The 226,173-nt window shown below is 64.8% G+C and carries 209 protein-coding genes and 6 pseudogenes (2 of these 215 cut by a window edge); 115 read left to right on the top strand and 100 right to left on the bottom strand.

What is annotated here, in order from left to right; all coding sequences use genetic code 11:
• Both ACSFC5_RS00910 and ACSFC5_RS00915 read left to right on the top strand, forming a co-directional pair.
• On the top strand, positions 1-811 hold the 3' portion of the coding sequence (locus ACSFC5_RS00910; protein ID WP_440763391.1) for a M48 family metalloprotease. It extends 230 nt beyond the left edge of the window; only the last 811 of its 1,041 coding nucleotides appear in the window; its start codon lies beyond the left edge, outside the window; its stop codon occupies positions 809-811.
• Positions 808-2,169, top strand: a complete 1,362-nt coding sequence (locus ACSFC5_RS00915) for an outer membrane protein assembly factor BamB family protein (RefSeq protein ID WP_440763392.1) — start codon at positions 808-810, stop codon at positions 2,167-2,169. Before ACSFC5_RS00910 ends, ACSFC5_RS00915 begins: the two co-directional genes overlap by 4 nt.
• Positions 2,170-2,324: 155 nt before the next feature.
• Here ACSFC5_RS00915 and ACSFC5_RS00920 read toward each other — a convergent pair.
• Positions 2,325-4,201, bottom strand: a pseudogene (locus tag ACSFC5_RS00920) (PINc/VapC family ATPase).
• A gap of 199 nt (positions 4,202-4,400) precedes the next feature.
• On the opposite strand from ACSFC5_RS00920, the gene ACSFC5_RS00925 reads away from it, so the two are divergent.
• Positions 4,401-5,978 (top strand): protoglobin domain-containing protein, encoded by a 1,578-nt coding sequence (locus tag ACSFC5_RS00925; RefSeq protein WP_440763393.1) that lies wholly within the window; start codon positions 4,401-4,403, stop codon positions 5,976-5,978.
• On the opposite strand, the pseudogene ACSFC5_RS00930 reads toward ACSFC5_RS00925, so the two are convergent.
• Together ACSFC5_RS00930 and ACSFC5_RS00935 are read right to left on the bottom strand one after the other, a co-directional pair.
• A pseudogene (locus tag ACSFC5_RS00930) lies at positions 5,888-6,868 on the bottom strand (ATP-binding protein); the annotation flags it as partial. The gene ACSFC5_RS00925 and the pseudogene ACSFC5_RS00930 sit on opposite strands and share 91 nt — an antisense overlap.
• Before the next feature lie 101 nt (positions 6,869-6,969).
• The gene (locus ACSFC5_RS00935) at positions 6,970-9,750 is read right to left on the bottom strand and encodes an efflux RND transporter permease subunit (protein WP_440763394.1); all 2,781 of its coding nucleotides are present in this window, start codon (positions 9,748-9,750) and stop codon (positions 6,970-6,972) included.
• A 135-nt stretch (positions 9,751-9,885) separates the two neighbouring features.
• Between ACSFC5_RS00935 and ACSFC5_RS00940 the strand changes: the two genes are divergently transcribed.
• A complete protein-coding gene (locus ACSFC5_RS00940) occupies positions 9,886-11,025 on the top strand; it encodes a M20 family metallopeptidase (protein WP_440763395.1) in 1,140 nt (379 codons plus the stop codon).
• Positions 11,026-11,118: 93 nt separating this feature from the next.
• Here ACSFC5_RS00940 and ACSFC5_RS00945 read toward each other — a convergent pair whose 3' ends face one another.
• A complete protein-coding gene (locus tag ACSFC5_RS00945; protein WP_090311019.1) occupies positions 11,119-11,475 on the bottom strand; it encodes a hypothetical protein in 357 nt (118 codons plus the stop codon).
• A 265-nt stretch (positions 11,476-11,740) separates the two neighbouring features.
• Between ACSFC5_RS00945 and ACSFC5_RS00950 the strand changes: the two genes are divergently transcribed.
• From ACSFC5_RS00950 to ACSFC5_RS00960, 3 genes are all read left to right on the top strand, one after another.
• The gene (locus tag ACSFC5_RS00950) at positions 11,741-13,273 is read left to right on the top strand and encodes a carboxypeptidase M32 (protein WP_440763396.1); all 1,533 of its coding nucleotides are present in this window, start codon (positions 11,741-11,743) and stop codon (positions 13,271-13,273) included.
• A 61-nt stretch (positions 13,274-13,334) separates the two neighbouring features.
• Positions 13,335-14,078 carry an SDR family oxidoreductase gene (locus ACSFC5_RS00955; RefSeq protein ID WP_440763397.1) on the top strand — a complete coding sequence of 248 codons (744 nt, stop codon included), beginning with the start codon at positions 13,335-13,337 and terminating at the stop codon, positions 14,076-14,078.
• A gap of 92 nt (positions 14,079-14,170) precedes the next feature.
• Positions 14,171-14,764 (top strand): hypothetical protein, encoded by a 594-nt coding sequence (locus tag ACSFC5_RS00960; protein WP_440763398.1) that lies wholly within the window; start codon positions 14,171-14,173, stop codon positions 14,762-14,764.
• Between the two features lie 89 nt (positions 14,765-14,853).
• Here the strand turns inward: ACSFC5_RS00960 and ACSFC5_RS00965 are convergent, their stop codons facing one another.
• From ACSFC5_RS00965 to ACSFC5_RS00980, 4 genes are all read right to left on the bottom strand, one after another.
• Positions 14,854-15,123 carry a thioredoxin family protein gene (locus ACSFC5_RS00965; RefSeq protein WP_007110841.1) on the bottom strand — a complete coding sequence of 90 codons (270 nt, stop codon included), beginning with the start codon at positions 15,121-15,123 and terminating at the stop codon, positions 14,854-14,856.
• Positions 15,124-15,960: 837 nt separating this feature from the next.
• Entirely contained in the window at positions 15,961-17,481 is a 1,521-nt protein-coding gene (locus ACSFC5_RS00970) for an amidase (RefSeq protein WP_440763399.1), read from the bottom strand.
• Positions 17,482-17,590: 109 nt separating this feature from the next.
• Complete coding sequence (locus ACSFC5_RS00975) at positions 17,591-18,484, bottom strand: MBL fold metallo-hydrolase (protein ID WP_440763400.1); 894 nt, start codon at positions 18,482-18,484, stop codon at positions 17,591-17,593.
• A gap of 59 nt (positions 18,485-18,543) precedes the next feature.
• On the bottom strand, positions 18,544-19,023 hold the full coding sequence (locus tag ACSFC5_RS00980) for a MaoC/PaaZ C-terminal domain-containing protein (RefSeq protein ID WP_440763401.1): 480 nt from the start codon (positions 19,021-19,023) through the stop codon (positions 18,544-18,546).
• A 216-nt stretch (positions 19,024-19,239) separates the two neighbouring features.
• Between ACSFC5_RS00980 and ACSFC5_RS00985 the strand changes: the two genes are divergently transcribed.
• The gene (locus ACSFC5_RS00985; RefSeq protein ID WP_440763402.1) at positions 19,240-20,382 is read left to right on the top strand and encodes an acyl-CoA dehydrogenase; all 1,143 of its coding nucleotides are present in this window, start codon (positions 19,240-19,242) and stop codon (positions 20,380-20,382) included.
• 83 nt (positions 20,383-20,465) lie between these two features.
• Here the strand turns inward: ACSFC5_RS00985 and meaB are convergent, their stop codons facing one another.
• Both meaB and ACSFC5_RS00995 read right to left on the bottom strand, forming a co-directional pair.
• The gene (meaB, locus tag ACSFC5_RS00990) at positions 20,466-21,536 is read right to left on the bottom strand and encodes a methylmalonyl Co-A mutase-associated GTPase MeaB (protein ID WP_440763403.1); all 1,071 of its coding nucleotides are present in this window, start codon (positions 21,534-21,536) and stop codon (positions 20,466-20,468) included.
• Positions 21,533-21,949, bottom strand: coding sequence for a cobalamin B12-binding domain-containing protein (locus ACSFC5_RS00995; RefSeq protein WP_440763404.1), 417 nt, complete (start codon positions 21,947-21,949; stop codon positions 21,533-21,535). The genes meaB and ACSFC5_RS00995 overlap by 4 nt, the downstream gene beginning before the upstream one ends.
• A 153-nt stretch (positions 21,950-22,102) precedes the next feature.
• On the opposite strand from ACSFC5_RS00995, the gene ACSFC5_RS01000 reads away from it, so the two are divergent.
• Positions 22,103-22,627 (top strand): GNAT family N-acetyltransferase, encoded by a 525-nt coding sequence (locus tag ACSFC5_RS01000; protein ID WP_440763405.1) that lies wholly within the window; start codon positions 22,103-22,105, stop codon positions 22,625-22,627.
• A 34-nt stretch (positions 22,628-22,661) separates the two neighbouring features.
• Here ACSFC5_RS01000 and ACSFC5_RS01005 read toward each other — a convergent pair whose 3' ends face one another.
• Positions 22,662-24,362 carry an acyl-CoA mutase large subunit family protein gene (locus tag ACSFC5_RS01005; RefSeq protein WP_440763406.1) on the bottom strand — a complete coding sequence of 567 codons (1,701 nt, stop codon included), beginning with the start codon at positions 24,360-24,362 and terminating at the stop codon, positions 22,662-22,664.
• Between the two features lie 150 nt (positions 24,363-24,512).
• On the opposite strand from ACSFC5_RS01005, the gene ACSFC5_RS01010 reads away from it, so the two are divergent.
• A complete protein-coding gene (locus ACSFC5_RS01010; RefSeq protein WP_440763407.1) occupies positions 24,513-24,947 on the top strand; it encodes a universal stress protein in 435 nt (144 codons plus the stop codon).
• Between the two features lie 233 nt (positions 24,948-25,180).
• Here the strand turns inward: ACSFC5_RS01010 and ACSFC5_RS01015 are convergent, their stop codons facing one another.
• From ACSFC5_RS01015 to ACSFC5_RS01035, 5 genes are all read right to left on the bottom strand, one after another.
• Positions 25,181-25,345 (bottom strand): hypothetical protein, encoded by a 165-nt coding sequence (locus ACSFC5_RS01015; protein WP_440763408.1) that lies wholly within the window; start codon positions 25,343-25,345, stop codon positions 25,181-25,183.
• 16 nt (positions 25,346-25,361) lie between these two features.
• On the bottom strand, positions 25,362-27,026 hold the full coding sequence (locus tag ACSFC5_RS01020) for a sodium:solute symporter family protein (RefSeq protein ID WP_440763409.1): 1,665 nt from the start codon (positions 27,024-27,026) through the stop codon (positions 25,362-25,364).
• Positions 27,019-27,321 carry a hypothetical protein gene (locus ACSFC5_RS01025; RefSeq protein ID WP_440763410.1) on the bottom strand — a complete coding sequence of 101 codons (303 nt, stop codon included), beginning with the start codon at positions 27,319-27,321 and terminating at the stop codon, positions 27,019-27,021. Before ACSFC5_RS01025 ends, ACSFC5_RS01020 begins: the two co-directional genes overlap by 8 nt.
• A gap of 209 nt (positions 27,322-27,530) precedes the next feature.
• Positions 27,531-28,214 carry a haloacid dehalogenase type II gene (locus ACSFC5_RS01030; protein ID WP_440763411.1) on the bottom strand — a complete coding sequence of 228 codons (684 nt, stop codon included), beginning with the start codon at positions 28,212-28,214 and terminating at the stop codon, positions 27,531-27,533.
• Positions 28,215-28,307: 93 nt separating this feature from the next.
• Positions 28,308-29,192 (bottom strand): halocarboxylic acid dehydrogenase DehI family protein, encoded by an 885-nt coding sequence (locus tag ACSFC5_RS01035; protein ID WP_440763412.1) that lies wholly within the window; start codon positions 29,190-29,192, stop codon positions 28,308-28,310.
• A gap of 180 nt (positions 29,193-29,372) precedes the next feature.
• Between ACSFC5_RS01035 and ACSFC5_RS01040 the strand changes: the two genes are divergently transcribed.
• Positions 29,373-31,007 carry an acetate--CoA ligase gene (locus ACSFC5_RS01040; RefSeq protein ID WP_440763413.1) on the top strand — a complete coding sequence of 545 codons (1,635 nt, stop codon included), beginning with the start codon at positions 29,373-29,375 and terminating at the stop codon, positions 31,005-31,007.
• A gap of 27 nt (positions 31,008-31,034) precedes the next feature.
• On the opposite strand, the gene ACSFC5_RS01045 is transcribed toward ACSFC5_RS01040, so the two are convergent.
• Genes ACSFC5_RS01045 through ACSFC5_RS01060 form a run of 4 tightly spaced genes read right to left on the bottom strand, consistent with a single transcriptional unit; the run spans position 31,035 to position 33,439 of the window.
• A complete protein-coding gene (locus ACSFC5_RS01045) occupies positions 31,035-31,424 on the bottom strand; it encodes a MaoC/PaaZ C-terminal domain-containing protein (protein WP_440763414.1) in 390 nt (129 codons plus the stop codon).
• Positions 31,425-31,474: 50 nt separating this feature from the next.
• Positions 31,475-31,891 (bottom strand): acyl-CoA thioesterase, encoded by a 417-nt coding sequence (locus ACSFC5_RS01050; RefSeq protein ID WP_440763415.1) that lies wholly within the window; start codon positions 31,889-31,891, stop codon positions 31,475-31,477.
• Positions 31,875-32,273 (bottom strand): Zn-ribbon domain-containing OB-fold protein, encoded by a 399-nt coding sequence (locus ACSFC5_RS01055; RefSeq protein WP_440763416.1) that lies wholly within the window; start codon positions 32,271-32,273, stop codon positions 31,875-31,877. Before ACSFC5_RS01055 ends, ACSFC5_RS01050 begins: the two co-directional genes overlap by 17 nt.
• Positions 32,270-33,439, bottom strand: coding sequence for a thiolase family protein (locus tag ACSFC5_RS01060; RefSeq protein ID WP_440763417.1), 1,170 nt, complete (start codon positions 33,437-33,439; stop codon positions 32,270-32,272). The genes ACSFC5_RS01055 and ACSFC5_RS01060 overlap by 4 nt, the downstream gene beginning before the upstream one ends.
• Before the next feature lie 120 nt (positions 33,440-33,559).
• Here ACSFC5_RS01060 and ACSFC5_RS01065 point away from each other — a divergent pair, with 120 nt between their 5' ends.
• The gene (locus tag ACSFC5_RS01065; RefSeq protein WP_440763418.1) at positions 33,560-34,414 is read left to right on the top strand and encodes a 3-hydroxyacyl-CoA dehydrogenase family protein; all 855 of its coding nucleotides are present in this window, start codon (positions 33,560-33,562) and stop codon (positions 34,412-34,414) included.
• A 36-nt stretch (positions 34,415-34,450) separates the two neighbouring features.
• On the opposite strand, the gene ACSFC5_RS01070 is transcribed toward ACSFC5_RS01065, so the two are convergent.
• The gene (locus ACSFC5_RS01070; protein WP_440763419.1) at positions 34,451-35,626 is read right to left on the bottom strand and encodes an acyl-CoA dehydrogenase family protein; all 1,176 of its coding nucleotides are present in this window, start codon (positions 35,624-35,626) and stop codon (positions 34,451-34,453) included.
• A 161-nt stretch (positions 35,627-35,787) separates the two neighbouring features.
• On the opposite strand from ACSFC5_RS01070, the gene ACSFC5_RS01075 reads away from it, so the two are divergent.
• Positions 35,788-36,576, top strand: coding sequence for an enoyl-CoA hydratase/isomerase family protein (locus tag ACSFC5_RS01075; RefSeq protein WP_440763420.1), 789 nt, complete (start codon positions 35,788-35,790; stop codon positions 36,574-36,576).
• A gap of 51 nt (positions 36,577-36,627) precedes the next feature.
• Entirely contained in the window at positions 36,628-37,611 is a 984-nt protein-coding gene (locus ACSFC5_RS01080) for an LLM class flavin-dependent oxidoreductase (RefSeq protein WP_440763421.1), read from the top strand.
• A gap of 39 nt (positions 37,612-37,650) precedes the next feature.
• Here ACSFC5_RS01080 and ACSFC5_RS01085 read toward each other — a convergent pair whose 3' ends face one another.
• Complete coding sequence (locus ACSFC5_RS01085) at positions 37,651-38,403, bottom strand: IclR family transcriptional regulator (protein ID WP_440763422.1); 753 nt, start codon at positions 38,401-38,403, stop codon at positions 37,651-37,653.
• A gap of 1,327 nt (positions 38,404-39,730) precedes the next feature.
• Between ACSFC5_RS01085 and ACSFC5_RS01090 the strand changes: the two are divergent.
• The 11 genes and pseudogenes from ACSFC5_RS01090 to ACSFC5_RS01140 all read left to right on the top strand — a co-directional run.
• Positions 39,731-40,324: pseudogene (locus tag ACSFC5_RS01090) on the top strand (IS6 family transposase); the annotation flags it as partial.
• A gap of 58 nt (positions 40,325-40,382) precedes the next feature.
• Entirely contained in the window at positions 40,383-40,544 is a 162-nt protein-coding gene (locus tag ACSFC5_RS01095; protein ID WP_440763423.1) for a preprotein translocase subunit Sec61beta, read from the top strand.
• Positions 40,545-40,666: 122 nt separating this feature from the next.
• Positions 40,667-41,521, top strand: coding sequence for a VOC family protein (locus ACSFC5_RS01100; protein ID WP_440763424.1), 855 nt, complete (start codon positions 40,667-40,669; stop codon positions 41,519-41,521).
• A gap of 44 nt (positions 41,522-41,565) precedes the next feature.
• Positions 41,566-42,195 carry a pyridoxal 5'-phosphate synthase glutaminase subunit PdxT gene (gene pdxT / locus ACSFC5_RS01105; protein ID WP_440763425.1) on the top strand — a complete coding sequence of 210 codons (630 nt, stop codon included), beginning with the start codon at positions 41,566-41,568 and terminating at the stop codon, positions 42,193-42,195.
• Between the two features lie 200 nt (positions 42,196-42,395).
• On the top strand, positions 42,396-44,462 hold the full coding sequence (locus tag ACSFC5_RS01110) for a TRAP transporter large permease subunit (RefSeq protein ID WP_440763426.1): 2,067 nt from the start codon (positions 42,396-42,398) through the stop codon (positions 44,460-44,462).
• 75 nt (positions 44,463-44,537) lie between these two features.
• Entirely contained in the window at positions 44,538-45,503 is a 966-nt protein-coding gene (locus ACSFC5_RS01115; RefSeq protein WP_440763427.1) for an acetamidase/formamidase family protein, read from the top strand.
• Positions 45,504-45,778: 275 nt separating this feature from the next.
• A complete protein-coding gene (locus ACSFC5_RS01120; protein WP_440763428.1) occupies positions 45,779-46,921 on the top strand; it encodes a bacterio-opsin activator domain-containing protein in 1,143 nt (380 codons plus the stop codon).
• Positions 46,922-46,967: 46 nt separating this feature from the next.
• Positions 46,968-47,300, top strand: a complete 333-nt coding sequence (locus ACSFC5_RS01125; protein ID WP_440763429.1) for a HalOD1 output domain-containing protein — start codon at positions 46,968-46,970, stop codon at positions 47,298-47,300.
• A gap of 82 nt (positions 47,301-47,382) precedes the next feature.
• Positions 47,383-47,850 (top strand): bifunctional nuclease family protein, encoded by a 468-nt coding sequence (locus ACSFC5_RS01130; RefSeq protein WP_440763430.1) that lies wholly within the window; start codon positions 47,383-47,385, stop codon positions 47,848-47,850.
• Positions 47,851-48,135, top strand: a complete 285-nt coding sequence (gene hisE, locus ACSFC5_RS01135; protein ID WP_440763431.1) for a phosphoribosyl-ATP diphosphatase — start codon at positions 47,851-47,853, stop codon at positions 48,133-48,135.
• A 528-nt stretch (positions 48,136-48,663) separates the two neighbouring features.
• The gene (locus ACSFC5_RS01140; protein WP_440763432.1) at positions 48,664-49,011 is read left to right on the top strand and encodes a four-helix bundle copper-binding protein; all 348 of its coding nucleotides are present in this window, start codon (positions 48,664-48,666) and stop codon (positions 49,009-49,011) included.
• Between the two features lie 138 nt (positions 49,012-49,149).
• Here ACSFC5_RS01140 and ACSFC5_RS01145 read toward each other — a convergent pair whose 3' ends face one another.
• The gene (locus ACSFC5_RS01145; RefSeq protein ID WP_440763433.1) at positions 49,150-49,563 is read right to left on the bottom strand and encodes a DUF5518 domain-containing protein; all 414 of its coding nucleotides are present in this window, start codon (positions 49,561-49,563) and stop codon (positions 49,150-49,152) included.
• A 65-nt stretch (positions 49,564-49,628) separates the two neighbouring features.
• Positions 49,629-51,833: a PAS domain-containing sensor histidine kinase gene (locus tag ACSFC5_RS01150; protein WP_440763434.1), complete on the bottom strand. Its 2,205-nt coding sequence runs from the start codon at positions 51,831-51,833 to the stop codon at positions 49,629-49,631.
• A 116-nt stretch (positions 51,834-51,949) separates the two neighbouring features.
• Between ACSFC5_RS01150 and ACSFC5_RS01155 the strand changes: the two genes are divergently transcribed.
• Positions 51,950-52,945: an NOG1 family protein gene (locus tag ACSFC5_RS01155; RefSeq protein ID WP_440763435.1), complete on the top strand. Its 996-nt coding sequence runs from the start codon at positions 51,950-51,952 to the stop codon at positions 52,943-52,945.
• 61 nt (positions 52,946-53,006) lie between these two features.
• On the top strand, positions 53,007-53,351 hold the full coding sequence (locus ACSFC5_RS01160) for a hypothetical protein (RefSeq protein ID WP_440763436.1): 345 nt from the start codon (positions 53,007-53,009) through the stop codon (positions 53,349-53,351).
• A gap of 157 nt (positions 53,352-53,508) precedes the next feature.
• Here ACSFC5_RS01160 and ACSFC5_RS01165 read toward each other — a convergent pair whose 3' ends face one another.
• Complete coding sequence (locus tag ACSFC5_RS01165) at positions 53,509-54,801, bottom strand: TIGR00341 family protein (protein ID WP_440763437.1); 1,293 nt, start codon at positions 54,799-54,801, stop codon at positions 53,509-53,511.
• 153 nt (positions 54,802-54,954) lie between these two features.
• Here ACSFC5_RS01165 and ACSFC5_RS01170 point away from each other — a divergent pair, with 153 nt between their 5' ends.
• The 8 genes from ACSFC5_RS01170 to ACSFC5_RS01205 all read left to right on the top strand — a co-directional run bounded on the left by ACSFC5_RS01170 (position 54,955) and on the right by ACSFC5_RS01205 (position 60,672).
• Positions 54,955-55,425 carry a DUF7994 family protein gene (locus tag ACSFC5_RS01170; protein ID WP_440763438.1) on the top strand — a complete coding sequence of 157 codons (471 nt, stop codon included), beginning with the start codon at positions 54,955-54,957 and terminating at the stop codon, positions 55,423-55,425.
• Positions 55,426-55,495: 70 nt separating this feature from the next.
• Positions 55,496-56,113, top strand: coding sequence for a GTP-binding protein EngB (engB, locus tag ACSFC5_RS01175; protein WP_440763439.1), 618 nt, complete (start codon positions 55,496-55,498; stop codon positions 56,111-56,113).
• 163 nt (positions 56,114-56,276) lie between these two features.
• Positions 56,277-56,561 carry a WNWW family protein gene (locus ACSFC5_RS01180; protein ID WP_440763440.1) on the top strand — a complete coding sequence of 95 codons (285 nt, stop codon included), beginning with the start codon at positions 56,277-56,279 and terminating at the stop codon, positions 56,559-56,561.
• Positions 56,562-56,670: 109 nt separating this feature from the next.
• On the top strand, positions 56,671-57,384 hold the full coding sequence (locus tag ACSFC5_RS01185; RefSeq protein WP_440765003.1) for a TetR/AcrR family transcriptional regulator: 714 nt from the start codon (positions 56,671-56,673) through the stop codon (positions 57,382-57,384).
• Positions 57,381-58,859: an MATE family efflux transporter gene (locus ACSFC5_RS01190; RefSeq protein ID WP_440763441.1), complete on the top strand. Its 1,479-nt coding sequence runs from the start codon at positions 57,381-57,383 to the stop codon at positions 58,857-58,859. The genes ACSFC5_RS01185 and ACSFC5_RS01190 overlap by 4 nt, the downstream gene beginning before the upstream one ends.
• Positions 58,860-58,929: 70 nt before the next feature.
• A complete protein-coding gene (locus ACSFC5_RS01195) occupies positions 58,930-59,817 on the top strand; it encodes a polyprenyl synthetase family protein (protein ID WP_440763442.1) in 888 nt (295 codons plus the stop codon).
• 10 nt (positions 59,818-59,827) lie between these two features.
• Positions 59,828-60,166 (top strand): hypothetical protein, encoded by a 339-nt coding sequence (locus ACSFC5_RS01200; protein ID WP_440763443.1) that lies wholly within the window; start codon positions 59,828-59,830, stop codon positions 60,164-60,166.
• 74 nt (positions 60,167-60,240) lie between these two features.
• Positions 60,241-60,672, top strand: a complete 432-nt coding sequence (locus ACSFC5_RS01205) for an SHOCT domain-containing protein (protein WP_440763444.1) — start codon at positions 60,241-60,243, stop codon at positions 60,670-60,672.
• Between the two features lie 135 nt (positions 60,673-60,807).
• Here ACSFC5_RS01205 and ACSFC5_RS01210 read toward each other — a convergent pair whose 3' ends face one another.
• Positions 60,808-61,266 (bottom strand): response regulator, encoded by a 459-nt coding sequence (locus ACSFC5_RS01210; protein ID WP_440763445.1) that lies wholly within the window; start codon positions 61,264-61,266, stop codon positions 60,808-60,810.
• A gap of 233 nt (positions 61,267-61,499) precedes the next feature.
• Here ACSFC5_RS01210 and ACSFC5_RS01215 point away from each other — a divergent pair, with 233 nt between their 5' ends.
• Complete coding sequence (locus ACSFC5_RS01215) at positions 61,500-62,798, top strand: MBL fold metallo-hydrolase (RefSeq protein ID WP_440763446.1); 1,299 nt, start codon at positions 61,500-61,502, stop codon at positions 62,796-62,798.
• 47 nt (positions 62,799-62,845) lie between these two features.
• On the opposite strand, the gene ACSFC5_RS01220 is transcribed toward ACSFC5_RS01215, so the two are convergent.
• Positions 62,846-63,340, bottom strand: a complete 495-nt coding sequence (locus ACSFC5_RS01220; RefSeq protein WP_440763447.1) for a TIGR03668 family PPOX class F420-dependent oxidoreductase — start codon at positions 63,338-63,340, stop codon at positions 62,846-62,848.
• A gap of 90 nt (positions 63,341-63,430) precedes the next feature.
• Here ACSFC5_RS01220 and ACSFC5_RS01225 point away from each other — a divergent pair, with 90 nt between their 5' ends.
• The 3 genes from ACSFC5_RS01225 to ACSFC5_RS01235 are packed head-to-tail and all read left to right on the top strand — an operon-like array spanning position 63,431 to position 65,361.
• Positions 63,431-64,645 carry an MFS transporter gene (locus ACSFC5_RS01225; RefSeq protein WP_440763448.1) on the top strand — a complete coding sequence of 405 codons (1,215 nt, stop codon included), beginning with the start codon at positions 63,431-63,433 and terminating at the stop codon, positions 64,643-64,645.
• A 40-nt stretch (positions 64,646-64,685) separates the two neighbouring features.
• On the top strand, positions 64,686-64,946 hold the full coding sequence (locus ACSFC5_RS01230; protein ID WP_440763449.1) for an AbrB/MazE/SpoVT family DNA-binding domain-containing protein: 261 nt from the start codon (positions 64,686-64,688) through the stop codon (positions 64,944-64,946).
• Between the two features lies 1 nt (position 64,947).
• A complete protein-coding gene (locus tag ACSFC5_RS01235) occupies positions 64,948-65,361 on the top strand; it encodes a hypothetical protein (RefSeq protein ID WP_440763450.1) in 414 nt (137 codons plus the stop codon).
• Positions 65,362-65,395: 34 nt separating this feature from the next.
• On the opposite strand, the gene ACSFC5_RS01240 is transcribed toward ACSFC5_RS01235, so the two are convergent.
• A complete protein-coding gene (locus tag ACSFC5_RS01240) occupies positions 65,396-65,905 on the bottom strand; it encodes a cupin domain-containing protein (RefSeq protein ID WP_440763451.1) in 510 nt (169 codons plus the stop codon).
• 95 nt (positions 65,906-66,000) lie between these two features.
• Between ACSFC5_RS01240 and ACSFC5_RS01245 the strand changes: the two genes are divergently transcribed.
• Positions 66,001-66,792, top strand: a complete 792-nt coding sequence (locus ACSFC5_RS01245) for an HpcH/HpaI aldolase family protein (RefSeq protein ID WP_440763452.1) — start codon at positions 66,001-66,003, stop codon at positions 66,790-66,792.
• Positions 66,793-66,935: 143 nt separating this feature from the next.
• Here the strand turns inward: ACSFC5_RS01245 and ACSFC5_RS01250 are convergent, their stop codons facing one another.
• A complete protein-coding gene (locus ACSFC5_RS01250) occupies positions 66,936-67,331 on the bottom strand; it encodes a DCC1-like thiol-disulfide oxidoreductase family protein (RefSeq protein WP_440763453.1) in 396 nt (131 codons plus the stop codon).
• A gap of 164 nt (positions 67,332-67,495) precedes the next feature.
• Between ACSFC5_RS01250 and ACSFC5_RS01255 the strand changes: the two genes are divergently transcribed.
• Complete coding sequence (locus tag ACSFC5_RS01255; protein ID WP_440763454.1) at positions 67,496-68,743, top strand: hypothetical protein; 1,248 nt, start codon at positions 67,496-67,498, stop codon at positions 68,741-68,743.
• A 15-nt stretch (positions 68,744-68,758) separates the two neighbouring features.
• On the opposite strand, the gene ACSFC5_RS01260 is transcribed toward ACSFC5_RS01255, so the two are convergent.
• Positions 68,759-70,243: an HNH endonuclease gene (locus ACSFC5_RS01260; protein WP_440763455.1), complete on the bottom strand. Its 1,485-nt coding sequence runs from the start codon at positions 70,241-70,243 to the stop codon at positions 68,759-68,761.
• Between the two features lie 375 nt (positions 70,244-70,618).
• Between ACSFC5_RS01260 and ACSFC5_RS01265 the strand changes: the two genes are divergently transcribed.
• On the top strand, positions 70,619-70,915 hold the full coding sequence (locus ACSFC5_RS01265; protein WP_440763456.1) for a hypothetical protein: 297 nt from the start codon (positions 70,619-70,621) through the stop codon (positions 70,913-70,915).
• 53 nt (positions 70,916-70,968) lie between these two features.
• Here the strand turns inward: ACSFC5_RS01265 and ACSFC5_RS01270 are convergent, their stop codons facing one another.
• The 6 genes from ACSFC5_RS01270 to ACSFC5_RS01295 form a co-directional block, all read right to left on the bottom strand.
• Entirely contained in the window at positions 70,969-71,280 is a 312-nt protein-coding gene (locus ACSFC5_RS01270) for a HalOD1 output domain-containing protein (protein WP_440763457.1), read from the bottom strand.
• A 169-nt stretch (positions 71,281-71,449) separates the two neighbouring features.
• Positions 71,450-72,349, bottom strand: coding sequence for a phosphogluconate dehydrogenase (NAD(+)-dependent, decarboxylating) (gene gnd / locus ACSFC5_RS01275; RefSeq protein ID WP_440763458.1), 900 nt, complete (start codon positions 72,347-72,349; stop codon positions 71,450-71,452).
• 268 nt (positions 72,350-72,617) lie between these two features.
• Positions 72,618-73,055, bottom strand: coding sequence for a hypothetical protein (locus ACSFC5_RS01280; RefSeq protein WP_440763459.1), 438 nt, complete (start codon positions 73,053-73,055; stop codon positions 72,618-72,620).
• Between the two features lie 197 nt (positions 73,056-73,252).
• Positions 73,253-73,717, bottom strand: a complete 465-nt coding sequence (locus ACSFC5_RS01285) for a CopD family protein (RefSeq protein ID WP_440763460.1) — start codon at positions 73,715-73,717, stop codon at positions 73,253-73,255.
• Positions 73,718-73,792: 75 nt separating this feature from the next.
• Positions 73,793-74,347, bottom strand: coding sequence for a metal-dependent hydrolase (locus ACSFC5_RS01290; RefSeq protein ID WP_440763461.1), 555 nt, complete (start codon positions 74,345-74,347; stop codon positions 73,793-73,795).
• A gap of 86 nt (positions 74,348-74,433) precedes the next feature.
• On the bottom strand, positions 74,434-74,916 hold the full coding sequence (locus ACSFC5_RS01295) for a deoxyuridine 5'-triphosphate nucleotidohydrolase (RefSeq protein WP_440763462.1): 483 nt from the start codon (positions 74,914-74,916) through the stop codon (positions 74,434-74,436).
• A gap of 351 nt (positions 74,917-75,267) precedes the next feature.
• Between ACSFC5_RS01295 and ACSFC5_RS01300 the strand changes: the two genes are divergently transcribed.
• Positions 75,268-77,238 (top strand): aconitate hydratase, encoded by a 1,971-nt coding sequence (locus ACSFC5_RS01300; RefSeq protein ID WP_440763463.1) that lies wholly within the window; start codon positions 75,268-75,270, stop codon positions 77,236-77,238.
• 51 nt (positions 77,239-77,289) lie between these two features.
• Here the strand turns inward: ACSFC5_RS01300 and ACSFC5_RS01305 are convergent, their stop codons facing one another.
• Together ACSFC5_RS01305 and ACSFC5_RS01310 are read right to left on the bottom strand one after the other, a co-directional pair.
• Positions 77,290-77,517 carry a hypothetical protein gene (locus tag ACSFC5_RS01305; RefSeq protein ID WP_440763464.1) on the bottom strand — a complete coding sequence of 76 codons (228 nt, stop codon included), beginning with the start codon at positions 77,515-77,517 and terminating at the stop codon, positions 77,290-77,292.
• 158 nt (positions 77,518-77,675) lie between these two features.
• The gene (locus tag ACSFC5_RS01310) at positions 77,676-78,914 is read right to left on the bottom strand and encodes an NAD(P)/FAD-dependent oxidoreductase (RefSeq protein ID WP_440763465.1); all 1,239 of its coding nucleotides are present in this window, start codon (positions 78,912-78,914) and stop codon (positions 77,676-77,678) included.
• Between the two features lie 269 nt (positions 78,915-79,183).
• On the opposite strand from ACSFC5_RS01310, the gene ACSFC5_RS01315 reads away from it, so the two are divergent.
• Together ACSFC5_RS01315 and ACSFC5_RS01320 are read left to right on the top strand one after the other, a co-directional pair.
• A complete protein-coding gene (locus ACSFC5_RS01315) occupies positions 79,184-79,777 on the top strand; it encodes a DUF6149 family protein (RefSeq protein ID WP_440763466.1) in 594 nt (197 codons plus the stop codon).
• Between the two features lie 387 nt (positions 79,778-80,164).
• Positions 80,165-81,400 carry a polysaccharide deacetylase family protein gene (locus tag ACSFC5_RS01320; RefSeq protein ID WP_440763467.1) on the top strand — a complete coding sequence of 412 codons (1,236 nt, stop codon included), beginning with the start codon at positions 80,165-80,167 and terminating at the stop codon, positions 81,398-81,400.
• Between the two features lie 201 nt (positions 81,401-81,601).
• Here the strand turns inward: ACSFC5_RS01320 and ACSFC5_RS01325 are convergent, their stop codons facing one another.
• The 3 genes from ACSFC5_RS01325 to ACSFC5_RS01335 form a co-directional block, all read right to left on the bottom strand.
• Entirely contained in the window at positions 81,602-82,960 is a 1,359-nt protein-coding gene (locus tag ACSFC5_RS01325) for an ABC transporter substrate-binding protein (protein ID WP_440763468.1), read from the bottom strand.
• Positions 82,961-83,120: 160 nt separating this feature from the next.
• Positions 83,121-84,488: an ABC transporter substrate-binding protein gene (locus tag ACSFC5_RS01330; protein ID WP_440763469.1), complete on the bottom strand. Its 1,368-nt coding sequence runs from the start codon at positions 84,486-84,488 to the stop codon at positions 83,121-83,123.
• A gap of 257 nt (positions 84,489-84,745) precedes the next feature.
• Complete coding sequence (locus tag ACSFC5_RS01335) at positions 84,746-85,960, bottom strand: ABC transporter substrate-binding protein (protein WP_440763470.1); 1,215 nt, start codon at positions 85,958-85,960, stop codon at positions 84,746-84,748.
• A 383-nt stretch (positions 85,961-86,343) separates the two neighbouring features.
• Here ACSFC5_RS01335 and ACSFC5_RS01340 point away from each other — a divergent pair, with 383 nt between their 5' ends.
• Entirely contained in the window at positions 86,344-89,517 is a 3,174-nt protein-coding gene (locus ACSFC5_RS01340) for a methyl-accepting chemotaxis protein (protein WP_440763471.1), read from the top strand.
• 109 nt (positions 89,518-89,626) lie between these two features.
• Here the strand turns inward: ACSFC5_RS01340 and ACSFC5_RS01345 are convergent, their stop codons facing one another.
• Positions 89,627-89,794, bottom strand: a complete 168-nt coding sequence (locus ACSFC5_RS01345; protein ID WP_440763472.1) for a hypothetical protein — start codon at positions 89,792-89,794, stop codon at positions 89,627-89,629.
• Positions 89,795-89,894: 100 nt separating this feature from the next.
• Between ACSFC5_RS01345 and ACSFC5_RS01350 the strand changes: the two genes are divergently transcribed.
• Both ACSFC5_RS01350 and ACSFC5_RS01355 read left to right on the top strand, forming a co-directional pair.
• On the top strand, positions 89,895-90,776 hold the full coding sequence (locus ACSFC5_RS01350) for a homoserine kinase (protein WP_440763473.1): 882 nt from the start codon (positions 89,895-89,897) through the stop codon (positions 90,774-90,776).
• A gap of 28 nt (positions 90,777-90,804) precedes the next feature.
• Positions 90,805-91,155 carry a hypothetical protein gene (locus ACSFC5_RS01355; protein ID WP_440763474.1) on the top strand — a complete coding sequence of 117 codons (351 nt, stop codon included), beginning with the start codon at positions 90,805-90,807 and terminating at the stop codon, positions 91,153-91,155.
• 23 nt (positions 91,156-91,178) lie between these two features.
• Here the strand turns inward: ACSFC5_RS01355 and ACSFC5_RS01360 are convergent, their stop codons facing one another.
• The 3 genes from ACSFC5_RS01360 to ACSFC5_RS01370 form a co-directional block, all read right to left on the bottom strand.
• A complete protein-coding gene (locus ACSFC5_RS01360) occupies positions 91,179-91,961 on the bottom strand; it encodes a hypothetical protein (protein ID WP_440763475.1) in 783 nt (260 codons plus the stop codon).
• A gap of 96 nt (positions 91,962-92,057) precedes the next feature.
• The gene (gene pdxS / locus ACSFC5_RS01365; protein ID WP_440763476.1) at positions 92,058-92,969 is read right to left on the bottom strand and encodes a pyridoxal 5'-phosphate synthase lyase subunit PdxS; all 912 of its coding nucleotides are present in this window, start codon (positions 92,967-92,969) and stop codon (positions 92,058-92,060) included.
• A gap of 118 nt (positions 92,970-93,087) precedes the next feature.
• On the bottom strand, positions 93,088-93,873 hold the full coding sequence (locus ACSFC5_RS01370; RefSeq protein ID WP_440763477.1) for an acetoacetate decarboxylase family protein: 786 nt from the start codon (positions 93,871-93,873) through the stop codon (positions 93,088-93,090).
• A 483-nt stretch (positions 93,874-94,356) separates the two neighbouring features.
• On the opposite strand from ACSFC5_RS01370, the gene ACSFC5_RS01375 reads away from it, so the two are divergent.
• Positions 94,357-95,043: a DUF1405 domain-containing protein gene (locus ACSFC5_RS01375; protein ID WP_440763478.1), complete on the top strand. Its 687-nt coding sequence runs from the start codon at positions 94,357-94,359 to the stop codon at positions 95,041-95,043.
• A gap of 14 nt (positions 95,044-95,057) precedes the next feature.
• On the opposite strand, the gene ACSFC5_RS01380 is transcribed toward ACSFC5_RS01375, so the two are convergent.
• Together ACSFC5_RS01380 and ACSFC5_RS01385 are read right to left on the bottom strand one after the other, a co-directional pair.
• A complete protein-coding gene (locus ACSFC5_RS01380; RefSeq protein ID WP_440763479.1) occupies positions 95,058-95,429 on the bottom strand; it encodes a DUF7344 domain-containing protein in 372 nt (123 codons plus the stop codon).
• Positions 95,430-95,709: 280 nt separating this feature from the next.
• The gene (locus tag ACSFC5_RS01385; RefSeq protein WP_440763480.1) at positions 95,710-98,499 is read right to left on the bottom strand and encodes a valine--tRNA ligase; all 2,790 of its coding nucleotides are present in this window, start codon (positions 98,497-98,499) and stop codon (positions 95,710-95,712) included.
• A gap of 275 nt (positions 98,500-98,774) precedes the next feature.
• Between ACSFC5_RS01385 and ACSFC5_RS01390 the strand changes: the two genes are divergently transcribed.
• Positions 98,775-99,608, top strand: coding sequence for a DUF4097 family beta strand repeat-containing protein (locus ACSFC5_RS01390; protein WP_440763481.1), 834 nt, complete (start codon positions 98,775-98,777; stop codon positions 99,606-99,608).
• Positions 99,609-99,700: 92 nt separating this feature from the next.
• Positions 99,701-100,519: a sensor domain-containing protein gene (locus ACSFC5_RS01395; RefSeq protein WP_440763482.1), complete on the top strand. Its 819-nt coding sequence runs from the start codon at positions 99,701-99,703 to the stop codon at positions 100,517-100,519.
• On the opposite strand, the gene ACSFC5_RS01400 is transcribed toward ACSFC5_RS01395, so the two are convergent.
• The gene (locus ACSFC5_RS01400; RefSeq protein ID WP_440763483.1) at positions 100,500-101,135 is read right to left on the bottom strand and encodes a DUF8102 family protein; all 636 of its coding nucleotides are present in this window, start codon (positions 101,133-101,135) and stop codon (positions 100,500-100,502) included. The genes ACSFC5_RS01395 and ACSFC5_RS01400 overlap by 20 nt on opposite strands.
• Before the next feature lie 152 nt (positions 101,136-101,287).
• On the opposite strand from ACSFC5_RS01400, the gene ACSFC5_RS01405 reads away from it, so the two are divergent.
• From ACSFC5_RS01405 to ACSFC5_RS01420, 4 genes are all read left to right on the top strand, one after another.
• Complete coding sequence (locus ACSFC5_RS01405) at positions 101,288-103,897, top strand: efflux RND transporter permease subunit (protein ID WP_440763484.1); 2,610 nt, start codon at positions 101,288-101,290, stop codon at positions 103,895-103,897.
• A 288-nt stretch (positions 103,898-104,185) separates the two neighbouring features.
• Complete coding sequence (locus tag ACSFC5_RS01410; RefSeq protein ID WP_440763485.1) at positions 104,186-104,665, top strand: (2Fe-2S)-binding protein; 480 nt, start codon at positions 104,186-104,188, stop codon at positions 104,663-104,665.
• Positions 104,662-107,049 carry a xanthine dehydrogenase family protein molybdopterin-binding subunit gene (locus tag ACSFC5_RS01415; protein ID WP_440763486.1) on the top strand — a complete coding sequence of 796 codons (2,388 nt, stop codon included), beginning with the start codon at positions 104,662-104,664 and terminating at the stop codon, positions 107,047-107,049. The genes ACSFC5_RS01410 and ACSFC5_RS01415 overlap by 4 nt, the downstream gene beginning before the upstream one ends.
• Complete coding sequence (locus ACSFC5_RS01420; protein ID WP_440763487.1) at positions 107,049-107,918, top strand: FAD binding domain-containing protein; 870 nt, start codon at positions 107,049-107,051, stop codon at positions 107,916-107,918. The genes ACSFC5_RS01415 and ACSFC5_RS01420 overlap by 1 nt, the downstream gene beginning before the upstream one ends.
• A 133-nt stretch (positions 107,919-108,051) precedes the next feature.
• On the opposite strand, the gene ACSFC5_RS01425 is transcribed toward ACSFC5_RS01420, so the two are convergent.
• The 3 genes from ACSFC5_RS01425 to ACSFC5_RS01435 all read right to left on the bottom strand — a co-directional run bounded on the left by ACSFC5_RS01425 (position 108,052) and on the right by ACSFC5_RS01435 (position 109,107).
• Positions 108,052-108,339 carry a hypothetical protein gene (locus ACSFC5_RS01425; protein WP_440763488.1) on the bottom strand — a complete coding sequence of 96 codons (288 nt, stop codon included), beginning with the start codon at positions 108,337-108,339 and terminating at the stop codon, positions 108,052-108,054.
• Between the two features lie 138 nt (positions 108,340-108,477).
• Positions 108,478-108,780, bottom strand: a complete 303-nt coding sequence (locus ACSFC5_RS01430) for a DUF8011 family protein (RefSeq protein ID WP_440763489.1) — start codon at positions 108,778-108,780, stop codon at positions 108,478-108,480.
• Between the two features lie 81 nt (positions 108,781-108,861).
• A complete protein-coding gene (locus ACSFC5_RS01435; protein WP_440763490.1) occupies positions 108,862-109,107 on the bottom strand; it encodes an acetyl-CoA carboxylase in 246 nt (81 codons plus the stop codon).
• A gap of 186 nt (positions 109,108-109,293) precedes the next feature.
• On the opposite strand from ACSFC5_RS01435, the gene ACSFC5_RS01440 reads away from it, so the two are divergent.
• The 3 genes from ACSFC5_RS01440 to ACSFC5_RS01450 are packed head-to-tail and all read left to right on the top strand — an operon-like array spanning position 109,294 to position 112,531.
• A complete protein-coding gene (locus tag ACSFC5_RS01440) occupies positions 109,294-110,196 on the top strand; it encodes a 5-oxoprolinase subunit B family protein (RefSeq protein ID WP_440763491.1) in 903 nt (300 codons plus the stop codon).
• Positions 110,196-111,161, top strand: a complete 966-nt coding sequence (locus ACSFC5_RS01445; RefSeq protein WP_440763492.1) for a 5-oxoprolinase subunit C family protein — start codon at positions 110,196-110,198, stop codon at positions 111,159-111,161. The genes ACSFC5_RS01440 and ACSFC5_RS01445 overlap by 1 nt, the downstream gene beginning before the upstream one ends.
• 17 nt (positions 111,162-111,178) lie before the next feature.
• Complete coding sequence (locus tag ACSFC5_RS01450) at positions 111,179-112,531, top strand: acetyl-CoA carboxylase biotin carboxylase subunit (RefSeq protein WP_440763493.1); 1,353 nt, start codon at positions 111,179-111,181, stop codon at positions 112,529-112,531.
• 31 nt (positions 112,532-112,562) lie between these two features.
• Here ACSFC5_RS01450 and ACSFC5_RS01455 read toward each other — a convergent pair whose 3' ends face one another.
• On the bottom strand, positions 112,563-113,324 hold the full coding sequence (locus ACSFC5_RS01455) for a LamB/YcsF family protein (protein ID WP_440763494.1): 762 nt from the start codon (positions 113,322-113,324) through the stop codon (positions 112,563-112,565).
• Positions 113,325-113,473: 149 nt separating this feature from the next.
• Positions 113,474-114,379 (bottom strand): HFX_2341 family transcriptional regulator, encoded by a 906-nt coding sequence (locus ACSFC5_RS01460; protein ID WP_440763495.1) that lies wholly within the window; start codon positions 114,377-114,379, stop codon positions 113,474-113,476.
• Between the two features lie 280 nt (positions 114,380-114,659).
• On the opposite strand from ACSFC5_RS01460, the gene ACSFC5_RS01465 reads away from it, so the two are divergent.
• The 3 genes from ACSFC5_RS01465 (at position 114,660) to ACSFC5_RS01475 (ending at position 118,169) form a co-directional block, all read left to right on the top strand.
• The gene (locus ACSFC5_RS01465) at positions 114,660-115,388 is read left to right on the top strand and encodes a helix-turn-helix domain-containing protein (protein ID WP_440763496.1); all 729 of its coding nucleotides are present in this window, start codon (positions 114,660-114,662) and stop codon (positions 115,386-115,388) included.
• An 84-nt stretch (positions 115,389-115,472) separates the two neighbouring features.
• A complete protein-coding gene (locus ACSFC5_RS01470) occupies positions 115,473-116,900 on the top strand; it encodes an APC family permease (protein ID WP_440763497.1) in 1,428 nt (475 codons plus the stop codon).
• Positions 116,901-116,954: 54 nt separating this feature from the next.
• Positions 116,955-118,169, top strand: coding sequence for a M20 family metallopeptidase (locus ACSFC5_RS01475; protein ID WP_440763498.1), 1,215 nt, complete (start codon positions 116,955-116,957; stop codon positions 118,167-118,169).
• Between the two features lie 18 nt (positions 118,170-118,187).
• On the opposite strand, the gene ACSFC5_RS01480 is transcribed toward ACSFC5_RS01475, so the two are convergent.
• From ACSFC5_RS01480 to ACSFC5_RS01510, 7 genes are all read right to left on the bottom strand, one after another.
• Complete coding sequence (locus ACSFC5_RS01480; protein ID WP_440763499.1) at positions 118,188-120,182, bottom strand: bacterio-opsin activator domain-containing protein; 1,995 nt, start codon at positions 120,180-120,182, stop codon at positions 118,188-118,190.
• A 151-nt stretch (positions 120,183-120,333) separates the two neighbouring features.
• Positions 120,334-120,969, bottom strand: a complete 636-nt coding sequence (locus ACSFC5_RS01485) for a DUF6517 family protein (protein ID WP_440763500.1) — start codon at positions 120,967-120,969, stop codon at positions 120,334-120,336.
• A 212-nt stretch (positions 120,970-121,181) separates the two neighbouring features.
• Positions 121,182-121,640 (bottom strand): Tfx family DNA-binding protein, encoded by a 459-nt coding sequence (locus ACSFC5_RS01490; protein ID WP_440763501.1) that lies wholly within the window; start codon positions 121,638-121,640, stop codon positions 121,182-121,184.
• Positions 121,641-121,834: 194 nt separating this feature from the next.
• Positions 121,835-122,386, bottom strand: coding sequence for a hypothetical protein (locus ACSFC5_RS01495; protein ID WP_440763502.1), 552 nt, complete (start codon positions 122,384-122,386; stop codon positions 121,835-121,837).
• 194 nt (positions 122,387-122,580) lie between these two features.
• Positions 122,581-123,459 carry an NAD(+) synthase gene (gene nadE / locus ACSFC5_RS01500; RefSeq protein WP_440763503.1) on the bottom strand — a complete coding sequence of 293 codons (879 nt, stop codon included), beginning with the start codon at positions 123,457-123,459 and terminating at the stop codon, positions 122,581-122,583.
• A gap of 346 nt (positions 123,460-123,805) precedes the next feature.
• Positions 123,806-124,804: an MBL fold metallo-hydrolase gene (locus tag ACSFC5_RS01505; protein WP_440763504.1), complete on the bottom strand. Its 999-nt coding sequence runs from the start codon at positions 124,802-124,804 to the stop codon at positions 123,806-123,808.
• A 109-nt stretch (positions 124,805-124,913) separates the two neighbouring features.
• On the bottom strand, positions 124,914-125,411 hold the full coding sequence (locus ACSFC5_RS01510) for a TRAM domain-containing protein (protein WP_440763505.1): 498 nt from the start codon (positions 125,409-125,411) through the stop codon (positions 124,914-124,916).
• A gap of 226 nt (positions 125,412-125,637) precedes the next feature.
• On the opposite strand from ACSFC5_RS01510, the gene ACSFC5_RS01515 reads away from it, so the two are divergent.
• The 5 genes from ACSFC5_RS01515 (at position 125,638) to ACSFC5_RS01535 (ending at position 132,320) form a co-directional block, all read left to right on the top strand.
• A complete protein-coding gene (locus ACSFC5_RS01515) occupies positions 125,638-126,429 on the top strand; it encodes an electron transfer flavoprotein subunit beta/FixA family protein (RefSeq protein WP_440763506.1) in 792 nt (263 codons plus the stop codon).
• Positions 126,426-127,379, top strand: coding sequence for an electron transfer flavoprotein subunit alpha/FixB family protein (locus ACSFC5_RS01520; protein WP_440763507.1), 954 nt, complete (start codon positions 126,426-126,428; stop codon positions 127,377-127,379). Before ACSFC5_RS01515 ends, ACSFC5_RS01520 begins: the two co-directional genes overlap by 4 nt.
• A gap of 333 nt (positions 127,380-127,712) precedes the next feature.
• Positions 127,713-128,981 (top strand): ABC transporter substrate-binding protein, encoded by a 1,269-nt coding sequence (locus tag ACSFC5_RS01525; protein ID WP_440763508.1) that lies wholly within the window; start codon positions 127,713-127,715, stop codon positions 128,979-128,981.
• Positions 128,981-131,428: a methyl-accepting chemotaxis protein gene (locus ACSFC5_RS01530; protein ID WP_440763509.1), complete on the top strand. Its 2,448-nt coding sequence runs from the start codon at positions 128,981-128,983 to the stop codon at positions 131,426-131,428. Before ACSFC5_RS01525 ends, ACSFC5_RS01530 begins: the two co-directional genes overlap by 1 nt.
• A gap of 49 nt (positions 131,429-131,477) precedes the next feature.
• Positions 131,478-132,320 carry a polyprenyl synthetase family protein gene (locus tag ACSFC5_RS01535; RefSeq protein WP_440763510.1) on the top strand — a complete coding sequence of 281 codons (843 nt, stop codon included), beginning with the start codon at positions 131,478-131,480 and terminating at the stop codon, positions 132,318-132,320.
• Between the two features lie 58 nt (positions 132,321-132,378).
• Here the strand turns inward: ACSFC5_RS01535 and ACSFC5_RS01540 are convergent, their stop codons facing one another.
• Positions 132,379-133,497, bottom strand: coding sequence for a DUF373 family protein (locus ACSFC5_RS01540; RefSeq protein WP_440765004.1), 1,119 nt, complete (start codon positions 133,495-133,497; stop codon positions 132,379-132,381).
• A 278-nt stretch (positions 133,498-133,775) separates the two neighbouring features.
• On the opposite strand from ACSFC5_RS01540, the gene ACSFC5_RS01545 reads away from it, so the two are divergent.
• Positions 133,776-134,771, top strand: a complete 996-nt coding sequence (locus tag ACSFC5_RS01545; RefSeq protein WP_440763511.1) for a radical SAM protein — start codon at positions 133,776-133,778, stop codon at positions 134,769-134,771.
• Between the two features lie 227 nt (positions 134,772-134,998).
• Here the strand turns inward: ACSFC5_RS01545 and ACSFC5_RS01550 are convergent, their stop codons facing one another.
• Positions 134,999-136,354, bottom strand: a complete 1,356-nt coding sequence (locus tag ACSFC5_RS01550; RefSeq protein ID WP_440763512.1) for a helix-turn-helix transcriptional regulator — start codon at positions 136,352-136,354, stop codon at positions 134,999-135,001.
• A 213-nt stretch (positions 136,355-136,567) separates the two neighbouring features.
• Here ACSFC5_RS01550 and ACSFC5_RS01555 point away from each other — a divergent pair, with 213 nt between their 5' ends.
• Positions 136,568-137,785, top strand: coding sequence for a DUF7096 domain-containing protein (locus tag ACSFC5_RS01555; RefSeq protein WP_440763513.1), 1,218 nt, complete (start codon positions 136,568-136,570; stop codon positions 137,783-137,785).
• Positions 137,786-137,926: 141 nt separating this feature from the next.
• The gene (locus tag ACSFC5_RS01560) at positions 137,927-138,487 is read left to right on the top strand and encodes a type IV pilin domain-containing protein (RefSeq protein WP_440763514.1); all 561 of its coding nucleotides are present in this window, start codon (positions 137,927-137,929) and stop codon (positions 138,485-138,487) included.
• Between the two features lie 31 nt (positions 138,488-138,518).
• Here ACSFC5_RS01560 and ACSFC5_RS01565 read toward each other — a convergent pair whose 3' ends face one another.
• Complete coding sequence (locus ACSFC5_RS01565) at positions 138,519-139,142, bottom strand: methyltransferase domain-containing protein (RefSeq protein WP_440763515.1); 624 nt, start codon at positions 139,140-139,142, stop codon at positions 138,519-138,521.
• A gap of 156 nt (positions 139,143-139,298) precedes the next feature.
• On the opposite strand from ACSFC5_RS01565, the gene ahaH reads away from it, so the two are divergent.
• The 10 genes from ahaH to ACSFC5_RS01615 all read left to right on the top strand — a co-directional run bounded on the left by ahaH (position 139,299) and on the right by ACSFC5_RS01615 (position 150,106).
• Positions 139,299-139,631, top strand: coding sequence for an ATP synthase archaeal subunit H (ahaH, locus tag ACSFC5_RS01570; RefSeq protein WP_440763516.1), 333 nt, complete (start codon positions 139,299-139,301; stop codon positions 139,629-139,631).
• Positions 139,618-141,825 carry a V-type ATP synthase subunit I gene (locus tag ACSFC5_RS01575; RefSeq protein ID WP_440763517.1) on the top strand — a complete coding sequence of 736 codons (2,208 nt, stop codon included), beginning with the start codon at positions 139,618-139,620 and terminating at the stop codon, positions 141,823-141,825. Before ahaH ends, ACSFC5_RS01575 begins: the two co-directional genes overlap by 14 nt.
• Before the next feature lie 5 nt (positions 141,826-141,830).
• Complete coding sequence (locus ACSFC5_RS01580) at positions 141,831-142,097, top strand: ATP synthase subunit C-like protein (RefSeq protein ID WP_440763518.1); 267 nt, start codon at positions 141,831-141,833, stop codon at positions 142,095-142,097.
• Positions 142,098-142,119: 22 nt separating this feature from the next.
• Positions 142,120-142,701, top strand: coding sequence for a V-type ATP synthase subunit E (locus ACSFC5_RS01585; RefSeq protein WP_440763519.1), 582 nt, complete (start codon positions 142,120-142,122; stop codon positions 142,699-142,701).
• Positions 142,698-143,765, top strand: a complete 1,068-nt coding sequence (locus ACSFC5_RS01590; RefSeq protein WP_440763520.1) for a V-type ATP synthase subunit C — start codon at positions 142,698-142,700, stop codon at positions 143,763-143,765. The genes ACSFC5_RS01585 and ACSFC5_RS01590 overlap by 4 nt, the downstream gene beginning before the upstream one ends.
• Positions 143,762-144,091 (top strand): V-type ATP synthase subunit F, encoded by a 330-nt coding sequence (locus ACSFC5_RS01595; RefSeq protein ID WP_440763521.1) that lies wholly within the window; start codon positions 143,762-143,764, stop codon positions 144,089-144,091. Before ACSFC5_RS01590 ends, ACSFC5_RS01595 begins: the two co-directional genes overlap by 4 nt.
• Before the next feature lie 3 nt (positions 144,092-144,094).
• Positions 144,095-145,858, top strand: coding sequence for an ATP synthase subunit A (locus ACSFC5_RS01600; protein WP_440763522.1), 1,764 nt, complete (start codon positions 144,095-144,097; stop codon positions 145,856-145,858).
• A gap of 2 nt (positions 145,859-145,860) precedes the next feature.
• Entirely contained in the window at positions 145,861-147,279 is a 1,419-nt protein-coding gene (locus tag ACSFC5_RS01605; RefSeq protein ID WP_440763523.1) for a V-type ATP synthase subunit B, read from the top strand.
• 136 nt (positions 147,280-147,415) lie between these two features.
• Entirely contained in the window at positions 147,416-148,351 is a 936-nt protein-coding gene (locus tag ACSFC5_RS01610) for a DUF7382 domain-containing protein (protein ID WP_440763524.1), read from the top strand.
• Between the two features lie 141 nt (positions 148,352-148,492).
• On the top strand, positions 148,493-150,106 hold the full coding sequence (locus tag ACSFC5_RS01615; protein ID WP_440763525.1) for a long-chain-fatty-acid--CoA ligase: 1,614 nt from the start codon (positions 148,493-148,495) through the stop codon (positions 150,104-150,106).
• Here ACSFC5_RS01615 and ACSFC5_RS01620 read toward each other — a convergent pair whose 3' ends face one another.
• Entirely contained in the window at positions 150,107-150,373 is a 267-nt protein-coding gene (locus ACSFC5_RS01620) for a DUF8143 family protein (protein ID WP_440763526.1), read from the bottom strand.
• A 67-nt stretch (positions 150,374-150,440) separates the two neighbouring features.
• On the opposite strand from ACSFC5_RS01620, the gene ACSFC5_RS01625 reads away from it, so the two are divergent.
• The 3 genes from ACSFC5_RS01625 (at position 150,441) to ACSFC5_RS01635 (ending at position 151,883) form a co-directional block, all read left to right on the top strand.
• The gene (locus ACSFC5_RS01625; RefSeq protein ID WP_440763527.1) at positions 150,441-150,644 is read left to right on the top strand and encodes a zinc ribbon domain-containing protein; all 204 of its coding nucleotides are present in this window, start codon (positions 150,441-150,443) and stop codon (positions 150,642-150,644) included.
• An 86-nt stretch (positions 150,645-150,730) separates the two neighbouring features.
• Positions 150,731-151,465, top strand: a complete 735-nt coding sequence (locus tag ACSFC5_RS01630; protein ID WP_440763528.1) for a V-type ATP synthase subunit D — start codon at positions 150,731-150,733, stop codon at positions 151,463-151,465.
• A 25-nt stretch (positions 151,466-151,490) separates the two neighbouring features.
• Positions 151,491-151,883: a DUF6276 family protein gene (locus ACSFC5_RS01635; protein WP_440763529.1), complete on the top strand. Its 393-nt coding sequence runs from the start codon at positions 151,491-151,493 to the stop codon at positions 151,881-151,883.
• A gap of 384 nt (positions 151,884-152,267) precedes the next feature.
• Here ACSFC5_RS01635 and ACSFC5_RS01640 read toward each other — a convergent pair whose 3' ends face one another.
• The 6 genes and pseudogenes from ACSFC5_RS01640 to ACSFC5_RS01665 form a co-directional block, all read right to left on the bottom strand.
• Entirely contained in the window at positions 152,268-152,666 is a 399-nt protein-coding gene (locus ACSFC5_RS01640; protein ID WP_440763530.1) for a DUF5811 family protein, read from the bottom strand.
• 152 nt (positions 152,667-152,818) lie between these two features.
• The gene (locus ACSFC5_RS01645; protein WP_440763531.1) at positions 152,819-153,298 is read right to left on the bottom strand and encodes a pyruvoyl-dependent arginine decarboxylase; all 480 of its coding nucleotides are present in this window, start codon (positions 153,296-153,298) and stop codon (positions 152,819-152,821) included.
• Between the two features lie 93 nt (positions 153,299-153,391).
• Complete coding sequence (locus ACSFC5_RS01650) at positions 153,392-153,616, bottom strand: hypothetical protein (RefSeq protein WP_440763532.1); 225 nt, start codon at positions 153,614-153,616, stop codon at positions 153,392-153,394.
• 70 nt (positions 153,617-153,686) lie between these two features.
• The gene (gene pan2, locus ACSFC5_RS01655; RefSeq protein ID WP_440763533.1) at positions 153,687-154,919 is read right to left on the bottom strand and encodes a proteasome-activating nucleotidase Pan2; all 1,233 of its coding nucleotides are present in this window, start codon (positions 154,917-154,919) and stop codon (positions 153,687-153,689) included.
• A 70-nt stretch (positions 154,920-154,989) separates the two neighbouring features.
• Positions 154,990-155,181 (bottom strand): annotated as a pseudogene (locus ACSFC5_RS01660) (Brp/Blh family beta-carotene 15,15'-dioxygenase); the annotation flags it as partial.
• Between the two features lie 75 nt (positions 155,182-155,256).
• A complete protein-coding gene (locus ACSFC5_RS01665) occupies positions 155,257-156,000 on the bottom strand; it encodes a bacteriorhodopsin (protein ID WP_440763534.1) in 744 nt (247 codons plus the stop codon).
• 205 nt (positions 156,001-156,205) lie between these two features.
• On the opposite strand from ACSFC5_RS01665, the gene ACSFC5_RS01670 reads away from it, so the two are divergent.
• Complete coding sequence (locus ACSFC5_RS01670) at positions 156,206-156,814, top strand: hypothetical protein (protein ID WP_440763535.1); 609 nt, start codon at positions 156,206-156,208, stop codon at positions 156,812-156,814.
• Positions 156,815-156,987: 173 nt separating this feature from the next.
• On the opposite strand, the gene pepF is transcribed toward ACSFC5_RS01670, so the two are convergent.
• Positions 156,988-158,799 carry an oligoendopeptidase F gene (gene pepF, locus ACSFC5_RS01675; protein WP_440763536.1) on the bottom strand — a complete coding sequence of 604 codons (1,812 nt, stop codon included), beginning with the start codon at positions 158,797-158,799 and terminating at the stop codon, positions 156,988-156,990.
• A 197-nt stretch (positions 158,800-158,996) separates the two neighbouring features.
• On the opposite strand from pepF, the gene ACSFC5_RS01680 reads away from it, so the two are divergent.
• On the top strand, positions 158,997-160,427 hold the full coding sequence (locus tag ACSFC5_RS01680) for a M28 family peptidase (protein ID WP_440763537.1): 1,431 nt from the start codon (positions 158,997-158,999) through the stop codon (positions 160,425-160,427).
• A gap of 20 nt (positions 160,428-160,447) precedes the next feature.
• Here ACSFC5_RS01680 and ACSFC5_RS01685 read toward each other — a convergent pair whose 3' ends face one another.
• The 4 genes from ACSFC5_RS01685 to ACSFC5_RS01700 form a co-directional block, all read right to left on the bottom strand.
• Complete coding sequence (locus ACSFC5_RS01685) at positions 160,448-160,762, bottom strand: NifU family protein (RefSeq protein ID WP_440763538.1); 315 nt, start codon at positions 160,760-160,762, stop codon at positions 160,448-160,450.
• 61 nt (positions 160,763-160,823) lie between these two features.
• Positions 160,824-161,066 (bottom strand): hypothetical protein, encoded by a 243-nt coding sequence (locus ACSFC5_RS01690; RefSeq protein ID WP_440763539.1) that lies wholly within the window; start codon positions 161,064-161,066, stop codon positions 160,824-160,826.
• Positions 161,067-161,132: 66 nt separating this feature from the next.
• Positions 161,133-161,981 (bottom strand): tRNA pseudouridine(38-40) synthase TruA, encoded by an 849-nt coding sequence (gene truA, locus ACSFC5_RS01695; protein ID WP_440763540.1) that lies wholly within the window; start codon positions 161,979-161,981, stop codon positions 161,133-161,135.
• A 75-nt stretch (positions 161,982-162,056) separates the two neighbouring features.
• On the bottom strand, positions 162,057-162,239 hold the full coding sequence (locus tag ACSFC5_RS01700; RefSeq protein ID WP_440763541.1) for a hypothetical protein: 183 nt from the start codon (positions 162,237-162,239) through the stop codon (positions 162,057-162,059).
• A gap of 75 nt (positions 162,240-162,314) precedes the next feature.
• Here ACSFC5_RS01700 and ACSFC5_RS01705 point away from each other — a divergent pair, with 75 nt between their 5' ends.
• On the top strand, positions 162,315-163,286 hold the full coding sequence (locus tag ACSFC5_RS01705; RefSeq protein ID WP_440763542.1) for a nucleoside hydrolase: 972 nt from the start codon (positions 162,315-162,317) through the stop codon (positions 163,284-163,286).
• A 37-nt stretch (positions 163,287-163,323) separates the two neighbouring features.
• Here the strand turns inward: ACSFC5_RS01705 and ACSFC5_RS01710 are convergent, their stop codons facing one another.
• The gene (locus ACSFC5_RS01710; protein ID WP_440763543.1) at positions 163,324-164,283 is read right to left on the bottom strand and encodes a PfkB family carbohydrate kinase; all 960 of its coding nucleotides are present in this window, start codon (positions 164,281-164,283) and stop codon (positions 163,324-163,326) included.
• 147 nt (positions 164,284-164,430) lie between these two features.
• Positions 164,431-165,175 (bottom strand): annotated as a pseudogene (locus ACSFC5_RS01715) (sulfatase/phosphatase domain-containing protein); the annotation flags it as partial.
• 252 nt (positions 165,176-165,427) lie between these two features.
• On the opposite strand from ACSFC5_RS01715, the gene ACSFC5_RS01720 reads away from it, so the two are divergent.
• From ACSFC5_RS01720 to ACSFC5_RS01740, 5 genes are all read left to right on the top strand, one after another.
• On the top strand, positions 165,428-166,939 hold the full coding sequence (locus ACSFC5_RS01720; RefSeq protein ID WP_440763544.1) for a sulfatase family protein: 1,512 nt from the start codon (positions 165,428-165,430) through the stop codon (positions 166,937-166,939).
• Positions 166,940-167,019: 80 nt separating this feature from the next.
• Positions 167,020-167,313: an Hsp20/alpha crystallin family protein gene (locus ACSFC5_RS01725; protein ID WP_440763545.1), complete on the top strand. Its 294-nt coding sequence runs from the start codon at positions 167,020-167,022 to the stop codon at positions 167,311-167,313.
• Between the two features lie 132 nt (positions 167,314-167,445).
• Positions 167,446-169,041, top strand: coding sequence for a hypothetical protein (locus tag ACSFC5_RS01730; RefSeq protein ID WP_440763546.1), 1,596 nt, complete (start codon positions 167,446-167,448; stop codon positions 169,039-169,041).
• A gap of 46 nt (positions 169,042-169,087) precedes the next feature.
• Positions 169,088-171,739 carry a heavy metal translocating P-type ATPase gene (locus ACSFC5_RS01735; protein WP_440763547.1) on the top strand — a complete coding sequence of 884 codons (2,652 nt, stop codon included), beginning with the start codon at positions 169,088-169,090 and terminating at the stop codon, positions 171,737-171,739.
• A gap of 341 nt (positions 171,740-172,080) precedes the next feature.
• Positions 172,081-172,626, top strand: coding sequence for a flavodoxin domain-containing protein (locus ACSFC5_RS01740; RefSeq protein ID WP_440763548.1), 546 nt, complete (start codon positions 172,081-172,083; stop codon positions 172,624-172,626).
• A gap of 231 nt (positions 172,627-172,857) precedes the next feature.
• On the opposite strand, the gene ACSFC5_RS01745 is transcribed toward ACSFC5_RS01740, so the two are convergent.
• The gene (locus ACSFC5_RS01745) at positions 172,858-174,219 is read right to left on the bottom strand and encodes a restriction endonuclease (protein ID WP_440763549.1); all 1,362 of its coding nucleotides are present in this window, start codon (positions 174,217-174,219) and stop codon (positions 172,858-172,860) included.
• Between the two features lie 134 nt (positions 174,220-174,353).
• Between ACSFC5_RS01745 and ACSFC5_RS01750 the strand changes: the two genes are divergently transcribed.
• Positions 174,354-174,755, top strand: a complete 402-nt coding sequence (locus ACSFC5_RS01750; RefSeq protein ID WP_440763550.1) for a hypothetical protein — start codon at positions 174,354-174,356, stop codon at positions 174,753-174,755.
• 203 nt (positions 174,756-174,958) lie between these two features.
• A complete protein-coding gene (locus ACSFC5_RS01755; protein WP_440763551.1) occupies positions 174,959-175,894 on the top strand; it encodes a hypothetical protein in 936 nt (311 codons plus the stop codon).
• Between the two features lie 30 nt (positions 175,895-175,924).
• Here ACSFC5_RS01755 and ACSFC5_RS01760 read toward each other — a convergent pair whose 3' ends face one another.
• Both ACSFC5_RS01760 and ACSFC5_RS01765 read right to left on the bottom strand, forming a co-directional pair.
• Positions 175,925-176,848, bottom strand: a complete 924-nt coding sequence (locus tag ACSFC5_RS01760) for a TIGR03571 family LLM class oxidoreductase (RefSeq protein ID WP_440763552.1) — start codon at positions 176,846-176,848, stop codon at positions 175,925-175,927.
• A gap of 159 nt (positions 176,849-177,007) precedes the next feature.
• A complete protein-coding gene (locus tag ACSFC5_RS01765; RefSeq protein ID WP_440763553.1) occupies positions 177,008-178,069 on the bottom strand; it encodes a zinc-binding metallopeptidase family protein in 1,062 nt (353 codons plus the stop codon).
• 454 nt (positions 178,070-178,523) lie between these two features.
• On the opposite strand from ACSFC5_RS01765, the gene ACSFC5_RS01770 reads away from it, so the two are divergent.
• From ACSFC5_RS01770 to ACSFC5_RS01790, 5 genes are all read left to right on the top strand, one after another.
• A complete protein-coding gene (locus ACSFC5_RS01770; RefSeq protein WP_440763554.1) occupies positions 178,524-178,934 on the top strand; it encodes a DUF7124 domain-containing protein in 411 nt (136 codons plus the stop codon).
• A gap of 115 nt (positions 178,935-179,049) precedes the next feature.
• Positions 179,050-179,964, top strand: a complete 915-nt coding sequence (locus tag ACSFC5_RS01775) for an ArsR/SmtB family transcription factor (RefSeq protein WP_440763555.1) — start codon at positions 179,050-179,052, stop codon at positions 179,962-179,964.
• A 155-nt stretch (positions 179,965-180,119) separates the two neighbouring features.
• Positions 180,120-181,037 carry an ABC transporter ATP-binding protein gene (locus ACSFC5_RS01780; protein WP_440763556.1) on the top strand — a complete coding sequence of 306 codons (918 nt, stop codon included), beginning with the start codon at positions 180,120-180,122 and terminating at the stop codon, positions 181,035-181,037.
• On the top strand, positions 181,034-181,906 hold the full coding sequence (locus tag ACSFC5_RS01785; protein ID WP_440763557.1) for an ABC transporter permease subunit: 873 nt from the start codon (positions 181,034-181,036) through the stop codon (positions 181,904-181,906). Before ACSFC5_RS01780 ends, ACSFC5_RS01785 begins: the two co-directional genes overlap by 4 nt.
• Before the next feature lie 66 nt (positions 181,907-181,972).
• Positions 181,973-182,509, top strand: coding sequence for a DUF5815 family protein (locus ACSFC5_RS01790; RefSeq protein ID WP_440763558.1), 537 nt, complete (start codon positions 181,973-181,975; stop codon positions 182,507-182,509).
• 41 nt (positions 182,510-182,550) lie between these two features.
• Here the strand turns inward: ACSFC5_RS01790 and ACSFC5_RS01795 are convergent, their stop codons facing one another.
• Both ACSFC5_RS01795 and ACSFC5_RS01800 read right to left on the bottom strand, forming a co-directional pair.
• Entirely contained in the window at positions 182,551-184,719 is a 2,169-nt protein-coding gene (locus ACSFC5_RS01795; protein WP_440763559.1) for a PAS domain S-box protein, read from the bottom strand.
• 233 nt (positions 184,720-184,952) lie between these two features.
• Entirely contained in the window at positions 184,953-187,874 is a 2,922-nt protein-coding gene (locus ACSFC5_RS01800; protein ID WP_440763560.1) for a PAS domain S-box protein, read from the bottom strand.
• Positions 187,875-188,111: 237 nt separating this feature from the next.
• Between ACSFC5_RS01800 and carB the strand changes: the two genes are divergently transcribed.
• Positions 188,112-191,342, top strand: a complete 3,231-nt coding sequence (carB, locus tag ACSFC5_RS01805; RefSeq protein ID WP_440763561.1) for a carbamoyl-phosphate synthase large subunit — start codon at positions 188,112-188,114, stop codon at positions 191,340-191,342.
• A 39-nt stretch (positions 191,343-191,381) separates the two neighbouring features.
• Here carB and ACSFC5_RS01810 read toward each other — a convergent pair whose 3' ends face one another.
• A complete protein-coding gene (locus ACSFC5_RS01810; protein ID WP_440763562.1) occupies positions 191,382-192,038 on the bottom strand; it encodes a hypothetical protein in 657 nt (218 codons plus the stop codon).
• Between the two features lie 108 nt (positions 192,039-192,146).
• Positions 192,147-193,805, bottom strand: coding sequence for a hypothetical protein (locus tag ACSFC5_RS01815; protein WP_440763563.1), 1,659 nt, complete (start codon positions 193,803-193,805; stop codon positions 192,147-192,149).
• Between the two features lie 216 nt (positions 193,806-194,021).
• Between ACSFC5_RS01815 and ACSFC5_RS01820 the strand changes: the two genes are divergently transcribed.
• Positions 194,022-194,810, top strand: coding sequence for an ABC transporter ATP-binding protein (locus ACSFC5_RS01820; RefSeq protein ID WP_440763564.1), 789 nt, complete (start codon positions 194,022-194,024; stop codon positions 194,808-194,810).
• Positions 194,811-194,878: 68 nt separating this feature from the next.
• Here the strand turns inward: ACSFC5_RS01820 and ACSFC5_RS01825 are convergent, their stop codons facing one another.
• Complete coding sequence (locus tag ACSFC5_RS01825; RefSeq protein WP_245724120.1) at positions 194,879-195,478, bottom strand: DUF3267 domain-containing protein; 600 nt, start codon at positions 195,476-195,478, stop codon at positions 194,879-194,881.
• Between the two features lie 200 nt (positions 195,479-195,678).
• Between ACSFC5_RS01825 and folP the strand changes: the two genes are divergently transcribed.
• Positions 195,679-198,246: a dihydropteroate synthase gene (folP, locus tag ACSFC5_RS01830; RefSeq protein ID WP_440763565.1), complete on the top strand. Its 2,568-nt coding sequence runs from the start codon at positions 195,679-195,681 to the stop codon at positions 198,244-198,246.
• Positions 198,247-198,368: 122 nt separating this feature from the next.
• A complete protein-coding gene (locus ACSFC5_RS01835; RefSeq protein ID WP_440763566.1) occupies positions 198,369-199,151 on the top strand; it encodes a hypothetical protein in 783 nt (260 codons plus the stop codon).
• Positions 199,152-199,321: 170 nt separating this feature from the next.
• Here ACSFC5_RS01835 and ACSFC5_RS01840 read toward each other — a convergent pair whose 3' ends face one another.
• Positions 199,322-199,585, bottom strand: a complete 264-nt coding sequence (locus ACSFC5_RS01840; RefSeq protein ID WP_440763567.1) for a hypothetical protein — start codon at positions 199,583-199,585, stop codon at positions 199,322-199,324.
• Positions 199,586-199,789: 204 nt separating this feature from the next.
• On the opposite strand from ACSFC5_RS01840, the gene ACSFC5_RS01845 reads away from it, so the two are divergent.
• Positions 199,790-200,899: an aldo/keto reductase gene (locus tag ACSFC5_RS01845; protein ID WP_440763568.1), complete on the top strand. Its 1,110-nt coding sequence runs from the start codon at positions 199,790-199,792 to the stop codon at positions 200,897-200,899.
• Positions 200,900-201,107: 208 nt separating this feature from the next.
• Complete coding sequence (locus ACSFC5_RS01850; protein WP_440763569.1) at positions 201,108-201,956, top strand: DNA primase; 849 nt, start codon at positions 201,108-201,110, stop codon at positions 201,954-201,956.
• Positions 201,957-202,061: 105 nt separating this feature from the next.
• Here ACSFC5_RS01850 and ACSFC5_RS01855 read toward each other — a convergent pair whose 3' ends face one another.
• A complete protein-coding gene (locus tag ACSFC5_RS01855; RefSeq protein ID WP_440763570.1) occupies positions 202,062-202,331 on the bottom strand; it encodes a hypothetical protein in 270 nt (89 codons plus the stop codon).
• A gap of 186 nt (positions 202,332-202,517) precedes the next feature.
• On the opposite strand from ACSFC5_RS01855, the gene ACSFC5_RS01860 reads away from it, so the two are divergent.
• Together ACSFC5_RS01860 and ACSFC5_RS01865 are read left to right on the top strand one after the other, a co-directional pair.
• A complete protein-coding gene (locus tag ACSFC5_RS01860) occupies positions 202,518-202,658 on the top strand; it encodes a DUF7560 family zinc ribbon protein (RefSeq protein ID WP_440763571.1) in 141 nt (46 codons plus the stop codon).
• Between the two features lie 138 nt (positions 202,659-202,796).
• Entirely contained in the window at positions 202,797-203,255 is a 459-nt protein-coding gene (locus ACSFC5_RS01865; RefSeq protein WP_440763572.1) for an NUDIX hydrolase, read from the top strand.
• Between the two features lie 32 nt (positions 203,256-203,287).
• On the opposite strand, the gene ACSFC5_RS01870 is transcribed toward ACSFC5_RS01865, so the two are convergent.
• The 3 genes from ACSFC5_RS01870 to ACSFC5_RS01880 form a co-directional block, all read right to left on the bottom strand.
• A complete protein-coding gene (locus ACSFC5_RS01870; protein ID WP_440763573.1) occupies positions 203,288-204,727 on the bottom strand; it encodes a ribonuclease FAU-1 family protein in 1,440 nt (479 codons plus the stop codon).
• A gap of 55 nt (positions 204,728-204,782) precedes the next feature.
• Positions 204,783-205,160, bottom strand: a complete 378-nt coding sequence (locus tag ACSFC5_RS01875) for a DUF7532 family protein (RefSeq protein WP_440763574.1) — start codon at positions 205,158-205,160, stop codon at positions 204,783-204,785.
• A 113-nt stretch (positions 205,161-205,273) separates the two neighbouring features.
• On the bottom strand, positions 205,274-205,438 hold the full coding sequence (locus tag ACSFC5_RS01880; protein ID WP_440763575.1) for a hypothetical protein: 165 nt from the start codon (positions 205,436-205,438) through the stop codon (positions 205,274-205,276).
• Positions 205,439-205,566: 128 nt separating this feature from the next.
• Between ACSFC5_RS01880 and ACSFC5_RS01885 the strand changes: the two genes are divergently transcribed.
• From ACSFC5_RS01885 to ACSFC5_RS01895, 3 genes are all read left to right on the top strand, one after another.
• On the top strand, positions 205,567-206,574 hold the full coding sequence (locus ACSFC5_RS01885) for a PrsW family intramembrane metalloprotease (RefSeq protein WP_440763576.1): 1,008 nt from the start codon (positions 205,567-205,569) through the stop codon (positions 206,572-206,574).
• Positions 206,575-206,666: 92 nt separating this feature from the next.
• Positions 206,667-209,048 carry a DUF8593 domain-containing protein gene (locus tag ACSFC5_RS01890; RefSeq protein WP_440763577.1) on the top strand — a complete coding sequence of 794 codons (2,382 nt, stop codon included), beginning with the start codon at positions 206,667-206,669 and terminating at the stop codon, positions 209,046-209,048.
• Between the two features lie 98 nt (positions 209,049-209,146).
• Positions 209,147-209,497 carry a hypothetical protein gene (locus tag ACSFC5_RS01895; RefSeq protein WP_440763578.1) on the top strand — a complete coding sequence of 117 codons (351 nt, stop codon included), beginning with the start codon at positions 209,147-209,149 and terminating at the stop codon, positions 209,495-209,497.
• A gap of 9 nt (positions 209,498-209,506) precedes the next feature.
• On the opposite strand, the gene ACSFC5_RS01900 is transcribed toward ACSFC5_RS01895, so the two are convergent.
• A complete protein-coding gene (locus ACSFC5_RS01900; protein WP_440763579.1) occupies positions 209,507-210,112 on the bottom strand; it encodes a riboflavin synthase in 606 nt (201 codons plus the stop codon).
• A gap of 133 nt (positions 210,113-210,245) precedes the next feature.
• Here ACSFC5_RS01900 and ACSFC5_RS01905 point away from each other — a divergent pair, with 133 nt between their 5' ends.
• Entirely contained in the window at positions 210,246-210,497 is a 252-nt protein-coding gene (locus ACSFC5_RS01905; RefSeq protein WP_440763580.1) for a DUF7533 family protein, read from the top strand.
• Positions 210,498-210,882: 385 nt separating this feature from the next.
• Positions 210,883-212,219: pseudogene (locus tag ACSFC5_RS01910) on the top strand (hemolysin family protein).
• A 426-nt stretch (positions 212,220-212,645) separates the two neighbouring features.
• Here the strand turns inward: ACSFC5_RS01910 and ACSFC5_RS01915 are convergent.
• The 4 genes from ACSFC5_RS01915 to ACSFC5_RS01930 all read right to left on the bottom strand — a co-directional run bounded on the left by ACSFC5_RS01915 (position 212,646) and on the right by ACSFC5_RS01930 (position 216,323).
• Positions 212,646-213,794, bottom strand: coding sequence for a M24 family metallopeptidase (locus ACSFC5_RS01915; protein WP_440763581.1), 1,149 nt, complete (start codon positions 213,792-213,794; stop codon positions 212,646-212,648).
• On the bottom strand, positions 213,791-215,656 hold the full coding sequence (locus tag ACSFC5_RS01920) for a UvrD-helicase domain-containing protein (RefSeq protein WP_440763582.1): 1,866 nt from the start codon (positions 215,654-215,656) through the stop codon (positions 213,791-213,793). Before ACSFC5_RS01920 ends, ACSFC5_RS01915 begins: the two co-directional genes overlap by 4 nt.
• 105 nt (positions 215,657-215,761) lie before the next feature.
• Complete coding sequence (locus ACSFC5_RS01925) at positions 215,762-215,920, bottom strand: DUF7563 family protein (protein WP_436345784.1); 159 nt, start codon at positions 215,918-215,920, stop codon at positions 215,762-215,764.
• Between the two features lie 217 nt (positions 215,921-216,137).
• The gene (locus ACSFC5_RS01930; RefSeq protein WP_440763583.1) at positions 216,138-216,323 is read right to left on the bottom strand and encodes an HVO_0416 family zinc finger protein; all 186 of its coding nucleotides are present in this window, start codon (positions 216,321-216,323) and stop codon (positions 216,138-216,140) included.
• A gap of 168 nt (positions 216,324-216,491) precedes the next feature.
• Here ACSFC5_RS01930 and ubaA point away from each other — a divergent pair, with 168 nt between their 5' ends.
• On the top strand, positions 216,492-217,334 hold the full coding sequence (gene ubaA, locus ACSFC5_RS01935; RefSeq protein WP_440763584.1) for an SAMP-activating enzyme E1: 843 nt from the start codon (positions 216,492-216,494) through the stop codon (positions 217,332-217,334).
• A gap of 37 nt (positions 217,335-217,371) precedes the next feature.
• On the opposite strand, the gene ACSFC5_RS01940 is transcribed toward ubaA, so the two are convergent.
• The gene (locus tag ACSFC5_RS01940; protein ID WP_440763585.1) at positions 217,372-218,328 is read right to left on the bottom strand and encodes a hypothetical protein; all 957 of its coding nucleotides are present in this window, start codon (positions 218,326-218,328) and stop codon (positions 217,372-217,374) included.
• Positions 218,329-218,483: 155 nt separating this feature from the next.
• Between ACSFC5_RS01940 and ACSFC5_RS01945 the strand changes: the two genes are divergently transcribed.
• Together ACSFC5_RS01945 and ACSFC5_RS01950 are read left to right on the top strand one after the other, a co-directional pair.
• Positions 218,484-219,263, top strand: coding sequence for an endonuclease/exonuclease/phosphatase family protein (locus ACSFC5_RS01945; RefSeq protein ID WP_440763586.1), 780 nt, complete (start codon positions 218,484-218,486; stop codon positions 219,261-219,263).
• Between the two features lie 76 nt (positions 219,264-219,339).
• Positions 219,340-219,996 (top strand): phospholipase D family protein, encoded by a 657-nt coding sequence (locus tag ACSFC5_RS01950; protein WP_440763587.1) that lies wholly within the window; start codon positions 219,340-219,342, stop codon positions 219,994-219,996.
• A 6-nt stretch (positions 219,997-220,002) separates the two neighbouring features.
• Here ACSFC5_RS01950 and ACSFC5_RS01955 read toward each other — a convergent pair whose 3' ends face one another.
• The 3 genes from ACSFC5_RS01955 to ACSFC5_RS01965 form a co-directional block, all read right to left on the bottom strand.
• A complete protein-coding gene (locus ACSFC5_RS01955; RefSeq protein ID WP_440763588.1) occupies positions 220,003-220,788 on the bottom strand; it encodes an SDR family oxidoreductase in 786 nt (261 codons plus the stop codon).
• A gap of 86 nt (positions 220,789-220,874) precedes the next feature.
• Complete coding sequence (locus ACSFC5_RS01960; protein WP_440763589.1) at positions 220,875-222,350, bottom strand: sodium:solute symporter family protein; 1,476 nt, start codon at positions 222,348-222,350, stop codon at positions 220,875-220,877.
• The gene (locus tag ACSFC5_RS01965) at positions 222,347-222,643 is read right to left on the bottom strand and encodes a DUF3311 domain-containing protein (RefSeq protein ID WP_440763590.1); all 297 of its coding nucleotides are present in this window, start codon (positions 222,641-222,643) and stop codon (positions 222,347-222,349) included. The genes ACSFC5_RS01960 and ACSFC5_RS01965 overlap by 4 nt, the downstream gene beginning before the upstream one ends.
• Positions 222,644-222,817: 174 nt before the next feature.
• On the opposite strand from ACSFC5_RS01965, the gene ACSFC5_RS01970 reads away from it, so the two are divergent.
• Positions 222,818-223,681: an ArsR/SmtB family transcription factor gene (locus ACSFC5_RS01970; RefSeq protein ID WP_440763591.1), complete on the top strand. Its 864-nt coding sequence runs from the start codon at positions 222,818-222,820 to the stop codon at positions 223,679-223,681.
• Positions 223,682-223,937: 256 nt separating this feature from the next.
• Complete coding sequence (gene dnaG, locus ACSFC5_RS01975; protein ID WP_440763592.1) at positions 223,938-225,365, top strand: DNA primase DnaG; 1,428 nt, start codon at positions 223,938-223,940, stop codon at positions 225,363-225,365.
• Between the two features lie 483 nt (positions 225,366-225,848).
• Here the strand turns inward: dnaG and ACSFC5_RS01980 are convergent, their stop codons facing one another.
• A protein-coding gene (locus ACSFC5_RS01980; protein ID WP_440763593.1) for a DUF92 domain-containing protein crosses the window boundary here: on the bottom strand, positions 225,849-226,173 show its final stretch. The gene runs 1,028 nt beyond the window's last position; 325 of the gene's 1,353 nt are visible here — the last part of the coding sequence; its start codon lies beyond the right edge, outside the window; it ends in the stop codon at positions 225,849-225,851.

The raw sequence follows: 226,173 nt of genomic DNA on the forward strand, positions 1-226,173 counted from the left end.
CGGCCCGCGAACGGTGCTCGGATCGCTCGATGCGCGCGACGTCGACGCGAGCGAGTACCCCGACCTCCACGCCGCGGTCACGCGGCTGTCCTCGCAAATCGACCTCGCGAAACCCGATGTCGCCGTGATCCGAAGCGAAGCCCCCAACGCGTTCGCCGTGGCCGGCGGCGGTCACGAACGCGTCGTCGTCACGACCGCGCTCCTCGAGCGCCTCGAGGACGACGAACTCGAGGCCGTCCTCGCCCACGAACTCGCTCACCTGAAGAACCGGGACGCGAACCTGATGACCGTCGCGTGGCTGTTGCCGACGATCACCTACTACCTCGCGGTTGTCGCGTTCTACGTGCTCTACGGACTGGTCCGGCTGTTTGGGAGCGGATTCGGCGGCGGCTCGAGCGGTGGACGCGGCGACAGCGACGGTCGCGCGCTCCTCGTCGCCGTCGTCGTCATCACGGTCACGGCCGTCGTGACGCTGACCGTCTCAGCGATGTTCTGGGCCGCGAGCGTGCTGTTCTATCGCGTGCTCTCCCGGCAGCGCGAGTACGTGGCGGACGAAGCCGCCGCGACGATCACTGGCTCCCCCGCGGCGCTGGCCGGGGCTCTCGAGAAAATTGACGGGGCGATGCCCGACGTGCCGGACGAAGACCTCCGGAAACTCGACGGCGGGGCGGAGGCCCTCTACCTCGCGCCGCTCGAGAGTCGCGATTTCGGCTCGAACGAACTCGTCAGCACGGACATCTTCCCGGAGACGCATCCGCCCACGGCGGAGCGGATCGAGCGACTGCGCGAGTTGGCGCGTGATCACGAATGACGGCGGAATTCGGTAGACGCCGACTGCTGGCGGTGGCCGGCGCGGGGCTCGCGGTCGGACTCGGCGGCTGTGGCTATCAGGCCGCCGCCGGGGATCTCGACTGGACCGAATCCGCCGATCGGTACGGCAGGGCGTCCGTGACGTGGTCGTCCGACGGAAGGTACCTGTTCGGTGTCTTCGACGATTCGACGAGACCGTTCACTCCCAGCAGCGGGACCGTCCACGTCTACGACAGTAGCGGGCAACCGATCTGGGCCGGCAGCCCCGACTCGAGCCGGAACGGCGAGTTGGCGATCGCCGACGGCGCCGTCTTCCTTGCCCTCGAGGACGGGACGGTCGTCCGACTCGAGCGGGACGGCGACGAAACCGCACGGACGCGGTTCGGCTCGCGGGCAGAGGGGGCAGAAACCGCGTGGTCGACCGAGTGGACCGACGTCGGCGAAATCGACGGAGTCGAATCGGATGCGGGTTACGAGAACGAGCGGGCGGACGACGGTGACGACAATCGGCGCGAGAACCGGACGGACGGAAACGAGAACGACGGGACGACCGACGTTTCAGACGGCGACGAACGGGAACGCGCGACGCGGCTCGATCTGCACGCGATCACCGACCTCGTCGTCGGTACCTACACCCGAGGCGTCGTCGCGTTCGATGCGAGCGACGGCGAGGAACTGTTTCACCTCGAGTTCGGGGACGACGGGTTCGCAACCGGCGCCGGAGGCGAACCACAGACCACATCCGCCGTCGACACGGCCGTCGGCTACGACATGGCGTGGATCGTACTCGCGGACGGTGACGACGATGTCACCCTCTACGGCGTCGACGGAGACGGGTCGGTGCGGACCGATCTGGCACTGCCCGACACGCCGGACTGGCTCGAGAGCACCGAGCGCGACGGCGAGTCCGTCGCACTCGTCGCCGTCGACGGCGAGTTGCGGGCGATCGATCCCGACGGCGAGCCGACGTTTACCGTCCCGCTCGAATCGGGTTGGAGCACTTACAGACCGGCGATCTGGGACTCGACCGACCGTCTCTATTACGCCACGGGCGGCTCGCTGACCGCGATCGACCTCGAGGCGGGCGATCGAGCGTGGCACCGCGACGACGTCGAGTTCAAAACCGCACCCGTCGCGAACGCGGCCGGCGTCTACGGTCACGGCACCCTCGAGGACGACGGAGACTGTGATCTCTTCGGCATCAGGGCCGACGGCGACGACTGGTGGCAGGTTCCGCGCCTCGAGGAGATCGACTGTCCCGACGGGTTGTACGCCGTCGAGGACCGACTCGTCGCCGTCGACGGCGCGACGCTGTACGGCTTCCGCTCGGAGCCGGAGTCTCGGTACTCGATCCGCTAACTCGTCCGCGATCGCACTCCCTCGAGACACCTGAATCTCGCACACGCACCTTTTTTACTGCGGTCCTCACGCACCGACGGTGCGTTCGAACCCCGCCAAAAAATCTGCACCAAAAAAGTCCGCTCGTTCGCGTCCCTCACTCGTGGTCTAATTCTTCACGACGGCACGACCGTTACCGGCTCCTTTCGATCGACCGCCTGCTCTAACTCGTCGGCGATCGCACTTCCGCGTGACACCTGGATCTCCCCGCCGCGACTGACCGTCGCGGTGAAGAGGTAGTCGCCGCCGGCTTGCACTTCGACCGTCTCGCCGTGGTTGCCGTCGACCGGGATGACGATGTGCCTCGAGGTAATCTCGGGCGTGACCATCTGGCCGGCGGCCTGTCCGCCGCCGCTCCCGCCGTCCGCGCTGGCGCTGCCGCCACCGCCGCCGGCTCCGTAGTTGGGGTTCTCGTCGTGGGTTCGGACGTCGATATCGATGCCGAGTCGGTTCTCGACGTCGGTGATTCGACCGCCACCTTTGCCGATGACGCTCGAGATGTCGTCGTCTTCGACGTAGACGACGGCTTTGTCCTGGCTCCTGAGTTCGACGTCGACGTAGCCCCGGGCGATCGAGCGGATCTCCCGTTCGATCTCCTGTTTGGCGATCCGATCGACGCCGGACTCGTTCGCCGGGCCGCCGTCTTCGTCTTTGAGGGGGACGGTGACGACCTGGCGGTTGAACGTGTAGATCTCGTATTCGGGTTCGCCGGTCCGGAAATTCGTGATCTGGATGACCGGTCGAGCCAGGTCCTCCTCCGTGAGTCCGGCGGGCACCTTGACCTCCGTCTTGACGTCGTAGACGGTGTGAACCTCACCGGCTTCGATGTAGACGACGGTGTCGACGACCTGCGGAATCATCCCGAGTTCGACCCGCCCGACGAGTCGCTGGAGGGCGTCGATCGCTCGCGTCGCGTGGACGACGCCGATCATGCCGACGCCCGCGAGTCGCATGTCCGCGAAGACCTCGAAGTCGTTGGTCTTGCGGACCTCGTCGTAGATCGTGTAGTCGGGTCGCACCATCAGGAGAGCGTCGGCCGTGTTGGCCATGTCGCCCGCCAGTTCGGTGTACTGCGTGATCTCGGGGCCGACCTGCAGGTCCCGCGGCTTCTCCATCGTCTTGACTGAGTAGTCGTTGTCCGAGATGTAGCGGGCGACCGCCTGTGCGAAGGTCGACTTCCCGGCACCGGGGGCACCCGAAATCAGGACCCCGCGCTGGTGCTCGAGCAATCGCTCTTTCAACTCGTCGGCGTGCTCGTAGTCGTCGATGTCGGTTTGAGCGATCGGACGGACGGCCGTGATCTCGATGCCGTCCGAGAAGGGGGGTCGGCCGATGGCGATCCGGTAATCGCGGAACTGGACGATCTGCATGCCCGGTTCCGAGAGCTCGATGAAGCCCTCGGGCGCTTCCTTGGCGCCGTCGACGATCTCGCGGGCGTACTCGTCCATCGTCTCCTCGTCGAGCGGTTCGTCGGCGATCGGCTCGTAGCGCATCTCGCCGATCGTACCCCGCTTGGCCTTCGGCACGGCCCCCGCCCTGAGGTGGACGCTCATCGTCTGATCGTCGAAGTAGTTCTCGACGGAGAGCGTGCCGACCTCGCGGATCTCGGGCGAGACGTGCTCGACCGTCAGCCCCTTGGCTTCGGCGACTTCGGCCTGAACGATGTCGCTGGTGAGGAAGGTCGCGTCGAGCTCCTCGGCCAGATCGCGGATCAACGCGTCGATCTCGCCCTCGAGGCGTGGCCCCGTTCGATGGCGTTGGGTCGCTCGCCGATGTACTCGAGGTGGATCACGCCTTCGTCCGCGAGATCGGCGAGCCGCTGGAGTTCCGACAGCCCGTCCCAGCCGCTGTCGATCCCGTCGTTCGCCTGCGCCTCGAGTTCCGCGACGACGGCTTCCGGCACCGAAATCGTCGCTCCCTCGAACTGCCCGTCTTCGATCGTCGCCGAGACGCGGCCGTCGATGACCACGCTCGTATCCGGCACGACGTGCATACGACAACTGGTCGACGGACACGTATAAGGGTGTTCCACCGCCGGAGCGGGCGTGGCTGTGGGGAGTTGCCACGGATCGAGATCCGCGATGAATCGTCCCTACGCTGACCGCGGCCCATCTATCGAAAATTCGGACTATCTTCCCAGCCGATGGGAAGACGCGTTGTCCCTTCAATTCTGGACCGAACACGTTCACGCAATGAATCCGGAGCAATCGTTCGGGCAGGGCGGACTCAACGGGTTTCTCGACGCCGACGATCTCGTCGACCAGATCGGGCTGGACGACGACGAGATCGCCTGGCGAAAGGCGTATATCGGGTTCGACGCGGAAGACGAACGACGGTTGCGCGACCTCGAGTCGTTGTTGCGGGAGAATCAACACCAGATCGCGGACGACTTCTACGACAACGTGTTGCAGTACGACGAGACTCGGGCGATCGTCGACCGATCGCCGAAGGGCGTCGACGCGCTCAAGCGAACCCAACGGGCGTATCTCGTCTCGTTGGCGACGGGAACCTACGACCAGCAGTTCTTCGCCAACCGCGCGCGGATCGGGAAACTTCACGAACTGCTCGACATGCCGTTGAAGCAGTACGTGGGTCAGTACGGCGTCTATTACGAACTGCTCCTCGAGCGACTCGACGAGCGCGTCCAGCAGCAGGTGGTCGACGCGATCGAGGCGTGGGCCGCAGAGCGGGACACCGACGAGGCCGGATTCGGCGGGCTCGTCTCGGCCCTCGGGTTCGGTGACGACGGCGGGGAGACAGGACTCGAGGAGTCGTTCGAGGAGACCGTCAGAGCAGCCGTCGACGACGGCATGATGGACGTGCTCGCGCTGTTGCGACTCCTCAACCTCGACATGCAGATCGCGACCGAGACGTACGTCGACTCCTACGCACGGCGCCTCGAGGAGTCGATCGAGCGCCGCGAGCGACTCGCCGGCGAGGTGGAAGCCGACGTCCAGCAACCGATCGAGGAGCTGCACGAGGCGAGTGAGTCGGTCGCAACCCGCGCGGAGACCATCAGCAGCCACACCGCCACGCAGGCGACGAAGACGAATCGGGCCGCGACCGAACTCGGCGAACTGAGCGCCGCGGTCGAGGAAGTCGCGAGCGTCACCGACGAGGTCCGCCAAGAGAGCGACCGAACCGAGCAACTCGCCGCGGAGGGGGTCGACGCCGCCGACGACGCGCTGGCGGAACTCGAGGCCATCGAGGACGCGACGACGGCCGTCTCCCGATCCGTCGCCGATCTCGAGGAGCAAACGCGGGAGATCGACGCGGTCGTCGACCGCCTCGACGCGCTCGCCGAGCGAACGACCGTGCTGGCGAAGAACGCGAAGATCGAGGCCTCCCGGACGGACGGACGGGGGACTGGGTCGCAAACGATGGGCGTTATCGCCGACGAGGTCGAGTCCTTCGCGGAGCAGACGAAACGCGACCTCGCGGCGATCGAAACCGCTGTGGAGGAGGTTCGCGACGATGCGATCGAGACGGTCGAGACGACCGAGGAAACCGTCGATCGGGTCGACGACGGGACGGACCGAGTCCGCGAGACGATGGCCTCGCTCGAGGAGATCCACGTGAACTGTCCGTCGGTTTCGGGAGCCGTCGGTCGGGCGGTGCAGATCACGGCGAGCGGCGCGTCGTCGACCGTCTCGATGAGGTGCGCGAGCAACTCGATCGTCGCCGTGTCGGCCCACTGGAGATCGTCGATCGCGAGCACGAGCGGCCGTTCGGCCGCACGGTCTTCGATCCAGGCGGCCGTCCGATCGTAGACGGCCTCGAGCCGGGCGTCGTAGGTGGCGTCGTCGCGGACCGGCGGCGAGGGCGAGTCGACGAACGGGAGCGGCTCCGCGTCGTCCCGATCGTCGAACGCGTCGCGGAACGGGTGATACGGGCCGCCACCGTCGCGTCGACAGCGGCCGATCGCCGTCCCGAAGCCCCGATCGCTGGCGTCCGCACAGAGTCGTTCGATCAGCGCCGTCTTGCCGATGCCCGGCTCGCCCGCGATGAGCGCGATCGACGACTGGCCGCCGCGAGCGCCCTCGAGCAGTGTCGCAAGCCGATCGCGCTCGGAGTCGCGGCCGACGAACGCCGGTTCGAGTGCGGACTCGAGCGAGACCGTGCCGTCGGGTGTTCGGGCAGCGAGCGCCCTCGAGAGCGGAGTATCGTACGCGTCCGGAACCGCGCCGAGCGGCAGTTCACGGCGGTCGTCGTCGGTGACCACGACGACTCGTTCGGACTCGAGTCGAGCGTACCGATCGTCAGCCCGCTCGCGGCCCGCAGCGGTCAGTCGGTAGCTCGTTTCGTCGGCCGCGTCGCCGTCGAACTCAGTCTCGCCGGCAGCGGCGCTGGAGGGGACGGGTGTGTCGGCAGTATCGTCGGAGGGGGCAGGTGTGTCGGCAGTATCGTCGGCCGGTGCGGTCGCTTCGGCATCGATGTCAGTACAGTCGACGCCGCCCGACTCGAGGCCCCGACTCGCCACGAGACCGTCCGACTCGAGTGCCGACAGCGTCGACGCGAGACGAAGTCGGTCAGCGAGCGTGTCCTCGAGACCCACCGCGGCCGCAATCGTTCGAATCGAGGCCTCGAAGGCGGAGCCGCCGCTCCCATCTCGTTCGCGGAGAGCGAGTAAAACGGGCGTCTCGAGGTCACGCTCGTCCATTGTGTACTCGTAACTGCTCCATCATATAAGACCTATTGGCAGATCGGTCGGTCGAGACCGTCGCCCGAAGCCTCCCGTCTCGACGGCGACGAGCAGCGCCGTTACTCGCCGTCGCCGCCGGCGTCTGCGTTGCTGTCGTCGGTCGACGGCACCGCCGCGACGGTAACCGCATCGTCGCCCACGTAGTTCGTCCAGAGCACGAGCATGCTCGGGAGGACGAAGACGCTGCCCAGGAACGCGTAGATGATCGTCAGTCCGGTGATCAGGCCGAACTGCTGGAGCGGCGGGAGAATAGCGAAGATGAGGACGCCGAAACCGCCGACCGTCGTGGCCGCGCTGCCGAAGAGCGCACCGCCGGTGCCGGTGACGCTGCGATAGAGCGCGTCGAACGGGTCGTCGCCGCGCTCGTACTCGAGCAGGTAGCGCTCGGTCATGTGGATGTTGTACGCGACCCCGAGACCGATCGTCAGGCTCGTGATCGTCCCCGTCATTACGTTGAACGGCACCCCGAGCAGGTACATGGTACCGAGGATCCACGCGACGCCGAAGACGATCGGAGCGATGGTGAGCAGACCGAGCAGGGCGCTCCCGTGGGTCCACCGGTAGGCCACCATCAGGAACGCCACGACGGCGACCAGCGCGACGAGCATGCTCTGGATGACCGTCTCGAACAGTTCCTGTTCGATGAGGTGGAAGACGATGATCTGTCCCGTCGCGGTCACCTGCAAGCCGTCGCCGTCGGCTGTCGACGCCACATTGGTCAGTTGGTCGTTCACGTCGCTGGGGGCGGCGTCGCCCTGCGTCGAGACGACGACGCGAAGCGACTGGTACTCGCCGCCGTCGGCTCCCGCACCGCCCGTCCGGTGGATCACGTCCCGGGCTTGCTCCGGAGCGACCTCGAAGAATTCGTCGTACACCGCCTCGAGGTTCTGATCCGGGACGTCGTCACCGGTCGTATCGGCCGCGTCGTACGTCGCGGCAAAGGACTCGTTCTCCGCGGCAACGGACTCCATCGCCGTCAGCGGGCTTCGGACGTGGGCCTCGCCGTTGGGAAGGACGACGGCGACGTCAGTTTCGGCGGCCGACGCCTGCAGCTCGTCGGTCCGCTCGAGCGTTCGGTCGTCCGTGATATCGCCCTCGACGAGCAGTTGGGCCTGCGTGTCCTGCCGGAGGAAGTGCTCGTTGACGTAGCCCATGTTCTCCTTGACGCTGTAGTCGCCGGCCGCGAACGGCCCGGGCAGCGACTTCGCCCAGTCGGCCGGATCGTCCGCGATGAAGTCTTCCTGATCGAACGTCGTGTCGATCTGTGCGGCCCCGTAGGCCCCGCCCAGCGTCAGCAAGACGGCAACCGCAACGACCGCCCACGGCATCCGTTTGGCCGCGCGGTGGCCGCCGGCGAGCGCGCCGCTGAGTCGGCCGCCGCCGGTCCCGAACGCTCGCTTGCGGCGGTCGTAACCGCGAGCCTCGAGGAGGGCGTCGAGTTCGACCTTCGCCGCGGGGACGACGGCTCCGAAGACAACGAGCGCCGAGACGATGCCGAACGCGCTGGCGATCCCGAACTCGCGGATCGGTCCGATCGGGCTGACCAGATTCGAGAGGAAGCCGATGACGGCCGTCGCCGTCACCCAGACGAACGCGACGCCGAGACCCGCGACGACCAGCGTCATGGCGGATCTGGTCGACTCGGATCCGTCCTCACGGCTCTCGCGGCGACCTCGGGTCGCCGCTCGTCGTTCCGCGATTCTCCCGTCGGTCGAATCGCGCGCCTCTCTGTGCCGCATAAACAGGTGTATCGCGTAGTCGACGCTCAGCCCGACGAGCAACACCGGCACCGCGATCATCAGCTGATTGAAGTCGATTCCGGCCCAGCCGAGAAAGCCGACGGTCCAGACGAGCACCAGCGCGACGCCGCCCAGCCCGAGCACGATATCGAGCAGGTCGCGGTAGGCGACGGCCAGTACGGCCGAGACGAACAGCAACGCCATCGGTACCACGATGATCAGACTGTCCGTCAGCGATCGATCGATCTCGTCGGTGATGATCCCCGCGCCGAAGACGAAGCCGCCGTCGCCGAAGCGGTCGTCCACCAGCTCGGCCATCGCCAGCTGCGAGTCGACCACGTGGTCGGCCGCTTCGCCCTCCATCCCGCCCTGGCCCTCGCCGTGCTGGGTCACGAACAGCATTCGAGCGTCGGCCTGCGTCGATCCCTGCTCGTAGTCCGTCGGCAGGAACGCCAGCACCTGTCGGTCCGCGTCCTCGCCCAGCACGGCGGCGACGACGTCTTCGACCTCCTCGTCGCTCATCGACTCGAGTTGCTCGATCTGGTCCTCGAGCGAGGGCTCTTCGCCACCGTCCATCTGTGCCGTGCCGGTGGCGGGTTCGTCATCGCCCTCGGTATCGTCAGCGTCGCCGTCCTCGACATCTGCGTCACCGTCCTCGGCGTCGGCGCCGTCACCGTTCTCACCACCCTCCGCCGAGGCGTCCTGCCGTCCATCCGCCGCCCCCTCCCCTTGCATCGCGGTCATCGCGACAATGGAGGCGACGTCGGTGAACGGCTCGTCCGTCAGCGTCGGCTCGATCCGGTCGTCCTCCTGAAACTCCTGTTGTAACTCGAGCGTCGCGAGCAGCGACTCCCGGTCGAGGACGTTCTCCCCGCGAACGACGATCTGTACCGTCGTCGTGTCGTCGTCCTCGCCGTAGTTGTCCTGGATGTACTCGAGTTTCTCGGCGGCCTCGCCGTCGGTTTCGAACTGATCGAGCGAGGAGGACTGCTCGAGCGAGCCGACGCCCGCCCCCATCACCAGCGTCACCACCAGCGCGAGGGCGACGACGAGCCGCCCCTGCTGGGTAACCGCTCGGACGAATCGATCGGCGACCGACACGTCAGGTCGCCCCTCGCGTCGTCTCGGCTGCGTTCATGACCGATACGTAGGGACAATCCGTCCATACGTGTTACTATCCGGAACTGACGACGATTCGACCGGTGCAATCAACTCGCCGAGCGACGAGAGGGACGTATGGACGTCGTCGAGTTGACCCGCGACCTCGTCTCGATCCCGAGCCACGAGGACGAGACGGCCGCGGGCGACTACATCGAGGAGTGGCTCCGGGCCGAAACCGACGCCGACGTGCGGCGAGACGAGGTGGGCAACGTGATCGCCAGAACGGGAACCGGCGAGGAAGCACACGCCGAGGGGAAAACGCTGGCGCTCGTCGGCCACCACGATGTCGTCGCGCCCGCGGCGTCGCAGGTGGACGAGGACGGCGCGTACGTCCTCGAGCGACGAGACGGCCGACTGTACGGTCGGGGCACGGCGGACATGAAAGGCGCCGTCGCGGCCGCGATGCTCGCGTTTCGCGACGCCGAACTCGCGCTCTCGGACGTCGATGGCGTCGGCGGCGGCGACGATTCGGCCGCGGACGCGCTCGTCTTTGCAAGTTTCGTCGGCGAGGAGGTCGGCGGCGTCGGCGCGCGCCACGCCATCGAGCGCGGTTTCGTGCCCGATTACGCCATCGTCGGCGAGGGATCGACCGACTACTCCAAGCCGGGTGTCACCGACGTCGTCGTCGCCCACAAGGGCCGCCGCGGGAGCACGATCATCGCTCGCGGAACCGCGGCCCACGCCAGCGAGGTCGACGCCGGCGAGAACGCCATCTACCGGGCGACCGACGCCGTCGATATCGTTCGCGACCTCGAGGCTCCCTCTGTCGACGTCGCGGGCGAAACCCTCGAGGGCAGCCTCGTCGTCACCGAAATCGACGGCGGGACGGCGATGAACGTGATCCCCGAGCGCTGTACCCTGACGGTCGACGAGCGAACAGTGCCGGGCGAGCGAGCGGCGCTCGAGCGCGTCGAGTCCATCGACGGCGTGGAGTGGATCGTCGATCAGGACCTGCCGCCGATGCGGTGTGACGACGAGGCGTTCGCCGAGCGGGTGCTCGAGGCCGCTGCCGAAGCACAGATGGGGTCGCCGGAGTTGGTGACGAAACCCCACGCGACCGACGCGGGGTGGCTCGCCGAGGCCGGCACCGAGTGCGTGATCTACGGCGCCTCAGAGCCCGGCGAGGCCCACACGAAAGCTGAGAGCGTCTCGCTCGAGGTGCTCGAGCGGTGCCGGGAGACGTATCGACGGGTGGCGACGATGTGGCTCGAGTGACAGTTGATAAAAGGGGCGGATGCTCCGTCGAGCAGTTCACCGCCGGATCGGGCGTAGCCCGTGATGTCGGTCTTTTCAACGCAAAAGGTACGTCTACACTCCGGGGACGCCGACGGCCTCGAAGCCGGTGATTCCGACCGCGGCAAGTGCGTACAGTACGATCAGGACGGTCACCCAGGCGAGCAGCCCGATCATCGCTGCCGCGGTCCAGTCGCCGGGGTACCGGAAGTTGATCACCGCGATGTACGCGAGCAGGGCCAGGAGCGGCCCCAGAAGGGGTATCCACCCCACGAAGAAGCCGACGACGGCCCATATCACCGCCCCGATCAGCGCGGTGACGATCGCGTGGTCGTAGTCGCCGGCGCCCACGATGACGCGCGCGCCGACGTAGATACCCAGTGCTCCGATCAACAGGCTGGCGAGGAAGACGATCGCTGATGCGACTACCATATCATCGTGATACACGTCAGATAGCCCGAATAGCCCACTGCTTGCGAGTTCCACACCGCTATCATGGGTGTGCGATTTCCGGCTGAAGACCTCTTGCAGGTGCCACGTTACGGGTCTCCGGACTATCTCCGAACGCGAGGTTTTCCGGGTGTCGACTCGAGACCGCCGACGGAATCCGATTCGGCGAGACCGACGGACGTCTCCGCCTGCGAGGCGACCACCGGAACCACGACGTTGATACGACGCCCGTGCGTACGAGGCCCCAATGGCGACCGATCAGGCTCAGAGCGAGGCGGCTACGAGCGACACCTACGAGGAGTTCGAGCAGCGCGTGCGGCGAATTTCGAACGTATCGAACGCGGCCGGCATCCTGCAGTGGGACCAGGAGGTCGTGATGCCCGAAGAGGGGACCCCTGCCCGAGCGCAGCAGCTCTCGGCGCTCTCTTCGATCGGTCACGAACTCCTGACCGACAACGAGACCGGCGAGTTGCTCGAGGAACTGGAGTCCGCCGACCTGTCCGACAAGCAGGCAGCCGTCGTCCGCGAGGTCCGCCGGCGGTACGACCGTGAGACCAGCGTTCCGCAGGAACTCGTCGAGGAAATCTCGGAGACGACGGCCAATGCCCACCCGACGTGGAAGCAGGCCAAGGAGGAAGACGACTTCGAGCAGTTCGCGCCCACGCTCGAGAAACTGGTCGAACTCAAGCGAGAGTACGCGAACCACATCGACCCCGACGCCGACCCCTACGAGGTGCTCTTCTCGGACTACGAGCCGTACCTCGACCTCGAGACGGCCGAGCGCGTGCTCGAGAAGCTACGCGACGAACTCGTGCCGCTGATCGACGCGATCGACGAGAGCGATGCGGAGATCGAGACCGACGCCTTCGCGGGCACGTTCGAGGACGACGATCAGGAGGCCCTCGCGCGGGACGTCCTCGACTCGCTGGGGTACGACTGGGGTCGCGGCCGACTGGATACGGCACCCCACCCCTTCTCCTCGGGCACGCAGTTCGACGCTCGCGTGACGACCCGCTTCGAGGAGGACGACCTGCTGGGTTCGATCACCTCGACGATCCACGAGTTCGGCCACGCCAACTACACCCTCGGACTGCCCGACGAGGGCTACGGAACGCCGCTGGGCGAGGCACGGGACCTCTCGGTCCACGAGTCCCAGTCGCGACTCTGGGAGAACCACGTCGGCCGCTCCCGGCCCTTCTGGGAGCACTTCCTCCCGATCGCCCGCGAGCGCTTCCCGAGCCTCGAGGACGTCTCCCCCGAAGCGGCCTACGAGGCCGCCAACCAGGTCCACGACGACAACCTCATCCGGGTCGAAGCGGACGAACTCACCTACCACCTTCACATCGTCATCCGGTTCGAGATCGAACGCGACCTGATCTCGGGCGACCTCGCGGTCGAAGACGTGCCCGAGGTCTGGAACGACAAGTACGAGGAGTACCTCGGCGTCCGCCCCGAAACCGACGCGGAGGGCTGCCTGCAGGACATCCACTGGTCCCACGGCTCCTTCGGCTACTTCTCGACGTACTCGCTGGGCTCGGTGCTCGCGGCGCAGCTCTACGCCGCCGCCGAGGACGACCTCGGAGCGTTGGACGACGATATTCGAGCGGGCGAGTTCGGCGAACTCAACGGCTGGCTCCGCGAGAACGTCCACCAACACGGCAAGCAGTTCACCACGCCCGAACTGATCGAGCGTGCGACCGGCGAGGAGTACACGGCCGAGTACTTCCTCGAGTACGTGACATCGAAGTACGGCGAGCTGTACGACCTCGAGGAGTACTAAACGCGGGACCGGAGTTCCGCAACCCGCGTTTTTTAGGACTCGGTGGCCGTCTCCTCCGTACATGATCGACACGTCACTCGAGGGCAACACCGCCATCGTCACCGGCGCGAGTTCGGGCATCGGCGCGGCGACCTGTCGCGCGTTCGCGGCCGAGGGAGCGAACGTGGTCCTCGCGGCCCGCAGCGAGGACGAACTGACGAGCCTCGCCGACGAACTCGAGACCGAACACGATGTCGAGACGCTGGTCGTCCCGACGAACGTCCGCGAGGAGGACGCGGTCGACCAGCTGATCGAGGAGACCGTCGACGCATTCGGCGGGATCGACGTGCTGGTGAACAACGCGGGGCTCTCGCGGGGAAGCGATGTCGAGTCGATGAGCACCGACGACTACGAGACGATGCAGGAGACCAACGTCGACGGCCTCTTCTACGCGACGCGGGCCGCGATCCCGCACGTTCGCGAGACGGACGGTCACCTCGTCTTCGTCGGGAGCTTCGCGGGGCAGTTCCCCCGATCGTTCAACCCCGTCTACGCCGCCACGAAGTGGTGGACCCGCGGCTTCGCCAAGAGCGTCGCCGCGCAGGTCGGCGACGACGATATCGGCGTCTCGATTATCAACCCCGCGGAGGTCCGATCGGAGTTCGAGGCGGCCGACGGGACGACGTTCGAGGAACACTTCGACGAGGGCGAGGCCAGCGAACCCGAGGAGGTCGCCGAGGCAATCCTCTTCGCCGCGAGTCGGGAGGGCTCGAGCGTCAGCGAGATCGACGTCAATCGCCGGGACAAGTTCGCCGACGGCTTTTGACGCGGCCGCCGCTTGGAACCGCGAGTGCGGTTAAAACGCAGCCGGCGCGTGCCGGGTGCAGACTCACCCGTAATCGCCGCCATAACTCGCGTATGCGTGTTTCCATCCCGGGGGTTCCCGGCGTCTACTACGACACCGATTCGGGGTCGTCGGCGATCGGCGTGGCCATGACGGCCGCCGGCCGAAAGGTACCGAAACCGAAAGGGTACGCCATCCAGCTGTTGCCCTATCTCTGGTCGTTCGACGTCGACCTGCACGAGGTTCCCAACGACCATCCGATCCAGTACCTCCACCCCGAAGGGGCCCAGAGCCTCGGCGAACTCTCGCCAGAGCGCGGCGTGCGAGAGGCGGGAACCGAACTCGAGTCGGTGCTCCGGTTCGTCTGGTCGGTCAACCAGGAGATCGAATCGACGACCAACCGGCTGATCGGTCGCCGCGAGGACCACGACGGGGTCGTTATCGACATTCAGGACGGCAGCGTCGGCGTCGGCGGCGAGGAACTCCACACCGACGAGTTTGATATCGAAGACGGTGAGGCGAATGAGACCGAGATCGACATCAAGGAGGAGTCAGTGGGCGAGACGGACGTCGATCCGGACGACGAATCGATCGGTCTCGATCACTCGACCAACGACGTCGATATCGAGGACACCGATACCGACGATTTCGAGCCGGACGAGCCGTGATCGTCGACAGCTACCCTTTTGTTCGCGGAGGATAGCTCCCGCTCACCGCGGGAGGAACCGCAAAAACGGGCGTCTCGAGTCCGAGTCTCTTACGCGCCCGCGGACTCGAGGGCGTCTTCGATGTCGTCGCGCTGGGTGACGCCGACGAAGCGCTCGACGATGCCGTCGTCGTTCTCGATGATGAGCGTCGGCAGCGATCGAACTTGGTACTCGTTGGCGATATCCTGTTGCTCGTCCACGTTTACTTTCTCGACTTCGAATCGGCCCTCCCAGTCGTCCTCGAGCTCCTCGAGGATCGGGTCCTGGGTCTTGCAGGGGCCACACCAGTCTGCGTAGAAGTCCTTCAGTGTGACAGTCATCGGTTCATCGCTAGTTCCAACGCGCCGCGCATAAGGGTTTCCCACCGGTTGTGAATTGCCGCAATCGGAGGCGTGAATCGCGGGGGTGTACCGCGCCCGGTAGCTGCTGGATTCGACAAGCACAGAGACCCACGAAACAGTCGACCCCCGCGTCCGTTGCCGTGTGGCCGGTCGCGAAGCGGATCGATCGAGTAGCGACGGATCGGTCGGAATCAGTCGTATCGAATCCGGCGTCGAAACGGACGGACTATGCTCTTGACGCCAATGTCGAACCGTGACCGTCCGCGAGTGCGAAACATACCGCGTACCGTTTCGACCGCATCGGCTCGAGATCACAAAATCATACGAAATATGACTGTTATTAGATTACCTTTCTATTCAATCATATTTGGCAAGGATTCTGGTTCGATCTCTTCGAGATGATATGTCGTCCTGGAATCGAATGAATGAACCATTAGAAACCCTTGAAAAGGCTGATCAACCGATCTAGCAGAGATGGCCGACTCGTTTTCGAGGACGTCGGCGGGAACGACTACTGAGCAAACGCTAACGACACTACCTCGTGTTTTCGACGGACAAATCGAACATAGTGGGTCCTAATACGAGTCTTCGAGGAACTATTGATTAGCATTCGGTGATTCTTTATCGGTTGTCGCTTGAGTGACAATCGGTGCACGTAAATTAAAAGGACAGATTTAATTCTATATCAGACAGGCGATGGAAGCGTCCGTACGACGCGATCCAATTTGCTGGACGAGGTGTACGGTGACTGCAGGTCGAAGGCCCACGGACGAACAGTCGCTGACGGTCTCGACCCGTCTGCGACCGAGATCGCGTTCACGACGAGTGCTGGCGCTCGAACGCGTGGGCGCTCGAGAGCACCGTCGCGTCGGCGAAGCGCTCGCCGATCAGCATGAGTCCGACCGGGAGGTCGTTCGCCCGCCCCGCGGGCACCGAGATGGCCGGATGGCCGGTCACGTCGAACGGCGACGTATTGTGCAGCATGTTGAGCGCGCGGTCGATCGCCTCGAGGCGCGTGATCGACTCGTCGACTTCGTGGGCGGTCTGGGGCGTCGTCGGCATCGCGAGGATGTCGACGTCCTCGAGGGCCTCGTCGTAGGCGTCGGCCAACTGTCGGCCGAGGTTCTTCGCCTTCGCGTAGTACTGACCGCGGTACTCCTCGGAGAGGTACTCGCCGAGCACGAGCGTGAGTTTCAGCGTCGTCAGGTAATCGTCAGCGTGGGCCCGGCGCGCCCGTCCGAACGCGTTCGCCAGTTGGGTGTCGTAGAACCCCTTCCCGTAGTGGCCGATGCACTCGGCGTCGACCGTCGCGGCCGTCTCCTCCGTCGCGATGGCGTTCCATATCGTGAGTCCGTCGACGTGCATCGGGACGGACACCTCCGTCACCGTCGCACCGGCGGCTTCGAACTCGGTGAGCGCGTCGCGAACGGCGTCGTCGGCCGCGGGTTCGCTCACGTCGTGTCCGAACCCCTCCTCGACGACGCCGACGGTCACGTCGGACGGGTCCTCCGAGAGCGCCCCCGTGTAGTCGTCGGTCGGAACGGCACCCTGTCGGGGATCGAGATCGTCTTTGCCGGCGATCACGTCCAGTACGCGCGCACAGTCCTCGACGGTGGAACACATCGGCCCCGCGTGATCGAACGAGCGACCGAGCCCTGCGATTCCGGTGTAGGGAACCAGTCCGTGGGTGGGCTTGTGGCCGACGATTCCGCTCCACGCGGCGGGAATGCGAACCGAGCCGCCCTGATCGCCGCCGATGGCAACGTCGACGTCGCCGTTGCCGACGGCCGCGGCCGATCCCGACGAGGAACCGCCCGCGATGTGATCCGAATCGACGGGATTCAGTACCGGCCCGGTCGCGGAGAGTTCGCCGCTCCCCGAAAACGCCATGTCCTCCATGTTCAGCTTCCCGGTGATGGTCGCGCCGGCGTCGAGCAGTCGGTCGACGATCGTCGCGTCCGTCGACGGCACGTAGCCCTCGAAGAGCTTCGACCCGAGCGTCATCTCGACGCCAGCGACGTTGATATTGTCCTTGAGTCCGACATCGTAGCCCTCGAGCGGGCCGTTCTCGGCTCCTCGTACCTCGCACTTGGTGACGAACGCGTTGAGCGGATCCTCGTCGCGCCCCGGTTTGTAGCCGGGGTCGCGGTCGGTGTACTCGACTCGAGGACGCGGATCCGGAAGCTCGTCCAGTCGTTCGTAGCCGGCCAGCGTCTCGACGATCGCGGCTTCGAACGCCTCGACTTCCTCGTCGGAGAGGTCGATGTGGTGGTGGGCCGCGTACGCGCGGATCTCTTCCGGTGTCGGCGGTTGGACGTTCGGTGGTAACTCGGACATCCTACTGTGACGGTCGATAACAAGGAACAAAAAGATTCACGGCGACGCCATCTCGAGCGACGGCGAGACGAATCGACCGCTTCCGCTCGGATCCACCGACTGCTCCCGCTCAGATTCGGCCGTGGTGTCTGAGATACCCCTCCGTGAGCAGCTTCGCGAAGAAGGACTCGACCACCGGATCGTACGGCGGCGAGAGCTCGAGCAGATCCTCGGCGACGGCCCGTTTCGTCTCCTCGAGCGAGTCGGTCTCCTCGAACAGCTCGAGGATCCGTTCGTCGTAGCGGTGTAGTTCGGTTCTCGCCGTCTCGAACGCCTTTTCCGGGTCGTGCGGCCAGACGCCGAAGTGCGGGAAGATGATTCGATCGGGGTCGAGCGTCTCGAGTCGATCGATCGTCTCCGCGATCACGTCGACGTCGAAGTTGGGGAGCGTCGCCGGCGGGAGCCACTGCTCGGCCCGCCCGAAGTAGATCCCGAGACACTCGGCGGCGAACAGGAGGTTCCGTTCGGGATTCCAGACCGCGAGGTGGTCGGGGGAGTGTCCCGGCGCGTGGATCAACTCGAGGCTGTTCGCGCCGATATCGATCGTCGTCCCCTCGTTCGGGACGCCGACGACGTTCTCCGCGGGGACGGGTCCCTGTTCGCCCATCGAATCGAAGTGGTCTCCCATCGCTTGCCTGCTGCTCTCGATCAGTCCCGCGGGGTTCTCGAGGTGCGGCGCGGTCGAGTTGTGGATGTAAACGTCGCAGTCGGGCGCGGCGTCGACGAGCGCGCTCGCGGCGCCGGTGTGGTCGACGTGCACGTGCGAGAGGACGACGTTCGACAGGTCGGCCGGCGAGACGCCACACGCCTCGAGGCCGTCCAGGAGGTCGTCGGCGGTGGCGGCCACGCCCGCGTCGACCAGCGTCGGCTCGTCGTCGTCGAAGCAGTAGACGGAGGCGACCTCCGAGTCGAACAGCCCCACGTCGATTCCGTACACTCCCTCGGTAACGGTGAACACGGTCATACGATAGCTGTTCGGCCGAGTCGCAAATCCGTTTCGGTGGTCCTCGGCACGTCCCGCGCTCAGAAGTCTATTTCGGCCTGTCCGGTCTTACACACGAAGAACGTCAGGTCGCCCCGGAAGACGACGGTCTCATCCTGGGTCGTCATCACCGTCTCAAAGACGACCAGCCCCACGTCGTCGCGGCTCTCCAGCGCTCTCGCCTCCACGACCTCGATCTCGACCGAAAGGGTGTCGCCGATGGAGGCGGGATTCGGCAGTTCCATGGAGTCCATGCCGAGGAACGCGTAAGCTGTTCGCTCGAGGATGCCGATGCTCATGAGCATCCCGAGCGCGTAGTTGAACGTCATCGCGCCGTGGGCGATCCGCTCGCCGAAGTCGCGTTCCGCGGCGAACTCGGCGTTCGTGTGGAGTTCGTTCCAGTCGCCGGTCAGCGCCGCCTGCATCGTCACGTCGGTCTCGGTGATCGTTCGACCGGGGCTCCGGAACGTCTGCCCCTCCTCGAACGCCTCGAAGTGGTGTGGCTCGTAGCTGTAGGCCATACCGGCACCTCTTCGACGACCCACAAATACCTTGTCGCGATCGGTCACCCGCCGAAGACGAGACGGGACGAGGCGGGACGAGACGAAATGGGACGACACGAGAGTCGTGTGTTCGAGAGTGAAACCCGCAAGCGGCACCCTCGAGACCGAACCGAACGGAGCCGACGCGTTCGTGAAGAGGAACAGCTATAGGCCGATCGACTGAACACGTCTAGCATGGAGTTTCGATTCACCGACGAGCAGCGACAGATCGTCGAGATGGTCGCGGAGTTCGTCGACGACGAGGTCGTCCCGATCGCCGACGAGATCGACCACGAGGACGAGTTCCCCCGCGAACTCGTCGACGAACTCGCCGAACTCGGGCTGATGGGGATGCCGTTCCCCGAGGAGTACGGCGGCGCTGGACTGGACTACCACGCCTATCCGGCGGCCCTCGAGGAGATTTCGCGCGGCTCGGGCGGTCTCGGAACGATCGTCGCCGCCCACATCTCGCTGGCGGGGAACATGCTCTACGAGTTCGGCAACGAATCCCAGAAGGAGGAGTATCTGACACCGGTCGCCGAGGGGACGGATATCGGCGCGTTCGCGCTCTCCGAAGCCGGAGCCGGCAGCGACGTGCCCGCGATGGATACGGTCGCCGAACGCGACGGCGACGGCTACCGGATCAACGGCGGCAAACTTTGGATCTCGAACGGTTCGGTCGCGGATACAGTCACGCTGTTCGCAAAGACCGACCGAGACGCGGGAAGTAAGGGTATCTCCTCGTTCGTCGTTCGCCCGGAGGAGGACGACGGCTTCATCGTCGAGGGGACGGAGGACAAACTCGGCGACAAAGGGTGTCCGACCGCCGAACTCCGCTTCGACGACCTCTGGATCCCCGAGGATCGTCGACTGGGCGAAGAAGGCGAGGGATTCGTCCAGGCGCTGAAGACGCTCAACGGCGGGCGTATCACCATCGCCGCCCGGTCGATTGGAATCGCACAGGCAGCCTTAGACGAGGCCACGACGTACAGCCAGGATCGGGAGCAGTTCGACCAGCCGATTTCGGACTTCCAGGCGATTCAGCACAAACTGGCCGACATGGATACGAAGACGCGCGCCGCGCGACTGCTCATGCACGATGCCGCCGACAAGAAGATCCGCGGCGAGAACTTCATCAAGGAGGCCGCACAGGCGAAGCTGTACGCCAGCGAGATCTCGAGAGAGGTCGCCAACGAGGGAATCCAGATCCACGGCGGCTACGGCTACACGAAGGACTTCCCGGCCGAGCGATTCTACCGCGACGCGAAGCTTAACGAGATCTACGAGGGCACGAGCGAAGTGCTCCGAAACACGATCGCCGCGAAGTTACTGGACTGACGAGAGCTCGCCGTCTCCGTTTTTCGTTCGATAGGTCGGTGGACCGAACAATTCTGGTGAAGTACAATCCGACTGGACGAATGCTACGCGTCTTCCGTCTCGAGTTCGTCGAGACAGTCCTCGACGGGATCGAGCAACTCGCCGGCGATCGAGTAGGGGTCGGTCTCGCCCTGCCGCACCGATTCGGCGAGGTCGTCGATCCCGCCGCGCTCGGCGAGTCGCTCCTCGAGTAGGGCGTGGACGTCCTCGCGCAAGAGTGTCCGAATTTCCTCGGCGTAGCGGCCGCGGACCTGCTCGGCGTGCTCGCCGGAGTCGACGAGGTAGGTGCGGTGATTAGCGAACTCGCTGATGAGGTCGTCGACGCCTTTGCCCTTCGTGGCGACGGTTTCGACTATGGGGGTCGTCCAGCCCGTCACCTCCTCGGCGTCCTCAACTTCGCCGTCCCAGTCGTCGTGAGCGTCGATGACCTCCTGGCTGTGGTGGCCGCCGCCGCCGCTCATCCCACCGCCGTCGCCGAGTTGGATCATATCTCGCAGTTCCTGGACCGTTCGATCCGAGCCGGGACGATCCGCCTTGTTGACGACGAAAACGTCGGCTATCTCGAGAATGCCGGCCTTCAAGGTCTGAATGTCGTCACCCGACCCCGGCGGGACGAGGACGGCGACAGTATCAGCCGTGCGGACGATGTCGATCTCGTTTTGGCCGGCGCCGACGGTCTCGATGATGATCTTGTCCTTGCCGAAGGCGTCCATCGCCTTGACGGCGTCCGCCGTGGCCGTCGAGAGCCCGCCGAGGGTGCCGCGGGCGCTCATCGATCTGACGAAGACGTCCATATCGCCCACGGTGGAGGCCATTCGGATGCGGTCGCCGAGAACGGCGCCACCCGTGAAGGGCGAGGAGGGATCGATTGCAATGACACCGACGGTCTCGCCGCGGTCGCGATAGGTTTCCGCGAGTTTGTCGACTAAGGTCGATTTCCCCGCCCCGGGACTGCCCGTGATCCCGATAACGTCGGCTCCGCCGGTGTGAGCGTATATTTCGGAGACGAGGTCCCGATAGCCCGGCGAGCGGTTCTCGATCTTCGATATCACTCGAGCCAGCGCGCGGTGTTCGCCCGCGAGTAAGGCCTCGAGTAGTTCCTCGTCGGAACTCATCGCTTGGGAGCGTTCTCGCGAACGAACTCGATCGTCTCCTCGATCGACGTTCCGGGACCGAAGATGGCCGCCACGCCATCGTCTCTGAGCGGTTGGCGGTCCTCCTCGGGAATCACGCCGCCGACGAGGACGAGCGTGTCCTCCTTCGCGCCGTACTCCTCGAGGCCGTCCATGATCTTTGGGACAAGCGTATCGTGAGCACCCGAGAGGATGGAGATGCCGAGGACGTCGACGTCCTCCTGGACGGCCGCCTGGACGATTTCGTCCGGTCCTTTGTGCAGTCCGGAGTAGATGACTTCGAAGCCGGCGTCGCGGAAGGCCCGCGCGATGACGTGGGCTCCGCGGTCGTGACCGTCGAGTCCGACTTTCGCAACCATACACCGGATACTTTGCTGATCGCTGCCAGCACTCATACCGCTGTGTTTCACGTATTCCCGTATGGTTCTATCGGAACGCTGGATGACATACAGCCCCGTTTCAGCAGTGAAAGTCGAGTTGGATCGTTCGTAGGGAGGGTCTCCCGAACCGGAGAAAAGGATTAATCTCCTAAGCGTGGTTGGTATTGTATGGCAATCCGCGAAGCAACCGTCGACGACATCGAGGCGATTCAGGACGTAGCACAGCAGTCGTGGACGCAGGACTATCCGAAGATTCTGAGCCGAGAGTCGCTTCAGGAGGGACTCGACGACTGGTACTCCGAGGAGCGGGTCCGAGATTCCATCGTCTGGGCGCGCGCACTCATGCTGGTCGTCGAGCAGGACGACGAAATCGTCGGCTTCGCCCACGGAGTTTGGGACAACGAGACCGAAGTCGGGAACATCCTCCGCGTCTACGTCGCCCCGAACGCTCGCGGCGAGGGGATCGGCGGCCGGCTACTCGAGGAAACGTGTCGCTCGCTCTTCGAGCAGGGCGTCGAGCAGGTCAACGCGATGGTGCTCGACGCGAACGAACTCGGCAAGGACTTCTACGGCGCGTTCGGCTTCGAACGGGACGACGTCGAGGCGGTGTCGATCGGCGAAGACACCTATCAGGAGTGTACGTACGTCCTCGAGCGCGAGTCGTACGCCAAAGAGATCGACGGTATCGCGTAGTCAACGAGGTCGTTCGCGCCGGCATCGATCCCGCTCAGACGGGCGAGAGCTCCTCCTGATAGGCGCCGTGGTGGTCCTCGAACACTTGCATGATCTCGCCCATCGAGACGTACGCTTTCACCGCGTCGACGATGTACGGCATGACGTTCTCCTCGTTATCGATGGCGTCCGACAGGGCCGACAGCGTCGCGTCGACCTCCTCGTCGTCGCGCTCGTCCTTGACGCGCTCGAGCCGGTTGAGCTGGCGATCGCGCGTCGTCTCGTCGATTTTGAGGATATCCGGCGAGGTGTCCTCCTCGATGGTGAACTTGTTGACGCCGACGACGACCTCCTCGCCGCGCTCGACGCGCTGTTGGTACTCGTAGCTCGCCTCGCCGATCTCGCGGTGGAAGTAGCCCTGCTGGATGCCGTCGAGCACGCCGTCGCGCACCGAGCCGTCGCCGATCTCCCTGATCTCCTCGATGTACCCCATGATTTCGGCTTCCATCTCGTTCGTGAGCTTCTCGATCGCGTAACTGCCGCCCATCGGATCGACGATGTCGGCCGCTCCGGACTCTTCCGCGATGATCTGCTGGGTGCGCAGGGCGACGCGGACGGCCTTCTCGCTGGGCAGCGCCAGCGCTTCGTCGAAGCTGTTCGTGTGCAGCGACTGCGTGCCGCCGAGAACGCCCGCGAGCGCCTGTATGGTGACGCGCGCGATGTTGTTCAGCGGCTGCTGGGCGGTCAGGGACTGTCCCGCAGTCTGCGTGTGGAACTTCAGTCGCTTCGACTCGGGGCGTTCCGCGTCGTACCACTCCTCCATCACGTTCGCGTAGATGCGACGCGACGCGCGGAACTTTGCGATCTCCTCGAAGATGGAGTTGTGGGAGTTGAAGAAAAAGGAGAGCAGCGGCGCGAACTCGTCGACCTCGAGCCCGCGGTCGAGGCAGTCCTCGACGTAGGCGAAGCCGTCGGCGAGCGTGAACGCGGCCTCCTGTGCGGCCGTCGAGCCGGCCTCGCGGATGTGGTAGCCCGAGATGGAGACGGGGTGGAACTTCGGCGTCTCGTCGACGGCGAACTCGATCGTGTCGGTGACGATCTTCAGCGACGGCCCCGGCGGAATCACCCACTCCTTCTGGGCGATAAACTCCTTGAGCATATCGTTCTGGAGGGTTCCGCGAACCTTGTCGCGGGGGACGCCCTGCTGGTCGGCCAGCGCGATGTACATCGCGTAGATGACCGCGGCGGAGGGGTTGATCGTGAACGACGTCGAGACCTGGTCGATATCGATTCCGTCGAAGAGAATCTCCATATCTGCGAGCGTGTCGACGGCGACGCCCTCCTTCCCGACTTCGCCCTCGCTCATCGGGTGGTCGGAATCGAGCCCCATCAGCGACGGCATGTCGAACGCCGTCGAGAGCCCAGTTTGGCCCTCGTCGATGAGGTAGTGGAATCGCTCGTTGGTCTCCTCAGCGGTCCCGAAGCCGGCGAACTGGCGCATCGTCCACGCCCGACCGCGGTACATCGTCGGATACGGTCCGCGCGTGTACGGCGGCTCGCCGGGGAAGCCGAGATCCGCCTCGACATCCAGATCGGCGATATCCTCCGGTGTGTAGAGACGATCGACTTCGTGGTTCGAGACCGTGGCGAATCGGTCCTTTCGCTCGCCGTGGCCCTCGAGTGCTGGCTCGAGCGTCTCCGCTTCCCACTGCTCCTGTTGCTCGCGGATGTCCTCGAGCTCGGTGTGGTCGAACATTAGTATGGATAACAGTGCCAAGATTCTAAAGTCTTGTTATCGGGACGCTGGAGGATCGCCGAGGTGCCGATATCGACGTCGTTGACTCTCGTTTCCGACGACTGGCTCCGTCGCCCAAATCGTTAAGTGCTGCTGACTCGATTGTCATATATGCACACGATTCTGCTCCCGATAGACGAGAGTGAAACGCGATCGCGGCGGGCGGCCAGAACCGTCATCGATCTTCCTGGCGGCCCCGAGGAGAAAGCGGTCCTCCTCCTCAACGTGTCCGAGGAGACGAAACAGCCCTGGTTACAGGAGTTCGAGAGCCAGCGGTCGGAGGGACGGGCTGAGCCCGAGTTACCGGCCAGCACCGAGGCGGCGCGAGCTCTTCTCGCGGAGGCCGGTATCGGCGTCGACACGCGGCTGGAGCGGGGCGATATCACCGAGGAGATTCTGGCGGTCGCCGAGGAGATCGACGCGGATAGCATCGTCATGAGCGGGCGAAAGAAGAGCGCGACCGGGAAGGTGCTCTTCGGCAGCGTCACCCAGTCAGTGTTGCTCAGCGCTGATCGGCCCGTCACCGTATTGATGAGCGACGACTGATACGGTCTGCTGTAACTTTTTACTGGTGCAACCGCGAGCCGTCCTGCGGTTGCACCGTCAATGACTGACAGTAGTCCGTATGACCGGTCCAAACTGTTTCTGCGGGCGAGTACGGCTCGAGACCGAGCCGGTGGCGCACGTTGAAGAACAGCGAGCGTCGGTGCAGCCGGGGTCGTCGCCGAACTCGACGTCGATCGCGAGAGCCAGCCGCAAAACGTGACGGGGATCGGTCCTCAGTCCGTCTTTCGGTACTCGGCCCAGCTGAACACGGCGAGCGTGATCCACCCGATGGCGATGATCACGGTCAACCGATTGTCGTTGTGGAGCGCGAGCGCCGCGGTACCGATACCGATGAGCAACCACGCCGCCGTCCCGGATTTAGATCCAAAGAGTTGCATAGTATAGCGCTGTGGATTACCAGGGCTGGATTCCCCACCAGAGGACCGGGAGCATGAGCACGGCGAGGACGATCAGCGGCATCGCGCTGTTAAAGCGCTTGGTGCCGTCGTCTGGGTAGCCGTGCATTTCGTTGATGAGCGAGGCGTTGTCTGCCGGTTTGACGTCGAGCGCACCGACCCGTTCGGCGACGAGCGAGACGACCACGAACGTGATGATCGACAGCGGGAACGCGATCATGATCGCGTCGATCCCGATGGCCGCCGTCAACCCTTCTCCGCCGGCCGTGATGCTGCCGAACGCGTGCGGTGAGAGCACAATAACGGTGACGAAGCCGACGACGCTCGAGGCAATCGCGCCGTAACGATTCACGCGGGCGGACCAGACGCCGAGGACGATAGTCGGCGTGATCGCGGCCGCACTGACCGCGAACGCCCACAGGATGCTCACGACGAGGAACGCGGGCGGGCTGAGCGCGATCAGCGCGATGACGAGACCGGCGGCGATGACGGACGCGTAGCCGAACTGCGTCTTGCGATCTTCGGTGATATCCAGTTCGAAGGCCTCGACGATGTCGTTCGCGACGGCCGCGCTGATGGCGAGCATGTGTCCGCTCACGGTCGAGAGCCCGCCGGCGATCGCCCCGGCGACGACGTAGCCGGTTACCGTATCGCCGTTGAACGCGAAGTTGAGATAGAAGATCATCTTGTCCAGGTCGGCGTCGGCGATCTCGTAGCCCTGGTTCTCGAGCCAGAAGACGCCGGCGAACGCGACGGAGTACATCGTCGCGAACATCAGCCCGGTCACGACGATGAACCAGAAGACGGTCTTGCGGCCGGCTTCGACGTCGCGGCTGGTGAAGATGCGCTGGGCGAGGTGGGGCATACCGATGGGGCCGAGCGCCATCGCGAGGAACATCGCGAAGTACCATCTGGTATCGAACGTCATGTCGAAGAAGTCGGGATTGGTCTCCTGCATCTGTGGGACGAGGTCACCGTAGCCGAGCGGCGGGAAGAACCAGCCGCTGGACCCGAGCTGGTTGAGGACGAACATCATCGGGATGAACGCCGCGGTGAGCATGATCCAGAACTGCAGAGCGGAGTTGTAGGAGACGCCCCACATCCCGGCGATGACGACGTATCCGGTCACCAGCGCTGCGATAGCGAACAGGGAGAGGGTGTAATCCCAGCCCAGCAGGACTTCGGTGATCTGTGCGAGACCGATGAACTGGCCCAGCGCGTACATGAGCATGACGAACACGATGAGCAAGGCCATAACCATCGACATCACGTTGCCGTATCGGTCCTTACAGAACGTCGCCGGGGTGTACGAGCCGAGTCGGCGGAGCGTCTGGCCGTACAGAATAACGATCAGCGGGATCGATAGCAGGAAGTTGGTCCAGACCGCCAGAAACGGTATCTGGACCGTGATCATCAACGCGACGACGCCCATGAACGTCGCCAGACTCTCCCACGTTGCGGAGATTGCGGAGCCGTTGACGAACGGACCGATGGTTCGACCGGCGACCATGTAGTCGTCCGTTCCCTGAATGTTCTTTTTCATGTAGTAGCTGATCCCGTAGTAGGCGACGAACGTCGCGCCGATGATCAGTATGGGAATCAGCAGTTCTCCGAACGTTTCCTGGAACGGGTATTCGCCGGCCTGTTGTAGGGGCTTAATCATCGTCATCACCCGGATCGGCCCCGACTTCGCTGGTCGTTCCGACGTCGGTCGTGGCCGCGTTCATCTGTTTTTTTTCTTCCATGATCGAGGTGGTCACGTACTGGTAGTACCCCCAGTACAGAACGAACATTGTCGCCGGCCCACCAGCCACCATCCAGAAGTAGTGGAACGGGAACCCGAGTACCGTGAAATCGGGGGTCCCAAACATGGTGAACCAGATTCCCGAGTGTATCACACCAATGAGTGCCAACGCAGCGATCAGTGATGCGAGTGCTTCCTTGGTATGAGTCTGCATACACTACTCCCCGTCATAATGTAACTATTAAACTCTTACGCATAGATGGACCTAGTACTCCCTTATATTCTCGAGAGAAGTCAGTTGACCGTGTCGATAACGTTGATTTAAATGTGGGACAGGTGAGACTACGTTACGCGGATTGGGATACCCGGCTGAACAGCATCAAAAATCAGGCAGTGTTCGCCACCGAAACGAACGTTTCCGTCTTAGCCCGCGAGTTCGTCCACGAGGTCGTGAAACGTCTCGACCACCAGATCCGGTTCGCTGCCGAACGGATCCCAGACTCCGTCCTGCCGGTCGATCCACACCCCTTGCATCCCCGCGTGCATCGCCCCTTGCACGTCGAAGGAGGGGCCCGCAACGTGGGCGATCGACTCGATCGGCGTTCCCGTCCGACTCGCCGCGTGACGGTAAATTTCGGCCGCGGGTTTGAACCGCCGAATCTCGTGGGCGCTGATCGTGTCGGCGACGACGGTCTCGATCCCCGCCGTCTCGACCATCGACTCGAGCATCTCTGGGTTGCCGTTCGAGACCACGTACACGTCGTAGCCGGCGTCCGTCAGCGTCTCGAGACCATCTCGAACGTCCTCGAACGGGTCGAGATCGTGGTACGTCGAGAGAATCTCCTCGATCGTCTCGGACGGCAGATCGACACCGTGGCTCTCGAGTGCAAACCGAAGGGCGTCGCGATTCATCTCGTAGAACGTCTGATACTCGTCGACGAAGTTGCCGACCATCGTGTACATGATCGAGCGACTGCGCCAGAGGTTCGAGATCGGTCGAATTTCGTCGACGTGTGCCTCGAGGGTCGCCTCGACGGAGCGAGGATCGACGAGCGTCCCGTACGAATCGACGGTGATCGTGTCGACGGCGGTCGGATCGAACGACATACGCTACCGGTTAGACGCCACGGCTGATATACGGTGGGGTGTGTTGTCGCGAGTCAATCACGTCGTCGAACGCGTCTCGATTCGAGCGTCTCCTCAGCCGTACGCGCGTCTCCCCGTCGCGTCGACCGTCGCCGCGTACACCGGCAGCGCCGGGACTACGGTCTCGATCGGTCCCCGGTTGAAGTCGCGAAACAGCGTCTGTAGCTCCGATATCGCCTCCTCGTCGATCCCCCGTCGGGCGAGCGACTCCGGCCCCAGTTCGGGGACGTACGCCGCCTCGTCGACGAACTCGGAGACCGCCGCTCGAGCGTCGTCGACGGCCGTCGAGAACGCGTCAGCCCGCAGAACCGGCTCGACGTCGTCCCACATCGGGGCCAGATAGCCGGGCCACTGCGCGAGGGTCCGGTAGATGCTCGGCAGGCCGTCCTCGAGGCCGTGAAACGACTGGATAGCCGAAACCGCGTCGTCCAGTTCGGTCGGCGTCTCGTCGAACGCGATCATCGTCGGCGGCCGCCCCCGGTCGGCGTCGAGCCACGGCGGAAGGGGTGCCGTCGCCTCGCGGGTAGGGTCTCGGTCGGTCCCGATCGGGTCGTCGTGGAGCCCTCGATCGACGAGTTCGAAGAGGACGGCGAGTCGGGGGGCGACGATATCGTAAGTCGCGAGCTGGCCCCGGAGTTCACCGTATTCGGCCGGCGAGACGTCGAGCTCTCCGCAGCGATATGTCGGTACGGTGGACTCGGACTCGAGCGCGGAGAGCACGGTGTCTCGATACGCGACCGATAGCCGGCCGAACCGAGCGGTTTCGAACACCGGCTTCACCTGTCCCCAGGCGTACCGACAGAACTCGGGGTAGTTCGCGATCGTCGTCCGAAAGATCCAGTTGACGATCGGCGCCCTGAACGTCCGTTTGATATCGTCGTAGAGTCCCCGTTTCCAGCCCGTCGCCTCGATCTCGTACAGCTGCTTGCTCGTATCCATACCGGAGCAGCGACCGCGTATCGTGTTAAGTGTTCTCGTTGACCATGTCGAGAGCAACGAGCACGCATCGGACGAGTTCGACGAACGCCCACCGATCGTCGGCGCGTCGGGGAGATTGGCAGCGGCAAGAACGGCGGAAACAGCAAAACATTAAAGCGGATATGGTATGATTGGTCGAGTATGGGTGTGGATTACGATACCATAGTCGAGTCGTTCGAATGGGACATTCCCGAGTCGTACACGATCACGTCGACCGTCGACGACCACGCGTCGTCGTTCGGCGATCGGGTCGCCATCAAGTTTCTGAACGCGGACGGCCACCGCGAGGAACGGACGTACGCCGATCTCCGGGACGAGATGTATCGGTTCGCGAACGGGCTCGAGGAACTCGGCGTCAGCCAGGGCGACCGCGTAATGCACCTACTGCCGCGGCATCCGGACGTGTTCGCCGTCCAACTGGGCGCGCTCGCCACCGGATCGCTGCTGGTCCCCTGTTCGTCGATGCTGCGAGCGAAGGACATCGAGTTCCGCGCGAACGACTGCAACGCCACGACGATCGTCGTCCACGAGTCGCTCATCGATATGGTCGAGCCGGTGCTCGAGGAGACGCCGCTCGAGCGCGTGATCGTCCTCGACGGCGACGAGAGCGACTTCGACGACGATCGGTGGTCGACCGTCCAGTCGGTTACCGACGGCCAGTCGGCCGAGTACGACGGTCCCAACCTCTCCTCGGAGGATCCGATGTCGATCAACTACACCAGCGGGACGACCGGCCAGCCGAAACCGGTCCTGCACAAACACCGCTGGCAGTACTGCTTCAACCAGGTCAACGCCCCCTACTGGTGGGGCGTCGACGGGGACACCGACCTCGAGGACGAACTGCTGTGGGCGACGACCGGCACCGGCTGGGCGAAGTGGTTCTGGAGCCCCGTCGGCGTCGGCCTGACGACCGGTGCGACCCAGCTCATCTACGACGGCGATTTCGAACCCGACGTCTTCCTCGAGATCCTCGCTGACGAAGGCGTCACCAAGCTCTGTGCGGTTCCCACCCAGTACCGGATGTTCGCGAACGCCGATCTCGAGTCCTACGACGTCCAGTTGAACGACACGCTCTCGGCCGGCGAACCGCTCAACCGCGAGCCGATCGAGCGCATTCAGGACGCCTGGGGCGTGACCCCGCGGGACGGCTACGGCCAGACCGAGACCGTCGCCCTCGTGACGAACTACCCCGGTATCGACGTCAAGGAGGGGAGCATGGGGAAACCGACTCCCGGCGTCGGCGCGACGATCATCGAGATGGACGAGGAGAAGGAGGTCGAACCCGGGGAGATCGGCGAGATCGCCGTTCCCGTCGATTCGCCGGCCATCTTCGACGGCTACTACGAGAAGCCCGAACTCGACGAGCAGAAACTCTCGGGCGAGTACTACCGAACCGGCGACCTGGCCTCTCAGGACGAGGACGGCTACTTCTTCTTCGAGGGCCGGGCCGACGACATCATCATCTCCGCGGGCTACCGCATCGGTCCGTTCGAGGTCGAAGACGCACTCGTCAGCCACGACGCCGTCGCCGAAGCGGCCGCGGTCGACAGCCCCCACGACGAACGCGGCAGCGTCGTCAAGACCTACGTGATCCTCGCCGAGGAGTACGAGGGGAGCGAGGAGCTCAAAAACGAACTCCAGGAGTTCATGAAAGCGGAGACGGCTCCCTACAAGTACCCGCGCCGCATCGAGTTCGTCGACGAACTTCCCAAGACCTCGAGCGGGAAAATCCGCCGAATCGAACTCCGCCAGCAGGAACAGGAGAAGTACAGCTGATCGCGACCAGCAACTGAACTCAGCCGCTCACTCCTTCCAGATCAGTCCCGCTATCTCGCCCTCGAGAACGATTTTGCCGTCACCGTTCGTACAGACGACGCTGCTCTCGATCTCGTAGCGATCGTCGCGTTCGTCCACCGAGTCGTTTCGCAGGGTGCAGGCGATTCGATCGCCCGTGTACACCGGCCGGACGAACTCGAGTTCCATTCGGCGCGCGAGATAACTGAGATCGCCGCCGATCTTCGTCGGGAGGCTCGCGGTGAGAAGGCCCTGAACCACCAGTTCGCCGTCCTCGTTCGGTTCCGTGTGAATCGCCTGCTGATCGCCCGAGAGCTCGCCAAATTCGCGAACCTCCGCGACCGTGAACGTCCGCTCGTACGTGTACTCCTCGCCCGCTTCCGGAACTGACGTCGACATGGTCGTTCGTTCTCGTCGAACCGATTTCAAGCTACTGCCGATCGAATGGATCAGGCGTCGCCACGGGCGCGGATGCAGTCGCGAATCTCGTCGGGCAGCGGCGTCGCCTCGAACGAGTCGTCGACGAAGACGAACGACACCTCGCCCTCCGCGGCGCGTTCGTCGTCCGCCGCGCGGGTGATCGCGAACGCGAGCGTCAGCGAGGACGTTCCGCTGTCGACGACGGTCGTCTCGAGCAGCGCCTCGTCGCCCGCCCGAAGCGGCGAGTGGAACGAGGCCGACGCCTCGACCGCGGGAAGGACGTATCCGGCCCGCCGGTACCGCTCCATCGGGTGTTCGCCGTCGGTGGCGAGCCTGAAGTAGTCGTTCAGCCCCACGATCACGAAGTGGAAGAATCGCGGGTAGTAGATGAGCCCGCCGGCGTCGGTGTCGCCCCAGTCGACGGTGATCTTAGTCGTGTGTGCCATCGGTCGGTCGGAACGTGATCGTTCGGTCGTCGGTCGTCTCGCTCGGTTCGACGGTCGCCGTGACGGCGTCTCCGATATCGACATCGGCTGGACCGACGCCGCGGAGGATTCCGGTCAGCCTGACCGGTCCGAACGCCGCGAGCGCCGTCACGTAGGGCGCGTCGTCGTCGAACGCCGGCGTCGGCACGGTGACGGTCGTGTGCGTGACGATCTCGCCCGTCTCCGGCAACGGCAACGTCTCGAGGTCGCGATCTCCGCAGTGGGGACAGACCCGTCGCGGCGGGAGCGTCCCGTGGCCGTTCGCACACTCGTAGTAGTAGCCGTCGCCGGACTCGAGGGCCTCGAGGAACTCGTCGTAGCCGGCGTTACGAGAGTCGCTCACGCGACCACCTCCATCACGTGAACCGTCGCACTGGCGACCGTCCCGCCGGCGTTGTGGGCCAGCCCGACGGTGACGTCGTCGTCGACGGCGTCCGACCGGGGATGGGTTCCCTCGAGCAGCGTCCTGACGGCCGCGATTTGGGCGGCGCCGGTCGCCCCGACGGGGTGGCCCTTTGCCTTCAGTCCGCCCGAGAGGTTCACCGGCAGCGCGCCGTCGCGGCGCGTCTCGCCGCGGCGGGCCGCGCCAAGGGCTTCACCGTAGCTGTACAGCCCCAGTCCCTCGAGCGCGAGCACCTCCGCGATCGTGAAACAGTCGTGGACTTCGGCGATACCGACCTCGTCGGGGGAGATCCCGGCGTCGTCGTACGCCGCTTCGGCGGCCTCGCGCGTGCCGGGCGTCTTCGCGAGCGACTGGCGATCCTGCAGCGCCATCGTGTCGCCGCCGTGGCCCGACCCCGTGATCGCGACGCCCGAATCGAGCCCGTGCTCGGCTGCGTATGACGGAGAGCAGAGGACGACGGCGGCAGCGCCGTCGCTGATCGGGCAGGCGTCGTACAGCCCGAGCGGTGCGGCGATCTCCGGGGCCTCGAGGACGTCGTCGACGGTGATCTCCTGGCGCAGGTGGGCGTGGTCGTTGACGAGCGCGTTCTCGTGGTTCTTGACCGCGACGTGGGCGAGGTCCGTCCGGTCGCCGCCGTAGGCGTCGAAGTAGGCTCGAGTCAATAGGGCGTAGGCTGCCGGGAAGGTAACGCCGGCCCGTACTTCGAAAAGGTCGTCCGCCGCGCGAGCCAGCCCGTCGGTCGCGCCGGCGGTCCCCATGTTGCTCATTCGTTCCATCCCGCCGGCGACGACCACGTCGGCGTCGCCAGCCCGAACGGCGCGGACCGCGTCCCGAATCGCGACGCCGCTCGAGGCGCATGCGCTCTCGACCCGTCTCGCTGGCGCGGTCGTGCCGAGGGCCTCCGCGACGAGCGGTCCCTGGTGTCCCTGGCGCTCCGAGAGCGTGCCGACGAAGTTGCCGTAGAACACCTCGTCGACGGCCGCGGATGTGAGCCCGGCGTCGTCGAGCGCGGCGAGTCCGGCCTCCGCGAACATGTCCCGTCCGGTTCGGTCCGGAAACGATCCGAACGCAGTCGTCCCTGATCCGGCAATGAATGCCTTCGTCATTAGCTACCACGACACGATTGCACAGACGGGATTAAATGTGTATCGACAGCGCCTCGGCGCACGGAACAACCGTCGCTCGAGGCGCTACACTTATCAGCGTGGTCGAAACACCTTCTCTCGATGGTCGACAAAACGATCGACCGCGTCGGCGTCGTCGGCGCGGGAACGATGGGCAGCGGTATCGCACAGGTCGCCGCCACGCACGGCTACGACGTCGTGATGCGGGACATCGAACAGGAGTTCGTCGAGAGCGGCTTCGAGACGATCGACGACAGCCTCGGGCGTCTCGAGGGACGCGACTCCCTGCAGGAGGAGCCCGACACCATCCGGGAGCGAATCGACGGCACGACGAGTCTCGACGACCTCGCCGACTGTGATATCGTGGTCGAGGCGGCGCTCGAGAAGCTCGACGTGAAGCGGGACATCTTCGCGGACCTCGAGGAGGTCTGTGACGAAGACTGCGTGCTCGCGACGAACACGAGCACGCTTTCGATCACCTCGATCGCGGGCGACCTGGACGCGCCGGAGCGCGTGGTCGGGCTGCACTTCATGAACCCCGTGCCGATCATGGAGGGCGTCGAGGTCGTCGTCGGCGAGAAGACCGACCCGGAGATCGTCGCGTTCGCCCACGAGTTTTCCGAGGATCTCGAGAAGACGACCTGGGAGGCAGACGACAAGCCCGGCTTCGTCACGAACCGCATTCTGATGCCGTGGATCAACGAGGGGATCCGCGCGTTCGACGAGGGCGTCGCCACGAAGGAGGACATCGACGCGGGCATGGAACTCGGTACGAACGTTCCGATGGGGCCGCTGACGCTCGCGGACCACATCGGGCTGGACATCTGCCTGCACGCGACCGAGACGCTATACGAGGAACTCGGCGACCGCTACAAGCCCGCCTACCTCCTCAAGCGGAAGGTTGAAGCGGGGGATCTCGGGAAGAAGACCGGCGTTGGCTTCTACGAGTACGACTAGGCTCGTTCGCTCGAGTCCGAATCGCCGACCGAGAACCTACCGCTTCAGGTGCCGGGCGATGATCTTCTTCTGGATCTCGGAGGTGCCCTCGTAGATCGTCGTGATCTTGGCGTCGCGGTAGTAGCGCTCGACGTCGAAGTCCTTCGTGTAGCCGTAGCCGCCGTGGATCTGGACCGCCTCGCTCGCCACGTCCACCGCCGTTTCGCTGGCGAAGTACTTCGCCATCGCGGCCGCCTTCGGTGCGACGCCACCCTCGTTCTGGCGCGCCGCGTCGCGGGTGAGCAGGCGGGCCGCCTGCACGTCCGTCTGCATGTCGGCGAGTTTGTGCCCGATCGCCTGGTGTTCGACGATCGGCTTGCCGAACTGCTCGCGGTCGTGCGCGTAGGTGATCGAGTCGTCGAGCGCCGCCTGTGCGACGCCGACCGCCTGACTCGCGATCGCGACCCGACCGCCGGTGAGAATCGAGAACGCGGAGCTGAGCCCCTCCCCGACCTCCGTCAGGCGGTTCTCGGCCGGAATGCGAACGTCGTCGAAGATGAGCGTCGTCGTGTCGCTCGCGCGCAGGCCGAGTTTGTCCTCCTTCTTGCCGACCTCGAGCCCCTCGACGTCCTTCGGGACGAGGAACTGGGTGACGGTCCCGGGATCGTCGCGGTCAGTTTTGGCGAAGAGGATGACGACGCCCGCGCGCTCGCCGTTCGTGATCCACTGCTTCTTGCCGTTGATCACGTACTCGTCGTCCTCTCGAGAAGCCTCGGCTTCTCGAGGATCAGCCGAGGTCTCCTCGGCGGAGTCGAGGCGGGCTTCGGTCGACAGTTCGGCGGGGTTCGAGCCGGCGTGGGGCTCCGACAGCGCGAACGCGCCGACCGGCCGGCCCGACACCATCTCCGGGAGCCACTCCTCGCGGTGTGCCTCCGAACCGAACTGCCGGATGCAGGAGGTCGCGAGACAGTGGACCGAGAGCGCCGTCGCGACGGCGAGGTGGCCGTACGCGAGCTCCTCGTTGACGATGCTGTACGTGAGCGTGTCGACCTCGAGTCCGCCGTACTCCTCGGGGACAGTCAGCCCCGTGAGATCGAGTTCAGCGAGGCCGTCCCAGACGTCCTCTGGGAACGCCTGGCTCGCGTCCGCCTCGTCGACGTCGACTCCGACCTCGTTCTCGACGAACTCCTGTACCGTGTTCCGAATGAGCTCCTGTTCGTCTGTCAGCGTCATTACCTCCCTCTTCTCGAGGCTGCTACTAAAGTGTGTGATTCGACAGCCGTCGGATACGTCCCGAATGTGGAACCTCGAGCGAGGTGCGAGAAGGTGGCTCGGACGGTGAGCGCCGGGTGAACGGAATCGTTAACCGGAATTGTGTCGAACCGGCCGCACACATGGACGATTACGACAACCTGCTCGTCGATCGGACCGACGGCGTGGCGACGGTGACGCTCGACAGCGCGGCCGGCCGGAACGCGCTGACCCTCGAGATGGCGAACGAACTGGTCTCGGCGGCGACGACGCTGGGCGAAGATCCGGACGTTCGGTGTATCGTGCTAACCCACGAGGGCGACTTCTTCGGTGCGGGCGCCGACCTCTCCCAGTTTTCGGGCGACGAGTCCGACGCACCGCTGCTCCGCGAACTGGCCGGCCGCGCCCACGAGGCGATCATCCAGTTCCACCGGACTGAGACGCCGGTCGTCGGGGGTATCGACGGCGTCGCGGCCGGAATCGGCTTCAGCCTCGCGCTCATGCCCGACCTGGTCGTCCTCGGCGACGGCGCGACCCTCACATTCGCCTATCCGGGAATCGGACTGACCGGTGACGGCGGATCCACCTTCTTCCTGCCGCGACTCGTCGGGCTTCGAACCGCGAAGGAGATCGTCCTCCGAGATGAGCCGATCGCGCCCGAGGAGGCCGTCGAAATGGGGCTCGCGACCGAAGCCGTCCCCAGCGACGAGTTCGAGGAGCGACTCGAGACCGTCGCCGCAGAGATCGCCTCCGGCCCGACTCAGGCCCTCGGAGCGACGACGCGGCTGCTGACCGATAGCTACGAGCGGAGTCTCGAGTCCCAACTGTCCGCGGAGGCGGACACCATCGCGGGCGCGACGCGGACGGTAGACTACGCGCGAGGGCTCGACGCCTTCTTCGGCGACGGCGATCCAGAGTTCGTCGGCCGGTGACGAATCCGCGCCGCGGAATGATTTATGGGACCGAGTCGCAAATAGGGGGGTATGCATCTCGGCCTGGTAATCCCGCGAACTGGCGCACACGACCCGACCGACCTCGCGATCGACGCCGAAGCGCAGGGGTACGACTCCGTCTGGATGGGCGAACTCTGGGGGACGAGTTCCGTTGTCAAACTCTCGGAGATCGCCGCTCGCACTGACAGCGTCGAGATCGGCACGGCGATCGTGAACGTCTTCTCGCGGACGCCGGCCGTGCTCGCCATGACGGCGGCGACGCTCGACGACGTCTCGGACGGACGGGCATCCTTCGGCGTCGGAACGAGCACGCCGACGGCTGTCGAAAACGTCCACGGCATGCCGTTCGAACGCCCCGTTCGCCGCTCGCACGAGACCATCGAAATCGTACAGGAGATCCTGACGGGCGAGGAGTCCGTCGACTACGAGGGCGAACTGCTCGAGGTAAACGGCGTCCCGCCCATCGACAGGGACGTGCCGATCTATCACGCGGCGCTCGGCCCGGCGAATCGACGGGTCGTCGGCCGGCTCTGTGACGGCTGGATGCCGCACAACATCCCGTTCTCGGCGCTCGACGAGGCGTTCGAGGTCGTCGAGGAGACCGCACGAGAGGCGGGGCGCGATCCGGACGAGATCACGATCGCGCCGTACGTCCCCGCCGCCGTGAGCGACGACGCCGAGGAGGCCTACGACGCCGTTCGCGGACACATCGCCTACTACGCCGGCAGCGCGGACGGCTACCGGAACGCGGTCGGAACCCGGTTCCCGGATCGTGCGGACCGCATCGCCGAGGCGTGGGGAGCCGGCGACCGCGGGGAGGCCGCCGGGCTCGTGACGGACGAGATGGTCCACGACCTGGGTGTCGCCGGGACGCCGTCGGACGCCCGCGAACAGCTTCGCGAACTCGTCGACGAAAACGCGATCGATCGGCCGCTGCTGACGATCCCGGAGCAGGCCGCGGACGATCTGGCCGAGGGAACGATCAAGGCGCTCGCGCCGGTTTCGGACTCGTAATCGAACGACATCGAATCGCCAATAGCTCTCGCGGTGCCGTCACACGTAATCCAAGTTCACCTGCGTCACGTTCGCCGCCCGCTGGACGACGTCCGCGATTTCATCCCGGCGTCTCTCGTCGATCCGGCTCTGGGGTCCGCAGACGCAGATCGCCCCCCGCACCCGATCGCTCTTGTCGAAGATCGGTGCGGCGATACAGACCATGCCCGCGATCCGCTCGCCCTCGTCGACCGCGTACCCCCGTTCGCGGATCGTCTCGAGTTGCTCGAACAGGATATCGGGATCGGAGATCGTCCGGGAGGTTAGTTCGACGAGCCCCTGTCGATCGATGATCGATTCGACGCGGTCGGTCGGCATGGAGGCGAGCATCGCCTTCCCCGGGGCCACCGCGTGCATCGGCATTCGCGCTCCCGGATACGCGAACAGGTTGACTGCGTCTGACCCCTCCTGGACGGCGAGGATGACGGCCTGATCCGCCTCCTCGATAAAAAGCGTCGCGTGTTCATCGGTCTCCTCGGCGACGGTCTCGAGTTCGTCGCGAACGGCTTTGAACACCTCCAGTCGGTGTCGCTGCCGGTGACCGACCTCCAGAAACCGCGTCGTCGTCTGGTACTCCTTGCCCTCCATTCGTACGTAGCCCGTTTCGACGAGCGTCTGCAGGTGATCGTGAGCCGTACTCACCGGCATATCGACGCGCTTAGCGAGTTCCGAGACTCGCCCCCCACCGTTCTCTGCGAGTTCGTCGACGAGTGCGAACGCCCGTTCGACCGACCGGTTCGATGTCCGTCCCATACTGACCGACCACTATCGCCACCCACAGAAGTGTTTCGACTCTCCCGGATAGATTTTCGAACAGACGGCGAACCGATTCGTTGTCGACGGCACGGGAACCGAAGATGACCACGTCCGACCCTCGGTCATACTCCGGTGAGAGGCTAGAAAGTAGAGGTTTTCGTGAATGTGCTATGCTAACGTGGAACGATGACGGAAACGGCTGTTTCGAAAGAGTCGGATCTCCTTCCATTGGATATATTATATTAACACCATATTATTGGCCTGTCGTTCGTTCGGAACGGAAGTTGATATCCCGCTCGAGACCGCGAACGTGGCTATACGAGGGAATACTCCGACTGTTTTACCAGTACGTGCTCCCAAGGGCCACGTCAACGCCTCTTAACGTAGTTCCGGGAGAACCGGAACACGTTCCACGTCGAATACGACCTGAATCTGGGGAATCACCCATAGAAGCCGTCCCTCGAGCCAATTTTCGATTGACGGGGAGTTTCGACCTGCTCGGAATAGGTGGTGCTATGCCGGATGAGTGGAGATAGTGGACCGGTCCGCAGCAATGATTTACAGACGTACATTCGTAATATTCTGTGGTCGAGTGAGGAACGGAGCCGGCCCGAAACCGATACCCGACTGAATGCGGTTGAACAGTTCTCTCCGATTTTCGCGAGAGATCAGTGATCACGGATTCAGTTCCATCGAAAGTGTTGTCGGAGACCGAATCGAATAGTGGGTTCTCCGCGGGAGACTGTTCCGCAGTATCACAAACCCCTTTAAGTTTTATTACTACCTATATGCCCAGATGTTCCGACATGCTCAGTACGCTATATCGACTAGTTACGTTTCAACAGTAGCCCAAACCGTACTATTCAAAATAACATGTGGCGAAAAGCGACCCACTACTATAATTATGCCTTATTTAATACTCTATAACTATAATTCTTCAGACTAAGTTTTGAAATATATTTCGAGTTTCACGGGGAAGCGACGCTACTGAGCGCCTGGGACACGAACACGGCGTAGCTACGAGTTGATGGTGCCTCGAGAAATCGCACACATACCGCGATCGAGAAATAACATATCAACTATGATTAACTCCCGTATAGAAACGCGATAGACGTTTACTAACGAATTACGTCCTGGTGTCTCGGACGACAGTCCGACATCGAAGACAACTCTGACGAACGAATCGACGGCCGAGGCGCGCTGGCGAGAATCGTCATGGTCGCTCTCTTTAGGCCCGTATTTAGGTGAGGGTGAAAAGTGAGGCGGTACGATTTTGTGCTGGTCTACGGCAAAAATCAACCGTCTCAACGGTTGTAGCGACTAGATTGATTTGAGTTTTGTGGAGCGAGAACGGACACCGCGTCGGCTGATGGATCTCGGTATTCGGTTCCATCTTGCTGGATTATCGCTTTCGAATACTGTTCGAGAACTCGAGAAGTTCGGTGTCGAGCGATCGCGCAATGCTGTTCACGATTGGGTACGGAAAGCCGATCTACAGCCAGTAACTGACGCGACTCCGAATCACGTTGCGCTCTACGAAACCGCGATTCGAATCGATGATCATCAGTATTGGCTGTACGCTGCAGTCGATCCTGAAACGAATATAATTCACCATATACGGCTGTTTCAAACGGCCACAACCGCATTGACTGAACGCTTTCTGCGAGAATTAACCGAGAAACACGATGTCGAAGACGCTGTATTTCTCGTTGACGGAACACAGCACCTTCAGACAGCACTCCGCCGACATGGGCTCCGATTTCGATACGAAACACATGCAAATTGGAACGCTGTTGAACGTATCACTTGAGAGGTAAAATAACGCACCTCTTCGATCTCAAACTACTTGAGTCACGTCAGACCATCAACCGCAGAATCGTGGCTCCAAGCCTTCGCCGTCTGGCACAGTGCTACAAACGAAACACGACCCTCTCTAGGGACGAAAGATTTAGTTCCGTCCGCTCGTAGTATCGGGTATGGATAAAGGACAGAACACTGGCGGACTGATGTCCAGCGCCGGACTCGTTCGGTACTTCGACTCGGAGGACTCGAACTCGATCAAGATCGATCCCAAAACGGTCATCGCGACCGGCGTCATGATCGGCGTGCTGGTTCAGCTGCTGACGTTCGTCGCGTAACCAACTGGCCCGCATTTTCACATCCGATCGACGGACACGAATAGCGACTGTTCTGTCGGTATCGCCGTTGGCGGTACGAGTACAGTCAAGCCGCATATATGCTAACGGTTCGTATCGAGTGTATGACCGACTCTATCGGCCTTCTTCCGGACTCGACCCGACTCGGCCGGACGGCACTGACCGTCGGTGACGAGTCGGCGGTAGTCGACTTCTACCGGGATGTCGTCGGACTCGAGGAACGCTCTCGAGACGGGCCGACGACGCTCGGCGTCGACGACACGCCGTTGCTCGAGAGCCGACACGAGGCGGACGCAGCGCCGCGTCCCCGGGATGCGACCGGCCTCTTCCACAACGCGTTCAGAGTACCGACTCGCGCGGCGTTGGGTGACGCGCTCGCGCGGATTCGCGACGGCTGGGAGCTTACCGGGGCGTCCGACCACGGCGTCAGCGAGGCGCTCTACTGTACCGACCCGGAGGGCAACGGTGTCGAGATCTACCGCGACCGGCCCCGAGAAGACTGGCCGCACGACGACGACGGAACCTTCCAGATCGGCTCGTGGCCGCTCGACCTCGAATCGCTCGCAGCGGCTGCGAACGACGATCCGGCGGCGACCGCCCCAGCGGGGACCGTACTCGGGCACGTCCACCTCGAGGTATCGTCGCTCGAGCGCGCCCGCGAGTTCTACGCTGACACCCTGGGATTCGACGTGATGGATGCGGCACCGTCGGCACTGTTTCTCGCCGCGGGCGGCTACCACCACCACTTAGGGTTGAACACCTGGCACCGGCGATCGACTCCGACGACGGCGAATCACCGCGGACTCGCGTGGTTCGAACTCGTCGTGCCCTCGAGCGACGCGCTCGAGACGGTCCGTCGGCGACTCGAGGTCGGCGGCGTTTCAGTCGCCGACCGCGACGAGGGCTTCGAGATCGCTGATCCCGATGGGATCACTATTCGCCTCGTCGCCGAGCCGTAGCCGGGGTCGCGACCTTTTTGGCGCCCCCATCCATAGGGCGGGGCATGTCACTGACCGCTGGCGTCGTCGCCGTCCAGGGCGACGTCGAGGAACACGCGGCCGCCATCGAACGCGCGGCGCAGGCCCACGACCGCGAGGTCACCGTCCGCGAGATCCGCGACTCGGGAATCGTCCCCGACTGCGACCTGCTCGCGATGCCCGGTGGCGAGTCGACGACTATCTCCCGACTCCTCCACAGCGAGGGGATTGCCCCCGAAATTCGCGCGCACGTCGACGCCGGTAAACCGCTACTCGCGACCTGCGCCGGCCTGATCGTCGCCTCGAGCGACGCGGGGGACGACCGAGTCGCCGAGCTCGGACTGATCGACGTGAGCGTCGAACGCAACGCCTTCGGCCGTCAGCGAGACAGCTTCGAGGCTCCGCTCGCGGTCGACGGGCTGGCCGACGACGAGCCGTATCCGGCGGTGTTCATCCGCGCGCCGGCTATCGACGACGTCGGCGACGGCGATGCGACGGTGCTCGCATCGTGGGACGGCCGTCCCGTCGCGGTCACACAGGGATCGGTCGTCGGAACCGCGTTCCACCCCGAACTGACACCCGACAGCCGCATTCACGGCCTCGCGTTCTTCGAGAACGAAAGCGCTGACGTCCCCGAACTCGAGGAAGCGGCCTGAAGCAACTGGTCCGATCAACGACCGTCGATAGCCGATAGACTACACGATATTTTTGAAAAATTCCGATCGTAGTTCCCTATCTCGTAGAAGAGGTCGAATAGGCACACTAGGCCAACATAACACAATATAATTTGGGAAAATTTTATATATTTGTAATAATAAAAGTTTGGCATGATGGTTGAGAAGCGGAACCCGATCCGATGTCAATCGAGGCGTCCGGTCTGCTCACTGTCCGCGACGGGAACGGGGGACGACCGATCGTGACCGCCTCGAGCGAACCCGAGTACGCGGGCTCCGCGAGTCGGAACGGCGAGCGATCGATCGGAACGCTCGCGGTGACCGTCGCGGCCGGCTGTTTCTGGGCGCTACTGCTGTATGCGTCCCACCCGGAACTGGTTCCCGTCGGTCGAGACGGGACGTTCCCACGGATGGAGTTCGCGGTCCTCTTCCTCGGGGGCGTCCTCACGTTCTACGCCATCGACTCGTGTCGCCGCGCGTATGCGGCCGGTGACCACCGGGAAGCGAGGGCATTGGCCGTCGCCGCGGGCGTCGCCCTCCTCGGGTCGCTGTACGTCTATCGAAATCAGATCGAGCTCGCCTATGGAGCCGAACTGCCGCTGAGCGCGACGGTCGCGGCCGTCGCCCTCCTCGGCCTCGTGTGGTTCTTCGCGTGGCGAGAGTTCGGCCCCGTCCCCGCCGGACTGGTCGGTCTCGCGCTCGCGTACGCCCTCCTCGGGGTCGGCCTGCCCGAACCGCTCGGACACGAGGGACTCGCGGTCGAGCAGTTGGCGCTGACTGTCGCGATCGACGGCGGCGTCCACGGCCGGTTCGTCCAGACGACCGGACTCCAGATCGCGCTCCTCGTGTTGTACGCGGCGCTCGTGGTCGGCTACGGTGGCGTCGAGACGCTCCGATCGATCGCCGCCGCCGCGTCGTCTCGACTCGGGACCGTTCGGACGTGGGCGGTCGGCTCGGCGCTGCTCGCCTCGGTCAGCGGCTCGTACCTGGCGAACGCCGACCTGCTGCGGTCGCGGTCGGTGCCGGCGCTGTCGGAGCTGGGACTGAGCGACCGAGACGCCGCCGGGATCGAAGCGGCCGCGTCGACGATCGGCCAGGTGCTGCCGCCGACCGTCTTCGTCGCTGGCTTCCTCGTCACGTCGCTCGTCCCGGACCTCACGCTTGCGGACGTCGTCGTCGCGGGGCTGCTCCCAGCAGGAATCGCCGTGGGCTGTTTCCTCGTCGCGCTCCGATACGTCCCGTTCGACGTGGATCGGCGAGCGACGGCGACCGACTCGAGTCGATCGGTCGACGGAGCCGAAGCGAATCGGAACGCGGACTCGACCCGTCCGCGTCGAGCGCTCGTGATCGACGGACTTCGATTCGGCCTCCCGCTGGTCGCGTTCGTCGGCCTGTACTACGGCGACGTCGCCGTTTCGATAACCCAGATGCTGGTGTGGTCGGTTCTCCTGCTGGTCGCTCTCGGACTCCTCGTCCCCGTCGTCCGGAGCGCGACCCGCGAGCGAATAACGGACACGCGGCATCGCCGACCGGTCGCCGCGCTCGAGGACGCGGTCGGCGACACCGCCCGCGGGCTTCGGCTGGGGGCGCTGGTGCTCGCTCCCGTCGTCATCGCCGTCGCCGCGATTGCTGTCGTCATCGACCTCCTGATGGCCGTCGAGGCAATGGAACTGCTCTCGACCTACGACACACCGCTCGAGCGGTGGCCGCTGGCCGTCGTCGGCGTCGCGCTGATCGTCGCCGCCGTCGGGACCGCCGGCCTTCCGACGACCGTGGGCGCCGCGCTCGTCGGAACGCTCGCCGTCGTCGGGGCCGGGCCGGCGTCGAACCTGTCCGCATTCTTCGCCACGCTCTACGCGGCCGTCGCGGCCGGCGTCGCGCCGCCGGTCGCCGCCGCCGCGGCGCGGACCGCTCGAGCCGGTTCGGTGGATACCCGGTCCGTCTCGCTGACTGCGATGCGACTGCTCGCGCCGGTGTACGTCCTGCCGTTCGCGGTCGTCTCCCACCCCGAACTCGTCTCGCCGTCGCCGTCGCTCGAGAGCCTCGCTACGGGCGTGCTCACACTGATCGGCGCGCTCGCCGTCGTCTACGCGGCTAACGCACCGATTTCGCGGCCGCGACGGGGCCGGTGGCTCGTCCGCGCTGTCGCGGGCGCGCTCGGCGTCGTCGCGATGGTGTACCCGACGACTGCGATCCAGTTCGTCGCCGCTGCGGCGATCCTCGGGCTGGCCACCGTTCGGCTACGGTGAGCCTCAGGGGCGACCGCGGACGGACGATCGGATCGGAGACTGTTTTATCCCGTCTCGCGCTGAGAATGAGAACGAATGTCGAACGAGAGCGCTTCAGTGGATCACGAGATCGATGCCGACGACGATACCGTTCACAGCATGTGGGACAACAGTCTCGAGCCGGTACGGACGGTCGAACCCGGCGATGTCGTCCAATTTACGTGCAGAGACTCGACCGACGGACAGATTGGTCCCGACTCGACAGTCGCCGACCTCGCCGACCTCGACGTCAGCCGCGTCCACGCGCTGACCGGACCCGTCGCGGTCGAGGGTGCCCAGCCGGGCGACGTCCTCGAGGTCGAACTGCTCGACCTCGAACACGAGGGCTGGGGCCACTCGGTGGTCCTTCCGGGCGAAGCGGAGCTCGGGCTCCTGTCGGACGAGTTCCCCGAACCGGACCTCCACGTCTGGGACCTCGAGGACGGCGTCGCACAGTTCGTCGACGGGATCGAGGTCCCGCTGGATCCGTTCCCCGGCGTCGTCGGCGTCGCCCTCGACGAGGACGGCAGCCACGAGACGTTCCCGCCGCGGTCGGTCGGCGGGAACATGGATATCAAACAGCTGACGGCGGGGTCGACGGTCTACCTCCCCGTCGCGGTCGACGACGCGCTGTTCAGCGTCGGCGACTGCCACGCCGCACAGGGGGACGGCGAAGTCTGTGGGACCGGGATCGAGGCGCCGATGAGCGTCACCTGCCGGTTCGACCTGCGATCCGACCTATCCATCGAGCAACCGCAGTTCGAGACCACGGGTCCGTTCACCCCGACCGGTCGAGACGAACCGATGTACGGGACGACGGGGATCGCCGACGACCTGATGGAGGCGAGCAGGGCGGCCGTTCGGTCCATGATCGACCATCTCCAGGAGGAACGCGGACTCGACCGGAGCGAGGCCTACATCCTGTGTTCGGCGGTCGTCGACCTGAAGATCAACGAAGCCGTCAACGCCCCGAACTGGGTCGTCTCCGCGTACCTCCCGCAGAGTATCTTCCCCGACGAGTAGCGGTCGACGGTGGGGAGCGACGATCCCGTTCGACGGTTCGATGAATCCGGTCGAGACGGTCCGGCGAACTCCCTCCGGGTATCGGACCAGTGGTACGCATTTACCCGTCGACACCGTAGTAGCGATATGAACCGGTACCGATCCGTCGGAGCGTCGATCGATCGCCGCGGTGTACTCGGACGACGACCGGCACCCGGCTACCGACGCGACGGACGGAGCGACGCGCGAAGCGACCGCCTCGAGGTGCGGCAGCGGAGCGTCGAGCGGGTGGTGCGATGACGGATTCGTCAACGGGGACGGTTCAGGGCGACGAACCGTCCGACCACGAGCAACCCGAGCGCCAACGCACACCCCCCGAGGAGGTCGCACGACAGGTGTTCGACGTGAGTCCGGTCAGCACGATCGTGGTCGATTCGACGGGAATAATCGCCTTCGCGAACGACCGCGCCTCGGAGACGCTCGGGCTCGCGAACGAACGGCTTACCGGCCGACCGTACGATCCGTCGGAATGGCCAATCTACGACGACGACGGAGCGCCGATCGCCCCGAACGAGCACCCCATCACGCGTACCTTCGAGTCGGCCGAACCGGTGTACGGGTTCGAACACTGGATCGAGCTCCCGGACGGCTCCGAGCGATGGTTCTCGAGCAGTACGTCACCCGTCTTAGACGACGAGGGGGCGGTCGAGCACGTTGTCGTCGCGTTCGAGGACGTGACGGCGTTAAAACGCCGCGAGAAGCGGTTGACCAGCGACCACGTCCGACTGCTCGAGTACCGGGCCGACGAGTCGGCCGTCCCGCCCTCTCTCCGCGTCGACGACGGCGAAACGCGAATCGAGATCGACTCTATCGTCTCGCTGCCGGACGGGACGACCGTCCAGTACATGGGGACGGCGGATCTCTCCGCGAGCGAGTTCGTGACCGTCGTCGAAGAAGTCCCCCACTACCTCGACGCGCGGTTGCTCAGTTCGATCGGCGGCTACAGCCGCATCGAAGCCCACGCGGAATCGACGACGGTCTCGCACGTCTTTCAGTCCCTCGGCGGTCAGGCCCGCACGATCATCGTCAGCCCGAACGAGGTCCGGTTTCGCGGCGAGCTTCCCGGCGACGTCGATCCCCGTCTGGCCGCGGACGGCATTCGGGAGTTCCACCCCGAGGTCGAACTGGTGTCCGAAAGGCTCGTCTACTCGCCGCATCTCCTCTACGACGTCGTCGCCGACGCGCTCACCGACCGACAGCTGTCCGCGCTCGACGCCGCCTACTTCGGCGGCTACTTCGATTCGCCGCGAGCCAGTACCGGCGACGAGCTCGCGAACCGGTTCGGCGTCACGCGACAGACCTTCAACCAGCACCTTCGCAAGGCACAGCGAACCGTCTTCCGTCACCTCTTCGAGAAGTCCGGCGCGGACGCACGCTGACTGGTCAGCATACCCTCTTAGGCCACTGTCCGTTCTAGCGAGAGCAATGAATGAGAACACGAGCCACACCGGTTCCACCCCTTTCCGACCGACCGGTGACGACAGTACCGGCTACGATCCCACGACGGGAACGTTCCACAGGGAGTTCGATATCGATTCCGAGACGGTGCTCAGCGCAGTCGTCGAAACCGTGGGTGCGGTGACGAACCGCGACCCAACCGCGATGACTGCGCTGTACGAGATGGTCGATCCCGAAGCGCTCGGCGCCCTCCTGCGATCGACTCGAGACCGCCCCATCGAGATCTCCTTCTCGTACGAGCGCTGTCAGGTGACGGTCTCGAACGACGGGCGCGTCGTCGTCGAACCGCCGACGAACTGACCCGATCCTCCCGACGGCGACGATATGGCAGCATGCATTCGCGACCGGACGTGTTTTCTCGCTCGCTCGCAAGGGTATCGGTATGCAGGCATCCATCGACGCGGTTCGTGTCGCGGGGACCCCGCAGGGACCGGTGCCAGTGGTCGTCCTCAAGGTCGACGGTGAAGACGACGTCGTCCCGATCTTCATCGGCTTCAACGAGGCGACGAGCATCGCCCGCGGTCTCGAGGCCGAAGATATCGGCCGCCCACTTACCCACGACCTCCTGCTCGACGTCATGGAGGAACTGGGCAGTCGGATCGACCGCGTCGTCGTCAACGAGATCAAAGAACGCGACGACGGGCAGGGCGGCACCTACATCGCCGACCTCCACCTCGAGACGGCGCGGGGCGAAACCGTCGTCGACGCCCGACCGAGCGACTCGCTCGCGCTCGCGGCCCGGACGAACGCCCCCATCGAGATCACCGAGGCCGTCTTCGAGGACGGCCGAGACGATAGCCAAAAGTTCGAGCAGTTAGAAGACATCCGCAGTATGTCGGGTGAGATGTAGATGGACCAGACGCTCGAAGAGCTGTTCGCCGTGATCGAGGATCGCAAGGAGACGCTACCAGAGGAGTCCTACACCGCCTCGCTGTTCACGCACGAGAAAGGCGAGAACGCGGTGCTCGAGAAACTCGGCGAGGAGACGACCGAACTCGTCCTCGCGGCGAAAGACGACGACCGCGACGAGATCGCCTACGAGGCCGCAGACATCGTCTACCACCTGCTCGTGCTGCTCTCGATGAAGGAGATGGAACTGGAGGATCTCGAGGCGGAACTCGAGGCGCGGCGCTGAAGCGGACGGCTCGAGCCGTCGGTCGATGAAATGGAAGCCGCGAACCGTGCGACGCTAACGCGGGAATTGCGAATTGGACGCCGATGACACGGAGCAGTGCTGCTGTATTTGTGAGCAATTGTCATGGAGTCGACGTCGAGCGACGCACGTCCGCGATCGCCGTCGCCGAGGCGGCCTATCCGGACTAGATGGCGTGGGCGCGGTGCTCGAAGAGTCCGGGAAGGAAGAGTACGACATCGATCACCCGAATGCGGGCGATCTCGTGCTGGTCACGGATCGAGACGCGTGATTCCAGTACCACTGGTGGGACGAGCGAGAGAACGCACCGCCGTATGCGACCGACGTGACGCCGACGGTCGTAGACGCGCTCAGGTTGAACACCGAGACGCTCCGCTAACAGGTACGGATCGGCGTTTGCGATGCGGTCGGTGGGACGCCCCGGCCGTTCGCTCCCGCTTGGACCGCCCCCTGTCGCCCTTGCAGTCGCCCGTTACACTTTGATGGCGACGTTCGATGTGGGTTCATGCGATGGCGGTACAACAGATCGACCACGCGGACGACCACATGCAGGAGTGTATCGACAACTGCCTCGAGGCTGCCCAAGTCTGCGAGTGGTGTGCCGACGCCTGCGCGGACGAGGGCGAAGGGATGGCCCGCTGCATCCGCCTCTGCCGGGACGTGGCGGACGTCGCCTCGCTGCACGCGCGATTTATGGCCCGTAACTCGGGCTACCACCAGGAACTGGGCGAACTCTGTGCGGACCTCTGTGAGGAGTGCGCCGAAGAGTGCGAACAGCACGATCACGACCACTGTCAGGCCTGTGCCGAGATCCTGCCGAAGTGCGTCGAGAGCTGTCGAGAGATGGCGTCGGCTTGAACCGTCGTCTTCTCTCACCGGTGGCGCTGTTGGGTCAGTTGGCAATCCGAACGAAACGGGAGAGCGGCGCGCGCTCGGTCGAGACGGGACACAGTAGCGGGATCGAGCCGTCGGCTGCCGGCGTTCGTCTCGCCGAGATCAGTACGTGTTTCGTCCGCCGCGACCGGGTCGGTCGGGACGGTCGGGGTTGAGCACGCCACCGATCGCCCCCGCGATGGCGCTCTCGATCGCCATAATGAACGAGACGAGCACGGCGATTGCGAAGATCCCGAGGCCGGCGATCCCGGTAATCGCGCCGCCGATGGGACCGCCCGCCCAGCCGGCGATGCCGACGACCAGAGCGATCAACAGACCCCCGACGATGCCGCCGAGGGCACCGGCGAGCAATCCATGCCAGAAGCCGCGCCCGAGGCCGCCGCCGGCCATGTAGCCGGCGACGAAGCCACCGATCAGTCCCGCGGCGAGTTGCCCCAGTCCGGGCAGGGCGAGCCCGAACAGTCCGAGCACGGTCGCGACGAGGAAGCCGACGAGAACCGCACGCCAGTTCGTCATACTCGAGTATACGCGAGCAGCGCGGATATACTGTTGGCCGGAGGTAGCTGGTGCGTATCGCGACCTCATCGAAGACCGACGATTTCGAACCTCGCACCGCCCTCGTCGCTCTCCTCGATCGAGAGATTCCAGCCGTGCGCGTCGATGACGTCCCGGATGATCTTGAAGCCGAACCGGACGTTGGCGCCGGAGCTGTCGCCCTCGAGCAACCGCTCTCGCTGCTCGGGGTCGATCCCGGGACCGTCGTCGGCGATGTAGAAGCCGCCGTCGATTGCGCCGACACGAACGGAGACGTCCGCACCGCCGTGTTCGATCGCGTTTCGGAACACGTTCTCGAACAGCTGCTGGAGCCATCCCAGATCGGCGGTAATCGTCCGATCGGACTCGACCCGTAGCGTCGCCTCGCGCGTCTCGATCGACGACCACGCCTCGCTGGCCAGCTGCTCGAGTTCGGCTGATTCGAACTCGTTGACTCCCTGGCCAGTTCGTGCGAGCGCGAGCAAGCCATCCATGATCGACAGCGCCCGTTCGACGCCCTCCTCGACGTCAGAGAGATACTCCAGGTCGTCGGTTTCGCGCGTAAGTTCGGCGTACCCCTTCGCGACGGCGAGGGGGTTCCGAAGGTCGTGTGCGAGGACGTTCGAAAACTCCTCTAACCGCTTATTCTTCGTCTGAAGCTGTCGCTCCCTGTCGACTCGGTCGATCGTCCCCTGAATCATCGCCCCCAGGATCGTCGCGAACTCGAGGTCGTGTTCGTCGAACGTGCGGGTTTCGGTCGAGCCCGCGAGCAGGACCCCGTGTTCGCCGAGCGGGACGACGATCTCGCTCTCGATCGAAGTCTCCGGGTTCAACACTTCCGGATCGGAACTGATGTCGCTCGAGGCGTACAGTTCGCCCGTGGTGAACACCCGCCAGGCGATCCCCGACCCGCGGGGGATCGCCGTTTCGCCGAACAGATCGGTCGCTTCGTCGGTCATCGTGAGCGGTCGGAGCACGTTGCCCGCCTCGTCGAGCGTCAAGATGGCGGTGATCGGCTGGTTCAGCACCGATTCCGCGACGGAGACGGCGACCGAGCCGACCGACTCCATCGTCTCGCACTCGAGCAGCCGCGGCCCGGCTTCGGCGAGCGCCTGCATGCTCTCTTCGCGCTCTTTACGCTCGGTGATCTCGGTGGCGATCCCGTAGATGGCGTACGGTTCGCCGTCGGCGTCGAACAGCGGCGCTCGGACGTTGAAGAAGACCCGACGCTTGCCCCTAATACGGAAATCTTCGACGTACTTGTTCGCCTCCCCACTTTCGAGCACCTCGCGATCCATCTCGTTGATCTGCTCGACGTTGACCGCCGGATGGATGTCCTCCGTTCGCTTCCCGAGTATCTCCTCGCGCGGCTGGTCGAATATCTCCTCGAACGCCGGGTTGACGTAGAGATATCGTTGCTCGAGATCCTTCATGTAGACGACCGCCGGTGTGTTGTCGAGGATAACCTGCAGTTGGTCGCGCGTGCTCCGCAGTTCCTCGGTCGTCTCTCGCATCTCTGTGATGTCTCGGGAGATAATGACGAACTCGCGGCCGTCATCATCCGATCCGGTAGGGGTGTCGGTCGGGAGCGACTGGCCGACCGCCTCGAGCGAGATCCACGAGCCGTCCGCGTGCCGGAATCGGAACACGGCACGGCCGATACGGTTCGTTTCGGATGTGACGACATCGAAAAATATCTCGGCAGCGCGGTTCGTGTCGTCCGGGTGGATGTAGTCGAACGCGTACTCGCCGACGAGTTCGTCCTGCCCGTAGCCCAGAATGTTGCTGATCGACGGACTCTGATACTGGACGAGACCGTTCTCGTCGAGGACGGTGACGAGATCCGACGCGTTCTCGATGAGACCGGAGAAGTGGGTGGCTCGTTCCCGTGCGGTCGACAGTTCCGTCGCCCGCTCGACCGCTCGGCGGAGACGAGCGACGACGAGCGACGGCGCCGAGACGAGTCGGTCCTCGTCCACCCAGTCGTCGACGGGACGCAACTCGGCTATCGCTCCGTCCTCGAACTCGTCGTTGCGACCGCCGATCACGTGAACGACGGGGACGGCCGGCCACTCCGAACGAATTCGATCGATCACCGTCGAATCGACGCTGTCGTGATAGAGCACGCAGTCGACCGATTCCGTCTGGGTCCATTCGTCCCCGTCTGTCGGGTCCACGACGGTGATCGTTAGCTCGCGGCGCTCTCGTCCGAGCGAGTGGACTCGCTCCGCCGCCTCGAGATCGCCGGACACGAAACAACGAACGTGCATGCATCAGCTAAAGAGTCGAACGGGATATAATCCCCGCGGCCGATTTCCATCGGCACGTAACGAACGGCCTTTTATGATCGGGGGATCTAGTGCAGGGTATGATTTTCGAAGACCTTCCGACAACGCCCACGTCGGAAGAGCTGATCGATAAGGCGTTTTCGCGGGCATCCCGGTCCGGGAAGGCCAAAGGCGGGCTCGAGGCCCAGCAGTCAATGCTTCAGGTGGCGGCGAACATCATCTCCGACAACTTGGAGAACGTGGTCACGGCGTGGCCGGACTTCGCGTACGAGGACGACGTCCACCCCTTCTACTACGAACTCGCCGACGCGATCGTCGACGTGGACAGGCTTCGCCAGAGCCTCTCGGAAGTGATGTGGGCCAGCCGGAAGGCCCGCGAGATCCACGAGGAGTACCAGCCGAAGCTCCGGAAGACGGACGTCGACACGGCCCGCAAACACCGAAAGCAGGCCTTCGCTCGCCTCGCGGACATCGTCGAGCAGATCGACGACGAACTGATCTACATCAACAAGTCCCGGAACGACCTGCGGGACTTACCCGAGATCAACCCCGAGGAGCCGACGATCGTCGTCGCCGGCTACCCCAACGTCGGGAAGTCATCGTTCGTCAACGACATCACCAACGCCCGCGGCGAGACGGCGTCGTACCCGTTTACGACCAGAGGGATCGGCCTCGGCCACTTTGAGCGCGATCGCGTCCGCTATCAGATCGTCGATACGCCCGGCCTGCTTGACCGACCGGCGGACGAACGCAACGAGATCGAATCCCAGGCCGTCAGCGCCATCGAGCACCTCGCCGACTGCATGCTCGTGATGATCGACCCGAGCGCCGAGTGTGGCTACCCCCTCGAGTCCCAACTCGAACTCCGCGACTCCATCGCGGCGCAGTTCGAGGACGTTCCCGTGCTCACGATCGCGAACAAGGTCGACCGCAAGGAGGTCTGGGACGACAGCCTGATCGACGAGATGGCCGCCGATTACGCCATGAGCGTCGAGACCGGCGCGGACGTCGAGACGGTGGTCGAAGCGGCCATCGGGGCGATCGACTACGAACCCAAACTGCCGTTCGACGAGTGACAGTGCCGTCGGATTTGCGAACCGACAGCGATACCGGCGGGCGACCCGAACCGAGACAGCGATGAAGGGACCGGGTATCTTCTGGATGCTCCAGACCGCCGCCGGGCTCTCGATGGCCGGCCCGATGTTCGTCGTCGGCTTCGAGTTTGTCCGGGGCGGTCGAATCGCCGCCGGAATCGGCTTCTTCGCGCTCGGAGTGGTGGCGCTGTACTTTCCGACGTATCTCATCAACCGCATCGGCGGCCCGAGAACGTGGATTCGGCGGCGGTTCGGCCGCGGCGACTCGAGCGATAACGAGGACCGGAGCGATCAGTCCGAACGCGAGTCCGCCGCCGCGGCCGAGCCGACGGACGCGGCCGACGGAACCGACCGAAACGCGACGATGCTCGATCGACTGCGGCGATAAGTTCGTCTGGGGCAGATCTGACACTCGCTTGCCTCCTCGTGCGAGCGACTCAGCCGCTCGAGCGGCTCCTCGCGGTTCCGAACGCGTGATCAGAACGCCTCGGCAACGCGTTCGCGTCGACGCGTATCCGAGAGCAGATCGCGGAAAAACGGGACCCTCAGCGCTCCGTGATCCCGACGGATCTGATCTCGACGCCGACCGGGTCGTCGGCGTGCTGGTTGATCCGCTCGTGTAACGTATCAGCTAGCTCCGGGGGGATTTCCCCCTGGGGTCCCCCGATCGTGAGGGTCACGCGCTCCGGGCTGACGAACGGATAGTCGTCGTCCATAACGACCTCGAACTCGAGGAGCTGATACTCGGCGAACTCCCCCTCCGAAAGGACCATTTCGACCTCGCCCCGGGCGTTCTCCTCGAAGGTCGCGACGGCGAACGAGGAGTAGGTGATGGCGCCGAGGAACACAGCGAAGACGAGGACGATCACGGCCAGTCCGATCACTCGCCTGCGGACGCGTTCTTCCGTCTTTCCGATCGAGAACAGATTCTCCGGTCGGTAGCCGGCCCACCACAGCGTCAGGAGTCCGGCGAGGTTCACCGAGAGGACGTTGACCAGCACGAGCGCCGTGGAGCCGATCGCGGCCGACGGCTGGCCCCAGGCGATGGCGATGCCGGCCGCCGCGGCGGGCGGAATCAACGCGGCCGCGATCATCACCCCGACGAGGGCGACGGAGGTCCCCGTCGCGATACTGATGATCCCCGCGACGCCGGCACCGAGAGCGATCGCGAGCGAGAGCAAGTCCGGCGCGAGTCGCTCGGAGATTTCGTCGACGCTGCCGATATCGAGCCCGGGCGGGACGATGTTCGTCACCCTGACCGTCCAGGCGAAAACCGCCGCTGCACCGATTGCGAGGACGATACCGATGATCTGATAGTAGAGACTGCTCTTGAACAGTTCCTCGTCGTCGATCACCGAACCGACGCTCAGTCCGAGCGCGGGCCCGATCAGCGGTGCGATCACCATCGAACCGACGACGACGGCCGGAGAGTTGAGGAACAGACCCGCCGTCGCGACGACGGCGCTGATGACCGTCATGATCGCGTAGACGGCAAACGTCGGCGTCAGCGAGTCCGCCTCCGCCTGGAGTTCCTGTCTCGAGATCCGGTCGCTCTCGACGTCGCCGTTCTCGTACTCCTCGCGAAGGGACTCGAAGCGCCGAGAGATGACCGTTTCCGCGTCGACGACGACCGTGTACGCGTCATCGTCGATGCCGGCGTCCTGTAGCTCGTCGAGAACGGGTTCGACCGCCGGTGACGGGAGCGGGAAGTAGATAACCGCCGTATAGTCCCGATTGCTGTTCTCGTCGGTGAGAACGTAATCGATCTCCCGATCCTCGAGCGTGTCGACGATCGTCTCTCGCTTACCGGTCGGAACCGTCAGCTGTACGAGCCGCACACCTCTGGCTGAGAACCTCGGGGGACATAACTTGGGGCGCTTTCGGCTCCCAGTCGGCGGCTTTCGCGACGAAGCGCCGGCGGACCCGACATCGGTGACGTGCCGAGAGATCCACACCGATACGATTTTATGTCAATGGAACGTAATTCGTTCATGTACCGACGGCTCGCACCGTGGTTCGGTAGCCTCTTGCTGACGCTGATCGCGGGCTTTCTCGCCGTTTTCGGACGCGACGCCATCGCGGACCCCGTTATCGCCGTCCTGCTTTCGGGGCTCGTCGCCGCGGCGGTGCTGTCGATCGTCGGCGGTACCGTCGAGTCGATCACGGTTGGCCCGCGGACGCTCCCGTGGAACGTTCTCCTCGGTACCGCCGACGTCGTCCTCGCCGTCGTCGTCATCCTCTCGAGCGTTCGAGCCCTCGGCACCGGCGGAACCGATGCGGGACTCTTTGCCGTCGCGGCGAGTATCGGCGGGCTGTCGCTCGCCTGGTTCGGTCTCCAGACTGCTCGGAACAGCCGCCACGTCGACCTCGAGCCCGCGCCGTCGCGGGCGAGAGTCGTCGGGCTCGCGGGACTCGCGATCGCCGCGCTGGTGGGCGGAACGCTCATCGCAATACTCGTGTGACGTCGGGGTTGCGACCGCCGCGGGGACTTCATTCACGGAGTATAAACCCGGGACGCACCTACGACGCCCTATGTTCGATACCCGTCCCGACCGCGAGGCCGAGGTCGTCCTCGTCGGTCGCTCCAACGTGGGCAAGTCGACGCTCATGCGCGAGTTGACCGGCCACAGCTTCGACACCGGCGGCAAACCCGGCGTCACTCGCGAGCCGAACCACTACGACTGGGCGCCCGAGGACTTCGTCATCACCGATCTGCCCGGCTTCGGCTTCATGAGCGGCGTCCACGAGGACCACCGCGAAGAGATCAAGACCGGCATCGTCCACTATCTCGAGGAGTACGCCGACAACGTCCTCGTCGCGGTGCTGGTCGTCGACGGCAAGAGCGTCATCGACATCATCGACCGCCACTCCGGCCCCGACGAGATCCCCTACGACGTCGAGATGTTCCACTTCCTGCGGGAACTCGACGTGCCGACCGTCGTCGCCGTCAACAAGATGGACAAGGTCGACGACCGCGACGAACGACTGAACGACCTCTGTGACCGCCTCGGCTTGCTCCCACCGTGGAAGCAGTGGCAGGAGACGATCGCTCCCATCACCGCCAAGAACGGCCAGATCAGTTCGCTCGAGGAGGCCGTTCGCGACCACCTCCACGAGCAGAACCGGGACGATCTGTTCAAATTCTTCTAGAACTGCGACGCGCGTCCGCGGACGCCGCACACTCCTTACCGGTCGTCGGCCCGCTCGAGCCGTCCTCTCGACCGCCGGAATCGGCGTTTCCTCGACGCTACTCGAGAGTTGCCCCGGTACCGACGCTCGAACAGTCAAGTAGGTCGAAGCCGTACGTTCGTCCGTGTTTATCGACCCCGGAACACTCGAGGTCCGTCTGCGCGACGAGTTCGGCGGCACGATGGGCCAGTCTCGCGTCGTCGTTCGGCAGGCCGTCGATCTCGCGGACTCCGGCCAGTATCAGGCCGACGTCGGGGCGACGCTGACAAACGACGTCGTCATCGAGGAGCTTTCGGACGCGCCCGACGGTCCCCCAACGGATCGGTGGAACTGGTGGATCGGCTCGCTCGAGATCGCTTACGGCGGCTACGGCCAGTTCGGAATTCGTCGATATCAGAATCAGGAGTGAGGGTTCGATCGTGCAGTTTCGAGTGGCATCCCCTTCGAACCGAAACATCTTTTCCCGCCCCTGACTGACTGGTTAGTCAGTGAGTGCAGACGACACGCGGGACGCGATCATGCTGGCGACCTACGAAGCACTCTGCGAGGAGGGCTACAGTGATCTCACCGCCCAGTCGATCGCCGACCGAACCGACCGCAGCAAATCCGCGCTCTTCTACCACTACGATTCGCGCGAGGCTCTCGTCGCGGACTTCATCGAGTACCTGATCGAGGGGTTCGACGCGCGGGTCGAGCGGACTCGTGCCCGGCCGCCGCTCGAGCGACTCGCGGCGTTCGTCGACTGGTTCCTTGCCGATCCCGACGACGACGAGTTGGCGTTTCACACGGCCTTCCTCGAACTCCGAGCGCAGGCGCCGTACAACGACGTCTACCGCGAAAAGCTCCGGGAGAGCGACGATATCCTCCGGACCGCCGTCGAAGAGATCCTCCGGGACGGGATCGACGCGGGCGTCTTTCGAGCGCACGATCCGGAGTCCGTTTCGGCGCTCTTGCTGGCCTCGTTCGACGGCGCGCGGATCCGCCAGTTCACGCTCGGGCGCGACGAGTACCTCGAGACGGTCAGAGCGGAGACCGTCGACCGCGTCCTCGCGGACGTTCTTGCGCCCGACGTCGAGTTTCCCGACGAGGCGAGCTTCGAGTTCCCGCGCGACGATCGGCTCGTGGACGACAAAATGGCGGACGAAGCGACGAACGAGACGGAAAGGGAACCACACGCGGAGAGCGATACCGAGAATACAGCGTCGAACGCGGAGGGTGATCCCACCGAATGAGCGACGCAACGGACCGGTCGGTCGACGTCACCGACGGCGAACTGTTCAAGCCGCTCATGGTGCTGTCGGCGCCGATCGTCGCCTCGCAGATCCTCAACGTCGGCTACAATCTGGCGGACACCTACTGGGTCGGTCGCCTCGGCGGAGACGCCATCGCGGCGCTGTCGTACTCCTGGGCGGTCGTCTTCCTGATGATCAGCGTCGGCGGCGGCCTCACCGTCGCCGGGACGGTCCTCATCGCCCAGAACAAGGGCGCGGGGAAGATCGGCGCGGCGAGCCATCTCGCCGGCCAGACGCTCTCGTTCGTGACGGTCGTCGCGCTCGCATTCGCCGCCGTCGGCTACGTGCTGACGCCGTGGCTCATGCAGATGGTCGGCGCCGCACCCGGCGGCGACGCCTACGCCTACGCCGTCAGCTACACCCGGATCATGTTCGTCGGCATCGTGTTCATGTTCTGGTTTTTCATCTTCGACGCGCTCTCCCGCGGCTGGGGCGACACCAGAACGCCGCTCTATCTGATGGCCGTCAGCGTCACGCTCAACGTGCTCATCGACCCGTTCCTGATCCTCGGATTCGACGGGAACCCGCTGTTCGCCTGGGTCGGGGCGACTGGCCTCGAGTCCACGCTCTATGCCGCCACCGGCTTCGACGGCTGGGGCGTCGACGGAGCGGCGGTCGCGACGATCTTCTCCCGCGGCATCGCGGCCGCAATCGGCCTCGCGCTGCTGTTCACCGGTCGAGTCGGGCTCCAGCCCTCGCTCTCGGATCTCTGGCTCGACGGTGAGACGGTCCGGCAAATCCTCGACATCGGCGCACCGATCGCGACCGAGCAGGGCTTTCGCGCGTTCGGGATCACCGTTCTGACGGCGATCATCGCGCTCGCGGGCACCGAAGCCGTCGCGGCCTACGGGATCGTCACGCGCCTCTCCTCGTTGCTGTTCATGCCCGCCTTGGGGCTCGCCCGCGGCACCGAGACGGTCGTCGGCCAAAACCTCGGCGCCCAACAGATCGACCGCGCCAAGCAGGCGGTCACACTCAGTTCGATCGTCGTCGTTTCGGTGTTCGCGGTCGTCATCGCCGTCGCCTACCAGTTCGCCGAACCGATCGTCTCGATCTTCATCGAGGCGGGGACCGAGGACGCCGATCAGGTGATTCAGTACGCCGCAGCGTACATCCTCATCGCCGGCCCCTCCTACGTCTTCCTCGGCGTCTTCCAGATCCTGTTGGGCGGACTCCGCGGCAGCGGTTCCACCCGAGCCGCGATGGTGCTCTCCGTACAGGAGCTGTGGCTCTGGCGCATTCCGATCGCAGCCGTTGCGCTTATGCTCCTCGACATGGGCGTCGTTGGCGTCTGGTACGCCGTCGCCATCTCGTACGTCCTGTCGACGATCACCACCGCGGCCTGGTTCCTCCGCGGAACCTGGACCGACGACGTCGTGACCGACGAGTCGCCGACGCCCACACCCGGTGATTGAGGTGACCGAACACGATTTCCACCCCAGCTGACGACTCGGTCGCTCGATTCCCGACAGTCCGGGCGCCGACTTGGCGCCGCGGATTCGCACGGTCGCCGTCGAGTCCGTTCCGGCGCGGGACCGGTCGCTCTCCGCCGCGTTGTGTACCGTTGCCGGCGAAGTCGGCTTCGAATCCGAATCCGGGGACGATCCGGCGACTCCGGGCGCGTTCGCGGACGTTCTCGAGCCGGTCGTCACGGCGGTCACGCTCCTCGAGGGCTACGTCTCGCTTCGACTGACGCTGATGAGCGCCGCCGGGGGGCTGGCAGATGGTGGTGGGCCGGCGGTCGACCGCGACGACGCCATCCTCGCGAGCGACTTCCTCCACGCCGGCGCGTACGCGACGCTCGCCGAGACGCCGGTGTCGGACCGGCGGCGTCTCGAGCTGTATCGCCTCCTGCTCGAGGGATCGACGACACTTACCCAGCAGTGTCTGGCTCGCATCGACGCGGCCGAGCCCGTTGCCCCGGGCGAACGCGTCGATACGGACCAGCGCACTGACCCGGCTGCGTGCGCTGATGCGGACGAGACCGTGGACGATCGCTTCGAGGTGGCAGCGACGCTTGCCGAAACTGCGGGAGCGATCGGTGCGGCGACCGTCGGCGCCTCGACCGAAACACGGACCACGCTGCGCCGCTATAGTCACGCGATGATGACCGCACTCGCGTCCCAGTCGTCGGCCACGTCCGACGACGACGATCCCCGGGCGAGCGCCGCTCGCATGCTCTTCGACCCGACGTGCCAGCACGCGGTCGTGACCGACGAGGAACTCGCGTACGCGACGCCGGCCGTCGAGCGTTCGCTCGAGCGAGCGCGGACGGCACTCGAGGCGCTCGTCGACGACGCCGCCTGTACCGACGTCTCGTCACCGCTCGGTCGACTCGAGCGTGCGACGCGGGTTCCGTTCCACCGGGAGTGAGGATCGACCGATGAGTGAGCTCTCGAGACCGATCTGGCCCGCCTATCCCCTGTCGGCGTTCGTCGCGGGGCTCGGCCACTGCTATCTCGGTCAGTGGAAACGCGGGGCGATCTGGTTCGCGTGCTACGCGCTCGCGCTCGCCTTCCTCTCCGCCCGGACGCTGTCGGGTGCGCTCGACTTCGGCGAGCCGTTCGTCGTGACGGCGCTGCAGTTCGAATCGGTCGCCTACATCGATGTCGCGGTTCCGCTCGCCGTGTTAGTGATCTGCCTACTTGATGTCTACCTCATCGGACTCACGAGACGGACGGCCGCGAAGACGACCCCGCCGCCGGCGTCGAACGGTTCCTGAGGCCGGTCTCGAGGGCCGGTCCGGTAGCCGACCGATTGCTACACCTTTTTCTCCGTGTGAGACGAACGACACGTATGGCTCGTCTCGGGACACTCCTACTCAAGGGGGCCGGAGCCCTCCTCCTCGCGTTCATCGCACTCAGCGTGATCGCAGCCGTCGTCAGTATCGTCCTCTCGATCGTCGCAACCGTCGTCGCAGCCGTCGTTGCGCTCGCGATTCTGGTCGTCATCGTGCTGTCGGTGGTCGGTCTCGCCTCGCTGTTCCGCGACGACGGGGCAACCGTCGACGCGGCGTACGGCAGCGAGCGTTCGGATCGGTCGACCGAACGCGAGGCACCGGCGGACCAGCTTCGCTCCCGGTACGTCGACGGCACACTCAGCGATGACGAGTTCGAGCGCGAACTGGATCGACTGCTCGAGGACGACCTCGGCCGGGGAAACGGGCTCGGCCGCGATGGCTCGAGCGCTCGCCAGTCGACCGATCGAACGCGTCTCCGGGATCGCTAACGATCGGCGTCGTCTGCGACGATACGCACTGTCGAACGCTCCGTTTCGAACAGCACCCTCGTAACCCGCGCAGTCTGCTCTGCCCGTAAAAGGGCCGGTCTCCGCAGTCGCGAGCGGCGCGAAAACGTTCGAGTGCTACAGTTCGGGTGGTGGTGAGCGGATAACGCTGAGCCAAAATAACTCGAACGAGCGCACGAGTGAAATAAAGTCGTCGGGAGTGACCGGCTTCGTGAGATAGGCGTTTGCTTCGAACTCGGACGTTTGGATGAGCTCTTCGCCGATGTCGGATCCCGTTAGTACGATGATGGGAATCTGCTTCAACGCCGCATCCGCTTTCATCGTACGGAGGACTCCGTCGCCAGTCGCTCGGGGAAGATACCAATCCAGTAGGACGATGTCCGGTCGCGGAGCGTCCGTGAACTCGCCGCGCTGATATACGAAATCGAGCGCCTCCCGGTGATCTGTAGCGACGTGGAGCGTATTCACGATGTGTGCATCCGAGAACAGCTCTTTTACGAGCCGAGCGTCTCCTGGATTATCCTCGACCAGGAGGATCTCCACCTCCCGACCGGGAGCGGAGGGTTGAGGATCCATTAACCAACGTATGTTGGTAAAGCGTTTAAGTATCTCGGTTGGTCAACTGCTCGATCTGCGATGTAAACGGACTGCAGTCACCGTAGAGACCGTCCTTAAACTACGTCTCGAGTCCCACAACAGAATCGCACGCTCGAGAGCAGCCGCCGATCCGTTGACGTCGGTGACGGAGCCGCCGCGACCGAGCACCGAGAACCGATGGAGGAAAACGGCTCGAGAACCGACCTTCCCCAATGAAACTCCGTTTTCTCGGCGGCGCTCGCGAGGTGGGTCGTAGTGCGATCCTCGTAAACGACGCCCTTCTCCTCGACTTCGGGATGCTGACGGCCAACCCGCCGCAGTTTCCGATCGAGACGCCGACCCCCGAGGCGGTCGTCGTCTCCCACGGCCACCTCGACCACGTCGGCGCGGTGCCGGCGCTGCTCTCGGGCGACGCCCGGCCGCCGATCCACTGGACGCCGCCGACGTACGAGCTGACGATGACGCTCGCTCGAGACACGCTCAAACTCCACGGGGGATCGTTTCACTGCCCGTTCACGGAAACCGACCTCCGACGCGTCACGCAGGTCTCGCAAACCCACGGCTACCGCGAGACGTTCGAGGCGGCCGGCCACTCGGTGACGTTCTACAACGCCGGCCACATTCCGGGCAGCGCACACGTCCTCGTCGACGACGGCGAGACCCAGCTCCTCTACACGGGTGATTTCCATATCGACGAGCCGTCGGGCGCGAACGGAAACGTCGCCTCGAATCGGGGGGATAGCCCCGACGACCTCGTCAGCGGCCAGCGACTGGTCGCGGGCTCGAGCGAGCGCCCCGAGGCGGACGTCGTCCTCTGTGAGAGCACGTACTCCGACGTCGAACACGAGGACCGGGCCGTCGTCGAGGAGCGGTTCGCCGAGAGCGTCGAGACGACGCTCTGGGAGGGCGGCACGGTCGTCGTCCCCGCGTTCGCGATCGGCCGCACGCAGGAGTTGATGCTCGTCTGTGCGGCTCACGACATCCCCTGCTACGTCGACGGCATGGGCAAGGAGGTGACCGAGATGCTCCGCCAGCACCCCGGGTTCGTCCGCGATTCCGAGGCGTTTCGGCGGGCCGTCTCCCACGCACGGTTCGTCACCGGTCACGATGGCCAGCGCAAGCGGATCGTCGACCAGACGGCGGCGATCATCACCACCAGCGGGATGCTCTCGGGCGGCCCGGCGATGACCTACATCCCCGAAATTCGCGGCAATCCGACGAACAAGATCGCGATGACGGGGTATCAGGTCGAGGGGACGCCCGGTCGCGACCTCCTCGAGACCGGCCGCGCCGAGATCGACGGCCGCGTGATGCCCGTCAGCGCACAGGTCGAACAGTACGACTTCTCCGCGCACGCGGATCGAAGCGGTGTGCTCGAGTTCCTCGAGTCGTACCGCGAGAGCCCGGTGCTCGTCAACCACGGCGACCGGTGTGCGGCGTTCGCCGAGGAACTGCGGGGGGAGGGGTTCGACTCGAGCGCGCCGGAACTCGGAGACGCCGTTTCGGTGTGATTGATCGAGGTGGCGCAACTCGAGCCGGTCGGCGATTCGCCGTTCAGCTAGCTGTACGCTTCGAGCGCACCCCACGAGAGGACCCTATCGACGCGAATCTCGAGAATCGGTCGGTCGTGCAGGTCGTGATCTCCGTACTGCTCGTACTTCGACTCGAGCGCGGCGACGCCGTCGCCGTGATTGCCGGTGGAAACGCCCATCGAGGCGTCCCCGTCTTCGTCGGGCTCGCTCGAGACGACGCGGGCCCGGCCCCGGACTTGCACCCATGCGAGACGCGACCAGTCCTCACTGTACCGGTCGACGAGTAGCGCGACGCGCGGATTGGCTCGGACGTCGCGAACGCGCTGGAGCGTCCGCGACGACTTCGGCTTCTCGTCGATCGCCGAGACGATTCGGAGGCCGGATCCGTCGTCGTGGTTCGAGTGTGGGGGCTCGAGAATCGCGAAACAGATCGGCACTACGTGGGGGATCCCGTCCTCGGTGGCCGTCGCTAACCTTGCGACCCGCGCTCGCTCGAGAACGGTTCGCTCTTCGGGTATCATACTGAACGAACGACGCGCGCGACAAAAGGACCCGGTCGTATCGACCGGGACGGCAAACTACTCGAACGTCCCCGCACTCGGTTCGCCCGAATGAGTCGCTCGAGTGCCGAGTACCGCCAGGAGTACGGCCTCGTCGCCGTCGCGGCACTGAGCTATACCTGCCTGATGTTCGTCTGGTTCTCGCTGCCGGCGTACTTGCCGGTGATCATCGACGATCTGGGACTCTCGAGCACGCAGGCTGGGATGCTCGCCGGCGCGGTGCCGTTGACCTACATCCCGCTCGCACTCTTTTCCGGGATCGCGGTCGATCGGATCGGCCCCGGACGGAGCCTCGCGGTCGGCGTGGTGATCTACGGACTCGCCCAGATCGGTCGCAGCGTCGCCCCCGGGTTTCCGTCGTTGCTCGCCGCGACGCTCCTGCTCGGCGTCGGCGCGACGGCGATCACGTTCGGCCTTCCGAAACTGGTCGGCGTCCTCTTTCCGCCCGCGAGGACCGGCCGGCCGTCCGCGATCTACCTCGTCGGGGCCTCGGCGGGGTCGGCGCTCGTGTTCGCGGTCGGCCGGCCGGTGCTGGGTCCGTGGCTCGGTGGTTGGCGACCGCTGTTCTTCTGGAGCGGCGTCGTCGCCGTCGTCTACGGACTGGGCTGGCTGCTCGTCGCCCGCCGCGCACGGATCGACGACCGGATGGCCGACGACGACTCCTTCTCGCTCGGATCGGTCGTCGCCGACCTCCGACTGGTGCTCTCGCATCGCGAACTCCAGTTGGTCGTCGTCGTCGGAACGATGTACCTGCTGCTCAACCACGGCCTGCAGGGGTGGCTGCCGACGGTGCTCGAGTCCCGCGGGTTCTCACCCGGGTTGGCCGGGCAGGCGACGAGCCTGCTGATCGGGGCCTACGTGGTCGGCGTGCTCACGGTGCCCGAACTGGCGGATCGGTTCGAGGCCCGCCGGCCCGCCCTGATGGGCTGTGGCACCGTCGCCTTCCTCGGCCTTCTGGGGGTGATCGCCGGCGACACTGGAGCGCTGGTCGTCGTCGGCATCGTCGTGACTGGCCTTGGAGTCGGCGGCGTCTCGCCGCTCATTCGGGCGATCCCGCCCGATCTCGAGGGGATCGGCGCGCGGCTCACGGGGACGGCGGTGGGCTTTATCTTCGCCGTGGGAGAGATCGGCGGCTTCTTCGGCCCGATGCTCATCGGCGTCTTCCACGACGCGACGGGGTCGTTCGTCCCCGGGCTGGCGGTGCTCGCAGGCGGGGCGCTGGTCGTCGTTCTCGCCGGAGGGGGGCTGCAACGACGGGCTGAATGACGTCCCCAACACTTTGGTATTACGGGACGTATTACTGGATATGAGCAAGAGTACGCGAGTGACGGAGAAGGGACAGGCGACCATCCCGAAGGAACTTCGTGAAAAATACGACCTCGACCCCGGTGACGAGGTCGTCTGGGTCGATACCGACGACGGGATCGTCGTGAAAAAGCGTACGCGAACCGATGCTCGAGGCCTGCTCGTACCGGACGAGACGCCGAAGGAGAAGCGCGAAGCGATCGGTGAGGAACTCACACAGCGCGTTCGTGACCGGCGCGATCGAAACTATGAGGAGACTTGACGTGACGACGCCGACGTACACGGCCGATGCGGTCGCGTTGCTCGTGTATCTGGTCGACGGACTTCCGGAGCGTGCTGATCGCGTGTTCGCACAAGCAGAGGCCGGCGAAGCCGTTATTCAAGCGCCGAGTACGGCGCTCGCCGAAGTGTTTTACGCGGTTTCCCGGGATAAAGACGTTCGTGGAGTGCAGTTGACGGGGACGCCCGAGGATGCTCGGCAGGCGCTCGTCGCGAACGGTCCGATAGCTCTTGCTCCAATCGACGATGACGAACTCGTGGAATATGCGTCGGTCGTCGATGCGTTCAGTATTCACGACGCACTGGTCGTCGCGAGTCATTCCGCTCGAGAAACCGACGCCGTGATCACGTCCGACAGAACCATCCAGGACGCTGGAGTCGAGACGATCTGGAAGTGACTCGGTCAGTCATATCGCGGTGCTAAATTTTCGCTCACTTGAGAGACAGCGTCGCCGCACAGTCCGGGCACTCGAACTCGACATCCTCGTCGCTCGAGATTCGCATGTGACCCGCCTCGCAGTCGGGACAGCTCACGTCCCTGTCCTCAAGGACGGGAATCCGAGCGATACGAATATCCTCGGTGTTCCGCGGCGCGCCGAGTGCGAGGGCTACGACTTGCTCCTCGCCGTCGTTTCGGCCGGACTGGAACTCGCCGGGCGCAAAGCGGATGACCTCGTTTTCGGCGACGGTGATTTCCGCGGAGTCGCTGCCGGGGCCGTCCGAGGGCACCTCGAACGTCGCTTCGCCCTCGAGAACGACGAACACCTCCTCCTGATCGAAGTGGGCGTGGACGGAGCCGCTGAAGCGCTCGCCGGACTCGAGGACGTAGCGCGTGATCGCGACGTGGTCGGTTCCGAGGGGTTCGGATAGGGGGCGTCGATCCGCGTGTAACTCCTCGTCGTACGGTTTCGGCTTTAGATCGCCGATCTCGACGCGGTTCATGGGTGCCGTTCGACGTGTTGGCACAAAACCGTTTTTGGAGCGATACGACTGGTCCTTCCACGAAGCATTATCCCGCTCGCTGGTGTCACCCGCCTATGGCGACGTCACCACGCACCAACTTGCTCCGACGGACGCTCGAGGACGACGCCGTCGCGCTCGGCATCCTCGAAAACACCTACAGTCCCACCCTCGTCGAGTTCTACGGCGAACTCGGGCTCGACTTCGTCTGGATCGACCTCGAGCACGCGGGGCCGAGCCCGTTCGACGGCGACCGACTCGAGGACCTGCTCCGCGCGGCGACCGTGACGGGCACGGAACTGCTCGTTCGATTGCCCGAACCCGATCCGGGGATGATTCGGAAGGTGCTGGACGCCGGCGTCCGAACTCTGTTCGTCTCACGGATCGAAACGGCCGAAGAAGTCCGTCGAGCGGTGGAAGCGTCCCGATTCGAGTACGACGGCGATCCCGGCAAACGAGGGTTCGCGAGCCCCCGCGCGAGTCGGTGGGGGACGACCGACGACTACGCCGGCACCGAGGACGACGAGGTCGTCGTCGGCGTGACGATCGAGAACCCCACTGCGGTGGCGAACATCGAGGATATTCTGGCGGTTCCGGAACTCGGGTTCGTCTTCGCCGGCCCGCTCGACCTCGCGGTGTCGCTGGGCCATCCTGGGGAGCCGACCCACGAGGCGGTCGAGGAACAGATTGAGGAGATTCGGGAAGCGGCACTCGAGGCCGACGTCCCTCTCGGCGGCCTCGGCTTCGGGATGGACGACGTCAACGAGAAGGCAGCGTCCGGGTATCAAATGCTGAATTTGGGGAGTACCACCGGCGCACTACAGGGCGTCGTCCGGTCGTGGTTGAACGAGTACGAGGGACTCGAGTAACGTGCGCGCGGCGCTCGCGTAGTATGAGCGGCTCATTCGCGTAACGTGAGTAGCTCGCTCGAGGTGCTATAGATGCGCAGACCGGGGCTGTAATCGCTGGCGGATCGGATCTCCGAAGAGCGTCGGTACCGGCCGGTTCGAACTCAGCGATCGCCGTCGGTCTTCCGGCGCGCCGGCGGCGTCTTCGACAGCACCTGACCCCACTTGTCGCGGTTGTCCGCCACCTGCCGGTAGCCCCACTCGCGAATCTGGCCGTAGTCCTCGAAATTCCGGAGGAAGCCGATCGCGTTGCCGACGGGACCGTTCTCGTCGTATCGGCGCAACGCCTCCTCGATCGACGCGCCACAGGAGTACGTGCGCTCGTCGGTCAGGAGGTGCGAACACTCCTCGTAGCGCTCCGGGAGCCGTTCCCGCAGGTCCGGATGGTCCGACAGGTCGCTGAAACCGACGATCCTGATCTCGGTTCGGTCGTCGAAGTAGTCGGCCCACCACGTACAGAAGCCGCAATCGTCGTCGTAGACGAGGGTCGGCTCGATCATGGGTCGACGTACGTCCTCGAGACAGTAACGTTTGGCCCGCATTCGCTCGCGCCGAGAGCGCGTTCCCGAGACCGAGATACTCGAGCGGGGTCGACACCAACAGCGTGGACGGCGACCAATCGTCTCGCCAGAACATTATTGGTGTCCGTGACTAATCGAGATGCATGAGTAGTGCGGCGCGGCCGCTGTCCGAACCGCAGGTGCTGGCCCACACCAAGCAACGGCTCTTTCCGGCGGACGAAGACGGCGGGCAGTCCTACGTCGTGGCCGACACGCAGTTCTCGAAAGACGAGTGGCTCCCCGGACGGCCCGTTACCCCCGCTGTTCGGGAGTGTCTCGCGCCGTTCAATCACGTCCGGATCGGCGGCGGCTATCCCGATCTGGTCGGTGTGCGTGCGCTCGAGTCGGACCTCCTCGCGGTCGAACGAGTGGGCGACGAGCCGCCGCTGATCGCCATCGAAGCGAAGGGGGAGACGAGCGGCGGCGTCGATACCCAGCTCGGAATCGTCCAGGCCTACGATCGGCTCCACGAGGCCAACGCGGCGTACCTCGCCGCGCCGGCGGCCGCGATCACGGCGACCGATCGGACGCTCGCGCGGGAGCTGAACGTCGGCGTGCTGGGCGTGGATGCGACGGGTGGCGTGGACGCGCTCGAAGTCCCGCGAGTCGTCGGGAATCGGACCTCGAGCGAGGCGACGGCGCTGCGGTTTCAGGCCGGCGCGCAGGGCGTCGCGAACAAATCGTTCGGCCTGAACCACCCGAAGAACTACCTCGGCTATCCGCTGGCCCACTACGCGGACGGCGACACCGACGCGTTGCTCTCGGAGTACGAAGTCGTCAGCGCCGTCGAGAGCGCCAGACAGGGAGCCGCGTTTCTCGGACTGATCGAAGACGGTCCGCGCGGGATCGAACTTACGTCGCTCGGCCAGGAGGTCGTCCGGTTCGCGAACGCCCGCCGTGGATCCGTCGAGAGCGCACTCGAGGAATTCGAGGACTGGTACCGATCGCGAAAACGGTTCGTCGACCTCGCACCCGAGTGGGGTCAGCTGGCCCGTCGGGTGGTGTTCGAGTATCCCGCGACGGAGCTACTCGTCACCGAGTTGCAGGTCATGCACGACGACTGGCAGCCGGAGCCGTCGCTCGTGGATCTCGTCGAACACCTGCACGCGGTCCATCCGACCCTTACGGTGGAGCTGTTCGTTCGCGGTACCGACGACGTTCGGCGGCGGGTGTTGACCGAAGACGGAGACCTACGGCGCGAGGCGCTCGCGGACGGACACGTCTACCACTCGCCGACCGTGTTCCAGCTAAAAGCGATGCTGTACCACACCGGGATTCTGACCGAGCGCGGGCGGGAGCCGCATCGGCTCGAGCCGAGGGAAGACGTCTGGGCGCTTCGAGAGCCGGTTTGATTCGACCACCCGCTGCTATGAGGACTCTTCGATCGATTCGAACCCGTATCGCTCGCGGTGTGCCGCCAGGAATTTCGCGTGCGGTCGTTCGTCCTCGGTATTCGGCACCGTGATCGTCTCTCCCTCGAGGCGCGAAAACTCCTCGTAGCCTTCGAGGCCCGGTCGATCCGCCACGAGAATCCGGTACTCGTCCGACACGGAGAGCCAGCCGGCGTCGAAGGCCCAGTGGTGCAGTCGACAGAGCGCGAGCCCGTTTTGAACGATATCGCGGCCGTCGTCCCGTTTCGGATAGATGTGTGCCGCCTCGATGTCGACGGTTCCGGCGGGAGACTCCCGAGACGTTCCGCAGATCGCACAGCGAGAGTCGTAGGCCGATTTGACTCGACTCGCGAACGCACTCGACCGCACGCGTCGTTGGGTTTCGGTGAACTCGGCGTCGTCGTCGGTCAGCGCCGGCTCCGAGTCGTCTCCACTCGCTGTCTGCACCCCACTCGCGCGGCCGCCGTCGGTGACCGACGCCGCGACGGTCTCGAACTCCACTGGATGGTCGAACGCCAGCCGCTCCATCGTGAACTGGTAGACCATTCGCTCCTGATCGTCGTCGAAGACGTATCGGGCATCGACGATAGCTACCAGTCCCTCGTAGCGGAGTTCGCTGCTGTCTGCGGGCTGGTAGAAGAAATACACCGGGACGGTCGATCCCTCGGCCTGTCCGAGCAGCGCCTTGTTCGCTCCGGTCGGCGACTGATCGCCTTTCGAGGGGACACCCTCGCCGATATAGGTGAAGCGTTCTCCCCCGAGATCGTCGCCGTACGGGCCGTCCTCTCGAGCCTTGACGATAATGTACGACAGCGCTCCGTCGTCGTCCGTTCGCGGACTGATTCCCTTAACGTACGAGCCGAAGCTGGTGTCGAACGCCGACTCGAGTTCCTGTTGTGTGTAGGACTCTCCGCGCTCGAGGGTTGGACCGTCGGATGCGAGTCGCCGAGCCAGGTCTCGGCCGCTGTCCGTCAGGGAGTTCATCCCATCAGACCGCTCGACGTAGCCGAGACTCTGCAGCCAGCCTCGGTGCTGGGCGGGTCCCGAGGGGTCGCTCCAGCCGATCTCGGGATGGTCGTCCGCGATAGCCGCGCCCAGTTCAGCGTCAGTCTTCGGGCCGTCGAGCAACGCCTCGAGCGCGGTTTCGAAGCCGCGGACGTTCTCGGCGAGCGCGTCGAACAGCACCTTCGGCTCAGTATCAGCTATCCACTGGATTCCGCGTTCGGTCAACGCCACTCGCTCCTCGTCGACTGTGAGTAGCCGGATCGACTCGAGAAAGCGGAACCGATCGCGAATGCCGTCGTCGCTCGTCGCTCGCGTGTTCGATTTCACCCACTCGAAGAGTGCAGCCTCGTCCGGGTTTTCGGTGAGAACGTACGTGAAACACCGCTCGAGAACAGCCGTGTAGTTCCCCGCGCCGCCGAAGAATCGAACTGCGATAGTGAGTTTCTCCTCCCCCATCTGTAAGATCTAACAACGGTACTATTGCGAAACGGGTGGTATAAATTGAGTGGCAGAGAGTGAGCCACGAGTGAAATCGTTTTCCGGTCCGAAGCGCGATTTCTCGGCTCAGGGGGACCAATACCACGTGATCCGTTTTTGTATAATAGCACCATCAGTAATAATTTCAATCGGGTGTCTTTTCACGATACCCTACCAGTAGGGTGTATGGTTACACGACGTACTGTTATTCGAGGCTGTTGTGCTAGCGCCATCGTTGCGCTCGCCGGTTGCGCGGATGAGGGGGATGATTCGACGACCGCGACCGCATCGTCCGGCGGTGGTTCGGATTGTAGAACCGTTACCGAAACGAGGGAAGAAACGATATATGACGAGATGCAGTCCGTCAGTGCCGGTGGGACGCTCACGTGGAATCCCGACTTGGAGCGTGGGGACCAACTGACCATCGACGTTACCGAAGTCGATGGTGCACGCCCTGCACTCGAGGTGGAGGACTCAGCCGGAACCGTGATCGCAGATATCGGCCCCAGCAGCAACATTCGACGGACGCTCAGTATCGATGCCGACGACCGGTACTACATCACGCTCGAGAACGAGGCGGTGTTGACGTCGGGACAGTGGGATATCGTGCTAACGCTCGAGCGGGAGTACGAAGAAGAGATCTGTGACTAGGGCCAGATGCGGTCGAAACCGCGAGCAGTAGCACTGTTGCGCTAAAAACCGGCCTACGCCGACGGCCCGCTATCCGCAACGCCCGACGATCCCGCCGCGCCGATCGTCACCGGCTCGAGCGAAATTTTCAACCCGTGCTCGACCTGCTCGACCACGACGGTGTGACTCGCGTACTGAAATTCAAGACTCGTAAAGCCGGAACTGGACGTACAGAGCGTGTCGAGAACGTCGGGATCGATCGCGTTATAAAGAGGGTCAAGCTCGAGTACGTCGGTGCCGGTTACCTCGCTGACGAGGTCGACGACGGCCATACTCGGCTGCTGGTCGTCGGTAGCTGACACCGTCGTCGAGTTGTAAGCGTTCATAACTCATGGTCTCGAGACCGGGAGTAAAGAAAATGACCCAATATTTCGGCCCGAGTCGGACAGGCAAAATCACAGTTCGACCCCCTGCAATGTCACGTTTGGTTCCGATTTGGTCGGTTTTCTTCCGCCGTCCGAAGCTCTCACGCCCGATCCGGGAATCGCGACGACGCTACTCCCGTCGCTGCACTTCGTGTCGACCGAAGCCGTATCGGAGGCGGTTCGCCAGCCGTCGTGAGAAGCGGCCGTCGTCGGCCCGCGAGCCGAACCGCTCGGACAACGCGGTGTAGATGAGCGGCAGGGGAACCTCCTGCTCGAGTCCTTCCTGGACGGTCCACGTCCCCGTCGAGCCGCCCTCGATGCGGTCCGCGACGTCGCCCAGATCGGAGCCCTCCTCGCGGAACGCCTCCTCGCAGAGTTCGAGCAGCCACGAGCGGATCACCGCGCCGTTGTTCCAGACCGATGCCACGTTCTCCAGGTCGAGGTCGTATCGGCCCTCGTGGAGCAGCTCGAAGCCCTCGCCGTAGGTCTGCATCAGCGCGTACTCGACGCCGTTGTGGACCATCTTCACGTAGTGACCCGAACCCGCGGGTCCCATGCGCTCGTGGCCGTCGGGCCCCGTCGCGACGGCGTCGAAGACGGGCGTCAGTTCGTCGTAGGCCCACTCGGGGCCGCCGACCATCAGCGAGAAGCCGAGGTGTGCGCCCGCGGGACCGCCGGAGGTCCCGCAGTCGAGGTACGCGGCTGCACAGCTTTCGGCCCGTCGGACGGAGTCCTCGAAGTAGGAGTTCCCGCCGTCGACGACGACGTCGTCCGAGTCGAGATGTCCCTCGAGTTCCTCGAGCGTCGCGTCGACAGCCCCGCCTGCGGGGACCATCAGCCAGATGCGTTTCCCTTCGCCGAGTCGGTCGACGAGATCCGCCACCGAGTCGGCCGGTTCGGCGCCCGCGTCCGCGGCCGTGGCCACGGCTTCCGGCTCGAGGTCGAAGGCAACGACGTTGTGGCCCGCCTCGAGCGTCCGATCGACGACGATCTGTCCCATCCGTCCGAGTCCGATTACGCCCAGTTGCATGCGGTCCACTCGGCGGGGGTGTGAGGTAGTGGTTGTGATTCGCGATACGCCACTCGGCGTTCGAGTCCGGTCTGATCTACGCTCGAGTTCAGCCGGGTCCACGCTCGAGTCGCGTTGGCCGATCCACTCGGTCGGTGCGCGCTGGCTGTCCGCTCGATCGACACGCGCTGGTCGAGCAGCGCCCACTGTGCAGGATCGGGGCACCTCGAAAATCAACGATTCGGCGACGGGCGAGCGAGGAACCCGTTCGATCGGCTATCAGCGCCGGCTAGTGGAGCGGTTCTTCGAGGCGCGCCCAGCCGATCGCGTCGAGGACGACGATGCGGTCGTCGTACCGGACGTAGACGCCGTTGTACTCGCAGCCGTTCCCGTCGTGATACGGCAGGGAGCCCCGAACGGCGTCGACGACGGACCAGGCGCCCTCGTGATCGATCGTGAGGTGTTCCCACTCCTCCTGTGCGTCGTTGCGAACCGCGCGGTCGATGGCGCGGCGCGCGCCGGGGATGTCGCCCAGCCGCTGGGAACTGATATCGACGACGGTGGCCCCGCGAGGGATCTCCTCGTGGGCAATGACTCGTGCGCCGAGGTCGGCTTTCGACCGCGACGGGCAGTCGGTCCGCTGGCCCGAGTGTAGCACGTATCCGGCGACCGCAGCGGTTCCGACCGCGAGCACCGACAGCGCCAGTTCTTTGCCCCTGATCATCATGGGAGTACGTTACAGTAACCAACTAAGTATCTTTCGCAAGAATATTTGTTCCTAAGACGTTTCCGGTCGAAAAACGATTCTGTCGCCAGTTTCCCGACGATATTCGACCAGTTCGCGGACGGACGTGAACCGAGGGTGCGTATCACACGCCGAACGCCCACGAGAGCCCGTTACCGCCGCGAGCGGGTCCCGAGTCGTCAGAGTAGTCGGACGACGTTCGTCGAGATCATGCCGCCGACCACGAGCAACGCGATGGAGACGACCGCCGCCGCGCGGTACATCGGGAGCGCCTTGTTCGCCGGTTCGCGCAGTTTCTTCCCGTTGAGTCCCGCCTCGAGCCGTTTCGCCCCGATTTCGACGAGCGCGGCGAGGACGGCCCAGAGGACGACCATGAGGAGGACGAGCTGGCCGTTCGTCGTCTCGAAGAGCCGCTCAGACGTGTACCGCGTTCCCGCGAGGTGGCCGCCCGAGAGCAGCAGCAGGAGCGCGCTTACCCGCGTGATGGTCGTGAGCTTGCCCGAGATAACTTCGAGGGGTTTCGTCGTGTTGAACGCCCCGTCCCGTGCGAGCGGGAGGACGACCAGCGCGACGAAACAGACGCTGCCGGCCCAGAGCGCGGCGAAGACGAGGTGGACTGTCTGGGCGAGGAACGTATCAACCATACGGAGTTGCTGGAGAAGCGGCAGTATCAGCGTTCCGACTCGCGTCGCTGCTCGCGTCCTCGATTCTGCAATCGGTCACTCGAGCCAGTCGGGCACCCACGCGACCAGTTGACGCCGGAGCAACGCGTAGGCCAGCGAGAGGGCAATACCGCCGACCACGACTGCCCTGGTCCAGCCGTCGAAGACGAGCAACGCGGGGACCGCGAGCGCGACGGCAAGGGCGGCGTCTTCCGGCGCGCCGTCGTAGCGAATCCAGCGCCGCGGTCGGATCCAGCGGCTTCGGACGTGATCGTAGACGGCGCGTTCGCTCCGATCGTTCCACGGATCCATCTCCGGGCCGCCGCCGAGCGCGTCGCTGGCGGCGTGGAGCCAGGCGGCGACGGCGAACGCCGCGAGGGCTGCCGTGGCGCTCGAGGGAACGACCACAGCGGCGATGACTGCCGGACCGGCGAGTGCGACGCCGGCGACGGGAAAGTGCAGCGTTCGTCGGTGGGCGAAGACGAGATCGAAGTCGGGCGCGAGTCCGCCGAGGATCGCTCCGATGGCCAGCGGGAGCGCAAACTCGGGAACGACGGCCGCGATGGGGGCGACGACGGCGAGTCCCGCGAACACGTGCGTGGTCGCCATCATTGCTATCGATCCCTCCGTCTGGAACGGTCAAAAGGATACGCGAACCGGTGGTTCATCCGATCTACAAAAAAGCAGGCCGAGGCGGTTCACTCGAGGTTCTCGCCCTGATAGCTGCCGTCGTAGACGTCCTCGTGGTTCGCCTCGGCGAAGACGAGTTGGGCGATCCGAGCGCCGCGTTCGATCTCGACGTCGTGGTGGACCTGCAACAGGCCCTCGCCGCGGCCCTCGTAGCCGGCGTCCCAGACGGCCGTGTTCAGCATACACGAGTTACGCATCAGCGACGAGCGAGGATAGACGAAGCCGATGTGACCCTCGGGGATCGCGATTCGCTCGCCGTAGCGGGCGACGTAGGCACCCTCCGGTAGATAGTACGTGTCGGGATCTTTCTTCTCGAGTTCCTCGAGCGGACGGGCGACCCGATCGCCGACCTGTTTTCCCTCTCGGCCGATGCGACCCGGTTCGAGCTGTTCGAAGACGACATCGAGCGTCAGGTCGACGCCGTTCGGCTGGATCTGATCGTCGGACGTCGGCGAGATGTGGTCGGCGACGAACGCGCCGGAGCGGAACATGTGGTGACAACGCCACGGAACCGAGAAAAGCGTATCCGTTCGTGATCGGGGGACGGGATACACCCGGCGGGTTGTGCAACCGAGGTGGGGCTGCGCTCGAGTCGGTCGTGGACGCTCGATCGAACGCGACGGTACTCGAGCCGATCGAACGCGGATTCGAGCAACATCCCAGCACCGGCGAAAATCGTCGATACTGGAACGTTAGTGTCCTCGAAAGGGAATCCGCCGGACGAACGTCCACCCGCGTGGGAATATTTACTCGAAGAGTAGCTGTTTCGTGGCCCGAAAACGGACGACGCCTCGCCAAAACACGCTGGATTTATCACGACGGAAAGCCGAGTTCTGGGTGCTATGGGACAAACTCTCACCGAGAAGATTCTCGACGACCACCTCGTCGAGGGCGAACTCGAGACCGGCGAGGAGATCGGGATCGAGATCGACCAGGTACTTACGCAGGACACGACCGGAACGATGGTCTGGCTCCAGTTCGAAGCGATGGGACTGGACGAAGTACAGACCGAGATCGCAGCCCAGTACTGCGACCACCAGACCTACCAGTTCGACTTTAAGAACACCGATGATCACCGTTTCCTCCGCTCTGCGGCCGGCACATACGGCGCTCATTTCTCTCGCCCCGGCAACGGTATCTGTCACAACGTTCACCGCGAGAACTTCGCCGCCCCCGGTAAGACGCTGCTTGGGTCCGACAGCCACACCCCGACCCCCGGCGGAATCGGCGAACTCGCCATCGGCTCCGGTGGCATCGACGTCACCGTCGCCATGGGCGGCGCACCGTACTACATCGAGATGCCCGAGATCGTCAGCGTCCGTCTCGAGGGCGAACTCCCCGAGTGGGCCACCGCGAAGGACGTCATCTTGGAGCTCCTGCGACGCCTGAGCGTCAAAGGCGGCGTCGGCAAGATCCTCGAGTACACCGGCCCCGGCGTCGAGTCGCTCACCGCCCCCGAGCGGATGACGATCACCAACATGGGAACGGAACTCGGCGCAACGACGTCGATCTTCCCGACCGACCACCAGACCGAGGATTACCTCGAGCGCGTCGGTCGCGGCGACGAGTACGTCGAGCTTCAGCCCGACGACGACGCCGAGTACGACGACGAAATCGTCGTCGACCTCTCCGACCTCGAGCCGCTGATCGCCCAGCCCTCGATGCCGGACAAGGTCGTCCCCGTCAGCGAAGTCGAAGGCGAATCCGTCGAGCAGGTCATCGTCGGCTCCTGTACGAACGGTGGCTACGAGGACATCCTCCCCGTCGCCAAGATGCTCGAGGGTCGCGAGACCTCGATGGAGACCGAGACGATCGTCGCACCCGGCTCCAAGCAAGCCTCCGAGATGCTCGCCCGCGAGGGCTGGGTCGCGGAGATGATGGCCGCCGGCGTCAACTTCTCCGAGGCCACCTGTGGAGCGTGTATCGGCATCGGTCACGTTCCGGCTTCGGACTCCGTCTCGCTGCGAACCTTCAACCGCAACTTCGAGGGTCGCTCCGGCATCGAAGACGACAACGTTTACCTCTGTTCGCCGGAGGTCGCGGCCGCAGCCGCGCTCAAGGGCGAAATCATCGATCCGCGAAACCTCGCCGACGAACTCGGCGACCTCGAGGCGCCCGGCGTCGAACTCCCCGACGAGTACAACGGCTCCAAGACGGACCTCATCGCCCCCGACGAGGCCGTCGACGACGAACTCATCAAGGGTCCGAACATCGGCGATGTCCCGCTGAAAGACCAACTCGGCTCCGAAATCAAGGGCGAAGCGCTGCTCAAGATGGAGGACAACATCACGACCGACCACATCATCCCTGCAACCCAGGACATCCTGATGTACCGGTCGAACGTCCCCAAACTGAGCGAGTTCACCCTCTCGCGCGTCGACGACACCTTCGCACAGCGCGCGCTGGACGCCGACGGCGGCTTCCTCGTCGCCGGCGAGAACTACGGCCAGGGCTCCTCGCGCGAGCACGCCGCCCTCTGTCCGATGTATCTGGGAATCGAGGGCGTCCTCGCACAGAGCTTCGCCCGGATCCACCGCGCGAACCTCTTCAACTTCGGGATCGTCCCGCTGACGATCGACGAGGACACCTACGACGCGATCGATCAGGGCGACGAGATCGAGATCGACGACGACGTTTACGACGCCGTCACCAGCGGTCAGGAGGAGTTCACGGTCCTCGTCAACGGCGACGAGTACACCGCGACGCTCGACGCCTCCGAACGCGAACGCGCAATCCTCGCCGCCGGCGGCAAGCTCTCCTGGACGAAAGACCAGGCCGAAGGTAGCAGCGGCGCTACGCCCGCGGACGACTGATCGGCTCGCTCACCGACGAGTCGCCGATTCGAATTTTTTGCACCGTCCGTATCAGGCGCGAGTGACTCGGTAGTAGTCAGTGAAGACGATTACCTCCCCCGGCTCGAGATCGGCGTCCGTCGCCGAAATCGATCGACCCTGCGTCAGTGCGCCGTAAAACGAGTCCAGCGTCTCCGTATCGAGTTGATCGACGTACCGGACGGTCGTCTCCGCCGTCACCGACTCGACTCGCTCGAGGTGTAGCGATCGACGGAGGAGGTCACTGGAGGTCATGTTCATTGTTACCAAATGTCTGTATTCTACTTAACCGTTGCGGACGTATCGGTGAAATTACGGCTCACACGCGGGTATTACCGGTCCTCCGGGCGGTATCGACGACTGACTAAGCGGATAGAACGGGACGAATCGACGCCGGTGATCGACCGCTCGCAGCGAGACTACTGCTCCTGTTCCGGCGCGAGGTTGTCGAGATCGACCTGCTTCTCGAGGAGGACCTCGGCCTGGTCGGCGACGACGCGCTGGTTGCGCATGAGCTGTTTGAACTTGCTCTGTGGCGAGAGATCGCCGATGAGGACGCCGCCGACGATCTTGCCGTCTTTGAACGCGACGCGACGCCACTCGGTGTCGCTGTACTTGCGCTCGGCGTGCTCGTCGCCGAGGGTAGGGTGGCCGAAGGAGAGAAACGGGAAGTCGAAGTGGGTGATCGAGTACGAGGAGACCCACTGGAACTCCTCTTCCTCGGCGTCGGCTGCCATGTTCACCGCGGCGACGCGACCCTGTTCTTTGGCCGAGCCCCACGAGCCGTTCTGGGCTTGCTCGCCAAGCAACACGTCGTAGAAGCGCGTGATGTCGCCGGCCGCGTAGATGTCGTCGACGTTGGTCTGCATGTACTCGTCGACGAGGATGCCGTTGTCCTGCTCGAGACCGGCTCCGCGGAGGAACTCCGTGTTGAAGGTCAGTCCGATGGCGACGCCGGCGAAATCGCAGTCGTAGCGCTCGCCGTTCGGATCGACGGCCGCGGTCACGGTACCGTCGTCGTCGGTTTCGAAGTGATCAACGCCGCTGTCGAAGACGGGTTCGACGCCGACGTCGCGCATGCCCTCGTGCATGATTTCCGCGCCCTCACTCGAAAGCGCATAGCGCCACCAGCGGTCGCCGCGCATCAGGTACTTGCCGTCGACACCCTGTGCACCGCAGACGGCGGCGAAGTCGATGCCGAGGAGACCGGCACCGACGACGACGGCGTTGTCGGCCGCTTCCGCGCTCTCGCGGATCCCGCGTGCGTCCTGGAACGTCCAAAAGTGATGGATCCCGTCTGCATCGCTGTTGTCGACGGGTAGCTGGGTCGGCGTCCCGCCGGTCGCGACCAGCAGCTTGTCGTAGGGTATGTCGCCGCTGTCGTGGGTGTGGACGACGTTTTCGTCGGTGTCGACGCTCGTCACGTGCGTGTCGAGCGAGAGGTCGATGTTGCGTTCCTCGTACCACTCTTCCTCGTGGATCGAGATGGGGGCTTCGGGGAGTTTTCCTTTCGCGTGTTCCTTGATGAGAATCCGATTGTACAGTGGCTCCCCCTCATCGGTGATGACGGTAATCTTCGCATCCGGGTCTTCTTCCCGGAGGGTCTCGGCAGCCGAACTGCCAGAGATCCCGTCACCGATGATCACGTACTGGGTCATATCCGGAACGTTCGTAATGCGGGTTAAAGTGGGTTGCTATCTCGTCTATTTCGTCCAGCCGCCAGACTGAAGACAACGATCGTGATATATCGGCCGAATATTGTAACGATTGGTAGCGAAGCCACGTCGCCTTCGTTCCAATTCTGGATGTTGCAAGGTTTGCTGTTATCTCTGACAGTTTCGAATCGAGCGGGTCTCGTCGCTCGACCGCCAAGCCGGGTACGTCGTTAGCCAAACCGTTATTGACCTGCCCCTCCGTAGTCGGCGACATGAAACTCCGTCAAAACGTTCGACACTTCGCCTCTCGGAAAGCCCTCGAGACGCCGGTCATTCGCTCGGTTGCAACGTCCGGGCTGGTTCGCATGCACACCAAAATCTTTCTCGATAAGGCCGACCCGGAGCGTGCTGACGAACGCAAAGACCACCTCGACGGCCTCTTCGAGGCGACGATGGATAGCTATCTGAAGGCGCTTCAGGAGGAGTACTCGGAGGCCGAAGCCCGCGAAATCACCCACATCCAGGCCAACTTCGACTTCTACAACCACGGCTGGACCGAGATGATGGAGATTCCCGTCGACGAACTCGAGGCCCACTACGACCGCTACGGGGAGTTCTTCGAGCGCTGGGATATCACGATCGACGACCCTCTTGGGCAGTTCGCGCCGCTGGAGGGGCTCCCCGAGGCACCCTCGACGCCCGAACGGCTTGAAGAGCCCGAACACCCCCACGCGGAGGGCGGGTTCGCGGACGACGTCTACGTCGAAACCGAAGACGGCGAACTCGTCGTCGGCGGACAGGAGGAACCCGACGACGCCGACGTCTCGAAGGCCGTCGGGGTCAGCGACGACGACCTCGAGGACTGATACGGGCTGCTGTAACGAGTTCCCTGGCACAACCCGGGCAGTCCTACGATTGCGCCGTAAACGACCGACAGCAGTCCGTATGAACCGTCCCGTCCAACACCTCTGAACCGCCTCGGGGTCAAGTGGTTCGAGACGCCTTCGGCGTCTCGTCATCAAGCGAGACCGGAGGTCTCGCGGACATCGCGGAGCTTCGCTCCGCTCGGTCACGGAAGACTGCGTCTTCCGGACGACCCCGAGGCACTCGCCTTGCTTATCTGTAGACCGCAATTCAGCCGACCGTTCGGCGAGTGGAACGGCCGCCGAACAAGCGTTTAGATTTTGATTTCTTTTCGGAGAGGGACAGTAACGACTACGTAACAATACCGGACGCTGTCCTGTTTCTCGCCAATGGACCGACGAACGTACCTCGCTGTCGCAACGTCAGCAGCGGCTGGACTCGCCGGCTGTGCCGACGCCACGTTTCCCAACTCGAATTCGGAGAACGGCGACGACGGATCGCCCTCGAGCGGTAACGGCAACGGGTCGCGAACCTATCCCGACGCCGCGGGAACCGACGACGATTTCGAAGACCTCGACCGGTGGGACGTCATTGGCGGCACGCTAACGGCCGACGAGAATCGAGCGCTCGTCGGCTCGCAGAGCGCTCGATTCGAGGTGACATCGGGGAGTGCCAGACTCGCGAAAACGTTCTCGGAATCGCGCGAGTTGACGGACGTCGTTCCCGGCGTCGCCGTCGCGTCGGACGACCTCGTCGTTCCGTGGCTCCGACTGGTCGACAGCGACCGCAATTCGATCGAGTACCGACGCGGGATCACCCCCCACCTGCCGCTCGAGCGGTACAACTTCGGCGTGACCGACGTCGACGACGGGTTCGACGCGGCGAGCGTCGACGAGGTCCACCTCCAGCTAAGCACGGGTGAGGGACAGAGGCGGACGGTCTGGTTCGACGACCTCCACTTCACCCCCCGTCCGGAGACGGGGAAAGTGATGATCCAGTTCGACGACGCCCACAAAACGGACTACACGAAGGCGCTGCCGCTCTTAGAGGAGTACGGCTATCCGGCGGTAACGTTCATCAACCCCAACTACGTCGAACGCGGCGAAGCCGGCGGGGATTCGCGGGTGACAACCGACGAACTTCGGGAACTCCACGACGCGGGCTGGTGCGTCGCGAACCACACCATGAGCCACCCGCAGTTGCCGGAACTCAGCGCGGCGGAGCAGGAAGCCGAGATCCGCGCGGGCAAGGAGTGGCTCGTCGACCGGGGGTACGAGGAGGGTGCCGAATACTTCGCCTACCCGTTCGGCCAGTACGACGCGACGACGATCGAACTCGTCGACGACTACCACGCGATCGGCTTCGCCGGCGGCCCGCCCGTTCAGGGATACAACACGAACACGCGGCTGGCCTCCCGAATCGGCGAACCCGATGCCGAGCGCGTCGAGCGGGCGCTCGAGCGGACGGCCGAGATGAGAGGCATTACGTCGATGTTCTACCACCGTCTCGAGGGCGAGGATCTCGAGGCGTTCGAAACGCTGGTCGAGACGGTCCACGAGTACGAGTCGAGGGGTGAAATCGAGATCATTCTTCCACAAGATCTCGAGGAACGGTACCTGTTCTAACGCGACGACCGTCCCCGCTCGGGGTCCTCATCGCGGTGTCGTCGCACCGACTGCACCGACAGTCCGTTTCGCGTCGCTGAGCTTGCAGTTCGCCCCGGTTCGGCTGTCGCTCGCGTTCGTCGTCACGAAATGGACGGCAATCCGTCGAAGACCAGCCGATTCAGCGTCGCAATCGGTTCGGCGTCGCAGTCTGCCGCGAAATCACTCGAGCCACGGCGGCGTCACGTAGTCGGCGGTGGCCTGCTCCTCGGGCCAGACGACTTCCTGGACGCCCTCGCCGTCGTCGGTTTCCTGCCACTGGAAGTAGAGGGTATCCTCCCGCCGATAGACGAGGTCGTGTGCGAACTCGTGGCTCGGATCGTGGAACTCGGCGGTGCCGGCCGCACCGGTAAACGAGGTCGTCTCGATCTGCGAGACCAGTTCGTCGGCGTCGAGCGTCCCCGATTCCTCGACCGCGTGGGCGAACAGCATGACGGCGTCGTAGGTGTGATATCCCGTGTAGACGGGGTTCGCACCGTCGAAGGCGTCCTGATAGGCCGTGACGAACGGCTGGGTCTTGTCGGTGATCGTACTGGTCGCCGTCGCGCTCGTCTGGCCGACGCCGTATCGACAGGCACCGCCGACCAGGTCGTAGTACGCCGGTAGCTGCATCGGGACGTGGATCCCGCCGAACGCGAACGGTCGCGGCTGGGGTTGGGGATCGGGTCGGTTCGGATACGACCAGTCGAGAAGCGCCTCGGTCCCGGTGTGGGCCGTCGTGATGAAGACCGCGTCGGCTCCTTCCGCCTCGGCCTCGTCGTAGAGATCCGAGAAGTCGCTCGTCGCCGGAGGGTACCGCTCTTCCATCGCGATCTCGACGCCCGTATCGGCGAGTTGCTCCTGGTAGACCTCCCAGGGCTTTTCGGTCCACTGGTAGTCCTCGGCGAGCAGCGCGACGGACTCCCAGCCGAGGTCCGGACCCATGTCGTCGATGAAGTCGATCTGCATCTGTCCGAGATCCGAATCGTTGTTCGGCCCGACGCGGAAGTGGTACTTGTAGCGGTCGTACTCGTCGTGAACGAGTTTGCTGGCCGCCGTCGTCGCTGCGCCGGAGGTGAGATGGAGCGTCTCTTGCTCGGCGATATCGCCCATGATGTTCATGAGCGCCTCGCTCGCGAAGACGCCGACCGTCACGTCTGCCCCCTCCTCGAGGACGAGTCGCTGGTACTGGCGACGGGCCTCGAGCGGACTCCCGTTCGTATCGCCGACGACCATGTCCACGTCCTGGCCGTCGATACCCCCGTTCTCGTTGAGTTCGGCGACGGCGACCTCCGCGGCTCGGACGATCGACCGACCGATGTAGTCGCTGTCCGGATCCGGTGCCAATACTCCGACCGTCACCGACTCCTCCTCGGTGCTGCTCCCGACGACAGTCTCGTAGGAGCTGAGACAGCCCGCGAGGGAGACGCCCGCAACGGTTCCCCCTGCCGTTCTGAGCAGCGTCCGGCGATTCAGTCGTCGTCCTCGTCTCGCACTCGAGTGCGTCCGTCCCGACGTATCGTGGCCCTCGGCCCCGGTCATACTGCACCTCGTTCACAGGTATCTATGATAATAGTTGCCAAGCAACTATCAGAACTGATTTTTTGAGCGTGGCCACTGGAGGGCGGGTTTCGGAGACGACAAACCGATACCGGTCGTCGACGACGACCAGGATCCGCAGACGGAAGCGGCGGGACGGTCGTCAGCGGCCCGCGAGCCACGGTGGCGTCACGTACTCGCTCGTCGCGTACGACTCTGGCCAGATGACCTCTCTGACGCCCTCGCCGTCGTCGGTTTCCTGCCACTGGAAGTAGATACCGACCGTCGAGTCGTCGTCTACGTTGTAGACTCGATCGTGTGCGTGAACGTGGTCCGTATCGTAGAATTCGACTGCCCCAGTGGCACCGGTGTACTCGATTCCCTCGAGTTCCGAGACCAGTTCGTCGGTTTCTGTCGTCCCGGTGCGCTCGACGGCCTCGGCGAACAGCGCGACCGAATCGTACGTGTAGTAGCCCATATCCTGTGGATAGGAACCGAACGTGTCGTAATAGCGTTCGACGAACCGGGGCGTTACCTCCGTGATTTCGCTTTCTTCCGTCGCAGCCGAGTACCCCAGCCCGTATCGACACGCTCCGTTCGTGTCCTCGTAGTACGTCGGCATCTGCATCGGGACGTGGATGCCGCCGAACGCGAACGGTTGCGGCCGGGGTTGGGGATCTGGTCGGTTCGGATACGACCAGTCGAGGAGTGCGTCGGTACCCGTATGCGCCGTCGAGATGAACACCGCGTCGGCGCCCGCTTCGACGACGTCGTCGTATATCTCCGAGAAATCGTTCGTCGCCGGGGGATAGCGCTCGTCCATCACGACGTCGACGGGGGTGTCAGTGAGCTGGTTCTGATAGATGTTCCACGGCTCGTCGGCCCACGGATAATCCTCCGCGAGCACCGCGATCGACTCCCAGCCGATATCGGTCGCGACATCGTTCATGAAGTTGATCTGTGCCCGACCGAGGTCGACGTCGTTCGTCGGTCCGACCCTGAAGTGATACTTGTAGCGATCGTACTCCTCGTGCACCCGTCGACTCGCGATCTGGGTCGCCGCGCCGGCGGTGAGATGGAGCGTCTCCTGCTCGGCGATATCGTCCATGATGTTCACGAGCGCCTCGCTCGCAAACATGCCGACCGTCACGTCGACTCCCTCCTCGAGAATGAGCCGCTGGTACTGCCGGCGGGCCTCGAGGGGGCTCCCGTTCGTATCGCCGACTGCCAGTTCGACCGTTGTGCCGTCGATACCGCCGTTCTCGTTGAGTTCGTCGACGGCGACCGTGGCCGCCTGAGCCATCGACCGGCCGACGAAGTTGCTCTCGGGCTCGGGAGCCAGTATCCCGATCGTGATCGTCTCCTCGTCGCTGCTGGTTCCGGTGATGGATTCGTAGGAACTGAGACAGCCCGCGAGAGAGATTCCCGCTGTCCCGCCGGCGGTCATTTTGAGCAGCGACCGCCGATCTAGCGACCCGGATCGCGCGTTCGAACCGAGGTCGCTCGCTCCACTGTACCCACGTTTATTCATACCATACTACTGTTATCTCTTCGGTTCCTTAATATTTGTGGGCAAATGAGACAGGCCGAGTGGATACGGAACGATCAGTGGGAATTCGACGTCAGTTCCCGGGATCGAAGAAATGTATGTTTGGTTTATTCTCGTTTACTTAGATTATTTCCAATGGTGAATAGAGCCGATAAATCTGGACCGGAGCGACGGTACCGATCGAGTCGAAACCGAAGCCAGTTCGCGTCGTCATGCCGACTCGAGAGGGCGTCGATCGCCTACAACCAGCTGGGGTCGACGTAGTCTGCCGTTGCCTGATCGTGAGGCCAAATCGTCTCCTGAACTCCCGCCCCGCCGTCCTCTCGCCACTGGAAGAAGACCGGGTGGGCGTTGTCTTCGCCGTAGACGACGTCGTGAGCGTGCGGGTGATCCCGATCGTAGAATTCGATCGTTCCGGTCGTCCCGATGTGTTCTGTCGCCTCGAGTTCGTCGACGAGGACGTCGCTGTCGAGGGAGTCGGCTCGTTCGACCGCCTCGGCGAACAGGTTGACCGCGTCGTAGGAGATGTAGCCGGTGTACACCGGCGTGCTCCCGTCGTGGAACGCCTCGTAGTCGCTGACGAAGGGCTGGGTGTACTCGGTCAGTTCGCTCGTCGCCGTCGCGCTGGCGTACCCGACTCCGTACCGACAGGCGCCGCCGACCATGCCGTAGTACTCCGGGAGTTGCATCGGAACGTGGATTCCGCCGAAGGCGAACTCTCGCTGGTCCGTCGCCCAGTCCAGTATCGCGGCCGTTCCGGTGTGGGCGGTCGAGATGTACGCGGCGTCCGCACCCGACTCCGCGACGGCGTCGTAGATGTCGGAGAAGTCGTTGGTTGCCGGCGAGTATCGGTCCCACATCGTCACGTCGGTCGTGTCGGTCGGGAGGTTCTCCTCGAACGTTTCCCACACGCCGTCGTTCCAGGCGTAGTCTTCGGCCAGCATCGCGACCGAGTCCCACCCGATCTCGGGACCCATCTCGTCTAGGAAGTCGAGTTGCACCTCGCCCAGCGTGACGTCGTTGACCGGTCCGGCACGGAAGTGATACTTGTAGTCGTCGTACTGTTCGTGGACGAGCCGACTCACGGACGACGTCGCGGAGCCCGCCGTGATGTGGATCGTCTCCTGTTCGGCGATTTTGTCGATAATCCCCTGCAGCGCTTCGGTCGAGAACATACCGATCGTGACGTCTGCGCCTTCCTCGAGGACGAGGCGATCGTACTGGCGGCGGGCCTCGAGCGGACTGCCGTTCGTGTCGCCGACGACGGTCTCGATCTCCCGACCGAGAATGCCGTTCTCGTCGTTGAGCTGGGCGACGGCGAGTTCGACGCCGTGCTCGATCGACCGACCGATGAAGTCGCTGTTCGGATCCGGGGTCAGTATCCCGATCGTAATCGGTTCCTCGTCGTCGCTCGACCCGGCGACGGTTTCGTATGCATCGAGACATCCTGCCACCGAGACGCCGGCCGCCCCACCCGCTGCCGCTCTGAGGAGTGTACGGCGCTCCAGTGTAGAAGACGCGGTCGACAAAGTACGTGCATCCGTGCACCTCTCTTCGGTCATACCGGGCTGAGATTTCGACCTCCGTTTCTTAACAGTTGTGGAGAGTGTCTCACGGCGGTCGTACGGCGTGAGCGTAGTTTCGACGAAGCAGACTGATTGGAAGAAATTCCCGGATACGCGCTGTCAGAATAAATTTCACCACAGCAGGGGAGTTTTTCGACCGAACGAAGCGCTATCTCTACATTCGGTGAAAATACCACTTTGATAACTGATTATCAGCTCCGATAACGGCGGCTGACAATTTATGTAGGGACACTCTCACCCCTACTATATCTATGGACGTCTTTCGACGATTGGTACCATCAGCTATCCGCCGTCGATACGCGGTCAAGTTCGGGATCGTGCTATTGATACTCGGTCTGGGGGTTGGGTTGGTCGGGTTCGGTGCGACCGCTGGAATCACGAATCAGGTAGAAGATCGTGTACAGGACGATCACACGTCGTTCGCCAGTCAGGAAGCACAGAACCTCCAGATGTGGAACCAGCAAAACGAGCATACGATCGGGGTGATCGCCTGGTCCGACGTCGTCGCCAGTGACGAGCCGGACGCGATCGAAGAGCGGTTCCTCGACTGGGAGGAACACCTCGATGCGGACACGCACGCGATAAGTTACGTCGACACGGACGAGGGGACCGTTCTCGCGAGTACGGACCTCCAGACCGGCGGCGCGGAACCGGCGACGATCGACGACATCGAAGCCGTCCCCGCCGAGGCCTACGACGAAGCCGCCGAAACGGACGGTGTGCCGTGGGTTTCCGACGCCTACACCGTCAACCGCGAACTCGGTGACGAACAGGTCACCGTGATGACGTACGTGCTGTCGGTCCCGAACGCGGACGACAGAGCGATCGTCTACACGGCAGAACTCGAGGCGCACGCGAATCGCCTCGCCGACGACGACGGGATCACGACGATGGTCGTTGACGGGAACAACAACGTGATGGCCGACAACGAGGGCTACGGCGAGGACCACGAGACGCTCGGTCTCGCTTACGGCGACCAGAACGCCGACGCCATCGTCGAGCCGGCACGAACCGAAGGCGCCGGGACCCATCAGGTCCCCGGCTCTGCGCTGAACTTCGACACCGCCGCCTACGACTTTAGCGACGACGAGGACTACGTCGTCAGTTCGGCACGCGTACTGGGGACTGACTGGGTCGTCGTAACTCACGAACCCGAGAGTCAGGCGTACGGGTTCGTCAACACGGTCAACGACTGGGGTATCTACGCGACACTCGCCGGCGTGCTCATGATCGGGCTGATCGGTGCCGTGCTCGGTCGGAACACGGCCGTCTCGATCGATCGTCTTACCGACAAAGCGAGCAAGATGGAAGAGGGCGATCTCGACGTCGATTTAGAGACCAAACGGGTCGACAATATCGGCCGGCTCTACAACGGGTTCGACTCGATGCGCGTTGCCCTCCGGGAACAGATCGAAGAGGCGGAATCAGCCCGCGAGGACGCCGAACGCGAGCGCAAGCGGGTCGAAGAGATCAACGGCCACTTAGAGGAGAAAGCCGACGAGTACAGCGACGTTATGGAGGCGGCCGCCGACGGTAATCTGACCGCTCGGATGGACGCCGAAAGCGACAACGAGGCGATGGCGGAGATTGCCGACGAGTTCAACCAGATGCTCGAGGAGATCGAGCAGACGGTGGCCGAACTCAACCGGTTTGCGACCGACGTCGCAACCGCCTCCGAGCAGGTGACCGCCTCGAGCGAGGAGGTCCGATCCGCCTCCCAGCAGGTCACCGAATCGATTCAAGAAATCTCCGACGGTGCGGAGCGACAGAACGAGTCGCTCCAGTCGGTCAACCAGGAGATGAGCGCGCTCTCGACGACGACCGAAGAGATCGCCGCCTCCTCGAACGAGGTCGCCGACATCGCCGAACGGACGGTCAACACTGGCCGAGACGGCCAGCAGGCCGCCCAGGAAGCAATCGCAGCGATGAACGAAATCGAGACCGAAGCGGGTGGCGCGGTCGACGAGATCCGCCGGCTCGAGCAGGAGGTCCAGCAGATCGACGAACTGATCGCGACGATTTCCAATATCGCGCGCCAGACGAATATGCTGGCACTGAACGCCAACATCGAGGCCTCTCGATCCGCAGGTGGTCAGGACGACGAAGGGTTCTCCGTCGTTGCGAAGGAGGTCAAGGCCCTCTCCGAAGACGTCGCGGAAGCGGCCGACGAGGCGGAAGACCGCCTCGAGGCGATCCGCGAGCGGACCGAACGGTCCGCCGACGAAGTCGCGGGCACCAGCGAGAACATCGAAGACGCCGGCGAACAGGTCGAAGAAGCCGTCAAGGCGCTCGAGCAGATCGCGGACCTCGCCCAGGAGACCAACGTCGGTGTTCAGGAGATCTCCGCGGCGACCGAAGAGCAGGCGGCCTCGACGCAGGAAGTCGTCGCCATGGTCGACGACGCCGCGACGGTCTCCGAGGAGACCACCTCCGAAGCCGAGAACGTCGCCGCAGCGGCCGAAGAGCAGACCACCGCACTGACCGAAGTGACCAAGTCCGCCTCGAACCTCTCCGGACAGGCCGCAGAGCTCTCCGAGGCGCTCGACCGGTTCGATACCGACGCCGACCGCGCGGATCTCGAACTGGATTTCGACGAGGACGACGATCCGGACCTGCCGGGACTCGAGACCGGCGACGAAGCGTCGGAAGCGCAGACGGATACGTCGACGGAGGAACGGAGCCAGGGCCAAGGGATCACGCTCGAGTCGAGTCAGACCGAGGCCAGTGACTCCGCCGAGGCGACCGATTCGAACCCGGAGCAGTCGACCGAGACGTTCCAGACTGAGTCGACCGACACGGCGGCCCGGTCGGGAATCAGCGACGAAACGTCGACCAACCCGGCGTCGACCACCGATACGATCGAGTCGGAGTCCGCCGAGACTGACGCCGAACCGGCACCGACACCGACGTTCGATGCGGACCCTGCGCCAGCATCGGAAGATGGGGAACCGGCGACACCGGAACCCGACGCCGAACCGGTGACCGACGCCGACACCGAGCAGGAGACACCGGTGACCGACGCCGACCAACCGGAGGCTGATGCGACCGAACTCGGTGCCGAGGAGATTCTCGGGATCGACGAGGAGACCGACGCGGACCAGTCGGCCGGCGAACCGGCATCCGAGCCGGAGACCGAATCTGCCACCGACGACGGAACGGATCCGCTCGGAGACGACGATACGGAACCGGGCAAAGACGCTACCGATTCGCTCGGCGACGGCGATACAGAGCCGCTCGGTGACGAAACCGCAGAACCGCTCGAACCGGTCGAGGAGACCGAAACCGAGACCGACGCAGAGTCCGAAGCGACCGATGACGAGAGCGCCGGCGATCAGGACGAGGTCGAGAACACTAGCAGCCAGGACGACGCGGACGATACCGTCGAAAACGACGTGTTCACGTTCGGGAACACGGACGACGAGTAACGGTCCGCTCTCGAGTCGAACCGAACCGCGATAGTCGATCGTTCTCGGTGGGGTTCACCGTCGGCGATCCGACGAACGCGTCCGGAATCCGTACTCGTTGTTTTCGCAATCAGTCGCCGAGTGGAGACTGAATCGAGTGCCGTTCCGGAGCGTCGGCGACGGCCGTTCCGCAGGTCGGGCCCGTCTCGAGCACCCACGATGCGCTGATGGCGGCTGCGGACGAGCCGAACCGGGCCTCGAGCAGCGGACGGGAAACCGCATCGTAGTTCGTTCGCACGGTCGACGTTCGATTTGACCGTCGTCGCCTTGGGGATCGGTCGCCCGCCGGGCCGTCGCGGTCCGCTACCTTTTTGCCTGCAGTCTCGGAAGCAATCGGCATGCTCACCGTGCGGGCACCGGCGACGAGTGCGAACCTCGGGAGTGGCTTCGACGTCTTCGGCGTCGCTCTCGGGACGCCCGCCGACGTGGTTCGAGTCGAACGCGCGCCGGAAACGCGAATCTCGATCACCGGCGCCGGCAGCCAGTACATTCCGGAGGATCCGAAGCAGAACACCGTCGGCGCGGTCGCCGACGCGCTCGACGCACCGGCCCACATCAAGATCGACAAGGGGGTCAGACCCTCGTCCGGCCTCGGCTCGTCCGCCGCGAGCGCGGCCGCGGCGGCCGTCGCGCTCAACGCGCTCTACGACCGCGGTCTCTCGCGGGAAGAACTCGTCCCGATCGCCGCCGAAGGGGAGGCGCTCGTCTCCGGCGAGGCCCACGCCGACAACGTCGCCCCCTCGCTGCTGGGCGGCTTTACCGTCGTCACCGACGACGACGTCACGCAGGTTGACGCGCAGATCCCCGTCGTGGCCTGTCTCCCCGAACAGTCGGTGTCGACGCGCGACGCGCGCGCGGTCGTTCCCGACTCCGCTACACTCGAGGACGTCGTCGACACCGTCGGCAACGCGTCCACGCTCACCGTCGGCATGACCCGGGACGATCCCGAACTCGTCGGCCGCGGAATGAACGACGCCATCGTCACGCCCCGGCGCACCGCGCTGATCGACGGCTACGACGACGTTCGGGAGGCCGCCCTCGAAGCGGGCGCGACCGGCGTCACGGTCAGCGGGGCCGGACCGGGAATTCTCGCGGTCTGTCACCGGCAGAATCAACGGGATATCGCCGGTGCGATGGTCGATGCGTTCGAAGCCATCGGGATCGATTGCCGCGCGTACCAGACCCACGTCGGCGAGGGTGCCCGGCTGTACCGGGACTGATCGTCACCGTCACCTCGAGTAGCCACCGATGGGAGCCCGAACCGACGCCGCACTCACGATACTCGTTCTCGCCGCCGTCGGTATCGCCCTCGTTCTGGTCGACGCACCGCTGTCGCCGCTCGCGCTCGCCCTCGGCGGACTCGGCACGATTGCGTTCGAACTCGTCGCCGCTCGAGACGTGGCTACCGTTCGAGAGTACTGGGAGCGGCCGGTAGTACAGGCAGTGTCCGTCGTCCTCGCGTTAATCGTCGTGGCCGTCGGTGCTTCCATCGCGCCAACCGTGGTGCTATCGTTGTTCTGTGGCGGTGCGATAACGTACCTCGCGTTTCTCGGACTCGTCGGCGCGGGGCTCGTTTCGCCACCACAGACGTGGTGGTAAGCGTGGCCGCCGGTCGCGTCGGTTCAGCGCTTCGAGCCGCGGGCCGTCTTCCAGCGGCGGCCGTAGATCCGTGGGAGCGCATCGACCTTCGCCCCGCGAACGTTGCTCGGGACAGTCGATACGCGCGTCGAGACGCTGGCCGGCAGCGGACCGTAGGGAACCGACGACACCGTCGTCGGATTGTTCGAGACCGGCCGCCGGCCGGCGTAGCCGGAGCCGCGCTGTTTCGACTCGTACAGCTCTTCGAATTTCGAGTGCCCCTCGAGAACCCCTCTGCGGGCTGTTTTCGCCGCCTTTTTCGCCTGCTGCTGGAGCGCCGCATCCGGCGCATCGGCTTTCACGTCGTCGACGAACGATCCGACGTCGGCAGCCGCTTCGGAGTCGCCGGAGGAGTCGAGCAGATCCGGGCCGACGACGTCCTCGAGTTCGGCTGTGAGCTGTCGCAGCTCCGTCTGGAAATCGACGAGGTCGACGGTGTTCCAGAGCTCTCGGAGGTGGATAACGTGCCGGATCGTGCTGAGATCCAACGCTACGTCCGGATCCCGCTCGCGAATCGCTTCCGGGAGCTCGTTCAAGTCGAGAAGATCCGGCAGCGCCGATACGTCGACGACGTCGGGTAACTTCTCGAGGTCGATCGTCCCGAAGAGGTCTTCGACTTCCTCGACGACGTCCCAGAGTTCGGCCGCCGTCGTCGACAGCGTTTCGTCCGACTCGTCGGTGGTGGTTTCCTCGAGTAACCGAACGGCTCCCGCTTTAAGGTTCTCGGACAGTTGTTCGAACGTGGACGAAGACGATGCCTGGCTCATACGGACCGTAGGCGACGTACGGAGAAAACGAAGGTGCTTGCCGAACGGTCGCGGTAGAGGGGGTTAGCAGAGAAGTGATTTCTCGCCTGCGGGCGGTTAGACGCCGCGGCCCTGCAGTTTCTCTTCCTCGGCGAGATCCGCGTTCGCGTCGCCTTTCATCCCCTTGCCGAGGTGCTTCGAGATCCCGGCGAGCGTCTCGGGGTCGTCCCAGTTGTTCGTCGCCTCGACGATCGCTTCGGCCATCTCCGGCGGGTTCTCGGCGCCGAAGATGCCGCTGCCGACGAAGATGCCGTCGCACTCGTGGTGCATCATGAGCGCGGCGTCGGCCGGCGTCGCGATGCCGCCAGCCGCGAAGTTGACGACGGGGAGTCGCCCCATCTCGGCGGTCTCGTGGACCAGTTCCGCGGGCGCTTCGATCTCGCGAGCGTAGGCCTCCCGTTCCTCGTGTTTCATGCCCTCGAGTTCGCGAATCGCGCCCTTGATCGTGCGCTGGTGGTGGACGGCCTGGTTGACGTCGCCGGTGCCGGCCTCGCCCTTCGTTCGAATCATCGCCGCGCCCTCGTCGATCCGTCGCAGGGCCTCACCGAGGTTTCGGGCTCCGCAGACGAACGGTGCGGTGAAATCGCGCTTGTCGATGTGGTAGGCGTCGTCGGCGGGAGTCAGCACTTCCGACTCGTCGATCATGTCAACGCCGACGGCCTCGAGAATCTGGGCTTCCTTCGTGTGCCCGATACGAGACTTCCCCATCACCGGAATCGAGACCTCATCGACGATCTCCTCGACGTCCGCGGGGTCCGCCATCCGGGCGACCCCGCCGCGCTTGCGGATATCCGCGGGGACGGCCTCGAGCGACATGACGGCGACGGCACCGGCGTCCTCGGCGATTCGGGCCTGCTCTTTGTTCACGACGTCCATGATGACGCCGCCTTTCTGCATTCTGGCAAATCCGCGCTTGACGAGGTCGGTCCCGCGGCGCAGTTCCTCGAGATCGGTCTCAGTCTCGGTCATACTGCGCCGTTAGGAGCCACCACACTTACGCGTATCCGTTCCGGATACGACTGGTTGACGAACCGAGATGCTGCGCGACGGATCGGCAGAATCGCTCCCGCGATACCGGCCCCGGCACTCACAATGCATCGACCGGAGCGCCCGCGTGGAGCCGCGCGCGAGCCCGGGAGCCGTACAGACGCGCGATCGGGCGATTCCAACAGCCGAGCGTCGCCCGTAGCTCGGACTCGATCTCGAGGCTCGCACCGACCGGCGAGCCGACGGCGATCTGGCCGCGAATCTCGGCTCGCGTTCGCAGCAGGTCGCCGCCCTTCGTCGTGTAACTCCACATCGACCAGTCGCGGTCGCGAGCGGTCGCGCGAGTTCGCGGCCGCGGAACCTCGAGGCGGACGGTCGGCGTCTCGGTCCCGCCGTTGCCGACGACGGCTCGCAGCCCCCGCGGCCCGTCGGTAACCGTAATGTCGGCCCGTTCTTTGGGGTAGCCCCAGATCTCGCGGCCGAGCGCGACCGACGCGTCGGTCGTCACCGGCAGCCAGTGGACGTAGCCGCCGACTTCCCCGTCGACTAACTGGGCGATCGGGAGCGACGTTCGACTCCCGCGGACGGCCGGAACGATGACCGCAAACTCGTCGTAGGGCTCGAGGCCGGTTTCACCGTCGTTCGCATCCGCACCCTCGTTCCGTCCGCCGCCGACGCGGTGGTACTGAATCCCGACGAATGTCACGCAGCCGATACCCGGTGCGATCGCGAGCGCGGAGAGACCGGACGGCAACAGCGCCTCGAGTCGAGCCCGTAGCGCCGGGACCGTGACGCCGCCGAGCGCGAACTCGAGGTCGAGCGGCAGGGCGATTTCGTGGCCGGTCGAGAGGGTCGCTCGAGTCGGATCGTCGGCTTTGGAGTGCATACGGGACGTAACGACGTGATGCCGGATAGTGGCTCGGGTGGAGTGATCGTCTGATCGCGACGGTATCGAGACGTATTCCGTGTTCAGTATAAGCGAGAGATACATCACTTTGGTCCGATCGAACCACGTGCGGTGGCGTGCGCTGAGCCGTGGTGAGCGATGAGTGAACCACGGCTCGAATCTGCGCGAGGGATGAGGGAGCGAGCCAGCGAGCGACCGAATCGGCTGGGGAGGGCGTGGCAATCACCGCCGCCAGCGAGAGCAGCGCGCTCGTCTTCAGTTTCCATCGTCTACACTCGAGCGTTCACTACGCCAAACGAGTGAACAGCAGTCACGCGAGAGACGCTGGTCGAACGAGAAACGACTGAAAACGGGACTCGGCCCGTCCGATCGACGACTGAGAATCGACATCCGACAATCGACGACCGATACCCGCCAACCGCTACTGTTTTGCGAGCGTCGACCGTCACGGTAGATGAAACGATGTCCGCGACGACCCGGCTGCCCGACCGTGACCCGTTGCCGACGTATCTCGCGCCCGTTCCGAAGCGACTCGAGGACCTCGGCCTCCGGTTCGCCTGGCTCGTCGTGGCGATCAACCTTGCGGGGACGGCCTTCGGCTTCTGGTACTACTCGGGACAGTTCGCCGAGACGCCGGCGGTGATGTGGCCGTGGGTGCCCGACAGCCCGATGGCGACGCTGTTCATCGCGCTCGCCATCGCCGCGTGGAAACTCGGCTACGAACAGCCGTGGCTGACGTCGCTGGCGTTCTTCGGAAACATCATCCTCGGCCTCTGGACGCCGTACACGCTGCTCGCGTTTGCCGACGCGTACGGCTACCTGCACCCGCTGATGTTCCAGTTCCTCTTCTGGAGCCACCTCGCGATGGTCGTCCAGGCGTTCGTCCTCCACCGGATCACCGACTTCCCGGTCTGGGCGGTCGCCGTCGCGCTCGTCTGGTACGGGAGCAACCTGATCGTCGACTACTTCGTCCCGATCGTCGGCGACCCGCATCACACCTCGATCCCCGTCGCTCGAGACGAGCCGATGTACCTCGGGGCCGACGCGCTCGGCGTCGTCGCCGCCGGCGAAGTGACGTTTACGCTACTCGCGCTGTTTCTCGCGCTCGCGACCTGCGTCAAAAAGGTCCAATCGTCGTGCGCGACCTGAATCCCCGGGCGCCACTAGGCCGACCGGGGCCGTCGTCCGTCCTCGAGCGATGCCAGTTCGAGGTACGGATCGAGGATTCGAGCCGCATCACGACGTTCGATCGTCCCAGTCGTCGAATCGTATCGAACGACGGCCGCGTCGATCAGCTTCGGCAGGTGGGCGTGGTGGAATCGAGTCGAGACCGCCTCGAGTCGTTCCGGTGTCAGGTCGCCGTTGCGGTGGGCGATCCCTTCGACGAGTTCGTCGACCGACACCGCCCCAACTTTCTGAGAGAGGTACGACAACGCGTCCCGTCGCTGCTCTTCGAGCAGGAGTTCGAAGACGGCGTTCGTGGAGAGGGATGCGGTGCTGTTCGAAGATTTCACGTTCGAGGTTTCTGTCGTCATAGTGCTCTGTACTCGGCTTACACGGCTGCTCGCAACCTGTCGACGAACGACAACTTCAGCAGAGCACACCTCACGAATGGGTGAGATGTGTCATAAACTTTCTGCTACTATTGTACTAATTTCCAGAATGTTTTGCCAATGTCCTGCAACTCACATGAAATTCGTGACAATCCAATAGTTTGACCTGCATGGGGACTGAATGTACACTGTTCGAACCTCCATGCAGTCAACGCTTTTGGACGCCGGTCAACAGCGCGAAGAGCGGTAACGAGCCGCGGCGTTACTCGAGGACGACGATCGCCGACTCGGTTTCGATCATCTCGCCGGCACCCGAGTAGCTTCGCTCGAGTTCGACCTCGAACAGATCGTCCTCGAGTTCTTCGCCGGCAACGCGAAGCACGTCGGCATCGTCGTCGATCTCGTACTCTCCGCTGTCGATGCCCGCGTCGATCTCGCCGACCTTCGAGCCGAACTCGGGTCCGAGCGTCGAGTAGTCGAGATCGATGTTCGCGACCTCCGTCGTCACCTCGGGTTCGTCCTCGAGCACGGTCAGCTCCTGGACGTGCATTACGTTCTGGATGGCGTCCTCGAAGCCCTCGATGGGGCCGTAGACCGACACCGACTCGAGATCGGCGTTCAACGGCAACTGGTTCTCGCTCTTGTAGCGTCGCAGCGCCGAGATGACCTCCATCGCGGTCTCGCCGGCCTCGAGGTCGGCCTCGTACCCCTGCGGTGCGGGCCAGTCGCGAGTGTGGAGGCTGGTTTCGGCGAGGCTCCCCTCGGTATCGCTGTACACCGCCTGCCAGATCTCTTCCGTCACGTGGGGCAGGAACGGCGCCCACAGCTCGAGGAACGTGCGGTGAGCCGTCCGCAGGGCGTACTGCGTCGAGGGGTTGTCCTCGCGCCCCTTCGCGATCTCGAGGTAGTCGTCACAGAACGTGTTCCAGAAGAACGTCCGCAGCCGATCGCGAGCTTTCGCGAACTCGTAATTCTCGAGGTGGGTCGTCAGCGTCTCGACGGCGTCGTCGAGTTCGGCGAGCAGCCAGCGGTCGATCGCCTCGAGTTCGGCCGGCTCCTCGGGTGCGGCGGGAGCGAGGGTGTCGACGAGTTTCGAAGCGTTCCAGAGCTTGCGCAGGAGCTTCTCGCCTGCGGTCAGGTCTTTCTCCTGGTAGGGGAAGTCGTCGCCGACGGCGGCGCTTGCGGCCCAGAAGCGGACGGCGTCGACCGGGTACTCCGAGAGCACCGTGTCGGGTTCGACGACGTTCCCCCGCGATTTGGACATCTTCTCGCGGTTCTCGTCGAGGACGTGGCCGTTGATCAGCGTCGCGTCGAACGGCACCTCGCCGGTGTGTTCGTAACACTTGACGATCGTGTGGAACAACCAGAACGAGATGATGTCGTGGCCCTGCGGCCGCAGATCGAAGGGGTAGAGTTCGGGGTTGTCCATCCGGAACGCTTCGGCCTCGGCGTCCCAGTCCCAGCCCGCGTTGATGAGGGGCGTCAGCGAGGAAGTCGCCCACGTGTCGAAGACGTCTTCCTCCGGGACGAACTCGTCGTTGCCGCACTCCGGACAGGCGTCGACCGGTGGCTCGTCCGAGAGCGGGTCGACGGGTAGCTCCTCGCGCTCGGCCATGATCTCGTGGTCGCACTCCTCGCAGTACCAGACCGGGAACGGGATCCCCGAATCGCGTTGGCGGGAGATCAGCCAGTCCCACTCGAGGCCCTCGATCCAGTGCTGGTAGCGGGTGAACATCTTCTCCGGGTACCAGTCCATCTCCCGGCCGGCCTCGAGGTACTCCTCCTTGTGATCCAGAATCTCGACGTACCACTGCTTGGAGACGCGGAACTCGACGGGCGTGTCACAGCGCTCGTGGACGCCGACGGCGTGGGTGATCTCCCAGCGGTCGCGGAGGTAGCCCTCCTCCTCGAGGTCCTCGACGATGGCCTCGCGGGCCTCCTCCGTGGAGAGCCCCTCGTAGGGACCGGCGAGGTCGGTCATCGTCGCGGACTCGTCGATCGCGACGCGCAGCGGGAGGTCGTGGGCCTGGTACCACTCGATGTCGTTCTGGTCGCCGAAGGTACAGCACATGACGACGCCGCTGCCTTTCTCCATGTCGACGCGCTCGTCTTCGATGATCGGCACCTCGTGGCCGAAGAGCGGGATTCGAGCGGTCTCGCCGACGAGATCCTGGTTTGCCTCGTCGTCGGGGTGGACGAAGACGGAGACGCAGGCCGGGATCAGTTCGGGTCGGGTCGTCGAGATGACGAACTCCTCTCGAGGTGGGTTTTCTCCGGCGAGTTCGAACGCGATGTCGTTGAAATGCGAGTGTCGCTCGTCGTCCTCGGTCTCGACCTGCGAGATGGCCGTTTCGCACTCGGGACACCAGATCGCGGGGGCCTTCTTGCGGTACTCGCGTTTCTTCTCGTAGAGATCGAGGAAGGAGAGCTGCGAGATGCGCTGGACGCGGGGTTCGATCGTCTTGTAGGTGTTGTTCCAGTCGATCGAAGTCCCGAGGTTCTGCATCTTCTCTGTGAACTCGGCCTCGTACTCTGCACAGACCTCGCGACAGCGTTCCTGGAACTCGCGTCGCTCGTAGTCCTGGTGGCGGATGTCCAGTTCCTCCTCGGTTAGCCGTTCCGAGGCAATTCCGTTGTCGTCGTAGCCGAACGGAAAGAGGACGTCGCCGTCGGCCATTCGCTGGAAACGGGCCGCGAAGTCCTGCAGCGTGGAGCCGTAGAGGTGGCCCATGTGCAGGCTGCCCGAGACCGTCGGCGGCGGCGTGTCGATCGCGTAGGTCGTGTTGGGATCCTGGCCCGGATCGCCGTCGTACGCGTAGACGTCCGCGTCGATCCAGCGACGTTGCCAGCGTGACTCGACCGCTTCGGGATCGTAACCGCCCTCGAGGCTCGGCTCGGCGTCTCCGGCGTCGTCCGCTTCCTGCTCAGGCGCGTCCGTACTCATGTTCTCACCGCCCGCTTCGGGCGTCGTCCGTGCGTCGTCGTGTCGTCGAAACTGTGGTCGTTCATTGGAGATACCGGTCGTTGCTCGGTGAATGCTGGTCGCCGACAATACATCCGTCGAAACGGGGTGGGTGGTGTGGGGCTATGATGCCCCTACGAAAACGGCGTCGGACGGGCCGTCGGGCGTGTCGGCCGTACTCGCGACGGTGTCGGACATACGTGGCTGTACTGCGGGGAACGGTGTTAGGTGTTTCGTCGCGAACGCGGCTCCCTCGAGTCGACCCGGACCGCCAGCCGAGCGCTAGTATAAAAATACAGGGGTCCGATTGGGACGCCGACAGTCGATCGATCGGGTTAACGTGGTATCACGTTCTGCATGGAACTATGAGCGCGCAGACGTCGAGACGAACGGTGCTCGGGGCTGCAGGGGCGAGTCTGCTGTCGGCACTCGCGGGCTGTAGCGGGATGACGCCGCTGGTCGGTCGACGGACCGAGGCGCACGAAACGCTCTCGACGGCGGACGCGGACCGACTCGCCGTCTACGGCAACGTGGGCGAAATCACGGTCGTCGGTACCGATCGCGACGATGTCGCCCTCGACATCGAGAAGCAGGCGAGTTCGATCCGAACCGACCTCGAGGAGCTCGAACTCCGAACCGAAACCGACGGCGACACCCTCGAGATCCGCTCGGAGTGGACGGGGAGCGTCGGCTGGTTCGAGAGCCAACCCACGATGAACCTCGACATCGACGTTCCAGAGGCCCTCGCGATCGAGCGAATCGAAGCGAGCGTCGGCCGCGTGAGGGTAACGGATGTGACGGGCGATCCGACGATCGAGGCGAACACGGGTGAGATCCAGGTCTCGAACGTCGACGGGACTGTCGGCGCGCGGACGAACACCGGCGAGATAGAGATCCGCGACGTCGAGGGAATCGAAGACGTGCACACGACCACCGGCAGCGTCGCGACCGACGTGCCCGCGATCGACGGCGAGACGACGATCAGCGCGACGACCGGCAGCGTCTCCGCCGCCGTCGATCCGGATCTCGATGCCGAACTCCACGCGAGTACCAGCACTGGCGAGGTCGACGTCGCCGGGCTCGAGTTGACCGACGAGACACGCGAAAATGACCTCGTGACGGGAACGCTGGGCGACGGCGGGCCGACGCTGCGACTCGAGACGACGACGGGAGAAGTCGACGTGTCGCCGCTGTCTTGATCGGGAGGAAAACGGCGGGGGTCGCGGCGCGTTCGCCCCCGTTTCATCAGATGGCGAACGTTTATTTTTTCGCGGGGAGCACTCACGATCGAATGGCGCGCACCGCGACGACACTCACTGACGGCCACCTCGGACGAGCGGCGGCGGGGCTCAAACGGTTCGTTGCGGTGCCGTTCAAGCGCCAAACGTACCTCAATCTGACCTATCTGTTGCTCGCCTTTCCGCTGGGCATCGCTTACTTCGTGTTCGTCGTGACGGGAGTGTTACTCGGCATCGGCCTCTCGATTATCCTCGTCGGGATTCCGCTCCTGGCCGCCGTGGTCGTCGCCTCGCTCGCCGTCGCGGGCTTCGAACGCTGGCTGACGGCCGCGCTGCTGGACGTCGAAATTGCCCCGCGGACGACCCCCCACGGAGACACGCACACCGAGCAGATTCGCTCGCTCACGACTCACCGAAAGACGTGGACATCGCTGCTGTATCTCCCCGTAAAACTCGTGCTCGGCGTCGTCTCGTTCGCGCTCGTCGGTACCGGCTTTTCGACCGCGGTAGCCATGCTCGCGGTCCCGCTCTACTACGATCAGCCGGGGTTGTACGTCGGCACGGTGTCGGATCGTGCGCCCGAGATCCACCGGACGCTGTATCTCGGCTGGGACTACCTGCTCGTCAGCGTCGACGCCGTGTTCACCGTCGGCTACTGGGAGATTACGACGCTTCCGCAGGCGCTCACGGTCGCGGTACTCGGCGTCGGGCTACTGTTCGGTACGTTCCACGCCCTCAACGCGCTCGCTCGCGGCTGGAGTCAGTTCGCGCGACTCGCACTCGAGGACGGCTACGACCCCCTTGCGGTCGTCGTCCGTCGACTCGGCTCTCCGGCGGAAGCCCCGAACGACCTTACTCGCCCAAGCGAATAACCGCGATCCCGTCCGAAACGCGCTCGAGGTCGCCGTCGAGGTAGGTCGCCAGTCGCTCGAGCGACGGTCCGCCGTCGTCGCCGTCGACCCTGACCACGCGAATGCGGTCGTGTCCGGTCGCATCGTAGTTGCCCTGCATGACGAGCGAAAACAGCTCTCGCGGCGTTACCGGATCGCCGGCATCCAACCGTGCGGTGATCCCCTCGAGCGACGATTCGACCGCCGTCTCGACGTCGAAGGTCACGTCGACGGAGACGGTTTCGTCCCGGTCGGTCGCGGCGAGGTACTCCTCGGAACTCCTGACAGCGGGTGCGAGAATCTCCTCGAAGTCGACGCCGTATCGCTCGGTCCCGAGGTAGACGAAGGCGAACATCGCCCGGAGCCCGTCCAGGAACGCGTCGTCGGTTGTCGTTCGCTCGAACACCTGCTTTCGGTCCTTCTCGGGCAGCGTGTGGAGGAGGAGGTCGAAATCGAGGACGGCCGCGTGAATCCGGCGACGGATGCGCGCCTCGGCGTTTCGCTTCGACTGTTCGTGGCTCATCTCCCGGTCGCCTAGCAGGTAGGCTCGGTCGGCCGGGCTGAGCACGCCGCGTTCGCGGTCGGTATCCGTGTTCATAATCGGTATCGGATTATACAACATCGATTTCGATCCGAAGCCCTATGGCTCTCCCGATTCGAATACGATTTAATGAACCCGAGTCCGCGGGCCGTCACTCCACGCCGTTACCGAGTCGCGTGGCGTGACGGAAGGGGAGGGACGGAGAGCCAATGAGCGGAGGAATCGGAAGGCGGTACGCGAATTTCGTCGTCTCGCACAGCCGCCTCGTCGTCGTGCTGGTCCTGTTGCTCACCGCCGTCATCGCGGCCGGCGCGGCGATCGGTGAGAGCGAGGACGGCGAGATCGGGCAGTTCGACGTCGACTCTGAGGAGACCGAGGCCCTCGATGAGATCGACGCCACCTACGGCACGGACGACGGTGTCGTCGCCCAACTCGTCGTTCGCGACGAGGGCGGCGACGTACTGACCAAGGAATCGCTGCTCGAGGGGCTGTACCTCCAACAGGAGGTACGCGAAGACGACGACCTAAACGCGACGCTCGACGAGCAAGGGTTCGTCGGCCTCGAGAACATCGTCGCAACGGCTGCGGTGTTCGAGGACCGGGCTGCGGACGCTAACGGCCCGCCCGATACGAGCGAGCCGACCCTCGAAGAGGGGATCGAAGCACTCGAGTCGCGCTCCGACGCGGAGGTCGAGGCGCTGCTCGCGGACGTGCTCGATCCCGACAGCAATCGGGGCGGTGAGGACGCCTACGAGTTCCTCCCGACCAGCTACGAACCGGGCGAGACCGAGGCCGAATCGCGGATCACCTTCATTTTCCAAATCGACGATAGCGGCCCTGACGAGGAGCCACAGGCGGCCTACGACGCGCAGGTCGAGATCGACGGACTGGTCGACGAGCGCTTCGACGACGCGTTCCTCTTCGGGCAGGGAATCACGGACGCGGCGTCCTCGAGCGCCGTCGGCGACAGCTTTGCGATCATTACGCCCGTCGCGCTCGTGCTCGTCCTTGGCGTCCTCGCGATCACGTACCGGGACGTCGTCGACGTACTCATCGCGGTCTTCGGAATCGCTGTCGTCATGGCCTGGCTCGCGGGTATTCAGGGCTGGCTCGAGATCCCCTCGAGCCAACTGCTCATCGCCGTCCCCTTCCTCCTGATCGGGCTGAGCATCGACTACGCGCTCCACGTCGTGATGCGGTATCGGGAGGCCAGAGCCGGCGAACTCGAGGGGGCACAGTCACAATCGGCGACGGAGAACGGGGAACCAGTCGACGCACATGGAGAGACTGACGGTGGCGTGATCGGGACACGGGCTGGAATGACGCTCGGCCTGTCGGGGGTTGTCCTCGCGCTCGGGGCGGCGACGGTCTCGACGGGCGTCGGGTTCCTCTCGAACGTGGTCAGTCCGCTGCCAGCGATTCAGGATTTCGCGATCCTGAGCGCCGGCGGCATTCTCGCGACGTTCGTCGCCTTCGCCGTCCTCGTCCCGGCGCTCAAGGTCGAGGTCGACGACGTGCTCGAGAACCGGTTCGGACGAAATCAAGCGAAGCAGCCGTTCGGAACGGGCACGAGCGTCGTCAACCGCGTCCTCTCGCGATTCGTGGCGCTCGCTCGCCGCGCGCCGCTTGCGGTCGTGCTGATCGGATTCTTGCTTGCGACCGGCGGCGCCTACGGCGCGACGACGATCGATACGGAGTTCAATCAGGCCGATTTCCTCCCCGAAGACGCCCCCGAGTGGGCTAAGTCCCTCCCCGGGCCGCTGGCGCCGGACACGTACACGATCAGCGACGACGCCGCCTATCTCGGCGCGAACTTCGCCGAACGCGGAGAAGGGAGTCAAACACAGATACTGATACGTGGCGACGTGACCGATCCCGACGCGCTCGTGGCGATGGACGATGCGATCAGGGGGGTCGGCGACGACAGTACGATCATCGTTCGACCGGGCGGCGCTGCAGCGATCGACGGCCCGCCGGCGGCCATCCGGGAACTCGCGAGCGAGAACGAGAGCGTCGCCGCCGCGCTCGAGGAGCGCGACACGACCGGCGACGGCCTGCCGAACGAGGACGTCGCCGGGTTCTACGACGTGCTGTTCGATGTCGATCCGGACCGAGCCAGCGAGGTGATCTACCGGACCGACGACGCGAGCTACGAGACGTCCCGGCTACTGGTCAGCGTGCAGGGTGACGCGGCCGCACAGACCGTCGCCGACGACACTCGTGACCTCGCGGCCGCGATCCAGAGCGCTGGGCCAGTCACCGCAGTCGCGGCTGGCGGCCCCGTAACGACCGCCGTCGTCCAGGACGCGCTGCTCGAGACGCTCGTCCAGGCGTTCGCGATCACGCTGGTCGTCATCCTCGTGTTCCTCACGGCTCTCTACTGGGTTCGCCACCGGGCGCTCTCGCTGGGCGTGGTCACGCTCGCACCCGTGGTCGCCGCCCTCGCGTGGCTGCTCGGCGCGATGGCGCTGCTCGACCTCCCGTTCAACAGCGAGACGGCCGTCATCACCAGCCTCGCGATCGGTCTCGGCGTCGACTACAGCATCCACGTCGGCGAGCGGTTTATCGACGAGCGCGACGATAGAGAGTCGCTCGAAGACGCCCTCGCAGCGACCATCACCGGCACCGGCGGCGCGCTGTTGGGCAGTGCGGCGACGACGGCGGCCGGCTTCGGCGTGCTCGCGCTGGCACTGGCACCGCCGTTACAGCGGTTCGGGCTGGTGACGGGGCTGAGCATCATCTTCGCGTTCGTCGCCTGCCTCACCGTCCTGCCGTGTCTGCTCGTGCTCCGGGAGCGGGTGCTCGCTCGAGCGGGCTAACGGGCTTTTTTCGCTTCAGGTCGATCGGTTCGATTATCGCGCACCTGGTTCGTCGAAAGCGACCGACCGTTCGGGTGTCGTCCGCACCGTCGACCGCGCTCGAGTGGCGCTACTCGTGCGGCAATACGGGACGCGCAAGTGATATGTTTGGGCCGCTGACGGTCAGAAGCGGTGATTTCCGTCACAAACTTATTTACCTCGATGCGGTGTGCATAGAGTGTGAGTTTCTAACACGAGGGTTGGAAACAATACTCAGTACGGGGCCGATCGGATGCTCCGGGAGTAATAATGTCAGAACACAACATTTCTGTAACAGTTAACGGCACACACCACGATCTGACGGTCGAACCACGAACGCTGCTCGTCTCGGCGCTCCGAGAGGATCTCGGCTACACCGGGGCGAACGTCGGCTGTGAGACCGGGCGATGCGGCGCCTGTACCGTCAGGGTGGACGGCGAAACGATCAAATCCTGTACGCGGTTTGCCGTCCAAGCGGACGGCGCGGAGATCGAGACGGTCGAAGGACTCGCCGACGACGGCGAACTGTCGACCCTGCAGGAGCAGTTTCAGGAGAATCACGGGCTCCAGTGTGGCTACTGTACCCCCGGGATGCTCATGTCCGCCGACACGTTCTTGCGGGAAAACGAGGATCCGTCGCGCGAGGAGATTCGGGACGCCATCGAAGGGAACCTCTGTCGATGCACCGGCTACCACAACATCGTCGACGCGATCGAAGCCACGGCGGATCAGTTGGGTGAGCAACGATGAGCGACGCGGACGCGAGCGGAGCGTCCGACGGCGACGGTAGCGGGGCCTTCGGCGCCGCGATCGAGCGCGGCGAGGACGTTCCGCTACTGACCGGGTCCGGGGAGTACACCGACGATATCTCCCTGCGCGGAACGACGCATCTGGCGATTCGGCGCTCCGATCACGCTCACGCGCGTATCGAGAACGTCGACACCGGTGACGCGGAAGCGATGGAAGGCGTGCTCGCGGTGTTCACCGGCGAAGACGTCGTCGACAGCGGCGTTCCGAACACGATTCCGACCGCCTGGGACCTTCCGGGGCTCGTCCAGCCTCAGTACCGCATGCTCGCTACGGACAAAGTGCGCCACGAGGGAACTGCCGTCGCCGCCGTCGTTGCGGAGACCCGACACGCGGCCGCCGACGCCCTCGAGCACATTTCGGTCGAGTACGAGGAACTCGAGCACGCCACCGATCCGGTCGAGGCCGTCGAGGGCGACGTCCCGCCGGTCCACGACGAGGCCGAGGACAACGTGGCCTTCGACTTCGAACTCGGGGACGCGGACGCGACCGACGAGGCGTTCGCCGACGCCGATCGAGTCGCGAGCGTCGACCTTCGACAGCCGCGTCTCATCCCGAACGCAATGGAGCCGCGGGCGGCCCTCGCGGACTGGGAGGAGGCGACGGGGAAGCTCCGCCTCTGGATGACGAGCCAGAACCCCCACCTCCACCGGATGCTGCTCTCGGCGGGGACGCTCGGACTGCCGGAGAACAAGATTCAGGTGATCGCCCCCGAGGTCGGCGGCGGCTTCGGCAGCAAGATCTACCACTACCCCGACGAGGCCGTGACGGCGTGGTGTTCGATGCAACTCGGCCGGCCGGTGAAGTGGCAGGCGACGCGCTCGGAGAGCTACCTGACCGACTGCCACGGTCGGGATCACGTGACGACCGGCGAAATCGCGCTCGACGACGACGGGACGATTCGCGGCGTTCGCGTCGAGACCCACGCCGGACTGGGGGCACAGCTCTCGCAGTTCGGAACGGCGACGCCCTCCTACCTGTATGCGACCGTCCTCTCAGGCCAGTACACCATTCCGGCCATCCACTGCCGCGTCGTCGGCGCATTCACGAACACGACGCCCGTCGACGCCTACCGCGGTGCGGGGCGAGCCGAAGGGATCTACGTGATCGAACGGCTCGTCGACGTCGCCGCGCGGGAACTCGAGATGGACCCGGCCGAACTGCGCCGGCGAAACCTCGTCCCGCCCGACGAGTTCCCCTACGAGTCGGCAGCCGCGCTGGTCTACGACAGCGGCGAGTACGAGCGCGCGATGGATCTAGCGCTCGAGCACGTCGACTACGAGAAGCTGCGCGAGCGCCAACGCGAGCTTCGAGACGAGGATCGATACATCGGCATCGGTATCGGCAGCTTCATCGAATCGGCCGGGCTCTCGCCCTCGGGACTCGCGGGCGACCTCGGTGCCCAAGCCGGCGGCTGGGAGAGCTCGATCGTCCGCTTCGACTCGACGGGATCGGTGACGGTTCTCGCGGGAACGGCCGATCAGGGACAGGGCCATCGAACGACCTACGCCCAGATCGCGGCCGAAGAACTCGGCGTCTCCGTCGACGACGTCACGGTCGTCGAAGGGGATACGGATCGAATCCCGCAGGGGATGGGCACCTACGGGAGCCGCAGCGCCTCGGTCGGCGGCGGCTCCATCGCCCGCGGTGCTCGGGAGGTCAGAGAGAAAGCCCGCCGGATCGCGGCCCACCAACTCGAGACCAGCGTCGACGACATCGAGTTCGACGACGGCGAGTTCCACGTCGCCGGCGCGCCGGATCGCTCGCTGCACATCCAGACCATCGCCCACGAGGCCTACCTCGGCCACGACCTGCCCGAGGGGATGGATCCGGGGCTCGAGGAGACGAACTTCTACGACCCGGAGAACTTCACCTACCCCTTCGGCACGCACGTCGCGGTCGTCGAGGTCGAACCGGAGACAGGCGAGATCGAGATCGAACGCTACGTCGCAGTCGACGACTGCGGCGAGATCATCAACCCGATGATCGTCGAGGGACAGGTCCACGGCGGGATCGCACAGGGGATCGGCGCGGCGCTCTACGAGGGTGCGGCGTACGACGACGAGGGCCACCTCCGAACCCGTCGGATGGACGAGTACGTCGTCCCGCACGCGACGCAGTTGCCCGACTTCGAGACGGACAACACGGTGACGCCGAGCCCGCACAACCCCATCGGCGTGAAAGGCGTCGGCGAATCGGCGACCATCGCGGCGGCGCCGACGATCGTCTCGGCCGTTGCGGACGCCCTGAAGCCGTTCGGCGTCGACCACATCGACATGCCGATCACGCCGGAGTCTGTCTGGCAGGCCACTGGGGGTGGTGACTGATGTACACGAACGACTTCGACTACCACCGCGCCGATAGCGTCGAAGAGGCGGTCGAACTGCTCGGCGACCACGACAACGCCGAGCTGGTCGCCGGCGCGCACGGATTGCTGCCGCGGATGAAGACCGGAGACGAGTCGCCGCCGGCGCTCGTCGACATCGGGCAGTTGAGCGGGCTCGACTCGATCGAAGAACTGGACGACGAGAACGGCATCTCGGTGGGGGCGCTCGCCACACACGCGGAAATCGCCGAATCGGAGATCGTCCGCGAACGCGCGACTGCGCTCGCCGACGCCGCGTCCGAATTGGGCGATCCGCCGGTCCGAAACGGGGGTACGATCGGCGGCAACCTCGCCCACGGCGATCCGCGCTCGGATCCGCCGGCCGCCCTGCTCGCGCTCGAGGGCACCCTCGAGGTTCGCGGCTCGGACGGCGAGCGAACGATCGATGCTACCGACCTTTTCGAGGGACCGTTCGAGACGGCCGTCGGCGAGGACGAGGTCGTCACTGCGATTCGGATTCCGACCGACGACGCCGTGAGCGGCTACCGAAAACGTCGAGATCCGCTCTCGGGCTACGCGATGATCGGTGTGGGCGTCTGGCTCCGGACCGACGACGAAACGATCGAGGCGGCTCGAGTCGCCGTCACCGGCGCGACGACGACGCCCGCGAGACTGTCGGCTGTCGAGGACGAACTCGAGGGGAGTGCGGTGAGCGAAGAGACGATCACCGCGGCAGCAGCGGCGGCCGGCACCGAGCTCGATGCCGACGCGTTCGTCTCGGACGTGCAAGCCAGCGCCGAGTACCGCGAGCACCTGCTGACGATCGATACCGAGCGAGCGCTGTCCGACGCGCTCGACGTCGGTCAGTAATCGATCGGCGGTCGCTCTTGGGGAAATTCGCGGGGACGAGGATCCCGCGAGAACGACGAACCGGCGGCGTTCGCCCTCGTCGATCACGGCACAGACCGCTACGTCGTCTCCGCGAAAGCCGCCGAGAGAGGTATTACACGAACGTATTGAAAGACGCGATACCGACTGCGATCATTAGGAGACCGAGAGCGACCACGATGACGGCACCGACCCAGTTGCCGATACGGTAGGTCAACGAGTGCTCCCGATTGGAATCCTCCCCCCTGAAGACGCTGAAGAGGCCGTTCAGGAGGACGAGCGTCGTCGAGAGCACGAGGACGCTGTAGGCCACTAGGCCGGCGAGTACGAGGCTGGCGACGATCGCCAGACTCCCGAGTAGTGCCAGTCCGTATCCGACGGCGTAGAGCTGTCTGGGCACCATCCCCAACTCGTACTGACACTACAGCCATAGTCGATATGTATCCACCGGTCAGTCATCCCCTGGAACTAACCGACACCCGTTGCCCAAGCGCGTCGTCTCGCGTTTGCTCGAGAAAGAACGGAAAGAAGTGCTCCAGCGCTACCGCTCGCCCAGTATCACCTCCGGCGCAAGTAGGGTGAGGGTTATGAGTGTGACGAGCAGACAGAGAGCGAGTACCCGCAAAGCACCGGAAAGCAGTCGGCGATCCCTCGGGAGCGATTCCGCGAACCCGACAAGGACGAACGCAACCGCGACGACGAGTGTACTCGCGGACCCGCCGCGTAGCGGGAGTCCAAAGGAGACGTACAGACCGGTGAAGACGAGCGAGAAGACGAAGAACAGCAGCGCCTCGGACCGCCCGTCCGGCTCGCGGAATACATACCGCTTGATTCGGGTAAACACAATTCTAAATAAGGCGAACAGTATATAAAAATAGCATGTCAACGACGGCGAGGCGGTGACCGAACGCGATCGACCTGACCGTTAGTCGGTCTCGAAAACCAGCAGTTCGTCGCCGGCGTCGACTTCCTGCTCGTTTGCCGCGAGGAACTCCGTAACCGTGCCGTCCGCCGGCGCGGTGATGTCGTGGAAGTTCTTCATAACGCCGACCAACCCGACGACGTCTCCCTCCGAAACCTCGTCGCCTTCGTCGACGAACGTCGGGTCGTCTGGATCGGGACGCGTGTAGAAGACGCCGGGCATCGGTGACTGGATGTGTTCTGTCGCCATTTATGAAATCCTACTACTGAGTAGGGCGGCCGAGCATATAGGTTTTGACAAACCTATACCTCCTCGAACATCACCGTAAACACATCATTCACCATAGTTTACGAACTCGTGTAATTGTTTTAGTACGTTTCTCGTCCGACTCTAGTCGGCATCTATACAGTGGTAACCGTTCTCTTGAGACGTAGGATGAGCGAGCAAACGATAACGAGGCAAGAGCTTCCGTCACCGCGGTACGAGTACGGCGGGGACGACTGGGTGTTCGTCGAACTCGACGAGGCGATGAGCTTCGACGCGAACTTCAAGGCACAAGCGATCACGCAGGAGATCCGTCGGAACAGCCTCGAGGGACTCGTCGAGGTCGCGCCGTCGAACGCCTCCTACCTGATCCAGTTCGATCCGGCCGTGTTGCATCCCGACGAACTGATCGAGGAGCTGAAATCGCTCGAGGACGAGATCGACGTCTCCGACTACCAGTGGGAGGCGCGGGTGTTCGACATCCCCGTTTTCTACAACGATCCGTGGACCCACGACACGCTGATGGACTTCCGGGAGCGCCACCAGGATCCGGACGCGACGGACCTCGAGTACTCCGCGGAACTCAACGGTTTCGACTCCGTCGAGGCGTTTATCGACCACCACTCAGGCGCGCCGCACATGGTGACAATGATCGGCTTCGTCCCCGGACTGCCCTTTTGTTTCCAGATGGTGCCCCGCGACGAGCAGATCGAGGTGCCGAAGTACGAACAGCCGCGGACGGCGACGCCGAGCCGAGCGATCGGCTTCGGCGGCGCGTTCACCGCCATCTACCCCGTCCCCGGGGCCGGCGGCTACCAGCTCTACGGTCGAACGCCCGTCGAGGTGTTAGACGTCGACCAGGAGCTGTCGGCGTTCGAAGAGTCGATGGTGCTCCCCAACCCGGGCGACATCCTCAATTTCCGGCAGATCGACCGCGAGGAGTACGACGCGATCCGCGAGGAAGTGGAGGACGGCAGCTACGAGTACAACTACGATCGAGTCGACTTCGAGCCCCAGGCGTTCTTCGAGGACCCGGACGGCTACAACGAGCGGCTCCTGGAGGTGCTCGAGTAATGCGGGTTCTCGACGGCGGACTCGTCACGACGGTACAGGACACCGGCCGCCACGGACACTACCACATCGGCATGCCGCCCTCCGGCGCGATGGACCAGTTCGCCCACAAGGTCGGCAACTGGCTCGTCGGCAACGACGAGTCCGACGCGACCCTCGAGATGACCTATATGGGCGCGGACGTCGAGTTCGAGGACGACGCCGTCTTCGCTGTCACGGGGGCGGACATGCAGCCCACACTCGAGGACGAGCCGGTCCCGACGTGGACGGCCGTCCGGGCCGACGCGGGCGACACGCTCAGTCTCGAGTTCGCGACGGAGGGCGCGCGAACGTACTTCGCCGTCGCCGGTGGCGTCGACATCGAGCCGGTGATGGGGAGTCGGTCGACGTACACCCTGATCGGCATTGGCGGCCACGAAGGGCGGTCGCTCGAGGCGGGCGACGAACTGCCCATCGGCGAGCCCTCGGCGGACGTCGACAACGTGATCGGAAACTCGATCGACGAGGCGGACCGCCCGGATTACTCGACGAACGAGATCAACGTCGTGATGGGGCTCTGTGATTATCGTCTCACTGACGAGGGCCGACAGCGCTTCCTCGACGCCGACTGGAAGGTCTCCGACGAGGCCGACCGCGTCGGCTACCGGTTCGAAGGCCCCGACATCAGAGATATGTTCGAGGAGCGCGAGCAGCCGTTCGGTGCCGGAACGGACGTCACCAACGTCGTCGACCTCGGCTACCCCGTCGGCTCCATCCAGATGGCCGGCCAGCCGATCATCCTGATGCGAGACGCCGTCACCGGCGGCGGCTACACCACCGTCGGAACGATCGTCAGCCCCGACCGCGGCGCGCTCTCACAGTGTCGAACCCACAGCACCGTCGACTTCAACGCGGTCGATGTGGAGGAGGCGCTCGAGATCCGTCGCGAGCGAGACGAACTACTTACGGACATTCAGGAGTCGCTGTAGGGCGAATTTACCAATAAATGATCACCAAAGTACTCGTTGCGAACCGAGGCGAAATCGCGGTCCGCGTAATGCAAGCGGCGACCGAACTCGGCATCGACACCGTTGCCGTCTACAGCGACGCCGACGAGACGGCCAAACACGTCCGCCGCGCGGACGAGGCCGCTCACGTCGGCTCCTCCGTTGCCGGCAAAAGCTATCTCGACCAGGAGTCGCTGCTCGAGGCGGCGAGCGAAACCGGCGCCGACGCGATCCACCCGGGCTACGGCTTCCTCGCGGAGAACGAGTCGTTCGCCCGCCGCGTCGAAGACTCCGAGTTCATCTGGATCGGGCCGCCGGCGGACGCGATGGCGGACTTCGGCGAGAAGACGAAAGCGCGCGCCATCATGGCCGACGCCGGCGTCCCGATCGTTCCCGGAACCGACGAACCGATCGACGACCCGGAACGGGTGAAAGCCTTCGGCGACGAGCACGGCTACCCGGTCGCGATCAAGGCCGACGGCGGCGGCGGCGGTCGCGGGCTGAAAGTCGTCGACGGTCCCGACGAGGCCGAAGAGGCGTTCAAAAACGCCAAACGCGAGGGCGAGGCCTACTTCGACAACGACGCGGTTTACGTCGAGCGCTTCCTCGAGAACCCGCGCCACATCGAAGTGCAGGTCATCGGCGACGAGCACGGGAACGTCCGCCACCTCTACGAACGGGACTGCTCGGTGCAGCGCCGTCAACAGAAGCTCATCGAGGAGACGCCCTCGCCGGTACTCGACGAGGAGACGCGGGAAGAGCTCTGTGAGTCCGCCCGATCCGGCGTCGCAGAGGCAGGCTACAGCAACGCCGGCACGGTCGAGTTCCTCTACGAGGACGGCGAGTTCTACTTCCTCGAGGTCAACGCCCGGATTCAGGTCGAACACACTGTCACTGAGGCGGTGACCGGAATAGATATCGTCAAAGAACAGTTCCGCGTCGCCGCGGGCGAAGCGATCTCGTTCGAACAGGACGAGGTGAAGACCCGCGGAGCGGCGATGGAGTTCCGAATCAACGCCGAGGACCCGTACAATGACTTTTCACCGACGCCGGGCACCCTCGAGACGTACCGACCGCCCACGGGAATGGGTGTCCGCGTCGACGACGGCGTCAATCAGGACGACCGGATCAGTCCGTTCTACGATTCGCTCGTCGGGAAGTTCATCGTGACCGCACAGGATCGAACGGAAGTCCTCGAACGAAGTAAGCGGGTCCTCGAGGAGACCGACATCGAGGGCATCTCGACGACGATTCCGTTCCACCTCGCGGTGCTCGCAGACGACGCATTCGTCGACAGCGAGCACACGACGAAGTACCTCGACGAGCAGTTCGAGGGGCTGGACGACGCGTGATCGTCCGATAACTCGGGCGATTCGCGGGGAATCAGACCAGTTCGTCGAGGCGAGCCAGTTCGATTTCCTCCGCCTCGAGTCGCTCGTGGATCGTCTCGAGTAACTCGACGGCGTTCGGGCCGTCGCCGTGGATACAGATGGACGACGCGGGGACGTCGATCGTGGTGCCGTCGACGGCCTCGACTTCGCCGCGGGTCGCGATGGAGACGACGCGATCTGCGACCAGTTCGGGATCCTTCGGCTCGACCGATTTCTCGACGATCAGGGTTCGGTCGGGGTTGTAGTCGAGGTCGACGTAGCCCTCGAAGACGGCGTCTAGCTCGTCGTACTCCTCGGCGACCTCGTAGATGTTCATATCGGTCGCCAGATAGACGAGGTCGGGATCGACCTCGAGGATGCCCTCCATGACGGCTCGGCAGTGGTCCGCGCTCTCGGAGAGCATCGAGTACATCGCGCCGTGTGGTTTGACGTGCTGGACGCTCGCTCCGTGGCGCTTCGCAAAGGCCAGCAGCGCGCCTAACTGGTAGACGACGTAGTCGCGCACCTCCTCGGGCGTCGCGTCCATCGTTCGCCGGCCGAATCCCATCTTATCTGGCAGACCGGGGTGGATGCCGATCCCCACGTCGTGTTCCGCCGCGAGTTCGACGGTCTCGCGCATGACGTGGGGGTCGCCCGCGTGGTAGCCGCCGGCGATGTTCGCGGAGGTGATGTACGGCATCACCTCGTCGTCGCGTCCCATCGTCCAGTTACCGAAACTCTCGCCCATGTCGCAGTTGATGTCGATTGCTGTCATCGGTGAATCGGTCCCGTACCACGTCCTTCGTCGTCGATCTACTTGAGGTATCGTGGCCCAACCGGGTTGGGGACCCGCTCGTCCGCGACGGCAATCGACACTCGTCGGTGCTCGAGAACGGTCGCGAAAACGCCCGACTTCGCGCAGTACTACGACTCCGAACCGCTGTCGGAGTGCGCTCGTACCCACAGCTCGCCGATCCGGGAGAGTCTGGTTCGGTAGGATTTCCCGTGTTCCTCGCGCTCGATGTAGCCCTTGCCGCCGGGACCCAATCGATCGACGTTGTAGATGACCTTCGAACGGAAGCTGTCGGTGTACTCCTCGTTGAGTTCGCGGGCCAGCGCCTCGGCCAGCTCGGAGACCGAGTCGAACTCGCCGTCCTCGCCGAGTTTGTAGAGGATGAGCTCCTCGAAGGGTTTGACGTTCGAGAAGGAGGCGACCGGCAGCTCGACGATGTGCTTGCCGTCGATCTCTTTGGCCCCGATGGTCGTCCCGCGCTCGTCGAACTCCGAGAGGAGGTCGCGGGCGCTCTTGAGCCGGGACTCGATCCGATCGCCGTCGATAGCCGCTTCCTGCGCCCCTAGATCTTCGAGGATGGCGATCTGTTCGCGCAGTTCCTCGGCGAGTTCCGTCTCGAGGTACTTCTCGGGAGCCGTGTAGTAGGTGTGGATCCCCTCGCGATCCTCCTGGCGTTCGACCATCAGCGAGTGGGCGGCGTTGGCGAACGCGAAGCTGACGGTCCGGGGCATCGCGGCGACGTTCACCCAGACCTCGTTCCCGGCGTCGAGCTCTCCCGTGATGAGATCGTAGGCCTGCTCGAAGGCCGCGTCGTAGTCGTAGACGTCCTCGAGGACGAACCGCTCCGTACTCGCCCCTAGCAGGTTCCGGAAGTCGGTCTCGAGCTTCTCCGAGAGGTGTCTGGAGTACTCGACGTTGGCTTCGCTCCCGACGGCACCCTCGAGCAAAATGACGCTGTCGACGTCGATCTGATCGCGCACCAGCGGCGCGATCAGCCGGTCGTAGTCGAAGCCGACCGGGACGATGTGGGTTTGCATACGTGATACAGCGGGACTGAAGTTATAAAAACTGCCAGTCTCGCGACCGTTCGAACGGACGGCATCGCGGTCGGCTCGCGCGCCGGTTCAGACATCGTGGGGATCGAGGGGTGTCCTCGATCGGACTCGAAGAGATCGCGGCGGGCCGATTCGGGGGTCCCGGTGGGCCGACTCGTGAACGTATTCACATCTCGCCGGGCGGGTGCTCGGACGACTCGACGCCCGAAACGCCGGTCTACGGTCTGGTGTTTATTTATCGCCGCCTCCCGTAGCGCCACCTATGGTGACTCGCTTTCCGAGCGTCGACGAGGACGTCGAGGGATCACGGTTACAACTCGACATCTGGCACCCGGAGTGCTGGACGCTCGAGGTCACCGACGGCGCGCCGGGCGGGTTGCTCGGACACGGGGTGTACGCCATCGACGGAAAGGCCACCGGCCGATTCACCGCGTACGGCCGATCGATCGACGACCTGGAGGAACTCCTCGCGGCCATCGAGGCGTCGTCGTTGACCGACGCCGTTCGGGAGGTCGACCAGCACTACGCCACCGACGTCGGGACGCCCGATCCCGAGAACGTGACGACCGGGCTCGTCGTGCAGTACGAACTGACGAACAGCATCAACGACGCGCTCGTCTCGCGGGGGTTCATTCCCGACGAACCCGTCCGGATGACCGACGGCCGCGAGTACTGGACGGTCGTCATCCACGAGGATCGAGCGGCGATCGCCGATCGCCTCGACGAGATCCGCGAGGAGAAATCGGCGGTCGTCGAGGTCGAGACCGTGCGATCACTCCACGAGGGGGTGACGAACGGCGTGTTCCGGACCGACTGCCTGTCCGAGCGACAGCGCGAGGTGTTCGAACTCGCGCGCACCAGCGGGTACTACCGCTGGCCGCGCGAAACGACGGCGGCCGACCTCGCCGCGGAACTCGACGTCGCCGAGGCGACGCTGCTCGAGCACCTTCGAAAAGCCGAATCGAAACTCCTCGATCCCGGCGCGGAGTAAGCGGGTTGAGCACGAACTGCGACGGAAGACCCTGTCTATCTAGGGTGGGGGTTGAATCGAGTGCATTGCATGGTGACAATTATCATGGCACCAGATGCCACAAAATCGGATCGGAGCCTCGCCCGCGACATCGGTCCTCTCGGTGCGATCGCCACCGTCGTCGCTGGGACCCTTGGGGCGGGACTGTTCGTCACCCTCGGGACGGCCAGTTCGACGACCGGCCCGAGCGTCATTCTGGTCATCGCGCTGTCGGGGATCATCGCGATGGCGATCGCGATCAACTACAGTTGGCTCGCGACGATCTTTCCCGCGGCCGGATCGACGTACTCGTACGTCACGCGCGTGTTTCGCAACCGCCTCGCCGGGTTCGTCGCGACGTGGTCGCTCTGGCTGGGATACATGGCGGCCGTCTCCGTGCTCGCGCTCGGGTTCGGCAGCTACCTACAGGTGTTCTATCCCGGCGTCGATCCTCGGTGGGCCGGTATCGCCCTGATCACCGTCCTGTTCGTCGTAAACATGCTCGGCGCTCGTCGGTACAGCATCTCGCAGAACATCATCTTCGTTCTGCTGGTCGTCTCCATCCTGGTGCTGGTCGTCCCCGGGACGTTCACCGTCGAGGCCGGCAACTACACGCCGTTCTTTACCGGCGGGTTCGACGGCGCGCTCGCGGCGGCCGTCCCGCTGTTCTACGCCTACATCGGGATCGCCGTCGCGGGCGAAATCGGGGCCGAAGTCAAAAACCCCTCGAGGAACCTGCCGCTCGCGATGGCCGGCGGGACGCTCATCCTCATCGCCCTCTACATGTGGACCGCCGCGGTCATCTACGGCGTCGTCGGAGATTACACCGTGCTCGCCCAGTCCGACCGCCCGCTCTCGACCGCCGCGGAGACGTTCCTCCCGGTGAACGCGACCGCCATCGTCGGCATCGGGGGGTTGCTGGCGACCGCCTCGAGCGTCCACGCCGTGATGGCCGCGGGGATCAAGTTGCCGTACTGCTGGGCCTGGGACGAGGTGTTCTCGACGCGATTTTCGGAGGTCAACGAGCGCTGGCGGACGCCCCACTGGTCGCTGTTCACCCTGTTTGCGGTCTCGGTCGGCCTGACCTTCTGGACGGGCGGGCTGGACCAGGTTATCGCGATCGCGACGTTCAGCTACCTGATCGCCTACGGGGCAACGTCGTTCACCGCGATGTACCTCTACCTCAAGCGGCCGGCGATGCGCGACGAAGCGGCCTTCGATCCCGGGAGGTGGATCTTCGTCCCGGGGCTGCTCGGGCTCGGCGGCTGCGTGCTCTTGCTCTCCCAGGCTTACCAGGGTTCGATGACCGTCTACGTCCCGTGGCTCGCAATCGGGCTCGTCGTATTCGGCGCGTACTGGTACAGAGGCCAACAGTCCGAGACGGACGTCGACGCGATCCTCGATACGCTGCCCGGCGTCCCGACCGACGAGTACAGCCCCGCAATCGCCGACGAACCGACGGTGGCCGACGATGGAACGCCCGCGGATGACTGACCTGAGCGACCGAACACGCACAACGACTGATACGAGCAATCGAACACGAATCCAATGAGCGAACGTACCCACACCCTGGCGGACGACATCGACTCCGACGAGACGATCGCGTTGCTGCAGGATCTCGTTCGGATACGGAGCCCGTACTTCGAGGAGGCGAAGATCGTCGAGTTCGTTTACGACTGGCTCGAGGACGAAGGGCTCGAGCCGGAGTATCAGGCGGTGAGCGAACCCGATATCACCGGCTACGAGGGAAACAACGTCCTCGCACGCCTCGAGGGGACGGACCCGGACGCGCCAACGCTACTGTTGAACGCCCACGTCGATACGGTCCAACTGGTCGAGGAGTGGGACGAGGACCCGCTCTCGGGACGGCTCGAGGACGGGAAGTGCTACGGACAGGGCGCCTGCGACATGAAAGGCGGGCTCGCGGCGGTGCTCGTCGCGTTCCGGGCGCTCGCCGACGCCGATCTGCAGGGTGACGTAATCCTCTCTGCAGTCGTCGACGAAGAAGGCCCCTATGGGCTGGGCGCGGATCAGCTGATCCGGGACGGTATCACCGACGAGTGCGACGCGGCGATCGTGACCGAACCCGGTCCGATCCTCGCCCAGTCGGACATCGAGAACCCGGCACTGATACTCGGCGCACGCGGCCGATTTCTCTACGACATCACGGTTCGGGGACACGCAGCCCACGGTTCACAGCCCGAGAAGGGACAGAACGCGATCGTCGACGCCGGCGAACTGGCCGGCGCGCTCGCGGAGATGGACGTCGGTTCGCATCCGCAACTCGGCGACGGCTCGGTCTGTCCGCTGTCGATCGAGGGCGGGGGCGAAACGCTCTCGGTCCCCGAACGCTGTCGCCTGCTGGTCGACCGCCACGTCGTGATCGGCGAAGACGCGGAATCCGTACTGGCCGACGCCGAGCGCGTCGTCGACGATCTCGATCTCGGCTCGGAAGTCGAGGTCGGATTCCGCGAGGCCCCCGCGACGGACGTTCGCTACGGCCCGTACGTCACCGACGAGGACCATCCGCTGGTTCGATCCCTGCGGTCGTCCGCAGAATCGGTCACGGGCCGGCCCCCCGCGATCGGCTACTTCTCGAGCGTCGGCGACTTCAACTACTTCGGCCACCGTGCCGGCCTCCCGACGGTGATCCTCGGCCCCGACGGCGAGAACATTCACGGCGCGGGCGAGTTCGTCTACACCGACGATGTCGTCGACGTGGCCCGTACGCTCGTCGATGCGGCGACCGAGTTCGCAGGATAGGTGGCTGGCCGAGACCCGTCAGACCGGATCCGATTCGTCGACGACCGCCTCGACGAGCTTTCGCTGGGCTGCTCGGAGGTGTTCGTGGAACGTCGGGGCCGTCACGTCCATCGAGTCGGCGATTTCCTCGCCGGAACTGTTTCGGGGCCACTCGAAGTAGCCGCCGTAGTAGGCCATCTCGAGTGCGGTCCGCTGGCGGTCGGTCAACGCCTCGGCCAGTTGCGCCTGGAGTTGCTCCAGCGACTCGCTCGAGGGGGAGACCTGACGCCGAGCGACGGTTCGGATGCTGGAATAGACGTCCGTCAGTTCGCCCATAACGGCGCGAATGTTCGTTCCTGTGGGGAAGTGGACCGTCGTGGTGTACTTCCCGTCGTGGATTGCCGCCGCCTCGACGTAGCCGCCGTAGGCGTCGATGACCCCGAACATCGGGGGCGAGGTGATTGCCAACTCGAATTTTACGTCACCGGCCGACCGCTGTAGCACCGATACCTCGTCCCAGTGGGGGACGCACTCGACGATCTCCTCGAACAGCGGAAACGTCTCGGAGTCCGTCGTTCCGTACTCGAGGTACTGTTCGTCGCCCGTCCGGACGACCCGGTCGAACCAGATCGAGTGGCCGGTCATGTCGGGCCCGTCGAACATCGCGACTGCGTCGTCGATGACGAGTTCGAGTTCGATCAGATCGTCGCCGAGCAGGACCCGTTTGCGCTCGAGGGCGGCGATGGCGTGGCCCAGAATCTCGCCGAGTTGGGCGACGACGCCCCGTTCCTCGTCGGCGAACGCGTTTCGACGCGCGCTCGTGATCCCGAGGATGCCGTACAACACGCCGTCGTACGTGATCGGGATGGCGGCAGCCGACTCGTACCCGTGTTCCCGGGCGTCCTCGCGCCAGGGTTCGAAGTCCGGATCAGCGAACACGTCGTTCGACACCTGCATTTTGCCGGTTCGAATCGCTTTGCCGGCCGGACCGCGGCCGGCCGGGTCGTCGGCATCCGTCGAGAGCGGGATCGACTCGACGTAGCCGTCGATCCCCGCTTCGACGCGGTGGGTGACCGATTTCGATCTGATGTCGACGTCCGCGATGAACGCGAATTCGTAGGACGGCGAGTCGGCCAGCGACTCGCAGGTGACGCGCTCGAGGTGAGCCCGAGTCGATCCGGTGACGACAGCGTCGTTGATCCTGCGGACGACGCCGTTGACGTGATCGAGCGCGGCCAGGCGCTGGCGCTGGCGCTCGAGTTCCGCTTCGCGCCGTCGAGCCTCGGTAACGTCTCGGAGAATCGAGAGGTGCGTTCCGGGCAACACGTTTGCGACGGAGTTGTACTCGACTATCCGTTCCGTCCCGTCGGGTCGAACCAGCGAGAACGAACCGCGGAGCCGCCCCCGCTCGAGCAACGTCTCCCAGGCCGAACTGACGTTGTGATCGTCGTGGATAAACTCCTTGAGCGAACGGCCGGAGATTTCCGACCGATCGAGCCCTAACAGCTCGCTTGCGGCCGGGTTGGCGGCGACGATCTCGTTCTCGTCGCCGACGAGAATCGCGTCGTGTGCGTCCTCGAAGATCGATCGAAGCCGTCTGTTACCGTCCTCGAGTTGACGCTCGCGGCGCTTGCGTTCAGTGACGTCGGCGACGAGAACGGTCACGCCGGACTCGTCGGGATAACACCGCGCTTCGAACCAGCGGTCGGTCCGTTCGTCGTGTGCGTCGACGGTGATCCGTCGCTGGCGTTCGAACGCGCGTTCGTGTGCATCGCCGAACAGCGACTCGAGGTGGTCGGTCACGGAGTCAGCCGCACCCTTCTCGGGCCCATCTGCGTCCGCAGGTTCGTCGACTGCGTCGGCCACGGATCGATCGAAGAGCGACCGGGCTCGCTCGTTGACGAGCGTATACCGAAGATCGGTATCCAGCGTGTAGACGGCGTCGGAGACGCGGGCGAACGCGTCCTCGAGTTCGCTCCGCTCGTCCGGTATCGGCTCGCTTTCAGCCTCGATAACTCGCCACTCGTCGCCCATGTTCGCCCCTGTCAGCCGCGCTCAATAAACGTAGCGGGTAATACTACTTTTCTGAATGGTGATAGCACCCAACACGCTAACAGTTATCGGGATACTCGTCGAATCACCCGCCGCGAATCGGGAAACAAGTGGTTACGGTGGGCATCTCAGCTCAGTCGGCGGGCTCGATCGTTCGAATCAGGTCCGCGACCGTCTCCCGGTCGGACTCCGGGTCGACCTCGAGCCCGGCCGGCAGGTCGCCCCCGTCGGTCGCACCGTCTCCGTCGACGACGTCGCTTCCATCCTCGAGCGGCAAAATTCCGCCCGCCATTCCGAAACTCGCCTCGGTCGGCCAGACGGCGATGTGGGCCTCCGCGTCGAGCCACTCGTCCTCGCCCGCCGTTAGGTCGGGGGAGACGGGATAGTCCGCGTCGAGGACGAACCACGTCCCTTCGGCGCCGTTCGTCGCCTCGAACTCGAGGGTGTTTCGCGTCCCGTCGACGCGCAGCCCCTCGTCCTCGAGGATCGTGACGAACTGCGACTTTGCCTTCGGCGCGGCCTTCTCGAAGGCCGATTCCGGTGCCATACCGAGATCCGAGAGCGCCGGGGAGAACCTCACGTCGACGGTGAACAACGAACGAACCGGAATCTCGCTCGCGCCCAGCGCCGCCAGTCGGTCGGCGGTGTCGGTCGGTTCGTACACCGTCGTCTCGGCGGTGATCGATGCGAGAAGCACGCTCGATTCGCCAGTCTGGGTTCCCAGCGCTCGCCACGAGTCGGCCAGCGACGCCGGCAGGTCGATCGTCATCGCTCCTACGTACGCGGCCGTCGCCTTTCGCTCTGGCGGTCGTCTCGAATCGAGAGAATCACCATACAGTGAGCGATTCGGGTGCACTCGAGAAACTCAGCCCGTTCGCATCGACCGGATGGGGCCAGCACGCTCGAGGTGATTAGTGACAGAGGTTCACGCTGGTCTCCGCTGCAGACGCACGCCGGTCACTGACTGCAGACGCACGCTGGTCACTGCTGGTGGCGTACGCGAACCGTCCCCTCGGCGGTGACGCCGACGATCAGCGGCGTCGATATCTCGCGGCCCGACACCGCAGCGCCCGCGGCGTCGCTGACGACCTTCATCAGGTCTGGCGCGGTGTGATCGACCTTGACACCCTTCTCGTCACAGGCCTCGTAGACGAGCTGTGGCACGTCGTAGAGGTCGGTACCCTCCGGGACGCGGACGCGAACCGGTGCCCGCAGCGCCTCGGCGAAGGCGACCGTCTCGCGGGCCTTCTCGAGGTTCTCGCGGCCGCTCGATTCGATCGAGGAGACGTTCGCCCGCGAGGTCCCGAGCGCGTCGGCGATGTCGGCTTGCGAGGTGTCGCGCTCGCGAAGCGCGAGTACCTGGGCCTGCCGGCGCGTCAGCACGCTCGTCTCGGCGTCGAACCCGATCTCCTCGAGTAGCTCCTCGACCTCGTCGATCACGACGACCACCGCGTTCGTTCGACCGACCGTAGACCCTCGAGTTTGGTTTCGCGTGCACTCATACAGTACACTAAGCCGGCGGCGGGATCAAAGCTTTCCCGATCCGACGGGTCATACGGTTTGCTCTACCGATGTATCGGTGGGACCGCAGGGCGGATCGCAGTCCCGCCGAAAACGACGTACAGCAGATAGTATCAGTTGCCGCCGGTCGCGGTCGCCCGCGCCCGTTCGTGGTACCAGCCGCCGAACGCCCCGAGCGGGACGATCAGCCAGCCGGCGAAAACCGCGCTGAACAGGAGTGCCGAGACCGAGATGACGACGGCGAACACGAGGAGTTCTCCCAGCGCCAGCGTCCCGGTCGCGAGCGTTACGGCGGTGAACACGAGCGAAACACCGAGGGAGCCGCCGATCATACCGGTGGCTGCCGTACACGCACCCAGCAGTGCGCCCGTGATCGGGTCCAAGGCGTCCGCGTCGACCGCGCGCCAGCAGAGCGTCCCGGCGACGAACGACGTCACCACGCCGAACGGGGCGAAGAGCAGCCCGTACGCGACAGCGAAGCCGAGATCGCTCGTACCGGTGACTGTGGGAACGGTGTCGGTCAGGAGCAACAGGCCGGTAGCGACGAACCAGATGGTAATCGCGAGCACCCCCGTGGCCGCCATCGCGATCCCGGCGCCGATATCGCGTCTGGACGCGTACGGCAGTCGACCGGGACCGAAGCGGCGACAGATCGAATCGGGCATCGAATAGACAGTGTTGGCGAAACAAGTTAATAGTTCGTCATTTTTCGACGGTTGAGAGGGGCGGGAAGCGATCCAGCCGACGGCGGACAAACCGGCCGAACACCAGATACCAGTTACACGACCGCCAGCAGTCGTATCGGTGGCGAGACCGCCGACACCTGCGAGGACGTGCTTCAGTGGAGTCGGTTCAATCGCTAGAACGGGTTCTCGAACGCCTCTCGAGTCCCCGGCGTCAGGGGGAGCCGCCGTTTGTGTCGCATACTGGCGTACCAGTCGGCGATCCGTTCGACCGCCGCAGCGTCGACACCGACCCGTTCGGCGACGGCCGCGACAGCCAGCCCTTCGTCGACGCGTAATCGCAGTATCCGGTCCACGGTTTTCGGCTCGATATCGAGTTCGTCACCCGCGAACTGATCTGCGCCAACACCAGGGGAGACGGACTCTGCGACGAGGTCCGTGGGAATCTCGAGTGCGCCGGCGAGCGCCCGGACCTCGGTCGCGTACAGGTCGCCCAGCGGGAGACAGTCGACCCCAGTGTCGGCGTGTTTCGTCAGCGTCCCGAGGAAACGGTCGGTTCGCGTCGCCGTCCCGACGACCACCGCGTTCGACGTGTTCGCGACGTAGTACGAACAGGCCATCCGCAGTCGGGCTGCGACGTTCTCCATCGCGACGAGATCGTCGGCCGGCTGAGCGGTCGCGCCGATGACCTCCTGAAACGCGCCGAGCAACGGCTGGAGCGGGACGCGGCTGTACTCGATATCCAAGACGGATGCGATGGCCTCCGCGTCCCGCGCCGCCGCCTCCTGATTCATGTAGGCCGGCAGGACGAGCCCGGTAACACGGTCCGAACCGAGCGCGTCGACGGCGAGCGTGGCGGTGACCGTCGACGCGAGTTCGCCGTCGAGGGCGATCACGACGCCGTCCGCGCCCGCGTCGTCGACCTGTTCCTCGATGAACGCCGGGACGATCTCCTGAAGCCGCGTCAATGCGTCGGGGCCGGTCGCGAGTCCATCGTCGTCCCGCGGGACCCCATCGTCTCGAGCGCGACCGACCGCAGCGGCGTCATCGGTCATCGCTGCCCGGTCCGCGGTGTCCGTGGCGGTTGCTCGACCTCGTAGCGGTCGATCGATCGCTGCGAGTGACTCGAAGAGGGGCCACGGACGAACCGACGACCGTACCCCCATGGGACTGTCGAAGAGATACTCATTCACTTCGAACACCGCCTCTCAACCCACATAGGCATTTCCTAGCCATATCATTCCACAATTGGACAGTGTTTGAATACTTAGTATGATATTCATACACCTGGATGGCGGCGAGATCGCACGGCTGGAGAGGGTCGAATCGGGACGATAAGGGTCGAAACGGGGCGGATAGGGGGCGAATCCGTGCCGAAAACGGAACGGAAGAAGACGGGCGTCAGTACTCGAGCGTCCAGCGCTCTTCGTCCTTCGCGGCGAGTACCTCGCTCACGCCGTCGGCCAGCCGGTACTCGTCGCCCTCGCGAACGACGGTTCCCGCGCGCTCGAGATGCTCGAGGTGGGCATATGACTCGCCGGGTCCGTGGAGGATATGGATGCTCTCGAGTTCCCCGAACAGGTCCGCGCTGACGGTCCACGTGTCGCAGGGCCCCTTGCGATCCAGCGCGTCGAGCACTCGAAACGCGCGTTCCTCGTGGTGGTCGATGATGTACTGCGCACGAGCGGCCGGATCGTCGATCGGGTCGCGGTGGCCCGGCCACGCGCGGTCGTAGTCGGCGTCGACGATCCCCTGTAACGCCCGGAGATACTTCTCGAGCGGCCGGTCGACGCGGACGTCGGCGCCGCCGACGTTGGGGGTGTAGACGGGTAACAGCGCGTCGCCGGAGACGACCTCCCGCCGGCCCTCGAGCGTCGTCTCGAACATCGAGAGGCCGGCCGCGTGGCCGGAGGTGTGGACGGCCTCGAGGTCGTGGTCGTAGCCGTCGAGCGAGAATCGATCGCCGTCTTCGAACGCCGTCACGGTCGGCGACTCGTTCGTACCGCCGGCCGATGCCATCCGCTCGCGGAGCACTTCTTGTTTCCCTTCGGGCATCCCCCACTCGTCGAAGTACTGTCTCTGCAGGTCGTACATCGCTTCCCAGGCGTCCTCGTCGCCCTCGATCAGCGGCGCGTCGGCCTCGTGCGCGTAGACCTCGGCCCCGCTCTCGGCCTGAATCGGGCCCGCCAGCCCGGTGTGGTCGCCGTGCCAGTGCGTGAGGAAGATCCGGTCGACGTCGGCGAACGCGAGTCCGCGCTCGTCGAAGGCGGCCTCGAGTTGCTTGCGGGTCGTCTCCATCCAGTCCCCGGTATCGATCAGCACCGTCTCCCGCCCGTCCGCGAAGAGGTACGCGTTGTTGTCACCTTCGAACGCCGAATTCGACAACGAAATCCGATCCATGCGGGGATATCGCACGAGTGGTGAGAAAACTGTTGTGACCGCGGCGGTTCGCGAACGGCAAAAACGGCGACTGCTCGATGACTGTCCACTCATCGAAACGCACGGTGCCTTACGAGCCCCAGAAATTCTCGCGACTGCCGAGGCGTTCGCGTTTCTCGGCCGCGGACTCTCTCGAGTCGTCTCCTGTCTCCGTCGACGCGTCTCCGTCACCATCGTCATCGGAGTCGTCGATCGCGTCGGCGTCTTCGGCCTCCTCCCCCTCTGCATCCGGGTCCATCGGGAGGAGTTCGAGCTCCTCCGCGCGGGCGTGGTTGCTGTGGACGCGCGTGATTTCGACGCGAGCGCGAGCCTCCGGCAGGACACCGTCGACCATGACGATGAACCCGTCCTCGGTTCGACCGACGCCGGCACCGCTCTCGTGCATGTCGACGACGTCGACGACGACCTCCTCGCCCGCTTTGACGGGCTGGGTCTTCAGGTCCTGAATCGGCTGGCCGTAGTGGTTGCACCACTCTTTCCCACCCCGATCACCGTAGTGGCTACACCCCATTCCCGAGATCCGTTCGGAGAAGCTCGGACAGTCGTCGGCAAGCGGACAGTCTGCCATAGCGCGTACTACCAGTGGCGTCGTTAAACCGTTTCCGTCTCGCAGATCGACGTTCGTTTCACCGATCGAAGACTGAGCTGGAGAAAACGCTGGTAACTCCTTTCCGGCTGTTTGTCGAGGAACGTAATACACACCGGATGAATCTGCGGCGACTGGAAAATGAACGGCTCCCATCTGAAAGCGCGTTTCGAAAAGATTTACGGTACGGACGTTGCAGTGATTGATGATGAAAATCCTCGTTACGGTCAAAGAAGTCGCGACCGTCGAAGACGAGTTCGAGATCGAGGGTACTGCAATCGCTGATCAGTACCTCGGTGCCGACCTCAACGAGTGGGACGACTACGCCATCGAAGAGGCCGTCCAGCTCCAAGAGGCCGGCGTCGCCGACGAAGTCGTCACGGTTACCATCGGTCCGGAAGACTGCGAACAAACAATCCGCCAGGCGCTCGCGAAGGGTGCCGACCGCGCCGTCCGCGTCTGGGACGACGCGCTCGAGGATGTCGACCTGCTCGACGTCAACGCGAAGACACAGATCCTGAGCGCCGTCGTCGAGGAAGAGGATCCCGACCTCGTCCTGACGGGCGTCCAGGCCGGCGACGACAGCTTCGCCGCGACCGGCGTCTCCGTCGCCGAAGAGATCGGCGCCCAGTGGGGTGCCGTCGTCAACCATCTCGAGCACGAGTTCGACGACGGCGTCGCCTCTGTCCGACGCGAACTCGAGGGCGGCGTCGAGGAGCTCACCGACATCGAGCTGCCGGCCGTCCTCACGATCCAGACGGGTATCAACGAACCGCGCTACGCGAGCCTGCGCGGCATTCGACAGGCCCAGCGCAAGGAACTCGACGTGCAGGGGCTCGCAGACCTCGGCGTCGACGAGGGCGAGATCGAAGGCGACCTCACGCTCACGGACATGTACGAGCCCGAGAGCGAGAGCGACGCGACGATCTGGGAGGGAAGTCCCGAGGAGACCGCCGCCGAGTTAGGTGAGATGCTCCGCAACAAGGGGGTGGCGCCATGAGCGACGTCCTCGCAGTGACGGAACACCGCCGCGGCGACCTTCGCGACGTCAGCTACGAAATCATCACCGCGGGCCGCCAACTGGCCGACGAGACCGGCGGCGACCTTCACCTCGCCGTCATCAGCGGCACCGTCGACGAGTTCGCGGACAAAGTCAACCGCGAAGGCGTCGACGCCGTCCACACCGTCTCCCACGGCGAGGAGTTCAACCACGACGTCTACACGCAGACGATTACCCAGCTCTACGACGACCTGGCGCCGCAGTACATCCTCGCGCCCAACAGCGTCAACGGCCTCGACTACGCGCCCGCCGTCGCCAACGCGCTCGACCTCCCCGTCGTCACCGACACCATCGACCTCGAGACCGACGGCGAGACGCTGATCGCCACCCGCGAGATGTACGGTGGCAAAGTCGAGACGACCAACGAACTCGAGGGACCTGCGCTCGCGACGATCCGGAGCGCCGAGTGGCCGGTCGCCGAGGGAACGGGAGACGCCTCGATCGAGGCCTTCGATGCCGAGATCGACGAAGACGCCGTCGGCTCGACCGTCAACGGTTTCGAGGAAGTCGGCGGGGGCGACGTCGACATCAGCGAGGCCGACGTGCTCGTCAGCGTCGGTCGCGGGATCGAAGAGGAAGACAACATCCCGCTCATCGAGGAACTCGCCGACGCGCTCGACGCGACGGTGTCGTCCTCGCGCCCGATCGTCGACAACGGCTGGCTGCCCAAGAACCGACAGGTCGGCCAGTCCGGGAAGGTCGTCACACCGGACGTTTACATCGCCATCGGGATCTCCGGTGCCGTCCAGCACGTTGCCGGCATGAAGGGCTCCGATACGATCGTCGCGATCAACACGGACCCCAACGCCCCGATCATGGACATCGCCGACTACGCGATCCACGACGACCTCTTCGACGTCGTCCCGGCGCTCACCGAAGAGTTCCAGTAACGCTCATCGCGCTCACCGAAGAGTTCGGCGGGCAAACGAGTGAGTCACGGCAGTCCGTCTTTTCGTCATCGGTGGTGAGTTGCTCGAGTGCGTACATTCGAGCGGACTACGAGCGAGAGTCGGCGACGGCGTGTTACTTCGTCCCCCGACCCCACCGGCGAGATGACCGGTCCGTCAAACGGATCAAAAACCCCGTTCCAACCGGAGAGTGACATCGATCCGACCGGGCAGTCGGCACTCGAGCGGCGGATCGCCGACTAACGAGTCAGAATATTGTATCATCGTTGATGAGTGCCCAACATAGCTATGTATCCGTAATCAAATACGATTCGTATGTCAGTCCGACTGAAACGCCGGAAGCTCCTGTCAGCCGCGGGTGTCGCTGGACTCAGCGGCCTCGCTGGCTGTCTCGGTAGTTTCTCCGGGTTCGACGTTCGCGACACCGAAGATGGAGATGGTGGCGGTACCGATCGAACGATCAAACTCGGTGTCATGCTACCGCTCAGCGGCGATCTCGGCTCCGTGGGGGAACCGATTCGGGACGCCGCGTTACTCCCGATCGATCAGGTCGAAGACGAGATCGATCTCGAGATCGAGTACGAGGTCGTCGACACGGAGACCTCCCCGTCGGCGGGCGTACAGGGGGCCGCCCGCCTCGTCAACGACGGCTATCCGATGGTCAACGGGCCGGCGGCCTCGGACGTGACGCTGCAGGCGACCCAGCAGGTACTCATTCCACACCGGGTCGTCAGCTGTTCGCCCTCGGCGACGACGCCGACGATCACGGCCCTGAACGACGCCGGCCTCGTCTTCCGGACGGCGCTGTCGGACTCGTTACAGGCGGTCGTCCTCGCGGAGCAGGCGACGGCGGATCTCGGTCACGACAGGGCGGCGACGCTGTACGTGAACAACGACTACGGCTGGCAGCTGAGTCAGGCGTTTACGCAGGCGTTTCAGACAACCCACGGTGGGACGGTGTCGGCTCAAGTTCCGTTAAACGAGGAGAACGACTCCTACGCCGCTGCGATCGAACAGGCCAGGACGGACGATCCCGACCTCCTGATCGTGATCGGCTACCCCGAGACGGGCGCACAACTGTTTTCGGATCTGGGCGACGACCTCGACGGGATCGACGTGCTCGTCACCGACGGTCTCCGAGACGGCGGCCTTCACGACGAGGTCGACCACTCGATCGACGGCGTCCGCGGCACGGCGCCGCTGGTCGGCGGTCCCGGCGAGGAGTTCTTCGCCGACGGGTTCGAAGACGCGTACGACGCCGAACCGGGGATCTTCACGGCCCACGCCTACGATTCGACGGCCGTGCTCTTGCTCGCCAACGCGTACGCCGGGCAGAACGACGGGACGGCGATCAGAAACGCCATGCAGACGGTGACGAATGACCCCGGAGAAGTGATCGAACCGGAGACGCTCGCCGAGGGGCTCGAACTCGCGGCACGGGGCGAACCGGTCGAGTATCAGGGCGCCTCGAGCGCGTTGTCGTTCGACCAGAACGGCGACGTGACGGACGCGACGTTCGAGTACTGGGAGTTCGATCGAGAGGCGGATGGCGGTATTGCCGAAATAGACAGGGTGACGACCTGATGTCTCGACTCGCAACGCTGGTCCCGTCGTTCATCAGACGGCGATACCTCGCGAAGTTCGTAATTTCGATTCTGGTGGTCGTCCTGGTCATCGGCTCGGTCGGCGCTGTCAGCTACACCGCCATCGACGACACTGTCAGAGCCGATTCGAACGAACAACTCGAGTCGACCGCGGAGTTGCAGGCGGACGGAATCGGCGAGTGGGTCGAATCGATGCGCGTCCAGACGCGGACGGCGTCGGCCTCGCCGGTGTTACAGGACGGCGATCCACAGGAAGTACAGGGCGAGATCGTCGAGGCCCAAGCGCGGATGTCCGTCGACGTGCGGGCGATCCACTACGTCGACACCGAGAGCGACGAGGTCGTCACGAGCACGGACGCGGAACTCCGCAGCCAATCGCTCGCGGACGTCGAGGATCCGTGGGCGACGACCGACTTCCAGGGCGAACTCGCGTTCGACGATGCGGTGTGGAACTCCGAGCAGGCCTACACGTCACCGTCGCTCGACGATCAGGTGATGGCCTTCGCCAGTCCGGTTTCCGAACGCGACGATCGCGTCGTCGTCGTCATCGGGACGCTTGAGTACCGCGTCCAGCAGCTTCAGCAGGAAGGCGCGTCGTCGTCGACGGCTATCGTCGACGCGGACGGAACGCCGGTCCTGCAGTCCGAGAACGCGTCGATCGACGAGGCGTCGGTCGACGACGAGGCACTCGAGGCCGCGCTGGGCGGTCGGCTGACGCGCGTCGACGACGGCGAGTTCGTTCGAGCGTACACCCCGGTCGGCGACACGCAGTGGGTCGCCGTCACGAGCGTCCCGACCGAACAGGCCTACGGCGTCGCGACCGACGTCGGTACCAACGTCATCGCGATGGTGCTCGTGAGCCTGATCGCGCTCGGCGTCGTCGGGGTCGTGCTGGGTCGCCAGACGGTCGTCCCGCTCGCCGAGTTGCGCGATCGGACGAAGGAGATGGAGGAGGGGGACCTGGACGTCGATCTCGAGACCGCTCGGGAGGACGAGATCGGTCGGCTCTACGAGGGCTTCGACAGCATGCGCACCTCGTTGCGGAATCAGATCGAAGAGGCCGAGGAAGCCCGTCGGGATGCGGAGCAGGCACGCACCGAAACCGAGACGATCAACCGCCACCTCGAGACCAAAGCGGACGAGTACCGCGACGTGATGGCTCAGTGTGCGAGTGGAGACTTGACCCAGCGGCTCGATCCCGAGAGCGAGAGCGAGGCGATGGCCGATATCGCCCGCTCGTTCAACTCGATGGTCGACGAACTCGAGGAGACGACCGCTCACGTCAAGACGTTCGCCACCGAGGTCGCGACGGCGAGCGAAGAGGTGACGACGAGCGCCGAGGAGGTTCGATCGGCGTCCGAGCAGGTGACGGTGTCCGTCCAGGAGATTTCCGACGGTGCGGACGAACAGAACCAGCACCTGCAAGCGGTCGCGACCGAGATGAGCGGCCTTTCGACGACGACCGAAGAGATCGCGGCCTCCTCGAACGAGGTCGCCGACCTCGCCGAACGGACGGCCGAAACGGGCCGTCACGGCCGCAAAGCGGCACAGGAGGCGATCGACGGGATGCACGAGATCGAATCCGAGTCCGCCGAGGCCGTCGAGGCGATCCAGGCGCTCGAGGCGGAGATGGAACAGATCGACGAACTGGTCGAGTTCATCTCCGAGGTCGCCGAGCAGACGAACATGCTCGCGCTGAACGCCAACATCGAGGCCTCGCGCGGAGCCAACGACGACAGCAGCGGGTTCGCCGTCGTCGCCTCGCAGGTCAAAGAGCTGGCCGAGGATACGAGAGAGACCGCCGAAGACATCGAGAAACGACTCGAGCGGATCAACGAGCGGACCGACCACACGGCGACGGAGGTCCAAAAGACCGCCGATCGGATCTCGACGCACGTCGACTCCGTCGAGAACGCGGCGGCGGCGCTCGACGAGATCGCCGACTACGCGAGCCAGACCAACGACGGTGTCCAGGAGATTTCCGCGGCGTCCGAAGAGCAGGCCGCCTCGACGCAGGAAGTCGTCGCGATGGCCTCGGCGGCGACCGACATCTCCGAGACGACGGCGCAGGAGGCCCAACACGTCGCGGCCGCGGCGGAGGAGCAGACGTCGGCCCTCGCCGAGGTGTCCGAGAACGCGAACTCGCTGGCCGGACAGGCGGCACACCTCAGCGAGGCGCTCGACCGCTTCGACACCGACCAAAGCTCGCAGTCCTGGTCGACCGACGCCGACCCCGCACTGACCGACGAAGCCGGCGGGGAGCCCGAAACGGGAACCGAACTGAGCTTCGAGGAGGACGAACCGACCGAGACGGACGCCGAACGGACCGAAGATGACGATTCCGCAACAGCCGAGCCGGACGCGGACACGTTGGAGCCGGACCAAACGGACCAGCCGTTCTCGTTCGACCGCGTCGACGAGTCCTGACTTCGGCTGATCCGTCACCTACTTTGTACCCCCGTCCTAAGCGCTGGCAATGGAACGTCTGGAGCGTCGTCGGGCGCTGATCGAGGAGCGCCTCGTCGAGGTGATCGACGCCCTCGAGCCGGACTCGCTCAGAGAGGAGGTCCGCCACACGGCGCTCTCGGGCGGCAAACGCGTCCGGCCGATGGTCGCACTGCTAGCCTGTGAAACCGTCGGCGGCACGGCCGATGACGCGGTCGATTTCGGCGTCGGTATCGAACTCGTCCACAGCGCGTCGCTCGTCATCGACGATATTATCGACCGCTCCGAACTGCGCCGCGGGACGACCAGTGCGTGGGCCGAGTTCGGCTACGGGCCCGCCATCGTCTCGAGCGACGGCCTGCTCGGGGAAGCGTTCGCCCTCTTTTCGGCGGATCCGAAGGCGACGCAGGTCGTCGCCGAGGCGATGGTCGAACTCGGCGTCGGCGAGGCGACGGAGCTGTCGGCCGAGCCGGAGACGGAGGACGAATACATGACGCTGGCGCGCCGAAAGACCGGGGCGCTCTTTCGGGCCGCCGCGGAACTCGGAGCTATCGCGGCCGATTCGGACCCCGTCACCGTCGAGGCGCTCGGCGAGTACGCCGAACGCGTCGGCGTCGCCTTTCAGATCAGAGACGACGTGCTGGATGCGATCGCCGACCCCGAAGCGCTAGGGAAACCGACCGGCCACGACGCCGCCTTAGAGCGTCCGTCGGTCGTCCAGGTCACCGATCTCACCCCGGAGGAGGCCAACGCCCGCGCTCGAGCCGAGTCGGACCGCGCGATCGACGCGCTCGACCGCGTGGAAGTCGCCGATCCGGCGGCCAGAGACTACCTGCTCGAGTTGGCGGAGTTCGTCGTCGAACGCGAGCGGTGACTCGAGGCGAAATCGTGCGGTAACGATCCTTGCTGTTGTCCTCCCGCGAGCGCTGTCGCTATACTCGCTGTCGCGTCTCGTTGGTCTCGTGGTCGCCCTCCTCGTCCGAAAACCGCGACTCGAGGACGGCGAACGTGAGGGTGCTCACGATGCCAAGTAGCGTCCCGACCGTCAGCGCCGTCGCGAGGTAGTTAATTTCGACTTCGTTTAAGAAGTATGCGCTCACCGCGTGCAGGACGATGGCGATCGAGAGGACGTAGAAGGGGGCGTTGAGGTACCGCCACTCGAGTCGCCCCGCGATGTACTCGTCGGTAATCTGGCCGAGGCTCGTGGTGAGACCGGCGGCGGCGATCCACTGGACCGAGCCGTAAGCGAACGCGGCGAGCATGACCGGGGCGCCGATATCGTCCGCGGTGCCCTGCTGGATCTCCTCTAAGGTGTTCATCCCGCTGACGCCCCCGAGGACGAACAGGGCCGCGGCGACGACGTAGGCGAGCAGCGTCGTCCGGCCGGCGTACAGCGACCGTCGGCCGCGTTCGACGGCGTCGTCGAGTCGGTCGCCGAGGCCGAGCCCGCGGGAGATGAGGTAGAATCCGAGGAGCGCGGAGGTCGTCCCGAGCACGATGCCGGGCATGTCCAGCACGCTTCCGATCAACGCGAGCGGATAGATGAGGAGGAGGATCCCGAGCGGAATCAACACCGTCCCTCGCGTCTCGGGGTCGTTCAACACCTGTTTGATCGTGTAGTACATCGACTCCAAGTTCTGAGCCTGTCGGACGACGACGCGGCGAACGCCGTCGATCGGGACGCGCGAGCGGATGATCGGGATGACGGACTCGTCCTGTGCACCGTCGGTGACAACGAGCGCAGTCACGTCCTCCGCGGTCGAAAGACTCGCGAGGACCGTATCGACCTCGTCGCCAACCTCTCGATTTGCCTTGACGTCGCCCTCGTCGTTGCCGGTGACGACGGCAACTTCGACGCTCTCGTCGCGTTCGTCGAGATCGTCGTAGATGTGTAACCCTTGAAAGATGACGTTGACGTCGGAGTCCTCCGGGTCTGCGGTCGCGAGGGCGACGGCCGCTTCCTCGACCGGGTCGCGACCGATGACCGGCGTCGAAAAGCCCGTTTTCCGGCCGAGGTCGTCGTCGAGGTCGACACAGAGGACCAGCAGCATCTGCACGAACGTTTGAGCGCGGGGTATTTCCATCTTCTGGGGACGACGGAATTCACGGGACGGCTCGACGAAGGCACAGACGACAGCGGGGCGCGGGGCGATACCCGGGGCGGAAGCTCTCGGAAGGGGTTCGCGGATGTGGCGTGTCCCTACTCCGCACCAGCGGTCGCGTTCTCGAGCAGAGAATCGACTAGCCGCTCGAGACTGTCGTGCCCAGCCGACTCACGGCGCGTTCGTTTCGCACGGCTTTTGTGGACGCGCCCAGTACGTTCCCTCGAATGATCTCGAAGGGCTGTGAGCAGTGCGCGAAAGGCGGCAAGATGGTGCTGTTCGTGTACGGGTACTGCGACCAGCGTGACTGCTTTTACTGCCCGCTCGGCGAGAACCGCAAGAACGTCACCGACGTCTACGCGAACGAGCGACTCGTCGAGAGCGACGAAGACGTCCTCACGGAGGCCCACCGGATGGACGCCTTGGGCACGTCGATCACCGGCGGCGAACCGCAGGAGGCGCTCGACCGAACCTGTCACTACCTCGAACTCCTGAAGGAGGAGTTCGGCGAGGACCACCACACCCACCTCTATACGGGTATTCCTGGCGGCCGCGAGAACATGCGCCGCCTCTCCGAGGCTGGACTCGACGAGATTCGGTTCCACCCGCCGCTGGAGCTGTGGGGCGAGATGCACGGCACCGAGTGGGAGGATATCCTCTACATCGCTCGCGAGGAGGGGCTCACGCCGGCGTTCGAAATTCCCGGCATTCGCCCCGAGCCGGAGTTCCTCGACTTTCTCGACGAGGGTGCGGCCGAGTTCTGTAACGTCAACGAGTTCGAGATGAGCGACGGGAACTATCGCCGGATGCAAGAGGAGGGCTTCGAACTCAAGGAAGACCACATGAGCGCCGTCGAGGGTTCCCGCGAGGACATTCTCGAGGTGATGGGCGACCACGAGAAGGTCTACTTCTGTACTTCAGTCTTCAAGGACGCCGCCCAGCACCGCCGTCGCCTGAAACGCATGGCCCGAAACATCCGCCGGGAGTTCGACGACATCACCGACGACGGCACGCTCGTCTACGGCAAGACTCGAGCCGAACCCGAGCGTTTCGAGGCGCTGGGCGTTCCCGAGGAGTTCTACACCGTCAAGACGGACCACGTCGAGATCGCCTGGTGGCTCTTAGAGGAGATGATCGAGGAAGGCGATCTCGAGGACGGCGAAATCGTCGAGCAGTATCCGACGTACGATGGACAGGTCGTCGAGCGGACGCCGTTGGTGTGAGTACGGCGAGCGACTGGAAGGAGTGAGCGGCTTTTTGGTGGAGATTTTTGGAGGCGGGTGAGCAGAGCGAACCCGACGAGAAAAAGGTCCATGTGGCAGGTCGTCGAGCGGACGCCGTTGGTGTGAGTACCGCGAGCGACTGGAAGGAGTGAGCGGCTTTTTGGTGGAGATTCTTCGAGGAGCAGTGCGTAGACAGAGCGACGGAACCTGAGGGAAAACGGTCGTCGTCAATCCAGCTCGGTCGGGTCCACTTCGGGGAGCGTGATGAGGTTCTCTCGACCGATGCGGAGTTTCTCGATCTCCTCGTCCTCGTCCATCTGCGAGAGGAGTTGGGAGACCTTGGCGTTCGACCAACCGGTCTCTTTGACGATCGAGGCCTGTTTCATCCGCCCGCCGTTTCGGGTAAGCATCCGCAGGACGCGTTCCTCGTCGCTCAGCAGTTGGGGATCGATCTCGTCGTCGGGTGTCTCTTCGTACTCGAGTCGAGTCCCGGCGGCACTCGTCGGCCCATCCCCGACAGCGTCCGCCGCGCCGCCGGACCGAACTGCGGTTCCGCCGTCGGTGTCGGTCGCGGACGCGCCTTGATCATCAGCCCCGTCTCGAGCGACAGCCCCCGAGCGTAAGCGAGCGAGGAGGCCGAGTTCGTCGACCCGCTCGGAAATGCGATAGAGAGGGGCGGGAAGATCGCTTATCTGGTCGCGACGGGCAAAGAGGTAGCTTCCGATCCCGACGGCGAAGACGACGCCGACGACGCCCGCGATCAGCCAGTTCGGGATTCCGAAGGAGGATGTAGCGCCACCGCCACCGCTGCGGACGAAGACGATCTCGAGTTCATCGCTGCTGAACTCGTAAGGGCCGTCCCAGTTGAGCGTCGTGGAATACTGTGTGTCGAGGGCGTAGCCGGATGGTGGCTCGATAACGAGACGCTGTCCGTCAACTAGGGCAGAAAAGCTCGTCATCGCGTCACCGAAATAGATTCGATCGCCCTCGACAGTTGCAAAGTTCGTCCACGTAAACGAGTACGAGATGATACCGACTTTGAGATCAGTATCTGCGTCAGTCTCGGGCAGCGATCCGTCTTCGATTCCGGCTTCCTCCGGTGAGACGATTCGGGGTTCGTCCCAACCCGGGTTCTCGAACGTCATCTCTCGACCGGTCGCCTGCTGTGCATCCTCTCGAAACGTATCGAACTGCTGGGAGTCGTATGAAACGTCTCGTTGACCGCTCGTGACTTCGTCAGCGTAATCGACGAACGCTGTTTCGTCGTCCTCGTCGGTGAGCAGGAAGCGACTTTCGATCGTCCACGTCGCGTCGCCGGTTTCAGTGACGCTGATTCGGATTACCTGCTTGGGATCGGTAGACTCAAGCGAAGACTGAGACGCTGTCGGGCTCGGTGAGCCAAGAGACCACTGAGGTTCAGAGAGTGTCGTGGAGGTGGAACGCTCGTAGAGTGACTGGTCGCTGAGTGGGACTGGCTGTGTCTGCTCGGGGGCAGAGGAAGCAGGTGTAGCAGCTGCTACCCCGAGGAGAGAGGTCACGAGGAGGGCAGTAAGGGCGAGTGTAACGGCGGTGGATACCCGCATACGTACCACCACGGTGGTTCCCCAGGGGAAAAAACACTTTCCATCCAATAATAAGACGTTATTGCCCGAGATGAACCCTTACTCCGAGAATGACGACGCGCCAAGCGGCTGCAAAATGGGATGAAACGGCCGTAAAACGAGGATGATATATCAACGAGGCGACCAACCAACAGGGCGACCAGTTTTTGTATCAGGAGTTCTTACGGTGAGGCGATGAACAGCGCGACTCCCGCCCTCCTCGCGTTGCTTCTCGTCCTCTCGCTCGTTGCAATTCCTGTTGCAGCAGGGCCAGGAAGTGAGGCACACGATCAGCCACAACCGGCACTACAAGAGCAGAAGCAGGTAGTGACGTACGATGAGGCAGCCGAAGAGACGAGCAATCGTCTCACACTCGACGGCGAAACGAGAAGCGAATACATCGAGTACGGGGCAGACTTCGGAACGCTACTCCGAAGTAGCGACGACGAACTTCGGACCGACTACGACCAATACGTCACCCTCGACCGAGACTTTGAGGAAGCGAGTGACAGCGAACGAGAAGCGATGGTCGACGCAGCATACGAGGATGTCAAAGATCGAGCAGGCGAACTCGAAGAGAGAGAGCAAGCGGCCGTCGAGGCTCACGCGTCGGGACAGATAACGACGACCGAGTTGCTCCAAACTGTGTTGCGGAACTATAACGAGGCGGCGACGCTCTCGGATACCCTCGGCGAGATCGAGGAACAAGCGGATCGGATTCCGGGATACTCACTGTCGGTTCAGGACGACCAGAACGAACTCGAGATGCACCGAACCCCAGTACGAGCACATCTCGAGAGGGCGGCACACGGACAGGTGCCTGATAACGCGGTGCTCATCGTCGAGACGTCAGAAGCGGGCTACACTCTCTCGTACCTCGACGGCAGCTACATCCGTGAGGCGACTGACTTCGATAATCGGAGGGCTGCATGGGTGAGTGAGTTCGACGATATCACTGACGCGTACGATCACGCAAGCGAACTGTATCCGTGGGTGTTCGAAACCGGCCGCTCCCCGACGGCTAACGAGCACACGACGGTGAATCTGTACCAGATTCAAGCCTCGCACGATCAGGGGCGCCTTGAGGCATATCTCGATGGTGGAACCGGTAACGTACACCGTGAAGTACAGGTGCTTAGTCATACGTCGCTGCCGACGGAAACCGAAACCGTCTGGACCGACGGGAACTCCAACATAACGGTTAACCAGACACCCTCGAACGGGCCAGTCGAGGTATCCGTGACTGACGCAGCAACCAACGAATCGAAGGCAGCGACGATCACGGTCGATGGATTCGAAGTCGGCGAAACCGACGGCGATGGTTCCATATGGTTCGCGCCTCCCGCCGGACCGTTCGAACTGGCGGTGGAGACCGAAACCGGGACGATCGAGGTAACGGTTCCGGACGACTAATTCGCAGCGAACCCGTTTGCGGGGTTTGACGGGAACGATCAGTCGGAAACGAATCTACTCGAAAAAGCGTTGGTCGATAGTACGAGTGTGTACAATTGGTTGAGCCGCATTTTTATATCCGATCGAGCGGTCAGACAGCGTGTGTCACGTCGCTCGAATGGTCCACCTTCCGACTGGAGCGTCGATCCCGGAAGTGACTGCACCGGCGGGGAGAGCGTCGATAAGACGACATTTGGTTCCAACGTTCGAGCCGTCAGCCGCCTCGTCGGCGTGCTCGCGCTGCTCGCCATAACGGTCCTGCTGGCGACGATGGTCGCGGTCGGTGCCAGCACGTTGTCGCTCGAGTCGGGCGGGCCGACCGCGGCGTTCGATCTCGCGGTCGACGGGGAGGAGTCGACGGTGGCGATCGATCACCGTCAGGGCGATGCCATCGACGTTACGGAGCTGTCGATACGGATTACGGTCGACGGCGAGGAGTTGGCCGACCAGCCGCCGGTGCCGTTCGTCGGCGCGGAGGGGTTCGACGGCTCGCCGACGGGGCCGTTCAACGCGGAGACCGATCCCGAGTGGCGGACCGGAGAGCGCGCGAGCGTCACGGTTGCCGGGACGAACGATCCGGAGATCGAATCCGCGGATACGGTCGGCGTCACGCTCGCCGTCGACGGGACTCGGATAGCGACGCTCGAGACGACGGCGACGTAACGCGGGGATAACGAGGGTTGATAATCAGCGATTACTCGGGAGCGCGACCGATCGTCGTAATGGCGACGTCCGGGTCGTAGGACGGTCCCTGAAACAGGTGTTTGACGTCCTCGAACCCGGCTCGTTTGAACATCCGGTCGGCCTCGTACTCGTCGTAAAAGAGCATGATCGAGTCCGCGAGTTTCTGCGCGAGGATGCTGTCGGGGTAGTTCGGCCCGACGACGAGCACCTGCCCGCCGGGTTTCAGGACGCGACGGAACTCCCGAAGCGCGAGGATCGGGTTCGGCCAGTACTCGATCGAGCCGGACGACCAGACGACATCGAACGTGTCCGTCGCGAACGGCAGCCGTTCGGCGTCGCCGCGGTGGAAGTGAACCGGCGGAGCGTGTTTGCCGAGTTTCGCGTAGGCCTGCTCGAGCTGGTGTTCGCTCTGGTCGAGCGCGTACACCTCGTCGACGTGTTCGAGTAGCCCCTCCGTCGCGAAGCCGGTGCCACAGCCGACGTCGAGGACGGTCATCCCCTCGTCGAGATCGAGCAGTTCGAGGGCGTCGGCGCGCATCTCCTCGTTCCAGATGAATGGATTAACCTGGTCGTACACGTTCGAGAGGTACTTGTAGAACAGTCGGGCTCTGGCCTTGTTCTCGAGGATTCCCATTGTGGGTGGATTTCAGCCGGATCGGGATATGTCTGCTGTTCCCGTCGGTCACGAACCGTATAATCGACACAGACCGATGTTCCCGCGGGCGGAATCGCTGGGTGACTTTCGCAACTACCATATACGCGCCCTTGTAAACGTCCACCCGCTTAGAGTATGCCGAGGCCAGAGGTTCTCGAACGAATACAGTCGGCGGAAGAGGAAGCCGACGAGATCGTCGCATTGGCACAGAACGACCGCGACGAGCGAATAGCCGAGGCCCGGAAACGTGCCGAGGAGATTCGCACGGAAGCGGAACAAGAAGCGCGGGATCTCAAGGAGCGCCAGCTAGAAGCGGCGCGCGAAGAGATCGACGAGGAGTGCGAACGCGTCCTCGAAGAAGGAGAACAGGAGCGTGCGGCGCTAGCCGAACGTGCCCAGGACCGGGTCGACGAAGTGACGGACCACGTCGTCGAACTGTTCCAGGAGGACGTCCATGCTCAGACCTGAGCGGATGAGCAAGATCTCGGTGACCGGATCCAAGGGCGTCATGCCCGCGGTCATCGAGACGGTTCACGGACTGAACCTGGTTCACCTCTCGGACTACGACGGCTCCTGGGAGGGGTTCGACAACGGGAACCCCGTCGAAGGAGCTGACAGCGCATCCGAGAAGCTGGTGACCGTCCGCGCCCTCGAGAGCACCCTGGAGCTGTCGGCCGACGAGGCCGAGCCGGGGACCCTCGAGGAGAACTGGGAGTCGCGTATCGAGGAGATCCGAACGCGGGTCAACGAACTCGACGACCAGCGCAGCGAGGTCCGCGAGGAGCTTCGACAGGTCGAGGAGAAGATCGGCCGCGTCGCTCCTTTCGCGGAGCTCGGAATCGACCTCGACCTCCTGTCGGGGTACGACACGGTCGACGTCGTCGTCGGCGAAGGGCCGCGCGCCCAAGTCGAAGACGCCGTCGCTGCATCCGACGAGATTCGAGCCTACGAGACGTTCACCGGTGGTGACGTCGTGGCTATCGTGGCCGCGCCCACCGCAGACGCCGGCTCGAGTCCGATCGACGACGCCCTGGTCGGCGTCGAGTTCACCCGGCACCCGGTGCCGGAGACCGACCAGACGCCGAGTGCGTACGTCGACGAGCTGTCGGAACGCAAACGCGAACTCGAGTACGAGATCGAAGATATCGACGCCGAACTCGAGCAGATCAAGGCGAACGAAGCCGGCTTCCTCCTGCGCGTGGAAGAAGAGCTGACGATCGACGTTCAGCAGGCTGAGGCGCCGCTGCAGTTCGCGACGACGGATCGCGCGTTCATCGCGGAGGGATGGATCCCGAGCGACGAGTACGACGACCTCGTCGCGTCGCTGAACGACGCCGTCGGCGACAGCGTCGAGATCGAAGAACTCGAGCGCGCGAGCTACGACCGCCACGGCAAGACCCACACGGAGGACATCCAGCAGGGTGCCCAGGCGGCGAAAGACGACGAAGAGGCTGCGTCGGACGACGGTCAGCAGCAAAAGGCCGTCACCGACGGCGGCACGGCGGTGACGATGAACGATGAGCCGCCGACGATTCAAGACAATCCGTCGGCAGTGAAACCGTTCGAAGCGCTGGTGAATGCAGTCAACCGACCGAAATACAACGAACTCGATCCCACGATCTTCCTGTTCCTGACGTTCCCGCTGTTCTTCGGCTTCATGATCGCCGACGTCGGGTACGGGCTCCTGTACGTGTTGATCGGCTTCTATATGTACCAGAGCTTCGACAGCCCCGGGATCACGAGTCTCGGGGGCGTCGCGATGTGGGCGGGCGCGTTCACGATCTTCTTCGGCATCATGTTCGGAGAGATCTTCGGCCTCCACGAACTGGGCTACATCCTGTTCGATGGCCACCCGCCGATGGAAGACAAGGGACTTGCACCCGCGACTGAGAACTTCGCTCTCACGTGGGTCGTCGTGAGCGTCCTGCTCGGCGTGATCCATCTGAACATCGCGTACATTCTGGATTTCGTTGAGAACATCCAGCACGGCCACGGCCTCTGGGGAGCGATTACCCACAGCGGCTCGTGGATATTGATGCTCAACGGACTCTGGATCTGGGTGTTCACGCCACAGGGAGCGAGCGCGAAGCCCGACTTCCTGTTCGAAATCTTCGACGGCGCGGCGTTCAACTTCGGGTTCAGTAGCTTCCCGATGATGACGCTGGTCGAACTGCCGATCGCCGGCGGATTCGAACTCACCCTCCCAGTAGTGATGCTCCTACTCGGGATCGTCCTGCTGGCGATCGGTGATCCCGTCGAACTCGCGGAGTTCGCGATTCCGTTCGCACACGGCGTCTCCTACGCCCGGATGGCGGCGGTCCTGCTCGCAAAGGGTGGGATGGCGTTCGTCGTCAACCTGCTGGTGTTCGGTGGCGTCGAGACAGAAGAAGGGACTCGCCCTTTCCTCGCCCCATGGACTGACTATACCCACGAATCCGGCGAAGTGATGTTCGAAGGCCTGATCCACATGGGTCCGATCGCGCTCGTCTTCGGACTCGTCCTATTGGTCGTCGGACACATTGTAGTCTTGCTACTTGGTATCACAAGTGCCGGATTACAGGGTATCAGGCTCGAGTACGTCGAGTTCTTTGGGAAGTTTTATGAAGGCGGTGGAAAGAACTACGAACCGTTCGGACACGATCGAAACCACAGCGAGGATTAACTACAATGGCACTTGAACTTGGACCTGAACTGGCGGATGTTGCACTGCAAGCAGAAGAAGTGAGCGGCCCAACCCTCGAGAACGAAGGTGCAGCGGCACTGGCAGTCGGTCTCGCGGCACTCGCCGCCGGATATGCAGAGCGTGGTATCGGCGCCGCAGCGGTCGGCGCAATCGCCGAGGACGACGATATGTTCGTTCCAGGCCTGATCATGACCGTCCTTCCAGAGACGCTCGTGATCCTGGCACTGGTCGTCGTCTTCATCGTCGGATAACTACCGCCCCCTTCTCTCACCAATGAGTTTGGATACAGTCGTAGAAGACATTCGAGAAGAGGCCCACGCGCGTGCGGAGGACATCCGCGCCGAGGGCGAAGCGCGCGCCGACGAGATCGAATCGGCCGCCGAGGAGGACGCCGAGGAGATCCTTAGCGATGCGGAGCAAGCAGTCGAGCGCGAGATCGAGCAGCTTCGCGAACAGCGACTCTCCAGTGCCAAACTGGAGGCGAAACAGAAGCGCCTGGAGGCCCGCCGTGACGTCCTCGGCGACGTTCGCGAGCAGGTCGAGGACGAACTCGCCGCCCTCGAGGGAGAGACCCGCGAGGAGCTGACGCAGGCTCTCATCGACGCGGCGAGCGACGAGTTCGACGAGGGAGACGACGTCAACGTCTACGGTCGCGACAGCGACGAAGAACTGATTACGTCGATTCTCGACGACTACGACAGCTACGAATACGCCGGCGAGTACGAGTGTCTCGGTGGCGTCGTCGTCGAGAGCGACCAATCTCGAGTCCGAGTCAACAACACGTTCGACTCGCTGCTCGAGGACGTCTGGGAAGACAACCTCCGGGAGATCAGCAACAGACTCTTCGAACAATGAGCGTAGGTGCCTCGAATCCGGAATACGTGAACGCTCGCGTTCGGTCACGTCGAGCCTCGCTGTTCGCGGACGAAGATTATCGGAAGCTGATCCGGATGGGGCCGAGCGGGATCGCACGGTTCATGGAAGAATCGGAGTACGAACGCGAGATCAACGAACTCGGCGCACGCTTTTCGGGTGTCGACCTGATCGAGTACGCGTTAAACCGGAACCTCGCGAAACACTTCCAGGACTTGCTCGATTGGTCGGACGGTCGACTGTACGACCTCATCGCCCGCTACCTCCGGAAGTTCGACGTCTGGAACCTGAAGACGATCATCCGCGGGATCTACACCGAAACCGATCCCGAGGAGATCCGGACGGACCTGATCATGGCGGGCGAACTCGAGGAGGCGACGATCGATCGACTGCTCGAGGTCGACGAGATCGAGGATGCGATCGAGGTACTCAACCGGACGATCTACTACGATCCCCTCACGGAAGCGTACGAGGAGTTCGAAGAGACCGGTGCGCTCGTTCCCCTCGAGAACGCGCTCGACCGGGAGTTCTACGAGCACCTGCTCGACGACCTCTCCCGCGGTCCGGCGGCCGAGCCCCAGGAGGGGCCGGAGGCGAAGTACGTCGAGTTCCTGCAAGCGGAGATTGACTTCCGGAACGCCCGAAACGCCCTGCGACTCGCTCGCAGCGGTGCCGACCTCGATCCCGCAGCCTACTACATTGAAGGCGGCGTACTGTTCGACCAGTCGGAGCTGAGCCGGCTCGTCAACGACTACGACGCGCTCGTCGATCACATCGGCGAGAACAAACGCTACGGCAAGCGCCTCTCGGGGGCGATGGATCGGCTGCGGAACGCTGACAGCCTTATCCAGTTCGAGCACGCACTAGACGCTGCGCTGCTCGAGTACGCGGATACGCTCTCGAGCATCTATCCGGCCTCGATCTCGGCCGTACTGTCGTACATCCTCGCCAAAGAGCGCGAGGTCGAGAACATCCGTGCGATCGCTCGCGGACGCGAGGTCGGACTCGAGGAGAGCGAGATCGAAGAGGAGCTAGTGATCCTATGAGTCAGGAAATCGCAGTCGTCGGCAGTCCGGAGTTCACGACCGGCTTTCGCCTCGCGGGAGTCCGTCGCTCCGAGAACGTCCCGGACGACGAGAAGGAGAGCGACCTCGACGACGCCGTCACGAACGTCCTCGAGGACGACGGCGTCGGAATCGTCGTCATGCACGACGACGACCTCGAGTACCTCTCGCGGAACGTGCGCCAGACCGTCGAGACGAGCGTCGAGCCGGTCGTCGTCACGATCGGCAGCGGAACCGGCGGCGGCGGACTGCGCGACCAGATCAAGCGTGCGATCGGTATCGACCTGATGGACGAAGACGAACAATAAACTATGAGCCAGGCAGAAGACACCCAGACCGTCGACGAAGACGGTGTAATCGAAAGCGTGAGCGGTCCGGTCGTGACCGCCGCGGACCTCGACGCCCGGATGAACGACGTCGTCTACGTCGGTGACGAAGGGCTGATGGGCGAGGTCATCGAGATCGAAGGGAACCTGACCACGATTCAGGTGTACGAAGAAACCTCCGGCGTCGGCCCGGGCGAACCCGTCGAGAACACGGGCGAACCGCTCTCCGTCGACCTCGGACCAGGTGTGCTGGACGCCATCTACGACGGCGTCCAGCGCCCGCTCGACGTCCTCGAGGAGAAGATGGGGACGGCGTTCTTGGACCGCGGGGTCGACGCCCCCGGGATCGACTTCGAGACGGAGTGGGAGTTTACCCCGACCGTCGAGGTCGGCGACGCCGTCGAACCCGGCGACGTCGTCGGTGAAGTGCCCGAAACCGAGAGCATCACGCACCGCGTGATGGTCCCGCCGGACTACGAGGGTGGCGAAGTGACGTCGACCGAGAGCGGCGAGTTCACGGTCGACGAGACCGTCGTCGAACTCGACTCCGGCGAGGAGATCACGATGCACCAGGAGTGGCCCGTTCGTGAGGCCCGCCCCGCAGACACGAAGGAGACGCCGACGATCCCACTCGTTTCTGGGCAGCGAATTCTCGACGGCCTCTTCCCGATCGCGAAAGGTGGGACGGCCGCGATTCCCGGTCCTTTCGGCTCCGGGAAGACAGTCACCCAGCACCAACTCGCCAAGTGGGCCGACGCGGACATCGTCGTCTACGTCGGCTGCGGCGAGCGCGGCAACGAGATGACCGAGGTCATCGAGGACTTCCCGGAACTTGAAGACCCGCAGACGGGCAAGCCGCTCATGTCCCGGACGTGCCTCATCGCGAACACGTCCAACATGCCGGTCGCAGCCCGAGAGTCCTGTATCTACACGGGAATCACCATCGCGGAGTACTTCCGCGACATGGGCTACGACGTCGCGCTGATGGCCGACTCCACCTCCCGGTGGGCCGAAGCCATGCGCGAGATTTCGAGCCGACTCGAGGAGATGCCCGGCGAAGAGGGGTATCCCGCATACCTCGCCGCGTCGCTCTCGGAGTTCTACGAGCGCGCCGGCAAGTTCCAGCTGTTAAACGGCGACGAGGGATCGGTGACGGCGATCGGTGCCGTCTCGCCGCCCGGCGGCGACTTCTCCGAACCCGTCACGCAGAACACCCTGCGTATCGTCAAGACGTTCTGGGCGCTGGACGCCGACCTCGCGGAGCGTCGGCACTTCCCCTCGATCAACTGGAACGAGTCGTACTCGCTGTACCGACAGCAACTCGACCCCTGGTTCCGAGAGAACGTCGCCGAAGACTGGCCGGAGGTTCGCCAGTGGGCGGTCGACGTGCTCGACGAGGAGGCCGAACTGCAGGAGATCGTCCAGCTCGTCGGCAAGGACGCCCTGCCGGAAGACCAGCAGCTGACCCTCGAGGTCGCACGCTACCTGCGTGAAGCCTGGCTCCAGCAGAACGCGTTCCACGACGTCGACACCTACTGCGACCCGAAGAAGACCTACCGGATGCTCGGCGCGATCCGGACGTTCAACGACGAGGCCTTCGAGGCGCTCGACGCTGGCGTTCCGGCCGAGGAGATTCAGGACGCCGACGCCCTTCCGCGACTGAACCGGATGGCGACGGCGGAGGAGTGGAACGAGTTCATCGACGAACTCGAATCGGATATCGAATCGCAGATCAGAGCGATGTACTAACGATGAAAGAGTACCAAACAATCACGGAGATCAGCGGCCCGCTGGTGTTCGCCGAGGTCGACGAACCCGTCGGCTACGACGAGATCGTCGAAATCGAAACCGACGACGGACGAACGCTGCGCGGACAGGTGCTGGAATCGAGCGAAGGCGTCGTCTCGATCCAGGTGTTCGAGGGGACGGGCGGTATCGACCGCAACGCCTCCGTTCGGTTCCTGGGCGAGACGATGAAGATGCCCGTCACCGAGGATCTCCTCGGACGGGTGCTCGACGGCTCCGGCAACCCGATCGACGGCGGTCCGGAGATCGTCCCCGACGACCGCATCGATATCGTCGGCAAGGCGATCAACCCCTACTCTCGCGAGTACCCAGAGGAGTTCATCCAGACCGGCGTTTCCGGTATCGACGGCATGAACACGCTCGTTCGCGGCCAGAAGCTCCCGATCTTTTCGGGCTCCGGACTCCCCCACAACGACCTCGCGCTCCAGATCGCCCGCCAGGCGTCGGTGCCCGAGGAAGAGGAAGGCGACGACGACGAGGGGTCGGAGTTCGCAGTCATCTTCGGTGCGATGGGAATTACCGCCGAGGAGGCAAACGAGTTCATGGACGACTTCGAGCGCACCGGCGCGCTCGAGCGCTCGGTCGTCTTCATGAACCTCGCGGATGACCCCGCAGTCGAGCGGACGGTCACGCCGCGACTCGCCCTGACGACGGCGGAGTACCTCGCCTTCGAGAAGGGCTACCACGTGCTCGTCATCCTCACCGACATCACGAACTACTGTGAGGCGCTTCGCGAGATCGGTGCGGCACGCGAGGAGGTTCCGGGTCGGCGTGGCTACCCCGGATACATGTACACCGACCTGGCACAGCTCTACGAGCGCGCCGGTCGAATCGAGGGCAAGGAGGGGTCGGTCACGCAGATTCCGATCCTGACGATGCCCGGCGACGACGACACCCACCCGATTCCGGACCTGACCGGCTACATTACGGAAGGCCAGATCGTGATGGATCGGGACCTGAACAGCCAGGGGATTGAGCCGCCGATCAACGTCTTGCCATCGCTCTCGCGACTGATGGACGACGGGATCGGCGAGGGGCTCACCCGTGAAGATCACGCCGACGTCTCCGACCAGATGTACGCCGCCTACGCGGAGGGTGAGGACCTGCGCGACCTCGTGAACATCGTCGGTCGCGAGGCGCTCTCCGAACTGGACAACAAGTACCTCGACTTTGCCGACCGGTTCGAGGAGGAGTTCATCCAGCAGGGGTACGACAACAACCGCTCGATCGACGGCACGATCGAACTCGGCTGGGACCTCCTGTCGGAGCTTCCAAAGGAGTCCCTCAACCGGATCGGCGAGGATCTCATCGAGGAGCACTACCGCGAAGACGAGACGGAAGCCGCCGAAGTCTCGGCCGACTGATCGACGCGGTTTCGCGGTCCCATTTCTCCCGGTTCGATCTCACCGATAGTCGATCGGCCGGCTCAGGGGGCACCCGAACGCTGACGGGCTCGGAGTAATGACAATAGTTATTTCAATTCAACTAACACGATGTCGCATGGACGATCGCATTTCACGGCGACGGCTGCTCTCCACAGCGGCGGCTGGCAGTCTGACGGTCGGCGTCGCCGGCTGTCTCGACGAGTTCGGTAGCGAATCGAGTGATGATGACGATGACGACGCGACAGCCGACGCCGGGAACAGCCCCGAAAACGCCGACGACGATCTTTCCGACGAAGACGAGACGTATGCGACTGCCTGCGAGGCTGGTACCGAATTCCTCGAGACGACCTTCGAGGGTGAGTTCGAGGCGGCCGGCGACTACTACCCCCACGAGTATCTCGCGGAATACGACCGAGAGTACTTCGTCGACTACCTCGAGGGTCGATTTGGCGACGCCGCCGAGGAGTACGATCTCACGGCCACGAACTGTGCCGAATCGACGGACGATCACGACATGATCGAGGCGGCCCGCGACGAACTAGACGCCGAGGTGACGGCGGGCGAGTGGCTCACCTACGAACTCGACCTCGAGACCGACGAAGAGGCGGTATCGGAGTTGCTCGACGTCCTTGCGATCGAGATCGAGGGAACGTGGTACGCCGGCGTCGTCGACGTCTCCGTACCGGACACCGAGGTAACGGTCGAAATCGCCGAGGCCAGTCAACAGATTGACGCGGACAACGAAGATGCAGCGGTCCTCGTCTCCGTGTTCGATGAGAACGGAGAGACCGTGCCGGGCGCGACGGTGATCGCTACCGGCGGATCGGCCCAACTCGAGGGCGTTGTCCACGCCGAAACGGGTGCCGCCGACGACCTCGAGGGAACCTACGACGACCTCGAAGAGCATCAGGCAGTGCTGAATTTCGACGGTCGACAGTCGCTTCGCGACGATCAAGAGACGGGGACGATCGAACTGGACATCGTGCCGCGGTCCGACAGCAACTACGTCGACGAGCATCCGAACCGCGACATTCTCGTCATCAGAAACTGACCTCGAGTCCGGAGACAGTGGATCGTTTTCATCCGTTTGATAGCTGGGATTCGTCACACGCTCGAGCCAGAGGACGCCGAACTGGGAACGACCGAAACTTCTGTACGTCTCGTCGGTGAAGGGTCGAGTGGTGTGGTATAAATGCACAAGCCATTGCTCACGACAGACTTTCTCGACCGGGCGCGGACGCACTACGGCGACGACGAGGCCGTGGTCGCTACGACGGGTGAACGGTTCACCTACGGCGAACTGGGGGAGCGCGCCGATCGGTTCTCGGCGGCCCTGCAGGAACGCGGCATCAAGAAGGGCGATCGGGTCGCCGTCTTGGATCCAAACACGCACTACCACCTCGAGGCCGCCTATGGGATCATGCAACTGGGCGCGGTTCACACGCCGCTGAACTATCGGTTGACGCCGAACGATTTCGAGTACATTCTCAACGACGCGGGCGTCGACGCCATTTACGCGGACTACGACTACGCCGAGAACATCGAGGCGGTTCGCGAGTCAGTGCCGACGGAGACGTTCGTCACGAACGATGCGGACGCGGTAGACGGTGAGTGGGAGGAATTCGACGAGGTGCTCGAAGAGGCCGGCACCGACTACGACCGTCCCGAGATGAGCGAGGACGAGATCATCACGATCAACTACACCTCGGGGACGACGGGCGATCCGAAGGGCGTCTGTCGAACCCACCGCTGTGAGACGATTCACGCCTACCTGATCACCGCCCACCAGGAACTCCGAGACGACGACGTCTACCTCTGGACGCTGCCGATGTTCCACGCGAACGGCTGGGGTCACATCTTCGCGGTGACCGGAATCGGCGCGAAACACGTCTGTACCCGCGGCGTCGACGCCGCGGACATCTTCGAGGCGGTCCGGAGCGAGGACGTCTCCTACATGTGCGGCGCACCGACGGTGTTGAACATGCTGACCAGCCACTACGCCGAGCACGAACCCGAGACGACGGGCGACGCCGACGTTCGGCTGGCAACCGCCGGGAGCGCGCCGCCGGAGGCGACGATCCGAACCGTCGAGGAGGAGTTCGGCTGGTACATGAAACACGTCTACGGGGCGACCGAGACCGGCCCGCTGATCACCACCTCCGACGCGCGACGGCATTTCGACGACGGGAACGATGACCGATTCCGGATCAAGAAACGGCAGGGCCTCGCCTATCTGGGGACCGAGGTCCGCGTCGTCGACGAGGACGGGAACGACGTCCCCCGCGACGACGAGACGATCGGCGAGATCGTGGTTCGCGGCAACCAGATCATGGAAAAGTACTGGAACAAGCCCGCAGAGACCGAGGAGGCCTTTAACGATCGCGTTGAGGGCTACTACCACATGGGCGACCTCGCGACCGTCGACGAGAACGGAATGGTCTCGATCCAGGACCGCAAGAAGGACATCATCATCTCCGGCGGCGAGAACATCTCGAGCATCGAACTCGAGGACACGCTGTTCGACCACCCCGAAATATCTGACGTGGCGGTCATCCCGGCCCCCAGCGACCAGTGGGGTGAGACGCCGAAGGCGTTCGTCGTGCCCGAGAGCGGCGATCCGGACGACCCCGGCGTGACTATCGACGAACTCGTCGACTTTACGCGAGACAACCTCGCGGGGTACAAGGTAGTTCGGGAGATCGAATTCGTCGAGGAACTGCCGACGACGGCGACCGGCAAGGTCCAGAAGTACGAACTCCGCCAGGAGGAGTGGGAGGACGAAGACCGGATGGTCGGACAGGGGTAGCTATCGCCACCGGCCGTCTCGGCCAGCGTCGTCCGTTCGCGACCCCCAGTCGGCTTCCGATTCGTGATCGTCAGCGTCCCATCCGACTGTGGTATCGCCCGCGTTCGACCGCGATTCGGGCCGCCCGCCGCGTTCTCTGGCGAGTCGCTCTGCCTCCGTCCGGTCGACGATCGTCGGGTTCGAGGTCTCGTCGGCAATCGCCAGCCACAGGACGAGTGGAATCGCCAGGGAGAGTAGGAGGACGAGGAGGACGACTGCGCCGGACATGAGTCTGGTACGTTGCCGGACGATCTCCAGACACAAAGAATTTACCGGATGACATGAATCGAGGGATATGAAAGACGGCGACCGCGGCTGTCCGAAGTGTCAGCACACGGAGACCGAAATCGACGAGATTTCGACGACCGGAACCGGGCTGTCGAAGTTTTTCGACATCCAGAATCGGAAATTCATGGTCATCAGTTGCACCAACTGCGGCTACTCCGAACTGTATCGGGGCCAGTCGTCGGGAACCATGGTCGATCTCTTCCTCGGATGAGTTGCTGCTCGAGGGCCGTCCCACGGCCACAGCGGCCAGGGAAACTGTAAACAGTTATCCGACTGGGGGCGCAATCCCCCCACAAGATGGCCAAGGACGTCAAGCCCACCCGCAAGAACCTGATGGAGATCGAGGATCGCATCGAACTCTCCGAGCGGGGGCACGGGACGCTCGAGAAGAAACGGGACGGGCTGATCATGGAGTTCATGGACATCCTGGATAAAGCCCAGGACGTCCGCGGCGACCTCGCACAGGACTACGAGGACGCCCAGAAGAAGATCAACATGGCTCGAGCCATGGAGGGCGACGTCGCGGTCCGCGGGGCCGCCGCCGCGCTGCAAGAACACCCAGAGATCACCACCGAATCGAAAAACATCATGGGCGTCGTCGTCCCGCAGATCGAGTCCTCCCGCGTCTCGAAGCGCCTCGACCAGCGCGGCTACGGGATCATGGGGACTTCCGCCCGCATCGACGAGGCCGCCGAGGCCTACGAGGACCTACTCGAGAGCATCATCCTCGCCGCCGAGGTTGAGACGGCCATGAAGAAGATGCTCCGCGAGATCGAGACGACGAAGCGACGCGTCAACGCTCTCGAGTTCAAGCTCCTGCCCGACCTCTACGACAACCAGGAGTACATCGAGCAGAAACTCGAAGAGCAGGAACGCGAGGAGACCTTCCGCCTGAAGAAGATCAAGGAGAAGAAAGAGGCGGAGGAGAAAGCGGAGCGAGAGGCCGAAGCGGAGGCAGAAGCGGCGGACGCGAGCACGGCCGAACCCGACATGGAACAGTCGACTGCGGGCGGCGTTTCGGGCGGCGACTGATCGTATTGGGTTTCTCTTCTTTCAGATGGCCTGTTCAGTCTGTGATTCGCCGACGGTCTCGTTTTCGGTTCCCGAGCAGTATCGCGAGTTCGCACCGGCGCAGGCGTCGGCCGCAACGTGCTGTACGCGCTGTCTTACCGTCGAACCGGCCGACGACGACACGCTCGCGGAACCCGACTTCACCCGCGTGAGTAACGCGTTTCCGACGAGCGAGGCGGCGATTCCGCTCGCGCTCGCGCTGGGTTTGTGCTCGTCGCTCGCGACGAACCGCGCGGCGATCGAGGAGCTACTCGAGGCCGTCGAACGCGCCGGAACGGATCCGCTGTTGGTGCTCGATCGGCTCGTCGCCGATCCCGAGCTCGAGCCGGAAATCGACCTCGAGCGACGACGGCACCAGATCGAGCAGTTACTGTACTGACGGCTTCGTAGCGTATGGCTACGACGCAGATCTCCGGAAGTCGGGCGTGAACCATCCGCTCAGTACAGACGAAGGCGTTACCGCTCAGGCTGACCAAACTACGTGCAGTGGCGCACGCTGTCGATCGACCGAACGAACGTGAGGTCGGGCGACGAAAACGTGCGAGGTCGTCGTGAGTGTAACGAGCGACGGCTTGGAAGTCGCGAAGCGTCTTCCAGTGGATGAGCGAACGACCGGAGGGAGGAAGCGAATCGGTTGGGGAGGACGTGGTAATCATTGCCCCCAGGGCAGCAACACGCTCGCTCTCACCAAATCATCATTAACACAGCTCCGTTCACTAAGCCCGAACCGTGAAAGGGACGCAAAACAAAGGCGACACTGCGACTACTTCCCGGTCGGCGTCACGTTGTTGCTGACCGCCTGTTTCACCTGCAGTGCCGCGCTGGCGGCCAGTCCCCGAGCCACCTCGCTGCGCTCGTCGGCGGTGATGACCTCCTCGCCGGCCGCGACGTCCTCGAGGTCCGGCGTAAACCCGGCACTGACGGCGTGACCCACCGGCGGCCGGACCGCAACGGTGACTTGAGGACCGGTCATCCCGCTCGAGATATCGGAGTCGACGACGTACTCGCTGGGGAGGAACTCGCGGGTTTGGGCGGCGATTCGCGAGACGTCGCGGTGAAGCAGTCGCTTCTGATCCCTCGAGAGGTCCGGAACGTCCGCCGCGGCACGCTGACCAGCACCCGTTTCTCCCGGCAGCCCTGCGTACGGCGTATTTCCGTTCATGAGAAGTGTGTACCGGTCACAATGCGCTGCCGGGTCAAAAGGATTCGCCTTCGGACAATCCCGACAGGTTACTCACACGCTGACGGAAGGTCATTCACAGTGATCGATTCCCTTCTCAATCTCGTTCGGCGGCGCTGATCGGTCCTCCGCGATCAGCAGATCGGCTCGCTCTCGCCGTAGACGGCGAGGACGAGCGCTGTCGTGTGCGCGCCCGACTCGGCCCGTGTGCTCTCGACGGCGACGCGCGGTTCGGTGAACTCCCAGTCTCGAAGCTCCTGACCCGCGTCCAGCCCTTCGCGAACGCGTCGTTCGACGTCCTCGCGGTCCGTCTCGCCCGATGTCTCGTAGAACAACCCCGGTCCGTCGTCGACCGACTGGGACCACGCGAGCGCCGCACTGGCTTGGCCGGGACCCGCGACGGTGGCTCGAGCCTCGACGACGGTCAGCCGTTCGCCGGCGGGACCGAGATCGGGCGCGGTGCCGACGGCTTCGACGTGAGTCTCGGCCGGGATCACCGACGACACCGAGACGAGGTTGTAGTTCTCGACGCCGGCGTCCGCGAGCGCAGCGTCGTAGGAGGACATCGCCGTGGGGCCGGATGCGGTCCCCCAGACGACTCGAATCGTGCTCATACTCGCGTTCGGGGAGCGAGGGCGTAAGGCGTTGCGGTTCCGAGGCCGAACCCGCCGAGCAGCGCGTCGACTCGCGACTCTCCTCGCTAAAATCTACCGGCGAACGAGTTCGGCGCTACCCGCGACGACGAACGCGGTTATTCCGGCGGCGAGCCCGTACCGAGCCGCTTCCGGGGGCGACTGACCGGCGATCAGGATCGAGCTGACGGCCCAACTCGAGCCGATGGAACCTGCGAGAACGAGAGCGTGAACGAACGGGTGGGCCTCGAACCACTGTCCGACCTGTCGGTACCGACGAAACGCGGATTCGAGGCTCATACGTAGCTGTACGTGCCGATAGTATCACTCGGCAAATAAGTCGATCGAAGTGAACCGAGGGAGAAAACCCCTACTGGAAGATGTAGCCCGCCGAGGAGATGACCTCGCTCGAGTCGTCCTTCTCGATCTTCTCGAGCGCCTCGACGAAGTCCTGATGGTGGACCTGCTCGCGGTCGTTGCGGATCGCGAACATGCCGGCCTCGGTGGTGAGACTCTCGATCTCGGCACCGGAGTAGCCGTCGGTGTCGTCGGCTAACTCGCCGAAGTCGACCCCGTCCGCGACGTTCATATTCCGGGTGTGGATCTCGAGGATCTGCTCGCGGCCGTCGCGGTCGGCCTCGGGCACCTCGATGAGGCGGTCGAACCGGCCGGGGCGGAGGATGGCGCGGTCGAGCATGTCGAAGCGGTTCGTCGCGGCGATGATGCGGATCTCGCCGCGGGCCTCGAAGCCGTCCATCTCGGAGAGCAACTGCATCATCGTTCGCTGGACCTCGGCGTCGCCGGAGGTCTTCGACTCCGTACGAGTCGTCGCGATGGCGTCGATCTCGTCGATGAAGATAATTGCCGGCTCGCGCTCGCGGGCCATCTCGAAGAGGTCTCGGACGAGTCGGGAGCCCTCGCCGATGAACTTGCGGACGAGTTCCGAGCCGGCCATCTTGATGAAGGTGGCGTCGGTCTCGTTGGCGACGGCTTTGGCGAGCATCGTCTTGCCCGTGCCTGGCGGCCCGTAGAGCAGGACGCCGCTCGGCGGCTCGATGCCGACCTCGTGGAACAGTTCGGGTTCGGCCAGCGGCTGTTCGACGGCTTCGCGAACCTCGCGAACCTGCTCGTCGATCCCGCCGATGTCGGCGTAAGTGACTTCGGGCTTCTCCGTGATCTCCATCGACTGGGCGCGCGCGTCGGTCTCGGCGTTAAGCACCGTCTGGATCGCAAAGGAGTCGTTGACCGCGACGCGGTCGCCGGGCTCGACCTCCTCGACGATGCGCGGGGAGACGTCCGTGAGCACCTCTTGGTTGTTGCCGTGCTGTTTGACGATCACCTCGTCGTTCTCGAGGACGTCCTCGACGGTGGCGATGTACAGCGAGGAGCTCTTGAGCGTCTCGTTTTCGCGCTCGACGCGCTCGACGCGGTCGCGCAGGTCCTGGCGACGCTGTTCGGCCTCCTCTAGCTGCTCGGTGAGCTGTTCGTTTACCTCCGCGAGATCCGCAAAGTGCCCGCGGAGCGCCTCGAGCCGCTCATCGTCGGGGAGATCGGGATCGATATCGCGGTGAGGTCGGTCTGGGATAGACGGGCTTCGAGACATCCTGACGTACGCTGGTAAGTCCCCGATGATAAATGTGCCTTTGGGTCGCGGTGTGATTTCGCGGCGTCGATCACGGCGACCCGATCCGCTGTTCGCGGTCGAGCAGCGTCACGATTACGACGTGCAGGAGGGTCAAGACGGCGATGGCGACGAAGTGGAGTCCCAGCATCTCGGGAACGGTTCCGAGCGTCCGCGGGGCAACAGCGCCGACAGCGACGACCACGAGTAGGCCGCCAGCGGTAAGCGGCGCCGCGTCCGGGCGAACCGCCGGGCGCCTCGTCGCGCTTTTCGAGTTAGCTGTGAGTGAACCGGGAAACGGGCCTCGAGCGACTCGATCTCAAGCCGGGGACGCTGTCTCCTCCGACGTCGGCGTCGGCGTGACGGCGCGCTCGAGCACCGCGTGGCTGCGCAGCAGGAGCAGCCCGAAGCCGACCTTCGCGGTCAGGTCGAGGGCCATGAACGCCGCGGTCTCCCAGTACAGCGGGAGGATGCCGAGGGTACCCTCGGTCCCGAGGATCCAGACCACGGGGTACAGCAGCCACAGTACGATGAGCAGGTTACGGAGCCTGCCGAATAGCGATCGCACCTCCGGGGACTGAGCCTGCGCCCGCTCCGAGAGGGTCCCGACGAGAACGTACAGCAACACGAGCAGGAAGCCGGTGCTGATTCCCCACCACGCGATGCGGCTGCCGGTGGTCGCTGCAAACGCTCCGATGGTTCCGGTCCCGATCATGAGCACGTCGAGACCGATTAGGGTCGCGATCGTGTTGCGGTCGGCCCCCGCCAACAGCGCGAGGTCGAGCAGCAACAGCGGCGTGGTGAAGATCCAGTCGGCGTAGCGCGCCCAGTAAATCGTGAGCGCATCGCCGCCGACGGTAACCTCGGTGACGCCGAATCCCGTCGCCATCGCGTAGTACATCACCGCCGCGATAGTGGTGATGAAGATCGTGATGATGTAGAACTGTTGCATCTTCGGGTCACGGACGCTGCGTCCGCGGCCGACGAAGTACAGCGTACCGAGGGTCATCCCGATCGTACCGATCCACAGCCAGAGTGACTCTGGTCCTACTAGTTCGGACATAGATGGAGAGAGGTTTTACATAATATATTGCCAGACACCCTAACGGAATAATCTAGCCACTCGTGTATCTCAGCCTTTCTGACAACGAGTTGAAAATCGTAGCGTATATCTGGATGGTCTGTGTCCGGAAACCTGAACTGACGGCCGGCAGCGCCGACTCAACAGACCACGTTGCGCCCGGCTGCCCTCTCGTACCACTTCGACTATGTCCCCGACTAACCCGGACGATTCGATCGCGGACGCCCTGCTCGGCGACTCGACCTACGAACGACTCCGCGTACAGCGCTACGCGCTAATCAACCGGCGGATTCCCGAAAAGCTACGCTGGCAGAGCGGTCTGCTGTTGGCGCTCGCACTCGTCGTCCCGATCACGGCTACCTACCCGGCGTCGGTGCAGGCGGCCTTCCCCGGTGGCGATCCGCTGTGGTCGTCCCCGCTCGTGCTCTGGCTCGGCGTGTACGCCGGCGTGATCCAACTCGCGACCGCGACGACTCTCGCGGCGGTCGCGGTCGTCCGCCGTCGTGGCGAACCCACGTTTACAGAGTCGCAAGTCCGGACGCTCCTGAACGTCGAGGACGTCGCCTCCATGTTCGGGCTCGTGACCGGCGGCTTCGCCGTCGTTCTGACGGTCGCCTTCTTCCTGTTCGGTCACATGGGAAGTGAATCCGTGGCGGGATTCGTCGCCGCTGCGCCGCAAAACCCGTATGAACAAACTGCCGTTTCCGTCCCCGTGATCGCCGTCGGCACCGCGGCCGCGATCGGCGCCGGGCTGGTCTACCTGACCGGTCGAGCGCTCGCCGTCGAGTCGCTCTGACTGATTGCTGGCGTTTGTTCTCAAGTGGAGTCGCGCACCACCGCTCGAACGCGAGCGCGCGCTCGCGCTGGCCGGTTCCGAGGTACTCGTGTTGGTGCCCCCAATGAGCAGCCGAATCTTCGCTCGCGGAAAACGGGTGGCGAGATCGATCGCTCGAGCCCTCGACCTGACCGTCAGTCTAAAAGCGCGTCCATCTCCTCGAGTCGCTGACCGTAGCTCTCGAGCGCCCGATCGATGGGCTCGGACGTGCTCATGTCGACGCCGGCGATCCGCAGCAGTTCGAGGGGGTACTCGCGAGAGCCCCGCCGGAGGAACTCGAGGTAGTTCTCGGCCGCGTCGCGGTTCGGTTCGCCGCCGGCTCCGTTCGGAAGGACGTCGTCGACGATGGCCAGCGCGGCGGAGATTCCGGTCGCGTACTGGTAGACGTAGAAGGCCCGGTAGAAGTGGGGGATGCGCATCCACTCGCGGGCGATGCGGTCGTCGACGACGGCGGGCTCGTAGTACTCCGATTTGAGTCCGCGGTAGAGGTCGTCCAGTCGGTCCGCCGTCAGCGGTTCGCCCTCCTCCTCTAAGCGGTGGGCCTCGTGTTCGAACTCCGCGAACAGCGTCTGCCGGTAGAGCGTCGAGCGCACGCGTTCGAGGAATTCGTTTAAGACGTGCTTGCGGAACTCGGGGTCGTCGACGGTCTCGAGCAAGTGGTTCGTCAGCAGGGCCTCGTTGACCGTACTCGCGACCTCGGCCACGAAGATTTCGTAGTTCGAGTAGACGAAGGGCTGCTCGTCTTTCGTCAGTTCGGAGTGCATCGAGTGGCCGAGTTCGTGGGCCAGCGTGTACATCGAGGAGATGTCGTCCTGGTAGTTCATCAGGATGAACGGCTGGGTGTCGTAGGTGCCGCCCGAGTAGGCCCCGGACTGCTTGCCCTCGTTCTCGTAGACGTCGACCCAGCGTGAGTCGAGACCCTCGGCGACGCGGGACTGGTACTCCTCACCCAGCGGTGCGAGGGAGTCGACGACCCACTCCGCAGCTTGATCGTACTCGACGTCGGGCCCCTCGTCGCCGGTCAGGGGCATGTAGACGTCCCACATCTGGAGCTCCTCGACCTCGAGGGCCTGTCGCTTGAGTTCGGCGTGGTGGTGGAGCTTGTCGATGTTCTCGTGGACGCTGTCGACGAGCGTGTCGTAGACGTCGACGGGGACGTTGGGACCGTCGAGGGCGGCCTCGCGAGCCGTCTCGTAGTTGCGCGCCCGGGCCGTCTTGACGTCGGCCTTGACGCTGTTCTTGTAGGCAGAGGCGACCGTGTTTCGGAGCGACTCCCACTCGTCGTAGTACTCCTCGTGGACCGTTTGCCGGAAGTCACGATTTGGGCGTTTGAGCAGGTTGACGAAGTTACTCTGGGTGATCTCGACGGCTTCGCCGTCGGGGTCCTCCACGGTAGGGAACGCCATATCGGCGTTCGCGAGCATATTGTACACCTCGCCTGTCGCCCCCGTGACCTCGCCCAGTTCGGCGAGCAACTCCTCGACTTCGGCCGAGCGCGTGTGCGGTTTCATCCGCAGGACGTCGTCGACGTAGTGGTCGTACGTCTCGAGGGCCGGTTCCGCGTCGACCATCTCCTCGAACGCCTCGCGCGTCAGCTCCTGCAGCTCGGGGTCGATAAACGAGGCCGCGGAGTGGGCGTCGGAGGCGAGCGACTGCGCTCGCGCCGTCAGGGCCTGATACTGCTGATTCGTCGTGTCCTCGTCGCGACGCATTCGAGCGTAGGAGGCGACCATCGACACCTCGCGCATGATCTCGTCGCGCAACTCGAGCGTCTCGAGGAGCGTGTCGGCGTCGTCGGTAACCTGTCCTTCGTACGCGGCGAGTTCGTCGACGCGCTCGGCGACCGCTTCGTAGGCGCTCTCCCAGTCGTCGTCGGACGCGTAGATGCTCTCGAGATCCCAGGTATAGTCCTCGTCGACCTCGGAGCGTTCGGGAACGGAACTCATAGCACGCGTTTCGGAACGTAGGTGGTAAAGGGTATCGAAGGGGGATCGGTCACACCGCACACGACAGAACCGTCGGGACATCGCCGAGCGGTCGGGGTTGGTCGCCGAGACGGTAGTCGAAAGGTCTCTGCCTCGTGCGACCAACCCCGGCCGAATCCGACCGGCAAAATATGCCGCTCGAGCGCGAATAGCCGGCTATGGACGACGAGGCTATCATCGACGAGCGACTCGAGCGCCCGATCGGTCGTGCCTGGAGCGACGATCGCGGCTGGGAACTGCTGACGCGACTGACCGAACTCCCCCACCGGATGGGGGGTTCGCCGGGCGAACGCCGCGCCGCAGAGATCGTTCGCGAGGAGTTGACCGACGCCGGTCTCGAGGATATCGAGTTCCAGGAGTTTTCGATGCAGTACTGGGAGCGAGGCTCCACGGAGTTCGCCGTACTGGGAAGCGAGACAACGACCGGCGGGAGCGGGGGTTCGGGAACCGATTCGGATCCGCAGCGTGACAGCCCTGAGTCGGGATCGACTGGCGTCGACCGCTCGTTCGAGGCGATCGCACTCCCGTACGCCCCGGCGGGCGACGTCGAGGGACCGCTGGTCGACGTCGGCTACGGGACGCCGACGGAACTCGAGGACGTCGATCTGCAGGGGGCGATCGCCGTCGCGAGCACGACGACGCCGTCGGGCCAGCGGTTCGTCCATCGAATGGAGAAGTTCGGCCACGCGGTCGCCGCGGGCGCGAAGGCGTTCGTCTTTGCCAACCACGTTCCCGGTCAACTGCCGCCGACGGGGGCGTTGAAGTTCGACGCCGAGGCCGCCGTGCCGGGTGTCGGCGTCAGCGCCGAAACTCACGACTGGCTCACGGAGTACGCCGAGCGCGGGGCTCGAGGGCGGCTTCGCGTCGATGCCTCGACGCAGGACGGCTCGAGTCAGAACGTCCACGGGACAGTTGGCCCCGACACGGGCGAGGAGGTGCTCGTCGTCGCCCACTACGACGCCCACGACATCACCGAGGGCGCGCTGGACAACGGCTGCGGTATCTCGACCGTCGCCGCCGCGACGTCGATCCTATCGGCGATCGAGGATGACCTCGACTGCCGGGTTCGAATCGCCGGCGTCGGCTGCGAGGAGATCGGATTGCTGGGTGCCGAGGCGATGGCCGACGAACTCGATCTCGAGTCGGTCCGCGCAGTGGTCAACGTCGACGGCGCGGGCCGGTTTCGGAACCTGAAGGCGTACTCCCACGGCTCCGAGCCGATCGCTGAACTGGCCGAGGCGGTGACGGACGCCGCGGGCCAGCCGGTCGTCAACGAGTCGGATCCGCACCCGTTCAGCGACCACTGGCCGTTCCTGCGGGCGGGAGTGCCCGCACTCCAACTGCACAGCGAGCCGCCGGAGGGCTCCGAACGGGGGCGCGGCTGGGGGCACACGACTGCGGACACGCGGGACAAGGTCGATCCGCGAAACCTCCGCGAGCACGCCATGCTGACGGCGCTGTTGGTTCGCGAACTGACGCGAACGGACGTGCCGCGAGTCGAGGCCGACGAGTTACGCGAACAGCTGCGAGAACAGGAGTACGAGCCGGGGATGCGGGCCGCGGAGGTCTGGCCGGACGGGTGGGAGTGACCGGACTCCCGCCAAGTAATTCAGAACGGCACGTCGTCCGAAATGTCCCGGGACGTCCCCTCACTCAGCCCGTCGAAACCGGTGGTTACCGAGACGTAGTCGATCGCGTCGATCTCGCTCGGAAGCCGTCGCTGGATCGCCTGCGTCGTCATCGGACTGACGCCGCAGCCGCTGCATGCCCCGCTCAGATTGATCTCGACGTGGCCCTCCTCGAGATCGACCTCGGTGATCGAGGAGTCGCCGCCGTGAGCCTGAATCTGGGGGAAATTTCGCTGGAGGAACAGCGACACCGCTTCTCGAACCTCGTCTTCTGGGGACTGGGCGGACTCGCTCATGCCCGACTCGAGGATCCGGATGGATAAATCTCTGTTCACCGCTCGAGTCGATCGACCCGTCTCATCCCCGCATCTCGGCGTCGACGGCGGTCCGGACGGTACGAGCGACGCCGAGCATCGCGACGAACGCGCCGGCGACGACGAGCGCGACAAACAGGAAGATCCCGATGCCGACCGCCCCGACGTTGGAGTACGCAAGCAGCGGCGAGGCGACCTGATAGCCCAGATAGACGATAATGATACCCGCGGAAACGTGCAGCGACGCCCGCCAGTACGCGCCGTACTCCTCCGGTGAGAGTTCCATGCTCCGAGGTGTCTGTCCCGGCACAAAAAGGCTCGTCAACGCGCCGGAGACCAACGGACTCCCGACTCATCGAACGCTGTCGGCGATCTGCCCCGCCACGCGCGACCCCGTCCGGCGGTCGATCCGTCGCCGCTCGAAGATCGCTCGAGCGCTCGCGGCCGCCTCGTCGTCCACCGCGAACTCGAGGCCGGGATAGTCGACCGCGGCCAACACGAGTGGTTCGGGGGGCGCGGGTGCGATTCCCTCGTGGCCCGGTAGCGGGTCGGAACCGAACGTCCGGTCGATCTTCGCCAGCGGTTCTGCCCCGGTGGCGACGTCGCGGGCCAGCGAGACGAGTCGCCGGACGAGTTCGCGGGCGAAGCCGCTCGCGGTGACCGTCACGGTGAGATAGTCGCCGTCGCGGGTCGCCTCAAGCGTCGGCGCGCGCTCGGTGTTGCGGTCGTCCGGCGTGAGGTTGTGGAAATCGTGACTGCCCGACAGCGCCTCGCAGGCGGCGCGAAACCGAGCGTCGTCGACGGTGCGTTCGGCCTCGCCCCCGTTCGACTCGCTCGCTGCTGGCGGCGCGTACAGGTGGTACGTGTACGCCCGACTGATCGCGTGGTGGGTCGCGTGAAAATCGTCGGAGGCGGCGGCGGCCGCCCATGCCCGAATATCAGCGGGGAGTTCGGCGTTGAACGCCCGCGGCGTGAGCCACTCCGGTGTCTCGAGCCCCACGGTCTGGGCGAGCGCGGAGACGCCCGCGTCGGTCCGACCCGCCGCGGCGTAGCCGTCGGGTTTGTCGGCGTCGGGGGCGAGGACCTCGAGGCCGCGCAGGGCGTCGAATATCGCGTCCTCGACGGTGGGCACGTCGGGCTGGCGCTGAAAGCCGTAGTAGCCGGTGCCGTCGTAGGCGATTCGGAAGGCGCGCGTCGGCATCGGCTCGACTGACGGACGCCACCGTGTTAGGCGCGTCGAACGGCGCCAGCCCGCCGTCGCACTCGAGACCGAGCGCTAACGGTCGTCGTCCCGGGTAACGTCCGTGATCCAGCTCAGCGCGGCCATCGCCTGCGGAAAGCCGATCGTCGGAATCGCGAGAACGGCGACCTGTTCGAGCGCCTCGGGGTCGTGGCCCTCCTCGAATCCGCGACGGACGCGTGAATGGGCGGCCCTTTCGGACGGAGCGGCGACGGCCACGCCGAATTTGACGAGCCGTTTCCGGTCGGCAGTCTCTCCCGGCGTTTTATGCCCGTCAGGTTCCGAGACTCCCCCATGAGTCGCCCCCTGCTGATCGATACGGACCCCGGCTGCGACGACGCCGTGGCCATTCTGACCGCCCTCGAGCGGTCCGACCTCGAGGTCGTCGGACTGACCACCGTCCACGGCAACGCGCCGGTGTCGGAGACGACCGAGAACGCCCGCTCGATCCTCGAACTCGTCGATCGCACGGACGTGCCCGTCGCGAGAGGGGCGGATCGGCCGCTGACCGTCCCGCTCCGGACGTCCGAGCACATCCACGGCGAGGGCGGCATCCGGGGCGAACTACCGACGCCGACGGCTGCGAGTCGACCCGTCGACGCCCACGCCGCGCAGTTCATCGTCGAGCAGGCTCGAGCCCACGAGGGCGAACTGACGCTCGCGGCGATCGGGCCGCTGACGAACGTGGCCCTCGCGCACGCGATGGAACCCGACTTGCCCGACCTGCTCGACGAACTCGTCGTCATGGGCGGGGCCGCGTTCAGTTCGGGTAACGTCACGCCGCTGGCCGAGGCCAACTTCCACACCGATCCCCACGCGGCCCACCGGGTCGTGCGGGACTGTTCGCCCACGCTCGTCGGCCTCGACGTCACGGCGGACGCCGCGGTTCCGCCCGCGGAAGTCGAGTCGCTCTCACGGGACGATCCGCTGGGACGAGCCGTCCACGAGTGGCTCACCTACTACGACGACGACCAGCTCGAGCAGTACGGAATCGAGTCGGCCGCGATTCACGATGCGCTCGTGATCGCGGCCCTCGTCGACGACGGCGTACTGGAAACCGAGCGCTACCCGATGGAGGTCGGAACGGACGCCGAGATCGCCCGCGGGGCGCTGGTCTGTGATACCAACGGCGTGACGGGCGAGCAGCCAAACGGCTCGGTCGCTCTCGAGGCCGATTACGAGCGGTTTCGGGAGATCGTGAGAGCGTCGCTCGAGCGATCTCTCGACGGACCCGAGGCGAAACCGAGCGAAGACTCCGTCGCGTGAGAGAATGGGGCGCCGTCGGGTACGCCGGTGATGATGATCAACCGTCTCTGGCCCTGTTTTCGAGAACCCGCTCGACCGTCTCGCGGTCTGGAATCGCGTGCTGGACGCCTTCGGTCACCGTCGCCAGCGAGCCAGCGACGGTTGCAGCCTCGAGCGCTCGCTCGAGCCCCTCTCCCTCGCTCATCAGGGCCGCGAGGGTGCCACAGAAGGCGTCACCCGCACCGGTCGTATCGACCGGTTCGACGACGGGCGGTGTGACCTGATAGTCGACGGCGCCGGTCGCGACGACGTCGTCGGCCCCCTGTGTTCGGACGACCGTTCCGTCGAAGTCCGCGAGTTGCTTCTCGAGCGCGGCGTGCTCGGTTTCGTTGACGACGACGATATCGACGGCCGAGCGCGAACAGAGCGGTCCGGCTCCGTCGGCCGGAGCCGGATTGAAGACTACCGTCGGACGGGTGGGCTCGTCCTCGAGGCGCTCGAGCACCCGCTCCATCGCGGCGACGGAAATCTCGTTCTGCAACAGCAGCGCGTCCGCCGTCCGGATCCGGTCGTAGTGGCGGTCGACGTACGCCCCGTCGACCGCGTCGTTCGCCCCGCCGACGATCGCGATCCACGACTCGCCGGCGTCGTCGACGAACACGTACGCTTTGCCCGTCTCGCGATCGGCGACGGCCGCCACGTGGTCGACGGCGACGCCGCGGTCGGCGAGCGTCTCGAGCACGCCGAACTCGGCCTCGTCGGATCCGACGCAGCCGAGGAACGCGGTCTCGGCGCCGGCGCGGGCCGCCGCCACCGCCTGATTCGCGCCCTTGCCGCCGACGACGCTCTCGTCGCGTTCGACCTCGAGGGTCGGGAGTTCGGGACTTCCGTCGATCCGAACGGTCTCGCCGGCCGCCGGAAACCAGTCGTACCGGGTCTCGAGGTCGCGGATTCGGTCGGTCGGCAGATACCGGGTCCGGTCGACGTTGGCGCTGCCCAGACTCACGACGTCGGTCATTCGTGCCGTAGCTTCGATCGCGGGGGTATTAATCCGGTCGTCAGCCGACGCTCGGCTGTCCCGCTTGCCGGCTGGTTTGCGGGTGTCCCGGCCATCGGCCGGCTTTCGGGTGCCTCGAGCGCCGGCCCAGGCCGTGGCCCGTCCGCGTCAGTTCCGCGTCGCCTCCCGGTCGTCTTCGCGTCGCGGATGGACCGTCTCCCAGTCGTTGGGGAGGACCGGTCCCTCGAGCAGTGTATCGTCAGTCTCGGCCATCCAGTCGAGTAACTCGTCGCGAAGCCGGTCGCGAACGGCCTCGACGGCCGGGTCGTCGGGTTCGTCGTCCGCGAGGATCTCTTGTCGAGCGGGTCGGCCTCCAGATCGTACAGTTCTTCGTACGCTCGCTGCTCGCCGTAGTACTCCTCCTGGACCTCTTGTCCGGCGTCGCTGGCGTAGATATCCGTCGTCATGTAGACCGCGGGTAGGTGCCAGAAGTTCCGGCTGTACTTCCAGCGCTCCGTGCGGATCGCCCGGATCGGGTTGTAGCGGTCGTGCCAGGTATCCCGGCGAAGACCCGATCGCGCGACTCGTATGACGATTCGCCGTCGCGCAGAAGCGGCGCCAAACTCCGACCGACGAGCCGGTCCGGGTCGGGCATCGACGCCCCCGCAACCTCGAGCAGCGTCGCGAAGACGTCGACGTTGCTCACGAGGTCGTCGACGGCCCGGCCTGACTCGAGGACACCGGACTGGCGCTGCAGGCGGGCGCCCTCGATGCCGGCGTCGAAGCAGGTCCCTTTCGCCCGCGGCATCGCCAGCCCGTGTTCGGTCGTGAAGACGACGGGGGTGTCCTCGGTGAGCCCCGCCTCGTCGATGCTCTCGCAGATCCGCCCGATGCCGTCGGCGAGGGCGTCGATATTCGGCGTGTCGACGGCCGCACCGTAACAGCTCGCGTACGTCCCCAGATCGTGGCAGTGAATCAGCACGATGTTGGGCGAGACCATGGCCGTCACGTACGGGAACGAACCGAGTAAGCGTTCGGACTGCAACAGCCGCGAGATCGGGTCTCGACGGCGAATATCGAGGGTATGGACACATTCCAATATCGTGAACCACCTGCATACTCCGGGGCGCTGGCCTTCCCTCCGAGGGGCGGAACTGTACCAACCATGGCGGACGCTACTGAATCCGACGCGGCCTCGAGTAACGAGCGTGACTCGGAGTCACATTCCACCGTGCGGAACGTCGTTCTCGTCGTTCTCGACACCGCTCGAGCGAAGAGCAGCGGGCCGGAGACCAGCCCGACGCTGACTCGTCTCGCGAACGAGGGAACGTCCTTTCCCAACGCCTTCGCGACGGCACCGTGGACGCTCCCCTCCCACGCGTCGATGTTCACCGGCACCTACTCCTCCGAGCACGGGACCCACGGCGGCCACACCTACCTCGACGAGGGGTTGCGAACGCTCGCCGAATCGTTCGCCGACTCGGGGTACGAGACCATCGGCGTCTCGAACAACACCTGGATCACCGAGGAGTTCGGCTTCGATCGAGGCTTCGACGAACTCCGAAAGGGCTGGCAGTACATTCAGTCCGACGCGGACATGGGGGCCGTCGTCCGCGGCGAGGACCTCCACGAGAAACTCGATGCGACCCGAAACCGCCTCTTCGACGGGAATCCGGTGGTCAACGCCGCGAACATTCTCTACAGCGAACTGCTCCAGCCGGCCGGCGACGACGGCTCCGACCGGTCGACGACCTGGATCGCGAACTGGCTCGCCGAGCGCGACACCGACGATCCGTTCTTCCTGTTCTGTAACTTCATCGAACCTCACGTCGAGTACGACCCGCCGCGGGAGTACGCCGAGCGGTTCCTGCCCGACGGCGCGAGCTACGAGGAGGCGGCCGCGATCAGACAGGACCCTCGCGCGTTCGACTGCGAGGACTACGAGCTCACCGACCGCGACTTCGCCCTCCTTCGCGGCCTCTACCGGGCCGAACTGGCCTACGTCGACGACCAGCTTGGGCAACTGCGGACCGCACTCGAGAAGAGCGGCGAGTGGGAGGACACCCTCTTCGTCGTCTGTGGCGACCACGGCGAACACATCGGCGAGCACGGCTTCTTCGGCCACCAGTACAACCTCTACGACACCCTGATCAACGTCCCGCTGGTGCTCCACGGCGGCCCCTTCACCGACGGCGGCGAGCGCGACGACCTCGTCCAGTTGCTCGACCTTCCCGCCACGCTGCTCGAGACCGCAGGTATCGACGACCCCGAACTGCTCGAGCAGGGCTCGAGTCGCTCGCTCCACCCCGATTCGACGTCGCCGCCGCGGGACGCCGTCTTCGCCGAGTACGTCGCCCCGCAGCCCTCGATCGAGCGCCTCGAGGCCCGCTTCGGCGACATTCCGGATCGCGTCCGCGAGTACGACCGCCGGCTTCGCGCGGTTCGGACGCGGGAGTACAAGTACGTCCGCGGCGACGACGGCTTCGAGCGCCTCCACGACGTCACGACCGATCCGAACGAACGCGACGATATCGCGGCCGAGGAGCCCGAGCAGGTCCGGACGCTCCAGCGCCGGCTCGAGGAGCAGTTCGAACCGCTCGAGGACGCCGACACGACGGGGGAGGTGGAGATGCGCGAGGGGACCAAAGAGCGGCTGGCGGATCTGGGGTACCTCTGAGCGGCGGTGGAGACGGCCCCCTATCAAACCGATATCTGTACACGCGGATCGACTTCTGCTTGGGTTCGGTACGTGGTCTCATGTCTCCCTCCACGCACACGGCAACGCAGTCGTTTCCGACTCGAGCGGTCCACGACCGATCGGCCGGGCGGCTGACCGTCGTCGTCGACGCCCTCCCCGCCGCCGTCGACGATATCACGGTCACCGCTAGTTCGACGCGCGTCTACCTCCGAATCGAACACGAAGACACCACCTTCGAGCGGGCCGTCTCCCCGCCGGTTCGTCTGGAGGAGTTCACCGACGACCGCGAGGCCGTCTACAACAACGGCGTGCTCACCGTCACCGTCGGGACGGAACGGCAGTACAGGCGCTGAGTCAGCCGCTGCGTTCGGCCGAGTGGGTGTGCCTGCAGTGCGTTTTTGTCCGGGGATCTGATACACTCGAGCCACGAGTTTCGGCTCCCCCTCTCGAGTCCGAACCACTCGAGAGAGCCACAACGCCACCCGATGACCACACACGACGCATCCGCCGACGCGAACGGCTTCGTTCGATTCTTTCGCAATTACACGAAGACCTGGATCCACGCCGTCGCGACGGCCGGGTTGACCGCGTTCGGGACGCTAACCATCGTCCACCGCTGGTTCGCCGCGCTCGCCATCGCGTCGTACCTCGTCCCGCCGATCGTGCTCTATCTCCGCCGCGGACGGGCGCGTCCGAGCGAGGATTCGGCGTCGGTCGCGGACTCGAGCGAGAAACACGGTTCTGCGAGCGGCGTCGAGCGCGAGAACGGGAGCGGCGTCGAGAGCGGACAGTCCGGCGAACCGGAACGCGCCGGCGCTCGAGCAGCGGCGAAAGAATCGGCGACGACGAACGAGTCTACGGCAAACACGCCGGACGCCGCTGCGAACACCTCATCGAGCGAGACGGCCGGAGCGGAATCGAGCGCAGCAGCCAAAGGGCGCTCCACGGCGGGGCCGGATGGTGATGGAGCCGGTGAGGCGGCGCTCGAGCACGCCGATTCCGAAGAGAGTGATCGATCAGACGACGGTCGAGTTGACGACGACCGACCCGACGACACAGTCGACGGGGGGGAGCCGACAAAGACCGACGACACTCGAGACCGGTCGACGACCGACGAGGCGACGAACGAGTCGACGGAGACCCACCTCGAGTGGCGCGCCGTCGACGTTCCCACGGATGCGACGCTGCGGGACGCGACCGTCTCGAGCAGCGGCGGCTACGCGGTTGGCGATGGCGGCACGGTCCTCGCTGATAGCGGGAGCGGCGAAAACGGTGGGGGCGGCGAAAGCGATGATACCAGCGGAAACGAAGAAAACGGCGACGGAAACGGATGGCGCATCCTCCTCGAGGACGGCCCCGCGGCCGGAGACAACGACCTCCGGGGCGTCGACGCGACGACCGACGGCAGCGCGGTCTGGGTCGCGGGCGACAGCGGCTCGCTGGGACGGATCGACGCCGAGACCGGACGTCACGTGGACTACACCGCGCCCGAGGATATCACCGACAACTGGCTCGGCGTCGCCGTCGCCGGCGGGGCGGGTTCAGAGACGGTCCTCCTGATCAACGGCTCCGGGGCCGTCCTCCGGGGGCGGTTTCACGGCGACGCCCTCGAGTGGGCCGGCCTCGAGAAGCCCGGCAGCGGCTCGAGTCTAAGCGGCGTCGCGCTCCTCGCAGACGGCGTCGGCTACTGCTGTGATACCAACGACGGCGTCTACGAGACGACCGATGGCGGCGAGTCGTTCGAACGGGTGGGACTCGAGGGGGCCGACGGAACGCTCACCGACGTCGCGACGACTGGGGCAGGTGAGTGTCTGGTAGCAGCGGACGACGGCGTCGTCCACCGCTACGACGGCCCGACGTGGACGCCCGAGCGCGTCGCCGACCGGGCGCTGTCGGGAATCGCCTCCAGCGGCGACCGCGTCGCGGTCTGTACCGACGACGCAGTGTCCGAACGGACCGAACCGACTGGCGACTGGGAGCGGTTCGCTGTTGACGCGTCCGGACCGCTGCTGGGGGTCGCTACCGACGGCGCTCGAGGGGTCGCGGTTGGCGAGAACGGAACGCTGGTCGAGCGACACTGACGAGCGCCGTGGCCACCGTTATGGTACTCGGCGGCGGAGCGTTCGTGTGGCGAGTGATCAGGAATCGGCGCGCGATCGCTGTCGCCTCTGTGGGACGGCGTGTTCCGAATCCACGGGCGAGTCGTCGTCGGAGCCGGCTGTGGATCAGGATCCGGCTTCGGAATCAGCTGTCGATCCAGCTTCGGAGTCGGGAGCCGACGGCCCGTTCTGCTCGAGTGGCTGCCGCCAAATCGCGGCGGAACTCGGCCGTCCCGACGGCGACGATCGCATTGTCGAGGGTGATTCGCCCGAGAGCGGGAGCGACACCGCGGAGACAACGTCAGAGGAGCACGCGCGCACGTTCTTCCGGATCGACGGCATGCATTCGACGCTCTGTGAGTTCTACCTCGAGTCGATCGCCGAAGGCTGTGACGGCGTCGCGAACGCCGCAGCGAGTTACGTCACGGAGACGGTGCAGGTCGATCACGACCCCGAGCGGGTGTCGGCGGCGGACCTCGAGGACGCGCTGAGCAGAACCGGATACACCGCCTATCGCCGCGAGGAGGCCGCGGGAGAGGACGACGGGTCCGCTGTTTCCGAGATAGGGGGCAACGACGCGGGCACCACCCGCCGATCCCGCGAGATGCGGGGGCTGCGCAAGCGACGCTCGGAGGACGTCCTCGAGATCCGCTACATCGTCGGGATCGTCTTCGGCTCGTTCCTGCTGGTGCCGTACGTGACGGTGTTCTACCCCGTTTACCTCTCCCGGTACACGGAGTACTGGCTGTTCGCGCAGTACGGCGAGACGTTCGCGAGTTTCGACGGGATGCTGTTTCTGCCCCTCTTCTTCGTGCTGACCACGGCCGTCCTCTATCTGACGGGGATGCCGTTGCTTCGCGGGGCCTACGTGAGCCTGAAACTCCGGGAGCCGAGCACGCAGCTGCTCGCAGCGTCGACGATCGTGGCCGCCTTCTGTTACGGCACGCTCTCCTTTCTCCTCGGACGGCCCGAGGTCTACTACGACCTGACGATCCTCGTCGCCGCGACGGTGATGGCCGCCGTCTTCTCCGAGGAGACCGTCAAACGCACGGCGCTGAACCGACTCACCGACCTCACGGTCTCGCAGGTCGATACAGCCCGCGTCCTCGAGGCCGACGGGACGTCGCGAGAGATCCCGGTGGCGGACGTCTCGGCCGACGACCGCCTGCTCGTCCGCGCCGGCGAGCGGATCCCGGTCGACGGCCGCGTCGCCGAGGGCGAGTGCATCGTCGACGAGGCGGTCGTCACCGGCGAATCCCTCCCGATATCGAAAACCGCGGGGGACGAAGTGATCGGCGGCTCGGTCGTTACGGGCGACGCCGCGGTCGTCGACGTCGGCGACCGGACCGCGAGCAGCATCGAACGGCTAACCCGAACCGTCTGGAACCTCCAGAGCGCGGATCACGGCGTCCAGCGCCGGGCCGACGAGCTCGCCGGGATCGCCCTCCCGCTCGTCGCCGGCGCTGCCGTCGTCGTCGCTCTCGCGGCCTTCCTGCTGGGCTCGAGCACGCCGGCCGTTGCGTCGGCCGTTCTCCTCACGGTCGTCGTCGCGAGTCCGTGGGCGCTCGCGCTCGCGACGCCGTGTTCGATCGCCTCGAGCATCCGCGACGCCCTCGACGCCGGCATCGTCGTCTTCGACGAGAGCTTCTTCGAACGGCTGCGCGAGGTCGACTGCGTCGTCTTCGACAAGACGGGGACGCTCACGACCGGCGAGATGACCGTACTCGAGGCCGAGGGGCCTGACGAACTGTTACGGGCTGCCGGGACGCTCGAGCGACGCGCGGCACATCCGGCTGCGGCGGCAGTCGCGGAGGCGTTCGCCGACGGATCCGACGCGGGCGGAAACGAGCGGGCGCGAACGGATGGCGGGAACGAGCGAACGCGAGCGGACGGCGGGATCGCCGACGAGGGGCCGAGTGAGACGGGAGCAAAATCGGTGCGGGAGTTCCAGCGCCACGCGACCGGCGTCGAGGGAGTCGTCGACGGCCAGCGATTGCACGTCGGCCACCCGGACTTCGTTCGGGGGGCAGGGTGCGAGTTCGAGGCCGATCTCGAGCACCGAATCGAGGACGTGCGAGCGGACGGCCACCTCCCTGTACTCGTCGGCCGGGACGGACACGCGGAGGGACTCGTCGTCGTGGGTGACGAACCGCGATCGGGGTGGGCGGACGTAGTGTCCGCGCTCGACGCCCGCGGCGTCGACGTCGTGGTCCTCACCGGCGACGACGAGTCGGCGACGGGCCGTTTTCGGGACCATTCCGGGGTGAGTCGCGTCTTCTCGAGCGTCCCGCCTGCGGGGAAGACCGCTGCAATCCGGCGACTCCGCGAGGACGACTGCGTCGCGATGGTCGGCGACGGGACGAACGACGCGCCCGCGCTCGCCGCGGCGGATCTGGGGCTCTCGCTCGGCGGCGGGACGGCGCTGGCCGCCGACGCGGCCGACCTTGCGATCGCCGAAGACGACCTCGCCGCGGTCGAACGCGCCTTCGCGCTGGCCCGCGGTGCTCGCGGGCGCGTGGTGCAGAACCTCGGGCTAGCGCTCGCCTACAATGCGATCGCGATCCCCGTCGCGCTGGCGGGACTGTTGAGCCCGGTGGTGACCACGCTCGCGTTGATGCTCAGTGCGGCGTTGATCGTCGGGAACTCCTCGCGAGCGCTGCTCGAGGAGCAATTCGCGTAAATCGTTCAGAGGTGGCTCGATACGGGTCGACCGAGCGACTGCTTCTTGGTGAACGGCCGTGAAGCGCTCAGTGCAGGCGAAGTAGTGTGCACTCACCGCGAGCAAACGAAGTGAGCGAGCGGGCCGACGACCGACCCGTAGGGGAGGGAGGAGTGCTTTTCATCAACGTTTTTCCGAGTGCGGTCGCGAAGCGACCGCACGCAGAGCAAAAGGTTGGCGCGTGGATTGACCCACTCGAGCGATTCAGATTCAGGTACAACGCTCAATACCCACATCGTCGAACGATGACTCGAGATGTCTTCGTTCGACCCCAAATCCGCGGCCGCTCGAGGCGAACTCCGATGACCCGCGTCCTCGTCGCCTACGGCTCGAGCGAGGGCCAGACGGCCACGATCGCCGAGCGCATCGGTGACGTCCTCGAGTCCGAGGGCCACGAGCCGACGCTGGCCCACCTGAAACATCCCCCGTCGGGCCTCGACGTGGCGGCGTACGACGGCGTGATCGTCGGCGCATCGATCCACGCCGGCTCCCATCAGGGGTACGTCACCGAGTTCGTTCGCGAACACCTCGAGGCCCTGGACCGGAAGCCGTCGGCCTTTTTTTCGGTGAGCCTGACGGCGGCGCACGCGGATCCGACCGAGCGCGAGCCGGCGCGGGAGTTACTCGAGACGTTTCTCGAGGAGACAGGCTGGGAACCGGACGCGACGCTCACCGCGGCGGGCGCGATCAAATACAGCGAGTACGGGCTGGTGAAACGGTTCGTGATGCGCCGGATTGCACGGAAGGCGAGCGGCGATACCGATACGTCGCGGGACTACGAGTATACGGACTGGGACGAGGTCGAGGCGTTCGCACTCGAGTTCTCGTCGGTAATATTGGTCGATTAGACCGCCTCCAGTAGAATCGATTCAGGGGAGTTCGAGCGTCCTGCTGCCGCTGACAGCGATGAGTGCCACGTCCTCCCCAGCCGATTCGCTCGTTCACAAGTTCACTCGCTCATCCCTCGCGCAGAATCGAGCCGTAGTGAGCGAACCGCTCACTACGGCACCGTACGCGCCACCGCACGTGGACCGATCGGTCCGGAGTGACACGTGGGAAGTTCGTCTCGTCGGGCGAATTTATACGAAACCGAGCGATAGTACGACCAGGAACGCCACGAAAAGCACGCAGAGGACGGTACCTGCGGCCAGCCTCACGTTCTCCTTTGCCTTCTCGTGGATCGGCATCTCGGCGTACTCCTCGCGGAAGGCCTCGAGGTTCTCCTGATCGTAGAAGTACTTGGTGTCGAACGCGAATCGCTCGGTCACGGCGCAGCCGGTACAGACCGGCTCGCCTACGAGTCGCTCCGTCTCGATGTGGTCGTCACAGTTGATGCTCCCGCAGTTGGTACAGTGGATGTAGGTCTCGTTCGCGCCGTCGGCACCGCAGTGGACGCACTGGCGAAACTCGTTCGTCGTGGTCGCTCTCGAGGGACCCGCGGCGTAGTGGCCGTACCGATACTCGTACTCGCCCAGCGAGACGCGCGAGCGAACGTGGGGCACGTAGACCGGATCGATCGACCAGATGGAGATATCCGACGGTCTCGGGGTACAGGTCTTCTCGTAGTCGACGTTATTGCCGCCAGTGTACTGGACCGTCGTGGTGTGGACCTGCTGGAGCCGATCGATCGCCCACTGCTTGTAGGTGGTCTCGGTTCGGCCGAACCGCCGCCGTTCGACGGCGTCGAAGGTCTCCTCGAGATTTCGATCCTCGAGGTCGATGCGGGGGGCCGACGGGTTCGCGACCAGTTCCTTGACGTCGCCGGTCTCGATCCGCGGCGTGTCGCCCTCCGCGCGGATCACGAGGTCGTCGGACTCGTCGACCCGGTGGACGACGCCGACGCTCGTCTCGAACGTCGCGTTCGTTCTCGTGTGGACGGTCACCATCGGCTCGAGCGAGACGGTCGTCTCCGGCGTCGGAATCATCGCGGGCTCGAGGTTTTCGATCTCGCGGGACGCTTCGAAGACCGGCGCGTCCCGCCCGCAGGTCGGGTTGGTCGGCCGGAGAACTTCCTCGCAGAGGATCTCGATCCGGCCGTTGTAAAGGTCCATGCCGATCTCCTCGCCGATCTCCCGGAGGTCCGCGCCGCCAAGGAGTTCCACCCCGCCGTCACGTCTGGCGCCGAGGTCCTGGGCGTACTCTCGAGCGGGAGCAGTGAAGCGTCCAGTCGTCACCACCATCCCCCGGACGGGCCCGTCGTAGTCGTAGGTCTCGACGGCGGAGTGAAGTTTCTGGATAATCGGACGGCTGACCGTTTCCGTGTGCTTGCACTCGACGACGACCGCGCGCCGACTCCCGTCGACGACCTCCTCCATCAGAATGTCCCGCCCCTCGTCGGCCGTCCGCCTCGATTGACGGACGTTTTCGTAGCCTAAGTGGCGGAATACGTCCTCCATCAGGTCCTCGAACTCGTAGCCCGAGAGGTCGTCGAGTATCGCCATCGCGTTCACGGAATCTAGACAGTCACGGAACCATAGCGTTTCGGGTCGACTATCGAATCCGACTCGCGGGACGGAGAGTCGGCAGCCGTTGCCGACCCTGAAACGTCTTTGCTGTCGTCCGTGGTCCCACGCCTATGACGACCGACCCCGACGACCTTGAGTTGACCGACGCCGAGGAACAGGCTCTCCACGAACTGCAACTGGGAATCGAGCACATCCACCGAGCGTACGGCACCCTCCTCGAGTTCCACCACGACCTCGGCCACGCGATGGATCGGATGAGCAGCGCCGAAGACGCCCTGCGCGAGGCCGGACACGAGGAGTGGGCGGACGACCTCCGCGACGACCACCTCCCCGCGGGGGCGATCAGCGATCAGTGGACGTTCGAACTCGTCGAGGAGTTCTCGACCGAGTTCCTCGAGGAGGTCGACGACTTCGAGAGCGAGGTCAGGGACGAACTGGCCGACGGGCTCGATCACGTGACCGAACGCCGCCAGAAGCGACGGCTTCGAGATCGGGGGGGAAAAGGAGACTGACGACTGACGCTACCGAACCGAGAGCAACGGTGCCTCCTACCGAACAGTTCAACACAAGGTAAAGTTCGATACAATTACCTGAGAAGAACCTCGATAGTTGATCGAATGGGGGAATTGGAAACAGCGACGGCCAGGGGCGTCGTTCACCTGACAGCGAACCGGCGTGGCCCGCCAGCGATCGACGCCGGTTCGTGGGACTGAGAATGAACCGAACACGACGGACGATAGTGGCGACCGTCGGTGGCTCCGCCGGCGTGCTCGCCGCGGGCACGCTCGGGGCCTCGCGCTGGGCCAGCGACGGCCCCGACGAGACGGCAGTCGACGGGGACGGCGCGGTCCTCGAACTGACTGATGACGGGTTCGAGACCCACGGCAATCTGTTCGAGGGCGATGCCCGGCGGCCGCCCGTCACGTTCGACGTCGTGAACGGGCGTTCCGAACCCATCTCAGTCACGCTCGAAGCTGATTCGTTTCGACTGCACGCGACTGACGCCACGACGACCGACGACGGTCGACTCGTCGTCGGAGACGGCTCGAGCGACCGACTCCAGCCCGGTGGTCGACTCGCGAACGTGGTCGTCGAACTGACGGCGGACGCCGCCAGGCGAGGGAGAGCGCGGACGATCACGGAGTCGCTCGCGGTCACCGTCGACGGTAAAGCGACGACCGAAAGCGGCCCGAAACTCACCCTCGAGCGCTCCGGGTTCGTCGTTGAGGACGCGACGCTGGCGTTGCGTCGAGTCGACGACATCGTTGAACATCGATGGACCCTGTCGAGGCTCGACACCGGCGGCGTCGCGCTCGCGACGCTTCGGTTCGACTACACCGATCTCGAGTCGAGTTCTCCGCGCCGGTTCGACGACGCGGAGTCGCTATCGGCGACTGTCGTGGTCGACGGCACCGAACGCGAGGCCGAGATCGAACGCCGGACGGCGGATCGGATCGACGTCGCGCTCGCGAAGTCGCTCGAGACCGACGATGCGTCGGTCGAACTCCTGCTCGCGAAATCGGAATCCGAATCGGCGTCGTCGGCGACCCAACCGCCGAACGGGGAGCCAGGAACGCGGAGCGGGGCGACGCTCGAGTTCGTCGGCGACGGGTACAGCGGCCGCGTCAAGGGTCTCTGGAACGGCTCCTGAAATCGAGGAGAAGGGACGAGTTCGAGCGCGTTACAGCCCGTCGATGATCTCGTCGGCGAACGTCGCCATCGCGGCCTCCCGATCCTCGTTCTGGATCCCGATGATTGCGTGATCGAGGCCGTACTCCTCGAGCCGTCGGAAGTAGTCTCTGAACCACTCGATCCCCGCGTGATAGCCCAGGTGTAGCGGTTCGGGCTCGGCCGTCGGCTCGTCGGCCAGTTCGACCCGAACGGCGATCGCGAACGGCTTCTCGTCCGTCAGCTCCCGCCAGTCCGCAAGGTAGCTCTCGAGCGTGCGTTCGGGGAGGTGGTAGAACAGCCAGCCGTCGCCGTGGTCGGCGATCCACTCGTCGGACTGCCGCGAGTTGCCGGTCGGGAGGAGGGGGATCGTCTCCTCGACGGGTTTTGGTACCACGTCGAGGTCGCCCTCGAGTCGCCCCCACTCGCCTTCGAGAGTCGGATACTCCTCGCGCCAGACCGTTCGGATCGCCTCGTACCGCTCGCGGAACCGCAGGCCCCGTTCCTCGCGATCGACGTCGAAGGCGAGGTACTCAGGGTCGCGGTCGCCGGAGGCGACGCCCATCACGAGTCGGCCGCCCGATAGTCGGTCGACGGTGGCCGCGGATTTCGCGACGTGGATGGGGTGGCGGAGCGTGAGGACGACGCTCGAGGTCCCCAGCGCGATTTCGTCGGTGTGGGCCGCGACGTTGGAGAGCCACGGCCAGGTGTCGAACGTCTGGCCGGCATCGCCAAATTTGGGCCAGTAGGTCGGGACGTCGCGTGCCCAGAGCCCGTCGAAGCCGACGGATTCGGCGTGTTTCGCGAGCCGAATCTCTTCGGCGACGTCCGGCGTCGAGCGGTTCGCCCCCGTGAGCGGAAAGCCCGCACCGAAGGTCAGGCCGTCGCGATCGAACAGTCGTCGGTAGCCCTCGTTTTCGTGTCCCCGGGTCGGCATTCGCTCGAGCTATCGGCTCCGATCGGATGTCGGTACCGGTTCGGACGAGACACCGGGCCGCGTGCGAGCGCCGAGAGCCATACTGTCCGCTGTACGTCATTTTCGATGGGACCGCGACCGTCTTGCGGTCCCACCGGTAAATCGTTTCAACAACCTGTATCAGATATCGACCGCGAACGGAGCGAACTCGTGTGCGTCGCTCGCGAACGCGCCGAGGAGGGTCGCGATCTCCTCGAGGTCGTCGGTGTCGATCAGCTCCACAGGGGTGTGCATGTACCGGTTGGGCACACTGACGACTTGCGAGGGGATCCCGCCGGCCGCGGTGAAGAAGCCGTCGGCGTCCGTCCCCGTTCCGAGCCCGAGCGCTTCGACCTGCACATCGATCTCTCGGTCGTCGGCGACCGACCGCAGCGCCTCGAAGAGCGTCGGATGGTTCGTACTCCCACGGCCCAGCGCCGGTCCGCCGCCGAGTTCCATCTGACTCGTCTTCTCTTTCGGTGCCGAGGGGTAGTCGACCGCGTGACCGACGTCGACCACGACGACGGCGTCGGGCTCCAAGTCGAAGCCGACCATCTGCGCCCCCTTGACGCCGACTTCCTCCTGAACGGTCGAGACGGCGTAAACCGTCGCCTCGGTACCGGCTTCGACGGCCGTTCGAAAGCCCTCGGCGGCCGCCCACGTCCCGACGCGGTTGTCGATGCCGCGGGCAGCGAGGCGCGTCTCGGAGAGCCAGGATATCGTCGAGGAGAACGTGATCGGATCGCCGACTGCGAGGCGGCCGCTCGCCTCGTCCTCGCTTTCGGCTCCGATATCGATCCAGAGATCCGAGATTTCGGGCCCGTCGCCGTCCTCCTCCCGGAGGTGAATCGCCGTCTGTCCGATTACGCCCTCGACGGGACCGTCGGCGGCGTGGATCGTCACGTGCTGGCCCTTCGAGACCGACGGATCGCTGCCGCCGATGCGGCCCGGCCTGACGAATCCGTCGTCGTCGATCGATCTGACGATGAAGCCGATCTCGTCGGCGTGGCCAGTGAGGACTACCTCGGGTGCGTCGGAATTGCCCTCGTGAACGGCGATGGCATTCCCGTAGGCGTCCGTCCGCACGTCGTCCGCGAACTGTTCGACATAGTCCAGCCAGATCCGCTGGCCGCGAGTTTCGTAGCCCGACGGCGAGGGCGTCTCGAGCAGTTCGACGAGAAAGTCACGCGACTGAGAGTCCATACTCGAACCGTACGGAGAGGGGGTTGAATAGCTTGGCCCGTCCGGTCACTGCAGTTGCAGAAGTACCTTTTTCTCGTCGGGTTCGCTCACGTCGCTCGCTCACCGCTCTTCCAAAAATCCACGCTAAAACACCGGAGGAACAGAGTTCCTCCGAGACCTCGCTCACTGCGTTCACGAGGAAGACCGCTCACTCGCTTCGCTCGTTCGCGGGTGCTGCGCTTGTGGCTCGACCGCTGCGGCAACGCCTCAGCCTGAACTGAACGCTACGGGTACGAAAAAGCGGTACTCGATATCCATCTCGAGGGGGTTCGGATGATCAGTTTTGGTCTCCCGTTCGACGCCTTCGGTGACGCTCGCCCGATCCGATGCCCGTCACCGCGTCGGTCGCTCACCGTCCGCCCAGCTAGTCGGAAGTATCGAAGCCGTTTTCCCCCGTGCGCGTCTTCGCTCTGGTATGAACGGCGGTAGCGACATGACCCTGGCGTTCGAACTCGAGGCGCTGAAAGAGCTCGCGTCGCCCGAGAGCGTCTTCGAAGACGCGAGGGGCTGGACCGAGTACATCGGCGTCGTCTCCGAGAAGCCCACCTACGTGGTGACGAACTTCACGCGCAAGAACCGCATCCGACAGGACTTCTTCTCCGGCCCGCGCGGCAAAGCCGAGAGCCTGGAGGGCGTCAAAGAGCAGTTCGACACCGACCGCTACGTCCTGATCGCCTCGAGCGAGGAGGACGAACAACTCGCCGAGGAGGTCGGCTGGGAGTACCTCGACGTCGAAGACGCCGCCGAGGCCGCCGACTGGATCGTCGCCTCGAGCGCCGACGACGAGGCGGACGACGCCGAACCGGTCCGCGACGACTGGCCATAGATCGCCGCAGCCGTCGGTATCGAGCCTGCTGAACACCGATTTCGAATTTTAGTCGCTCGAGGAGTCCGTATCTGAACGACTATCGTCTTTCACGGCGTCCGGTGCATATCGACCAATGAGCTCTGTACTCGAGTCCCACGTCGACGGTGATATCGTCGACGCGATCGGATCGCTCGGCAACCGCACGCGCCTCGAGATTTTGTTCGCACTGGTCAAGCAAGAAGACGAGTGTCTGGAGCAGTGGGCGACGATGTCGTTTACGGAACTGTACGAGGCTGTCGACCTCGAGAGCACGTCCCAGTTCTCCTACCACCTCGATCGACTGACCGATACGTTCGTCGTCGAGACGGCCAGTGGGTACCGGCTGACCTACGGCGGCGACAAACTCGTTCGGACGATTCTCTCGGGTGCCTACGAGAGCACTCCCTCTTTCGACGACGTCGAGGTAGACGGGGTCTGCGTATTCTGTGAGACGTCGGCGCTCGTCGCGACGATGGATACGGAACGGTTCGTCGTTCGGTGTGACGCCTGCGAGGCGACCCTGCTGAACGATATGCTTCCCCGAAGCCAGACCAGACACCGCTCGGCGGCAGCCATCGTCGACAGCGTCGGCACCCGAATCTGGAGTACGTACACGCTGGTCAGGGGTGGCGTCTGTCCGGAGTGTTACGGACCGGTCGACAGCGCCGTCGACACCCACGAACCGGACACGGGTGAGCACGACGGGCGGCCGTTCTACGCGCTCTCGCATACGTGCCAAGAGTGCTGGCTCGCGATCCACATGCCGATCGAGGTGACCGCAGCGTTCCACCCCGCCGCCGTCGGTTTCTTCTGGGAGCACGGAATCTCCCTGCTGGAGTGTCCGCTCTGGGAGTTCTTCGAGTATATGGTGAGCGGGACGGTTTCAACGCAGGTCGATAGCGTCGACCCGCTCGAGGTGATCGTCGAAATTACGCTCGAGGACGAGAGCCTCCGCCTCGAAATCGACGACTCCTTGACCGCCACCCCCGAGCCGAGCAGCGGTGACTGAGTGCGACTCTCACCGGCGGTCTCTCAAATATCTTTGAGTTATCCGACTGACAATATGTAAGTTATACAACAATATTTATCGCAGTCGGTTCGTATGAGTGCGTATGCGTTCCGATTTACCGACCGATACCACGGCGGCGCTCCGGAGGCTCGAGTATGGCAGCGATTAAACTCGACGGGTTGACGAAACGCTTCGGTGACGTCGTCGCCGTTGACGACCTCGATCTCACCATCGAAGAGGGCGAAATCTTCGGATTTTTGGGGCCGAACGGCGCCGGCAAGTCGACGACGATCGACATCTTGCTGGACTTTCTGCGTCCAACTAGCGGCACCGTGACCGTCCTCGGCCGCGACGCCCAGTCGGACGGGCTCGCCGTCCGAGATCGAATCGGCGTCCTGCCCGACGCCTATCACGTCTACGATCGACTCACCGGCCGCCAACACGTCGAGTTCGCCATCGAGATGAAAGGCGCCGACGACGACGCTGAGGCCCTGCTCGAACGGGTCCGGGTGGCCGACGCTGCGGACCGGAAAGCCGGCGGCTACTCGAAGGGGATGCGCCAGCGGATGGTCCTCGCGATGGCGCTCGTGGGCGATCCCGACCTGCTCGTGCTCGACGAGCCCTCGACGGGGCTGGACCCCAACGGGGCCCGCGAGATGCGCGAGATCATCCGCGAGGAGAACGAACGCGGGACGACCGTCTTCTTCTCGAGTCACATTATGGAGCAGGTCGAGGCGGTCTGTGACCGCGTGGCGATCATCAACCGTGGCCGGCTGGTCGCCGTCGACACGATCGACGGACTCCGCGATTCGACGGAAACCGGCGAGACGCTGTTCGTCTACGTCGCGGACCTCGACGAGCGAGTTCTCGAGTCCGTCCAGTCCCTCGAGGGCGTCGGTAACGCGTCGATCGACGACGGCCGCTTGCGGGTATCCGTCGACGGCGTCTCGAAGTTCGCCGTCCTGCACGCGATCGACGAAGTCGCCGCTGTGCAGGACTTCTCGGTCGTGGAATCGTCGCTCGAGGACCTGTTCGTCCGCTACACCAACGCGGGCCAGGAGGTCGAGGCGTGACGTGGCTCACCGTCGCGAAGAAGGACTTCCGCGACGCCGTCCAGTCGCGGGCGCTGTGGTCGCTCGTCGGTATCTTCGTCGTCCTCTCGGTCGTCTCCACGTACGCGTACGTCGAAGCGCCGGCGTTGTTGGGATCGCAAGCGGGGGCGACGTTCGGCGGCCTGATCTTCTTCACGATCGGGCTTACCGGGCTGTTCGTTCCGCTGGCGGCGGTCGTCGTCTGTTACAAATCACTCGCGGGCGAGCGCGAACTCGGGAGCATCAAGCTCTTGCTCTCCCTGCCGACGACTCGCGGCCAGGTCTTCGTCGGAAAGGTGATCGGCCGAGCCGCCGTTCTCGCGTTCGGGCTCGGCGTCGGTCTCGTGGTCGGTATCGGCTTCGGCTCCGTCTTGCTGGGTGAGTTCGACGCCCTCGCCGTGCTGGTGTTCGTCCTCGTCACGCTCTCGTTCGCCGCGATCTACGCGACGATCGTCGTCGGGATCTCGGCGACGACGGGATCGACCTCGCGCGCGACGACGCTGGCCCTCGGCTTCTTCGTCGTCTTCGAACTGCTCTGGGACGTGGTTCCGATGGGAATCCTCTACGTCGTCGAGGGCTTTTCGCTCCCGGCGACGATTCCCGACTGGGTGTATCCCGTGATGCAGCTCTCGCCCTCGTCGGCCTACTTCACGACGGTCGTCGCCCTGTTGCCAGATCTCGCTGAGACGGTCGGTGCCGACCCGTCCGGTGCCGGAGCCGGCGTCGAGGTGAGCGCGACCGAGGCCGAACCGTTCTACGCGACCCCCGAAATCGGCCTCCTCGTCCTCGCTCTGTGGCTCGTCGTCCCGCTCGCCGTCGGCTACTATCGATTCGACGCGGCCGACCTCTGAGACGCGAGCGTCGTCGGTTTTTCTCGAGTCGTCGCGCTTATGCCCGGGCCGGCCGAAAGGCGCCCAATGGCAGAGCCCCGCGTCCCGGGTTCCGGCGGCGATCGAACGCTCGAACTTCCCTGTGGGAAGTCCCTCGACCCGCACCAGATCGACCTCGGAATGCGCGAGTACTCCTGTGACTGTGGCGACGCGCACGCCGTCGTCACCGACGTCCATCCGCCCTCTCGATTCTTCCCCGAGTCGCTCGTTACGATCCTTCAGGAGACGATCGAACCCGCCGACGAATTCGAGGAGTTCGGCACGCCCCACCTGCTGGGCGTCGTCATGGAGGAGTTTCCCGAAAAGGTCGCCACCTACGACGCGAGCGACGACGGGAGCGTCGGCTACGCGATGCTGTGGGTCACCGACTTCGACTCCCGTCGGCTCCACGAAATCATCGTGGAACTCGTCGTCGAACTCATGGATCACGCGATCAGCCACGCCGAAGACGACGACGCCGTCACCGACTTCGAGTCGCAGATGCTCGAGTTCGACGTGAGCGAGTTCGTCGAGCAGTACCGTCGTCAGCGCGACTTCGAGAGCGAACACGACCGCGCGTTGTAAGCTCGCGTATCCGACGAGTACGAGCCGCGAACCGCCGACCGTCAGCGACAAATTTCGACGCCGCGGAACTCGAATCGGGCGCCACCGGCGTCGCTGTCGGTAACCGTAACGCGCCAGCCGTGGGACGCGGCGATCCGGTCGACGATCGCGAGTCCGAAGCCGGTCCCCTCGGCCGCGGTCGAGTAGCCGCTCTCGAAGACGCGCTCGCGCTCGTCGCTCGGGATTCCGGGACCGTCGTCCTCGACGAAAAAGCCCTCTCCGTCGGGGAGGTCACCGACCGTGACGGTGACGCCGACGTCGATAGGATCGCCCCCGTTAGCAGTGGGTTGTCCCCGTTGGTCGGCACGCACGACGCTGTGCTCGACTGCATTTCGAATCAGGTTCTCAAGTAGCCGTTCGAACCGACGTTTGTCGACCCGGATGACGGCCTCCGTCGGCGTCTCGAGGGCGACCGCACCTGTTTCGACGTGTCGCCAACACCGTCTCGCGAACGGCGCGAGTTCGACCGGCTCGCGGTCCGCGATCGGTTTTTCCTCGCGCGCGAGCGTCAGAATGCCGTCGATCAGCTCCTGCATCCGAACGTGTGCCTCGGCGACGGTCTCGAGCCGGTCGTCGTCGTCGTGCTCTCGCACCAGCGAGAGCTGTCCCTGGGCGACGTTCAACGGGTTCCGAAGATCGTGAGAGACGACGTTGGCGAACGACTCGAGGCGCTCGTTCTGCCGTTTCAGCGTTCGTTCGCGCTCCTTGCGCTCGGTAATATCGCGGAGGACGCCGACGGTCCCTCGAAACTCGTCGTCGTCCTCCGTCGGAAGGAGCGCGAGGTGATTTTCGGTCGGAACTCGGTCGCCGTCTTTCGTGTGGAGCGTGATCTCGTATGAGTCCCGTTCGCGGTCGTCGTCGGCCAACAGCGCCGCGATTATCGCCTCACCCGTCCTGATATCGTCGTCGTCGATGACGAGCGAGACGTGCTCGCCGATCTGGTCGTCGGGACTGTAGCCCACCGTGGTCAGATCGGCGTCCACCGGCGGAATCACGTTCGTGAACCGACCGTCGGCGTCCAGTACGTACACCTCGTCGGGGATCGCCTTCAGAATCGTCTCGTACTGCTCGAGTTCCCGCTCGCGTTCCGTCCGAGCGGTGATGTCGCGAACGACGCCGGCGGCACCGCGATACTGGCCGTTCTCGAGCGGGAGCAAAGAGACGTTGTCCTCACACTGAATCCGCCTCCCGTCGCTCGTTTCGACCGTAATCTCGTAGGTCTGTTGGGTGCGCTCGGACCCGCTGGACAGGAGCTCCCGAACGACGTCCGTCCCGCGCTCGACGGACGGCTCGTCGAGCAGAAACGAGACGGGCTGGCCGACGATGTTGTCCTTCGCGTAGCCGGTTATCTCGGCGTAGGCGTCGTTGACGAACGCGTAGCGGCCGTCCGAATCGATCGTGTAGACCGGATCGCCGAGCGCTTCGACGATCGTCTCGTAGCGTTCCAGATCCCGTTCGCGATCCCGGTGATCCGTGACGTCTCGAAGGGTACAGATGAGTCCGTTCCGATCGGTCGTCGAGAGCGTGTGATCGACGACGATCAGGCTGCCGTCCGCTCGAACGCCGGTTGACTCGTCGTGCCAGTAGCCCTCCGCACGCACCGTCGGGAGCACCTCCTCGCGGACGGTCGCGGCGTCCTCGTCGGTGTACAGGAGGTCCCAGTGCTCGCCGATCAGTTCCGCCGGTTCGTAGCCGAAACACTCCGCGTACGCCCGGTTCACGTAGACGAACGTTCCGTCCGGATCGAGCAGACTGATCCCCTCCCGCGCGGTTTCGATCGCTCGACGTTGGCGTTCGTGGTCGCGCTGGGTGCGCGCCGTCTCGACCGCGTTGACGAGTCGGTTGGCGAGCACCGGATACTCGCCGCTGGCGGTCTCTTTCTGCACGTAATCCGTGACACCCGCCGCGATCGCGTCGCTGGCGAGCGCTTCGGACCCGGAGTCGGTACACAGCACGAACGGCATGCACTCGTCCCGATCGCGAACGCGTTCCAGCAACGCGAGTCCGTCCGTGTCGGCCAGATCGCACTCCGAGACGATGCAGTCGATTCGATCGGTCTCGAGACGCGCGAGTCCCTCCCGTGCCGTCGTCGCGGTGGTCGTCTCGAACCGGTCGTCTTCCCGCTCGAGTCCCGCAGCGAGCTGCGCCGCAAACTCCGGGTCGTCGTCCACATGTAAAACGCGGATTCGCTCCGGCCGGCCGTCCGCGCGTGGTGAGTCACCGGTCGGTCTCATGACCCCCATTTTGCCAGTACGGAGAAATAGATTGGGTCCGCTCTCACGGACAGACCGCGTTGCGATACTGTCTTCGACGACTGAATCAACCGAAACGGAGCCGAATGAATCGACCGAGAAACTGCTGCGTAGCCAACCTGCATACCCGCTGCGGACTCGTTTGACCGTCGTTACGGCGTTTCGACCGAGATCGCCACCCGTAACCCGCCGCTTGCACTCTCCTCGAGCGCGATCGACCAGCCGTGTGCCTCGACGACCTCGGTGACGATCGCCAGTCCGAACCCGGTTCCCTCGGCCGCCGTGCTGTACCCCCACTCGAGGACGTCGTCGCGCTCGTCGGCGGATACCCCCGGCCCGTCGTCCTCGATCGCGAACCCGTCCGCGGTGGCGATGACCGTTATCGTCACGTCGTCGCCGACGTGTTCGCGGGCGTTGCGCAGGACGTTCTCGAAGAGCGCACGGAGTCGACTCTCGTCGCCGTCGACCGTCGGCAGCGAGCCCTCCCGGACCACCTCGAGCGTGGGATCGACCGCGCGGTGGGCCTGATCGAGGACGGTGTCGAGGTCGACCGGGACCGTCTCGGTCAGCCGCTGCCCGCTCCGGGCGAGCGCGAGCACGTTCTCGACGAGTTCGTCCATCCGGTCGAGCGCCCACTCGATCTCTTCTACGTGTCGGTCCCCGTCTTCGTCGACGTGACCGTCGAGGTTCTCGATCTGGCCCGCCGCGACCGTGAGCGGATTCCGAAGGTCGTGAGAGACCGTGCTCGCGAACGCCTCGAGGCGGTCGTTCTGGCGCTCGAGCTCGCGGCTTCGATCGGCGAGTTCGCACTCGCGGGCGGCGCGGTCGAGGGCCGCCTCGGCGTTGGCGGCGAGGATTCGGGCGAGCGTCAGCGCCTCGGGGTCCAGATCGTTGACCGCGAGCGAACTCACGATGAAGATTCCGTGCTCGCCGAGGGGAACGTGGGCCTCGCTTCGGACCGGCGTCTCGGGGTTGCGAACGTTCGCCGCACGACGGACGTCGCCGTGGACGATCGCCTCGCCGGCTTCGTAGGCGTCCCAGGCGATACCGCCGCCGGATTCGATGTAGCCGATGTTCCCGAACAGCTCGACGGCTCGGTCGCTCATCGCCGCGGGAACGAGTCCGCTGTTCGTCCCGCCGGCGGACGCCGTTTCGGCGTCGGGAGTCGGTCCGTCGTCCGCGCGGTCGGCCGTCGCCTCGGCTGTCGACCGTGCGTCGCTCATCCCTTCGGCCGCCGATCGAGTCATGATCTCCGGTTCGTAGAGAAACACCGAATTGAGGTCGAGATCGAGCGCCTCGCTGGCGATATCGGTCACGATGCGGGCGATTTCGTCGCTTCCCGTCGCCGCCATCAGTCGTCGCGTTCCGTCGTGCAACCATCGGATGCGGCGCTCGTGTTCCTTCCGGGCCGTGATGTCGCGTATCGCGCCGACGCTGCCGAGCAACCGGCCGTCGTCGTCGAGCACCGGCGCGATATTGTCCTCGATGTGGTGTGTCGATCCGTTCGGCGATTCGACGGTCGTTTCGATGGTGGCGCTTCGCCGGTCGTCGCTCGCTCGAACCTCTTCGAGGAGCGCCCGCCGTTCCTCGAGTTCGGCCTCGGTAATGAACTCCGTGACGTGCTCGCCGACGATCGACTCGCGCGGTTCGTCGAAGTAGTCGGCCATCGCCTCGTTGACGATCTCGACGCGTCCCGTCGAATCGAGGACGTACATCGAGTCGCTGACGGTCTCGACGAGCGTTCGGTACCGCTCGAGCTTTCGCTCGCGACGTTTCTGCTCGCTCGTATCCGTGTAGATCGCGTACTCGTGGATCTCGCCGTCGATCTCGGTCGCAAAGCCGCGAAAGAGGAAGTCCCGGGGACCGTCGGTCGTACAGCGCTCGACCTCAGCCGTGACGACGGACTCGAGTCCGACCGACTCGTAGACGTCGATCTCCTCGGTTCCTTCCGGGACGAGCAGTTCGTCGATACCGTACTCGGTGAGGGTCTCGCGATCGTATCCGAACAGTTCCTCGAACGACGGGTTGACCGCGACGACGCGGGCGGCGTCGGTACGGTCCAGCACTAAGACCGCGTCGGGGACGCTCTCGAACAGCGCAGCGAAGCGGTCGCGCTCGTTTCGGCGCTCTCGTTCCGACCGAATTCGCGTGACCGTCGAGGCGACGGCCGCGGCGACGAGTTTGACGAGGCTGACCGCGCGGGCGTCGAACGCGTTCGGCGTCGTCGAAATCGTCTGTAAGACGCTGTCGGCGTTGACGGGAACGGTCACGACCGAGCGCACGTCGGCTGCGGTCGGCCCGCCGCCGCACGAGTACGTCGTCGGATCGGTCACCACCGTCGTATCGGTCCGAAGCGCTTGCTCGACCAGTCCCTCGCAGGTCGGTTCTCGAAGGGCCGCCGTCGCATCGTCGCCGCCGGTGACCGCAACGGGGGCGAAATCGGCGCTGATCCGACTCGTATCGGGATCGTCCCGCTCGACGAACATCGCCGTCGCGTCGGTTTCGAGCAGCCGGTCGATAGCGTCGATCGCCAGTCGGTACGTCTCCTCGATCGACGAGCAGGACTCGAGTACGCGGACGGCGTCGCGAGTCTCCTCGAGATCGAGCCCGAAGTCGCCGGTGCGGGTCGTCGGCGAGACCTCGCCGTCGGTCCGCAGAATCGCTCGCAACTGCTCGGCGAGCAGGTCGATCGAATCGGTCCGCCCTTTCGGAACGTACCCCGAGAGTCCGGCCGTGATCGCGTCGCTCGCGAGCGTCTCGTCGCCGTCGGCGGTGTAGAGCACGACCGGTACGGTTGCGAGACCGGCCGCCCGGAGCGAGTCGTACAGCGAGAGCGCGTCGGTTTCCTCGAGGCGGTACTCCGTGACGATACACGCGTACTCGCTCGTCTCGTCGGCGAGCGCATCGCGAAGGGCCGTCGTCGTCGCCACTGCCTCGACCGTGGGCGCGTCCTCGTCCGCCTCGAGCGCCATCGTTGTCTGCGCTCGATCAGTGGCATCTGGATCGAGGTACAGGACGGGGCCCAACGCCGCGTCACCACACCTCTCGGACTCAGGCATTTGGTCGTCTTCCATCAGTAACGGCGACCTGATAAGATATTCGGCCGTTTTCGATGCGCGTTCGTAGTCGTTCGGGAGTCGAATCGAGCGAGCCGTCGGAGCAGTACCGCGGCGTGCGTTCGGTCTCCCGACGGCTCCGGTTTTCGTGCCGGTTGATCGCGCCCTCCAGTTCGAATTTCGAAAAGCGATTTCGAGATTCGTACTGTATCGTGGGGCTTATTACGATGTACGAACTCCGATTCGACAAGCAAAATGAGCACGGACCATCAGGGCGAGGGCGACACAGGGGACGGACGCACGATCCTGTTGATCGGTAGCGGACCGATCCAGATCGGGCAGGCAGCCGAGTTCGACTACTCCGGTGCGCAGGCCTGCCGGGCCCTTCAGGAGGAGGGCGCTCGCGTCGTGCTCGTCAACTCGAATCCCGCGACGATCATGACCGACCCGGAGATGGCTGACGAGGTCTACATCGAGCCGATCACCACCGAGGCCATCGCCGAGATCATCCGCAAGGAACGTCCCGACGGCGTCATCGCCGGCCTCGGCGGCCAGACCGGCCTCAACGTCACCGCCGAACTGGCCGAGGAGGGCGTCTTAGAGGAGTACGACGTCGAGATCATGGGGACGCCGCTGGACACCATCTACGCGACGGAGGACCGCGACCTCTTCCGCCAGCGCATGGAGAAGATCGGTCAGCCCGTGCCCCGGTCGACCACGATCTCGCTCGAGGAGGGCGAGACGGTCTCGGAACTGACCGAGGACGACCTCAAAGAGCGCGTCGAGGCCGCCGTCGAGGAAGTCGGCGGGCTGCCGGTCATCGCCCGCACGACCTACACCCTCGGCGGGTCGGGGTCGGGCGTCGTCCACGAGATGGACGAACTCCTCGCTCGCGTCCGCAAGGGGCTGCGCCTCTCGCGTAACAGCGAGGTGCTGATCACCGAATCCATTGCGGGCTGGGTCGAGTACGAGTACGAGGTCATGCGCGACGCCGACGACTCCTGTATCATCATCTGTAACATGGAGAACATCGACCCGATGGGGATCCACACCGGGGAGTCGACGGTCGTTACCCCCTCACAGATCGTCCCCGACGAGGGACACCAGGAGATGCGCACCGCGGCGCTGGACGTCATCCGCGAACTCGGGATTCAGGGCGGCTGTAACATCCAATTCGCCTGGCGCGACGACGGCACTCCCGGCGGCGAGTACCGCGTCGTCGAGGTCAACCCGCGCGTCTCCCGCTCCTCCGCGCTCGCCTCGAAGGCGACGGGTTACCCGATCGCTCGCGTCACCGCGAAGGTCGCCCTCGGCAAGCGCCTCCACGAGATTACGAACGAAATTACCGGCGAGACGACCGCCGCGTTCGAGCCGGCGATCGACTACGTGGTGACGAAAGTTCCGCGCTGGCCCAAGGACAAGTTCGACGACGTCGACTTCGAGCTGACGACCGCGATGAAGTCGACCGGCGAGGCGATGGCCATCGGCCGAACCTTCGAGGAGAGCCTGCTCAAGGCCTTGCGGTCCTCCGAGTACGAACCCGACGTCGACTGGGCCGAGGTCTCAGACGAGGAACTCGAGGAACGCTACCTCGAACGACCGTCGCCCGATAGGCCGTACGCGCTGTTCGAGGCCTTCGAACGCGGCTACACGGTCGACGAGGTCGTCGAACTGACGGGCATCTTCGAGTGGTACACCGAGCGCTTCAAGCGCATCGCGGACTCGACGTTGGCCGCACAGGAGGGCGACTTCACCGAGGCCGCCATCGCCGGCCACACCAACGCCACGATCGCTGCGACGGCGGGCGGCGAGGTCGACGTCGACACCGTCGAGCAGCAGGTTCCCGGCCGCACGTACAAGCAGGTCGACACCTGCGCCGGCGAGTTCGAGGCCGAGACGCCGTACTACTACTCCTCGCGCAAGAACGAGTTCGAGTCCGGCCCGCTGGTGGGCGACGCCGCATCGGGCGAGCTCGAGGTCGATCTGGACTTAGAGAGTGTCATCGTCGTCGGTGGCGGCCCGATCCGCATCGGGCAGGGCGTCGAGTTCGACTACTGTTCGGTCCACGCCGTACAGGCCCTGCGAGAGATGGGGATCGACGCCCACGTCGTCAACAACAACCCCGAGACGGTCTCGACGGACTACGACACCTCCGACGGGCTGTTCTTCGAGCCAATTACGGCCGAGGAGGTCGCCGACGTGGCCGAAGCGACCGGCGCCGACGGCGTAATGGTCCAGTTCGGCGGCCAGACGTCGGTCAACATCGGCGAACCGCTTCAGGACGAGATCGATCGCCGCGGCCTCGAGTGTTCGGTCATGGGGACCAGCGTCGAGGCGATGGACCTCGCCGAGGACCGCGACCGCTTCAACGCCCTGATGGACGAGCTGGGGATCGCCCAGCCCGAGGGCGGGACCGCCTTCTCCAAGACGGAGGCGCTCGAACTCGCTCACGATATCGGCTACCCCGTCCTCGTCCGTCCCTCCTACGTGCTGGGCGGCCGCGCGATGGAGGTCGTCTACGACGACGAGGAACTCGAGAAGTACATCGAAGAGGCCGTCCGCGTGAGCCCGGAGAAACCGATTCTCGTCGACGACTTCCTCGAGGACGCGGTCGAACTCGACGTCGACGCCGTTTCCGACGGCGAGGACGTCCTGATCGGCGGCATCATGGAACACGTCGAGGCCGCCGGGGTCCACTCCGGCGACTCCGCCTGTATGATTCCGCCGCGCTCGCTCGACGACGACACGCTGGCCCGCGTCCGCGAAGTCACCGAAGAGATCGCCGACGCACTCGACACGGTCGGCCTGCTGAACGTCCAGCTCGCCGTCCGCGATGGTGAAGTGTACGTCCTCGAGGCGAACCCGCGCTCTTCGCGTACCGTCCCCTTCATCTCGAAAGCCACGGGCGTGCCGATCGCCAAGATCGCCGCGAAGGTCATGGCCGGGACCTCGCTCGCCGACCTCGACATCGACGAGCAGATCCCCGAACAGACCTCGATCAAGGAGGTCGTCCTGCCGTTCGACCGCCTGCCGGGCTCGGACCCGCGTCTCGGCCCGGAGATGAAATCCACCGGCGAGGTCATGGGCAGCGCCGACACGTTCGGCAAGGCCTACGACAAGGCACAGGACGCGACCAACAAGCCGATTCCCGAGTCGGGAACCGCCATTATCGACCTCTCGGCCGACAAGTTCCCCGATCCGGAGACCGAGGACGGCGAGGCCCTTGTCGACGGCTTCACCGACCACTTCGACCTCTGTGAGGAAGTCGACCTCCCGCAGGCCGTCCGCGAGGGGAAAGTCGACCTCATCGTCTCCCGCGACCGCGACCTGCTCGAGGTCGCCGTCGAGGAGGAGATCACCTACTTCTCGACGCCCGCCAGCGCGTCGGCCGCGCTCGAGGCGCTCGAGTCCAAGGCCGAACCGATCGACGTGCAGTCGATCACCGGCCGTCCGAAGCGTACGGCGCAGTGGGGCCGCTCGGACTGAGTCGGCCATCGGTCGACGTCGAATTTTCGGTCGGATCGATCATGCGGTCCCGGCGAACTGGGCGACTATCGATCCCTGATCGGCGGCGCCGCCCAGCGACGTGCCGACGACCTCCATCACCCCCTCGATCTGAGTGCCGCCGTGGAACTGTACGTCGACGACGCCGCTTCCAATTTCGTAGAGCGGCGCGACGATTCCGCCTCGAGGCGTGAAGATGTTGACCTGCAACCCAGCGGAGACGCCCGGCGGGAGGTCGACGCCTAGATCGGCGATGTGTTCGGCTCGGAGCAGCCCCGACGCGTCGTCCGTCTGCACGGAGCCGATCGGTACCGCCGCATCGTTGAGCGTCGGGTCGCCCCCGGTGTTCAATGCGGTTCGAAGCGCTGTGTTGGTGTAGAACGCGACCGCCCCGCTCTCCGGTGCTCCCTGCGGATTTCCGGAGATAAGGGCGACGTCTCTCGGCCCGGCTGAGGTCTCTCCGACGGGCGGGGTGACGAAAAACTGCCCGTCCCGGTCGAACGCCTCGAACGACGTCTCTCCGACCATACGGATCTGGTACAGCGTCGGCTCCGTCGGGATGGCCGATTCCTGTGCGCGTGTTCGACCCGCGATACCGACGCCGCCGAGACCGAGTACACCCGCCGCTTTGAGCACGGTTCGACGCGAGAGTTCACTACCGACTTCTGTGGCTGACATTCTCTTTCACTATTCCACGAGGAACGAGGAGAATAGGTCGTCGACCGGCTTAAAATACTGTCACGAACGGCTGGAACCTCCATCGGACAGGGGTCTCCTGCTCGACGCTCACTCGAGCGTGTACCGGTCGAACTCCTCGATGGCGAACAGAGACGAGACGGGGGGTGCGAGGAGGCCGACGACGAGGACGGTCCACGCGGAGATCGTAATGCCTCGAGCGGAGACCGCCAGTTCGGGGCCGGGCGTCCACGCCGTCACCGCCGTGAGCAGGTCGGCGATCAGGCCGGGCGCGTCGACGTAGAGGACGGCGGCGGCGATCGCTGTCAGGATGATCACGGCCGAGTAGACGATGAAGGCGGTCTTGCTCGGCATCACCGCCTCGCGGTTGTTCGTCACCTTGACGCTGCCGTATCGGGGGAAGGCGGCGCCGACACCGGTCGCGAGGGCCGGCGCCGCGACCGCGCCGACGGTGGTGGCGACGACCAGAGCGGCGGTGTGCTCGAGCGAGAGGGGACTGAGCAGGCCGAGAGTGAGCGAGACGAGCAAGGCGACCGGGCCGGCAACGAGCGCGCTGGCGACGACCAGCCCCGTGATCGCCTGCCGGCCCGCGAGGGGCGAGGCGACGACGGCGGGTAGCGCGCGGCCGAGGTCACCGAGCGGGTTGAGCGTGAACAGCGCGCCGGCGGCCCAGACGACGTACAGCGAGAGGATCACGGCGACATGGGTCGGCACGGCTCCGGTTCGGGCGATCTCCTGGACGAACGCGATCGATCCCAGTAACGGATAGCCGACGTAGACCAGCCGGATCGGGGCCCGTTTCGTTCGGCGGATCGCGGTCGTCGCCACCGTTCGCACTGGGCGCGAGAGCCCGTACGAGAGCAGTCCCGAGAGTCGGTCCGTCGAATCCGTAACCGGCTCTTCTCCCTCCTCGAACCGCGCGGGATCGGCGAACCAGTGCCGTCGCGCGGAGGAGATGCCGACGGCGACGGCGACCGCGCTGAGCCCCGCTGCGCCGAGCAGTGCTCCGAAGGCGATGGTACTCGAGGCGGCGACGTTCGGGACGCCGAGCAACAGGAGATGGCCGGGCCAGCCGAGGGGGCTGTCCTGGAGCGCGTAGAACAGTTGGTCGATGACCAGATTGAACCGGCCCGTGGCGATGGCGCCGAAGTAGAGCACCCAGAACGCGATGAAGATCACCATTCGGTAGCGAGCGATCGGTTCGTAGACGGTGACCAGATGGCGGATCCAGACGCCGACCACGAAACCGACGGGAACGGCGGTACAGAGGGCGAGAACGACGACGAGCGGCACGAGCAGAACGGGGAGTATCGTCCCCGCTCCGGAGGCGAACGCGGCCGAGAGGACGATCGCCGGCGGAAGGAGCCAACTCCCAAATAGGAGCATCTCGGCACCGACGATGCCGACAACGACGTTCCGGAGCGGCGTCGAGGTGAGCAGGAAGGCCGGTTTATCGACGGTCGCGGCCGACGTAAACGCCCGAATCCCCGCCATGAAGACCAAGAACAGCCAGGCGACGGCGACGCCGCCCGTGACGAGTTCGGTCGCCATCGTGGCTTGGGACTGAGTAATTCCCTCTGCGAACTGCTCACCGAGCATCGGCAGCAGGTAGCCGCCGGCGACGACGATCGAGCCGAACATGACCGTCGCGAGCAGCCCCATCATGAACAGCTTCGAGCGCTCGTTCGACACCGCTCGAACCGTTCGTCGGAACTCCGTCGTAGCGACGAGGAGGGGAACGCGCGACATCAACGAACACCACCGCAGCGGTGGCGACTGCACATCGGCAGGGAGGCACACGGCAGTTCGGGACCCATACTCGATAACGCGTCATCCATCCAGTAAATCATTTGGATCCTGTCATTCGCGAGCCGATACCGTTCGACGAGCGGTGGGACCTCGCCTGCGCCTCGAGCGCCGTCGAATATGTCACACATTTACATCGAATGCGACGAAACGAGACGTATGAGCCCCCCCGACGCCCCCGCGATCGAAACCGAGGCCCTCACGAAACGGTACGGCGAGACGACCGCCGTCGCCGGGCTGACGATGACCGTCGATCCGGGGACGGTCTACGGCTTTCTCGGGCCTAACGGCGCGGGGAAGACGACGACGATGCGGATGCTAACGACGCTGACGAAACCGACCTCGGGGACGGCCCGGGTTGCCGGCCACCCCATCACCAATCGCGAGGCCGTCACGCCCCACATCGGCTACCTGCCCGAGGAGCCGCCGATCTACGACGAGCTGACGGGTCGCGAACAGCTCGAGTACGCCGCCGGCCTCCGGGATCTGCCCGACGCCGACGCCACCGAGCGCATCGAGTCGCTGCTCGAGCGGTTCGACCTGCTCGCGGACGCCGATAGACGGATCGAGGGCTACTCAAAGGGGATGCGCCAGAAGGTCGGCGTCATCCAGGCCGTTCTCCACGAACCCGCCGTCGCTTTCCTCGACGAGCCCACGAGCGGATTAGACCCGCGCGCGGCCCGGACCATGCGCGAGACCATCGCCGACCTCGCTGATCGGGAGATGACCATCTTCCTCTCGACGCACATCCTCCCCGTCGTCGACGAACTGGCCGACGAAATCGGCGTGCTTCACGACGGCAAACTGGTCGCCCAGGGCGAGCCCGAGACGCTGAAGTCCCGCGCCGAGACCGGCGAAGCGCGGAGCCTCGAGGAGGCGTTCCTCGAGGTCACGCAGGAACACAGTGACGAGGAGCCGGACCGTTCGGCCGAGCCGCCGATGAAGTAACGTGTGCGCTGTGAATCGGCGAGCGTCCGCACTGTCGCTGTCGATCGCGCGGCGGCGATAGCTCACCGTTAGAGCGGTTCGTAGACGTACGAGTGACGGATATTCACGTCGTACAGGAGCGTCTCACTGGGCATCCGTCGGAACCGGAAGACGGCGTAGATATCTCCAACGGCGCCTGCGGTGTTTACTATCAGCACGAATCCCGCCGTGATCGCGATAATCGGTATCGGAACGGCGAGCAACGGAACGCACGCTGCCGTTATGACGACGAGCGGCGCGAGGGCGACGCGGAGTAGGTCGTTCCGGCGTTGAAATTCACCGAAGACTGCGGCGTAGAACGCTCCCATCGCCGGAACCGCGCCGTACACTGCCGTGTGGCCGTACAGTCGGAAGACGACGCCGTGAATCAGTTCGTGAACGACGGTCGTCACAACCAGTGCCACGAGGAACGGAACGGCGATCGCGGTCAGATCCATCGTCCACGTCGTCGCCGATCCCTCGACCGTCACTTCGTAGAACGTGAACAGTTCCGGCCCGTGAAGCAGCGACAACAGAGCTACAACGGCGACAGACGAGAGGAGACCCAACAGTCCAGATCCGATCAGGAGCGCTATCATCGGGTACCGAAATTCGTACGGCTCGGCGTACCCCTCCGGGGTTGGAGGCAACTGGTCCGTCGCGACGGAATCCGAGTTAACCGATATTTTCTTAGCCACGGCGCCACGTCCGCTGTACGGTCGTAAGTAGTTACATTGTTTGGCCGGACGGAAACGCGATTGTCCGTCGACGATGGGTCGGGGACGCGGACAGGCCGTGCCGCCAGCGGCGAGTTCGACATTCCTAAGCGCGCGGACTCTGTGGTTCGGGTATGGAGTATTACGAGGCGGCGGACTTTTTATTCGATCTGCGGCGGTTCCGCCCGAAACCCGGGACGGAGTCGACGGCGCGGCTGCTCGCCCACCTCGAGAACCCTCACGAAGGCGTCGAGTTCGTCCAGATCGCCGGCTCCAACGGAAAAGGGAGTACGGCGCGGATGGTCGAACGAAGTCTCCGCGAGGCCGGGCTCTCGGTCGGCCTCTACACCTCGCCACACCTCGAGGACCTGCGCGAACGCGTCCGCGTCGACGGCCGCAAGATCCCCCGGTCGGCGGTCCGTGACTACGTCGAGGCCGCCCGCGGGTACGTCACCGAGCGCGGGGCCGACGGCGAGTCGCCGACGTTCTTCGAGACGATGACCGCGATGGCGGTCTGGCACTTCGGCCGCGAGGACGTCGACGTGGCCGTCCTCGAGGTCGGTATCGGCGGGAAGTACGACGCCACGAGCGTCGTCGATCCGATCGCGAGCGCCGTGACGAGCGTCACGCTCGAGCACACGGGCATTCTGGGCGAGACCGAAGCAGAGATCGCCCGCGACAAGGCACACGTCGCCCCGGCCGACGCGCCGCTGGTGACCGGCGTCACCGGGGACGCGCTCGAGGCGATTCGGGAGGTTGCCGGAGACGTGGTGACCGTGGGTAGCGCGTCTGCTGCACGGGACGGCGAAGCTGACCCCGATGTCACCGTCGAGTACGAGGGGCGGGCGAACCACACCGAAGCCGCCATCGCCATCGAGCACGACGAGTGGCATCTCGAGACTAATATTCCCCTTCTCGGCACGCATCAGGCCGAAAACGCCGGTATCGCCGCCGCCCTCGCGCGACAGGTGACCGACGTCTCGGACGACGACCTCGCGCGGGGGCTGCGAAGCGCCCACTGGCCGGGGCGGTTCGAGGTGATCGACACGGCGCCGCTGGTGATTCTGGACGGCGCGCACAACCCCGGCGCCTGCGAGCAACTCGCGGAGACCCTCTCGACGTACGCTTACGACGACCTCCACCTCGTCTTCGGCGCGATGCACGACAAAGATCACCGCGAGATGGCCGCGACGCTGCCGACGCCGGATTCGGCGCTCGTAGCCGAGCCGTCGCTCGATCGGGCCGAGGATCGGGACGTCCTCGCGAGGGTGTTTTCCGATGCCGGTGTCGACGACATCCGGACGAGCGAGAGCGTTCAGGACGCCCTCGAGACCGCACTCGCCGACGCCGGAAGCGACGACTGCGTGCTCGTGACCGGGTCGCTGTTCGCCGTCGCGGAGGCCCGCTCGCGCTGGACCGCTGCCGGCGTGCCAAAGCGGATTCGGAACCTCGCGGACGCCAGCGACGCGCTCGCGAGGGCGAACGTCCCTGAAACCGAGAACGACCGGTCACAGGTCGACGCCGTCCACCGCGTCGTCAAGCTGACGGTCGACACCCGCCAGGCGACCGCGTTGAAAACCGAACTGGTCCGCCTCGGCGGCGAGTGTGCCCTCTCCGGGCTCCAGCAGCACGCCGAGGCGGTCGAGGCGGTTCTGATGGGAACCGTCAGGCAATTCGAGGCGCTCGTCGCGATCCTCGAGTCGGATACGGACGGCGGGCCGAGCGGGCTAGCGGATGTTGCTCGAGAGATCCGAGAGACGCTCGAACTCGACGCGGCGACTACGGCCGCGAACGAGGCGGCTTCGAGCGGTGCGGATCCGATCGGTTCGGTCTCGGCGGACCCGGACGCACGCGAACCGGGTTCGACTGGCGCACGCAGCGACGACCACTATCCCTGGCACGACCGCACCGCCGTGATGGGCATTCTGAACGTCACGCCGGACAGCTTCCACGACGGCGGGGAGTACGACGCGCTCGAGGACGCTCTCGCCCAAGCCGAGGCGATGATCGAGGCCGGCGTCGACGTGATCGATGTCGGCGGCGAGTCGACCCGACCCGGTGCCGATCCCGTGTCGGTCGCGGAGGAGATTGATCGCGTCGTCCCCGTGATCGAACGGATCGCAGAGCTCGACGTCCGGATCTCCGTCGACACGCGCAAGGCCGCCGTCGCGGAGCCGGCGCTCGAGGCCGGCGCCGACATCGTCAACGACGTCTCGGGGCTCGAAGATCCCGAGATGCGCTTCGTCGTGGCCGACCACGACGCGGGGCTCGTGGTGATGCACAGCGTCGACGCGCCGGTGGTTCCGGATCGAAACATCGAGTACGACGACGTCGTCGAGGACGTAATCGATCAGCTCTCCGAGCGCGTGCTGCTCGCCGAGAAGGCCGGAATCGATCGCGACGATATCGTCGTTGACCCCGGCATCGGATTCGCCAAGTCCGCCCGCGAGAGCTTCGAGATCCTCGGTCGCCTCGACGAGTTCCGCGCGCTCGGCTGTCCGGTCCTGTTCGGCCACTCCCACAAGTCGATGTTCGATCACGTCGGCTCGGCGGCCGGCGACCGCGGTCCGGCGACGGTCGCGGCGAGCGCCCTCGCGGCCGACCGCGGCGCAGATATCGTTCGCGTTCACGACGTATCGGAGAACGTCGCCGCGGTCCGGACCGCGCTCGCGGCGCGCGATCCGAAGCGCTTCGAGTGGTAACGGTTGCCTCCGTCCCGAACGCGTCCCCACCCGTTTTCAACGAGGGTTCAGGTGCCGGTCCAACCTTCAACCGTCCGGACGGAGTACTCCCACCGAGCGCAGCGTGCGCGACGGACCAACTCATGTCTGAGGAACACGACTCCGATCTGGCGGCGAACATTCCGACGGAGAAACTCGAGGCGTACGACGTCGAAAAATCGGTCGAGACGGCCACGTCGATCGTCGACAACCCGAAGCGGGTGTTGCTGCCGTTGCTCGGCGGCGGCGCGTTGCTCCTATCTGCCCTCCGTTCGCTCAAACGGGGGCAGTTCCGCGCGATTCCCAAGGGGGTCGTCGGTGCCGGGCTGCTGAGCTACGGCCTCCGAAACCGGCGCTCGAGCGAGTCACCCGCGTTCGAACCGAGCACGGTCGAGATCGAGGAGGGGACCGACGGGAAGGAGACGTCGGACGAGGCCAGCGCCGCCGCCGAGCGCACCGACTCCGGGCGAGAGTCACAGATCGACGCCGAGGGTACCATCGACGAGTCGGCACAGCTCGGCGAGGAAGTCGAGACGGGCTCGCGGATCGAGTTCACCGACGACGCGGAGCAGGACGAGCCGCGAACGAAACCCGACCACGGCGGTGACGAGGAGGATCCCCGCCGCAGTACCGACGACGATAACGAGCCGGTCGAGGTCGACGTCTCCGATACGGCGATGGCCGAAGAAGTGGCCGAAGCGACCGGTCCCGATCCCGAGCAAGCACAGCCATCCCAGACCGACGCGATCGAACCCGAGGAGACGCCCGAGGAGGACGCCTCGGACATGAAAGTCGACCCGAACGAGGACGCCGACTCGACGAGCGACGAGTCGGAGGCCGATGCAAGCGACGAGGACGACGAAACTGACGAAGACGACGACCGATAACCCGTACGGCTCCGACGGGACGCCGGCTTCTCGAGACGACGCGCGATCGTTCGCGAGGCTCGAGCCTCGCGAACGGTTCGCTATAGTAACACTGGAAGTCAGTGCACACCCGATCGCGCGACGGCTATGCGATCGGTGTGTAAATAGTTCCAGTGGCTACTATACTCCGACTATGGGCTCCGCTCTCGGCCCGCCTCCCGGGTCGACTGCCAGCCGGAGAGCACGTATGCGGGCAGCGCAATGGCACCGACCACGAGCAGCGTGCCGGCGACGACCGTTCCGACGGTAACGTAGCGGGGACTCAGGGTCAGCGACGTCGGGAGATCGAACTCGAAGAGCGTGAGAGCGCCGAGAGCGGCGACGCTCGCGATGGCGACGGTGGCAACCGCCAGCAAGAGGGCGGGGGACACGAGTCGCCGAGACTGATCGTCCATACAACGTCTCGACAGCGACCGCCCATGAGTCGTTCGCCTCGCGGATCGAGCGGACGCCGTCTCCCCGGGTGCCGGAACCGGGACCGAACACGTGCGGTCGGCGGCGACTGATACCGAACCTGTTCTGCCGGACCGAACACGTTCCCGTCCCGCTCTGGGACGCGTTCCGCACGCAATAAGTCCCCTCGATTCCAAGAGCCGAACATGCACTATCAGGAACTCGGCGACTCCGGCGTCGAGGTCAGCGAAGTCGGCTTCGGCGCGTGGGTCGTCGGCACCGACTGGTGGGGCGACCGCTCGGAAGACGACGCCCTCGAGATGGTCCGGTACGCTATCGATCAGGGAGTGACGTACATCGACACGGGTGACGTCTACGGCCACGGCCGCAGCGAGGAGCTCATCGGCGAGGCGATTGCGGACGTCCGTGAGGACGTGACGCTCGCCACCAAGATCGGCTACGACTTCTATAACAATCCCCAGGCCGGCCACGGCGAGTTGCCCAAGGAGATGGACCCCGACTACCTCCGGGACGCCGTCGAACAGAGCCTCGAGCGACTCGACGTCGAGCAGATCGACGTGCTTCAGCTTCACAACGCCGACGTCGAGGAGATCACCCCCGACGTGCTCGAGTTGCTCGACGAACTCGAGGAGGAGGGGAAGATTCGCGCCCGCGGGCTCGCGCTCGGCCCCTCCATCGGCTGGCTCGCGGAGGGCGACCTCGCCATCGAGGAGGAGTTCGACTCCCTGCAACTCGTCTGGAACGTCCTCGAACAGGAGGTGGGAAACCACTTCCTCGAGACGATCGAGCGGACGGGCTCGTCGACCAGCCTGATCCCCCGCGTCCCCCACTCCTCGGGCATTCTCAACGAGCAGGTGACGCCCGAAACCGAACTCGGGGAGGGCGACCACCGCGGCTTCCGACCCGACGCGTGGTACGAGACCGGCTGGGAGAAACTCGAGACGTTGCGGTTTCTGGAACGAGACGGCGTCTCCGCAAGCGAAGCGAGCGGACGGCAGGGAGCGACCAGTGGGAGCGACGGTAAACGGACGATGGGCCAGGCCTCCATCGCGTGGCTCCTCTCCCACGAATCAGTCGCGTCCGTCACGCCGACGTTCCGCACGAAAGGCGATATCGACGAGTGGGCGGCCGCGAGCGACGTGCCGAAGCTCTCCGACGAGGAGCTGGCTCGCGTCGAGGAGTTGTACGAGAACGACTTCGACATCGACCGCGACGACGGGATGGACTCGCTGCGCTCGTCGGTCGGCGGCGACGACATCGAGTCGGCGGGTCTGGACAAGCTCGCGGCCGACTAAGGAATCCACGGAAGAAAGGTAAGCATATTTCAACTATTCTATTAGGCCGGCTCATTTCTCAGTACTGTTCCTCTAGTCCGCCGTTAGACGCCTCGTAAAGCCGTCTAGCCGCTGATTATTTGAGGAAATAATTTTTTGATATTTCCGTCCAATTCGTGATACTGTTCTGGATACTGATAACTATATCTGGACGGGCTGTCGATCGCGTATGGTCGATTCGACCAATAGACGTGCGTTCCTGGGGGGTAGCGGACTGGCTATCGTCGGTCTCAGCGGCTGCCTCGGCAGGTACAGTACCGAATCGGAGACGAACAGCTCGAACGCCGAACCCGCCGACGGTGAAAATCACGATCGAACGCTCCAGTGGGACGGACAGGGGAGCGAGCACGCGACGCAGGACTGTCCCGGGGAACGAGGATACTGGAAGTGGGTACTCACGCGGGGCGGCCCGACTGCGATCGAAGCCGGTGCGGTGCTCACAGTCGAATTCGGGGACGGGAGCAGCGAAACGGCGGACGGATACTTCCCCGGGGGAGGACAAGGTGCCGTCCACTTCGACGTTTTCAGAGAGGATGGCGGAACCGTCTCGAGCGCGCACGTCGAATTCAACGGGGGTGGCAATAACGCTCTTCTGACGATCAGTGAAGGCTATTGCGTCGAAGACCCCGAAGACCCGGAAGACCCGGAAGATCCGGAGGACCCTGAAGAACCGGAGGATCCCGAAGACCCCGAAGAACCGGAGGACCCGGAGGACCCTGAAGACCCCGAAGAACCGGAGGATCCCGAAGACCCGGAAGACCCGGAGGATCCCGAAGACCCGGAAGACCCGGAAGATCCTGAAGAACCAGAAGACCCGGAAGACCCGGAAGACCCCGAAGAACCAGAAGACCCGGAAGATCCCGAAGAACCGGAAGACCCCGAAGAACCAGAAGACCCGGAAGATCCCGAAGAACCGGAAGACCCCGAAGAACCAGAAGACCCGGAAGATCCCGAAGAACCGGACGAACCCACGAAGAAAGAACAGAAGAAGAAAGAAGCGAAGAAGGACTCGAACTAACCCGCGACGCGGCTAACGAGTCAGGAGCGAGCCGACGAACTCGGCGCCGTACGCCGCTGGTCCTCGAGCCCACCCGACTGTCGAGAGGACCGACCGGTAGACGCCCTACTCCGTCTCGCTCTTCGTGACTCTGAACTCGAACTCGAGCTGTCCGCTCGTCTTCACGTTCACGCCGCCGAGTTGCTCCGAGATCTGTTCGCGCGCTCGAGAGCTCGGTTCGACGGTCACGGAGACGCTGTCGCTGTTCGTGTTGTAGGAGATGTTACCCACCGTCACGTCGAACTCGAAGAGCGTCGGCACCTCCTCTCTAAGCTGGTCGCGGACGTCTTCGACCTCGGACCGAACGGTTGCCATCTCCTCGTTTAACGTCGTCATCGGCGGAGGTAGCTGCCAGCCGTGCTTAACCGTGTTCCTTGCTCACGTACTGCATTCATACGTTCGGCGGATCGGGGCCGTGAAATCTCGAGCGGCGCTCGTTTCGGGCCGCTATATACTCCCCTCTATATCTGGGTACCTGCCCTATCCCGACCGAGAGGGTACTCTGTCACAGGAACGAGACCCATGTCCACCCAAACCTACGAGTTCACCTGTCCGGACTGCCGGCGATCGATTCCAGTGACCGGCCCGATGCGCGACGCGACGCTGTCGAGCGGGTGTCCGATCTGCGGTCGGTCGGTGGCCGACGTCCACTTCGGAACGTGACTCCCGACGCGTTTGACTCCGCACGGAGTGTCCAGACGGAATCGCGAGCAGATCGAACCGGGGCGAAAAGATCCTTAGTCCCATTTAACACCTTTTGGGAGTGGATTTTTATATGGCGTCGGTGTGTATTTCTACGTCATGAATAACGTTACGTACGTCCAGAAAGCGTGTGCGTACATCACGCGCCAGACGGGCGAATTGCTGGTCTTCGACGGACCAGGCCACGACGGGTTACAGATTCCGAAGGGAACGCTCGAGCCCGGTGAGTCGCCGCGCGAGGCGCTGTTTCGGGAGGTTATCGAGGAGAGCGGTCTCGGGACGCTGAGTTCGACGAGCCATCTGACGACCGACGTCTGGACGCGCCGCGAGTCGCCGCCGAAGCGCTACGTCCGTCACTTCTTTCACTCGACGGTTCACGAACCTCGAGACCGGTGGACCCATACGGTGACCGACGGCGGCGAGGAACACGGGGCCGAGTTCGACCTGCATTGGGTCCAACCGACGACTGCCCGGGAGTTCGCCCTCGATCTCGACGACTACGTCCACCTGCTGCCGAACGTGACGCTCACCAACGACGTCGCGACGGTCTCGGACTGAGGTCGCTCTGTCTTTCGCCTGCCAGTTCTCCGTTACTTCGAGAGCGCGCGCTCGACGGCCTCCGCGACGCCCCTCGCTTTCTCGGCAAGTTCGTCCGAAACGTGGCCGTCGGCCACCGCGGCCTCGAGTTCGTCCGCGTCGACGATTTCGACCGTTCCGTCGGGCGTCCGGACGACGTCGATGTAGAGGTCGACGTACCGCGCCGCGTCGGGGAAGAGTTCGACCGGCGTACAGACGTTGACGTAGGTTCCCTTCGCGGTACCCTGCTCGTCTCTATACGTCGTCGGATACCACCACCGGCCCTCTCTAAGCTTCGTGACGGCGACGTCGCCGTCCTCCTTAGGGACGCCGAGCGCGTCGTACGTCCCGCCGCCGCGCATCGAGCGCTCGAGGGTCACCGAGCCGTCCCCGTTCCAGTCGGTCACCTTGCCGCGACCCAGCGAGATGAGTCGGCCGTCGGGCTTGCCGTGCCCGATTCCGATCCGATTGCCCGACACCGGACCGAACTGTTCGGCGACGGCGGCGAAGGGAAACTCGCCGTCGGCGAGATCCGTCTCCGAACCCGCGGAGCCACAGACGGCTTCCGCGAAGTCGACCGCCGCGCTCGCGGCCCGGTCGGCGGCTTTAGTCCGATGGTGGCCCGGCATCGTCGTCTCGACCTCGCGGCGGACCGCGTCCAGCGCGAAGCGCGTTTCGCGGCCGAACCAGCACCACGTCGTCGTCCGCGGTGTAGCGAGTTCCCCGGGCTCGCCCGGCTCTTCGGGCGTCTCCGCGAGCGCGTCCTCGAGCGCCTGCACCCGTTCGATCGCCCGCTCGAGCGCGGTTCTCATCGCCTCGAGGTCGGCGTCGGCGGCCGCGTGCTGCCAGCGCAGGCCCCAGCCGTCGGGCACGTCGACCGAGAGCAGGTCGGTCATCCCGACGAGTTCGTCGGCTCGCTCACCCCGGAGTGCCGCAGAAACGCCGGTCCGATCCCGCGAGAGCGTACAGAGTCCGCCCCTTACTTCGAGTGTCGGAACGACCCGCGGATCGTCGTCGCTCCACGGGGGCGTGGGCTCGCGGACCTGCACGCGATAGCGGTCCCCCGCATCGACGTAGCCGTCGACGTCGTCGTAGTGGAGGTAGCCGCGTCGGCCGTTTCCAAGGTCGACCGTCGCGCCGCCTCCGCCCCCGGCGTCGATCACTTCGCAGTCGAAGACCGCGCCGCGCGAGACGGCGTCCGCCCAGCGGAAGGCGTCGATTGCGAGCCCCTCGAGTTCGTTCGCGACCGCGTCAGCGGCGTCGGATTCGCCCGATATCTCCACGCCCTGCCTGTCGCGCGTCGTTTCGATCCTCACGTCTGCCGGCGCGGTGTCGAACGAGTCGTCGAATCGCTCTCGAATCGGCTCGGAAGCCTGTACGACCTTGACCCCGTTCTCGCCGAGCAGTCGCGTGATCGCCGTCGTGTAGATGCCGCGGACTCGAGCGGTCGTCATCGATTCGCCCCTCCGTGCGGTGTGTCGAAAGATTCCTCGCGTGCAGACACGGCGATCACTCTAGCGTCTCGCGGTCGGGTGCGAACCGCACTCGAGCGTTGATCGTCGGACCCAGCGTCAGTTCGATCGTTTCGTCCGGCAGCACTCGGCCGTCCTCGACGGAGACGCCCCACGTGTCGAATCGGAGCCAGCCCCGCATCTCGTTCGCGTGCGTCGTGAGATCGAGGTAGTCGACCGCGTGCTCGGGGTAGTTCGACGCCGAGTGGGCCATATCCATATCCGAGTAGACGGTATCGTGGGCGTCGAAGAACTCCTCGAGCGCCGCCGCGTCGGTTTCGACCGCTTCGACGACCGCTTCCGAGGCGGCCCGGAGGTCGTTGGTCTCGAGGCCGACGTCCCGGAGCGCCTGCTGCGTTCGCTGATCGAAGTGCATGGCCGTCGGTTGGGTGGGGAAGCCTTTGTGGATTCCGAGTCCGCGCCGGAGCGATGGCTCGGCAGGAGTTCGGCTCCGATAGTAGAACGCGTCGCCCGAGTTCGGTAGTCGGCTCAGTCGTCGGCCGCGAGACTCTCGGTGCTCTCGGCGGACAGCACGGCGTCTTCGGTGTCCGTGCTAGCGTTTGTGGCTGTGGCGTCGGCCTCAGATCGATTCTCGTCGGTCTCGTCCGGTCCCGGCGGCGCGGTGTAGAGGATCCCTCGGCTCGAGTTGAACATGGTTGTCGATCGAGTATCACAAGTGGACACTGATAAGCGCGATCCTTATATGGGTCTTGAGAGTGAATATCATACTAGGTTCGTTTCCCCGCCGAACGCTTACCGGAGGTGACGTTGTAGTGGCATGCATGGATCAGCGACGAGACTTGGTCGAACGGGCCGACGAGCAGTCGCGAGACCTTCAGGAGGTCTCGACGTGGGAACCGCGAACGGTCGTCGATCGCCTCGCGTACGTACTCTACAACGCGGTCAACTACGGGTTACAGACGATCGTACTCGCCGTCGCGCTGGGGATCACCCTCCTCTTGCTCGTCCAGCCGGCGGTGCTCGTCCTCGAAGAGCCGTCGCTCGCGCTCTTCTTCGGGCTCTCGGTGGTTCCGGCGGCGTTGCTCGCGGCCTTTATCTGGTACACGGACATCACGACGAATGAACCGTTGGGTCTGGTAGTCGCCACGTTCCTCCTCGCCGTGCTCTTCGCAACGTTCGCGGCGGTCGTGAACTCCGCGATCGGACCGCCACTGCAGTCGATCCCCTTGATCGGTACGGTCCTCTTTTTCTACCTGATCGTCGGGCCCGTCGAGGAGGCGGTAAAACTCCTCGCGGTTCGCGTCTTCGCCTACCGCAGCGACACGTTCGACGCGGTCATCGACGGCGCGGTGTACGGCGCGATCGCCGGACTCGGATTCGCCGCGATCGAGAACGCCATCTACATCGCCAGCACGGTCGCGACGGCCGAGGTCGGGACGATCACCGCCGCGACCGGCATCGCGACCGTTCGGGCGCTCGTGGGTCCCGGTCACGTCATCTACTCCGCGATCGCGGGCTACTACCTCGGGCTCGCGAAGTTTAACCCGGAACACGCCGGGCCGCTCGTCGCGAAGGGGCTCCTAATCGCCGCGTTCGTCCACGCCACGTACAACACCACGGTCGGCATCGTCCCCGAACTCGTCGCGGCCTCGTACCCCATCTCCTTCGAACTCGCGTTCGTCGGCTACGTCATCTTGTTCGACCTCGTCGTCGGCTACTACCTCTACCGGAAGATCGCCCGCTACCGTCGGACCTACCGCGCGGTCAGGGACGACACTGGTACACCGGCGAAGCCGGAACTGACCGAGTTCGAGCCACCGCGCCGCTGACGGCCGATTTCACCGACGCGACCGTTTGGCACGTTCGCGGCCCCGCTGGTGCAGGCACCACCGGCTTGCCTCGCAGTGGCGCACTGTTCGCTATGAGCGCGACCTTTACAGACGACGATCTCGAGAAATCCGTCGAGAACGCGAACGGCGAGGTGATCGGGACCGTCACGGAGATCGAAGCGGATACCGCCCGCGTCGAACCCCGCGCCGGGCTCGTCGACTCGATCAGAGCCGCACTCGGCTGGAACGAGACCCACGAGGACACGCTCGAGATCCACGAGGAGTCGGTCGACGAGATCTCGAGCGAGGCGATCCGACTCGAGTCGGAGTCGGTGGCGGACCTCGAGGACGGATCGACCGAAATCGACAGCGAGACGGGCCAGTCCGAAGCGCAGGATCCTGTTGGCGAACAGGACACGGCTGCCGAGCGGGATACGACGGAGGAACTCGACGACCCGCCGACCCACGACGCGACCGATCGATCCGCGGAAGCCGACCGGACGGTCCCGGTCGAGAAGATGGATCAGCCTCCCCTCGACGAAGAAGCGGCAGCCGAGACGCCGGACGAACTCGAGGAAACGGAGACGTCCGACGATCCGAATCAGGAAGATCCAACTGACGCGTTCAAGGATCCCGAGGAGATTCCGACGAGCGGAATGACGGGGGAGGACGGCAGCGACGACACGAGCGACGCGCTCGACGAAACGGCTGGAGGGACCGAAGCGGAATCGTCGGCCGGAGCAGGCGACTGGGGCGACGCTGAACCGGAGACCGGATCGGCCGAACCGGACGAACGGTTCTCGCCGGACACGATGAGCGGCACTCGATCGACCGAGTCGCCCGGCGAGATGGACCGCGCTGGCGTTCAGGACGAACCGGCGGGCGAAACCCCGGAACCGATCGACGAGGAGGAGTTACTCGACGATATGGCACCGAGCGAGGATTCGGACGCCGACGCTACCGACGCTACCGACGCTACCGACGCTACCGACGGTGCCGACAGCGCTGACGGGGGTCCAAGCACGGAACGGGCCGCAGATTTCGAGACCGCCGACGACGTGGACGCTGACGACGCGAATACCGACGGTCAAATCGAGACCGCAGAGACCGAATCCGAAACCCCAGGGACTGATTCGACCGACGAGACGGATTCGACCGACGAGTCCGATCTAACCGACGAACTGGACGCCGGCACCGACCTCGAGTCGGTCGCAGACGCCGACGATTCGGACGGACTGGACAGCGACGAGTCCGATGGACCAGACGACGGCGAGATGGACGGTCCGACGGAAACGGATGACGTGGCCGACGAGATGGATTCGGGCGTCGATCTGGCGGCGGCCGCGGAGCTGGACGATACCGACGATCTCGAGTCCGTTGGCGGAGAGGACGAGACCGAGGAGATGGATTCGGGCGTCGATCTGGCGGCGGCCGCCGAGTTGGACGATACCGACGATCTCGAGTCCGTTGGCGGAGGGAGCGAAACCGACGAGATGAATCTGGCCGACGAACTCGACACCGGCACCGATCTCGAGTCGGTATCGGAGTCGGACTCCGGTGGAGCGAGCCCGAGTGCGGACGGGCGGCCGGAGACGGAACTCGATCCCGACGTCGACGACCACGCCTCGAGCGAGGCGGACCCGCGGCCGGAAACCGAACTCGAGTCGGCGGAATCGGCTGCGAGCGACGAGTCGGTGGACCCCGCTGTCGGCGAGACGGCAGCGATCGAGGAACGCGAGGAGGCGGCCAGCGAAATCGTCCCGAGAGTCGATATCGAATCGGCCGTGGAACCGGACGATCAGCCGACGGCCGACATCGACCCAGACACGCTCGCCGGTCGAGACGCCGATGACGAATCGGCAGCCGACGAAGTCACTCGACAGCGAGTCTCCGAAGACGAGATCGACCCGGATACGCCCGCAGATCGGGCCGCACGAGAGCGAGTGGACGACGACGAAACGGCTACAGCGACCGACGCGGAGAGCCGCGATCGAGATCGGTCCCGATCGAGTGCTCCACTCGCGGCCATGCTCGCCGCACAGCGGGCGACGATGACGGGTGGCCAGGAACTGGTCAAGCAGGGCCTCACCGCCCAGCAGCGAGCCGCTCGAGCCGCGATTGAGGCGCCGCTGCTCGCCCAGCGTCAGGGAGTCGAGAACGCCCAGACGGCTACGCAGCGCTACTTCGACGCCGTTTCCGGGCTGATGGACGTGGAATCCGGTGACTCCGGCGAACAGCAGTCGCTGAGCGAGGCGATCGACGAACTCGAGGCGGCCCACGGGAGGCTCCCGGACGAGGACCTCGCCCAGCAGCTCGTGGACCACCTCGAGGAGCTCCGATCGCTGCAGGAGCAGTTCGGCGACGACGTCGAACGGGAGAACGAGCAGGTTGCGGAACTGCTCGAGCGACAGGCCGACCTGCTCGAGCGCTGTCGGAAATCGCTCGAGACGGGTCGCGAGCAGATGGAGCGATAGGTCACCCGCAGTCGGCCGAGTGCAGGACGCGATACGACTCGCGGTTATCGCGGACCGGAGCGCAGTATATATCCCAGCAGAAATAGTAGGATTTCGCGATGGTCGCAATCATCGGATCGGTCGTCGCGTTCGTCGTCGCACTGCTCGTCGGTGGATTAGCGATCTACGCCGGAGCATCGATCGTCGCCGACGTCGATAACTACTCCTACGCGGTCGTGACCGCACTCGTCGGCGCGATCGCGTGGGCGCTGACGGTCTGGATCCCGCTGTTCGGGCCGCTGTTCGCGCTGCTCGCCTGGATCTGGGTCATCAACTGGCGATATCCCGGCGGTTGGTTCGACGCCGCCCTCATCGGGCTCGCAGCCTGGGTGTCCGCGCTGGTGATCCTCTTCGTGCTCAACAGCGTCTTCGGACTCGGCGTCAGTGCGTTCGGCGTTCCGGGCGCGTAGAACCGATTCTCAGTCGAAGCGCGCCTCGAGCAGCCGTTCGACGTACTTCGCGAGCACGTCGACCTCGAGGTGGACCGGATCGCCGACGTCCTTGTCGGCGAGCGTCGTGAGGTCGTAGGTCGTCGGAATGATGGCGACGGTGACGCGACCGGTCTCCTCGTCCAGATCCGCGACAGTCAGACTGATTCCATCGAGAGTAATCGATCCCTTCTCGACGACGTAACGGCCGTACCCGTCGGAGAGTTCGAACTCGAAGAACCAATCCTCTTCGACGGATTCGATATTCGACACCGTCGCGACCGCGTCGACGTGGCCCTGCACGACGTGGCCGTCGAACCGGCCGTCGGCCGGCATCGCGCGCTCGAGGTTGACTACGTCGCCCTCCCGGATATCGCCCAGATAGGTCCGTTCGACCGTCTCGGTGGCGAGGAAGACCTCGAACCACGCTCGCTCCTCGAATCGTTCGACGGTGAGACAGACGCCGCTGACGCTGATGCTCTGGCCGCGCTCGAGTCCCGTCGCGACCTCGTCGGCGCCGATCCGAAGCCGCAGGCCGTCTTCGGTGCGCTCGCGTGCGACGATCTCGCCGGTCTCCTCGACGATTCCCGTGAACATACCTTGACGTACCAGCGGACGGATAAAGACGTTCTGAACCCGTCATTCGTTCCAGTTCTGAGACGCGGTCGTCGAGTGCGACCGGCGAATCCAGTCGCCGTCCTTTTGTCCGTACCCGCGCTAGTACCGCGCAATGACCGGTATTCTCGATACGATCAAACTCGCGGGGACGCTCGTCCTCGCGATTCCCGCCGCGCTCGCCGGCCTCGAGTTCCTGCTCGTTCGCGGGGAGACGGCGACCGGGGCGATTTTGATCGTCCTCGCCGTCACGCTCGTGATCGTCCAGCACCGCGTGACGCTGCCGTCCGACGTTCCCGGACTCGTCGCCAAACGGATCGCCGGATCGGTAACGGAAGACGACTCCGACGAGACGGAGGCGCCCTGAAGGCTGCAACGCCGCCTCCGATACGGCTTCGGCGTGACTCCCGGTGCAATCGAAACCTGACAGGGTCCCGCTCGTACGGTACGCTTCGGCGCGGGGTGGTTGGTAAGGCGCCTATCCGTGACCCGGTTGGAGGCCGCATCGTTTAGTCAGTTCGCACCGTATTCGCGACTATGTTCTACGGTCGTTCGCCGCACGGACACGGTCTGCGCGTCGGTTCGCTTCTCGAGGGAAGTGGCAGTAGAACGACTATCGGATCTGCTGTTTCGGCTGGAATCGGCCGGTATCGCTCGAGAGACCGGTCCGTCCGCCGATCAGTTCACTATGACGAGCAGCCGTTCGGCCGTCACGATCAATCGCTCGGTCCGGTAGCGTCGGGAGCCGATCGATGGTAGACGTTCTGGTTTCCGTCTCCCGACTGTTGGCCGCGTTGATACTGGTCGTCCTGAACGGATTCTTCGTCGCCGCGGAGTTCGCCTACGTGCGGGTCCGATCGACGGCCGTCGAATCCCTCGTCGAGGACGGGCGACCGGGCGCCGGCCAGCTACAGGACGCGCTCGGGAATCTGGACGACTACCTCGCGGTCACGCAACTGGGGATCACGGTCGCTTCGCTGGGACTGGGATGGATCGGTTAACCGGCGGTTGCAGCCCTCATCGAGCCGGTTCTCGAGTCGATCGTTCCGGCCGGGCTGATCCACGTCATCGCCTTCGCCCTCGGCTTCGGCTTCATCACCTTCCTCCACGTCGTCTTCGGGGAACTCGCACCGAAGACGATCGCCATCGCCCAGGCCGAACGGATCGTGCTCCTCGTCTCCCCGCCGATGAAGGTCTTCTACTACCTGTTCCTCCCCGGAATCATCGTCTTCAACGGGACGGCCAACTTCTTTACGAAACTGGTCGGCGTTCCGCCCGCGTCCGAGACGGAGGAGACGCTCGAGGAAGAGGAGATTCTGATGGTGCTTTCGCGCGCCGGCAGGGCAGGCCACGTCGACGCGGAAGAAGTCGAGATGGTCGAGCGGGTCTTCGAACTCGACGATACGCCCGTCCGCAACGTCATGGTCCCGCGGCCGGACGTCGTGAGTGTGGCCGCGGACCGCTCCCTCGCAGACCTGCGGGCGCTAATCCTCGAGGCGGGTCACACCCGCTATCCGGTCGTGGACGCGGATGACTCCGACCGCGTCGTGGGGTTCGTCGACGTCAAGGACGTGCTCAGAGCGATCGAGTCGAAGGGCGACGAAGACGACGTCACGGTCAGCGATCTCGCCCGCGACGTCCCCATCGTTCCGGAGACGAGCCAAATCAACGATCTCCTGGCCGTGTTTCAGGAGAACGAGTGCCAGATGGCGGCCGTGATCGATGAGTGGGGGCGTTCGAGGGGATCGCGACGGTCGAAGACATCGTCGAGGAGGTCGTCGGCGACATCCGCGACGAGTTCGACGCCGACGAGCGAGAGCCGTCGATCGACCGACGCGACGACGGAGCGTACATCGTCGACGGCGGCGTCCCGCTCGACGAGGTCAACGAGACGCTCGAGACGGCGTTCCAGATCGACGAATTCGGCACGATCGGCGGGTTGGTCCTCGATCACCTGGGACGGGCGCCCGTCGTCGGCGATCGGATCGCGGTGGACGGCTACGTGATGGACGTCGCGGCCGTCGACGGCGCGCGGATCTCGACGGTCGTTGTTCGAGAAGCGGCCGCCGAAGAAGAGTCGACGGCCTGATCGACCCCGGAGCGTCTGACCGTCCCGCGAATAGCCACGTTGCAAACCGACGCTCCGGAACGTTCCGCTGTCGTTCTCGGACGTGTCGCTACACTCATCGATAGGCTGGTGCCGAGCCGTTCGAACGCCAGACCGACGGGAAGGCCGATAGCACGCGCGGTCACTGCTTACGACGATTGCCCGTTGCAAGCCGGCGAGCGGAGCCGTATGTCTCTCCGGCGGTCCAATCGAATAGGGGGAATTCGATGGCGATGTCAGCGCTAGCACTCCGAGTCCGCAAAATCGCCGGCGCCATAATTGAAATCGCCGTGGACGCCGACAGTCGGCTGACAGGGTCGGACCGCGATCGAGACAGCCGAGCGCGAGCGCCCGGACGACTTCGACGGGAAACGCCGTTCCACGTGTCCCAACGTCGCCTTCGGCCGCTCACTCGAGCAGCGCCGACGGTTCGAGCGACCGCGACGGGGCCTCGAGGTACGTCGCTCGGTCCCCGTCTTCGCCTTTGACCAGGAGGTCGGCGATCCGAAGCCACGCCCCGTCGTCGACGCGGACGGCCGACTCGAGTCGGACGACGCTTCCGGGTTCGATCTGATCGCCGCCCTCGAGCGGGCGTTCGCAGGGTTCGAGACCGACGCCGAACGCCCGCGTCCGGATGTCGTCGCCCTCACCGAAGCCGAACGCGCGGACCTCGGCCTCGAGGTCGGCCTCGACGGCGGTGACCGACTCCGTGCCCGCAGTCACCATCGCGGCCGCGGAGCGAAACGACTGCGTCGCCCCGACGTGGGCCCGGCGCTCGCTGCCGCCGTCGCCGTCGACGACGAGCGTGCGGACGAGTCCGGCGTGGTAGCCGTCGGGGCCGCGGGGAGCCGTTTCGAGGACGATCGGTTCGCCCGCTCGAAGGGGCTCGTGTTCCGCATCCGGAGTCGAGGGCGTATGCCCCGGATCGGGGTTGACGACCGTGTTTCCCGCGGGAAACGCGCCCGCCGAGACGATGGCTTCGTCGATGGTCGTTCGGAGTCGGGTCGGCGTCACCGGATCGCCGTCGACCGCGAGAGTGCCGTCCTCGAGCGCTGCGTCCGCGAGCAGCGACGCTGCGCCTCTAACGCCGGCGCTCGCGGCGGCCTGTGCGTTCGCGATGCGGTCGCGCTCGGCGTCCGTCTTCGTCGCTCGAGCGCGCTCGAGGACGTCCGTCGAGGCGAGATCGAAGCCCGCCTGCTCGAGGTAGAGCGCGGCGTCGTGTGGCACTCGTGCGGGCGTGAGGGCCGTGCCCGAGTTAATCCGTTCGGCCAGTCGAGTCGCGAGCGCGTTAGCGGGGTGAGTGGCCGCGTCTCGACCCGACTCGACGAGCCACTCGTCCCCGTCGAACGCGACGGCGACCGTGGACGTGCCACAGTCGGTGCGCAAATCGTGCTCGAGGGTCGACAGACAGTACCGAATGGCTGCATCGTCGTCGGTCCCGACGTGAACGAAGGTATCCGCGTCGCGGCGCTCGAGCGCGTCGCGAACCGTCGACTCGAGGTGTGAGTCGACAGTCTCGCTCTCGAAACCGCCCGCAGGTAGCTCCGCGTCAGTCACGGCGCTTCGGCTTCGATCTCCTCGCCGTCGGCGTCCGCCGGCTGCTGGGCCTCCTCGATCAGGTCCTCGAGCGGCGTCTCGAGGAGTTCGTTGTGGAGCAGGACGTCGATCGGAAGCGTCGGCGCGCCGTCGACGAGGTTCTCGAGCAAGACGAGTCGTTCGCGGGCCCGGGACATGCCGACGTAGAAGACGCGGCGTTCGTTGTCGGTGAGGACGGGAACCGGCGAGGTCGTCTTGGTGAACTCCTCGCAGCCCGGAATCGCCGTCGGGTCGTCGACGGTCGCGACCATCTGCTCGACAACCTTTTCGGTGAGGTCGGTGCCGACGATGACGTGGTCGGCCTCGCGCCCCTTCGCGGAGTGGATGGTGCCGACGCGGACGCGGTCGGTCTCCATCTTCGAGTACTCACCGATGGCGAAGTAGGATTTGACGCTCTTCTTTTGGAAGTTGGTGACCTTTCGGAGCATGTCCGAAGCGGATGCTGGACCGGGCATGAACGGGACGTGATCCTGGATGACCTCGGCGGGGATCATGAGGTCCTCCAGGTCCTCGATGCCGGACTCCTCCTGACGCTCGTCGATCTCGTCGAAGAGCGCGTCGCGGTCGTTGGTGCCGAAGGCTGAATCCTGGAGCATATCGGCGAGGCGTCGGGCCTGCAGGCCGGTGACGTCCTCGCCCGCGTCGATCGCCTCGATGGCCCGGACGTACTGGGTGAGTCGGTCGGTCCACATTCGCTGGTCGGTCAGGGACGTAAACGGCATCCCCTCGGTGATGAACTCGTCGATGAACTGGAACATCTGGTAGCGCGCTCGGAAGAGCACCATGACGGTTCCCTCTTCGACGATGGATCGCCGAACCAGGCGCACGACGTCGAGCATGGAGGCGTTGCGTCGAGCCTCGACGGATCCGCCCTCCGTGCGCGGTTTGAGGTCCTTGTCCTGGCGCTTGTCGATATGGCGGATCTCCTTGTTGACCGCGTTAAGCACGTTCGAGGGGAGCCGATAGGAGTTCGGTAGAATCACGTCGTCGTCGACCTCCTCGTCGAGCAAGAGCGCGGGGTCGGCGCCCTGCCAGGAATAGACGACCTGATCGTCGTCGCCGGCGATCAGGACCTGTTTCATGTGCGGTTTCCACTCCTCGTAGACGTCGTACTGCAGCGTCGTGATGTCCTGAAACTCGTCGATCACCAGGTAGTCGACGCTCGGGAGCAGCGAACGCTGTTTCACGCGCTCGAGCATGTCCGCGAAGCCAATCTTTCCGTTTTCGCCCTTGTAAGCGCGCCAGCCGCGGATCGCTTCGGGGACGTCGATACGGTCGTCGTCGGAGGGCCACGTCGGCGTGTACTTGTTGCCCTCCTGGGCGTTCGGATCGATTTCGGGCGGGAGCCGAACCTCCTCTTCGTCCCACTGGAAGGGGACGTCGTACCAGTCGGCGACCTCACGGCTGGTCCGCTGGAGCCACTGACTCGTCGCGATAACCTTGTTTCCGATCGTGGTCGACCGGGCCGTCCGCCGGCCGGCGCCGCTGTACTCGTCTTCGTATTCGATGCCGAACTCATCGCAAAACTCTTCCTTGTCGGACTCACCGATGACGTCGCTTCGAGAGAGATCGAGCAGCTCGTAGGCCTTCGCGTGCATCGTACAGACGTTGCCCTGAAGCGCACGCGGACTCTCGTCGAGTCGCTCGGCCAATCGTTCGCGAACCTCCTGTGCAGCCGCTCGCGTGTACGAGACGACGAGGATATCCCGGAACGTCACACCGTCCTGTTCGAGGATCTCTTCGACGTGGTCGAGCAGGGCAGTCGTCTTGCCGCTGCCCGGACCACCGAACAACCGGGTCACCTTCGTCTCCGTAGTAGCCATTGTAGCTGTTCAAGGGCGCAATACCCATAAGTCACGTGGATTATCGTCGGCAAAAATGCCGATTCAGGTACCGATTTCGACTGCGAGCGACCGAATCTAACCGTTTCAGGGGTTTCGCGGGGAGCGGGCGGTTCGTATCTCGGCGCCGTCGCGTATCTTGTCCTGGCAGTCGGGACAGACCCGCGGGTTCTCGACACCGCGTGGGGTGAACACGCGAGCGTACGCGTCGGTGACGAACGCGTCGCAGTTTTGGCATTCCGGCATAGTGGTTCTCACTGAACTGTTGGGAAGCCACACATTATAATTCTATCGTGCGTTCGGGGAGGAAAATACTACGGGATAGCCGATGATCGCCGGCGTACTGGTACCACGGTGGCGTCGACGAGACTGTTTTCGAGGCCGCGGTCCCGTGGACCGAGCGACTGCGTCCGCTGTGGGACTCGAGTGCGCTCGGTACAGCGTGAAAACGAGGTGCGGTCGTTCAGACCGTCGGCTCCCAACCGCAGACGGTGCAGGTGCTGGCGGACGTATCGTGGAGGCCGCCACAGTCCGGACACTGCTTCTTGTTATACTCCTGGTCCCACCCGACCCGTTCTACAGCGTGACCGCGGTCCGTGAGGAATTGGTCGATGACGTCGTCACCGGCGTCACTGGGTGAGGTTGCCATAGGTGTGTCAATACCACCCACACTATTAAACTGTGTGGTCGCCCCATATTTCTGCCTCGACCCGATCGATACCCGCTATCGGGTGGCTGTTTCTGTCGATCCTCGGGCGGTTCCAGCGTCGCTGTGCTGACCAGCGGATTTTTCTCGGTCTCGGCCGAATAGCTACCCATGAGCGACCTGCGCCTCGATGCGACCCAGCTCGATCGTTACTCGAGACACGTGATCATGGACGAAATCGGGCCCGAGGGCCAGCAACGGCTGCTCGAGAGTTCGGTGCTGGTTGTCGGCGCGGGCGGACTCGGCTCGCCGGCGATCCAGTACCTCGCGGCGGCCGGAATCGGTCGCCTCGGCATCGTCGACGACGACGTCGTCGAACGGTCGAACCTGCAGCGACAGATCGTCCACGGCGATGACGACGTCGGCCGGCCGAAAGTCGAGAGCGCGGCGGACTACGTCGGGGCGCTCAACCCCGACATCGATGTCGAGCCACACGAGACCCGTATCACGGCGGACAACGTCGCAGAACTGGTCGAGGACTACGACGTCGTCCTCGACGCCAGCGACAACTTCGGGACGCGATACCTGCTCAACGACCACTGCGTGCTCACCGGGACGCCGCTCTCCCACGGCGCGATCTACCGCTTCGAAGGACAGGTGACGACGTTCACGAACGAACGCGGCGCGGAATCCGACACTGATTCGCCCTGTTACCGCTGTATCTTCCCCGAAGCGCCCGAGCCCGGTACCGTCCCCGACTGCGCGACGACGGGCGTCCTCGGCGTTCTGCCCGGCACCGTCGGCTGCATTCAGGCCACGGAGGTCGTCAAGTATGTCCTCGGCAAGGGTAAACTGCTCGAGGGACGGCTCCTCATGTACGACGCGATGGATATGACCTTCGAGGAGGTTCCGATGCGGTCGAATCCGGGTTGTCCGGTGTGTGGTGACGAGCCGGATATCGAGTCGGTCGAAGACGTGAGCTACGAGGGCAGTTGCGAGATTTCGGCGGATTAGTCGGCCGTCTTCGACCGTCTCTCCTCAGCCCAATTCGTTATCTGAACCGTTGAATCACGATCTCTCGAAGCTCGAGCGCGCCGATAAGCCCGATACAGGAGACGAACGCGGTCGTCCCGAGTTTCCCGCCGGAGCCGCCGAACGCCGGCGCGACCAGCAGAAAGACGAGTCCGGAGAGACCACCGGCAAGACCGACCGCGAGCGCTCCGTCCAGCCGTTCCGCACTCGACATCCCGACGAACGAGGCACAGAAGGCGACCGCGGCCAGCGTCGCCCCCACCTCCGGAACCGCGAGCGGGAACGCGATACCCGCGATCACGCCAACGACGCCGGAGCCGACGACGGCACCCCACTCGAGGCGAACGCTCAGGACGACGGTCGCAACGGCTCCGGCGACGGCCACCGGGACGATGAGGTGGGCGAGTTCCCACTGCGGGGTCCCCGACTCGACGAAGTCGAGCCCCAGCAGCGCCGCGGTCGCGAGACAGCCGAACATCGCGAGCGTCCCCAGCTTGCCGCCGACGCCGCCGAACGACTCCGTCGTCGCGACGAACCCGAGCCCGGTGACGACGCCCGCGAGGGCGACGGACTCGAGCGACCCGAACACCGCCGGCGAGGCCATTCCGACGAACGACCCGCAGTAGACCGGTGCGCCAACCTTCGGGACGGCGAGCCCGGCGGCCACTCCGACGAGCGCGGAGGCGAGCACGGGTCCAACGCCAGCGTGGACGCTTAGCGCGTAGGTGACGACGGCACCGATTACGACGGCGACGGCGTCGACGGCGTCAGTTCGGCCGAAGGCAGTCGGTTCGAACGCCTCGAGTTCGCGTCGGTGTTCTATCACGCCGGCGACGGCGGCGGTGAGCAGGATTCCGAGCTGGATTCCGACCGTTCCGCTCGGCGTCCCGGCCGGGGCGAGTACGGACCCCACGAGCAACGCGCCGGCCGTCAGTAGCAGCGCGAGGGAGCCCGCAAGCTGTGCCGGACGGTACACGAACCGAGAGACGGAGCGGGGGACAGAGAGGGTTACGGTTCGACTCGAGACCAGCGCTGGAGAACTCGACGCTAGTCTCGTTGGAGAAATAGTTATATCGAATACCCCCTGAGTACGACCGAACGAGCGGTCGATACGTCCGACGCTCGACGCCTATGAAAATCCTCTCCTGTAACGCCGGCTACCTGCTCGGATACCAGAACGTCCTCTGGGGGTACGTTCCGCCGCCGATCACCTCGCTGCTCGGCGACACCGACGTAGAACGGCGGAAACTCGACCAACTCGTCTCGCTCGTCGAGCGCGAGCGTCCCGACGTGGTCTCGCTCGTCGAGATCGACCGAGGCTCACACCGGACGGAGACCGACGGCCAGTTTCGCACGCTCGTCGACTCGCTTCGCAAGCGGAAGCTCGCGTACGAGGGCGACGTCGCCAACAAGTACGGCAACGGCGGGATCGTCGACTCGCTGCCGTTCTACGGCCACCTCGGAAACGCCGTGCTCTCCCGTTCGGGCCGTCCGACGACGGCTCACTACTTATCGACGGGACGAAAACGACTCGTCCTCGAGGTGTCGCTCGCGTCCGACATCGTCCTGTTCGTGGTCCACCTCTCGCTGCGCGCTCGAAGCAGGACGCTGCAGTTACGGGAACTCGCCGCGCTGATCGACGAACGGGCCCGCGGACGGGACATCGTCGTGACCGGCGACTTCAACACCTTCGACGGCACGGACGAATTGATCGAACTGACCGACCGTGCGGGACTCGAGCCGCGGATCCCCGGCGAGACCGTCCCGTCGCGCCCGCTCGACGAGCTGTTCGTCGACTCGCGGAGCCTCGACCTGTTCTGTTGTTCGCCGACGATCGACGTCGCACGTTGTGACGTACTCGACGTTCAGCTGTCCGATCACCGCCCGGTCGTCCTGGAAATCGACCGGTGACCGAGCCGCGAACCGTCCGTTCCGGCGATGGCCGGCGTACCCGACATTCAATACCGACTCGGTAGTGCTACCACCGATGAGCGAGTTTCAGACCGAACCGGCCGTTTCGTTGTTGGGAACCACCGACTCCAACCGACGGGTTCAGGAGGCGCTGGTCGACCTGTTCGCCGGCGACGGAAGGATCTACCTCGTCAGCGGCTACTTCACCTACCAGGGGTATCTGACGATACGGGACGAAATCGTCTCGTTTCTCGAGCGCTCTCGCGAGAACGAACTGGTGGCGATCGTCGGCCCCGCCTCCGACCAGTTCTCGGCGCGAATCGCCCACGACCTCTGGGCGCTCGACGACTACGATCAGGTGCGGCTGTACAAACAGCCTCGGGGACTCCACGCCAAACTCTACGTCCGCGACGGTCCGAATCCGCTCTGCATCCTCGGCTCGGCGAATATCACGCAGGTCGCATTCGAGTACAATATCGAACTGGGTCTCGAGATGACCAGAGAGAGCTGCGACCACCCGGACCTGCGACCGTTCCTCGAATGGGCTGAGGAAACCGTTGTAGCGTCGAAGCCGTTGCGACGGCGCGATATCTTCGGGCCGGTTCAGATCGGAAGCTCGCTCGTCAACTGGTCGCACAAGGCGCGGCTGCTTCCGCCGCGTAACGTGGTGCTCAGAGTGGTTCCCGTGCTAATCAGTATCGTGGTGCTCGCGAGCCTCTTCCGATTCGTCTGATCCGTTCTAACTCCGCAACAGTCCGCCGTCGATGGGAATCGCAACGCCGTTGACGAAACTCGAGCGCGGGCTCGAAAGCACGGTCACGATGTCGCCCAGTTCTCGAGGCTCGCCGATGCGGTCCATCGGAATCTCGCTCGCGAGGTCTACCAGCCCCTCCTCGTAGTCCTCGTAGACGCCGCGCTCGATGTTCGCCTCGATGAGTTCCTCGATTCGGGGCGTCTCGATCGTCCCCGGCAGCACCGCGTTGACGCGAATCTCCGGAGCGAACTCGCGCGAGACCGTCTTGACGAGGCCGGTCACGCCCCGCCGGACGGCGTTCGACAGCAACAGGCCGTCCGCGACCTCGCGGACCGTACGCGACGTGATGCAGGTAATCGAGCCGTAGTCGGACTCGAGGAGGTGCTCGTGGGCTTCCTCGATCGTCCAGACGGCGCTCATCACCAGCAGGTCGTAGGCCTGGTACCAGTCCCGTTCGTCGGTCTCGAGGAAGGTCGTACTCGGCGGCCCGCCCGCGGACGTGACGAGGTGATCCAGCCCGCCGAAGGCGTCGACCGTCTCGCTCACGAGATGGGACACGTCGTCCGGATCGGTGATGTCGGTCGGCGTGACTCGCACCGCCCCCGCGGCCGTCTCGCTGATCTCCTCGCGGGCGTCCTCGAGTCGCTCCTCGTCGCGCCCACAGAGCATCACGTTCGCGCCCTCCTCGGCGAGCGCCTGCGCGCTCGCGAATCCGAGGCCGCTCGAGGAGGCCGTCACCAGTGCGCCGTTCCCGTCGAGATCGAGTTCCATACTCGTCCCCACGGCAGCGTGCTACTAAGACCCGATGTCACTGGCAAGGTGCTCGCGAGAGGAGGCGACCGAGGTGGACTCAGCGGTCAGTCCGCGCCCAGCCCGTCGAAGTAGATCGTCCGCCGCTCGTCCTCCGCGGGCGTCGTGACCAGCGAGACGGCGACGGTGACGGCCAGGCCGATTCCCATCCCGACGAGTCCGGCCGTCCAGCCCGCGTAGGTGCCCGGAACGACCGAGAGGAAGAGGCTCGCGAGATAGAAGCCCTGACTGAGGACGATGCCGGCCGTGATCCCCGCTCGAGTCGTCCGTCGCCAGTAGAGCGCGACGAGCACGGGGAGGGCGAGCTGGGCGAAGCCGCTGAATGCCGCGTCGCCGAGTTCGAACAGCGTGGCTGGGTTGACCAGGCTGGCGACGAAGGCGGCGGTCGCAAAGCCCACGACGCCGACGCGGGCCAGCAGGTCCTCGCGGCGCTCGGAGACGTCCTGGTCCACGAACGGTCGGTACAGATCCCGCGTGAAGTAGGACGACCCCGACAGGAGCATCGAGTCCGAGGAGGACATCATCGCGGCCATCGCGCCGGCGATGACGAGCGCGGCGAACCAGACCGGCGTGTACTCGGCGAGGATCACGGGGAGGACGTTTTCGCCCTCCGGAATCGCCACGTCGAGGCCGCGGGCCCACGCGCCGAGCATGAACGAGGGGACGAACAGCAACACGCAGAGGATCGGCCACAGCGCGAACGAGCGCTTGAGCACCGTTCTCGAGCCCGCGGCGAAAAAGCGCTGGTTCACCTGCGGGAACATCGCGACGCCGAAGCCGATCGTGATCGCCGTCGAGAGCATCCACTGGGGCGTGTAGTAGGCGCTGCCGAGCGAGAGGAACTCCGCGGTCGACTCGTTGGACGCCAGTGCGTCCGTCGCGGCGCCGGGACCGCCGACGACGTTGAGCACCCAGAGCAGGGCGACCCAGGTCGCGACGAGCATGAATGCGCCCTGCAGCGTGTCGGTCCACGCGATTCCCCGAAAGCCGGCGACGACGACGTAGAGGATCATGAACACGGTGATCAGCCCCGCACCGGCGGCGTACGGTACGGCGCCCTCGGTCAGGGCCTCGAGGGCGGTGCCGGCGCCGACCTGCTGGAGCATGACGTACGGAAAGAGCCAGAGCAGACTGATGCCCGCAACGAGGCCGCGGAGTCGCCTCGAGGCGAACCGGTCGCCGAGCATCTCCCCGAGCGTGACGTACTCGTACCGCCGGCCGAGCAGCCACTGCTTGTAGCCGACGACGTACCAGAGGACGGCGAAGATGATCCCGTCCATCAGTCCCATGACGAGGATCCACTCCGGTCCCTGCGCGTAGGCGATGTTCGGTCCCGCGAAGAAGGTAAACGCCGAGAGCAGCGTCGCGAAGGTCGTAAACAGCAGCACGACCGTTCCGACCGTCCGACTGGCGAGGTAGAAGTCCTCCGCCGTCCGGTCGGTCAGCCGGTAGGCGACCAGTCCGACGGCCAGCGCCAGGACCAGGTAGCCGACGATGATGCCGAGTTGGAGCGCGAGGCTCACGGCCGATCACCGTTAGTCGCCGATCGGGCCGAGCGATTCGTTCCGCCGTTGCCGTTCGACGTTCCGCCTCTGCTCGAGTCTCCCTCCGGTTCGGTTTCGATGCCGATCCCCCAGGCCCGCCGGGTAAACAGGTAGAAGACGACCGACGCGAGCCCCATCCAGCCGATGTGCCACCAGAGCCACACTGGGAGCCCGACGACCACCGTCGCGTCCCCCCAGAGGAACCACGGGATCGCGAGCGCGCTGAGGACGACCGCGACCGCGATCCAGCCCACGAGTTCTAGCCGGCGCATATCCGGAGGTTGGGATCGACGCTGATACCCGTTTCCCTTCAACAGCCCCGATTGAAGAGAATCCGCTATCGATCCCTCGGCCCCGCTCAGTCGAGCGGTTCTCCAAGGTAAAATCGCTCTTTCAGGGAGGAGAAAACGTATAGGTATTGCCAGACGAATGCAACTCGAACTGATATGGCCCGGCTGTTCCCGTTCCGTTCCGAACCCGCAGAACACGAGGGCCAGCCGCGGGTCGTCGACCTCGAGGGCGAGGACGCCGACGCCGTCTTCAGCGCGCTCTCGTCGACGACTGCGCGACGGATCTACGCTCGACTGGACGAGGAGCCCGGAACGCCGAGCGACGTCGCCGACGCGATCGACTCCTCGATTCAGAACGTTCGCTACCACTTGGAGAAACTCGAGGACGCCGGCCTCGTCTCGGTCGTCGACACGTGGTACTCCTCGCGGGGCAACGAGATGAGCGTCTACGCGACGACCGACGGCCCGCTGATCGTTACGGGCGACGAGTCCGCGGCGAGCCGAATTCGCGAGGCCCTCTCCCGGTTCGTCGGCGGGATCGGCGCACTGGCCGGCGGGAGCCTGCTGGTCCAGTACGGACTCACGCGGTGGGCCGAGTCGGCGACGGACTCCTCGGGAGCGGAGACGGCCCCGGCGGGGGCGGAAGCGGACGATACCGACGATGCGGACGCCGCCGACCCGGACGATTCGACGGGCGACGCTGCGGCGGACGATTCGGCGACGGACGAGGACGCGTCCGACGACTTCGGCGCGCAACAGACGGAAGACGAGGAGATGGACGAGTCCGACGAAGCCGCATCGGGCGATGACGTCGCGTACGAGGATAATGGCAGCGGTGAGACGTTCGACGTCGAACCGACGGCCGGCGACGGCTCCATCGATCCCTCGGGCGACGGGACCGCTGCAGTCGCCGAAACGCTGTTCGAGACCGTTCCGCCGGGTCTCCTCTTCTTCCTCGGCGGCCTGCTCGTGTTGACCGCGGTCACCCTCTACTGGTACTGGTACCGACCGGCGTACTGACGGCCCGCTCCGGTTACCGTCGACGGACGCGGCATTCAGCAACATCCGGCTGGTCGATTGCTGTGCACTCACTGCCGTCCCGTCGGTTAGCGACCCTGGTACCGAGCAGTGTATTGACGGTCAGCGGACAGGTACTGAACAGCGTCCCGTCGGGGACAGGGTCCCAACAGGTCAACAGCTATTTCCCCGTCACGATCCAAAATCTACATAACCGACCGCGGCACCGCGTCTGCGGTGTCCCTCGAGGGGATTCCCCATGGAAGACACGTCGAAATACCTCATCCACGCGAACGTTACGGCTGACGGGGTCGTCGAGCGGAGCGACGTCGTCGGCGCGATCTTCGGCCAGACCGAAGGCCTGCTCGGCGACGAACTCGACCTCCGCGACCTCCGGCAGTCGCAGAAAGTCGGCCGTATCGACGTCGAGATAACTAGCACCGCCGGCCAGTCACACGGCCATCTCACCATCGCGACCAGCCTCGACAAGGTCGAAACCGCGACGCTCGCCGCCTCGCTCGAGACCATCGACCGCGTCGGGCCGTGTCGGGCCGACCTCGAGGTCACCGAGATCGAAGACGTCCGCGCGGCTAAGCGCAAGGAGGTCGTGAATCGAGCGAAGGAGCTCTTACAGACGGGGTTCGACGACAGCGTAATGAGTTCCGAGGAGATCCTCGCGGAGGTCCGCCAGCACGTCCGCGTCGAGGACATCACCGAGTACGAGGGGCTGCCGGCCGGCCCCCGTGTCACCGACAGCGACGCGATCATCGTCGTCGAGGGCCGCTCGGACGTGCTCACCCTGCTGAAGTACGGCGTCAAGAACGCCATTGCGGTCGAGGGGACGAACGTCCCCGACGCGGTCGCGGAACTGACCCGTCACCGAACGGTTACGGCCTTCCTCGACGGCGACCGCGGCGGGGACCTCATCTTCGAGGAACTGTCGCAAGTGGGCGACATCGACTTCGTCGCGTTCGCGCCCTCCGGCACCTCCGTCGAGGATCTGGACCACCACCAGCTGTTCGCGTCGCTGCGCAACAAGGTCCCCTACGACAACGTCTCCGGACTGAACGAGCCTCGAGAGGCCGTCGCGGCGACCGACGGGAGTTCGACCCCCGCCCCGGCACCGGACGCCAGACGCACGCACGGATCAGAAGCCGCGTCCCCGACGTCGATCGACGAGTCGTCCGGTTCGACTACCCGAACGATGGGGACGGGGAACGCAGCCGCCGACGCGACGGCCGCCGGCGAGGCGACGACCGAGAGCGAGGCTGCCGGCCCCTCCGACGGAACCTCGAGCGCGCAGTCGGCCGCCAGCACCGACGCGGGGTCGACACCGGTAGCGGCCGCCGACGCGACGGCCGATCCCGCGGACCCGGAGACCGTCTACGGCCACGCGTCGGCCGTCATCCGAGACGGCACCGACCGCGTTCGATTTCTCGACGCCGACGGCGACACCATCGACGAGACCGACGCGAACGACGCTTACGACGCGCTCGAGTCGCTCGAGTCGGCACCGTCGACGGTCGTCTTAGACGCGATCCTCAGCCAGCGACTGCTCGATCTGGCGGCCGACCGGGGCGTCGATCGGATCGTCGCACGCTCGCTCGGCCAGTTCACCAAGCGGCCGACAGCCGTTCGAATCCACGCGATCGACGACGTGGCGGCTGAACGGCCCGACTCGAGGTGAGCGCGGGCCGGGAAACGGATCCATCGCGGGTGCTATGGAGGCGATTCCGAAGCGTCCGACGCTGCTCGTCGACGTGCGTGCGTTCCGCTCGCTCGAGACGATCGGCTGGCGTAGGAGAGGCGGAACGACGTCGGTGCGGTCGCAGACGATTAGTCGTCTATTCGTTATCTTGATCATCGTTGGTGTGGCTCGCTTGGTCACTGATTGGACTTATCGAACGTTCGAGTGTGGATGATGGATACTGCAGGCGAGTGTTCTGCTGTCGCTGGCGGCGATGAGTGCCACGTCCTCCCCAACCGATTCACTCGCGCCGCCGGCGCTCGCTCATCCCTCGCACGGCTACAAGCCGCGTCTCACTGTCCGTTCGCCGCGTCTCAGCGTGCGCCACCGCACGTGGCCCGTCAGTACCAGCGGTATGTACGTCACCTGTACGTACCGCCGAGACCGATACCCATCATTTGCAGCGCGGTTCCAACAGCCCTCTTACCCGAATAGTGCGAACGCCAGCACCACGAAGGCACAGAACAGCGCGCCCGACAGTGTCGCGAGGAAGTTCACGCCCTGATTGCCGAGGACGTGGCCCTCGAGCGTCGCCCCAAGCAGGCTATCGACGGTCATGCCGACGATACCGGCGGCGACGATGACCGCCGCGCCGACGACGCCGACCTCCGGAAAGAGGACGTAGGAGATGCCGGCGACGACGATCGCGCCCGCGATACCGGCGACCTCACCCTGCCAGGTGACGCCGCCGTCGGTACCGGGTTCGACCGGTTCCAAGGTGGTGATCAGCCGCGGCGTGTCGAAGACG

The sequence above is a fragment of the Natronorubrum marinum genome, from assembly GCF_052040125.1.
GTDB lineage: Archaea > Halobacteriota > Halobacteria > Halobacteriales > Natrialbaceae > Natronorubrum.

Bases quoted from the DNA above. Each gene is read 5' to 3' on its own strand.
- dnaG (WP_440763592.1), top strand. From the start codon at position 223,938: ATGGAAGACACGTCGAAATACCTCATCCACGCGAACGTTACGGCTGAC.
- ACSFC5_RS01820 (WP_440763564.1), top strand. From the start codon at position 194,022: ATGAGCCCCCCCGACGCCCCCGCGATCGAAACCGAGGCCCTCACGAAA.
- ACSFC5_RS01525 (WP_440763508.1), top strand. From the start codon at position 127,713: ATGTCAGTCCGACTGAAACGCCGGAAGCTCCTGTCAGCCGCGGGTGTC.
- ACSFC5_RS01585 (WP_440763519.1), top strand. From the start codon at position 142,120: ATGAGTTTGGATACAGTCGTAGAAGACATTCGAGAAGAGGCCCACGCG.
- ACSFC5_RS01380 (WP_440763479.1), bottom strand. From the start codon at position 95,429: ATGACGACAGAAACCTCGAACGTGAAATCTTCGAACAGCACCGCATCC.
- nadE (WP_440763503.1), bottom strand. From the start codon at position 123,459: ATGACCGATGACGCCGCTGCGGTCGGTCGCGCTCGAGACGATGGGGTC.
- ACSFC5_RS01415 (WP_440763486.1), top strand. From the start codon at position 104,662: ATGAGCGACGCGGACGCGAGCGGAGCGTCCGACGGCGACGGTAGCGGG.
- ACSFC5_RS01895 (WP_440763578.1), top strand. From the start codon at position 209,147: ATGGTCGCAATCATCGGATCGGTCGTCGCGTTCGTCGTCGCACTGCTC.
- ACSFC5_RS01815 (WP_440763563.1), bottom strand. From the start codon at position 193,805: ATGTCGCGCGTTCCCCTCCTCGTCGCTACGACGGAGTTCCGACGAACG.
- ACSFC5_RS01250 (WP_440763453.1), bottom strand. From the start codon at position 67,331: ATGATCGAGCCGACCCTCGTCTACGACGACGATTGCGGCTTCTGTACG.
- ACSFC5_RS01020 (WP_440763409.1), bottom strand. From the start codon at position 27,026: ATGATTAAGCCCCTACAACAGGCCGGCGAATACCCGTTCCAGGAAACG.
- ACSFC5_RS01230 (WP_440763449.1), top strand. From the start codon at position 64,686: ATGAGCAAGAGTACGCGAGTGACGGAGAAGGGACAGGCGACCATCCCG.
- ACSFC5_RS01840 (WP_440763567.1), bottom strand. From the start codon at position 199,585: ATGGACGATCAGTCTCGGCGACTCGTGTCCCCCGCCCTCTTGCTGGCG.
- ACSFC5_RS01610 (WP_440763524.1), top strand. From the start codon at position 147,416: ATGGACGATCGCATTTCACGGCGACGGCTGCTCTCCACAGCGGCGGCT.
- ACSFC5_RS01645 (WP_440763531.1), bottom strand. From the start codon at position 153,298: ATGAGCACGATTCGAGTCGTCTGGGGGACCGCATCCGGCCCCACGGCG.
- ACSFC5_RS01100 (WP_440763424.1), top strand. From the start codon at position 40,667: ATGACCGACTCTATCGGCCTTCTTCCGGACTCGACCCGACTCGGCCGG.
- ACSFC5_RS01535 (WP_440763510.1), top strand. From the start codon at position 131,478: ATGGAACGTCTGGAGCGTCGTCGGGCGCTGATCGAGGAGCGCCTCGTC.
- ACSFC5_RS01305 (WP_440763464.1), bottom strand. From the start codon at position 77,517: ATGAACATGACCTCCAGTGACCTCCTCCGTCGATCGCTACACCTCGAG.
- ACSFC5_RS01890 (WP_440763577.1), top strand. From the start codon at position 206,667: ATGAGCGCGACCTTTACAGACGACGATCTCGAGAAATCCGTCGAGAAC.
- ACSFC5_RS01945 (WP_440763586.1), top strand. From the start codon at position 218,484: ATGAAAATCCTCTCCTGTAACGCCGGCTACCTGCTCGGATACCAGAAC.
- ACSFC5_RS01870 (WP_440763573.1), bottom strand. From the start codon at position 204,727: ATGACGACCGCTCGAGTCCGCGGCATCTACACGACGGCGATCACGCGA.
- ACSFC5_RS01540 (WP_440765004.1), bottom strand. From the start codon at position 133,497: ATGCTGCTGGTCCTCTGTGTCGACCTCGACGACGACCTCGGCCGGAAA.
- carB (WP_440763561.1), top strand. From the start codon at position 188,112: ATGAGCACGGACCATCAGGGCGAGGGCGACACAGGGGACGGACGCACG.
- ACSFC5_RS01665 (WP_440763534.1), bottom strand. From the start codon at position 156,000: ATGTCCGAACTAGTAGGACCAGAGTCACTCTGGCTGTGGATCGGTACG.
- ACSFC5_RS01730 (WP_440763546.1), top strand. From the start codon at position 167,446: ATGACCACACACGACGCATCCGCCGACGCGAACGGCTTCGTTCGATTC.
- ACSFC5_RS01920 (WP_440763582.1), bottom strand. From the start codon at position 215,656: ATGGCTACTACGGAGACGAAGGTGACCCGGTTGTTCGGTGGTCCGGGC.
- ACSFC5_RS01440 (WP_440763491.1), top strand. From the start codon at position 109,294: ATGAGCGAGCAAACGATAACGAGGCAAGAGCTTCCGTCACCGCGGTAC.
- ACSFC5_RS01045 (WP_440763414.1), bottom strand. From the start codon at position 31,424: ATGTCGACGTCAGTTCCGGAAGCGGGCGAGGAGTACACGTACGAGCGG.
- ACSFC5_RS01040 (WP_440763413.1), top strand. From the start codon at position 29,373: ATGGGTGTGGATTACGATACCATAGTCGAGTCGTTCGAATGGGACATT.
- ACSFC5_RS01210 (WP_440763445.1), bottom strand. From the start codon at position 61,266: ATGGATCCTCAACCCTCCGCTCCCGGTCGGGAGGTGGAGATCCTCCTG.
- ACSFC5_RS01080 (WP_440763421.1), top strand. From the start codon at position 36,628: ATGCATCTCGGCCTGGTAATCCCGCGAACTGGCGCACACGACCCGACC.
- ACSFC5_RS01530 (WP_440763509.1), top strand. From the start codon at position 128,981: ATGTCTCGACTCGCAACGCTGGTCCCGTCGTTCATCAGACGGCGATAC.
- folP (WP_440763565.1), top strand. From the start codon at position 195,679: ATGGAGTATTACGAGGCGGCGGACTTTTTATTCGATCTGCGGCGGTTC.
- ACSFC5_RS01015 (WP_440763408.1), bottom strand. From the start codon at position 25,345: ATGCAACTCTTTGGATCTAAATCCGGGACGGCGGCGTGGTTGCTCATC.
- ACSFC5_RS01075 (WP_440763420.1), top strand. From the start codon at position 35,788: ATGGACGATTACGACAACCTGCTCGTCGATCGGACCGACGGCGTGGCG.
- ACSFC5_RS01200 (WP_440763443.1), top strand. From the start codon at position 59,828: ATGAGTGAGCTCTCGAGACCGATCTGGCCCGCCTATCCCCTGTCGGCG.
- ACSFC5_RS01300 (WP_440763463.1), top strand. From the start codon at position 75,268: ATGGGACAAACTCTCACCGAGAAGATTCTCGACGACCACCTCGTCGAG.
- ubaA (WP_440763584.1), top strand. From the start codon at position 216,492: ATGAGCGACCTGCGCCTCGATGCGACCCAGCTCGATCGTTACTCGAGA.
- ACSFC5_RS01635 (WP_440763529.1), top strand. From the start codon at position 151,491: ATGGCCTGTTCAGTCTGTGATTCGCCGACGGTCTCGTTTTCGGTTCCC.
- ACSFC5_RS01855 (WP_440763570.1), bottom strand. From the start codon at position 202,331: ATGACGACGTTAAACGAGGAGATGGCAACCGTTCGGTCCGAGGTCGAA.
- gnd (WP_440763458.1), bottom strand. From the start codon at position 72,349: ATGCAACTGGGCGTAATCGGACTCGGACGGATGGGACAGATCGTCGTC.
- ACSFC5_RS01745 (WP_440763549.1), bottom strand. From the start codon at position 174,219: ATGGCGATACTCGACGACCTCTCGGGCTACGAGTTCGAGGACCTGATG.
- ACSFC5_RS00975 (WP_440763400.1), bottom strand. From the start codon at position 18,484: ATGACCGTGTTCACCGTTACCGAGGGAGTGTACGGAATCGACGTGGGG.
- ACSFC5_RS01005 (WP_440763406.1), bottom strand. From the start codon at position 24,362: ATGTTCGACCACACCGAGCTCGAGGACATCCGCGAGCAACAGGAGCAG.
- ACSFC5_RS01775 (WP_440763555.1), top strand. From the start codon at position 179,050: ATGAGCTCTGTACTCGAGTCCCACGTCGACGGTGATATCGTCGACGCG.
- ACSFC5_RS01575 (WP_440763517.1), top strand. From the start codon at position 139,618: ATGCTCAGACCTGAGCGGATGAGCAAGATCTCGGTGACCGGATCCAAG.
- ACSFC5_RS01125 (WP_440763429.1), top strand. From the start codon at position 46,968: ATGAATGAGAACACGAGCCACACCGGTTCCACCCCTTTCCGACCGACC.
- ACSFC5_RS01550 (WP_440763512.1), bottom strand. From the start codon at position 136,354: ATGCGGGTATCCACCGCCGTTACACTCGCCCTTACTGCCCTCCTCGTG.
- ACSFC5_RS01155 (WP_440763435.1), top strand. From the start codon at position 51,950: ATGATTTTCGAAGACCTTCCGACAACGCCCACGTCGGAAGAGCTGATC.
- ACSFC5_RS01140 (WP_440763432.1), top strand. From the start codon at position 48,664: ATGGCGGTACAACAGATCGACCACGCGGACGACCACATGCAGGAGTGT.
- ACSFC5_RS01360 (WP_440763475.1), bottom strand. From the start codon at position 91,961: ATGAGCCAGGCATCGTCTTCGTCCACGTTCGAACAACTGTCCGAGAAC.
- ACSFC5_RS01515 (WP_440763506.1), top strand. From the start codon at position 125,638: ATGAAAATCCTCGTTACGGTCAAAGAAGTCGCGACCGTCGAAGACGAG.
- ACSFC5_RS01800 (WP_440763560.1), bottom strand. From the start codon at position 187,874: ATGGAAGACGACCAAATGCCTGAGTCCGAGAGGTGTGGTGACGCGGCG.
- ACSFC5_RS01115 (WP_440763427.1), top strand. From the start codon at position 44,538: ATGTCGAACGAGAGCGCTTCAGTGGATCACGAGATCGATGCCGACGAC.
- ACSFC5_RS01050 (WP_440763415.1), bottom strand. From the start codon at position 31,891: ATGGCACACACGACTAAGATCACCGTCGACTGGGGCGACACCGACGCC.
- ACSFC5_RS01240 (WP_440763451.1), bottom strand. From the start codon at position 65,905: ATGAACCGCGTCGAGATCGGCGATCTAAAGCCGAAACCGTACGACGAG.
- ACSFC5_RS01320 (WP_440763467.1), top strand. From the start codon at position 80,165: ATGGACCGACGAACGTACCTCGCTGTCGCAACGTCAGCAGCGGCTGGA.
- ACSFC5_RS01955 (WP_440763588.1), bottom strand. From the start codon at position 220,788: ATGGAACTCGATCTCGACGGGAACGGCGCACTGGTGACGGCCTCCTCG.
- ACSFC5_RS01770 (WP_440763554.1), top strand. From the start codon at position 178,524: ATGAACGGCGGTAGCGACATGACCCTGGCGTTCGAACTCGAGGCGCTG.
- ACSFC5_RS01625 (WP_440763527.1), top strand. From the start codon at position 150,441: ATGAAAGACGGCGACCGCGGCTGTCCGAAGTGTCAGCACACGGAGACC.
- ACSFC5_RS01720 (WP_440763544.1), top strand. From the start codon at position 165,428: ATGGCGGACGCTACTGAATCCGACGCGGCCTCGAGTAACGAGCGTGAC.
- ACSFC5_RS01375 (WP_440763478.1), top strand. From the start codon at position 94,357: ATGTCCGCGACGACCCGGCTGCCCGACCGTGACCCGTTGCCGACGTAT.
- ACSFC5_RS01605 (WP_440763523.1), top strand. From the start codon at position 145,861: ATGAAAGAGTACCAAACAATCACGGAGATCAGCGGCCCGCTGGTGTTC.
- ACSFC5_RS01395 (WP_440763482.1), top strand. From the start codon at position 99,701: ATGGCGCGCACCGCGACGACACTCACTGACGGCCACCTCGGACGAGCG.
- ACSFC5_RS01620 (WP_440763526.1), bottom strand. From the start codon at position 150,373: ATGTCCGGCGCAGTCGTCCTCCTCGTCCTCCTACTCTCCCTGGCGATT.
- pdxT (WP_440763425.1), top strand. From the start codon at position 41,566: ATGTCACTGACCGCTGGCGTCGTCGCCGTCCAGGGCGACGTCGAGGAA.
- ACSFC5_RS01225 (WP_440763448.1), top strand. From the start codon at position 63,431: ATGAGTCGCTCGAGTGCCGAGTACCGCCAGGAGTACGGCCTCGTCGCC.
- ACSFC5_RS01060 (WP_440763417.1), bottom strand. From the start codon at position 33,439: ATGACGAAGGCATTCATTGCCGGATCAGGGACGACTGCGTTCGGATCG.
- ACSFC5_RS01215 (WP_440763446.1), top strand. From the start codon at position 61,500: ATGAAACTCCGTTTTCTCGGCGGCGCTCGCGAGGTGGGTCGTAGTGCG.
- ACSFC5_RS01590 (WP_440763520.1), top strand. From the start codon at position 142,698: ATGAGCGTAGGTGCCTCGAATCCGGAATACGTGAACGCTCGCGTTCGG.
- ACSFC5_RS01035 (WP_440763412.1), bottom strand. From the start codon at position 29,192: ATGGATACGAGCAAGCAGCTGTACGAGATCGAGGCGACGGGCTGGAAA.
- ACSFC5_RS01270 (WP_440763457.1), bottom strand. From the start codon at position 71,280: ATGAACGCTTACAACTCGACGACGGTGTCAGCTACCGACGACCAGCAG.
- ACSFC5_RS01760 (WP_440763552.1), bottom strand. From the start codon at position 176,848: ATGCCGACCCGGGGACACGAAAACGAGGGCTACCGACGACTGTTCGAT.
- ACSFC5_RS01280 (WP_440763459.1), bottom strand. From the start codon at position 73,055: ATGATGATCAGGGGCAAAGAACTGGCGCTGTCGGTGCTCGCGGTCGGA.
- ACSFC5_RS01110 (WP_440763426.1), top strand. From the start codon at position 42,396: ATGTCAATCGAGGCGTCCGGTCTGCTCACTGTCCGCGACGGGAACGGG.
- ACSFC5_RS01765 (WP_440763553.1), bottom strand. From the start codon at position 178,069: ATGGACTCTCAGTCGCGTGACTTTCTCGTCGAACTGCTCGAGACGCCC.
- ACSFC5_RS01085 (WP_440763422.1), bottom strand. From the start codon at position 38,403: ATGGGACGGACATCGAACCGGTCGGTCGAACGGGCGTTCGCACTCGTC.
- ACSFC5_RS01780 (WP_440763556.1), top strand. From the start codon at position 180,120: ATGGCAGCGATTAAACTCGACGGGTTGACGAAACGCTTCGGTGACGTC.
- ACSFC5_RS01290 (WP_440763461.1), bottom strand. From the start codon at position 74,347: ATGATGGCGACCACGCACGTGTTCGCGGGACTCGCCGTCGTCGCCCCC.
- ACSFC5_RS01470 (WP_440763497.1), top strand. From the start codon at position 115,473: ATGGCACCAGATGCCACAAAATCGGATCGGAGCCTCGCCCGCGACATC.
- ACSFC5_RS01965 (WP_440763590.1), bottom strand. From the start codon at position 222,643: ATGCGCCGGCTAGAACTCGTGGGCTGGATCGCGGTCGCGGTCGTCCTC.
- ACSFC5_RS01485 (WP_440763500.1), bottom strand. From the start codon at position 120,969: ATGACGATCGACCTGCCGGCGTCGCTGGCCGACTCGTGGCGAGCGCTG.
- ACSFC5_RS01315 (WP_440763466.1), top strand. From the start codon at position 79,184: ATGAAACTCCGTCAAAACGTTCGACACTTCGCCTCTCGGAAAGCCCTC.
- meaB (WP_440763403.1), bottom strand. From the start codon at position 21,536: ATGAGTTCCGACGAGGAACTACTCGAGGCCTTACTCGCGGGCGAACAC.
- pan2 (WP_440763533.1), bottom strand. From the start codon at position 154,919: ATGTCTCGAAGCCCGTCTATCCCAGACCGACCTCACCGCGATATCGAT.
- ACSFC5_RS01900 (WP_440763579.1), bottom strand. From the start codon at position 210,112: ATGTTCACGGGAATCGTCGAGGAGACCGGCGAGATCGTCGCACGCGAG.
- ACSFC5_RS01865 (WP_440763572.1), top strand. From the start codon at position 202,797: ATGAATAACGTTACGTACGTCCAGAAAGCGTGTGCGTACATCACGCGC.
- ACSFC5_RS01860 (WP_440763571.1), top strand. From the start codon at position 202,518: ATGTCCACCCAAACCTACGAGTTCACCTGTCCGGACTGCCGGCGATCG.
- ACSFC5_RS01475 (WP_440763498.1), top strand. From the start codon at position 116,955: ATGAGCGAACGTACCCACACCCTGGCGGACGACATCGACTCCGACGAG.
- ACSFC5_RS01460 (WP_440763495.1), bottom strand. From the start codon at position 114,379: ATGCAAACCCACATCGTCCCGGTCGGCTTCGACTACGACCGGCTGATC.
- truA (WP_440763540.1), bottom strand. From the start codon at position 161,981: ATGCCGACGCGCGCCTTCCGAATCGCCTACGACGGCACCGGCTACTAC.
- ACSFC5_RS01905 (WP_440763580.1), top strand. From the start codon at position 210,246: ATGACCGGTATTCTCGATACGATCAAACTCGCGGGGACGCTCGTCCTC.
- ACSFC5_RS00945 (WP_090311019.1), bottom strand. From the start codon at position 11,475: ATGGTAGTCGCATCAGCGATCGTCTTCCTCGCCAGCCTGTTGATCGGA.
- ACSFC5_RS01295 (WP_440763462.1), bottom strand. From the start codon at position 74,916: ATGTTCCGCTCCGGCGCGTTCGTCGCCGACCACATCTCGCCGACGTCC.
- ACSFC5_RS00970 (WP_440763399.1), bottom strand. From the start codon at position 17,481: ATGTCCGAGTTACCACCGAACGTCCAACCGCCGACACCGGAAGAGATC.
- ACSFC5_RS01930 (WP_440763583.1), bottom strand. From the start codon at position 216,323: ATGGCAACCTCACCCAGTGACGCCGGTGACGACGTCATCGACCAATTC.
- ACSFC5_RS01330 (WP_440763469.1), bottom strand. From the start codon at position 84,488: ATGAATAAACGTGGGTACAGTGGAGCGAGCGACCTCGGTTCGAACGCG.
- ACSFC5_RS01255 (WP_440763454.1), top strand. From the start codon at position 67,496: ATGAGTAGTGCGGCGCGGCCGCTGTCCGAACCGCAGGTGCTGGCCCAC.
- ACSFC5_RS01450 (WP_440763493.1), top strand. From the start codon at position 111,179: ATGATCACCAAAGTACTCGTTGCGAACCGAGGCGAAATCGCGGTCCGC.
- pdxS (WP_440763476.1), bottom strand. From the start codon at position 92,969: ATGACCGAGACTGAGACCGATCTCGAGGAACTGCGCCGCGGGACCGAC.
- ACSFC5_RS00965 (WP_007110841.1), bottom strand. From the start codon at position 15,123: ATGACTGTCACACTGAAGGACTTCTACGCAGACTGGTGTGGCCCCTGC.
- ACSFC5_RS01095 (WP_440763423.1), top strand. From the start codon at position 40,383: ATGGATAAAGGACAGAACACTGGCGGACTGATGTCCAGCGCCGGACTC.
- ACSFC5_RS01265 (WP_440763456.1), top strand. From the start codon at position 70,619: ATGCAGTCCGTCAGTGCCGGTGGGACGCTCACGTGGAATCCCGACTTG.
- ACSFC5_RS01565 (WP_440763515.1), bottom strand. From the start codon at position 139,142: ATGGGAATCCTCGAGAACAAGGCCAGAGCCCGACTGTTCTACAAGTAC.
- ACSFC5_RS01670 (WP_440763535.1), top strand. From the start codon at position 156,206: ATGTCCCCGACTAACCCGGACGATTCGATCGCGGACGCCCTGCTCGGC.
- ACSFC5_RS01465 (WP_440763496.1), top strand. From the start codon at position 114,660: ATGGTGACTCGCTTTCCGAGCGTCGACGAGGACGTCGAGGGATCACGG.
- ACSFC5_RS01325 (WP_440763468.1), bottom strand. From the start codon at position 82,960: ATGACCGGGGCCGAGGGCCACGATACGTCGGGACGGACGCACTCGAGT.
- ACSFC5_RS01950 (WP_440763587.1), top strand. From the start codon at position 219,340: ATGAGCGAGTTTCAGACCGAACCGGCCGTTTCGTTGTTGGGAACCACC.
- ACSFC5_RS01445 (WP_440763492.1), top strand. From the start codon at position 110,196: ATGCGGGTTCTCGACGGCGGACTCGTCACGACGGTACAGGACACCGGC.
- ACSFC5_RS01400 (WP_440763483.1), bottom strand. From the start codon at position 101,135: ATGAACACGGATACCGACCGCGAACGCGGCGTGCTCAGCCCGGCCGAC.
- ACSFC5_RS01435 (WP_440763490.1), bottom strand. From the start codon at position 109,107: ATGGCGACAGAACACATCCAGTCACCGATGCCCGGCGTCTTCTACACG.
- ACSFC5_RS00955 (WP_440763397.1), top strand. From the start codon at position 13,335: ATGATCGACACGTCACTCGAGGGCAACACCGCCATCGTCACCGGCGCG.
- ACSFC5_RS01755 (WP_440763551.1), top strand. From the start codon at position 174,959: ATGAACCGAACACGACGGACGATAGTGGCGACCGTCGGTGGCTCCGCC.
- ACSFC5_RS01510 (WP_440763505.1), bottom strand. From the start codon at position 125,411: ATGGCAGACTGTCCGCTTGCCGACGACTGTCCGAGCTTCTCCGAACGG.
- ACSFC5_RS01925 (WP_436345784.1), bottom strand. From the start codon at position 215,920: ATGCCGGAATGCCAAAACTGCGACGCGTTCGTCACCGACGCGTACGCT.
- engB (WP_440763439.1), top strand. From the start codon at position 55,496: ATGTTCGATACCCGTCCCGACCGCGAGGCCGAGGTCGTCCTCGTCGGT.
- ACSFC5_RS01495 (WP_440763502.1), bottom strand. From the start codon at position 122,386: ATGCCCGATTCGATCTGTCGCCGCTTCGGTCCCGGTCGACTGCCGTAC.
- ACSFC5_RS00915 (WP_440763392.1), top strand. From the start codon at position 808: ATGACGGCGGAATTCGGTAGACGCCGACTGCTGGCGGTGGCCGGCGCG.
- ACSFC5_RS01875 (WP_440763574.1), bottom strand. From the start codon at position 205,160: ATGCACTTCGATCAGCGAACGCAGCAGGCGCTCCGGGACGTCGGCCTC.
- ACSFC5_RS01025 (WP_440763410.1), bottom strand. From the start codon at position 27,321: ATGCAGACTCATACCAAGGAAGCACTCGCATCACTGATCGCTGCGTTG.
- ACSFC5_RS01640 (WP_440763530.1), bottom strand. From the start codon at position 152,666: ATGAACGGAAATACGCCGTACGCAGGGCTGCCGGGAGAAACGGGTGCT.
- ACSFC5_RS01350 (WP_440763473.1), top strand. From the start codon at position 89,895: ATGCTCACCGTGCGGGCACCGGCGACGAGTGCGAACCTCGGGAGTGGC.
- ACSFC5_RS01340 (WP_440763471.1), top strand. From the start codon at position 86,344: ATGGACGTCTTTCGACGATTGGTACCATCAGCTATCCGCCGTCGATAC.
- ACSFC5_RS01145 (WP_440763433.1), bottom strand. From the start codon at position 49,563: ATGACGAACTGGCGTGCGGTTCTCGTCGGCTTCCTCGTCGCGACCGTG.
- ACSFC5_RS00985 (WP_440763402.1), top strand. From the start codon at position 19,240: ATGGAGTTTCGATTCACCGACGAGCAGCGACAGATCGTCGAGATGGTC.
- ACSFC5_RS01600 (WP_440763522.1), top strand. From the start codon at position 144,095: ATGAGCCAGGCAGAAGACACCCAGACCGTCGACGAAGACGGTGTAATC.
- ACSFC5_RS01130 (WP_440763430.1), top strand. From the start codon at position 47,383: ATGCAGGCATCCATCGACGCGGTTCGTGTCGCGGGGACCCCGCAGGGA.
- ACSFC5_RS01740 (WP_440763548.1), top strand. From the start codon at position 172,081: ATGACCCGCGTCCTCGTCGCCTACGGCTCGAGCGAGGGCCAGACGGCC.
- ACSFC5_RS01010 (WP_440763407.1), top strand. From the start codon at position 24,513: ATGCACACGATTCTGCTCCCGATAGACGAGAGTGAAACGCGATCGCGG.
- ACSFC5_RS01685 (WP_440763538.1), bottom strand. From the start codon at position 160,762: ATGAGCGAGTCCGCCCAGTCCCCAGAAGACGAGGTTCGAGAAGCGGTG.
- ACSFC5_RS01070 (WP_440763419.1), bottom strand. From the start codon at position 35,626: ATGACGCTGACAGACGAACAGGAGCTCATTCGGAACACGGTACAGGAG.
- ACSFC5_RS01245 (WP_440763452.1), top strand. From the start codon at position 66,001: ATGGCGACGTCACCACGCACCAACTTGCTCCGACGGACGCTCGAGGAC.
- ACSFC5_RS01705 (WP_440763542.1), top strand. From the start codon at position 162,315: ATGAGTCGCCCCCTGCTGATCGATACGGACCCCGGCTGCGACGACGCC.
- ACSFC5_RS01630 (WP_440763528.1), top strand. From the start codon at position 150,731: ATGGCCAAGGACGTCAAGCCCACCCGCAAGAACCTGATGGAGATCGAG.
- ACSFC5_RS01615 (WP_440763525.1), top strand. From the start codon at position 148,493: ATGCACAAGCCATTGCTCACGACAGACTTTCTCGACCGGGCGCGGACG.
- ACSFC5_RS00950 (WP_440763396.1), top strand. From the start codon at position 11,741: ATGGCGACCGATCAGGCTCAGAGCGAGGCGGCTACGAGCGACACCTAC.
- ACSFC5_RS01420 (WP_440763487.1), top strand. From the start codon at position 107,049: ATGTACACGAACGACTTCGACTACCACCGCGCCGATAGCGTCGAAGAG.
- pepF (WP_440763536.1), bottom strand. From the start codon at position 158,799: ATGAGTTCCGTTCCCGAACGCTCCGAGGTCGACGAGGACTATACCTGG.
- ACSFC5_RS01880 (WP_440763575.1), bottom strand. From the start codon at position 205,438: ATGTTCAACTCGAGCCGAGGGATCCTCTACACCGCGCCGCCGGGACCG.
- ACSFC5_RS01680 (WP_440763537.1), top strand. From the start codon at position 158,997: ATGGACGACGAGGCTATCATCGACGAGCGACTCGAGCGCCCGATCGGT.
- ACSFC5_RS01030 (WP_440763411.1), bottom strand. From the start codon at position 28,214: ATGTCGTTCGATCCGACCGCCGTCGACACGATCACCGTCGATTCGTAC.
- ACSFC5_RS00995 (WP_440763404.1), bottom strand. From the start codon at position 21,949: ATGAGTGCTGGCAGCGATCAGCAAAGTATCCGGTGTATGGTTGCGAAA.
- ACSFC5_RS01480 (WP_440763499.1), bottom strand. From the start codon at position 120,182: ATGGGCGACGAGTGGCGAGTTATCGAGGCTGAAAGCGAGCCGATACCG.
- ACSFC5_RS01285 (WP_440763460.1), bottom strand. From the start codon at position 73,717: ATGGTTGATACGTTCCTCGCCCAGACAGTCCACCTCGTCTTCGCCGCG.
- ACSFC5_RS01220 (WP_440763447.1), bottom strand. From the start codon at position 63,340: ATGATACCCGAAGAGCGAACCGTTCTCGAGCGAGCGCGGGTCGCAAGG.
- ACSFC5_RS01000 (WP_440763405.1), top strand. From the start codon at position 22,103: ATGGCAATCCGCGAAGCAACCGTCGACGACATCGAGGCGATTCAGGAC.
- ACSFC5_RS01885 (WP_440763576.1), top strand. From the start codon at position 205,567: ATGGATCAGCGACGAGACTTGGTCGAACGGGCCGACGAGCAGTCGCGA.
- ACSFC5_RS01355 (WP_440763474.1), top strand. From the start codon at position 90,805: ATGGGAGCCCGAACCGACGCCGCACTCACGATACTCGTTCTCGCCGCC.
- ACSFC5_RS01595 (WP_440763521.1), top strand. From the start codon at position 143,762: ATGAGTCAGGAAATCGCAGTCGTCGGCAGTCCGGAGTTCACGACCGGC.
- ACSFC5_RS01205 (WP_440763444.1), top strand. From the start codon at position 60,241: ATGGCTCGTCTCGGGACACTCCTACTCAAGGGGGCCGGAGCCCTCCTC.
- ACSFC5_RS01520 (WP_440763507.1), top strand. From the start codon at position 126,426: ATGAGCGACGTCCTCGCAGTGACGGAACACCGCCGCGGCGACCTTCGC.
- ACSFC5_RS01545 (WP_440763511.1), top strand. From the start codon at position 133,776: ATGATCTCGAAGGGCTGTGAGCAGTGCGCGAAAGGCGGCAAGATGGTG.
- ACSFC5_RS01455 (WP_440763494.1), bottom strand. From the start codon at position 113,324: ATGACAGCAATCGACATCAACTGCGACATGGGCGAGAGTTTCGGTAAC.
- ahaH (WP_440763516.1), top strand. From the start codon at position 139,299: ATGCCGAGGCCAGAGGTTCTCGAACGAATACAGTCGGCGGAAGAGGAA.
- ACSFC5_RS01845 (WP_440763568.1), top strand. From the start codon at position 199,790: ATGCACTATCAGGAACTCGGCGACTCCGGCGTCGAGGTCAGCGAAGTC.
- ACSFC5_RS01065 (WP_440763418.1), top strand. From the start codon at position 33,560: ATGGTCGACAAAACGATCGACCGCGTCGGCGTCGTCGGCGCGGGAACG.
- ACSFC5_RS01185 (WP_440765003.1), top strand. From the start codon at position 56,671: ATGCTGGCGACCTACGAAGCACTCTGCGAGGAGGGCTACAGTGATCTC.
- ACSFC5_RS01425 (WP_440763488.1), bottom strand. From the start codon at position 108,339: ATGGTGCCCAGACAGCTCTACGCCGTCGGATACGGACTGGCACTACTC.
- ACSFC5_RS01580 (WP_440763518.1), top strand. From the start codon at position 141,831: ATGGCACTTGAACTTGGACCTGAACTGGCGGATGTTGCACTGCAAGCA.
- ACSFC5_RS01160 (WP_440763436.1), top strand. From the start codon at position 53,007: ATGAAGGGACCGGGTATCTTCTGGATGCTCCAGACCGCCGCCGGGCTC.
- ACSFC5_RS01390 (WP_440763481.1), top strand. From the start codon at position 98,775: ATGAGCGCGCAGACGTCGAGACGAACGGTGCTCGGGGCTGCAGGGGCG.
- ACSFC5_RS01190 (WP_440763441.1), top strand. From the start codon at position 57,381: ATGAGCGACGCAACGGACCGGTCGGTCGACGTCACCGACGGCGAACTG.
- ACSFC5_RS01790 (WP_440763558.1), top strand. From the start codon at position 181,973: ATGGCAGAGCCCCGCGTCCCGGGTTCCGGCGGCGATCGAACGCTCGAA.
- ACSFC5_RS01410 (WP_440763485.1), top strand. From the start codon at position 104,186: ATGTCAGAACACAACATTTCTGTAACAGTTAACGGCACACACCACGAT.
- ACSFC5_RS01750 (WP_440763550.1), top strand. From the start codon at position 174,354: ATGACGACCGACCCCGACGACCTTGAGTTGACCGACGCCGAGGAACAG.
- ACSFC5_RS01310 (WP_440763465.1), bottom strand. From the start codon at position 78,914: ATGACCCAGTACGTGATCATCGGTGACGGGATCTCTGGCAGTTCGGCT.
- ACSFC5_RS01260 (WP_440763455.1), bottom strand. From the start codon at position 70,243: ATGGGGGAGGAGAAACTCACTATCGCAGTTCGATTCTTCGGCGGCGCG.
- ACSFC5_RS00940 (WP_440763395.1), top strand. From the start codon at position 9,886: ATGGACGTCGTCGAGTTGACCCGCGACCTCGTCTCGATCCCGAGCCAC.
- ACSFC5_RS01120 (WP_440763428.1), top strand. From the start codon at position 45,779: ATGACGGATTCGTCAACGGGGACGGTTCAGGGCGACGAACCGTCCGAC.
- ACSFC5_RS01690 (WP_440763539.1), bottom strand. From the start codon at position 161,066: ATGGAACTCTCACCGGAGGAGTACGGCGCGTACTGGCGGGCGTCGCTG.
- ACSFC5_RS01555 (WP_440763513.1), top strand. From the start codon at position 136,568: ATGAACAGCGCGACTCCCGCCCTCCTCGCGTTGCTTCTCGTCCTCTCG.
- ACSFC5_RS01370 (WP_440763477.1), bottom strand. From the start codon at position 93,873: ATGCACTCCAAAGCCGACGATCCGACTCGAGCGACCCTCTCGACCGGC.
- ACSFC5_RS01170 (WP_440763438.1), top strand. From the start codon at position 54,955: ATGTACCGACGGCTCGCACCGTGGTTCGGTAGCCTCTTGCTGACGCTG.
- ACSFC5_RS00925 (WP_440763393.1), top strand. From the start codon at position 4,401: ATGAATCCGGAGCAATCGTTCGGGCAGGGCGGACTCAACGGGTTTCTC.
- ACSFC5_RS00960 (WP_440763398.1), top strand. From the start codon at position 14,171: ATGCGTGTTTCCATCCCGGGGGTTCCCGGCGTCTACTACGACACCGAT.
- ACSFC5_RS01405 (WP_440763484.1), top strand. From the start codon at position 101,288: ATGAGCGGAGGAATCGGAAGGCGGTACGCGAATTTCGTCGTCTCGCAC.
- ACSFC5_RS01970 (WP_440763591.1), top strand. From the start codon at position 222,818: ATGGCCCGGCTGTTCCCGTTCCGTTCCGAACCCGCAGAACACGAGGGC.
- ACSFC5_RS01505 (WP_440763504.1), bottom strand. From the start codon at position 124,804: ATGGATCGGATTTCGTTGTCGAATTCGGCGTTCGAAGGTGACAACAAC.
- ACSFC5_RS01710 (WP_440763543.1), bottom strand. From the start codon at position 164,283: ATGACCGACGTCGTGAGTCTGGGCAGCGCCAACGTCGACCGGACCCGG.
- ACSFC5_RS00980 (WP_440763401.1), bottom strand. From the start codon at position 19,023: ATGGCCTACAGCTACGAGCCACACCACTTCGAGGCGTTCGAGGAGGGG.
- ACSFC5_RS01725 (WP_440763545.1), top strand. From the start codon at position 167,020: ATGTCTCCCTCCACGCACACGGCAACGCAGTCGTTTCCGACTCGAGCG.
- ACSFC5_RS01835 (WP_440763566.1), top strand. From the start codon at position 198,369: ATGTCTGAGGAACACGACTCCGATCTGGCGGCGAACATTCCGACGGAG.
- ACSFC5_RS01650 (WP_440763532.1), bottom strand. From the start codon at position 153,616: ATGAGCCTCGAATCCGCGTTTCGTCGGTACCGACAGGTCGGACAGTGG.
- hisE (WP_440763431.1), top strand. From the start codon at position 47,851: ATGGACCAGACGCTCGAAGAGCTGTTCGCCGTGATCGAGGATCGCAAG.
- ACSFC5_RS01810 (WP_440763562.1), bottom strand. From the start codon at position 192,038: ATGTCAGCCACAGAAGTCGGTAGTGAACTCTCGCGTCGAACCGTGCTC.
- ACSFC5_RS01850 (WP_440763569.1), top strand. From the start codon at position 201,108: ATGGTCGATTCGACCAATAGACGTGCGTTCCTGGGGGGTAGCGGACTG.